This window comes from Sulfitobacter indolifex (genome assembly GCF_022788655.1).
Lineage (GTDB): Bacteria > Pseudomonadota > Alphaproteobacteria > Rhodobacterales > Rhodobacteraceae > Sulfitobacter > Sulfitobacter indolifex.
On sequence record NZ_CP084952.1, the window covers coordinates 70172 to 300857 of the forward strand.

197 protein-coding genes and 6 pseudogenes (2 of these 203 cut by a window edge) are annotated in these 230686 nt (G+C 55.2%); 94 read left to right on the forward strand and 109 right to left on the reverse strand.

Annotated features, from left to right (window positions below; translation table 11 throughout):
- The 5 genes from DSM14862_RS16370 to DSM14862_RS16390 all read left to right on the forward strand — a co-directional run.
- On the forward strand, window positions 1-1109 hold the 3' portion of the coding sequence (locus DSM14862_RS16370) for a type II toxin-antitoxin system HipA family toxin (protein ID WP_243254538.1). 124 nt of this gene lie to the left of the window's left edge; 1109 of the gene's 1233 nt are visible here — the last part of the coding sequence; the start codon falls outside the window, past its left edge; it ends in the stop codon at window positions 1107-1109.
- A 316-nt stretch (window positions 1110-1425) separates the two neighbouring features.
- The gene (locus DSM14862_RS16375; protein WP_322790849.1) at window positions 1426-1905 is read left to right on the forward strand and encodes a CIA30 family protein; all 480 of its coding nucleotides are present in this window, start codon (window positions 1426-1428) and stop codon (window positions 1903-1905) included.
- A gap of 799 nt (window positions 1906-2704) precedes the next feature.
- Entirely contained in the window at window positions 2705-3046 is a 342-nt protein-coding gene (locus DSM14862_RS16380) for a plasmid mobilization protein (RefSeq protein WP_007121027.1), read from the forward strand.
- 1233 nt (window positions 3047-4279) lie between these two features.
- Window positions 4280-4552, forward strand: a complete 273-nt coding sequence (locus DSM14862_RS16385; RefSeq protein ID WP_243254539.1) for a hypothetical protein — start codon at window positions 4280-4282, stop codon at window positions 4550-4552.
- A gap of 2 nt (window positions 4553-4554) precedes the next feature.
- Entirely contained in the window at window positions 4555-4821 is a 267-nt protein-coding gene (locus DSM14862_RS16390) for a hypothetical protein (protein WP_040701952.1), read from the forward strand.
- A gap of 241 nt (window positions 4822-5062) precedes the next feature.
- Here DSM14862_RS16390 and DSM14862_RS16395 read toward each other — a convergent pair whose 3' ends face one another.
- Window positions 5063-5482, reverse strand: a complete 420-nt coding sequence (locus tag DSM14862_RS16395) for a type II toxin-antitoxin system VapC family toxin (protein ID WP_243254540.1) — start codon at window positions 5480-5482, stop codon at window positions 5063-5065.
- The gene (locus tag DSM14862_RS16400; protein WP_243254541.1) at window positions 5479-5709 is read right to left on the reverse strand and encodes a type II toxin-antitoxin system Phd/YefM family antitoxin; all 231 of its coding nucleotides are present in this window, start codon (window positions 5707-5709) and stop codon (window positions 5479-5481) included. The genes DSM14862_RS16395 and DSM14862_RS16400 overlap by 4 nt, the downstream gene beginning before the upstream one ends.
- 520 nt (window positions 5710-6229) lie before the next feature.
- Here DSM14862_RS16400 and DSM14862_RS16405 point away from each other — a divergent pair.
- The 3 genes and pseudogenes from DSM14862_RS16405 to DSM14862_RS16415 all read left to right on the forward strand — a co-directional run bounded on the left by DSM14862_RS16405 (window position 6230) and on the right by DSM14862_RS16415 (window position 8387).
- Window positions 6230-7042, forward strand: a complete 813-nt coding sequence (locus tag DSM14862_RS16405; RefSeq protein ID WP_007121490.1) for a hypothetical protein — start codon at window positions 6230-6232, stop codon at window positions 7040-7042.
- A 693-nt stretch (window positions 7043-7735) separates the two neighbouring features.
- A pseudogene (locus DSM14862_RS21880) lies at window positions 7736-7867 on the forward strand (antitoxin Xre/MbcA/ParS toxin-binding domain-containing protein); the annotation flags it as partial.
- Between the two features lie 205 nt (window positions 7868-8072).
- Window positions 8073-8387 carry a nucleotidyltransferase domain-containing protein gene (locus DSM14862_RS16415; protein WP_007121492.1) on the forward strand — a complete coding sequence of 105 codons (315 nt, stop codon included), beginning with the start codon at window positions 8073-8075 and terminating at the stop codon, window positions 8385-8387.
- A gap of 538 nt (window positions 8388-8925) precedes the next feature.
- Here the strand turns inward: DSM14862_RS16415 and DSM14862_RS16420 are convergent.
- The gene (locus DSM14862_RS16420; protein ID WP_243254542.1) at window positions 8926-9843 is read right to left on the reverse strand and encodes an Abi family protein; all 918 of its coding nucleotides are present in this window, start codon (window positions 9841-9843) and stop codon (window positions 8926-8928) included.
- Window positions 9844-10585: 742 nt separating this feature from the next.
- Here DSM14862_RS16420 and DSM14862_RS16425 point away from each other — a divergent pair.
- Window positions 10586-10840: a hypothetical protein gene (locus DSM14862_RS16425; RefSeq protein ID WP_007121439.1), complete on the forward strand. Its 255-nt coding sequence runs from the start codon at window positions 10586-10588 to the stop codon at window positions 10838-10840.
- A gap of 527 nt (window positions 10841-11367) precedes the next feature.
- Here the strand turns inward: DSM14862_RS16425 and DSM14862_RS16435 are convergent.
- Window positions 11368-12516: a DUF4214 domain-containing protein gene (locus DSM14862_RS16435; protein ID WP_007121440.1), complete on the reverse strand. Its 1149-nt coding sequence runs from the start codon at window positions 12514-12516 to the stop codon at window positions 11368-11370.
- A 434-nt stretch (window positions 12517-12950) separates the two neighbouring features.
- On the opposite strand from DSM14862_RS16435, the gene DSM14862_RS16440 reads away from it, so the two are divergent.
- Window positions 12951-14399 (forward strand): mannose-1-phosphate guanylyltransferase/mannose-6-phosphate isomerase, encoded by a 1449-nt coding sequence (locus DSM14862_RS16440; protein ID WP_243254543.1) that lies wholly within the window; start codon window positions 12951-12953, stop codon window positions 14397-14399.
- Window positions 14400-14980: 581 nt separating this feature from the next.
- On the opposite strand, the gene DSM14862_RS16445 is transcribed toward DSM14862_RS16440, so the two are convergent.
- Genes DSM14862_RS16445 through DSM14862_RS16460 form a run of 4 tightly spaced genes read right to left on the reverse strand, consistent with a single transcriptional unit; the run spans window position 14981 to window position 18585 of the window.
- On the reverse strand, window positions 14981-15733 hold the full coding sequence (locus tag DSM14862_RS16445; protein WP_007121255.1) for an SDR family NAD(P)-dependent oxidoreductase: 753 nt from the start codon (window positions 15731-15733) through the stop codon (window positions 14981-14983).
- Window positions 15730-17028: a TRAP transporter large permease gene (locus DSM14862_RS16450; protein WP_165481301.1), complete on the reverse strand. Its 1299-nt coding sequence runs from the start codon at window positions 17026-17028 to the stop codon at window positions 15730-15732. Before DSM14862_RS16450 ends, DSM14862_RS16445 begins: the two co-directional genes overlap by 4 nt.
- A gap of 10 nt (window positions 17029-17038) precedes the next feature.
- Complete coding sequence (locus DSM14862_RS16455; RefSeq protein ID WP_007121257.1) at window positions 17039-17530, reverse strand: TRAP transporter small permease; 492 nt, start codon at window positions 17528-17530, stop codon at window positions 17039-17041.
- Window positions 17531-17583: 53 nt separating this feature from the next.
- On the reverse strand, window positions 17584-18585 hold the full coding sequence (locus DSM14862_RS16460; protein WP_007121258.1) for a DctP family TRAP transporter solute-binding subunit: 1002 nt from the start codon (window positions 18583-18585) through the stop codon (window positions 17584-17586).
- A gap of 142 nt (window positions 18586-18727) precedes the next feature.
- Between DSM14862_RS16460 and DSM14862_RS16465 the strand changes: the two genes are divergently transcribed.
- The 5 genes from DSM14862_RS16465 to DSM14862_RS16485 all read left to right on the forward strand — a co-directional run bounded on the left by DSM14862_RS16465 (window position 18728) and on the right by DSM14862_RS16485 (window position 24602).
- On the forward strand, window positions 18728-19546 hold the full coding sequence (locus tag DSM14862_RS16465; protein ID WP_040702009.1) for an IclR family transcriptional regulator: 819 nt from the start codon (window positions 18728-18730) through the stop codon (window positions 19544-19546).
- Window positions 19546-20715: an acetyl-CoA acetyltransferase gene (locus DSM14862_RS16470; protein WP_007121260.1), complete on the forward strand. Its 1170-nt coding sequence runs from the start codon at window positions 19546-19548 to the stop codon at window positions 20713-20715. Before DSM14862_RS16465 ends, DSM14862_RS16470 begins: the two co-directional genes overlap by 1 nt.
- A complete protein-coding gene (locus DSM14862_RS16475; RefSeq protein ID WP_243254544.1) occupies window positions 20715-22280 on the forward strand; it encodes an acyl-CoA synthetase in 1566 nt (521 codons plus the stop codon). Before DSM14862_RS16470 ends, DSM14862_RS16475 begins: the two co-directional genes overlap by 1 nt.
- Complete coding sequence (locus tag DSM14862_RS16480) at window positions 22273-23079, forward strand: PPC domain-containing DNA-binding protein (protein ID WP_007121319.1); 807 nt, start codon at window positions 22273-22275, stop codon at window positions 23077-23079. The genes DSM14862_RS16475 and DSM14862_RS16480 overlap by 8 nt, the downstream gene beginning before the upstream one ends.
- A gap of 470 nt (window positions 23080-23549) precedes the next feature.
- The gene (locus DSM14862_RS16485; RefSeq protein WP_040702032.1) at window positions 23550-24602 is read left to right on the forward strand and encodes a hypothetical protein; all 1053 of its coding nucleotides are present in this window, start codon (window positions 23550-23552) and stop codon (window positions 24600-24602) included.
- A 146-nt stretch (window positions 24603-24748) separates the two neighbouring features.
- On the opposite strand, the gene DSM14862_RS16490 is transcribed toward DSM14862_RS16485, so the two are convergent.
- Together DSM14862_RS16490 and DSM14862_RS16495 are read right to left on the reverse strand one after the other, a co-directional pair.
- Complete coding sequence (locus tag DSM14862_RS16490; protein WP_007121322.1) at window positions 24749-26275, reverse strand: sensor histidine kinase; 1527 nt, start codon at window positions 26273-26275, stop codon at window positions 24749-24751.
- A 231-nt stretch (window positions 26276-26506) separates the two neighbouring features.
- Window positions 26507-26959 (reverse strand): pentapeptide repeat-containing protein, encoded by a 453-nt coding sequence (locus tag DSM14862_RS16495; RefSeq protein ID WP_040702033.1) that lies wholly within the window; start codon window positions 26957-26959, stop codon window positions 26507-26509.
- 388 nt (window positions 26960-27347) lie between these two features.
- Here DSM14862_RS16495 and DSM14862_RS16500 point away from each other — a divergent pair, with 388 nt between their 5' ends.
- The 7 genes from DSM14862_RS16500 (at window position 27348) to DSM14862_RS16530 (ending at window position 33524) form a co-directional block, all read left to right on the forward strand.
- Window positions 27348-27728 carry a response regulator gene (locus DSM14862_RS16500; RefSeq protein WP_007121324.1) on the forward strand — a complete coding sequence of 127 codons (381 nt, stop codon included), beginning with the start codon at window positions 27348-27350 and terminating at the stop codon, window positions 27726-27728.
- A 1304-nt stretch (window positions 27729-29032) separates the two neighbouring features.
- Window positions 29033-29521 carry a hypothetical protein gene (locus tag DSM14862_RS16505; RefSeq protein ID WP_007121570.1) on the forward strand — a complete coding sequence of 163 codons (489 nt, stop codon included), beginning with the start codon at window positions 29033-29035 and terminating at the stop codon, window positions 29519-29521.
- Window positions 29522-29886: 365 nt separating this feature from the next.
- Window positions 29887-30330 (forward strand): response regulator, encoded by a 444-nt coding sequence (locus tag DSM14862_RS16510; protein ID WP_322790850.1) that lies wholly within the window; start codon window positions 29887-29889, stop codon window positions 30328-30330.
- A 1190-nt stretch (window positions 30331-31520) separates the two neighbouring features.
- Window positions 31521-31988 carry a hypothetical protein gene (locus tag DSM14862_RS16515; protein WP_007121459.1) on the forward strand — a complete coding sequence of 156 codons (468 nt, stop codon included), beginning with the start codon at window positions 31521-31523 and terminating at the stop codon, window positions 31986-31988.
- Window positions 31988-32812, forward strand: coding sequence for an HTTM domain-containing protein (locus DSM14862_RS16520; protein WP_007121460.1), 825 nt, complete (start codon window positions 31988-31990; stop codon window positions 32810-32812). The genes DSM14862_RS16515 and DSM14862_RS16520 overlap by 1 nt, the downstream gene beginning before the upstream one ends.
- A complete protein-coding gene (locus tag DSM14862_RS16525; RefSeq protein WP_007121461.1) occupies window positions 32809-33141 on the forward strand; it encodes a DCC1-like thiol-disulfide oxidoreductase family protein in 333 nt (110 codons plus the stop codon). The genes DSM14862_RS16520 and DSM14862_RS16525 overlap by 4 nt, the downstream gene beginning before the upstream one ends.
- Window positions 33142-33368: 227 nt before the next feature.
- Window positions 33369-33524 (forward strand): hypothetical protein, encoded by a 156-nt coding sequence (locus DSM14862_RS16530; RefSeq protein ID WP_165481308.1) that lies wholly within the window; start codon window positions 33369-33371, stop codon window positions 33522-33524.
- Here DSM14862_RS16530 and DSM14862_RS16535 read toward each other — a convergent pair.
- From DSM14862_RS16535 to DSM14862_RS16590, 12 genes are all read right to left on the reverse strand, one after another.
- Window positions 33511-33852 (reverse strand): DUF3140 domain-containing protein, encoded by a 342-nt coding sequence (locus tag DSM14862_RS16535; protein WP_007121462.1) that lies wholly within the window; start codon window positions 33850-33852, stop codon window positions 33511-33513. The genes DSM14862_RS16530 and DSM14862_RS16535 overlap by 14 nt on opposite strands.
- Window positions 33853-34052: 200 nt before the next feature.
- Window positions 34053-35816, reverse strand: a complete 1764-nt coding sequence (locus DSM14862_RS16540; RefSeq protein WP_243254545.1) for a DUF4214 domain-containing protein — start codon at window positions 35814-35816, stop codon at window positions 34053-34055.
- A gap of 1085 nt (window positions 35817-36901) precedes the next feature.
- Window positions 36902-37078, reverse strand: coding sequence for a Flp family type IVb pilin (locus tag DSM14862_RS16545; RefSeq protein ID WP_007120894.1), 177 nt, complete (start codon window positions 37076-37078; stop codon window positions 36902-36904).
- Between the two features lie 378 nt (window positions 37079-37456).
- A complete protein-coding gene (locus DSM14862_RS16550) occupies window positions 37457-37651 on the reverse strand; it encodes a Flp family type IVb pilin (protein WP_007120896.1) in 195 nt (64 codons plus the stop codon).
- A 290-nt stretch (window positions 37652-37941) separates the two neighbouring features.
- Entirely contained in the window at window positions 37942-39306 is a 1365-nt protein-coding gene (locus DSM14862_RS16555) for a hypothetical protein (protein ID WP_131541701.1), read from the reverse strand.
- 415 nt (window positions 39307-39721) lie between these two features.
- Window positions 39722-40672 (reverse strand): glycosyltransferase family 2 protein, encoded by a 951-nt coding sequence (locus DSM14862_RS16560; RefSeq protein WP_007120898.1) that lies wholly within the window; start codon window positions 40670-40672, stop codon window positions 39722-39724.
- 165 nt (window positions 40673-40837) lie between these two features.
- A complete protein-coding gene (locus DSM14862_RS21810; protein ID WP_007120899.1) occupies window positions 40838-41563 on the reverse strand; it encodes a helix-turn-helix transcriptional regulator in 726 nt (241 codons plus the stop codon).
- A 254-nt stretch (window positions 41564-41817) separates the two neighbouring features.
- Complete coding sequence (gene pelG / locus DSM14862_RS16570; RefSeq protein ID WP_007120900.1) at window positions 41818-43200, reverse strand: exopolysaccharide Pel transporter PelG; 1383 nt, start codon at window positions 43198-43200, stop codon at window positions 41818-41820.
- A 32-nt stretch (window positions 43201-43232) separates the two neighbouring features.
- The gene (gene pelF / locus DSM14862_RS16575) at window positions 43233-44741 is read right to left on the reverse strand and encodes a GT4 family glycosyltransferase PelF (RefSeq protein WP_007120901.1); all 1509 of its coding nucleotides are present in this window, start codon (window positions 44739-44741) and stop codon (window positions 43233-43235) included.
- A complete protein-coding gene (locus tag DSM14862_RS16580; RefSeq protein ID WP_007120902.1) occupies window positions 44738-45406 on the reverse strand; it encodes a hypothetical protein in 669 nt (222 codons plus the stop codon). The genes pelF and DSM14862_RS16580 overlap by 4 nt, the downstream gene beginning before the upstream one ends.
- Before the next feature lie 34 nt (window positions 45407-45440).
- Entirely contained in the window at window positions 45441-46469 is a 1029-nt protein-coding gene (locus tag DSM14862_RS16585) for a hypothetical protein (RefSeq protein ID WP_131541703.1), read from the reverse strand.
- A complete protein-coding gene (locus DSM14862_RS16590; protein WP_007120904.1) occupies window positions 46466-47893 on the reverse strand; it encodes a polysaccharide biosynthesis/export family protein in 1428 nt (475 codons plus the stop codon). Before DSM14862_RS16590 ends, DSM14862_RS16585 begins: the two co-directional genes overlap by 4 nt.
- A gap of 1436 nt (window positions 47894-49329) precedes the next feature.
- On the opposite strand from DSM14862_RS16590, the gene DSM14862_RS16595 reads away from it, so the two are divergent.
- The 5 genes from DSM14862_RS16595 (at window position 49330) to DSM14862_RS16615 (ending at window position 52832) form a co-directional block, all read left to right on the forward strand.
- Window positions 49330-49845, forward strand: a complete 516-nt coding sequence (locus tag DSM14862_RS16595) for a hypothetical protein (protein ID WP_243254546.1) — start codon at window positions 49330-49332, stop codon at window positions 49843-49845.
- Window positions 49845-51083 (forward strand): hypothetical protein, encoded by a 1239-nt coding sequence (locus DSM14862_RS16600; protein WP_007120906.1) that lies wholly within the window; start codon window positions 49845-49847, stop codon window positions 51081-51083. The genes DSM14862_RS16595 and DSM14862_RS16600 overlap by 1 nt, the downstream gene beginning before the upstream one ends.
- Window positions 51084-51389: 306 nt before the next feature.
- Complete coding sequence (locus DSM14862_RS16605) at window positions 51390-51581, forward strand: hypothetical protein (protein WP_007120907.1); 192 nt, start codon at window positions 51390-51392, stop codon at window positions 51579-51581.
- A 199-nt stretch (window positions 51582-51780) separates the two neighbouring features.
- The gene (gene parS / locus DSM14862_RS16610) at window positions 51781-52338 is read left to right on the forward strand and encodes a type II RES/Xre toxin-antitoxin system antitoxin (protein WP_007120908.1); all 558 of its coding nucleotides are present in this window, start codon (window positions 51781-51783) and stop codon (window positions 52336-52338) included.
- Entirely contained in the window at window positions 52335-52832 is a 498-nt protein-coding gene (locus DSM14862_RS16615) for an RES family NAD+ phosphorylase (RefSeq protein WP_007120909.1), read from the forward strand. The genes parS and DSM14862_RS16615 overlap by 4 nt, the downstream gene beginning before the upstream one ends.
- Window positions 52833-53126: 294 nt before the next feature.
- On the opposite strand, the gene DSM14862_RS16620 is transcribed toward DSM14862_RS16615, so the two are convergent.
- From DSM14862_RS16620 to DSM14862_RS16655, 8 genes are all read right to left on the reverse strand, one after another.
- A complete protein-coding gene (locus DSM14862_RS16620) occupies window positions 53127-54065 on the reverse strand; it encodes an endo alpha-1,4 polygalactosaminidase (protein ID WP_007120910.1) in 939 nt (312 codons plus the stop codon).
- A gap of 14 nt (window positions 54066-54079) precedes the next feature.
- A complete protein-coding gene (gene galE / locus DSM14862_RS16625) occupies window positions 54080-55228 on the reverse strand; it encodes a UDP-glucose 4-epimerase GalE (protein WP_243254547.1) in 1149 nt (382 codons plus the stop codon).
- A gap of 13 nt (window positions 55229-55241) precedes the next feature.
- Complete coding sequence (locus tag DSM14862_RS16630) at window positions 55242-59135, reverse strand: hypothetical protein (RefSeq protein WP_007120912.1); 3894 nt, start codon at window positions 59133-59135, stop codon at window positions 55242-55244.
- Between the two features lie 570 nt (window positions 59136-59705).
- Entirely contained in the window at window positions 59706-61031 is a 1326-nt protein-coding gene (locus DSM14862_RS16635) for a type II toxin-antitoxin system HipA family toxin (protein ID WP_007120913.1), read from the reverse strand.
- A gap of 1 nt (window position 61032) precedes the next feature.
- Window positions 61033-61281 (reverse strand): helix-turn-helix domain-containing protein, encoded by a 249-nt coding sequence (locus DSM14862_RS16640; RefSeq protein ID WP_040701867.1) that lies wholly within the window; start codon window positions 61279-61281, stop codon window positions 61033-61035.
- A 359-nt stretch (window positions 61282-61640) separates the two neighbouring features.
- Window positions 61641-62132 (reverse strand): c-type cytochrome, encoded by a 492-nt coding sequence (locus DSM14862_RS16645; RefSeq protein WP_322790851.1) that lies wholly within the window; start codon window positions 62130-62132, stop codon window positions 61641-61643.
- Window positions 62092-63915, reverse strand: a complete 1824-nt coding sequence (locus DSM14862_RS16650; protein ID WP_243254549.1) for an ABC transporter ATP-binding protein — start codon at window positions 63913-63915, stop codon at window positions 62092-62094. Before DSM14862_RS16650 ends, DSM14862_RS16645 begins: the two co-directional genes overlap by 41 nt.
- A gap of 8 nt (window positions 63916-63923) precedes the next feature.
- Window positions 63924-65204 carry a glycosyltransferase gene (locus tag DSM14862_RS16655; RefSeq protein ID WP_007121297.1) on the reverse strand — a complete coding sequence of 427 codons (1281 nt, stop codon included), beginning with the start codon at window positions 65202-65204 and terminating at the stop codon, window positions 63924-63926.
- Window positions 65205-65326: 122 nt separating this feature from the next.
- On the opposite strand from DSM14862_RS16655, the gene DSM14862_RS16660 reads away from it, so the two are divergent.
- The 3 genes from DSM14862_RS16660 (at window position 65327) to DSM14862_RS16670 (ending at window position 69601) form a co-directional block, all read left to right on the forward strand.
- Window positions 65327-66757: a glycosyltransferase family 4 protein gene (locus DSM14862_RS16660; RefSeq protein WP_007121298.1), complete on the forward strand. Its 1431-nt coding sequence runs from the start codon at window positions 65327-65329 to the stop codon at window positions 66755-66757.
- Between the two features lie 231 nt (window positions 66758-66988).
- Window positions 66989-68413, forward strand: a complete 1425-nt coding sequence (locus DSM14862_RS16665; RefSeq protein ID WP_007121299.1) for a TolC family outer membrane protein — start codon at window positions 66989-66991, stop codon at window positions 68411-68413.
- 276 nt (window positions 68414-68689) lie between these two features.
- Window positions 68690-69601, forward strand: coding sequence for a LysR substrate-binding domain-containing protein (locus DSM14862_RS16670; RefSeq protein ID WP_243254550.1), 912 nt, complete (start codon window positions 68690-68692; stop codon window positions 69599-69601).
- Between the two features lie 179 nt (window positions 69602-69780).
- On the opposite strand, the gene catC is transcribed toward DSM14862_RS16670, so the two are convergent.
- Genes catC through DSM14862_RS16685 form a run of 3 tightly spaced genes read right to left on the reverse strand, consistent with a single transcriptional unit; the run spans window position 69781 to window position 71718 of the window.
- Complete coding sequence (gene catC / locus DSM14862_RS16675) at window positions 69781-70071, reverse strand: muconolactone Delta-isomerase (RefSeq protein WP_243254551.1); 291 nt, start codon at window positions 70069-70071, stop codon at window positions 69781-69783.
- Between the two features lie 5 nt (window positions 70072-70076).
- The gene (locus DSM14862_RS16680; protein WP_007121190.1) at window positions 70077-70373 is read right to left on the reverse strand and encodes a YciI family protein; all 297 of its coding nucleotides are present in this window, start codon (window positions 70371-70373) and stop codon (window positions 70077-70079) included.
- 16 nt (window positions 70374-70389) lie between these two features.
- Window positions 70390-71718 (reverse strand): short-chain fatty acid transporter, encoded by a 1329-nt coding sequence (locus DSM14862_RS16685; protein ID WP_243254559.1) that lies wholly within the window; start codon window positions 71716-71718, stop codon window positions 70390-70392.
- Between the two features lie 330 nt (window positions 71719-72048).
- On the opposite strand from DSM14862_RS16685, the gene DSM14862_RS16690 reads away from it, so the two are divergent.
- The 7 genes from DSM14862_RS16690 to DSM14862_RS16720 all read left to right on the forward strand — a co-directional run bounded on the left by DSM14862_RS16690 (window position 72049) and on the right by DSM14862_RS16720 (window position 77855).
- Window positions 72049-73056 carry a cyclase family protein gene (locus tag DSM14862_RS16690; RefSeq protein WP_007121193.1) on the forward strand — a complete coding sequence of 336 codons (1008 nt, stop codon included), beginning with the start codon at window positions 72049-72051 and terminating at the stop codon, window positions 73054-73056.
- Between the two features lie 30 nt (window positions 73057-73086).
- Complete coding sequence (locus DSM14862_RS16695; RefSeq protein ID WP_322790852.1) at window positions 73087-73899, forward strand: BKACE family enzyme; 813 nt, start codon at window positions 73087-73089, stop codon at window positions 73897-73899.
- Window position 73900: 1 nt separating this feature from the next.
- Window positions 73901-74677, forward strand: coding sequence for a 3-oxoadipate enol-lactonase (gene pcaD, locus DSM14862_RS16700; RefSeq protein ID WP_040701996.1), 777 nt, complete (start codon window positions 73901-73903; stop codon window positions 74675-74677).
- Window positions 74678-74901: 224 nt separating this feature from the next.
- Window positions 74902-75372 (forward strand): VanZ family protein, encoded by a 471-nt coding sequence (locus DSM14862_RS16705; RefSeq protein ID WP_113075765.1) that lies wholly within the window; start codon window positions 74902-74904, stop codon window positions 75370-75372.
- A gap of 436 nt (window positions 75373-75808) precedes the next feature.
- Window positions 75809-76282 carry a lipoprotein, putative gene (locus DSM14862_RS16710; RefSeq protein ID WP_007121197.1) on the forward strand — a complete coding sequence of 158 codons (474 nt, stop codon included), beginning with the start codon at window positions 75809-75811 and terminating at the stop codon, window positions 76280-76282.
- A gap of 200 nt (window positions 76283-76482) precedes the next feature.
- Window positions 76483-77466 (forward strand): glycosyltransferase family 2 protein, encoded by a 984-nt coding sequence (locus DSM14862_RS16715; protein WP_208855135.1) that lies wholly within the window; start codon window positions 76483-76485, stop codon window positions 77464-77466.
- Window positions 77466-77855 carry a GtrA family protein gene (locus DSM14862_RS16720; RefSeq protein ID WP_007121199.1) on the forward strand — a complete coding sequence of 130 codons (390 nt, stop codon included), beginning with the start codon at window positions 77466-77468 and terminating at the stop codon, window positions 77853-77855. The genes DSM14862_RS16715 and DSM14862_RS16720 overlap by 1 nt, the downstream gene beginning before the upstream one ends.
- 4 nt (window positions 77856-77859) lie before the next feature.
- Here the strand turns inward: DSM14862_RS16720 and DSM14862_RS16725 are convergent, their stop codons facing one another.
- A complete protein-coding gene (locus DSM14862_RS16725) occupies window positions 77860-79776 on the reverse strand; it encodes a hypothetical protein (RefSeq protein ID WP_243254552.1) in 1917 nt (638 codons plus the stop codon).
- Window positions 79777-80134: 358 nt separating this feature from the next.
- On the opposite strand from DSM14862_RS16725, the gene DSM14862_RS16730 reads away from it, so the two are divergent.
- A complete protein-coding gene (locus tag DSM14862_RS16730) occupies window positions 80135-80344 on the forward strand; it encodes a hypothetical protein (RefSeq protein ID WP_007121201.1) in 210 nt (69 codons plus the stop codon).
- Between the two features lie 92 nt (window positions 80345-80436).
- Here DSM14862_RS16730 and DSM14862_RS16735 read toward each other — a convergent pair whose 3' ends face one another.
- The 3 genes from DSM14862_RS16735 to DSM14862_RS16745 all read right to left on the reverse strand — a co-directional run bounded on the left by DSM14862_RS16735 (window position 80437) and on the right by DSM14862_RS16745 (window position 83280).
- A complete protein-coding gene (locus tag DSM14862_RS16735; protein WP_243254553.1) occupies window positions 80437-81888 on the reverse strand; it encodes a sensor histidine kinase in 1452 nt (483 codons plus the stop codon).
- Window positions 81858-82331 (reverse strand): molybdopterin-dependent oxidoreductase, encoded by a 474-nt coding sequence (locus DSM14862_RS16740; RefSeq protein ID WP_007121249.1) that lies wholly within the window; start codon window positions 82329-82331, stop codon window positions 81858-81860. Before DSM14862_RS16740 ends, DSM14862_RS16735 begins: the two co-directional genes overlap by 31 nt.
- A 259-nt stretch (window positions 82332-82590) precedes the next feature.
- The gene (locus DSM14862_RS16745) at window positions 82591-83280 is read right to left on the reverse strand and encodes a sulfotransferase family 2 domain-containing protein (RefSeq protein ID WP_083804605.1); all 690 of its coding nucleotides are present in this window, start codon (window positions 83278-83280) and stop codon (window positions 82591-82593) included.
- A gap of 241 nt (window positions 83281-83521) precedes the next feature.
- Here DSM14862_RS16745 and folE2 point away from each other — a divergent pair, with 241 nt between their 5' ends.
- From folE2 to DSM14862_RS16770, 5 genes and pseudogenes are all read left to right on the forward strand, one after another.
- Window positions 83522-84613 carry a GTP cyclohydrolase FolE2 gene (gene folE2 / locus DSM14862_RS16750; protein WP_007121251.1) on the forward strand — a complete coding sequence of 364 codons (1092 nt, stop codon included), beginning with the start codon at window positions 83522-83524 and terminating at the stop codon, window positions 84611-84613.
- 95 nt (window positions 84614-84708) lie between these two features.
- Entirely contained in the window at window positions 84709-85461 is a 753-nt protein-coding gene (locus tag DSM14862_RS16755) for an SDR family oxidoreductase (RefSeq protein ID WP_243254554.1), read from the forward strand.
- 332 nt (window positions 85462-85793) lie between these two features.
- Window positions 85794-86035 (forward strand): annotated as a pseudogene (locus tag DSM14862_RS16760) (type II toxin-antitoxin system ParD family antitoxin).
- 646 nt (window positions 86036-86681) lie between these two features.
- Window positions 86682-88499 carry an MASE1 domain-containing protein gene (locus DSM14862_RS16765; protein ID WP_243254555.1) on the forward strand — a complete coding sequence of 606 codons (1818 nt, stop codon included), beginning with the start codon at window positions 86682-86684 and terminating at the stop codon, window positions 88497-88499.
- A gap of 161 nt (window positions 88500-88660) precedes the next feature.
- Complete coding sequence (locus DSM14862_RS16770) at window positions 88661-88936, forward strand: hypothetical protein (protein ID WP_243254400.1); 276 nt, start codon at window positions 88661-88663, stop codon at window positions 88934-88936.
- 61 nt (window positions 88937-88997) lie between these two features.
- On the opposite strand, the gene DSM14862_RS16775 is transcribed toward DSM14862_RS16770, so the two are convergent.
- Together DSM14862_RS16775 and DSM14862_RS16780 are read right to left on the reverse strand one after the other, a co-directional pair.
- Entirely contained in the window at window positions 88998-89840 is an 843-nt protein-coding gene (locus DSM14862_RS16775) for a c-type cytochrome (protein WP_007121361.1), read from the reverse strand.
- A 189-nt stretch (window positions 89841-90029) separates the two neighbouring features.
- The gene (locus tag DSM14862_RS16780) at window positions 90030-91301 is read right to left on the reverse strand and encodes a DUF2254 domain-containing protein (protein ID WP_007121362.1); all 1272 of its coding nucleotides are present in this window, start codon (window positions 91299-91301) and stop codon (window positions 90030-90032) included.
- A 110-nt stretch (window positions 91302-91411) separates the two neighbouring features.
- Here DSM14862_RS16780 and DSM14862_RS16785 point away from each other — a divergent pair, with 110 nt between their 5' ends.
- Window positions 91412-92557 (forward strand): endonuclease/exonuclease/phosphatase family protein, encoded by a 1146-nt coding sequence (locus DSM14862_RS16785; protein ID WP_131541720.1) that lies wholly within the window; start codon window positions 91412-91414, stop codon window positions 92555-92557.
- Window positions 92558-92629: 72 nt separating this feature from the next.
- On the opposite strand, the gene DSM14862_RS16790 is transcribed toward DSM14862_RS16785, so the two are convergent.
- Window positions 92630-93988 carry a Tad domain-containing protein gene (locus DSM14862_RS16790; protein WP_050770485.1) on the reverse strand — a complete coding sequence of 453 codons (1359 nt, stop codon included), beginning with the start codon at window positions 93986-93988 and terminating at the stop codon, window positions 92630-92632.
- A gap of 161 nt (window positions 93989-94149) precedes the next feature.
- On the opposite strand from DSM14862_RS16790, the gene DSM14862_RS16795 reads away from it, so the two are divergent.
- Entirely contained in the window at window positions 94150-95673 is a 1524-nt protein-coding gene (locus DSM14862_RS16795; protein WP_243254402.1) for a PAS domain S-box protein, read from the forward strand.
- A gap of 33 nt (window positions 95674-95706) precedes the next feature.
- On the opposite strand, the gene DSM14862_RS16800 is transcribed toward DSM14862_RS16795, so the two are convergent.
- From DSM14862_RS16800 to DSM14862_RS16810, 3 genes are read right to left on the reverse strand one after another with little or no spacing between them, the layout of a single operon-like run.
- The gene (locus DSM14862_RS16800; protein ID WP_007121508.1) at window positions 95707-96246 is read right to left on the reverse strand and encodes a response regulator; all 540 of its coding nucleotides are present in this window, start codon (window positions 96244-96246) and stop codon (window positions 95707-95709) included.
- 15 nt (window positions 96247-96261) lie between these two features.
- Complete coding sequence (locus tag DSM14862_RS16805) at window positions 96262-97281, reverse strand: sensor histidine kinase (RefSeq protein WP_007121509.1); 1020 nt, start codon at window positions 97279-97281, stop codon at window positions 96262-96264.
- Entirely contained in the window at window positions 97278-97820 is a 543-nt protein-coding gene (locus tag DSM14862_RS16810) for a methanogen output domain 1-containing protein (RefSeq protein WP_407705384.1), read from the reverse strand. The genes DSM14862_RS16805 and DSM14862_RS16810 overlap by 4 nt, the downstream gene beginning before the upstream one ends.
- Before the next feature lie 253 nt (window positions 97821-98073).
- On the opposite strand from DSM14862_RS16810, the gene DSM14862_RS16815 reads away from it, so the two are divergent.
- Window positions 98074-98454 (forward strand): response regulator, encoded by a 381-nt coding sequence (locus DSM14862_RS16815; RefSeq protein ID WP_243254403.1) that lies wholly within the window; start codon window positions 98074-98076, stop codon window positions 98452-98454.
- Window positions 98455-98590: 136 nt separating this feature from the next.
- Here the strand turns inward: DSM14862_RS16815 and DSM14862_RS16820 are convergent, their stop codons facing one another.
- Complete coding sequence (locus DSM14862_RS16820) at window positions 98591-99436, reverse strand: universal stress protein (protein WP_243254404.1); 846 nt, start codon at window positions 99434-99436, stop codon at window positions 98591-98593.
- Window positions 99437-100723: 1287 nt separating this feature from the next.
- Here DSM14862_RS16820 and DSM14862_RS16825 point away from each other — a divergent pair.
- Together DSM14862_RS16825 and DSM14862_RS16830 are read left to right on the forward strand one after the other, a co-directional pair.
- On the forward strand, window positions 100724-100891 hold the full coding sequence (locus tag DSM14862_RS16825) for a hypothetical protein (protein ID WP_165481300.1): 168 nt from the start codon (window positions 100724-100726) through the stop codon (window positions 100889-100891).
- A gap of 174 nt (window positions 100892-101065) precedes the next feature.
- Window positions 101066-101674 (forward strand): exopolysaccharide biosynthesis protein, encoded by a 609-nt coding sequence (locus tag DSM14862_RS16830; RefSeq protein WP_007121241.1) that lies wholly within the window; start codon window positions 101066-101068, stop codon window positions 101672-101674.
- A gap of 254 nt (window positions 101675-101928) precedes the next feature.
- Here the strand turns inward: DSM14862_RS16830 and DSM14862_RS16835 are convergent, their stop codons facing one another.
- The 4 genes from DSM14862_RS16835 to DSM14862_RS16850 form a co-directional block, all read right to left on the reverse strand.
- A complete protein-coding gene (locus tag DSM14862_RS16835; RefSeq protein WP_007121242.1) occupies window positions 101929-102417 on the reverse strand; it encodes a VOC family protein in 489 nt (162 codons plus the stop codon).
- 28 nt (window positions 102418-102445) lie between these two features.
- Window positions 102446-102811 (reverse strand): DUF1428 domain-containing protein, encoded by a 366-nt coding sequence (locus tag DSM14862_RS16840; protein WP_243254405.1) that lies wholly within the window; start codon window positions 102809-102811, stop codon window positions 102446-102448.
- A 148-nt stretch (window positions 102812-102959) separates the two neighbouring features.
- Window positions 102960-103277, reverse strand: coding sequence for a hypothetical protein (locus tag DSM14862_RS16845; RefSeq protein ID WP_007121244.1), 318 nt, complete (start codon window positions 103275-103277; stop codon window positions 102960-102962).
- Between the two features lie 516 nt (window positions 103278-103793).
- A complete protein-coding gene (locus tag DSM14862_RS16850) occupies window positions 103794-105608 on the reverse strand; it encodes a DUF4214 domain-containing protein (protein ID WP_007121246.1) in 1815 nt (604 codons plus the stop codon).
- A gap of 306 nt (window positions 105609-105914) precedes the next feature.
- On the opposite strand from DSM14862_RS16850, the gene DSM14862_RS16855 reads away from it, so the two are divergent.
- Entirely contained in the window at window positions 105915-106223 is a 309-nt protein-coding gene (locus tag DSM14862_RS16855) for a helix-turn-helix domain-containing protein (RefSeq protein WP_007121247.1), read from the forward strand.
- Window positions 106224-106606: 383 nt separating this feature from the next.
- Here the strand turns inward: DSM14862_RS16855 and DSM14862_RS16860 are convergent, their stop codons facing one another.
- The 3 genes from DSM14862_RS16860 to DSM14862_RS16875 all read right to left on the reverse strand — a co-directional run bounded on the left by DSM14862_RS16860 (window position 106607) and on the right by DSM14862_RS16875 (window position 111107).
- Complete coding sequence (locus tag DSM14862_RS16860) at window positions 106607-106816, reverse strand: DUF6447 family protein (RefSeq protein WP_243254406.1); 210 nt, start codon at window positions 106814-106816, stop codon at window positions 106607-106609.
- 83 nt (window positions 106817-106899) lie between these two features.
- Window positions 106900-108813, reverse strand: coding sequence for a DUF4214 domain-containing protein (locus DSM14862_RS16865; RefSeq protein ID WP_243254408.1), 1914 nt, complete (start codon window positions 108811-108813; stop codon window positions 106900-106902).
- A 374-nt stretch (window positions 108814-109187) separates the two neighbouring features.
- The gene (locus DSM14862_RS16875) at window positions 109188-111107 is read right to left on the reverse strand and encodes a DUF4214 domain-containing protein (protein ID WP_243254409.1); all 1920 of its coding nucleotides are present in this window, start codon (window positions 111105-111107) and stop codon (window positions 109188-109190) included.
- Window positions 111108-111334: 227 nt separating this feature from the next.
- Between DSM14862_RS16875 and DSM14862_RS16880 the strand changes: the two genes are divergently transcribed.
- Entirely contained in the window at window positions 111335-111643 is a 309-nt protein-coding gene (locus DSM14862_RS16880; RefSeq protein WP_007120942.1) for a helix-turn-helix domain-containing protein, read from the forward strand.
- Here DSM14862_RS16880 and DSM14862_RS16885 read toward each other — a convergent pair.
- The 5 genes from DSM14862_RS16885 to DSM14862_RS16905 all read right to left on the reverse strand — a co-directional run bounded on the left by DSM14862_RS16885 (window position 111640) and on the right by DSM14862_RS16905 (window position 119623).
- The gene (locus DSM14862_RS16885; protein WP_007120943.1) at window positions 111640-112962 is read right to left on the reverse strand and encodes a glycosyltransferase family protein; all 1323 of its coding nucleotides are present in this window, start codon (window positions 112960-112962) and stop codon (window positions 111640-111642) included. The genes DSM14862_RS16880 and DSM14862_RS16885 overlap by 4 nt on opposite strands.
- Window positions 112962-115340, reverse strand: a complete 2379-nt coding sequence (locus DSM14862_RS16890; RefSeq protein WP_007120944.1) for a glycosyltransferase — start codon at window positions 115338-115340, stop codon at window positions 112962-112964. Before DSM14862_RS16890 ends, DSM14862_RS16885 begins: the two co-directional genes overlap by 1 nt.
- A 1-nt stretch (window position 115341) precedes the next feature.
- Window positions 115342-116346 (reverse strand): class I SAM-dependent methyltransferase, encoded by a 1005-nt coding sequence (locus tag DSM14862_RS16895; RefSeq protein ID WP_113075756.1) that lies wholly within the window; start codon window positions 116344-116346, stop codon window positions 115342-115344.
- 56 nt (window positions 116347-116402) lie between these two features.
- Window positions 116403-117731, reverse strand: coding sequence for an HlyD family type I secretion periplasmic adaptor subunit (locus tag DSM14862_RS16900; protein WP_007120946.1), 1329 nt, complete (start codon window positions 117729-117731; stop codon window positions 116403-116405).
- 107 nt (window positions 117732-117838) lie between these two features.
- Window positions 117839-119623: a type I secretion system permease/ATPase gene (locus DSM14862_RS16905; RefSeq protein ID WP_243254410.1), complete on the reverse strand. Its 1785-nt coding sequence runs from the start codon at window positions 119621-119623 to the stop codon at window positions 117839-117841.
- Between the two features lie 228 nt (window positions 119624-119851).
- Between DSM14862_RS16905 and DSM14862_RS16910 the strand changes: the two genes are divergently transcribed.
- From DSM14862_RS16910 to DSM14862_RS16935, 6 genes are all read left to right on the forward strand, one after another.
- Window positions 119852-120115 carry a type II toxin-antitoxin system ParD family antitoxin gene (locus DSM14862_RS16910; RefSeq protein ID WP_040701899.1) on the forward strand — a complete coding sequence of 88 codons (264 nt, stop codon included), beginning with the start codon at window positions 119852-119854 and terminating at the stop codon, window positions 120113-120115.
- 2 nt (window positions 120116-120117) lie between these two features.
- On the forward strand, window positions 120118-120411 hold the full coding sequence (locus tag DSM14862_RS16915) for a type II toxin-antitoxin system RelE/ParE family toxin (RefSeq protein ID WP_040701901.1): 294 nt from the start codon (window positions 120118-120120) through the stop codon (window positions 120409-120411).
- 195 nt (window positions 120412-120606) lie between these two features.
- Window positions 120607-122670, forward strand: coding sequence for an oxidoreductase (locus DSM14862_RS16920; protein WP_243254412.1), 2064 nt, complete (start codon window positions 120607-120609; stop codon window positions 122668-122670).
- Between the two features lie 101 nt (window positions 122671-122771).
- Window positions 122772-123128 (forward strand): LysR family transcriptional regulator, encoded by a 357-nt coding sequence (locus DSM14862_RS16925; RefSeq protein WP_007120953.1) that lies wholly within the window; start codon window positions 122772-122774, stop codon window positions 123126-123128.
- Window positions 123080-123700, forward strand: coding sequence for a LysR substrate-binding domain-containing protein (locus tag DSM14862_RS16930; protein ID WP_243254414.1), 621 nt, complete (start codon window positions 123080-123082; stop codon window positions 123698-123700). Before DSM14862_RS16925 ends, DSM14862_RS16930 begins: the two co-directional genes overlap by 49 nt.
- Before the next feature lie 125 nt (window positions 123701-123825).
- Window positions 123826-124680, forward strand: coding sequence for a DUF481 domain-containing protein (locus DSM14862_RS16935; protein WP_007120955.1), 855 nt, complete (start codon window positions 123826-123828; stop codon window positions 124678-124680).
- Window positions 124681-124884: 204 nt separating this feature from the next.
- On the opposite strand, the gene DSM14862_RS16940 is transcribed toward DSM14862_RS16935, so the two are convergent.
- The gene (locus tag DSM14862_RS16940; RefSeq protein WP_040701906.1) at window positions 124885-125664 is read right to left on the reverse strand and encodes an ion channel; all 780 of its coding nucleotides are present in this window, start codon (window positions 125662-125664) and stop codon (window positions 124885-124887) included.
- Window positions 125665-125861: 197 nt separating this feature from the next.
- On the opposite strand from DSM14862_RS16940, the gene DSM14862_RS16945 reads away from it, so the two are divergent.
- Window positions 125862-128219, forward strand: coding sequence for a penicillin acylase family protein (locus DSM14862_RS16945; protein ID WP_243254415.1), 2358 nt, complete (start codon window positions 125862-125864; stop codon window positions 128217-128219).
- Window positions 128220-128223: 4 nt separating this feature from the next.
- Here DSM14862_RS16945 and DSM14862_RS16950 read toward each other — a convergent pair whose 3' ends face one another.
- Window positions 128224-129000 carry an IclR family transcriptional regulator gene (locus tag DSM14862_RS16950; RefSeq protein WP_007120958.1) on the reverse strand — a complete coding sequence of 259 codons (777 nt, stop codon included), beginning with the start codon at window positions 128998-129000 and terminating at the stop codon, window positions 128224-128226.
- 174 nt (window positions 129001-129174) lie between these two features.
- On the opposite strand from DSM14862_RS16950, the gene DSM14862_RS16955 reads away from it, so the two are divergent.
- The 14 genes from DSM14862_RS16955 to DSM14862_RS17020 all read left to right on the forward strand — a co-directional run bounded on the left by DSM14862_RS16955 (window position 129175) and on the right by DSM14862_RS17020 (window position 145598).
- Window positions 129175-130155: an ABC transporter permease gene (locus tag DSM14862_RS16955; protein WP_279625051.1), complete on the forward strand. Its 981-nt coding sequence runs from the start codon at window positions 129175-129177 to the stop codon at window positions 130153-130155.
- Window positions 130152-130994, forward strand: coding sequence for an ABC transporter permease (locus DSM14862_RS16960; RefSeq protein WP_007120960.1), 843 nt, complete (start codon window positions 130152-130154; stop codon window positions 130992-130994). The genes DSM14862_RS16955 and DSM14862_RS16960 overlap by 4 nt, the downstream gene beginning before the upstream one ends.
- Window positions 130991-132643: an ABC transporter ATP-binding protein gene (locus DSM14862_RS16965; RefSeq protein ID WP_007120961.1), complete on the forward strand. Its 1653-nt coding sequence runs from the start codon at window positions 130991-130993 to the stop codon at window positions 132641-132643. Before DSM14862_RS16960 ends, DSM14862_RS16965 begins: the two co-directional genes overlap by 4 nt.
- Before the next feature lie 4 nt (window positions 132644-132647).
- Window positions 132648-134240, forward strand: coding sequence for an ABC transporter substrate-binding protein (locus tag DSM14862_RS16970; protein ID WP_243254418.1), 1593 nt, complete (start codon window positions 132648-132650; stop codon window positions 134238-134240).
- Window positions 134241-134310: 70 nt separating this feature from the next.
- Window positions 134311-135123, forward strand: a complete 813-nt coding sequence (locus DSM14862_RS16975) for a polysaccharide deacetylase family protein (protein ID WP_243254419.1) — start codon at window positions 134311-134313, stop codon at window positions 135121-135123.
- The gene (locus DSM14862_RS16980) at window positions 135120-135860 is read left to right on the forward strand and encodes an SDR family NAD(P)-dependent oxidoreductase (protein WP_007121537.1); all 741 of its coding nucleotides are present in this window, start codon (window positions 135120-135122) and stop codon (window positions 135858-135860) included. Before DSM14862_RS16975 ends, DSM14862_RS16980 begins: the two co-directional genes overlap by 4 nt.
- Entirely contained in the window at window positions 135857-136612 is a 756-nt protein-coding gene (locus tag DSM14862_RS16985; protein ID WP_007121538.1) for an SDR family NAD(P)-dependent oxidoreductase, read from the forward strand. The genes DSM14862_RS16980 and DSM14862_RS16985 overlap by 4 nt, the downstream gene beginning before the upstream one ends.
- A complete protein-coding gene (locus DSM14862_RS16990; protein WP_243254420.1) occupies window positions 136609-137703 on the forward strand; it encodes an NADH:flavin oxidoreductase/NADH oxidase in 1095 nt (364 codons plus the stop codon). Before DSM14862_RS16985 ends, DSM14862_RS16990 begins: the two co-directional genes overlap by 4 nt.
- A 573-nt stretch (window positions 137704-138276) precedes the next feature.
- Window positions 138277-138516, forward strand: coding sequence for a pyridoxamine 5'-phosphate oxidase family protein (locus DSM14862_RS16995; protein WP_050770494.1), 240 nt, complete (start codon window positions 138277-138279; stop codon window positions 138514-138516).
- A gap of 525 nt (window positions 138517-139041) precedes the next feature.
- Complete coding sequence (locus tag DSM14862_RS17000; RefSeq protein WP_243254421.1) at window positions 139042-140625, forward strand: hypothetical protein; 1584 nt, start codon at window positions 139042-139044, stop codon at window positions 140623-140625.
- 434 nt (window positions 140626-141059) lie between these two features.
- Window positions 141060-142751, forward strand: a complete 1692-nt coding sequence (locus DSM14862_RS17005; RefSeq protein WP_243254422.1) for a VWA domain-containing protein — start codon at window positions 141060-141062, stop codon at window positions 142749-142751.
- Window positions 142748-143281 carry a TadE/TadG family type IV pilus assembly protein gene (locus tag DSM14862_RS17010; protein ID WP_007121541.1) on the forward strand — a complete coding sequence of 178 codons (534 nt, stop codon included), beginning with the start codon at window positions 142748-142750 and terminating at the stop codon, window positions 143279-143281. Before DSM14862_RS17005 ends, DSM14862_RS17010 begins: the two co-directional genes overlap by 4 nt.
- Window positions 143278-143862 (forward strand): TadE/TadG family type IV pilus assembly protein, encoded by a 585-nt coding sequence (locus tag DSM14862_RS17015; protein WP_243254423.1) that lies wholly within the window; start codon window positions 143278-143280, stop codon window positions 143860-143862. The genes DSM14862_RS17010 and DSM14862_RS17015 overlap by 4 nt, the downstream gene beginning before the upstream one ends.
- Before the next feature lie 560 nt (window positions 143863-144422).
- Complete coding sequence (locus DSM14862_RS17020; RefSeq protein ID WP_007121406.1) at window positions 144423-145598, forward strand: nucleotide sugar dehydrogenase; 1176 nt, start codon at window positions 144423-144425, stop codon at window positions 145596-145598.
- A 226-nt stretch (window positions 145599-145824) separates the two neighbouring features.
- Here the strand turns inward: DSM14862_RS17020 and DSM14862_RS17025 are convergent, their stop codons facing one another.
- Both DSM14862_RS17025 and DSM14862_RS17030 read right to left on the reverse strand, forming a co-directional pair.
- Complete coding sequence (locus DSM14862_RS17025) at window positions 145825-146217, reverse strand: hypothetical protein (protein WP_007121407.1); 393 nt, start codon at window positions 146215-146217, stop codon at window positions 145825-145827.
- 348 nt (window positions 146218-146565) lie between these two features.
- Window positions 146566-147414, reverse strand: a complete 849-nt coding sequence (locus tag DSM14862_RS17030; RefSeq protein WP_040702063.1) for a DUF4214 domain-containing protein — start codon at window positions 147412-147414, stop codon at window positions 146566-146568.
- A 749-nt stretch (window positions 147415-148163) separates the two neighbouring features.
- Here DSM14862_RS17030 and DSM14862_RS17035 point away from each other — a divergent pair.
- Window positions 148164-148331: a hypothetical protein gene (locus DSM14862_RS17035; RefSeq protein WP_007121410.1), complete on the forward strand. Its 168-nt coding sequence runs from the start codon at window positions 148164-148166 to the stop codon at window positions 148329-148331.
- Window positions 148332-148411: 80 nt separating this feature from the next.
- Window positions 148412-148558, forward strand: a complete 147-nt coding sequence (locus DSM14862_RS17040; RefSeq protein WP_165481305.1) for a hypothetical protein — start codon at window positions 148412-148414, stop codon at window positions 148556-148558.
- A gap of 99 nt (window positions 148559-148657) precedes the next feature.
- Here DSM14862_RS17040 and DSM14862_RS17045 read toward each other — a convergent pair whose 3' ends face one another.
- Complete coding sequence (locus DSM14862_RS17045; RefSeq protein ID WP_243254424.1) at window positions 148658-149014, reverse strand: H-NS histone family protein; 357 nt, start codon at window positions 149012-149014, stop codon at window positions 148658-148660.
- Window positions 149015-149355: 341 nt separating this feature from the next.
- Here DSM14862_RS17045 and DSM14862_RS17050 point away from each other — a divergent pair, with 341 nt between their 5' ends.
- From DSM14862_RS17050 to DSM14862_RS17060, 3 genes are all read left to right on the forward strand, one after another.
- A complete protein-coding gene (locus tag DSM14862_RS17050) occupies window positions 149356-149778 on the forward strand; it encodes a DUF995 domain-containing protein (protein WP_243254425.1) in 423 nt (140 codons plus the stop codon).
- Between the two features lie 885 nt (window positions 149779-150663).
- Window positions 150664-153930, forward strand: a complete 3267-nt coding sequence (locus DSM14862_RS17055) for a glycosyltransferase (RefSeq protein WP_007121072.1) — start codon at window positions 150664-150666, stop codon at window positions 153928-153930.
- Complete coding sequence (locus DSM14862_RS17060; RefSeq protein ID WP_007121073.1) at window positions 153927-156464, forward strand: DUF3131 domain-containing protein; 2538 nt, start codon at window positions 153927-153929, stop codon at window positions 156462-156464. Before DSM14862_RS17055 ends, DSM14862_RS17060 begins: the two co-directional genes overlap by 4 nt.
- Before the next feature lie 131 nt (window positions 156465-156595).
- Here the strand turns inward: DSM14862_RS17060 and DSM14862_RS17065 are convergent, their stop codons facing one another.
- The 5 genes from DSM14862_RS17065 to DSM14862_RS17085 all read right to left on the reverse strand — a co-directional run bounded on the left by DSM14862_RS17065 (window position 156596) and on the right by DSM14862_RS17085 (window position 164778).
- Window positions 156596-156736: a hypothetical protein gene (locus DSM14862_RS17065; protein ID WP_007121074.1), complete on the reverse strand. Its 141-nt coding sequence runs from the start codon at window positions 156734-156736 to the stop codon at window positions 156596-156598.
- A 417-nt stretch (window positions 156737-157153) separates the two neighbouring features.
- Entirely contained in the window at window positions 157154-158494 is a 1341-nt protein-coding gene (locus DSM14862_RS17070) for an HlyD family type I secretion periplasmic adaptor subunit (protein WP_007121076.1), read from the reverse strand.
- Window positions 158487-160667 (reverse strand): type I secretion system permease/ATPase, encoded by a 2181-nt coding sequence (locus DSM14862_RS17075; RefSeq protein WP_007121077.1) that lies wholly within the window; start codon window positions 160665-160667, stop codon window positions 158487-158489. Before DSM14862_RS17075 ends, DSM14862_RS17070 begins: the two co-directional genes overlap by 8 nt.
- A 147-nt stretch (window positions 160668-160814) precedes the next feature.
- Window positions 160815-162923 (reverse strand): hypothetical protein, encoded by a 2109-nt coding sequence (locus DSM14862_RS17080; RefSeq protein ID WP_007121078.1) that lies wholly within the window; start codon window positions 162921-162923, stop codon window positions 160815-160817.
- A 145-nt stretch (window positions 162924-163068) separates the two neighbouring features.
- Complete coding sequence (locus DSM14862_RS17085) at window positions 163069-164778, reverse strand: hypothetical protein (protein WP_243254565.1); 1710 nt, start codon at window positions 164776-164778, stop codon at window positions 163069-163071.
- On the opposite strand from DSM14862_RS17085, the gene DSM14862_RS17090 reads away from it, so the two are divergent.
- The 8 genes from DSM14862_RS17090 (at window position 164769) to DSM14862_RS17125 (ending at window position 172136) form a co-directional block, all read left to right on the forward strand.
- Window positions 164769-165104 (forward strand): hypothetical protein, encoded by a 336-nt coding sequence (locus DSM14862_RS17090; RefSeq protein WP_131541709.1) that lies wholly within the window; start codon window positions 164769-164771, stop codon window positions 165102-165104. The genes DSM14862_RS17085 and DSM14862_RS17090 overlap by 10 nt on opposite strands.
- A 349-nt stretch (window positions 165105-165453) precedes the next feature.
- Window positions 165454-166218 (forward strand): response regulator transcription factor, encoded by a 765-nt coding sequence (locus DSM14862_RS17095; protein WP_243254427.1) that lies wholly within the window; start codon window positions 165454-165456, stop codon window positions 166216-166218.
- On the forward strand, window positions 166215-166718 hold the full coding sequence (locus DSM14862_RS17100) for a hypothetical protein (RefSeq protein ID WP_007121081.1): 504 nt from the start codon (window positions 166215-166217) through the stop codon (window positions 166716-166718). The genes DSM14862_RS17095 and DSM14862_RS17100 overlap by 4 nt, the downstream gene beginning before the upstream one ends.
- A 205-nt stretch (window positions 166719-166923) precedes the next feature.
- Window positions 166924-167955, forward strand: a complete 1032-nt coding sequence (locus DSM14862_RS17105; protein ID WP_243254429.1) for a UDP-glucuronic acid decarboxylase family protein — start codon at window positions 166924-166926, stop codon at window positions 167953-167955.
- Entirely contained in the window at window positions 167952-168956 is a 1005-nt protein-coding gene (galE, locus tag DSM14862_RS17110) for a UDP-glucose 4-epimerase GalE (protein WP_007121528.1), read from the forward strand. The genes DSM14862_RS17105 and galE (DSM14862_RS17110) overlap by 4 nt, the downstream gene beginning before the upstream one ends.
- Entirely contained in the window at window positions 168940-170790 is a 1851-nt protein-coding gene (locus tag DSM14862_RS17115) for a glycosyltransferase family 2 protein (RefSeq protein ID WP_243254430.1), read from the forward strand. Before galE (DSM14862_RS17110) ends, DSM14862_RS17115 begins: the two co-directional genes overlap by 17 nt.
- Entirely contained in the window at window positions 170787-171710 is a 924-nt protein-coding gene (locus tag DSM14862_RS17120; protein ID WP_007121577.1) for a glycoside hydrolase family 26 protein, read from the forward strand. The genes DSM14862_RS17115 and DSM14862_RS17120 overlap by 4 nt, the downstream gene beginning before the upstream one ends.
- A gap of 228 nt (window positions 171711-171938) precedes the next feature.
- A complete protein-coding gene (locus DSM14862_RS17125; protein WP_243254432.1) occupies window positions 171939-172136 on the forward strand; it encodes a hypothetical protein in 198 nt (65 codons plus the stop codon).
- Between the two features lie 48 nt (window positions 172137-172184).
- On the opposite strand, the gene DSM14862_RS17130 is transcribed toward DSM14862_RS17125, so the two are convergent.
- The 4 genes from DSM14862_RS17130 to DSM14862_RS17145 all read right to left on the reverse strand — a co-directional run bounded on the left by DSM14862_RS17130 (window position 172185) and on the right by DSM14862_RS17145 (window position 176494).
- Window positions 172185-173123 carry a hypothetical protein gene (locus tag DSM14862_RS17130; RefSeq protein WP_243254433.1) on the reverse strand — a complete coding sequence of 313 codons (939 nt, stop codon included), beginning with the start codon at window positions 173121-173123 and terminating at the stop codon, window positions 172185-172187.
- 367 nt (window positions 173124-173490) lie between these two features.
- The gene (locus DSM14862_RS17135) at window positions 173491-174018 is read right to left on the reverse strand and encodes a hypothetical protein (protein ID WP_243254434.1); all 528 of its coding nucleotides are present in this window, start codon (window positions 174016-174018) and stop codon (window positions 173491-173493) included.
- A 651-nt stretch (window positions 174019-174669) separates the two neighbouring features.
- Window positions 174670-175293: a GNAT family N-acetyltransferase gene (locus DSM14862_RS17140; protein WP_113075777.1), complete on the reverse strand. Its 624-nt coding sequence runs from the start codon at window positions 175291-175293 to the stop codon at window positions 174670-174672.
- Window positions 175294-175486: 193 nt separating this feature from the next.
- On the reverse strand, window positions 175487-176494 hold the full coding sequence (locus DSM14862_RS17145; protein ID WP_243254435.1) for an IS30 family transposase: 1008 nt from the start codon (window positions 176492-176494) through the stop codon (window positions 175487-175489).
- 514 nt (window positions 176495-177008) lie between these two features.
- On the opposite strand from DSM14862_RS17145, the gene DSM14862_RS17150 reads away from it, so the two are divergent.
- Complete coding sequence (locus tag DSM14862_RS17150; protein WP_243254436.1) at window positions 177009-177449, forward strand: acyloxyacyl hydrolase; 441 nt, start codon at window positions 177009-177011, stop codon at window positions 177447-177449.
- A 306-nt stretch (window positions 177450-177755) separates the two neighbouring features.
- Here the strand turns inward: DSM14862_RS17150 and DSM14862_RS17155 are convergent, their stop codons facing one another.
- The 7 genes from DSM14862_RS17155 to DSM14862_RS17185 form a co-directional block, all read right to left on the reverse strand.
- A complete protein-coding gene (locus tag DSM14862_RS17155) occupies window positions 177756-178679 on the reverse strand; it encodes a 2-hydroxyacid dehydrogenase (protein WP_243254437.1) in 924 nt (307 codons plus the stop codon).
- A gap of 23 nt (window positions 178680-178702) precedes the next feature.
- The gene (locus DSM14862_RS17160; RefSeq protein ID WP_243254438.1) at window positions 178703-179470 is read right to left on the reverse strand and encodes an SDR family NAD(P)-dependent oxidoreductase; all 768 of its coding nucleotides are present in this window, start codon (window positions 179468-179470) and stop codon (window positions 178703-178705) included.
- Window positions 179467-180372 carry an NAD(P)-dependent oxidoreductase gene (locus tag DSM14862_RS17165; RefSeq protein WP_243254439.1) on the reverse strand — a complete coding sequence of 302 codons (906 nt, stop codon included), beginning with the start codon at window positions 180370-180372 and terminating at the stop codon, window positions 179467-179469. Before DSM14862_RS17165 ends, DSM14862_RS17160 begins: the two co-directional genes overlap by 4 nt.
- Window positions 180369-182081, reverse strand: coding sequence for a dihydroxy-acid dehydratase (gene ilvD / locus DSM14862_RS17170; protein ID WP_243254440.1), 1713 nt, complete (start codon window positions 182079-182081; stop codon window positions 180369-180371). Before ilvD ends, DSM14862_RS17165 begins: the two co-directional genes overlap by 4 nt.
- Before the next feature lie 48 nt (window positions 182082-182129).
- Window positions 182130-183755, reverse strand: coding sequence for a TRAP transporter large permease (locus DSM14862_RS17175; protein ID WP_322790847.1), 1626 nt, complete (start codon window positions 183753-183755; stop codon window positions 182130-182132).
- Window positions 183752-184303: a TRAP transporter small permease subunit gene (locus tag DSM14862_RS17180; protein ID WP_243254441.1), complete on the reverse strand. Its 552-nt coding sequence runs from the start codon at window positions 184301-184303 to the stop codon at window positions 183752-183754. Before DSM14862_RS17180 ends, DSM14862_RS17175 begins: the two co-directional genes overlap by 4 nt.
- A gap of 63 nt (window positions 184304-184366) precedes the next feature.
- Window positions 184367-185446, reverse strand: coding sequence for a TRAP transporter substrate-binding protein (locus DSM14862_RS17185; RefSeq protein WP_243254442.1), 1080 nt, complete (start codon window positions 185444-185446; stop codon window positions 184367-184369).
- 200 nt (window positions 185447-185646) lie between these two features.
- Here DSM14862_RS17185 and DSM14862_RS17190 point away from each other — a divergent pair, with 200 nt between their 5' ends.
- Both DSM14862_RS17190 and DSM14862_RS22030 read left to right on the forward strand, forming a co-directional pair.
- A complete protein-coding gene (locus DSM14862_RS17190; protein ID WP_243254443.1) occupies window positions 185647-186576 on the forward strand; it encodes a LysR family transcriptional regulator in 930 nt (309 codons plus the stop codon).
- 491 nt (window positions 186577-187067) lie between these two features.
- Window positions 187068-187175, forward strand: a pseudogene (locus tag DSM14862_RS22030) (transposase domain-containing protein); the annotation flags it as partial.
- Window positions 187176-187230: 55 nt separating this feature from the next.
- On the opposite strand, the pseudogene DSM14862_RS17200 reads toward DSM14862_RS22030, so the two are convergent.
- The 14 genes and pseudogenes from DSM14862_RS17200 to DSM14862_RS17265 form a co-directional block, all read right to left on the reverse strand.
- Window positions 187231-187876: pseudogene (locus DSM14862_RS17200) on the reverse strand (IS5 family transposase); the annotation flags it as partial.
- Window positions 187877-187957: 81 nt separating this feature from the next.
- Complete coding sequence (gene xylB, locus DSM14862_RS17205; protein WP_243254444.1) at window positions 187958-189388, reverse strand: xylulokinase; 1431 nt, start codon at window positions 189386-189388, stop codon at window positions 187958-187960.
- A 62-nt stretch (window positions 189389-189450) separates the two neighbouring features.
- The gene (locus DSM14862_RS17210) at window positions 189451-190398 is read right to left on the reverse strand and encodes an ABC transporter substrate-binding protein (protein ID WP_243254445.1); all 948 of its coding nucleotides are present in this window, start codon (window positions 190396-190398) and stop codon (window positions 189451-189453) included.
- A 33-nt stretch (window positions 190399-190431) separates the two neighbouring features.
- Window positions 190432-191430 (reverse strand): ABC transporter permease, encoded by a 999-nt coding sequence (locus tag DSM14862_RS17215; protein WP_243254447.1) that lies wholly within the window; start codon window positions 191428-191430, stop codon window positions 190432-190434.
- 11 nt (window positions 191431-191441) lie between these two features.
- Window positions 191442-192959, reverse strand: a complete 1518-nt coding sequence (locus DSM14862_RS17220) for a sugar ABC transporter ATP-binding protein (RefSeq protein ID WP_243254448.1) — start codon at window positions 192957-192959, stop codon at window positions 191442-191444.
- The gene (locus DSM14862_RS17225) at window positions 192956-194092 is read right to left on the reverse strand and encodes a Gfo/Idh/MocA family protein (protein WP_243254450.1); all 1137 of its coding nucleotides are present in this window, start codon (window positions 194090-194092) and stop codon (window positions 192956-192958) included. Before DSM14862_RS17225 ends, DSM14862_RS17220 begins: the two co-directional genes overlap by 4 nt.
- Window positions 194092-195147 carry a sugar phosphate isomerase/epimerase family protein gene (locus tag DSM14862_RS17230; protein WP_243254452.1) on the reverse strand — a complete coding sequence of 352 codons (1056 nt, stop codon included), beginning with the start codon at window positions 195145-195147 and terminating at the stop codon, window positions 194092-194094. The genes DSM14862_RS17225 and DSM14862_RS17230 overlap by 1 nt, the downstream gene beginning before the upstream one ends.
- Window positions 195148-195168: 21 nt before the next feature.
- On the reverse strand, window positions 195169-196464 hold the full coding sequence (xylA, locus tag DSM14862_RS17235) for a xylose isomerase (protein WP_243254453.1): 1296 nt from the start codon (window positions 196462-196464) through the stop codon (window positions 195169-195171).
- Window positions 196461-197519 carry a LacI family DNA-binding transcriptional regulator gene (locus DSM14862_RS17240; protein ID WP_243254455.1) on the reverse strand — a complete coding sequence of 353 codons (1059 nt, stop codon included), beginning with the start codon at window positions 197517-197519 and terminating at the stop codon, window positions 196461-196463. The genes xylA and DSM14862_RS17240 overlap by 4 nt, the downstream gene beginning before the upstream one ends.
- A gap of 351 nt (window positions 197520-197870) precedes the next feature.
- Window positions 197871-199250, reverse strand: coding sequence for a coiled-coil domain-containing protein (locus tag DSM14862_RS17245; protein WP_243254456.1), 1380 nt, complete (start codon window positions 199248-199250; stop codon window positions 197871-197873).
- A 417-nt stretch (window positions 199251-199667) separates the two neighbouring features.
- Window positions 199668-201392: a gamma-glutamyltransferase gene (gene ggt, locus DSM14862_RS17250; RefSeq protein ID WP_243254563.1), complete on the reverse strand. Its 1725-nt coding sequence runs from the start codon at window positions 201390-201392 to the stop codon at window positions 199668-199670.
- Window positions 201393-201835: 443 nt separating this feature from the next.
- Window positions 201836-202087, reverse strand: coding sequence for a hypothetical protein (locus DSM14862_RS17255; RefSeq protein WP_322790848.1), 252 nt, complete (start codon window positions 202085-202087; stop codon window positions 201836-201838).
- A 101-nt stretch (window positions 202088-202188) separates the two neighbouring features.
- Window positions 202189-202485 carry a CcdB family protein gene (locus DSM14862_RS17260; protein WP_243254458.1) on the reverse strand — a complete coding sequence of 99 codons (297 nt, stop codon included), beginning with the start codon at window positions 202483-202485 and terminating at the stop codon, window positions 202189-202191.
- The gene (locus tag DSM14862_RS17265; RefSeq protein WP_243254459.1) at window positions 202485-202727 is read right to left on the reverse strand and encodes a type II toxin-antitoxin system CcdA family antitoxin; all 243 of its coding nucleotides are present in this window, start codon (window positions 202725-202727) and stop codon (window positions 202485-202487) included. Before DSM14862_RS17265 ends, DSM14862_RS17260 begins: the two co-directional genes overlap by 1 nt.
- A 345-nt stretch (window positions 202728-203072) precedes the next feature.
- Between DSM14862_RS17265 and DSM14862_RS17270 the strand changes: the two genes are divergently transcribed.
- Genes DSM14862_RS17270 through DSM14862_RS17280 form a run of 3 tightly spaced genes read left to right on the forward strand, consistent with a single transcriptional unit; the run spans window position 203073 to window position 204306 of the window.
- On the forward strand, window positions 203073-203423 hold the full coding sequence (locus tag DSM14862_RS17270) for a hypothetical protein (RefSeq protein ID WP_243254460.1): 351 nt from the start codon (window positions 203073-203075) through the stop codon (window positions 203421-203423).
- A 16-nt stretch (window positions 203424-203439) separates the two neighbouring features.
- Window positions 203440-204021, forward strand: a complete 582-nt coding sequence (locus DSM14862_RS17275) for a hypothetical protein (protein WP_243254461.1) — start codon at window positions 203440-203442, stop codon at window positions 204019-204021.
- Between the two features lie 51 nt (window positions 204022-204072).
- Window positions 204073-204306, forward strand: a complete 234-nt coding sequence (locus DSM14862_RS17280) for an HGGxSTG domain-containing protein (RefSeq protein ID WP_243254462.1) — start codon at window positions 204073-204075, stop codon at window positions 204304-204306.
- A gap of 181 nt (window positions 204307-204487) precedes the next feature.
- Here DSM14862_RS17280 and DSM14862_RS21950 read toward each other — a convergent pair whose 3' ends face one another.
- Both DSM14862_RS21950 and DSM14862_RS17285 read right to left on the reverse strand, forming a co-directional pair.
- Complete coding sequence (locus DSM14862_RS21950) at window positions 204488-204886, reverse strand: VanZ family protein (protein WP_407705378.1); 399 nt, start codon at window positions 204884-204886, stop codon at window positions 204488-204490.
- Window positions 204887-204893: 7 nt separating this feature from the next.
- Window positions 204894-205142, reverse strand: a complete 249-nt coding sequence (locus tag DSM14862_RS17285) for a helix-turn-helix domain-containing protein (RefSeq protein ID WP_243254463.1) — start codon at window positions 205140-205142, stop codon at window positions 204894-204896.
- Window positions 205143-205176: 34 nt separating this feature from the next.
- Between DSM14862_RS17285 and DSM14862_RS17290 the strand changes: the two genes are divergently transcribed.
- The 3 genes and pseudogenes from DSM14862_RS17290 (at window position 205177) to DSM14862_RS17300 (ending at window position 208415) form a co-directional block, all read left to right on the forward strand.
- On the forward strand, window positions 205177-206097 hold the full coding sequence (locus tag DSM14862_RS17290) for a tyrosine-type recombinase/integrase (protein ID WP_243254464.1): 921 nt from the start codon (window positions 205177-205179) through the stop codon (window positions 206095-206097).
- Between the two features lie 285 nt (window positions 206098-206382).
- A pseudogene (locus tag DSM14862_RS17295) lies at window positions 206383-206813 on the forward strand (transposase); the annotation flags it as partial.
- A gap of 66 nt (window positions 206814-206879) precedes the next feature.
- Entirely contained in the window at window positions 206880-208415 is a 1536-nt protein-coding gene (locus DSM14862_RS17300; RefSeq protein WP_243254465.1) for an IS3 family transposase, read from the forward strand.
- 130 nt (window positions 208416-208545) lie between these two features.
- Here the strand turns inward: DSM14862_RS17300 and DSM14862_RS17305 are convergent, their stop codons facing one another.
- From DSM14862_RS17305 to DSM14862_RS17330, 6 genes are all read right to left on the reverse strand, one after another.
- Window positions 208546-209721 carry a nucleotide sugar dehydrogenase gene (locus DSM14862_RS17305; protein ID WP_243254466.1) on the reverse strand — a complete coding sequence of 392 codons (1176 nt, stop codon included), beginning with the start codon at window positions 209719-209721 and terminating at the stop codon, window positions 208546-208548.
- Window positions 209722-210200: 479 nt separating this feature from the next.
- The gene (locus tag DSM14862_RS17310) at window positions 210201-211424 is read right to left on the reverse strand and encodes a glycosyltransferase family 4 protein (protein WP_243254467.1); all 1224 of its coding nucleotides are present in this window, start codon (window positions 211422-211424) and stop codon (window positions 210201-210203) included.
- A 2-nt stretch (window positions 211425-211426) separates the two neighbouring features.
- Complete coding sequence (locus DSM14862_RS17315) at window positions 211427-212803, reverse strand: heparinase II/III family protein (protein WP_243254468.1); 1377 nt, start codon at window positions 212801-212803, stop codon at window positions 211427-211429.
- 258 nt (window positions 212804-213061) lie between these two features.
- Window positions 213062-214159: a non-hydrolyzing UDP-N-acetylglucosamine 2-epimerase gene (wecB, locus tag DSM14862_RS17320; protein WP_243254469.1), complete on the reverse strand. Its 1098-nt coding sequence runs from the start codon at window positions 214157-214159 to the stop codon at window positions 213062-213064.
- 62 nt (window positions 214160-214221) lie between these two features.
- The gene (locus DSM14862_RS17325) at window positions 214222-215538 is read right to left on the reverse strand and encodes a phenylacetate--CoA ligase family protein (protein WP_243254470.1); all 1317 of its coding nucleotides are present in this window, start codon (window positions 215536-215538) and stop codon (window positions 214222-214224) included.
- A 1444-nt stretch (window positions 215539-216982) separates the two neighbouring features.
- Complete coding sequence (locus tag DSM14862_RS17330; RefSeq protein ID WP_243254471.1) at window positions 216983-218131, reverse strand: glycosyltransferase family 4 protein; 1149 nt, start codon at window positions 218129-218131, stop codon at window positions 216983-216985.
- Between the two features lie 75 nt (window positions 218132-218206).
- Here DSM14862_RS17330 and DSM14862_RS21815 point away from each other — a divergent pair, with 75 nt between their 5' ends.
- Entirely contained in the window at window positions 218207-218338 is a 132-nt protein-coding gene (locus DSM14862_RS21815) for a hypothetical protein (RefSeq protein WP_279291298.1), read from the forward strand.
- Window positions 218339-218687: 349 nt separating this feature from the next.
- On the opposite strand, the gene DSM14862_RS17335 is transcribed toward DSM14862_RS21815, so the two are convergent.
- The 10 genes and pseudogenes from DSM14862_RS17335 to DSM14862_RS17375 form a co-directional block, all read right to left on the reverse strand.
- Window positions 218688-220016 (reverse strand): lipopolysaccharide biosynthesis protein, encoded by a 1329-nt coding sequence (locus DSM14862_RS17335; RefSeq protein WP_243254472.1) that lies wholly within the window; start codon window positions 220014-220016, stop codon window positions 218688-218690.
- Between the two features lie 240 nt (window positions 220017-220256).
- A complete protein-coding gene (locus DSM14862_RS17340) occupies window positions 220257-221300 on the reverse strand; it encodes a glycosyltransferase family 4 protein (protein ID WP_243254473.1) in 1044 nt (347 codons plus the stop codon).
- A gap of 326 nt (window positions 221301-221626) precedes the next feature.
- Window positions 221627-222193 carry a glycosyltransferase gene (locus tag DSM14862_RS17345; RefSeq protein ID WP_243254474.1) on the reverse strand — a complete coding sequence of 189 codons (567 nt, stop codon included), beginning with the start codon at window positions 222191-222193 and terminating at the stop codon, window positions 221627-221629.
- 51 nt (window positions 222194-222244) lie between these two features.
- Window positions 222245-222706: pseudogene (locus DSM14862_RS21955) on the reverse strand (glycosyltransferase); the annotation flags it as partial.
- 1253 nt (window positions 222707-223959) lie between these two features.
- The gene (locus tag DSM14862_RS17350) at window positions 223960-225240 is read right to left on the reverse strand and encodes an asparagine synthase-related protein (RefSeq protein ID WP_243254475.1); all 1281 of its coding nucleotides are present in this window, start codon (window positions 225238-225240) and stop codon (window positions 223960-223962) included.
- A 69-nt stretch (window positions 225241-225309) separates the two neighbouring features.
- Entirely contained in the window at window positions 225310-226593 is a 1284-nt protein-coding gene (tviB, locus tag DSM14862_RS17355) for a Vi polysaccharide biosynthesis UDP-N-acetylglucosamine C-6 dehydrogenase TviB (protein ID WP_243254476.1), read from the reverse strand.
- 382 nt (window positions 226594-226975) lie between these two features.
- Window positions 226976-227989: a GDP-mannose 4,6-dehydratase gene (locus DSM14862_RS17360; RefSeq protein ID WP_243254477.1), complete on the reverse strand. Its 1014-nt coding sequence runs from the start codon at window positions 227987-227989 to the stop codon at window positions 226976-226978.
- 187 nt (window positions 227990-228176) lie between these two features.
- Entirely contained in the window at window positions 228177-229196 is a 1020-nt protein-coding gene (gene galE, locus DSM14862_RS17365) for a UDP-glucose 4-epimerase GalE (protein WP_243254478.1), read from the reverse strand.
- Window positions 229197-229411: 215 nt separating this feature from the next.
- Window positions 229412-230305: a UTP--glucose-1-phosphate uridylyltransferase GalU gene (gene galU, locus DSM14862_RS17370; RefSeq protein ID WP_243254479.1), complete on the reverse strand. Its 894-nt coding sequence runs from the start codon at window positions 230303-230305 to the stop codon at window positions 229412-229414.
- A 276-nt stretch (window positions 230306-230581) separates the two neighbouring features.
- A protein-coding gene (locus tag DSM14862_RS17375) for a MarR family EPS-associated transcriptional regulator (RefSeq protein ID WP_243254480.1) crosses the window boundary here: on the reverse strand, window positions 230582-230686 show its final stretch. It continues 264 nt past the right edge of the window; only the last 105 of its 369 coding nucleotides appear in the window; its start codon lies beyond the right edge, outside the window; it ends in the stop codon at window positions 230582-230584.

The window sequence follows — 230686 nt, forward strand, 5'->3', positions numbered from 1 at the left end:
CGACCCTCGGCCTCGCATTCAAGGATGAATTCGGGGAGCTCTTTACGGACTTTAGACCCTATCAGAAGCGGGTCATGCCCTTCTTCTCAAACCTTCTGCCCGAAGGTCATCTGCGCAAATACCTAGCCGAACAGGTGGGCGTGAATCCCGAATGTGAATTCTATCTACTCGGGGCACTTGGCCAGGACCTACCCGGCGCGATCACAATAACCCCTTTCGATGGTGACGCCTGGCCGCCCTATGCTGCCGCCGGCGCCGGTGATCATAACGATAATCAGCGCGAACACGCGCTTCGGTTCTCGCTGGCAGGTGTTCAGCTCAAGTTTTCCGCCGTGATGGAAGCAAGCGGCGGACTGACCATCCCCGCCTCTGGGGTCGGGGGGTCTTGGATCGTAAAGCTCCCTTCCCGCGAATTCTCCGGTGTCCCTGAAAATGAATTTTCGATGATGAAGCTGGCCAGCCTTATTGGGATGAACGTGCCTGCCATTGATCTGGTCAGCACTAATGCGATCAAGAACTTGCCCGAAGGCATCGATAAGATTGGTGACCATGCCTTTGTGATTGAGCGATTTGATCGGCTATCCGACGGATCGAGCGTGCATATCGAGGATTTCGCACAGGTCTATGGGCTCTATCCTGAGGACAAGTACGGCAATGGCACATTCCGGAACATTGCTCAGGTGATCGCCGTCGAAGGTAATGATGCCGACATCATCGAATATATCCGGCGTCTGACCTTCAACATGCTGATTGGCAATGCGGATATGCACATGAAGAACTGGTCGTTGATCTATCCGGACAGGCGGTATGCTTCGCTGGCGCCCGCTTATGATTTTGTGGCGACCGTGCCCTACATCCCAGGCGATGCGACCAACATGAAGATCAGCCGCGCCAAAGTGTTCTCGGCGTTCTCGTTAGATGAGCTCACGCATCTCGCGGTGAAAGCTGCCATACCGAAAAAGATGGCGATTGATGCTGCTCAAGAGACCGTTCAGCTTTTTCGGGAGCATTGGGATGCAGAAGCACCAAACTTGCCGATGAGTGATGAAGTCAGATCGGCCGTAGAGACCCACATGAAGACAGTGCCGATCTTGGAAGAGCTTTCATAGGACAAGGGGTTCCCGTCTCACCAGCAAAGCAGGGCGACAAGTGCGCCTTAGCTTTCCGCGATTGGTATGTCTGAAATTTTTTAGACGCTCTCAAACAGGTCACTGATCGTTCTGTGATCGTTGCCGCGGTCCAGCTGTCATGTTCGCAAAAGGCGCTAAAGTCGGCGCCGTTTAATCACCACTCTACCAAAATCGGTGGCACCAAATGCTAAATGTGGAATGACACGTACGTCCATGCTCAGAGCAGAAATACCTCTGAAGCTTGTCTGTCCTGGAGCGTGTGTCAGGATGCGCGCGAACGGGAGAGGCCTTAAAGATGATGCAACTGGACCCAAAGTGGGAATTTGTTTCCGACACTGTCATGGGCGGTGTCTCAACTGGGACTGTCACCAAGGAGATCACTGAGGGACGCGAAGCGACTGTTTTACGCGGTGAGGTTTCGTTGGAGAACAACGGCGGGTTTATCCAGATGGCATTCGATCTGCGCGAAGATGGCTCGGAATTGGATGTGAGCGCGTGGGAGGGGCTGGAGGTGACTGTCTGGGGGAACGGCGACAGCTACGACATCCGTCTGCGCACTGCTCAGCTTGCGAAACCCTGGCAGTCTTTTCGCGTCGATTTCGTGAGCGAACCGAAATGGCGAAGCGTGAAGATCCCCTTCGCATCCTTGACCGCACATTGGGTGGACGCAGCGTTTGACCCATCATGCCTGAGGCGCATCGGAATATTAGCAATAGGACATGAAGGCGAGGCTTTCGTCGCTGTCTCCAGCATCGGCTTTTACACCTCGACTTAACGGCGCCCACACGACCAGACTTACCACATTGCCACCGGTATCCTCGATCGCCACCTGCTGCGGCGCGAACCCGTCGTGATAGGTGTCATTTATGGCGATGGGCACATGCGAGTTGTTGTCGGCCGTGTTGGCCACGTTCTGCGTGTTTGAGGGGATGACGGTCAGCGCGTCGCTTTCGATCACTCTAGCGGAACTGGGGTCGCGCGATGCTAAGAGTATGGCGCGTTAGGGCAAAATCATCGACGGGTCCGGAGCAGGACGCCTGAGGAGGTGCCCCATTCAGACGTCTCATTTGCTGCCAAAATCTTTATGGCCTTCGCCCGGCTGCGGTGATGCTGCGTGCAAAGGGTTTGTTTTTATGCGGCACGTCCGCGTCCCCTCTGACGTAGGTTTGAAGGAGTGACGCCTGCTTTGTCCGGGTGCGCTGTCACGGTCCCTGCGCGCTTTTCTCAGCTCAACATGCCATGGATTTTTGATCTTGGTTTGCCCGCTCATTTTGCCTCGGGGATCAAGCTTTGGCACCTTTTAAATATGAGCTTTGACCAACCGCGGGTCTTTCAAAGAGGCCACTTTGATCCGCCATGTTTCCGGGATTTATACCTGACCGATGCGAACCGGGCCGCCGCTTGGAGCCGCGCGCGTTGCGCGGACCCCCAGTGCGGTGTCCCGGTCAGGTTATCCACATCTCTTGGGGGTGCGGACCATCCTTCTTCTTTGGATCAGTTTTGCCAGAACATAGGCTTTGAGGCATGCCGATGATCAAGGCCCCCCGGCTGGGCCCAATTTGGAAAGAACCGCAATGCCACCCTGTGACAAAACCAAGAGACCCGAACGGCTGAAGGTCAATGTGTCACCTGCAGAGAAAGAGCTGCTGATGCAAAGGGCCGCCGCCGCGGGTCGCAGTCTTTCGGACTACCTTAGGCATGTGGGGCTTGGCGCCAGGGCAGGGGCTTCGGCGGTGCAGGTTATGCAGATGGTCGGGTTGCTGGAAGAAGGTCTGGCACTGCTGGAGCAGATCGCAGATCAGCAGGACGTCGCGCAGAACGACGGCTTGGTGATTTTGGCCCGGTTGCACCGGATCGAGCAGCTTCTTGTGATGTTGGCCCCGGTGCCTTTTGTCGCCAGGACATCGGCATGTTGATCGGTTGGTCGCCTCATCAGAACTCTACAGACCTGCATCAGCCCAGTGCCTATTTGCTTGACAGTAAGGTGATGAAGGCCGTCGGGAAGGCCCGGGTTTTGGAGGTCAGAGAGCCCGCGCCTGAACTTCTGCTGGGCCAGCCCAGCGTCGTACAGAGCGCGATCTCCGCCCTGCGCTTCGAGCAGAAGTACCGCGTAGCGACCCTCTCCTTTGCCCCGACTGATATTGATGTGGCCGCGTTTAATGCGGGGGAGGTCACCGCGCGCAAAGCGGGAGCAGTGGCGATTGATCTCTTTTTGGAAGTCGCCTTTGCCGGGGTGCCTGAGCCAAACCGCCCGCCGGTTTTTGCGGGCACTCATACGCATACTGGGCGTTTGGAAATCAACATTGTGATGCCGCGTTTTATTTGGACGCCAGCCGGAGAGCTGCGCAGCTATAACCCGCATCCGCCGATGCACGGCAGTCGAGATGCTTGGGATGCTTTGGGCGATTTTCTGAACGAGACCTTTGGTTGGGAGAACCCGAGATCCCCAGAAAAGGCGCGTGGGATCGCGGGACCTGACTGGCTGGAAAAACGGGTGACGGCAGCGCTGCGGCATAATGTGCAGTTCACCACGGCAATGCCAAAGCTCTTCATGTTGCAGGGCGCCAAGAGGATCGCAGCCTCCCACCAAGGCCGGGACCGGGCGGGGTTCTTGTCTTTGATGGCAAAGGTGGCGGCCGCGGTGAAGTATCACCTCGAGCTGAGGCCGGGGGGAGCCATCGCTTTAGTTTCAGAAACAGACCCGCATCCGCTCGTGTTGCACGGCACATGCCTGGAGACAGGTGCTGAAGCCGCGAGAACTTTGCCCCGGCTGTGCGTACGAAGTGCTCTGTCAGCGCAGTGGCGCCGGCGCGCGGCTTGGAATGCCTCCCGGTACGCAAAAGATGCCTGGACCCTGGCCGAACCCAGCTGGGCCGGGAGGGCCCAAGCGCCGCAGCGCGACCTGCCTTCATGCCACCCCGCCGTGCCCAGACCCGTGCAAGCGCCGCAGCGCTTTGCCACCGTCGCGCGCCGTTTCGCGGCAGAGCTGCGCCGCCTGCGTGAGCACTTGGCGCGGACCACGGCCCTTAGCCTGATCGGGAGCTGCCTCGCCGCCTTTGACCGCCGGGCTTTACGCTGCATTACAACCAGATTGGAGACACTTTCTTATGACCACAGCACCTCACACCACGGTACCCGCGGAGGTCTTGATGAAAGACCTTTGCAATCTTCTTCAGCAGGTGCTGGGCCAGCACGCCGAGCGGGAGGTGGCCGGACAGATCACGGCGTTCGTCTCGGAGGTGAGCGGCATTCGCCACGCGATGGAGCGGCACAGCCGCGCGCTCGAAGAGGCAGCCCTGACGCTGAAAGAGGCGACAGCGGGGACAGGAGAGCAGCGGATGCTGGGGCAGGAGATCCAGGCGATCTCCCACGATATCGCTTGGATCAAGGCGCAGCTCTCCCAAGACGCCTTCGCGCCATAGACATGATCTGCGCGCTGCGGGGCGCGGCACGGTCTGTCTTTGCGCCGCGCGGCATCACCATAGGCATGGACCATGAGAGGGGCTTTAACGTGGCCGGGCCGGAGTGGGGGATCGTCCTTGAGCGAAGCGGAGAGATCACTGGGGGAGGCAAACTGTCTCAAGAAAGCTATGAGCAATTTTTACACGCGGTCTGCGACCGGCTGCAAATCTCACACGTCGCACTGCAGCCCCGGGAAGAGAACGACCTCGCGTTCTCGCCCAGCTTATGAGCGCCAAGTGATCTTTATGCTAAAAGCTGCGGAGGGTTGGGGGCGGCGCATGATGGGTCATCACAGGCGCAAACCTTGATGGTCCGGTTCGGAAGCCTCGGTTCCGCGAGAGAGGGGGGCGATGTTTGTCCGGCTCTTTGACGCTGGGTGCGCAAGAGATTTGATCCAAGTTTTGCCTCGATCATTAATTTGATCTGCGAGAAACGTCATATGAGGAAAAAACTCCAATGGCCGAAGTATTCTATGAAGAGGAAGGGGTCCAAATCCGGCCGCGCCATCCTGGAATCCCGTTTAGCATGTCGAATGCTTCGTCACTCGACACGAGCGCCATGCCCATCTCGAGTGCGGTCACTCCGATCATTCGGTCGAACGGGTCTGGATGGTCCCACTCCATAGATCCCGCAAGCATGGCCATCCGTGCCGTATAGGGCGCGATCTTAAACCCATTCGTTACACAGATACGATCAAGGTGCGGAGCGTATGGTTCCATTTCTGGCCACCGCCCCTTCCTGACCTTCATCGTCATTTCGTGGAGGGAGCACGGCGGGACGTAAACCGCCGGTACATCCTCCAGCACGCGTCGAATTTCAGGCGTGATCCGACGAGAACCGATCAGCCACCATGCAAGGATTTGGGTGTCGATAACGATCTCATTACTCACTCGCCCCACTCCGCGAGTTCGGCTGCGCTCATAGGCTCCATGAAGTCGGGTACGCTATCTTCGGGCACTAAACCCGCCAGTGGCCCAAACCGCAGCTGCGATGACGTTACTGGGACCAAACGCGCGGCTGGCACTCCACCGCGCGCAATCACGACATCTTCACCCGCATCCACGGCGGCAAGAAGCTCAGAAAGCTTTGACTTCGCCTCGGCTACATTCATCTGCATGGCTCACCTATATGCTACATGGTCTTGGACTTAGACCATGTGAGGCGAATGTCAAGGCGCCGTGAGGGTCGAGACATCTTCTTCTTGGTGGAGGCGAGAAAACCCTTCTGCTTCTGCAGCCATAATGCGGCGGTAGGTTGTGATAACTTGCGTCACTACTTTACCTATATCTAACGACGAGCAAGGCGATCTGATGCCAGATGTCAGCAATGGGGCTTGCCTGGAGAGGTTGATTTGAGGCATGCTGAGAGCATGACCTATAATCCGCGCACCAACCACGTCGCTTGCCCCCGAATATCTAGCTGACTGGCTAGATATAATCGGGGAGTGCGCTGGTGCGGCGATGGGATTTATAGCCCCGTTGAGCAGTAGATGACTGTTAGAGTGAGAGTTCAATCCTCTCCACTCCTACCATTTTCTTACTCTCGAGGGGACTATGACCCAAGCAATAGCATTGGCAGCCGTATAAGACGCGATCACTGCTAAGTACCCCGCCAGATCAGTCGAAATCACCGCACAGGTGCATCACATCCGCCCCGACGATGTCGCACATATCGACGTCTATGGATGTGATGACGCAATGACGCGACGAGCGATCAGAGCCGAGGCAGTGCAGTTGCTGCAACAGCTTGGTATCCATGTCGAGCTGGTCGGGGGGCATGACGTATATACGGTATCGGCAGATTACTCTGATCCCGCGTCCGTGCAAAACTACGCCAGCAGATTGCATCCCAGGCTGATCACCACGGCGGATTTTTTGAGGGCTTACAGCGAAGGTCGCGTGACCCGAGATGTCGCTATGGACGGCATCGGCGTAAAAAACTGCTGCGACTTTCGTCGTGCTTTGTTTGATTGCGGATTTGGTCATGCGACCATCCGAAGAGAGATCGAACTCGCGTCACTCACTGATCCGACGCCAGCGGGGTGGCTCTATGTCGATCTCGAAGGCCTCAATCCACGTATCATCGCCCACACAGAAGACAGGGATACGTATGTCGCCTACGCCCAGAGGCTCCGTGCTATTTTGCGAGCGTTGCATGGGGAGTTCCGCGCGGGTCCTTCAGTGAGCATGCGGGGTATGAAATTCCAAATTAACACCGCAATCTTTTCGCGCGAGCAAAGGGCCGCAGCCCGTCCTGCGTTAGCTGTTCGCCTTGCTGACGCCGGTTGCTCTGATGATGAGATTGCCAAGTTCCTCTGCCCTGAAACGATCTCCGAATATGCAATGCGCATTATGCGAGACGATCCCGCTCCGCCTGCGCGCATCCCGAAGCCTCGGAAGCGTCAGCCACCTCCCCAGCCTCCAATCTACGATTGTGACAGCGATGACTGACGAGTTGTTTTCCCCCGGCATCCCACACATCGAGGTGCGGAGTTGGGATTGTGGACATACTATCACGCGGAAGCTTGACGATGTCCCATCTGGGATCACGCAGCACAATTTTGAACGTCGCTCGATCTGTCAGTGCGGCACTGGATGGCCTCAGGTGAGGCGGTACCCGCGAAAGTCGTCTACATGGATGTGATTGCGCCATCATCCCCGGCATTCGAGTCCGGCCGCTTGGAGTTTGGGTGTCATGTGCGCATCGAGACGTTGATCTATGCGATGACGGCGGCAGGCATTGAGGGTGCCGAGCGCCTAAGAAACAAACCCGCCGGCTGGATCGGCATCTTTGAGGCTCTCGGCGCGCATCTAGCACAGGACCCAAGCAACTACTCGATCAGCGATGCCAAAGAGGAGTTCGGCATGCTGTATCTCAAGGTGATCGACAAGAGAACAGGGCGCGCAGATACGGATCTCTTGCGGTGGTGCGCTGAGCAGAGCGCCGTGCGCTGCATGGTCTACGGCTCCCCGGGACGGATCCGCTCGGAGCTTGGATGGGTCATGACGCTCTCAGACGCAGCATTCGATATTTTGGTAGATACGCCCAACGAGCAGTTCTTGCGCTTGGTTTACCCTGTGTGGCGTATGGATAAGGATGATGTGATCGAGATGATTGTGGCCCGTTTCGCCACGCCGGCCGCGGCTTATGTCTGGTATTACTCTGAGTCCCTGTCCGGTTGTGGGGGCCGCACTGCGATGCAGCTCGTGCAGGAGGGTAAGGCGCAGCAGGTCTTGGACTACCTCGACGCCGTCGATGCGGGAGTCTTCGAATAATAGGGCAGGGCCGCCCGCGGGTGGCCCTTTGATCCAGCCTCCACTTGGTTATCTCGCTCGCGCGTGGACCTTACTAGAGGCGGGGATACGCTGTCGCAGCTGGTCTGTCGTCTCGTACACTACCATAGCATATTGCGTTTTACGCATCACGCAACGTTGAGGTGCGCTCCCCTGATAAGGGAGCGGTTTGGGAAGGATCAAAAATATGTGCAAGACGACTGATATCATTCGCAGCAGATCTGATAAGCGCCATAACGCGGCGCTGTCGGCGTGGTATGCGATCAAGTCTGATCTCGAAGCCGTAGGTCTGAAGGCGAAACTTTTCGGCTCTCTGGCGAATGGTGACTTCAGGGGTCATTCCGATATCGATCTGGTGATTAGATTGGGAGACAGCGGGATGTCCAGGTCTGCTGTTGATCGTATCGTCAGCAAGGCATCACCTGATATCCTAGTGGACTTGCTTTTCGAAGAAGACCTAACGCCGTCAGACTTGGAAACCTTCGTTGGCACCTGGGCGTAGTGTGTTACGCTCCTGCTGGACCCAAATGGGTCTGCACCACGATCGCGCCTCTGAAGAGCGGATTCCGGCGTTGGCAAAGTCGCCAGCAATCAAGCAATGCACGCCGTGCATGCCGTCAGTTGACCCGCAAATTGCGGCCAGCCTTGATGTCCTGCGCACCGACCTGGAGAATTCTGAGAAAAGACACTGGAAACGCTGTTCGTTATCTCTGGCATCGCAGGTAGCGTTGGCGCGTTTCACGTTGCTTGGCGTGCTCACAACAAATCCTACAAGGCTACTGGGCCCGATGAAGCGCTCGTGAGGCGCTTCGTTGAGGCCGCCCCACTAACTCTGATGAAAGACATCACATGATGCGTATCGCACCATCTCAGATCTGCCCAAAGGCGTCTAAAATCCGGGAGGCGGGTTTTATGTTTAGTGATTTTTTGTGAGGCGTGAATCTCGCAAAGGTTGTGCGTCGGGCCCCCTGAAAGTAGGCATGAAAGAGGCTTCAAAGGGCGTTCTCATGCCGCGCACAAGCTCCCCGGTCGCGCTGGCGTCAGTTCCAGATGGCTTCGTGCTCCCAGCCTTCCGGGAACCCGGCGGTCTGGGGGCGGATCTCGTATGTGAGGTTCTGGGCCAAGATCATGTCGCGGAGACGAATGTGCCACTCCGTGCGCGGATAGTACTGCCGCAGCATGAAGATCATGATGACGATTGCGCTGTAGATTTTCTTCGTCGGCGCATCGTCCCCCATCCTGGGCTGGCGGAGATGGTCTAACTGCCCGAAAGTTGTCTTAGGTGGGACACCTGGGCTGTTGACGAGGGGCTTGTTCCACGTCCGGGCGTGATGTGCGCAGCTGTTGCGGACGTCGTTGAGCGCTGTGATCCATGAAGCGAAGGTCTTCATGGGGAGGTCTGAGTGGATACGCGCCGCGATTGCCATTTTGTTCTTGTCGGACAGGTGGGCGATGATGTGGGTCAAATTGCCCCAGGTCCATGTCCCGGCCTCAATCCAGATCGGTGGAGGACCGAAGTACTTCAGTGCGAAATGCTTCGCGAAGTCCTCTTTCGAGCTTCTGAAGTGTTGATCTAGGCCAGCTATGAAGAGCTCAAGAGGCGTGCTGCCGTCTTCGCCCTTTTCGCTGAAGCGATCTTTGTATGAGCGTCTGTCGCGATGTGCATAGGGGCCCCGCTCTCCAAGAACCTCAATCATCGCGGTTCTGACTGCGATCTCAATGCGCTCGATCGCGTCCAGAAGTTCGATACGGAGGGCTTTATCGAAGAGGTAGAAGTCGATTGCATGATCGAACGTCGTACCCTTTTTGAACTTGTCGCACCGAACCTTCTTCTCTGCCTCACCCTCCGGCGTCGGGATCAGACAGAGGTCACGGTACGGATACGCAAAAGCGCTGAGCCTATAGTATCCGATGCGGTGCAAGGAACGCTCTGCATGGCCCCTATCAGGGATTTCCATACCTCTCATCAACATGATGTCGATGCAATCACTGATCGACTTGTGCTGCTTTAGGTACTTCAATGTTAATACGGCAATGTCCAGAAAGTAGAAGACCGGGCTGTAACGAGGCGACTGAGGCCAGGTCAGGGAGCACCGGTCATAAGGCAATAAAGGACAATAGTGTCGGAGGCGACAATGTCAACATTGGAAGTAGGGCGGGTAACGCGGGCGGTAACCTATCCCACCAACCCCCGCCTATAATACATTCAATATAAATAATATGGATCAATATAAATAATATGGATGCCCTGTTTCTCGGTGCGGACAAGCGTCGGACTTGAGATGTTACACAGCTTAACACCACGGTTGTCATTCATAGATACCAACACCGCGTCTTTCGACCGCTGCCGCCAGCCCACGGGCCAGCTTTGATACCCTCCCGATCAACGGTCCTCCTCTCCCCGGCCAGTATAACTCCGGACTTTCCTACCCCCGTATAGACCACGACCGGCTCAGTCGGGTGAGCTTCGCAAACTAGCTTACCCACCCATTGGGCCGTGTCGTAATATGCGAAAAACTTATTCTCAGGTCCGGGTGTTTTTAAGCCCTGCATGGATGCTGCTTGTGAGCCGGAGCCGCACGCGGCCGTATTTGACGAGGTTTTCCACAGTCCTTTTACGCATCCAGGCCTCAGCAGCTTTCTTTAAGGTTTCCGCACTTGGTACCTTGCGGAAGTGCAGCAAGACTTGGAGAAAGCCAAATGAGTACGACTACGGATACAAGCTTGGAAGCGGCCCAGGCGGTGCTTAACTATCTGAGGGTAACGTTCCCGAAGTGCGTTCTCACGAACCCTAAGACTTTTGATCGCTTTATGCTGGAGGCGATGGCCTTCATGGAGAACGGCCCCCTGGAGGTGCGCAAAATTCGTGCGATGGTGGACTTCGTGTGCGACGCAGGGTTGGACCCTTATGACGATGGCTATGAGGACTGCTATGAAGAGTACGTTTGTCCCTGATTTCTTTCCTGCCCATGCACAGCTAGCTCTCCCGTCTCGGCCAGCCTCGGGCTGGCGGTGCTGTCTGGCCCAAGCGATAGGCTTTACCGACGACCCCTCCAGGGGCAGGTTCCGACCTGGAGAGGGCTAGTTACAGGACGTTGCTGCATTTGAATTCTTGCATTTGGGGTGTTGTTGCCCAGGATTGGGGCAAGATTTTTAAACCAAGGAGAATCTTGTGAGAAGTAATCTTTCAGGAGAACGGATTGCTATTCAGTTGGAATTATAACGGCTCATCAGTACTCATTTTAAGAAAGCTTTCAGTCCAATGATTAGAACTGGTCGCCGCTATGCCTTGATTTCCCCTTGCCGTAACGAAGCAGAGTTCATCAAGCGAACTTTAGACAGTGTGATTGCGCAGTCTGAGCATCCCGCGCAGTGGGTTCATGGTGGACGACGGCTCCATTGATGTCGGACAGTCGGCTCTAACGGTTAGGATCGTTGAAGCCTCTTTGACTACGGCTGTAACAGGTGCCGCGGGCGGGTGCTCAGACGTACCAGATGCCGTCATCGACGGCTGCGGCGACTTTGATGATATTTTCCTGCGAGTCTGAGAAGTGCTGCAGCATCACAGATCGGCTTAAGCCGTTCTCTTGTTGATCCTGCCAAAAATCAAATCCGCTTTGATCCGGGTCGCGGTCAAGAATGTTGTTGTAAAGCAGGGTTAGGAAGGCGTCGTTATCGACATTTGCCGTGCCACCATATTTGGTGTCGAACTCTTCGGAGCGAATGAAGTGCCCTGCCATTTCCTCGTGGGTGACGGTGCCCGTATCGAAATGCCGGATCCAGAACCCCAATCCTTCAGGATCAGGAGCGCGATCAAAGGCAGCTTGATAGAGCCTGTAGGTGGTGCCGGCATTTCCATCCGTGTCAAAGGCGAGAGACCCGTTATCAAACTGCAGCCGTTCGACGTTTTGCAGCTCCTGCGTGAGGCCTGTGGCAGCAGCGTAAACTTCGATATTAAGCGCATTGTCATCTGTCACGCTGTAGAGGCTCAAAGCGCCTTCAAAGCGGACGGTGTCAAGGCCGTCCTGGCCATTGATGACATCTGCGGCATTTGTGGCCACCAACAGATCGTCTTGCGCGGTGCCCCACAGCCTGGCGCCATACATAAGCTGCGCGCCTTCGATATCATGATGTGTCAGATCGGGCTGGGATTTGAGAGTGGGATACATGATGGTGTCGGGATCATCGGTATGCAGCAGGCCCATGGTGTGGCCGATCTCATGCAGGGCCGTGGTGTAGAGGTTCACGGCCCCGCCGGGGGCTGTTTTGCTCGTGGACCAGTTTTCTGCCAGATCAAACCGGATTTCTGCCTCGGTGACGCTGTAGAGCGTCGAGCTTGTTTTGCTCAAGTAGGACTGCGCCGTGCCGATCACGCCGTAAGCCCCGTCAATACTGTCCCAGCCGAGACGCAGATCGCTTTGAGCGCCGTCGGCGACCTCGACAAAATCGATGTTTATGACGTTTTCCCACGCCTGAAACGCATCGCGGATCAGCGCTTGGTAGGTCGGGTTTGATATGTCACCCGCAAAAGCAGAGCCGGCGCCCGGGGAGGCGAAACTCCAGGTGACGGTGCCACCCGAATGCCCCTGTTCTCCAAAGCCCCATTTATAGTCAGCCAAGGTATAGCTCATGTCGTGAGGGCCTCTTTTTATGCGTTGCAACGGATCGTTCTGGTGGGGGAGAACCGGATGCCTTGAAAGAACCCGGGAGGTGCGCAAAGCAGCATGAGCCGCTTTGTCTTTTATTGGGGGTGCTCAGTACCCCGGCACAGGTGGTGGGACAAGGGAGCGACGCTGGTTTAGAGACTCAGACGCGGGTGTTGGCGCAATGTCGCCGAAGGGGGCCTTGGGGGTTCTGAAGGCAAAGCGGTGTCCTCATGCAGGTCATCTACCAGTACGTTGGAAATTTGTTGTGTCATCGCAGGGGCACGGGTGTGTTTGTTTTGTGCGCCTTGAACCGCGCATCCATGAACGGGGCTGGAAGTACGGCTGTGCGGGAATTATGATTGGTTTACCTGTCCTCAGGCTGTCTTTCATTGCTAACTTGCGCGTCCAAAGGATTTTTCATGACCCATATTGTGCACCCAATCCTGTTGGCCGGAGGGTCTGGCACCCGGCTTTGGCCGCTGTCGCGCAAAAGCTATCCTAAGCAGTTTGCCAAATTGATGGGGGAGCGCAGCTTGTTTCAGGCGTCGGCCAAACGGCTGGCTGGGGAGGGGTTTGCGGCCCCGGTGATCCTGACTGGCGCGGATTATCGATTTGTGGTGACAGAACAATTGGCCGCAGTGGAGATCGCGCCTGCTGGCATTCTTATTGAGCCTGAGGGGCGCAACACCGCGCCTGCGATCCTTGCTGCCGCCTTGGAGCTTGCCGCCCGCGCGCCCGAAGCGCTGATGCTGGTGGCGCCCTCGGATCACGTGATACCTGAGGCGGAAAGCTTCCGCGCGGCGGTTCAGGCGGCGACCATCGCAGCCCTCGAAGGCCAGCTGGTGACCTTCGGCATCCGCCCCGACCGGGCAGAGACCGGCTATGGCTGGCTGGAGATGAGCCAGGCGCCCTCGGCTGATTTTGCCTCTGAGCCACAGCCGCTTAAGGGATTTGTGGAAAAGCCCGACAGCGCCACCGCGGAGGCGCTGCTCAACGGGGGGCAGCATTTGTGGAATGCGGGAATTTTCCTCTTCTCGGTCAAGACGATCATTGCGGCCTTTGAAGCGCATGCCCCTGAGATGTTGGTTTTGGTGCGCGCCTCTGTGGACCAGGCTGAGCAAGATCTTGGCTTTACCCGGCTGGCGCCCGGGCCTTGGGGCCAGGTGGAGGATATCTCCATCGACTATGCCGTGATGGAGAAAGCTGAAAACCTCAGCGTCGTCCCCTATGGCGGGGCGTGGTCGGATTTGGGCGGCTGGGATGCGGTCTGGCGCGAGACCGGTCCGGATGAGGCGGGCGTGGTGGTCTCGGCTTCCGCCACGGCCATCGATTGTCATGACACAATGCTGCGCGCCGAAGACCCACGACAGCAATTGGTTGGCATCGGATTGCGCGACATCATTGCGGTGGCCATGCCCGACGCGGTGCTGGTGGCGCATAAAGACCGTGCGCAGGATGTCAAAAAAGCGGTCGCGGCTCTTAAGGCCAAGGGGGCCTCTCAAGCGGACACGCTCCCGAAGGATTTTCGCCCCTGGGGCTGGTTTGAATGCCTCGTGTCGGGTTCCCGCTTTCAAGTAAAGCGCATTACGGTTCATCCCGGGGCTGCCCTCAGCCTGCAGAGCCATCATCACCGCTCAGAGCATTGGATCGTCGTCGAAGGCACGGCCAAGGTGACGATCGGAGAAGAGGTGAAGCTCGTGAGTGAGAACCAATCAGTTTATATTCCTTTGGGCGCCACCCACCGGATGGAGAACCCCGGCAAGGTGCCCATGGTGCTCATTGAAGTGCAAACTGGCAGCTATCTCGGCGAGGATGACATCATCCGCTATGAAGATGTCTATGCCCGGGGGCAGGGCGCCAAGGGGTGACAGAAGGAAGAGGGCTGAGGGCTTACCTTATAGCCAGAAGGAAGGGAGCTCTCGCTGCCTAGGAAAGCGTGTTGAGTATTAGGTCCTCGGCCAATTTTCGCACAACGCACCAAATGCGACGCGGCGGACCGGAAACGACCTTTGCGGAATTCCTGTTCAGCGCAATACTTGTGACAGGATCGACATGGTGTCGACCCTTGCAAACGCGAGTAACGAGAGATGGCTACTGCACCTAAACCCCAGCCTAAGAAAAGCCCGCCTAAGCCTGGCGACAAGCCACAGCAGAAGTAAGCTCCATTTTCGAAACTGCATCTGCCGCCTCCGAATTGGGGGCGGCAATTTTGCTAAGGGCCAACTGTACCGTTTGACCAATGTGGGTAGGTACCCGTCTACAACGAAGAAGTCTTTGCCAAAGCCTTCGAGGTTATGGGTTTTGAGGGCGCGGCACTATCTGTTTGGCGCCTCAGATCCCCGTCGCGTAGATGCAGCGACCTTGGGTCACTGACGGTTGAAAACTCAATCCCGGCCGTTTCTCCGAGGTTAGCAGCCTTATTCTACGGGCTCTTCAAGGGCATTGTGACTCACACCCTCAACGCAGGCAGCCCGACGCCGGTTGCATCAAACCCGCCATCGGAGGCCACAACCTGACCTGTAACATAGCTGGCCCGCTCGCCGGCTAGAAAGCAAATGACTTCTGCGATTTCCCGCTCCGTTCCATATCGGTTAAGCGGTATCGCGTCATGGTAGGCGGCACGTATTTCAGGAGAGTGTACGGCCAGCGCGAGTTTTGTGTCCACTGGGCCGGGACAAACGCAGTTTGCACGGATGCCGACCTCTCCCAGTTCCGCGGCTTGCTGCTTGGTGAGATGGATGACGGCAGCTTTGGAGGTACCATAGGCAACGCGCAGCGTTGAGGCACGCAAGCCTGAGATCGAGGCAATGTTGATGATGGCGCCGCCGCGTACCGACAAGAGGGGCAGGCAGGCCTGCGACATCAGAAAAACGCCATCAAGATTTGTGTCCATAACACGCCGCCAGCGGGCGAAATCGGTTTCAGCCAGCGGTCCAAAGTCCGCGACGCCCGCGTTGTTTACCAGAATGTCGAGGCGTCCATATGTTTGTTCGACCTCTGCAATAGATTGCGCGACGTGCTGGGGGATCGACACGTCACAGGTCAGGGACAAAGCGCCGGGCAGGGTGGCCGCGGCAGTTGCAAGCTCATCCGCATCGCGGTCAAGCATCACGACGCGTCTGCCCTCGGCGTGCAAAAGAGATGCAGTCGCGAGACCGATGCCGCGTGCGGCACCTGTGATGAGAGCGACAGTATCGTTCATTTCAGGACCTCAGGCAGAAATAGGGACAGGGCGGGGACCGCCGCCACAATGGCAAGGCCGATGACGCTGATGGCGAGAAACGGCAATGCGGCACGCGCAATGCGCTCCAAGGGCTGTCGCGTGATGTTTGCAGCGACGTAAAGATTAATCCCGACGGGCGGCGTGATGAGACCAATGGCAAGGTTTACCATCACCAGCACGCCGAACCATACCGGGTCCCATCCCAATTCACGCACCACCGGCATGAAAATTGGAAGAGAGATGAACATCACCGTGACGGGGTCCATGAACATGCCTGCGATCAGTAGGATTAGCATGATGACCATCAAGATCACCCCGCCATTGTCCGACAGGCCGAGCAACTGGCCGGAGTATTGTCCGACGAGGTCTTCGACGGTTACGACCCAGCCAAATAGGCTTGCATAGGCGACCACCAGCATGACTACGGCGGAGGATGAAGCGGCTTCGGTTAGGGCGTCATAGAGGGCGCGGATTGTCAGCGTGCGGTAGGCAAAGGCGCCGACAGCTATGGCATAGACTGTGGCGACAAGGGCCGCTTCGGTTGGGGTGAAAATACCGGAATAGATTCCGCCGAGGATGACCACAGGCGTCATGAGGCCCCAGAAGGACTCGCGAAAGCTTCGCCCCAGATCGCGCCAGTAACCGTTGCTGGGGGGTGCGGGCGAAAGCTTGTCCAGCCCCTCCCGGTTGGTCGACTTGATGAAGGGTAGAACGACCAGCATCAGCATCCCCATAAAAAGACCGGGTATGATTGCTGCGATAAAAAGAGCGGAGATCGAGGTCTCGGCGATAACGCCATAGATCACAAGGCCGATGGAGGGCGGGATCACAATGGAGAAGGCAGCCCCCGTGCAGACCAGAGCGGCAGCCGCGGCGCGGGGGTAGCCATCTTCTTCCATCCCTTTGATGATCATAGGGCCAATAGCTGCCACAGAGGCAGGGCCAGAGCCTGAAACAGCCCCCCAAAAGAGGCAGACCACCGTGCCAACGACGCCCATGCCACCGGGAAGGTTGCCGATCAGGATGCGGAAAAAACGGATCATGCGCTCGGCAATTCCCAATGTTCCCATCAGCGTCCCTGCGAGAATAAAAAAGGGGATGGCCAGCAAAGCGTATTTGGCGATGCCAGTGGCGATCAGGTCTCCTGCAAGCTCAAAGCCGAAGCCGATTTGCCACATCGCATACATGGCCGATAGGCCGAGCGCGAAGGCCACCGGCACGCGCAGTGCCATCAGCACAAAGAAGGCAACGATCATTTGGGTGCCGGCACCCATATTCAGGATGTCAGACACTTGGGGTCGCCTGTGGTGTTTGCTGGGACGGGTGCCACGTCTCTGCCGCATGCTGCAGGTAGCGAATAATGATAAGGCCAAAGCCGAAAGGCAGGCCGATTTGATACCACCATGCAGGCACGCCGAGGGCATAGCTTTGGATGCCGCTCTCTAGTTGGTTCATCAAGGTGGCCCAAGAAAACCAAGCGGAAGCTGCAAGCAATAAGACTGAAAGGATCACCGAAAGCACGAACACTGCCCGGGCCGCAGGGCGGGGCAAAAAATCTTGCACAATCGTTACCGCCAAATGCTGGCCCCGCCGTGCGGCAATTGCAGCGCCGAAGACGGTCAGCAGCAGAAAGCCGTTGGTCAGCAGCTCTTCTGAGGCTGCAAAGGAATAATGCGTGGCGTAGCGGACGACGACGTTAATGAAGCCGATGAGCGTCATGCCAAGAAACAGCAGGGCGCAGATGATCTTTTCGAATTCTCGCAGCAAAAACCGCATGGCTTTGACCCTCCCCGGATCGGCACGGCCCTTTGAAGGGCCGTGCCTTAGCTTTAGTTCGCGGGTGTCGCCGCGATGGCGTCTTGAAAGCTGCCGACGATGTCGGTGCCGACTTTAGCGGCCCAAGTGTCGAACGCAGGTTTGGTCGCTTCGCGAAAGGCGGTTAGCTCTTCGTCGGAAGGCTCGTAGACTTCCATTCCCTTGTCGCGCAGGAATGCGATGCCTTCGGCGGTGCCTTCACGCGTGATCTCGCGCTGATATTCCATGGCCTCAGTCGCCGCCGCGCGCATCATCTCTTGGGTGTCTGCATCCAGATCTGCCCAAACCTCGGTCGAGACGCCAAGGAAGATCGGATCATAGGAATAGTGCCAAGCGGTCAGATGTTTTTGCACCTCAAAAACCTGCTGGGGAATAATCACGGCCCCGATTGGATTTTCCTGCCCGTCAACGACGCCCTGCTGAAGTGCGGTCATCGTCTCACCCCATTGCATCTGCTGCGGGTTGGCGCCGAGCGCATTCATCACGTCGATGTACATGGGCCCGGCCACGCGCATGTTGAGCCCCTTCATGTCCTCGGGGGTCTTGATCGGGCGGACGTTGTTGGTGACTTCGCGAAACCCATTTTCGCCCCAAGCCAGCACTTCGATGCCTTTTTCGCGCAGAATGTCTTCCAGCAACTTTGCCGGCGCACCTTGGGTGGTCGCATCCACCTGAGCGTAGTTGGCATAGAGGTAGGGCAGCGAGAAGACAGCCATTTCAGGCACTAAGGGGGTCACGTTAATCGCCGAGGTGACAACGAGATCAAGCGCGCCGCGGCCCACCATTTCGGCCTGTTTCATCTGGTCGCCGCCGGACAGCTGCGCATTGGGAAAGACGCGAACGTCGTAGGCACCATCTGTTTTTTCGGACAGGAGTTCGCCAAATTTCTCGGCACCCTTGTGCCAAGTCGTCGTGTCGCCAGTGTTATGCGACAGGCGCAGGGTTTCGGCACTTGCGGCGGCGCCGGACAAAACTGTGGTGGCTAAAATTGCGGCCAAGGCGGCCTTTGAAATCATTTTCACGGTGGTTCCTCCCTCATTGAACCACAATGTGGAACAGAGTTCGACGTGTCGGGCAAGATATTTCTTGCAATGACGCTTAGAATGCGCAGGTCTTTAGGGCCATGCTGAGGCGAATAAAGAGATAGTGGTCCATATTGTGAGAAATGACGAACAGCCAGCGCCCGCCAGCGGCAGTCAAGCGGTGGATCGCGCCTTGGCGCTGCTGCAAATCACAGGCCGCGCCGTTGGGCGGGGGGTGGCGCTGTCGGAGTTGATCGCGGCCTCTGGTCTGGGCAAACCCACGGTGCGGCGGTTGATGCTGGCGTTGATCCGGCGCGGGTTGGTGGAACAGGACGGGTCCACGCGGCTCTATCATTTGGGGGAGGAAAGCTATGTGCTCGGCATCTTGGCGACCCCGCGCCATGGACTTTTGGAAACGGCTGCCGATGCTCTCGTGCGTTTGGCCAAAGCAAGTGGCGACACCGCCTTTGTGAGTATGCGGCGCGGGTCCGATGCTGTCTGTCTATACCGCGAGGAGGGCGCGTTTCCGATCCGCACCCATGCACTGGAAACGGGCGCGCAGCACCCTCTTGGGATTGGGGCGGGCTCGTTGGCCATGCTAAGCGCGCTGCCCGATGCGGAAATTGACGCCCTGTTGGTGGACAACGCCGATAGGCTGGCCTCGGACTACCCGAACTACACTGCTGAACTGCTGCGCAGTGACGTGGCGATGACACGCGCCCGCGGGTTTGCGTTAAACCCCGGCCGCATCGTGGCTGGCAGCTGGGGCGTTGGCATGGCCTTGCGGCGGCCTGACGGTTCCGTTGCCGGAGCTTTGTCCCTGGCCGCCATTGAGAGCCGAATGCAGCCGCCCCGTGACGCAGAACTGGCAGCTTTGCTGGAACATGAAGCGCGAGACATTGAAGCCCGTCTGGCGCGACGAATGCCACTTACAAATTCACCGAAGGATTTATGATGAGCGACCCTTATATCGTGGGCTGGGCCCATACCGCTTTTGGCCGCAGTGATGCCCCGGACACGGAAGCATTGATGGCGGAGGTCACTGGTCCTGCGTTGACGCATGCAGGGGTCGCCGCTGAGGACGTCGACGGTATTTTCGTGGGCGTGTTCAACAATGGTTTTTCAGATCAGGATTTCCAAGGTGCCTTGGTCGGCATGGGCAATGACGCACTTTCGCGTGTGCCGGCCACCCGTTACGAAAATGCCTGTGCCACAGGCTCCGCAGCATTGCATGGGGCAATGGATTTTATCGCCAGCGGCCGGGGCAAAATTGCACTTGTGGTCGGCGCTGAGAAGATGACCGCCACACCGGGCGTGGAAGTGGGTGATATCTTGCTTGGCGCCTCTTACCGTCGCGAAGAGGCAGAGGTGCGCGGCGGCTTTGCGGGGCTCTTCGGCCAGATTGCCGGGAATTATTTCCAGCGTTATGGCGATCAGTCCGAAACACTGGCGATGATCGCTGCTAAAAACCACCATAATGGGATGCAAAACCCATTCGCGCATATGCAGCGGAACTTTGATGTCGCCTTTTGCAATACGGTTTCAGAGAAGAACCCCCTGGTTGCTGGCCCATTGCGACGTACCGATTGTTCGCTGGTGTCGGATGGGGCCGCGGCGATCGTGCTAGCGGCGCCTGAAGTTGCGGCCGAGCTGCAGCGGGCAATCCGCTTTCGGGCGCGGAGCCACACCAACGAACCCCTGGCGCTGTCGCGCCGGGAGATCACGCGTTTTGATGGCGCGCGCAGGGCGTGGGAGCAGGCCTTCGCCGCCAGTGGCGTAGCGCTTGATGACCTGAGCTTGGTGGAAACGCATGACTGTTTCACTGTCGCGGAGCTCTTGGAATATGAGGCGATGGGGCTGACCGAGCCGGGTCAAGGTGCGCGCGCGATCCGCGAAGGCTGGACCGCTAAAGACGGGCGTCTGCCGGTGAACCCATCAGGGGGTCTGAAGTCTAAGGGACACCCCATCGGAGCGACTGGCGTTTCGATGCATGTCATGGCGGCGATGCAACTGATGGGCGAAGCAGGAGGTATGCAGGTTCCCGATGCTGAGCTCGCTGGCGTCTTTAATATGGGCGGGGCCGCTGTGGCATCTTATGCCTCGATCCTCGAACGGGTGGTCTAATGCAGCCTATCTCAACCCGGGTCATGAACCTTTCGCAATTCTTGACCGATGCCGCGCGGCGACAGTCGGAAGACATCGGCCTTGTTTGGGGGGAGGCGACTTGGACCTGGTCTGAATTGGAGGCGCGCGCGACTGCTTTTGCTGCCGCCCTTCGGGACCGCTATGGAATGCGCAAAGGCGACCGGTTGCTGGTGCAATCTGCCAATTGCAATCAAATGTTTGAGGCCGCCTTTGCCTGCTGGAAACTTGGCTGTGTCTGGGTGCCTGCAAATTTTCGTCAAACCCCAGAAGATGTTGCTTGGTTTGCGGCCTCTTCTGGCGCGAAGGGATTGCTGGTGGGGGCTGAGTTTGCAGAGCATATCGCCGCCTGCGATGGTCTGGACTTCACCGTGCGTATCGGCGGTACAGGACATGACGATTACGACGGGCTCGTCATGGAATTTGCGGCGGCAACAGTCACCCCAGCCCCCGTGGACCGCGACGATCCGGCATGGTTTTTCTTTACCTCTGGGACGACCGGAAAACCAAAGGCCGCAGTGCTGACCCATGGCCAGCTGGCGTTCGTCGTGACCAACCATCTGTGTGATTTGATGCCAGGGACGGGCCCTCAAGATGCCTCTATTGTGGTAGCACCGCTGTCACATGGCGCAGGGATCCACCAGCTGACGCAAGTGGCCCATGGGGTAAAAACCGTTCTTCCCGGGGGGACCAAATTCGATCCCGCCGAGATCTGGCGCCTGGTTGCTAGATGGCGCATCACAAATGCATTCACTGTGCCTACGATCGTAAAGCTATTGGTCGAGCATCCTTCTGTGAAGGAACATGACCATTCCAGTCTGCGCTATGTGATATATGCGGGGGCCCCAATGTACCGCGCGGATCAAATCCGCGCACTCGAAGTGCTGGGGCCCGTCTTAGTGCAGTACTTTGGGCTGGGCGAGGTCACAGGCAATATCACCGTGTTGCCCCCCATCCATCATTCTGCGGATGATACCATCATGCGCATCGGCACTTGCGGCTTTGCCCGCACGGGGATGCAGGTGCAGGTCCAGGATGCTGAAGGACGTGAGGTGATGCCGGGTGAGACCGGGGAGGTCGCCGTTATTGGCCCGGCAGTATTTGCCGGGTACCACGACAATCCCCAGGCGAACGCCAAAGCGTTTCGAGATGGTTGGTTCCTGACCGGCGATCTTGGTCATATGGATGCGGAAGGGTTTTTGTATCTGACGGATCGTGCGTCAGACATGTATATCTCGGGAGGGTCCAACATCTATCCTCGTGAGATTGAGGAGAAGATCCTGCAGCATCCTGCCATCAGCGAATGTGCCGTGCTGGGCATACCAGACGCGACCTGGGGCGAAGTCGGTATCGCTGTTTGCGTTGCACGAGGGGAAGCACCCGATCCCACGGCCTTTCTGGCGTGGCTGGCCCCATTGGTGCCGCGCTACAAGATGCCTAAAGCTGTCGTATTCTGGGAAGAGATGCCTAAGTCGGGCTATGGTAAGATCACCAAAAAGCTGATCCGGGCCGAGTTGACCGCGCGGGGGGAGATTGCGGATGTCTGAGGGGCGGACCTTGAACCATCCCGGTCCGGTTGCTGCAGATCGAATTATTGCAGTGTCCTGCAGTGCAGTACATCAGCGCGTCACGCTGAAGGCGGGATTTACGCTGTTGCAAGCGATGGTTGATGCCGTAGGAGAAGTTGGCGCCTGGTTTGACTTAGATAACGTGTCGGTGGAGAAGCTGACATTCGTGCGTCCTGCGCCCGCACCGGACGACCGCCATGTTGCGTGGTATAGCGCGCAGACGGTGCTGACATCTGCGACGATCAAAAGAGCGGGCTCACATCTGGGACGGCGGGACGGCGCAGCATTCGCCCACGTGCACGGTCTTTGGACTGACAGCAATGGAAGCCCTCATGCGGGACATTTGCTGGCCGAGGCCACGGTGCTATCGACGGATCACACCGTTGATGCCTGGGTATTGGAAGGTGCGATTTTTGACATGAAGGCCGATGCGGAGACAGGCTTCACGCTATTTCATCCAGTCTCTATGGGGGCGGTTGAGCACCCTAACGCCACTCTTGCGACCATCCGACCCAATGAGTTGCTCGAGGAAGGTCTGGCAAAGTGCTCGGATGCAACCGGATTGCGTTTTCGGACCATCAAAGGTCTGGGCAGTCTGGTTGGCACTAAGTTGGAGGGTCAGCCGATCTTGGAAGACGACGCAACTGAAATTCTCCTAACGGGCGAAGCCGGGCGGGGCGGGATCTCTGTGGGATTTGCGGGTCCGCCAATCATTGGCAATCTGGCTTTGGGCGCGAACCGGGTGTGCGTGACCTTTGAAGTCCTCTTATTGTCCTAAGAGTGCTTCGACTGCATCATTGTGACCCCGCACGACCACCAAATTCGGCGGTTTGCGCGAGAGAAGCGACTTAGATTTCTCATATAGGCCTTTCAACGGTAAGCATTCGGCGAAAAGGACACTCGATAAACGATCCCTCAGCCCAGCAGCCAGACGGCCCTCGGCAGAGTTTTACTTAGAAATTGACCCGCGAAATGCTTGAGAGAGATCTCGCGGAAATATATGATCAAAGCAACCGACTGAAACCAGGCTCCGGATGGGCAGTGGTCTGGCGGAGAGGTATCGTCAAATCGATGAAAGTGTATCTGGGCTGGCAATAGAGCGCGCCCCGTTGTTAATCTCTCAATCAAAGACAAGCTAGATTTTTTAGAGTTGATCATGCGCCATCTTGGGGTGCTCGGCACGCGCATCAAGCGCGAGGAAGATAGGAGGGCAGGCCACTTGGGTAATGTCGGAACGAGGAACTTCCCATGAATCTGAAAGGTGTTGGCCGCGTCCATTTCGTGTGCCCGGATAATCAGCTCTGGCCCGAGCTTAAAACCATTCCTTTCGGCCCTATCACACCTGATCTTCTTCAACTGCGGTGCGTGGATGGTTTCGATTGCTGGATCAATCGGACATACTATGAACTGCGCTTGGCAGGATATGATGTCACTGTTGGCCCGGCACTCGACCCAGCAGTTGTAAATGTCGCAGGCGTTCGGGACTTTGGTCGCCGCCAAAGAGACATTTCCTCTTTTGTGGTCATACCGCGGCTTGATGCACATCAACCCCGACTGGCAAACTTCGTTATACATCAGAATGGTCTTCTGCCCTCTCAGCCAAACAACGCTCATGTCCCTCACTGGCCGCAGCCCAATTTAATCCCGCGTGATCCGAGCCGTGGCCACAGGGTCGAGCGTCTGGTCTTCAAGGGTCACATTTTCAATATGCATGAGAGCTTCAGATCGGAGGACTTCAAGGACAAGCTCGGAAGGATCGGGATGCATCTCGAGCTCGACACAGTTGACACGACAACTGACTGTCGCGCCAAGCAGCAGAATTGGGGCAACTACCGTAATGCGGACGCGGTCCTCGCCGTGCGGAATCTGACCGTCGCGGACGCACACCACAAACCCGCATCAAAGTTAGTGAACGCTTGGTGGGCAGAGGTTCCGGCGCTTCTAGGTCCGGAGCCTGCATTCAAGGAGTTACGGCAGAGCGATCTGGACTATATGGAGGTGCGAACTCCTGAAGATGTTCTCAGGACCCTGTCGGTTCTCAAGGGTGATCCTGCCCTTTATTTTGGAATGGTGGAGAATGGGAAGGCCCGGCGGGGTGAATTCTCCTCAGCCGCCATATTAAAGAGCTGGATCGCATTGTTTGAAGGTCCGATTGCCGAAGCATTCGAACTATGGCGCAAGACGCCATACCACGCCAAGCTGACCCAATACGGGCTTTCTCTCGTTCAGGAGCCTCTCAGCAAGGCCAGCTATAATCGTAGCATTTTTCACGGACACAGGCTGCTAGATAGTAGCCACTGATATCGTTTACCGCGAAGAACCACTTTTCAAATTTACAGGATGAAACCTTCATACCGCGGTTCCATTCGATCCCGAAATTTACCTTTCAAAGCGACCGTTGTCTTATAGAGCTGACTCAGGGCGGCCGCACGCATCGCTGTCTCAAGCTATGCCACAGGGAACTCCAAAGAAAAGATCGTCCCGCCGTCGAACGCATAGCTGTAGGTGCCTTGCAACTGCAGGGCCATGCCCTGGATGATTTTGGTGCCCATCCCGAGGGGGCGTGTTTTTGGGTCAAACCCCGGGCCGTTGTCGACGATGACGAGGTTGGCCCTGTTGTTGCCGAGAAGCTTGAGGCGGATACGGATCTCTGCAGTGTCTCTGTCTGATCCCGCATACTTCAGCGAGTTGGTGACAACTTCATTGATCAGCATCGCCAGCGATGTGGCCTGCTCATGGCTGATTGAGATCCGGTCGATATCAAGGCTTAGGTGTTCTGACGCGCCATGGGCTTTGAAGATGTTTTCCGTCATCGAGGCGATGAAGGCGGGCGCATCCAGAGCGGCGTATTTGTCGTGGTTGTACATATGCTCATGGACGGTGGACATGGCCGCAAGGCGCAGTTTGAAGTTGGTCTCCACGGTTTTGGGAAGCTTGTGCATGGCGACCAGCGCCTGCATCGATTGCATGTTGTTTTTGACCCGGTGGTGGATTTCACGAAACAGCATTGTATTTGCCTCAAGCGCTGTCTCAAGGGCCTCATTTTTTTGAGCCTCCCGCCTGAGAAGCCGGATGATCCAGATGGCACATGCCGCGAGGGCCAGGATGGTGGGAATGACAATCGCCAAGAATACCTGAACACGCCGCCAGAAGCGCGCCATCGTTTCGTCATAGCGCCCTGAGGCGATGGCGATGAGCGCGCTGTCTGGGAGGGTTTGGTAGCCTACAAATCTTTTCTCTCCGTCTATGGGAGACGTGCTGATATAGGCCCCCGCATCCGCGTTGGGTAAATGGTCTTTGAAGATCACATGTTGGCTCAAATCCAGGGGGCCGTCGACGGGGGGGTAGCGGGCCACCAGCATGCCATCTGCGCGCAAGATCGCTAAGGCCGCGCCTTGTCCCAGGCCGAGAGACGCCAGCAGCTCTCCCAGAAGGGCGGCATCAAAGGAAATGATCGCGACACCTACAAAAGCCCCCTCCCGCTCAAGGCGTTGGCTGAACGTGAAGATCGGGCTGCCGTCAATGCGGCTGGTAAGAAGCGAAGAGGTGAAGAACTGCTGCCCACCGGCTGGGACAGCAAAATACTCTCTGTCGCGAATGTCGATATTGGGAGCATTGGGGTCCGTGGTGTAGAGGGTTTGCCCCTCGGCGGTCACGATATAGGCTTTGGCGCTGTCGGGCAGCCCCTCAAGCGCGTCCTTGATGCTCACTAAGGTCGCAGATTGGCTGGACTGAACATCGGATCCCAAGGCAAAATCCATGCGGCGCAGCGCTTGGCGGGCCACTTCGACAATCCAGCCGGTGTTGATCTTGACCGCCTTGGCCGCGGCTGCCGCAGAGCTTTCGGCCCGATCTTCCGCCGAGCTGTGCCCGTGATAGACAAGCGCGCCCACAATGCTGGAATAGACAAGAAAGGTCGCGACAATAAATATGGTCGCGACGCGCACTGAACCCGCAATCGTCTTGGTCACCATGAAGACTTTCCCTCTGCAGCTGCCGAACCGAAAGACATGACGCTCCGGCAACGGACTGCACTTAGAGGGTTTCTACCGGAAGTCTATGAGAGGAGCTTGCGGGTTCTTCTTCCGGGGGCTCAAAAAAACATGGGGAAAGAGGAGCCTGACAGAGGGGCGCTGTCGCCCGGGGGTGCAAAACAACCTTCGCTGACCTCTAAGAGGGGGCGCCGAGCAAAGAACATCCTCTGGTCAGTTGCATTCCGTGCTGGCCATCGTTTCGTCCGGCATTTGCGTGTTGCAGTATAGGCCTGCATCAAGATCGGTATCGATCAGGACGGCGTCTTCGAAGACGGCTGCTTTCAAAATCGCGTTTGCAAAGGAGACGTTGATGAACGTGGCCCCTGTGAAGCTGGCCCCGGTCAGGTCAGCCGCATCAAAAGAAACATTTTCAAAGGTGGCATGGTCGAACAACGACAGGTTCAACCCAGCCCCCGTAAAGTTCACATTTCGCAGGTGAGAAGACGTCAGATTGACGCCGGTGAGTTTCCGGCCCGTGAGGTCCAACTTCTCGAAGGCACAGCCAGGGCATTTTCCGAGCATGCGCAATTGTTTACTTTGGCCCTCTTCCTGGCCAATTGCGGGGGCGGCGAGGCAGAAGAAAAGGGCCATAATGCTGGACCCTGTGTGGGCATAGCGGGTCATAAAATTATCCAAAGCTGCGGCATGAGAAGAGGAGCGCATTCAACGTCGGCACGGTCGGGTGTGACCCATTGGGTGTCGTCGACCTGGCCTTGCATTTATTTGCTCCTCGCTGATTGCCAGCAGGTGGGGCTCTGCGCGGTGAATTGAAAGATGAGCGGCTCTCTTTTCTCCTGGGCGGGCACATTTTTTGTATGGGGCATGGGAAGGTGTAAACCGCCCAGGTGCAGCAAAGTTTTTGCGGCTTTGTCTGCCCCTCGGGGCATGCGATGCGCAGACGGCCGCTGGCAAGGGGCAGCGGTGCGTCTGCAACATCACGGATTTAGTTGCTGAATGCTGGAACTGAACGGCTTTTGCACGGTTGAGGCTTACCAGCTGAACAGGTGTGAGAATGAATTCAAAAGTCGTTTTATTAGTTGAAGATGAGGCGCTCATTCTCATGGACATCGAAGCGGCCCTTGTTGACGAGGGGTTTGACGTGGTCACGGCGATCAACGGTGCCAAAGCCATTGAGGTTTTTGAGGCTGACCCCGCGCGGGTTGACGCTGTTGTGACAGACATAAATCTCGGCAAGGGGCCGAACGGGTGGGAACTCGTACGCCACATCCGGGCGCACCAATCTGAGATGCCGATCGTCTATATGAGTGGGGACAGCGCTCATGAATGGAGCGCCAAGGGTGTCCCCGAAAGTGTTCTGATTCCAAAGCCCTTCGTGCATGCTCAGATTATCACGGCACTCTCAACACTGATGAACCATTCGGCCCAAGTCTGAGAAACGTAAAGAAGGATGGCAGGTCAAGCGGACTGCGCTTAGGTCTGTCCTCTTAAATGCTTTGGGGTGTGCGGTGTCTGAGGTGAAGCGGAGCGCGCGCTCCATTACGCTTTTGTTTCAAGGAATTTCTGCAGTTTACTGTAATTCAGGGGCGCCATAGAAAGGGGCATAATCTTGCCGCGGGGGAGCCTTATGATCCGAACCATCTTAGTTAGTGATTACATTCAAGTTCAGGGCGCGTTCGTGCGTGCTTCGGACGATGGAAACATCGTTGTTTGCACTGGAGAGGGTAAGTTTGAAGGGCGTCCCATCGGGCAACCCGCCAAGCCGTCTTCACATGTAGTGCTTGCAGTCTCCTAGCACCCCAATGTGGCCGCAAGGCCGCATTTCACCGGTCTGGGGATCGCGGATCAACGGGAGTTCGCCTTTTTCGTAAGAAGCGCAAGCGGAGAGGAGCAGGGCTGATATCACGATGAAAAGTTTCATAGGGCATAGCTCCTGAGGCTTTTGGTCTGTTGTACGATCGGCTAGCAGACCGCTTCTCTATATGAATTTATCCTTCGAACATTCAATAAAATTTTCACCCCTATGATTGCGAGGGGAAGGCCACTTCGAACAGATACCTCTGCAACATGAAGCTCTGCTTGCCTACCCACAGCCCTGTCAGTGGAAGGTTTGCCGAAGCGCTGGCAAAGAGCCCACGCCTACCGCCTCGGGCGCAATGGTTTTGCGCGGACCCCACCCGCGGCGGGCATAGCGGCTGACCTGGCCGCAGCGGAAGGAACAATATCGTGCCAAAGCGTGGTGCTATGAGCCAAGGAGGCGCGCCGTTGGATCCTGAAGCGCTGTCTGAGGTGCTAGGGTGTTTGGAGGATATGAAGGTAGGCGTTATCTCTTGCAGTCCTCGCCTTGCAGAGAGCATCATGTCAGATGCGGCCTTGGTCATCCGGGCTCTTGCAGAGAGAGCAGGGATCAAAATTGGATAGAGGCGCGTAGGGAATAATCGTTTGGCGGGCAACCATTGGGGGTATTGGCTCTGCTTTCTGCCGTGGGTTTTAACAATTGCTACGAAGAAGCTGCCTATATCGCAGGCATTGCAGCGCTCGTTTAGATCAGGGGAAACGGGAATGGCGAGGATTACCTGGAAGGAGCCGGACCGGAGGCGGGGGGCGAAGTCTTGGCTGCTCCGGCCGATTTGCTGGCTTATGGGGCATGGATATTATCAGGCGGATGGTGAGAGCTGGGCAGAAGCCACGCTGGAATGCCCGAGATGCGGGTTAGAGCATCCAAGGTAGGAGATTTACGTGCAGGTCTTTGTTGCTTCTCTTGAGCAGTGCCTAAAGTCAGAAAACTGGCCTGCGGCGCTGTGCCTTGCTCTGAGCCTTCCTGACATGGCTGGTGCTATAGAGAATCCAGAGGCCAAACCGCAGAAAAGATATGCTCAGTGGTTTGATAGGTGGGTTGGGCCCAAGTATCGAACAAATGTTTTGTCGGGACAGCATGCGTTTCTCTCAGGGGCTGAATGCTATGCTTTGAAATGTGCCATGCTTTATCAGGGATTTGACGCGGACAATGGTCGGCGAAAGGATGCTATCGATGCTTTCTATCGGTTTCACTTTACCTCGGTCGCAACAGAGCACTGCGAGCACAAGAACCGGACGCTTCAACTTCACACGGACCGCTTTTGCCGCGATGTGGGTGAGGGATGCGAGGCCTGGCTGAAATCCATCAAGAACGATGCCCGAAAATCTGCCGCTCTGAACCGCGCTTTGAAGATAGCAATACCTCTCTAAAGTTGCGTGCTTTCGAACGGCAGGGCAGCGGCTCTATCTGTGATAAGAGCGGTTTTCTTGCGTTGGGCGATACGATCAGTTTGGGTCAGGTTTCTCAAGCCGTCATCTTTTAGAGTGCAGATTGCTTTATCGGGGCCAGGGCATCTCATCAATTTCTGGGGACGATCAACAGTCTCACGTGTCTTAATAGTCCCGCCTGAAAATATTCTAGCGTGGCAGCTTTTGGGTTGCGGATGAACGCGCCGAGCCAGCAAACCTGCTTGCAAACTTGGCGCATTACAAAGGCTATTGGCACGAAGGTAACATACTTTCGACATAGCCTGCGGTTATGGGCGACGGGCCCGTCGCGCTGACAGGCCGGGTTCTTGAATGATTTCAGCAAGCGATCACAGTGTTATGTTGGCGGTCGTGGCGGGAGCGTGCTGAATGGGAAGAAGACGATGCTAAAATTACTACATGTGGACGACGATGCTGACATTCTTGAGTTGGCGAAAATGTCTTTGGAGCTCATGGATGACATAGAAGTTGTCGACTGTGTCTCTGGGGAAGAAGCGCTCAGTACAGTTGAAGAGTTCAAGCCGGACGTATTTTTGCTTGATGTGATGATGCCGGGCATGTCCGGACTTGAGACGCTTGAGAAACTGCGCCAAGTGCCAGGACTTGAATCTGTGCCTGCCATCTTCATGACCGCGCAGGTGGGGGTAGGAACTTGGACGGAACTCTTTGACCTTGGCGCCGCAGAGGTGATTGCCAAGCCGTTTGATCCAATGACCTTGGGCCCGGAAATTAAAGCAGCCCTGAACCGATAAGCTCCTGAGACGTGCCAGAGGCCCGCGCGGCCTCTTTGCGAAAGCGCAAGGTTTTCCAGCGTCTCCCTTGAAGGGCCGGACTGGCCTTCTAGCTGCAACCCGAACGAGAACTTTGGACCGATGAGATCGGCCTTCGATGCGCGATATAGCGCACAGTCGGGGCTGAAACGTCATGGGGGAAGAAGGATGAGGGGAGAGTTCATGGGGAAGCCATATGGATAGAATGGGACCTAAGCGGTCTGGCGCGCGAGGTAAGAACACACATGCCGTCACAGAAACGAAGGCGCTCCGCATTCGGAGGATGTCGGCCAGCGTCGCGTTATCTCTCTGGATCGTTGCAATCTTTTAAGATCGTGAATGATTTGCTGGTTGGTTGAGGGGCCCCAGGTGCAGGTCACTATCCTGCAACGGTTCTGCGATATGGGGAGCCTGTTGTAGAGAGCCGACCCTGTCGCGATTGACAGACTGCTCCAGTCTTTTAAGCTCAACTGCAGCGAGAAACCTAACTGTAAGAGTTGGGCCCCTGTTTTCGGTATTGTGCAAGCCGCATTTGAAATCTTTGTTTTTATGGGACATTGAGTACTGACCGTGGGGTCCCTAGAGACTGTATGCGTAAGACGACACCTCACCGATCTGAGACGACAGATGAACAACCCCGTGTTCGGACAAAGTCTCGGCCTCGTCTGCGCCTTTGGGTCGCGGGTGGCATAACCCTATCGCTATGGATGATCGCGATCTTTAAGATCGTAAATGATGTGATTGTGAGATGAATTTTGGGGATGTCCGCAAACCGTGTTGGTCCGCTCTGCGGATCTTGCTGCCTTTCGCTGCGGTCGCATAGTTTTCGCGCCTGGGAAGACCTCTAGAAGGAAGGGCGGAAAGCGATCATTTGCTGCGGGTGCCACAAAGGATGGATGTCTAGGGCCTAGCTGCGGTTCAAGGTAACGCTCGCAAGCTCCACTTGCAGCCAGTCGTTTAAGGTGGGAACTGGCAATAATCTCTGCCGTTGGGCAATGTCAGGTGCCGGGATTTTGGCCCCTTGACATAACTTCCGGAGCAACTGTCCATAACCGATGCTGTTTCCATATTTTCCAACTATGGTTCACATTCTGCCCAATTTCTGCCCCGATTTCTTAACATGCTTTGGTCAAACCTAGTTACTGGCGTACCCAGTGAAAGTGACCGAAGTAATGACCCATGCCCCCGCACTTGAAACCGTGTCACGCCCGCTGATCGGAAATCTCTCGACCTTATTGCGCCACATTGCTTTCGGTTTGTTTACTGTGTTGATCTATTTGGGGCCGGCGCCCGGACAGCTCTTTGACTCCCATTCTCCGTGGCTACGCGAGTGGGTCATGTTCTCCGGGGTGGGTGTAGGCATTCCCAATGGCCGTTTTGTCGTGCGATCTGAGGATGGTGTGGAAGCAATACTCACTCCATTGGAGGCGGCGAACATAGAACGATACCCATTGATTTTGCACTACCTTTTCGAAAATCGCATTTTCTCGGAAGACCACTTCGCCCATTTCGCCGCACCACTATGCGCAACGGTGCCGGATACGAGCTCCGTTAGTTTCGATGGAGCGGTTGGAACCCGTCAGGGGTGGCGACCGGTGCAGATCGAAAATATTTGCGCTTCCGGCGAAGGAGAAGACTGATGAATGCTGGGGTGATGTTGCGCGACTTCGTTGCTTGGGGCCCGGACGCTGCTGGGCCAACACGGTCAGTGGCGCTTTTGCGAATTGGACTGGCAACCATGGCAATTATCCGCTTCGGTGCCGAAGTCGCACCATTCTCAGCGGAGACATTCAACGAACTGCTTCTGGGACTGGTCTTCTTTACCTTTGCGATCGCAGCCCTTCTGGGCGTCCGCGCAAGAGCGTCGATCGGCCTGCTGGGGATAACGATATTTCTCCTATACGGGATGAGGCAGGCTGGCCTCGGCACCGCTGGTTGGGATCATCACCATGTCTATATTCTTGGTATATCGTGTATTTTCCTGATGTTTACTGATTGTGGCCGGTCTTACTCCTATGACCGATGGGCGGCCATTGAGAGCGGAAATCAAGTTCTACCCGAGCACGGCATCTTATGGGGGCAACGCCTGATCGCCTTGCAGATGTCAGCACTTTATTTCTGGACCGCGGTGGACAAAACGGACCAAGCTTTCCTTTCCGGCCAAAGGCTTGAGCAGATTTTTGTTTGGAGCTATTCAGGCCGCACGCTTGAGATACTTCTCGTCTCCCCCATGCTGCTTTCGCTGATGTCCTGTGCCGTTTTGGTTGTGGAATATTTTCTCGCCTACGCGATCCTCACACGGCGCCATCGCGCAACGGCCTTTTTTATCGGTCTCAGCATGCATGCTACGTTCTACCTGTTGCTCCCTGTAAGCACGTATTCAGCGACCATGATGCTGCTATACCTTGCGTTGATAGACCCGCAAACCGTCCAAAAGTTCACCAAGAGGATGCAAGAGCCATGACGCCGTTGCGGATTGTCTACGACGGTGAATGCCCTTTTTGTGCGAACTATGTCGCGCTCCTTCGTCTTCGTGACGACCACGCCGTTGAACTGACCGATGCGCGTGCCGATCGTATCACGGCCAATAGCTATAATCTGGATTTGAACGAAGGCATGGTTGTCGATCTTGATGGTGAGATTTTCCAAGGCGCGAAAGCTGTCGCCCTGCTCTCGCGCCTATCGCGGCGGCAAGGGGTTTTAAGCTCGGATCGGATTGCGAATGCGGTCTATCCGTTGATGCGGTTTGGTCGTGCCATAACTCTCAAGGTTTTGGGTCGAAAACCTCTCTGACCAGCGCCGAAATTTCGCGCGTACGAGAAGTTCGGGAATGTCCAAATTGATGGACTGCAGCGCAGCGTGAGTATCCTCGGCCGATGGCAGCAAGGGGCCGATCTTGCCGGATCAGCCTATGCTGAAACTGCGAAAACCTTCGCCCCTCGTGCGGTCGTTAATGGGATGTACCGGCTGCTTCACCCAGCAGGTTAGGCTTGGCCTATACTGCAAATAGGAGAAGTAGCATGGCGAAGAATGATTTTGATGAGCTGATGTCGGTTGGCGTTGATATCGGCAAAGATGTTTTTCTGCGAGATAACGAAGCGCACCAACACGGTTTGCGGACACCCCCTAAATTTTCATCTCGGATCAGATGCCAAAGACGCGTCAATCTTCTTTGAGCGGGTCATGGCCCCAGTTCATAAGAGAGTAACGCCATGCGGAGCTCTCTTTGTTGTTTGATGGGCCGCCCTGAGACATATGGCGTTTGATATAGCCTACGACCTTGCCCATATGGTCCCATTGGTCATCGCTCAAATCATCTTTGTTGGTGTGCTTTATATCGACAATCTTGCGACCTGATTTATGGCCGGTGCTCTCGCCACCATCCGTGTCACCGACTGATTTGGAGGCATCGCTCTTCAGCCAGTCTTCGAGTTCCTGAGGCGCCATGTTCACGAGATCGCGCCATTCAGACCAAATCTCGTCTCTTGATTTCGCAGATGACATAAAACTCTCCTAAACGCTTGTCTGGGCAAAACCTTCCGCAGCCGAGCGGGTTTCGCGCGGCACGCGTGTTGCGGGGGGCCCAAAGCTTAGCAGCGTCTGCGCAGGATAGATCGACGATCCGTGCTTGCAATCGGCCGTATCGACATATGCCAACATACAGCAGAGGCTGGGTTCGACCCGTTGCGAAAGGGCTATATGTGCTATGGGGTTAAGAACCCCCAGTCTCCGGTGCTGGTCTCGTAGAGCCCCATAAGGACAGATGTCGATTCCACGGTGTTCTCTGGGCTGATGGCGATGTCTGCCAATGCCAGTGCTTTGCTGATCGCCCCCTCATTCAACAGGTCCAGATAGAATTGCCTGCCAGCGGAATCTGATGACCGATCCAAAACGTTGAGATAAATTTGCTCAAGGAAGTCTGCGTTCGACAGGGTGGTGACGTCACCAAAGTTTGCGGTGAACTCCGGGCTTGTCATAAGGTCTGCCGCCAAGAACTCATCTGACAAGCCATCCCTCTGTGTGACATCAATATAGAAATTAAGCCCTGGCAGATCGATCGCGCCCTCTCGGTTCAGGGCCGCTTCATAGAGCAAAGCCACACGCTCAGCGATGACAAAGTCTTCGGGGCGCCCCGCCCCTGCGAGCGCCGAACCCGCGTTAAGTTCAATTAGCTGGTCGTCGAAACGGAGGAACTGAAACCCAAAAAGCTTGTCTCTGCTGCCGTCTGTTGCGGTGACAACAGTATAATCAATCCCGCCCACGATATCGAAAGTATCCGACCGACCCTCAAAGTAAGCGGTGTCTCCTGTCCCCGGTTGCGTCGATTGCGATGCAGCGATCAATACATCACTGCCGCCGCCGCCGCCCATAATGTCAGCGCCGTCGCCTCCCCACAGGATGTTGTTGAGCTCATTGCCTCGCAAGCTGTCTGATCCGTCACCTCCGATGGCATTTTCTATAAAAGCGCCGAAGGCGATGCCAACGGTTTCAGTGAGGGCTGTTGTGCCAGAAATTGTTGCCGCGGTAATCGTTGAGCCCACATCACTCAATGTGCCGGGCCTAAGATCGATGGACACACCAGTGGTGATCTCAGAGGCATCAAACGTATCTATCCCCCCAGCATCCCAGATGGTCTCGTGGTATGTCTGAGAGGGGGAGAAGGCATAGATGTCATCTCCAAGGTTCGTGTTCATGTTTGGTCCATAGAGCCATTGGGCCGCGAGTATGTCCAAGATCATGGGTGTCGTTGGAAAATAGGAAAGCTCTCCTTGGTTTGCGGAAATGTCTTCCTCGGTCAGGCTGGGGAGAACCGCGTAGCTCATGATTGTCTGGGAGCGGTAGTTCAATTCTGTAGGAAGTGTTTCATTATTCCAACCTGGGGAAGCCGATACGTCTCCTAGGTTGAAAACCGCATGGCCGAGTTCGTGCAGCACCGTAAGATAAGGCAACTGGCCGGGTTCGAGGTCGCTTTCTTGAAGGCTCTCAAATCCTCCAGCGAGGAAAACATCGCCAGCATGAAGGCCTTGGACTGCCGGGGGTATCGCCTCTGCGCTGAGGCTGTTGGGGGCGTAATTCGGATTGGATAGGGATAGACCGATCCGAATGTCTCCCACGTTTGTCGATGTCTCTGTCATCTCGGTAAAACTGACATCAGCGAACGTAGACCAGCTTTCAAACGCTGCTCTGAAGGCTGCCTCAAGGGAGGCGCTCATTTCGCCTATATTGTCGGTATATTGAGACGGATAAGAGGGCGCGAATGTCGAGGCCATGTCGAAAAAACTGAAAGTAAGCTCAGCCCCCGAGCCGATCGGGCCACCCCACTTTGCGATTGTTATCCCATTCACCTCATCGCGTTCAGAAACAGGGACCTGAAGAGGTTCTCTAGGGGCCAAAAGGGCATCAATGTAGCTTGTGCCGCTTGTGCCGGTCATTGATGTCGTTTCGGAGTTGATGCTTGGAGAAACCATGGGAAACCTTTCGATTGTTCGAGCGCCTAGAACATCTGCCACCTCACTGCTTCTCATGAGGGTAGTGCACGGCGGAAATTCTGCATAGTAGTTTGCGATCTGCCTGATTTGCCGCAGCGGCGCTTATCGAATGCACTTCACAGTTGCAGTGGTGCGGAGGTGATCTGTGGGAGCGACGCTTGCGCGGAAACGGAAATTTAGTACTCTTTCCGATGGCACCCAGAACCCAGGCCCATGCCTGCGCTGAGGCCCGAAGCGGCCGAAGGCTAAATGGGCCCAGTGATTTCTAAAGTTGGTCAGCCACCGCAAATTAAAGAGGATGCGTGCCAAGGGGCAGGGAGCTGAAATGCCAAGGTGCAATGCTCACAGCGACAGAGGTGTCAGGTGTTCAAGAAGCTGAAAAATTACATGCTTTATGGGAAATGGACCGAGTGTCAGCATTTGCATGAAGAGATCGACAGTAAGTATCTGATTATTTGCGCAGATTGCGGAGCATGCCTGAGATGACTCAAGCGGTCAGCTTGCGACCTGCTCCGGGCCTAGGAACGTCTTCTTTAAAGTGACGCTGGCGCCTGCAGGGGCCAGCCGAATGGACCAAATTCGGAAGAATCCGGAGATTTCCAGGCTGCTGTAGAAGCCTTGAACAGATGTGATTGCAGAGACCTGGTGAGGCGGCGGCTCACGACAGTACCCCTCTGTTTAAGGGGTGCGGTTGTGAAGCTTGTGGGATTGGGATGTAGCCGGGCAGAGCTGCCCGTCCCGGCTACATCTTTTAGGGCGTACCATGCTTATGTGCGCCCCAACTTGGGGGAGAAGAAAAGCGCACTAGCCCCTGAACAGGAACTTAGTGCCAAATTTGCAGAGCTCAAGAAAACGAGCTCGAGGTGCATTTACGCATCCCTTGTACGTCTTATAGGGGGGGGGCGCTCATCGGCCCCCAGTTTTCCGGCAGAGCACACCTTTTGTTGGCTGTGCCGTTCGCCCCGGGATCTTTGGAAGCAAAACAAAAGGCCGCGCTATCAAGATAGCATGGCCTTTCAAGTTAATAGCCGCTTAAGGAGGGGCGTTTAATCAGCGGACTGCAATTACTGAGACGCAATATCAACCGCGAGGTCCGACGCCATATCCGATGTTGCGTCGCCGATTGTGTTAAATGCCAAAATCGCCAGACCTACGATAGCAGCGGTCAAGACAACCCAGTCCACTGTTACTGCACCGTCTTCGTTCCTGAGGAACTTCTTCACATTTACTAAGTGTTTCATGCTGGGGCCCTTTTACATGATTTTGATACGCTAAAGTATTGATGATTAAAGGCTAAATTTTGTCCAAAGTCGAAAATATAGGAGTGATTTTGCGATATTCGTCGGGGAATATTTTGCTCTCAGCTGAGGTGAGAGTGAGAGCAGCTACTGCTGCAAAAAAATAGATTGAGCGAACATGCTGGTTACAAACGAAGAGCATTTTGATGCCCCTTTGCATGCGCCAAGCTTGCATGGAAAAGGCCGCGCCAATCAAATTGACGCGGCCGTTCAGGGTGCTGGGCGCTCCTTGGAGGGGAAGACGCCCTAGTATTGAGAGATACCAACCCTGAATATCAAGCAGCTAAAGCCTGTTGTTACAGATCTTCAGATGCGGAAATATTAAGTACTTGCGTCAGCATTAGATGCGGTAATCTCAGATGCGATGTCAGACGCCATGTCAGATGTTGCACCTTCGATGGCGCCGAAGGCGACAACCGCCAAGCCGACAATAGCTGCTGTGAGCACAACCCAGTCGACTGTAACGGCGCCATCTTCGTCACGGGAGAAACGCTTCATATTCAGAGAAAATTTCATGGTCTGTTCCTTTTGCATGTGTTCTATGAATAGGTATAATCGTGGGATGAGACGAAAGTTTGTCGCTCAAAGCCGATATATTGTTAACTTTGTGTTATTTTTTGGGCGCCTTATAAGGCGCATCGAGATGTGCTGGTTACTCTCGATGAAGGAGGCCGAGACAAAGATGATCGGCCTGTCGCTTCGAACCCTATTCTACCCCGATCGGCAACCATAGAAGGGTTCCTGCACGCCTCGTGTGGTGGGTGCCTTATGCCGAGGACATCGCAAAGATGGCTATGCTCTTTTGCTCACATCGAGGGGCCCTTTAGGAGGATTTTTCCTCTGTTGGCCTGGACTTCCATTTTTAGAGCGGCGGGCAAGCCTTCGGCTTGGCGAGAGTCCGAAATCTCCAAGCAGGCTTTTGGCGCACTATGGCAGAGCACAACCCGGTGACCGGTCAACTGTTGCATCCGAAAACTAAGCGCGAGGTCGCTTTGAAGATGGGCAGCCTTCGCGCTATCTAATGTCAGCACATCGCCGTAGACGAGGACCGGTCGTTCGATAACCGGGTCTATCTCACGTAATGTAGCGCCCACCATACTCGTTTCGGCCTGCCAAGGACGGTGTTGGGTGTAGTGAAGAAACGTCTGCAACAGATAGGAAAGAGCCACCAGCAGCGTCAGATTGCGCATCAGACGTCCGGCTAGAGTAGGGCTTTCACTGAGCAGGGCTGTCGCGCGCACGACGATCACAGCGTAATAGAGCCACGCGAAGCTAAATGCACGTGCAGGTACGACGACACCTAGCTTGAGAGCCTGCAACACCATCAAGGCCATGCCGACCCATAGTCCAGCATGCAAATAGAGCGCTTCGCCTGGGGCTCGTTTGATCAAGACGCACGTTGCAATGAGCAATAAGCCTATATGGAAATAGGCGGCTGGTAGAAAATTATAGGAGCCGACCGCCAATAGGAGCTCAAATGTATCCTTCACTACAGCCAGGTTGGTGATCATACCTTTCAGATCACCGGCAGGTGCTGCATTCCGCCAGTCTGCGAGCGGCACACCGAATACACCGTGAACGTGCCAGTTTACCGCGTATGTCAGTAAAACGGCGACAGCAAAGCTGCATATAAAGAGTGTCACAAGCCCCATCAAATCGCCCAGGGAGCGCTCACGCGTGCGCATGAGGCATACAGCCAGCAGGATCAACGAATAGGTTGGGTAGGCCCAAAAGCTGATGATGACGAAGATGGGTAGCAATGCGCGCAGGCTGCGTTGCGATAGCCCGCATCCTAACACTGCATATAGTGTGACGACTGCGAGGCCGGGAATCAGCGTGTTGAACCAAAGAGAAATAAGAGTGGCAGGAGCTGATCCCAAGATGAACAGCGACAAGGCCGCTATGAACCACGGATGTCCTTCGCGTCCCATAGCAGCGACAGCGAGAGCGGCGGCCAGAAGGGCCCAAAGGATCTGGTAGACTGCAAAGTTCAGCCATGCGGGGGTCTCTATGCCGCGTAGATGCCAGATGTAATTAAGCCAGCGTCCCTCATGCAGTGTTTTGTTCCAGAACAAATCTGCTTCGCCGAAAAGTGCAGGATAATCATCGTGCCGAATAAAGGGGTCTGTGAGGTTGGGGAGCGACACGACGCAAACGGCCAATAGGGTCACCCAGAACGCTCTTAGGAGAGGGTGCCTGACGGCACTTTTAGGCAGTGCGTCTGGTGGGGGAGCGGCGTATGCCGTGCAATCTGTCGCGAGTGTCACATGGCACCTCTTTTATCGCCAACGCGCGCGGCGAGGACCCGAGCACGGGCTTGAGCGATCCGCGTCACGGTGTTTTGCGGCAGACGTGGCATGACAAGGCGACGGAGTTTCCATCGGATATCCCCTCCCTCTTTGATTGATACGCCTTCGGGCACCCGATGTTGGGTAATGGAGTACGGCGAGGCTGAATGCGAGGCCATTGGCGGTCCCTGAACCCAAACCGAAGCGCAGGAAGGTGAGGTAGAGCCCTACGTAAAGAGCGGCGACCAGGGCCCCTATGAACGCGAATGAAAAAACCCGATTGGAGTGAAGCACACCCTCAACCCACTTCACGCAGGGGAAGTAATGCGGCGCTGCGTGTATCTTCGGATACAAAGTAGAGAGGTCGGTTTTTGGCCTCGATATAGAGGCGCCCAATGTACTCTCCTAAGATACCCAAGGTCAGCAATTGCACCCCCGAAAACAGGCTGATGGCCAACACAACAGAGGCCCAGCCGGGGGCGGTCTGATAAATAATCAACGAATAGGCCACATAGACCATCATCAGTGCGGCAAACCCAAGGCTGGCGAAGGACATGCGGGTCGCGAACTTCAGAGGTTTGGTCGAAAATGCCGTCATTGCATCGGCTGCAAACCGCATCATCTTGCGGAGAGGGTATTTCGTCTCGCCGAGCGCGCGCGGCGCGCGGGTGTACTCGATGCCAATCTGACGAAAGCCGGCCCAAGCAAACATACCGCGAACAAAACGCGCGCGCTCGGGCATTAGCAAGACAGCATCAAGCGTTTTGCGGTTGACCAAACGGAAGTCTCCGGTGTCTTGAGGGATATCGACATCGGACATTGCGTTCAGTGTGCGGTAGAACGCCCAAGCTGTTGCACGTTTGAAAAGTGTCTCGCCTTGTCGTTCGCGGCGGCGTCCGTAGACCACGTCATAGCCGTGGTCCATCAAGCTCATCATGTCGCCCAGCAATTCAGGGGGGTCTTGCAGATCGGCATCGAGCATAAAAATGCGCTCGCCTTGGGCGGCTTCAAGACCCGCCGTCAGTGCGATCTGGTGGCCGCGATTGGCGGATAGTTTGATGCCACGCAAACAAGGGCAGGTCGTACGGGCGCGCTCGATAGCGGCCCATGTTCCATCTGTAGAACCGTCATCGACCAGCACAATTTCTGCGCGTGTTCCATAAGAGGCGATCACCTGAGCAAGGCGGTCTATCAAGCCAGGAATTGACGCTTCTTCGTTCATGCACGGCACAACAACGGAGATCAACATAGGGCTACCTTGGTATCTGATTTCGTTCACATTCGCGTTAAGGATTTAGCGATAGAATGTGTCTTCATTAAGGTAGGATTTAGCCCTCAGGGATGTGGATCAATTGGCGGTTACTTGGTTACTCTTTGGGGGTGCGCGCCTAAGCGATCTGCGGCTCTACTTGGGTCACGTCAGCGGCGTTGGCGCATGGAGGTTTTGTGCGTTTGGCGTGCTTAAGAGATCCCGAGCGAGCAAGGCGGCTTGCGTCCGGTTGTCGACGTGCAGTTTGCGCATGACTTGCCGCACGTGGCTTTTTACCGTGGCTTCGGATAGCTCCAGATCTCGGGCGATCTCTTTGTTGGAGTGGCCATTTGCAAGGGCGTAGAGCACCTCGTACTGACGGCGGGTGAGGTCAGGATTGTCGGGGTTTTCTGCTGCAAGTAGTTGGATTGGCCCCAAAGGCGCTTCCGCGGGTTGCGGCAAATAGGACATTTCAGAGGGAGCAGCTTCAGAAGCCCGCACATGTGGGACATAGCGCCCCCCTGCGATAATAAACCCAAGCGCTGCGGAAAGAACTTCAGGTGTCTCTGAGGCATTCAGGACACCATGCAGGTCCAGGTCCAGCGCGACATTAATACATTCAGCGGATTGAGTGTCGACGATGACGGCAACCGGCTTGTTTGACAGGCGCATTGCCGCCTCAATACGTGCGCGCCCCTCGACGCTGCCAATGCGCTGTGATCCTAAAACGATGAGCGTGAGGGCGGGTGTGCAGGCATTTAGTTCCAGCTCACTGGCTTCTCGAACAATAAAACCATTTGGTTCAGCCCAAGTGTTCAGCTGATTGGCATATGCCGCCCGTCTGAATGGCAGTGTATCGAGCAGTACAATGAGAGGCTCCTGAGCAGACATGTATTAATACCTTTGGACGCGGCGGGCGTTCTGGAATGTAGCCGAGTGCCATTGTCCATTGTAATCGGATCTACGGGGCTTGTTAAAAGTATCGGATAACGATGAAAATTGGCTAAGACTGTAACGCATTATGCCCATAATAAGGCTTAAAAATCAACATGAACGCGGGGTTGGGTGGGCAAGGCTGACCGCATTGCGATCTGTGCGCTCTAAAAATCTGCAACTAGTGCATTGTTATTTATGTATTTTATTTTTTACTTGTAGAAGAGCGCTTCGTTTCCGGTAAGATAACAATGCCGTAAAACATCGCGCAGTGTTGCGTGTGCGTATATGGTGGCCACGATACTGGCGAGGGCGGAAGCGATCGTGAAGCCAAGTGCGGTCGTGCCATAAACGGCAGATAGAATCGCTGTGCTTGCCACGTTCGTCATCACAAACAACAGCTGTAAGGTTAGGAAGGCCTGTTTGCGATTGCACAAAATGAGCACCGCTGAAGTCGATAAAAATAGAATGTGTAGCAGCGAGCCGATAAGGGCAGTGCGCAAGATCAAAAATTGGTCGAGCAGTAGGCCCGCGAGAGAAGCGGCTGCAGGGGCTAATAAAAGCAGCAGACCAGAGAGGGCGAGTTGCGTCAGTAAGGTGCGATGAATACCCCGCCAGAGCTTTGCAGACAGCGCTTCACCAGCCTGTTCTGCAGCCTTTAGCGACGCGCCATGGGTCAATGTGCTTTGAAATTGTGCCATCGCATGACGGGCAGGGCTTTCAAAATGGATAGTCAGAGCAGCGAGCCCGGGAACGGCTGAGAGATGCGCCAGAAACAAAGCGCTGTCATATGTCGGAGAATGTGCAAACCCGGCTGTTGAAACCAAGCCATTCGGCCCGGCCCAAGCAATCCATTTATCGGCCCAAATCCCTGCGATTGCAAAAAAAGCGCCGGCGGCGAGGGGCCAGGTAGTCCCGGCGGTTTTCCTCAGGTCCACGACTGTCTTGCGCAGTAAAGCGGGAGGCAGATCAATAGCGTAGAACGGAGCCAAGCAAAGCGCAAAAGAAAGAGCGATCCCGGCGGTGAAGCACCACACGAGAAGGGCGCCGCTGATGGAGAACTGAATGCTGAATTGACACAATGTCAGGGCCAGCCCCATGCCGGCCGCAAATGACAAAACCAGATGTGGGCGAAGCCGACAGGCATTCATGATGATAAATGCTGTCCACATCATAGCAGAGGAGGAAGTTAGGACGACAAAGGCCAGCGCGAGTTCCGGATCGCTCAGCCGCAACGCAAATACAACCACTGCCGCCAAGGCTTGGGCGGTGATACCTGCAAGCCCGCAGGTGACGAGCATAAGTGCTGCTAGGGCGGAATCGTGATGCGGCGGCTCTGCGGTATTGGTGATCAAACGTGCAGCGGTCACTCCAAGAGGGGCCGCCACCATAGGTGCGATCATAAAGGCATATACCACCGTAAGACGGATATCTTCCAATGCCTCTGGGGCAAGCCACCGTTCAGCGGTCCGTCCTATTAAGGCCAGCGTCACAACAGCGAGAACCCACGGTCCAGCGGCGACGATCAGGGCTTCTAATACTTTGCGTATTGGGCTCAGAAGCGGCCCATCGAGCCACCAGTCCGTTTTGGACATGACCCCATGAAACCTGTTGATCCAGCGACGTCTCATGGAGAAAGCTCGCGATAAAGGGCCCCATATGCCCCAGAAGAAATTTCAGAGGTAAAGCTGGTTTCTACGCGTTTGCGCAACACTTCCCCACAGGATCTGCGCAGAGTGTCATTGGACAGCAAACGAATGACGGCTGCACCAAGAGCGTCCGGGTCCATGGGGGGCACCACAAAGCCGCCCCTACCGAGTGCAGGGGCTTCATCTGCCGTGCCCTCCAGGATTTCTCTGCACGATCCAACATCGGTTGCCACACAAGGGATGCGCGCGGCACCGGCTTCGAGCAGGACAAGGGGCTGGGCTTCACTGATTGAGGTTAAAAGCATGACATCAAGAGAGGGTAGGATGTCAAAAATGTTCATTCGGCCCGTGAAGCGCACGGTATTTTCCAACTGCAGTTCGGCCACGCGGCGCTTGCAGGCCTCGAAATAGTTTGGATCTTCGTCGGTCGGACCGATGATAAGGACTTCCACATCTGGTACAGATTGGCGGATGACCGCGGCGGCGCGGATGCAGTTTTCGATGTCCTTGATGGGCACCAACCGCCCGATAAGACCGACGGTAGGGCGGGCTTTATTTTGCACAGGGCAGAGCCCTTCAAATTTTTCCAACATAATGCCATTGGGAATGATCGACATTTGCTCATCTCGCGCGCCTAAAGCGCGCTGGAAGGTCTGGTTCGCCCCGTAGAGCGTGGTGATGCGATCTGCCTGCGCGTAGGCGACTTGGGCAAAGCTATCAAACATTTGGGTCCATAGATCGCGCACGTCACGGCGCCTGTCATGAACGGCAAATCCTTTGTGAATACGATCCTCCAACCAATCGGCCATCAACAGATCAATTCGTCTTTCATTCGTATAGATGCCGTGTTCGGTTATGGCCGAACGTGCGTTCATCTCGCGGGCTGCGCGAACGGCATAAAGTCCAGCATAACCTGTAGAGATCGCATGATAGATTTTTGCCCGGGGGAGGGGGGCCGATAAAATGGACATCAAGCCTCCTACGAGGGTGCGCCAAGCCCAGAATGTATCGCTATAGGAGGCTTCAGGAGCGAGCGCGCGCGCGCAGATATTGAGCGCCTCCCATGCGGGTTGCGAGGAGATGAAATCAGCGTGGTCGGGCTGCACCTCTTGCCAAGGCAAAGCGGGAAGGGTGCGCCCTATGGGGGTGGTCGCGATTTGGCAAAGTGTTTCAAAAGCATCCACATCGGCGGCATCCCAAAAGCGCTGGAGAGCGTCACCATAGATTTGACCGTCAAGTAAAGGACGGCCCATACGTGGGCGGCGTGCCTCAGGGGCCAATGGTAAGACCCGAAAATCAGAAACATTTGGGGGGAGTTCATATTTGATTTCGCGGGGATGATGATCTGCGGTGATCGCAACAATCGCAAATGTAAGGTCAGGCTGCGCGCGAATGAGCCAGTCAAGCCATGAAGAAACGCCGCCTGTGATAAAAGGGTAGCATCCTTCGACGACGATGCAGACATCCACTTCACCTTGAGCGGTCATTTTTGACCTCTATTCGGGCATGTGTGAGCGCTATGTGCGATCTGCTCAAGGTCCAACAATGTCTGTGGGTCCACAAATCCCGACTTCGAAATCGTTTGAATTTCGGCCGCCAGGGCAGAAGCATTCAAACCGGTTTCTTTCGCCATCACCCTGCGCGCGCGATCGGCGTAAATGTCACGCAGCTGTGTTAAGACGGCAGCAGACTGAGCGCGTATGGCGGGGATATCAGAGACTTGAGCGCGGTCTAAGGCGGGGCGCAACTCTGGCGTAAAGTAGCGTGCAATGGCCGCCAAAGCGGCTTGCTGCTCGCGTAAGCTTCCCGATGAAAATACCGTCACAAGAGGTAAGACGGCCCGGTCGCGCATCAGCGGTCGGCGCCCTTGGGCAATATCTTGAGCAATACGTTCCGCGCGGGTTGGTTTGCAAAGGATCGGGTCTGGCGTGGGCTGCGCGGTCCAACGCAATGGGCTCGTCGCCAAGAGTAAGACTGGACCACAAAGCGGGCCGAAGGTCACCGCGGAGGTAGCAAAAAACAGGGCGGCTGACCGGTCGCGGATCATCAATATGCTTACAAGAGCTGTGGCGAGGCTGGCATATAGAGCCACTGCGATCCAAAGGCCAAACTTGAGCGCAATGAGGGCTGTGATCAGGCCAATGAGCGTCATGCAGATTGCGCAGGCCCGTTGCAAAGGAATGAGGTTACTCACGATCCCAAGTATCAGCCTGCTGGCTTTCTGGCGCTTCCAGTTCGCGGCTCAGGCGCTCAATGGCGATGCGGGACAGTTCCGATATGATCTCTAAGCGGGCTGTCGCGGCGTCTGCGCTCTCGCGGTCAGGAGCGTAATAGATCACGAGGGCCGTCATATCGTTGTCTGTTTTGGGCTTCTGGCGGGCGACCCGCAACGCGCCTTCCTGAGAAACCCCCAGGTCTTTGAGCAATATCGTATGTGAGCGGCCCTTTTTGCCCTCGAGATTTTTAGTGATTAACTGGGCCAAAGTGGTGGCGTCACTCTCATTTTCGGGTGTCGTTCCGATCACAAACTCGCCGCGCCCTTGGGCCGAGACGACCAAGGCCACCGGGCCATCGAAAAGAGCGTCGGCAGCGTCTTCAAAACTATGCGGTAGATCTGCACCATACGATCCTGCCAACGCTGCAAGTTCGGGCAAAGCACGGTGGAAAAGAGCCTCTTTGGGAGCTGTGTCGGGTTTGGGAGCTGTGTCGGGTTCTGGGGCCACACCCGAGGCGGCTTTGCTTTCCAGAGCCGCCACCATGCTGTCCATGCGTTCCACCTCTTCAGCAAGGCTGCCGGATATCTTTTCAAGGCGCACCACCTCGGCCCGTAACCCATCCGTCTCTTCGATCTCTTTTTGTCGGTAAAAGCCAACAATCAGGGCGACAACAAACCACTGTAAAGGAAGCACCGCTGCGCGGGCTGCGTAAACGGTAGCGCTTTCGTCGATGAGGCGTTCGGGAAGGCCGACCAAAAGGGTGGCAATGACACTGGTGATGGCCCCCACGGCGACGCCATTTTGCATCGCGGCAATGACGATCACAATCCAGAAGGGGTGCAAGGCTAGGCTGCTAAAATAACCAGGCTCAAGAAAAAGCAGTTCCGCGCCCGCGATGATCAGCAGCAAAACAACCGACCCCAGCAATCCTCGTTGGAAGGTTTCGCGGGGACGGGGAGTTCGGTGAACGGTGTCGCTTTGCAGTCGCGTAGCGCTCATTCTTGATGGTCCTCAGCAGAGACAAGAATTGTATCGTCGGGCGGCTCGACGATGACAAGGTCTCCGGGCAGTAAGAGGAAATCTTTGTGGACTTCAAGCGTCTGGATTTGCGATCCGCGGCGCCGTTCTACGCGAATAGTGCTATCGGCTGTACCACCAAGGTCCATGATTTGGGCTTCGACGGAGACGATTTCAGCGTCCAGCGCGTTGCGATCGGCCAGGGTTTCAGCCACAGAAAGGGCAAGTTTGCTATCCGCTTGCGCGTAAGAAAAGGCCACATCACGGTCATGGCGATCAAGAGCATGACGGGCTTCACTGACGCGGCTTTCTGCATCTTCCACGGTAAGATCAAGGTCACCAAGTCGTCCGTTGAGGGTATCAAAACGCAATTCGTCATATCTGCGACTGGTGCCGCACCGTCCGCGGCAATCTTCACCGATCTCGGCCTCTAATTGATCGCGCTGACGGCTTAGCAGCGCGTAGCGTGCGCGTACTGAATTGCGCCGTGTTTTGGCGATTTCCAATGTGTTCTCTAGATCGGCGCGTATGGCGACATCCCGCGCCTTACGCAAAGCTGTTTCAGCCAGAGCGGCTTGGAGAACGGCGGTCTCTCCATGGACTCTGTCGCGACCCAGCTGAGTGTGCAGTGACTTGACCCGATCAGACGGGAGGCTCAAATCTTGCGCGCCGGCACGCTGTGCCGTCAGACGGGCATGGCGTAACATGAGCCCCGCCCGCAAGGTTCGCAATTCACGGCTGCGGGCATCTAAAGTGCGATATAGAGCTGTATCTGCCGTGCCCCCATCTGCGCCGGCTTTGGCCAGAAGCGCGCGCACGGAGAGGTTTGGGGTGAACTCATAGCTTCCCGGCGAGATTACAGTGCCTTGTATGAGGACGGGCGGACGCGTCTCGAATGAGGCGGTGACCGTTGCCGCGATGCCCATTTCGGCTGCCAAAGCTGTGCTCACAGGGCCTTCCAAACAGGCAGGCCCTTGCCCGGCAACGGGCAGGCGGCCGATGCCTGGTACCGCAATTTCTCCTGCCGCATCGACGGTGAAGGTGCCAGAAAGATCACGTCGTTCAAAGCGTTCCGTACTGTTTGCTGCCTGAGCGAAGACCCGCAATGTGAGGCGGTCCCCGGAGACGACGAGGTCGGCTTCTGAGGTACTGTGCTCGCAGGATTTTTTAGTGAAAAGAGTTTCACTCACGCTTGGCAGTTTTTCAGAAGAGCGCGCCGCTGCAACTGTAAAATCGGGCTTGGTGCGGCTGGCAAGGACCGGTGTTGTATGGTCTGTTGCCGCCAAGTGAACTAAAGGAGTTGTGTCGGGAATCCGGGTGGCGAGCGCTGGCAAGTTTTCGATGCCACCCACTGCAACCAATGCAACAAGGCCCAGGCCAGCTTTGGAAAGCGTCGCGGTTAGCATGCTGGTCCTTTCTACACGAAGGGAAGCCCTAACGTCTTAAACAAAAAGTTTTTTTACATTTTACTGCTGCCTTATTCTTTCCACAATCCTCCATAAGGTGGGTCTCGCCCATTTCATGCAGAAGTTATAATTCGAAAGGTGCATCGATGGCGTACTTTTGGCTTGGGGTGTCACTCTTTTTCGCACTCTGGTGGTATCCACGTGCATCGGAAGCCGCCTGCGCGGGGGAGCGGTTTTTGCCGAACCGCGTGATTGCGCTGGTCGACCAGCGCGAAGAGACCTCTTTCGAAACAAGTCGCATCGCGCGCCATCTGGCAGGACCTTTGGCTCAAAAAGGGTTGTTTCCTCTTTATGTGGATGTCGCATCACCCCTTCCTGCTACGTTTGATAGAGCCCCTATCGCCGGTGTCCTAAGCTGGTTTTCTTCTGATGTGCCCGCCCCCCAAGGGGTCGCGGATTGGCTTGCTGCAAAAGAAAGAGAGTGTGGTAGAGCGCTGCCCCATGTGGCGATCGGTGAACTGGGGGGCGCCCCCCTTTGGCATCAATTTGGTGTAGACCGGGCCCGGGCGGCCATCTTGCATGATGGCGCGCGCGATAAGATTGAAACTGCCCGAGGCTGGAAGTCGCCCGAAGGATTGCTCGAGGTGCCACCGGGGTTGGTTGTGGCGCCCGTGGTTCCCTCAGGGGGCGTGCCGATTGTGCGGATGAGCGCGAACGATGGCGCGCCCCGGGTACTTGGGTTTCAGCGCGGCATTCAAACGTGGCTTTCGGACCAGCTTTTGGCGGATCGCGCAGAAGGGACCGCCGCCGCAGTCGATCTGGCGCGTGTTTTTTTGTCTTATACTGGCACAGATCCCACTCCGGTGCCGGATCTTGCAATGTTTCAGGGACGTCGCATCGCTCTTTCAATGCTGCTTGCAGAAGGATGGCAACTTCGCGCCCCGCCTTCGGGAGGGGCGTCTCTTGGCATCCCGGTCTATGCTTTTGCCCGCCAGATCTTCGAAGCAGAAGGCGCCCCCGTTACCTTTGGTTGGCCTGAGCCTTCTCTTCAGGAGCTCTCCGATGAACCCGGTGCTGCAGCTGCAGCAAGCGCTCTGAAAAAGGCGCGCCATGTCCACAGTCTTCCTCTTACAAAGGCTGACGGTTTTCTGTCTTTTGGGTCACCTGTTGTTCTTCGGCTCTTGTCCGCAAGTCAGGGAGGGTGGGGCGCATTCCCCCTGCCTGATCAAGTCGCAGTGGCCCCGCTTATCGGACCTTCAGGGTTTGGCGACCCAACGGGCTTGTATGCGCGCGCCACAGCGGTCGCACGGAGTGAGAGGCCGTGGCCTTTTGCGCCAGATACGCTCGTGGTGCGGGCACAAGATTTGCTTACAGAGAGCGGACGGGCAGCTGTGATACAGGTGCGGGCGCTTCATACTTCAAAGGACCGGGCCGCAATGAGTGTGGTTCAATACGCTGAACTGCTAAAGGGTGCCGTTTCTACCCAGATCGAGCCTCTCGGGTCGCATGTATGGCGGATCGCCAATCGCGGTGCCTTGCACACAGTGCGGTTTGATCGCCCGGGAAATTTAGCCCTAGATATGGGCCGCAGCATGGGGGTGTTGGGGTCTTGGCGGTTGGGCTCTGCACTGTTCATCGCGTTGGACCCGGCCATTGAGACGCCTGTGATCGCTTTAGGTCCGAAGCACAGCTTCACAGATGCTGCTTTGCAAGCAATTGAACTGATCGAGGCGGGTCCAAAGCTGGAGCGCTTGCACCGTGACGGATGCCGAACGACGGCTCTGGTCGAAGGCACAGGTCAGATCACCGTCCGGGCGCCGCTCAAACCCGATATCCGCCTTGCGCAGGACCGTTTGCCCGTCTTTTCATCTGGGCCGAATTTATGGCAATTTATGGTGCCAGACCATCTTGCAACATCAAGAGAGCTAACCTTGATGGTAGGGTGTCCTTGATGCGGGACCGTGACATCGTATTGCCCCTTGTTTTGTTTGTGGTCTTTGGGGTCGGTGCTGCTTTTTTTCTGGTGCCCAAGGGGGAACTGGATCAAGAGGCACAACTGACCTCATTGTCTGAAACCCAGGCGCTGAGCTTGCTCAATGCAGCAAAAGACCCTCTTTCACCGCCTCTTGCTTTTCGGCAAGCAGAGTTGACGGCCGCCACAGGCAACGGCGCATTGGCCGATAGATTGTTGGCAGACCTCACAGCGCGCACCGGACCCACAGCCAGTATTGCAACTGCCCGTGCCGATCTTGCGTTTCGCGCCGGCAATCTACGACAGGGAGCAAATTACCTTGCCGCTGCTCAAAGCCTTTCGCCAAACGACAACCAGCGCCAGAAGTTAGCGGATACCTATCGCCGACTTGGCGATAGCGCCGCAGAACGCACAGTCCTCTCCACGGTCCCATTGACGAAGCTGACGGCTTCAGAGCGCATCCGGTTGGTTGATCTCATGGCGGCGGATGGTGCGATTTCGCAAGCATTGGATGTGGCGCATTCCGCTTTGCTATTGCCAGGACAGAATAGGTCAGCTTTAGCAGAACGCTTTGCTGCGATTGCCCTGAGCGCAGAGCAGCCCGATCTGTTGATCCAAGCGACCCCCATTGTACTCTCAGAGCCAGATGGGCCAGCCATGATGATGTCTATTGCCAAGGTGATGACGGCGCGGCCACGTCTCGCAAAGACATTCGCTGCAGCCGTGGTCTCTCAAGTGCCGGATGCCAGAGCTCTTTTAACAAAAGCATTTACGGAAGTGAGGCTTTACGACGCTGCGCGCTTGATGATCCAGCCTTGGGTGACCTTCGGCTCGGTGACAACCGAGGGCTGGGAGGCCGTTATACTTTACGCCGATAGAAGTGGTGACATTGGCCCTCTCAAACATCTGTTGCAGCAAATGCCGGTACAGGAACAACCACCAAAGAACGTGTTTTTGCCTCTCATACGATACGATGGCGAGGGCGCGCTCTTGCCTTATCAGCTTTGGTTGACGCCTGAGTATCTTGAGAAAGCCCCTCTGGTGGACGCAGCATGGGCGCTGACACGGCAGCGACCAGATGAGGCATTTGTTGCTTTGCAGCAGGGTGTACAAACGCTCCATGACCAGACGCTATGGCTTGCCCTCGCGCGAAGGCTGCAGGGTACGGAGTATTTTGACCGTTTGCAGGAACTGTCGGGCGATGCGCTTGATCCTTAAGAGCCTGTTGCAAAGCCGGTCTTCTCCGTATTCGTTCAGGTCCTTAGAAAAGACGGGGGTCGTCAAACTCGACCGCGGTCCTAAAAGATCAAGCTCCGCACGACGCCACCCCCGCCACTGCCCCACAGTTTGCAGTGCTGGGTATTGGCTCCCTTTTGTCTCAGGAACCAAGATTTGCATAAGACAAGGCTCCGCGTGACAGGATGGTGAGTTTTATGTCCAGCCGCTCTATTCGTTGGCAATGGATTGCGGAAGCCTGTAACTTTCTCCAAGTACCGGTCTTGGCGGTCAGCATTCCGCCTGAATATGACTGGTTTTTTTGACGCGACCCAAGATAACGTCAACTTTGGCATGGATATGAGCTTCTATGCACGCGGCGTAATCGACGCCGCTGAACTTAAGGAAGCAAGCATCGTAAGGATGACCCCGGACGGTAGTAAGCCGTTGGATCGCAAGGTGGCCTTGGATAAGGGCATCAGAGCTTCTCAACGCCTGTAAAGCTTTCAATGAAACAGTTTTCCGTCCCTTCAATCGTTCGGATTTCCTCAATGGGGACGAGCCCGCCCCCAAGAGGCGGTTGGTGCCACTCAAGGCCTCGGGAATCTGGATGCGTTCGCGCTTGAGTGATCGCTCTTGATATCCTATGGCCACGTGTCACATTATATGCGACACGTGGCGCGATCAAAGGAGAGCTTTCATGACTGCAACAGCTTCATCCGGCCTCGGCGGTAAGCGTCGAGCACCACCAAGATCGGCTAAGGTTAAGGCGCATGTTCTGGATACTGAGAACCGGGTTCACCTCAATTTAAATGAGACTTTTGGAGCCTATCATCTGTTGGGTGGCGCCGACATATTCGCAGATGTGGTTAAAAACTCGCTGGAAGCTCACGATGAGATAATGAAAGGCTTCTCAGCAGATGCCTTAATCCACCTGGTTGAGAGCGTCTCAGTACTCTCAACCGGTGATGCGCTAGCGAAAGCTATAGGCATGAGTTTGCGTACGCTTCAGCGTAAGAAAGCAAGTTCGAAGGTTGATCGCCTGTCAACTGAGCAAAGTAGCAGAGCATGGCAGTTTGCTGAAATTCTAGCTCAAGCAATTAGTGTTTTAGGCGACCAAGAAACAGCAGAAAACTGGATGCTAGAGCCTGCTTTTGGCCTCGATAACCGGCGCCCAATTGATCTTCTATCTACGACGGCCGGAGCTGAAGCCGTAGAGAACTACCTTACCAGGCTGGAGTACGGAGTTTATACGTGACCCCGCTTCCATCTCCAATCGGTTCTGGAGAATTGCGGTTCTGGCGACTTGATCAAAAACGACATGCTCCCACTTGGTCATCGGGTGAAGGTTCGTTTCAGGTCGGGGGCCGCTGGAATTCTGTGGGCGTGCGAGCAGTTTACTGCGCAGTAGATCCCTCCACAGCAATCCTTGAAGTTGCTGTGCACAAAGGTTTCAAGGCACTTGATACTGCTCCACACACTCTGACATCAGCTCGCGTTATCGATCTTAATGACGTTCATGTTCTAGACGTGAGCGATATTCCGAATTCTAATTGGCTGGTTCCGGGTGCACATGGACCGGGACAGAAATCGTTCGGCGATGAGCTGCTGAAAGATCATATTTTTGTACTGATCCCGTCGACGGTCAGTCGGCATAGTTGGAATCTGATGTTCGATGCAGAGAAAGCTAAAGATCGGTTTGATGATATCCAGCAAGAGCCCTTCGCCTTGGATCCTCGGCTGCACGTCTAAGGTATCATCAAAAGATACCCCTACGGCCTCCAATGCTCTAAAATGTACCCATATAGAACACGTTAAGGAGGACACGGCAGCGACCAGATGAAGCGTTTGTTGCTCTGCAGCGGGGCGTGCAAACGCCACATGACCAGAGGCTATGGCCTGCTCTCGCGCGAAGGCTGCAGGGTACGGAGTATTTTGACCGTTTGCAGGAACTGTCGGGCGATGCGCTTGACCCTTAAGGGCCTGTTGCAAAGCAGGTCTTCTCCGGCGCCGCGGGACGCTTCTCAATAACCAGTGAGCTCGAGGTTAAGGAGCACTGGGGACAGGCGGTGCAAGTGAAGAGAAACTGCCATCCAGAACAATATAGGGCGCATACCCTTTGACGTGCGCTCTATTCACCATGTCTTCGGCTTGTGCCTTCGCGGCGAAGTCCAGTGAGAGAACCGGAATGCCTTCGGCAATGTAGTCTTCTTGCAAGGCTGTATGCAAAACAGGGGTATCTGCGCCGCCAAATCCATCTTCGATCATAATGCCGTCGATCGCAGCACGATACGTGTTGAATGCAGCTCGGCTTTTCGACCCGGCATCTCGGCCTACAAACACGCCATTATTGACAATAATCAGAGCGTTACAGCGCACTGTCCGCGCTTCGGCTGCTATTTCTTGAACGAGAGATAGCATGACCTCAGCTGCCGCGGGCACATCTGACGGCATGTCTGGCGCTTTGTCTTTCAAAGAGCCCGCCACAAAGTAATTCAGCGCGTCATCAAGAAAAAGACCGTCGACGCCAGTGTTCATCAAGCGGATGACACGCTGCCGAAGTATTTTTCGCCATTCGCTCCGCCAGAACGCAGCGAGCTTGTCACCGGTCGATGTCTCTGGCCCAAGCCACGGGGGCGTTTTTCCGTCTTCAGGCCAGTAATCGCGCCAAGGCTCTACCTCCGTGAGGTTCAGATAGGCCAATACGGGCCGCTCGCCCTGACGGCGTATCCGCTCCATTTCCTCTGCGGTGAAGGTAACTTCACGCCCATCCGACGTATCAGCTGCGCCGATTTTTGTCGCCTCGATGATCAAGAGACCATGCGGCGCCTGTGCCAGTGTTTCCGCTTGGAACGAAGCCCCCCAATATTGAACGCCATAACCGGATTTGAGCGCCGAAGTGAGGCGCAGGGCTCTGCTATCAGCCGGCTCTGTGCAGGCGAGGCCAGGCAGAGAGGTCAGCGAAGCTGCTGCGGCAACAAACATGCCGAGAAACCTTTTCAATTGAGGATGTCTCGGCCGCCAGGCGCCGCTAGATATGTTTCCGCTGCTGCTGCGTGATCGGATATGATCTGATGTGTGAGCGAGGGCATGCACATACCATTGTTCGACTTGTCACGCTCACGTTTTTGAAAATTCCAATGATCGCGACACATTTCTTCGAGACCGAGCTCAGGCTTCCAGCCAAACAAAGCACGACTAAGCGATGGGTCTGCCAATGAGGCGGAAACATCCCCCGGACGACGCGGGCCCCTCTTATAAGGAACTGGAAACCCACAAGCTTTGGAGAATGCGTGAAGCACTTGCAGCACCGTATAGCCCTGACCCGTGCCCAGGTTGACTTTGCGATGAGGTGTATAATCCGCCGAGGCTGAGAACAGATGCTCCACCGCAGCGACATGTCCGCGTGCAAGATCAACGACATGGATGTAGTCACGGCTGCCTGTGCCGTCGCTGGTCTCATAGTCACTGCCATGGATTTGTATGTAGTCTCTTATTCCTGCAGCAGCTTGGGCGATATAAGGAAAGAGATTGTTCGGCACGCCGCGGGGGCACTCGCCAATGAGCCCGGACGCATGGGCGCCAACCGGATTAAAATAGCGCAACGAAATAGCCTGAAAATCGGCCAGTGAAGCCGCGGTGTCGTCAATGATTTCCTCGATCATGAGCTTCGTCCGCCCATAAGGATTAGAGACAGAAGTGGGGGCTGTCTCGCAGATGGGAAGCACCTCAGTGTCGCCATAGACCGTGGCTGAAGATGAGAAGATGAGCTTTTTGCACCCGACCTCCCGCATCGCAGAGAGCACGGATACCGCACCTGTAATGTTGTCATGATAATAGAGCAGTGGATTAGCAACTGATTCAGCCACAGCTTTTTTGCCAGCAAAGTGCACCACCGCGTCAATCTTGTGGCGCTTTAGCACATCCGCCATTAACTGCGCATCGCGTACATCGCCTTCCACCAGGCGCACATCAGCGGTGCCTGCAATCAAGGGAATTCGTGCAACCCGGTCACGGTCAGAGTTTTCAAAGTTATCAAGAATGACAACCGAATGGCCTGCTTTTAAAAGTTCGACTGTGGTGTGTGAGCCGATGTATCCAGCCCCACCAGTGGTGAGAATGCGCCTCTTCATTGTGCTCTCCTTCATCACATGCTGCTAATCACAGCATCCATGATCCATCATTGAACTGGAAATTTTGCGTAGCGAGCTGGGCACGCTCAAGACCCACAAGATCGACAAGATAACCGTCTCCGAAGGTCAGTCTTGTCCCTGTATCGTAATCTACAAATGCGTTCAGAATGTCTTCTTGGGTTTGCCAAGGGGATGCGGCTGCATCAGAGCGCCAATCCAATACAAAAATTTCCGCAAGGGGGTCGAAATCCAAAACTGTCGTGCCAGCGGACTCCATTTTAAGGACGAATACATCCTCTCCTGCGCCGCCCAGTAGTACATCCGCGCCGCCCTGACTGATAAGCGTATCATCCGCAGAGCCACCCATCATAATCTCATTGGCGGATGTACCTGCTGTGCTGCCCTCGACATAGTCCACCGACAGCACGTTCAGCCCCTCTCCCAACACAAGCATCATCCCCTCAGACGTCACTTGGTGGGCCGTGAGCGCACCGCGGATAATGACATTTCCATCCCCCCAATCCGCGCTAAGATTGAGAGACAGATCACCCCCGCCTATGATTTCAGCGAGAAGATTACGCCCATCACCGCTGAGCGACACCAATTCTGATCGGTCCGGAAGCGCGGTCAGACGCGTTACATCTTCGACCGCTCCCCCTAGGGTAATCTCAAACTGCCCACCGCCCTGCGGCAGAAAGACTTGGGTCCCTTCCCATGCATACCAGCCAGAGACCGCGCTGATTTGTTCGCCGACATCGAGCGCAAAACGTCCCGCGGCATCACCGGAAATTATCTGCGCCGTTATGCTGTTATCTGTCCGGTTGAGTGTGAGCTCGCTGGCTTCAAATGTCTTAATGCGTTCAGCGAGATCTTGGCCCGTTACGAACTCGGTTCCGGATGCATGTGCCAAGGCAAGGAACTCATCAAACAGCTCAAAAGTGTAGGATGAGGATTCATTATCAAATGACCATTCGGTCGGCCCGTAATCATGCCATGGGAAAGCAATGATAGGAGTGTCGGCATTGTTGGTGATGTCTAAAAGTTCGGCGGCCCAAACGGCCGCGGCCTCTTCCAAGGAGAGGTTTTGAAAGTCGAGCAGAGAAAAATCGAAACTCATGTTTGGCGCAAGATACACTGTTTTTTGGTCAGGAGTGAGGTACCCAAAGGCGCCTGGGTAGCCGGCACCCTCGCCAGAATACCCCCCCGACAGGTAGTCAAAAAATCGGATAATCTCGAGCGACGTATCAAGCGTTTCGGGAGCACCTGGCACAGCCGCCCCCGTGATGTCGATACCAAGCCTTTGGGCGATTTCGAGCGTAGAGGTCTCGAACTGGAAGCGGAAGGAGTTGTTCAGTACTTCCTGTTCTGACACGGATAACTCCCAAGGATTGAGGCTATCAGGATCGCGCGGATCGATGCGCGCGAGCAAGTCCAGCAGCTCAGGGGTGTCGCCCCTCAAAAGGTTCGTGTCTTCTGGGTGCGTGTAGCTGTGTGTGCCGATCTCATTCCCCATGGATAGGATCGCATTGTAGTAGGGCAGAGAGACGGACCAATCGGTCTGTTGATCTGGCGGGTTTGCCCCAACATTTATGTAATAAGACCCCACGAAATCATATCGCTCTTTCCAGTCCGCCAAAATCGGTACGAGACGATCGTAGATGCCTTCATCCAACACAGCCACGTCATAGTATTCTTGGCTTTGGTCCATGTCGTTGCGCGAATAGAAGAGGGATGAGCCGCGTGACATTTGCAGTCCGATACCTGCCGTGCCCGGATCATCTTTGGCAACCCAGTCTATGGCTTCGTGCAAGATATTGGAGTTGCCAATGACCGCGTCTGTGGCGAAATGAACATTGCGGTTGTTGTTGAGATCTGTGGCAATAACGGCTTCTTCTGAGATTTGGACACCGTTTTGTGTGAGAACTTGATCAAACAAGACTTCGGCAGTTCCCGTGACGTCTTTAAAGTGCAGATATGAGGTCAATGTCTCATAGTGGTCGATCGAGGCGCCTGCGGTATAGCCCTCCAGTATTGAATGGCTTGCATCTCCTGCGACCACTTCAACCCCTTGTGTCGAGCCAAACCCCTCGAGGGTGACCCCTAGAAGAGATTGCATCCGTGCGTAGGAGTTTCCGGCCAGCGCAGCACCGGTCTCGTCATTGGTCATGAAATTGCCTGCAGCGATCAGGCCAGTGCCGCTTTGTGCAGCAAGGCTTAACGCCTGGGTGATCTCATCAAGCTGATCTGCGCGGACATTGGCAAAGCTGGGGAAGACCAAAGCATCATATTGCGCTAGGAGTGCTGCATCGGTCAGGGCGGTTTCGTCCAAAAGATCGAAGGGGATGCCTGATTGCATGGCCTGGTTTTGGGCGGACATGATCAATTGACCATAATTCGTAATGTTGAAGTAGTTCGCAGCCGTTGTTTCTGAATAGACAATGCCCACGCGAACATCAGGCGTACCTGGGAAACTGGCGGGCGTGCCGGCAATTAGATTTCCGTTTGCATAGTCCCCTGGAAGGTACACAGAGTTATTGATGTCGGAAAATATGCGGATTTGGGTCTCAAAGCTGGCAAAACTGCGCGGCAAGGCAATTTCAGCTGAGCGTCCACCTTCGGCATAGCGGATATCGAGGGTTGCGACGAACACCTCGCCGGCCCCTCCTGTATAGAGAGCTGCAGTCCCGTCTTGAGCGATCTCAATGTTGTATTCCGCTCCGCCCGCAAAGCCCCAGATCTGATGACCTGTAGACCGGTTTAGGTCGGTATCCAGCCAAATGGTTGTGCCAGCCCCGATCCCTGTGTCTGACGTGAGGCCAATAACGGCCCCTTCCTCCACGACATCGGCAAAAATCTGTGCGCCATTGTCGGCCGTCGTATAGAGCAAAGTCGAGGCCGGATGTTCGGACAAAACACCGTCAATTACATAGGGCCCAAAGACGATAGGAGCCGGTGAAACAGTGTCACCCACAATAAGGTCTGTGTTTGAATAATCCCCCGGTAGAAAAACCGAATTGTTCACGTCCGCTAAGACACGAACCGCATTGGTGATACCTGCATCGGCCAAGGACACAGCCACTTCTGCGATGGTGCGGTCGGCATTGTAGCGCAGGTCGAGATCGCGCACAAAAACCTCCCCCGCGCCACCGCTGTAAAGAGCTGCAGAGCCATCTGCAGCAATCTCAATGTTATATTCTGCACCGCCTGCAAAGCCCCAGATCTGATACCCGGTGGAAGGATCAAGATCTGTGTCGAGCCATATCGTCGTGCTCTGGCCAATCTGAACGGGGGCATTGATTGCAAAGACAGCGTAGCCTTCCGAGATCGCTCCGTGCAGTGCCGTGCCATCGTCTGCAGTATAAAGCGGTGCATTCTCGGTCCAATCGGCCAAATCGCCGTCTAGCGTGAACTGCCCCGCAGCAACAGGCGCAGGCCCGGACTGCTCGCCTGGTCCGACGATCAGGTCGATGTTTGAATAGTCATTGGGAAGGAAATACTGATCATTCACATCTGCAAAGACGCGCAGATACTCCTGCAGTGCCAGCACGGAAGAAGGGAGCGCAACTTCCATCACGGTCTTGTCGGAGTTGTATTGCACTTCGAGCGGGGCAACAAAGGTCTCGCCTACGCCGCCCGAGTAGAGCGCCGCCGTTCCGTCTGACGCGATTTGAATGTTGTATTCGGCGCCCCCCGTGAACCCCCAAATTTGGTGGCCGGTTGATCGGTCAAGATCGGTATCAAGCCAGATTGTGGTATTTGCCCCAATGGGGGCGGTGCCACTGATTGCGAAGATCACACCATCAGGCCAAGTCTCGCCGTAAAGAGAATACCCACCTGACCTTGTTTCAGTAAACAGTGGTCTGCTGCCTGCCCAATCACTCATGTCCCCGTTGATGGTTTTTGAGCCGATCTGAACTGACATTCTGCTGTCTCCTAGCGGGGTGATGGCGCCCTGTATGTAGGCGCCTTAGGTTTTTACTTATTATCCGCCGGAGGATGGCTGAGGCGCAATTGTGCAGAGGGCTTAGAGCAAAGCTGGCAATCTTATCACAAAGGGGGATTTTGCTGAAGAAATGCACCCTTTGGTGCGCAGGCTATCCTCCTTTTGATGTCTGTCTTCGGGTTCAAAAGCACCATGGAGAGGTTTGGTCACCCACGCCTCTTGAACTTGAACAATGGCGAAATGATTTTCTAACCCTAGGCGAGAGCAACCCGACAACGCTGAAGAGCGCGTACAGATGGGGCGGATGCCTTCAGCATAAAGTGGGTCCATATCACCGTATTCAGGTTCAAAAATGCATGAGGATCTTAGGCACCGCGATGTTTCCTTTGCGACAGGCCCAGACACCTTCGGGCGAAACCGCATTGGAAATGCATATTTTCACGTGCCAGAGATAAGCTGCCTTGTTCGTCGAGTTGAGAAACCGGGTGCAGAGTTCCTTGGCCGCCTCAGGGGAAACAACGGTCTCCAAATTCGATGTAGCCTCGTTCCTTAAAGCAGCTGCCTGACTTGCGTGGCTCGCTCCATGGCCTCACTTTCGATCGGATCACTGACGGTGTCTGGGGCCAGTTTTCCAAGCTTGAGCCGGGTCCGATCCAACGCGGCGTCAAGCCGCTCTGCCATATCATACAATAGCTCTAGGGCGCGGCCTTTGGGCAGTCCGGCAGCGCGCGCTTCGGCTTCATAGTGGCGAGGTACTATCTCGTCGATACCGTAGTGGCCGTCGATCGACATGGCGAGCCGATAGCGTTTCCGTTGCAATCGCCCTGCGCGCACGATCGGGGCGATGCTTAAGATATCATAGAGAGGCGCCAGCCTAAAACGTCCCTGACGTCCCAGATGAAGGCTGAAGTTTTTGGCATGCCCATCCGAGGCACCAATCAAGTAAAAGAAAATTTGCGCTCGAAAGAATGTCTCTCGATCCTCGATGGGCGTATCGGATTCCCGCAGCAGCTCCATTATTTGCCCGATACCAGGGCCACCGGCTTTCTGGTATTTCCTCGCGGAGGGATACCCCAATGACTGGCAGATATCCTCCTGAGGCAGGCGCATCAGTTTGTCCCCTCGCCAATCCCGATCAAAGCGCTCAACCGACAGAACCATCTGGTCGGGAAGGGTGATCTTCTCGACATGCGCGGCAGGCAACCCGATTTCACGTGCGAGGGTCATACAAAACAATTCATTCTCGACACTGTCGCTTAGGTCGATTTGGTCCGGACCGGGGAGAACCCCCATAGGCGTTTTGAAAATATGGCTTGTTGGTGTGATGCCGCGCGGCTTGGCCCACTGACTATCCACTTGAAGGTAGGCTGTCTTTTCTTGCGCACCGGCGATGGAAATCCGAAAATCATCGTCGTCGCCCTGTGCGAGTGGCGCTGCTGCGAGGTTCTTTAGGTCAGCTACAATCTCCTCTTCCGAGATGATGCGATACAACATGTCTTGTTCTGATGGGTCCTCCCCCATCGGTAGAAACTGAAGCGCCCCTACACAATCGCGCCCTAATACCGACAGTAGTGAGTATACATCCTGTCCGGCAGCGCCGACGCGTGCGGCGATCTTCTCCCGCAGGTCTCCTTCTGCATCGGGCAAAAGGTTGTCGAAGGCGGCAACCACCGGATTGCCATGCCATTTCGTCTTAGACAGCGGCAGTACGCTGGCAACAGGAAAGGCCGTGTCGGATTCCAGCCAGTCGACATCATAGGTGAAGCCGATTGCGCCATCCGCTCCCCGTGTCAGGGTTCCGACTTTGGATCTCTCGTACCATACAGCAGTTTTACTTTGGCGTCTGCTGCGACCGGTGCGGGGAATGCGCGCCATTTCAGTTTATGTCTCGACCGGACAGACGGTCTGACACGGAAAGCTCAGCGCCCATGGCTTCAAGCAGGCGCAAATAAACATCGAGACTCGCTGCCACAACGCCGTTTTCGATGTCCGAAATGGTAGATTGGGCAGTACCTGTAATTTTGCCCAATTGCTTTTGACTCATGCCCTGCGCAGTCCGCCGGGCGCGTAAAGCTGTGCCTGCCTGCCGCAAACTTCGGACGGGGTATGCGGACGTATTGCTCATGGTATTTTGATAGCTCCGAGGCGATATTACCAACTTATAGCTTATAAGCTAAAAAATGTAAATATCGCCTATAGACTATAAACTATCTTATTGTCCTCAACCCAAATCGGCCATCGAATGATCGCCGAAGCTCCTGAACACGTTGGCCTAGACCGGATGCTCTTCTGACTGACAGGGTGATAAAAGACGAGGATGCCGTGGGTCGGCTGAGACGTCGGCCAGCGACATCACTGGCGGCGTCTACACACCAACGGCAATTCCGCAGCGGATTGATGACTGTTTTACCCGGATTCTGACGACAGCTGGAGAGATTTCTGACCCATGGGCGCTTCACAGCGCGTATCAGCGCGATTGCTCCCTTAGCGCTGGATGCTTTCCAGATAGACAAGCAACCCTGCCAGCTCACGCGGTGTTGGTGTAAGAATGCCGTTTATTTCGACCGGCACCGTATCATGTGCCATCGCTCCCCCGAACTGTGGCATGGCGCGCTCCATATGGCGCTGCTCTGGGTGCCCATAGATGTAGCTGAGTGCCTGCGCGCGGGGAAAAGTGCCGTCGTTCTTGCGGGCCAGAAGGGTCAAGTCTGCAGGAGCTGAATCAAGTTCTGCCGCTAAAGCCCCGTTTCCTTTTCCTGAGGCTCCGTGGCACGAAACGCAATTTTCCGCGTAGAATTTAGCGCCATCGGGTGCTTCTGGCATGGAAGGTATTGCGCAGGCTGCAAGTGCGGTACCAGCACTCGCCAAGAGGAATAGAGGCAGTTTGAACGATGGCATATTTATTCCTTTACGTGGCGAAGCAAACGAAGCTTGCTCAACCATAACTACTGCGCTGTGCATTGAACATAGCGGCATAGAGGCCTTCTTGGGCCATCAGTTCCGCATGGGTGCCTTCTTCGACCACCCGTCCCTCATCGAGCACATAGATATTATCGGCATGGGTCACGGTTGAGAGGCGGTGGGCAACGAGGATGGTGGTTTTGTCCTTGCTGAGCTCGCGAATGGCGTCGCGCACCTTTTCTTCAGTGCGTTGATCAAGCGCGGATGTGGCCTCATCGAGCAACAAGATTGGGGCCGAGCGCAGAAACGCCCGGGCGATGGCGATACGTTGTTTCTGACCCCCTGAGAGTTGGGAGCCTTTTGGGCCTAAGGGCGCGTCGCCGCGATCGCGCATTAACTGGTCGATACCCACGAGTTCAGCTGCGCGCCAGATTTCTGCATCGGTGGCCTCAGGACGGACGTAGCGGATGTTTTCCCAGATCGAGCTGTTGAAGATGACGATGTCTTGGGCCACCACAGAAAACGATTGGCGCAGCTTGTCGACGCGCAACTCTTTGACGGGCGTGCCGCCGATGGTCACGACCCCTTCGTTGACATCGTAAAGCCGGGCGATAAGACTTAGAACCGAGGTTTTGCCGGATCCAGTTGCCCCGACGATGGCGGTGACCTTGCCGCCCTCAAAGACCATGTTCACGTTGCAGAACAGGGGATGTTTTTCAGAGTATTGGAAGGTGACATCATCCAGAATGATATCGCCGGCAGCGTTAAATGTTTCTTTGGCATCCGGCGCATTGGTGATGCTGGGCACTTCACGGTAAAGAGAGCGCAAGCTGTCGAGAATGATCAAGCTGGCTTGCATGCTGACAAAGAAGGCGGTGAGGCGCCGCGCAGGGTCAAAAATCAATGCCATGCCAATCATAAAACCGATGATGCCGGCGCCATCCATCTCAAATCCTGGGCTGAGGGCCATGTAGCCGCCCACCCCAATGATCAAAACATAGATGATCGCGGCCAACACATCGACGGTGGGGCTCATCATCGCCTGCAGTCTCTGCAGACGAATGGAGAGGTCCTTGATTTCACCGGTCGCTTTGTTGAGGCGGGCTTTTTCCACGGGCTCTTGGTTAGAGATTTTGACGGTGCGCATGCCGTTCGTCATCTCTTCGATCCCGGACATGTAGTTGCCCATGGCATTCTCGGCGTTTGCTTGTGTGCCTTTGATGCCTTGAGAGATCCGTCGGACCACGATCGTGATCGTGGGCATGACGATGATCACCAGCATGAAGAGAGCCGGGTTTTTCCAGATCAGATACCCTGAGACGGCGATGATGGTCACAGTATCGCGTACCGCGTTAACTGTGGTCTGGCCAATGAAGCCCGACAGATCTTGCGCCTGATTGACCAGCCGCAAGATGATATCGCCCGATTTTGTCCGCTCAAAAAACGCCAGATCCAATGTCATCATATGATCAATCAGATCGCGCCGCATCTTGAACACCGCGTCGCTGGCCAGCCAGGCTGAGAGTCGGGGGACCCAGTAAGACATCACCGCGCGCAAGGAGAAAATCGCCAACACCATGCCGCAGACCTTTACCAGCCCTGCGACAGTGCCTTCATCGAAGATCACCCTTAACCCGCTTTCAGTGAGGGCGATAAACTGCTGGTAGGCAAAGCCCTGAACCAGGATCATCGCCATGACCAGGCCCAACCAAGGCGCGCGTTGTTTAAGATAGGTGGACCAGAACCAGGAGATATTGTCCTTATCTTGGTCGTTGAAGAGCGGCGCACGTCTTTTGTCTTTGGGCGCCGCTTTCGCCGTGTCTGTCTGCGCTGCTGCGGTATGATCTTGGTTGGTCATGGTATGCCTCAGACTTTTGCGGAGTCGGCGGATACCGTGGCGATGATATCTGTCGCAACGTTGTTCCAGGTCCGGAGTGAGGAATGGTTGCGCAGAATTTTGTCTTTTGCAGCGGCATATGCCGCGGGATCAGTATGCATTTTGTCGATAAGGGCTGCGAGCGCCGTGGGATCGTTTGGATCGAAGTATTCTGCCAAATCTCCCCCCACTTCACACAACGCCGGAGTCGTGGCGGAAAGGCCGGGGGTTCCCAGCCATAGGGCTTCACCCAAGGGCAAACCGAAGCCTTCCATATGGCTTGGGATAATCAACGCGCGGGCTTTTTGATAGAGAAGGCGCAAGCTCGCTTGGTTCGGGTTCAAAAGGAGGCGCACTTTATCTTTGATCGGTGCCACCTCTGGCCTGTCGAGATATGCGACAGTTCTCTTTCTATGGGCGCCGGCCAAGACAAACAGCGGCACAGGGCGGCCTGTTTTGTGCAGATGAAGCATCGCTTGTAGAATGCACTCAAGATTCTTGCGTCCCGTCATCACCCCGACCCCCAGAAAATAGGGGGTGTCGGGGATGTCGATATCGACCGTCTCGTTTGTTTCGCGCAGCTCATGGGGCAGGGGGACGGGCACAACGGGAGGGAGGTCGGGCAGATGGCCAGAGGCAGAAAATTCTTCGATTTCTGCCTTCGTGAAACGGGAATTTGTCATCACCTTCTCGGCGTGACTGATGACGATCCGATTGTCATGGGCGAAATTACGCGCAAACATGCTTTGACGCGGGTGCGCAAACTCATGCAGCGGGATCATATCGTGGATCAGTGGATAGAACCGCGGGCGGATGTTCTGCTTGTCCAACGCGACGAGGTAATCTGCCATCATTTTAGGCCGCCCGAGGGACACGAGGATTTGGCCTGAGAGATCCACTTCGCGCAGACTGCCTTCGGGGACCGCGCGGCGCCATTTGCTGAGGCAGATACGTTTCATGACTGTGCGTACAAGCGGGTAGATTGCATCGCGCAGCGGATGAGGCTCGGGAAAACTATAGCGAATGCGCATGGGCTTTGCGGCGGCCGGGATATTAGGATCGCAGACGCCTGTCTCAGAGGCCGCACCGATATTTGGATCGACCTCAAAGAAGCGATCATGTGCCGGCGAGAAGACCACAAAACGTACGTCAGCCGAGGAGCGGGCGAGCTCATACCCCACCTCCATCACGGTTCTCGCAATGCCGTAATATTTAAACTTGACGCCAGAAGAGAGAAATTGTTCTGAAAGGTCATAGTATATTGGGCTCATAAGTCCTCTTAACATCGTCCTTGGGGTTGAGGAACTTTAACTTGTTCTTCACTGAGCGTCACTAAGGCGGTGCTCTACCTTTCTTGGGCGTTAAGCACCAGAGTCAAGGAAGAGAACCCGACATGTACTATTTCGATATGACCGACATTCTGATCTACGTGGAGAAAGAGACCACGGTGTCGGGCATTCAAAGGGTTTCTTTTGAGGTCATCCGCCGCATGGTCGCCCGCTTGGGGGCCGACAATGTGCGGCTGAGCTATTGGGACCGGGCGCGGCGCGCCTATGTCGCCATCGATTCCAGCTTTATTAGGGAGATGGAAGAGTTTTCTCCCGATGATTTGGGGCGGGTTTTCTTCGGCAAGAAGGCGCGCTCTCAGCATAATGCTGCGCCCACCTTAGTGCGCTATCGCAACAGGCCCCTAAAGTACTGGTTTTACCATAAGGTACGTGCGTATCACGCGGCGCGCGGACATGAACGCTATTTTGCCAAGATGGGCTCGAGCATTGAAGAATGGGAGACCTTCAAAACGCGCCGCGCGCCGCTCCAAACACAGGGGGCGGAAGAGCTCTCTCGAGAGGACGTGAGCCAGACCGCGAAGCCAGGCGATCAACTGATCATTCTAGGCGCAATTTGGAACATCGATGGGCTGGAGCCCGCCCTGCAGCGCTTGAAGGACGACAAGAGCCTTGAGATCTACCAACTGGTACATGATCTGATCCCGATCATTGCGACTGAGCATATTGCGGCGGATTTCTCGGGCGAGTTTTACCATTGGTTGCTGGCATCTTTGGGGTATTGCGACCGCTTCATTGCGAATTCGCAAAACACGGCCCGCGACCTGCAGCGCTTTATGGATGAAGTCGGGCAGCAGCGCCCCATTGACGTGGTGCCCTTGGCACAAAAGTTCAACGTGGTACATTCCAACCGGGTAAGGGACCCGGCAAAGCCGTTCAAATCGCGTCTCAGCAGTTTGCAGGGGTTGCAGCAATCTGTGCTGAACCTAACCAAGACCCCCTTTGTCTTGGTCGTGGGCACGATGGAATCGCGCAAAAATCTTTGGCGTCTCGCGCAAGCTTGGCAGCGTCTTATTCAAACCCCGGGGCTTGATGTGCCCAAGCTTGTTTTTGCGGGCAAGCCGGGCTGGTATAACGACGACTTTGAAGAGTTGATGACGGCCACCGGCAACCTGGGTGGCTGGGTGCAATTTGCCAAACGTCCCAGCGATACTGAGCTTGGGTTTCTTTATGAGAACTGCCTTTTTACAGCGACCGTCAGCTTTTACGAAGGCTGGGGCCTGCCGATTGGTGAAAGCCTGTCCTTTGGCAAGACCGCGGTGGTGGCGGATAATTCTTCCATGCCTGAGGTCGGTGGGGATTTGGTGGAATATTGCGATGCCCAGTCCATCAGCAGCATCTATGAAGCCTGCCACAGGCTCATCGCAGACCCTGAGCACCGGCGCGTTCTGGAGCAGAAGATCAGCACAAGCGCGCTGCGCACTTGGGATGATGTGGCACATGACGTGGAGACCGTGTTGAACCACAAGAATGGCTGAGGCGCGACGCAACAGATATCAAATGCAAACTTTCCGCAAATATGGCATAGTCCTTCCCAAGATCACTGGCGTCACATTACTCATGACTTGGACGTGAAGGCACCGCGCAGCACACGGACAGCGGCAGCCGGACCTTTGAGGACCTTAATTTTGTGAACGATCAGGGCAAGAAAAGCGCATCCGCCCGCTAAGGCCAACGTGATTGCGCGCAAACAAAAGGCAGAACGAGCAATGGACATACCTCATCTCAAACGGTCCCTGCGACGCGCAGGTGTCGCTTTGCCCCTCACGCTGGCGCTGTTGATGCCGCGTCCCCTATGGGCCGAAACCTTGGCGGACGCTCTGGTTGGTGCCTATGAGTATTCGGGGCTCTTGGATCAAAACCGCGCTTTGTTGCGCGCCGCTGATGAAGATGTGGCCAGCGCCAAAGCCGCGCTCAAACCGGTGCTGCGGTGGGCTGGGGCGTTGACGCAGAGCTTTGGCAACACGCGGGCCTCCAGTCTCGCGCCCTCGCAGTCCACGGAAGCTCTGACCGCGTCGATCAACCTGATCGGAGAGTTGCTGCTGTATGATTTTGGCGCAAGCCAATACCGGATTGAGGCGACAAAAGAGACGGTGCTGGCCACCCGCCAGACGTTGCTTGACCTCGAACAGCGGGTGCTGCTGCGCGCCGTGGCTGCCTATATGGGGGTCATTGAGGCCTCGGATGTTGTGGCGCTGCGCAACAACAACCTGCGTCTCTTGACTCAAGAGTTGCGTGCTGCGCGCGACCGTTTTGAAGTGGGGGAGGTGACCAACACGGATGTCGCTCTCGCGGAAGCGCAATTGGCACAGGCCCGCAGCGGGCTGGCAGGGGCCGAGGGCGCCTTGCTGCGCGCTGTTGAGGAATACATCAATGTGGTCGGGCGCAGACCCGGCAATCTCAGCCCCCCACCGCAGCTGCCCAATGTGGGTGGCAATATCGAGGCTGCCAAGGCGCTGGCGGTCCGGCGCCATCCCGCCGTTGCGGCCGCGCAACATCAAGTTGCGGCCGCAGGGTTGGCGGTCAGTTCAAACGAGGCGGCAATGAAGCCTCGGGTGACGCTGCAAGGGAACTACGGTCTTTCAGAGACATTTGACAGTCAGCGCTACAATCGCAGTGGCAGTGTTGGGGTGGAGGCCGGTCAGACGATCTATCAAGGTGGCGCTTTATCCTCAGCCGTACGGCGGGCCATGGCCCAGCAGGATGCGCAGCGCGCCAATCTTCATGTTGTGAGCCGCGAGGTTTCTCAGGAGGTCGGCAATGCCTATGCGTCTTTGACGTCCGCACGGGCGCAACTTGAAGCCTCAGACCGGCAGATCCGCGCGGCGCGCACCGCTTTTGAGGGGGTGCGTGAAGAAGCAAAGCTGGGCGCCCGGACCACATTGGATGTTCTGGATGCTGAGCAGGTGTTGCTGGATGCGGAATCGACGCGGGTCACCGCACGCGCCAATCTCTATATCGCGGCCTATGCCGTCTTGGCTGCCACCGGGCAGCTCACGGCGCGAGATCTGCGCCTGCCCGTGCAGCTTTATGATGCTGCGGCCTATTACAATCTGGTCAAGGACGGCCCCGCCAAATATTCCAAGCAGGGCAAAGCGCTCGACCGAGTTCTGCGGGCAATTCAAAAGAACTGAAGTCTAAGGACAGACCCTTAAGGTAGGCAGGGGGGCGAGTAGCGGCTTAGGTTACGGCTTCGAAAGCCACGCAATCAAAACGCCTCCGAGAAATTTTTTGGGGGGGGGTGCTTTGTAGCGGAGGTCAGCTTGGCGGAACAGACCTTCCCAATGTGCGAACCGCGCAACCCCTGCGCATTCTGGCGCAAGAAGATGCGGTCTTCGTCCTTTGCGGTATCTCAGTGCTTCTCACATCCCTCTGTGTGATAATAGAAACAGTCGCCATGGAGGGCCCGGATGAATAGAAGTTTGACGGCGACCTTGCGCCAGTATGAAGCTTTCGACGTCGTCGCCGAAACTTTGCATTTTGGGCGAGCGGCTCAACTTCTAGGTGTCGCTCAACCAGCGCTGACGCAACAGATCAAACAGCTCGAAGCCGAGTTCGGGGGCGAGCTATTGTTTGACCGAAACCGCCGTCGTGTACTGTTGACCGAATTTGGCGAAACTGTTTTGCCAGAGGTGCGCGCCCTGCTGAGGCAGGCTCACCGCGTCGAAAATATTGCTGACGCCGCGCGCGGTGGGCGGCGCGGTCGTATCGAGTTGGCTTACATTGGATCCGCGTCTTATGCTGGCGTTCTTGGACGTGTTTTGAAGACATTTCGGGCGGGCACGGATGTCGATCTGGTTTTGCATGAATTGGACATGGATCTTCAAATCCGCGAGATCGTCGCAGGCAGGATCGATGCCGGATTTGTGCGCTTGCCGCTCTCGGGGGTGCCAGATGTGCTGGTGACGAGGGACATTTTAGAAGAAGATATCATGTTGGCTCTTCCCAGAGGACATAGACTGGAGGGGGCGGAATCCGTGCGCATGGCCGATCTGTGCAAAGAAAGCTTTATTTTTACCCATCTCGGCCCTGATCTCGGATTTGCCGCCTGCGCTTATGCGCTGTGCAGCGACGCTGGTTTTACCCCCCACATTGCCCATCGTGCCCGACAGTTCACTGCGATCGTCAGTTTTGTCTCTGCCGGTCTGGGCGTGGCATTTGTGCCCGCTTCTGTTGCTCGTATGGCGGAGGTAGGGGTCAGCTTTGTGCGGATCTCTGATGCCACCGTAACGAGCCGGATCGGCCTTGCCCATCTTGATGCCCCAACCAATCCTACCCTGCGCCGTTTGCTTGCGATCCTAGAGCCGATTGACCGGCTGTGAGAGGCCGATAAGAAGACTGTGCATGCTGCCACTTGGGGCATCAAGTTCCAGGTTTTCGCGCGGTGCGGTGCGCGGACTTTTTGCCCTTTTGGCTTGATGTGCAACTGGTCTTCGACGCCCAGATATTGTTGATGCCAAGGCCAGTGATGTGTGAACCGGCGGTGAGGGTTCTGCGGCGTTCAGCTGTCGTCGGCGCGTACCGAGGAGGGATGGCGGACCAGGGATTTCACGTCGATGTCCATATAGGGAAAAAGCGGAAGACCCGAGATAATCTCATGTAATCTATCAGCATTGCTGACGTCGAATATCGACAGGTTTGCATAGGTGCCGGTTACACGCCAGATATGGCGCCATTCGCCGCTTTCCTGCAGCTTTTGGGAGTAGGCTTTTTCCCGCATCTTAATCTCTTCAACTTCGCTCGTCGGCATATCTGCCGGCAGCTTTACGGTCATATTCACCTGAAAAAGCATAGTTCTTATAACTCCCGTTTTCCGGCCAGATATGCCTTGCGCCAGCGGATCACCTCGACCCGCTGGAACAGACCCGCTTCGTGGAAAGGGTCATTTTGGATGAAGTCTTCGGCCGAGGCCCTATCCTCGACATCGACCAGATAGATCCCCCCGGACGCGAAAGCACCATCGTCCGAGAGCTTCGCCCCACATGCCAAAAGAAGCGTTTGATGCTGATCTAGGTAGTCGAGGTGGCGGTCCCGCAGCTTAAGGCGAAGCGCGTGGTTGCCATCCTTATCCCATGTTTCGATCATGAAAGGCATGACCAACTCCTTTTGTTTATAGTCCCAAAAAGCCCCACAGCATGACGGCCGCGCCGAAGATGAGGCCAAGATAAATGAGGATCAAAACCATATATCCCATTACATCGCGCAACTGGAGGCCGGAGATTGCCAAGACAGGCAGAATCCAGAAAGGTTGGATCATATTGGTCCACTGATCTCCGATTTGTACTGCAAGCGCAGTGGCCGGAATGGAGGCACCGATTTCTTTAGCCGCACCCATCATGACCGGACCCTGAACAGCCCATTGCCCGCCTCCCGATGGCGCCAATAGATTGATTAGGCCGCCTGATAGGAACGACCAGATTGGCAAGGTTTCAGGTGTGGAGATGTTAACGAACATCTGAGCGAACGTCACCAGCAGGCCAGAGCCTGTGAGGATGCCTAAGATGCCCGCATAGAAAGGGTATTGAATGATAATCCCCGCCACGATTGTTACACCGTCACCCAGTGCCGCAAGGTATCTGGCTGGGGAGGCAAAGAGCAAAATCCCGAGAAAGAGAAAAATAGTGTTAATGATGTTGAGGTTAAGCGAGCCGCCCGTGACAAAATGATTTGCGGCGTAGACGAGGCCGAGAAGGCCAATCGCAATACCGGGAAGTGGACTATTGTTCATGCGGTCTGCGATAGAGCGCACGGCGTCGCCTGCGGCTGCGGCAGCTGGTGAGGGTGCCTCGGGTTTGGCTTCAATGACCTTGGACGGATCCTTGGGGTGCAGCCAAGCGTTGAAGAGGGGCAGAGTCAGGACGATGACGAGGCTGGTTATAAGAAGGACCGGCGAAAGAATGGTCTCGCTGATCGGGACAATTCCGATGTCTGCCTGCAAAAAATGCCCTTCGGTTGCAATGAGCAGTGGCACGGAACCGGACAGGCCAATGCCATAGAGTGCAAACCCCGAATAGGCGGCGGCAATAACCAACGGATAGTGGAGGCCTTTGACGCGTTGGCCAAGTTCGCGCGCGACCAAGGTGCCAATTACGAGGCCAAAACCCCAGTTGAGCCAGCTTCCAATCGCGCCGACCAATGTCGCAACGATTACCGCGGTCGCGGGCTTTTCCACTTTAGAGACAAAAAATACCAAAGCCGCGTTCACAGGCGGTGATTTGGCCAGAAGGTATCCAGCAAGCAGGATAACGGTCATTTGCATCGAAAAGGCGAGAAGGTTCCAGAAGCTTTCGCCCCAATAGGTTGCCGTCTGAATGAAGCCGGCCCCCTCTACCACCATCGCGAGGCCAATAGTTAAGAATGTCAGCCCAAAGGCGATGACCAGCGGGTCGGGCAGGTAGCGCCCTATCAGCCGCGTGAAAAAATTGGCCAATGCGTTCATATCAATCCTCCCTTGATACAATATGTAATGTTTGCTTATCACTCGGCCTGTGTGATAATCAAACGGTAATTGATAGTGGGGTGGTGCATATTTGGCTTCTTCGTGGGACGTGGCGTCGTGGGTCTGCCGCTGCACGTCGGTTCATTAGCGCATGAGTGACTAACATCCTGCGCCTTGATCGGCGTTCAAAGCGTTTGAGAATGTAGACCAGCAGCGCAGACGCATTTGAGGCAGGTTATTGTCGGTTCGGGAGGGGCGTAGCGCAATTGGATAGGACACCCCTTTTGTGCTTGGTCGGTGCGGGCGCAATACAGGGAATGATGGAGAGATATGATGAACTGGACGAAACGGCCCGAGGGGTCAAACTGGGGGGATTTCGGTGCTGATGACGAACTGGGCCGGCTGAATCTTATTGGACCCGAGCAAGTGCGTGCTGGCTTGGCAACTGTCACCGAAGGGCGGACCCTTTGCTTATCGCTGCCCCTTGATTTGCCGGGTGGCAACCTATTGAACCCGCGCCGTCATCCCCCTCGGCTTAGCCCAACGGAACTGGACGGCGCGCAGTATGTGAACTTTCCACTGGCCAATCTCGACCCGGCATTGCGCGATGTGATTAGCGATGATCGGGTTATTCTCTACACCCAATATTCGACACAGTGGGACTCGCTTGCGCATGTGGGCGCGATGTTTGATGTGGATGACAACGGTGTGCCCGAAAAGGTCTATTACAATGGGCATAGGGCTGATCGGGACGTCCTGGCCCCGGCCAAAACGGGTGGATCGTCGCGTGCAGAACGTCTCGGCGTCGAAACCATGGCCACCCATGGTATGCAGGGTCGTGCGGTTCTCGTGGATCTTGCTAAGGTCTTTGGCACAAACAGGCGCGTTATTGATCGCGATGATCTGATGCATGCGCTTGACGCAACGGGTGCAGACATAAGGCCTGGCGATTTCATGATGCTCAGAACGGGGTTTGCAGAGCGGATCGTCGAAATGAATGGTGCGCCGGATGTCGAAGCGCTAGATCGCACCGGTGCCGTTCTGGATGGTCATGATTTAGCACTTCTCCAATGGATTACCGACAGCGGCATCGCAGCCATATGCGCTGATAATTATGCGGTCGAGAACCCCGACCCGCCATTGGGCGCAACGCTTAAACTGCCGTTGCATCATCATTGCCTCTTCAAGCTCGGTCTTCCTCTTGCTGAGCTTTGGTATCTGGCTGATCTGGCGAAGGCTCTTGATGCGCTTGGCCGATGTGATTTTCTCCTGACCGCGCCGCCGCTCAGATTGCCTGGTGCTCTAGGGTCTCCGGTCACTCCCATCGCTACAATTTGAGGTACCGCCATGTCTACCATGCCGCCAGCGATGATCTGCGTCGCAATTACCGGCTCTTTGCCGAAAAAGAGCGACAATCCTGCCGTTCCTATAACTGTGCCCGAACAGATCGAGAGCACACAGGCCGCGTTCGAAGCCGGTGCATCCGTATGCCACGCGCATGTGCGCAACGACGATGAGACGCCGTCGGCGGACCCCGAGCGATTTGCCCGCCTGAAGGAAGGGATTGAGAAACATTGTCCCGGCATGCTCATTCAGTTCTCAACCGGTGGCAGATCGGGGGCTGGGCGCGCTCGAGGGGGTATGCTTTCGCTTTGTCCTGACATGGCTTCTCTATCGGTCGGATCGAACAACTTTCCGAACCGCGTCTATGAGAATCCACCCGATCTTGTTTCTTGGCTTGCCCAGGAGATGAAGTCGCGGGCGATCAAGCCTGAAGTTGAAGCCTTCGATCTCAGCCATATCCTGCAGGCCAAATCTATGGTGGATAAAGGGGAGATCACCGGACCGCCTTATATTCAGTTTGTAATGGGGGTCACAAATGCGATGCCGGCGGACCGCGACGTGTTCAATTACTATATCACGACAGTGAAGCGTCTTTTTGGCGACGTGCCATGGTGTGCGGCCGGTATTGGAAAGCATCAGGCGGAATTGAACCGTTGGGCAGCGCAGGCAGGGGGGCATTTGCGCACGGGCCTCGAAGACAATATTCGCATGGATCGCCACACCCTTGCACCATCCAATGCAGCTCTCGTTGAACGCGCCGTCGAGATTTGCCAAGAAAACGGGCGCAGGATTGCCTCCCCTACCGAAGCGCGCCGTATCCTTGGATTGGGAGAATAGCATGACGTTTTTAGAAATGAACGGCACTGTCCTTCACCATAAGGTCCGCTTGAGCGGCAAGACAAGCGTCGTTTTCTTGAACTCACTTGGGACGGATTTGCGCATATGGGATGACGTTGCAAGTTTGTTGCCGGACGACTGGACGGTGTTGCAGATTGATAAGCGTGGGCACGGTCTCTCCGAGACGGGTGACGCAGACATGAAGACCTATGCCGCAGATGTAGCCGCATTGATGGACCACTACTGTCTTGGTCCGGCCCTCATATGCGGTGTCTCAATTGGGGGAATGATCGCACAACAGCTTTTCCACGCCCGCTCTGATCTTGTCTCTTCAATGGTGTTGTCCAACACTGCTGCGCGGATCGGGGATGCAGCGAGTTGGCAAGCGCGTCTTGACCAACTCGATGAGGTCGGTCTTGAGGCCTTGGCAGATGGTATACTTGAGCGCTGGTTCTCGGCTGCGTTCAGGTTCGACCGGCCAAGCGATCTGCAAGGATATCGATCAATGCTCGCGCGCACCCCTGCTGAGGGCTACGCGACGGCATGCCGCGCGATCCGCGATACGGATCTGCGCGATCAAACGTCACAAATCGACGCACCGGTGATCTGCATATCTGGCACAGAGGATTTGGCCACGCCTTCGCACATCGTTGCGCAATTTGCACAATCCATACCAAAAGCCAGCGTCGTTGAAATCTCAGGCGCCGGGCATTTGCCCTGTATCGAGACGCCATTAGAAGTTGCAGCTGTTATCAAGGGTATTGCCCAGCAAGGATAGTTATAGACGGAGGCTTTCTCCTCTTTGAAGGCGGGCGGTAAATGGGCTGAGTTTAACCGCGCCAGGTATAGCGCGCGATTGCCGAGCGTCTCTCCCATGGCTGTAAAGTTCAACACCTGCGTGATAAACACGGAGGCTTAAAGGCGCTCTATATGCGCCGTCATCCCCGCTTGAAGACGCACTGTTGCCGTAGCACAGCGCTTTTAACGATAGGTTGAGCCTTCATGTCCAGTTTGCGAGCGATTGCTCTGACCCCGTCCCGCCGCACAATTGTCTTGTGGTTGACGACGAGTCTGATGATTTGCATCGGTGTCCTGACGCTCTTTCCCCTGGGCCTTCCAGATGTGGCTGGCAGCGATAAGGATCACCATATATTGGCCTTCGCAGCTTTGGTGATGCCTTGCGCCGCTCTCTATCCTCAGGGGCTTACCCGGGTAATTCTGGGGGCCACAGCCTATGGCGCACTTATTGAAATCATACAGCCCTTTGTCGGACGCTCAGGTGACTTTCTCGATTTTATCGCGGATTTGGCGGGCATTGGGTTGGGATCCATTCTGGGCCTCGGGATACATTATGCTGCCCAACGCTATGCCGGTTTTCGGCGCCGCGTCGCTCCAAGCCGTGCGGCGAATGTTATTCAGCTCTATGATCCTCGCCCGCGCGAAGCCGCCGCCAAAGACCCTCTGGAACCCTGAGCAGACTCTAGACCTCCAGCGGGTCTTCATACGTAAGGTTTATGTTCCTTTTCTTGGAGAGCATCCCAAAGCGATGCGGGAGAGTGCCGGTGCTTTTGGAAGGTTTCGAACTGACTTTGGAGCCCCGCTAGATTTGCCTCCGCCCTCTGAAGGACCGCGTCATTCTTCGGGGGCCTTCGGTCTTGCGCGTTAACGAGCCGCCAAAGGTGCTCGCTTAGACTGGTGAGAGATAAGTGTTGAACATCAGTGCAGACCGAGACTGCAGGGCCCCCCATGCCTATAGCTAGGGGGGTGTTTTGCGCTGTCATCACATTGTGAGTTTGCTTAGACAGAAGGTGAATGCATACCCCAAAAAGGTCTAGGCGTTTGGAAAGGCAAGAGTTTCCTTTAGCCTCGACGCTTATACGAAAGGGCTATTTTGCACAGGAGTGATAAAATGCGAAGTTGGGTAAGCTATTATTTTATAGCCATTTTCATGATTTTGGGTCTCGGCGCCTGTGGGTTTGAGCCGACCTATGCCTCTGGCTCTCAGCTGGGTCGAGATCTTGAGAATATTAAGTTGGTGGCGCCTACAAACCGGGAAGAGTACATTTTTACCCGCAGTTTTGAGCAACGTCTGGGTCGCAACGTGGGTGCCAGCACAACCTTGCGGTATAATATCTCGATATATGATCAAGGCTTGGATGTGAGCGACATGAACATTTCTCATAAAATAGGAAATGTGAGCTATCAGTTGATCGATGAGACGAATGGGGATGTGATTACCTCTGGAAAAGTAGACTCCTTCACATCCTACTCTTCCGAAGGAACTTTGTCTGTTGCCGCACAGGATGACGCCAGTGAGAGGTTGCTCATCATTCTGGCAGATAAGGTTATTTCCAGGTTGACGGCCCAGCTGCCAGTCAGCTGATACCCAAACGTCCTCATCGGGACGCAAGACGCGGCCCCCACGTGGCTTCCAAACAGAGAGCTTCTTTTCTTCCTGAGGGGATGTGTGGGTTAGGGTCGTTTATTTATAGATATTGGGGGTGTGGTTTTGTTAAGCCTGCCGGGGAAGTTTAGCATTCAGCGTGTTGCCTTGGGTGACCATATTCAGACATTAGGTTTTCAATGACCAATACTCCAGACAGCATGGGCGCCCCGGAATTGTCCCTCGTTGTGCCTATGTACAACGAGGAAAACGTAATTCAGCGTTTTTTCGACACGGTCCGTCCGATACTGGATGATATCGGGCTCCCCTACGAGATCGTTTGTGTCAATGACGGGTCGCGCGATGCCACGCTTCTTGCGCTGACAGGTATTGCGCGGAAAGATCCGCGCGTGCGGGTCGTCGACTTGACGCGGAACTTCGGTAAAGAGGCCGCGTTGACCGCCGGGCTGGATCTGGCGCGCGGCGCCGCTGTCATCCCAATAGATGCCGATCTGCAGGAGCCGCCTGAGCTGTTGCCAGAAATGGTGGCGCATTGGCAGGATGGGTTTGATGTCGTGTTGGCGCGCCGGGCTGAACGCAGTTCGGATACGATGTTTAAGCGCGGCTCGGCCCGTATGTTCTATCGCTTGCTTCGAATGATGTCTGATGTGGAAATCCCAGAGAATGTCGGAGATTTCCGGTTGATGGACCGTGAGGTGGTGAATGCCTTGCACCGCCTTCCAGAACGCACCCGCTTTATGAAGGGAATATTTGCCTGGCTTGGTTTTCGCCAAACCACGATCGATTTTGTGCGCCCCGCGCGCCAAGAGGGTAGTGGTAAGTTCGGGTTCCGGAAGCTGTTCCAACTGGCAATGGAAGGGATCATCTCCTTCAGCACCGTGCCGCTCCGAATGTGGAGCTATGTGGGATTTATGGTCGCGGCAGCGGCCCTTTTGTTCATGCTCTATATCTTGATCGACACATTGTTGTTCGGTCGTGATACGCCCGGCTTTGCCACGCTCGCCACGGTGCTGTTGTTTTTCAATGGGCTGATCATGATCAACTTAGGCATTATTGGCGAATATTTGGCGCGCATATTCACCGAGGTGAAGGCACGGCCTATTTATTTGGTGCGCGAGCAGATTCAGTTTGAGACGGCAAACGCCGAGGATCATAAACCCTAATGCGCCATCTTCTTGGGGAAATCTTGCGCTTTGGAGGCGTAGGGGCATTGGCCACCGGGGTGCATGTAGGCACCTATCTTGGCATGCTTTCACTCGTATCACCTCAAGTCGCCAACGCTATGGGGTTTTTGGTCGGCGTCGGCCTGTCGTATGTGGGGCATACGTGGTTCAGTTTCGCGGGATCTTCCAAGCAGGCGGGGACGGGCCGCACGCTGGCGCTACGTTTTGCCGTGGTGGTGGCCGTGGGCTACGTGCTCAATGCATTCTGGGTGGCCTTGGTCACAGAAGGGTTGGGTTGGGCATCAGGCTGGGCCGGGATTTTTATCGCCTGTGGAACCCCTGCCATCACGTTTCTTTTGCTTAAATTTTGGGTCTACGCGCCCCGATAATCTATCAGGGCCTATGTAGGAGAAGTCCTTTTAAACCAATACCAAGCGTGCGGGTATCCCCGCCAGTTGGGGGCGCATGGGCATCTGGCAATATGAGCGTCAGGGTGATGGTCTCCTGTGCAGGATCGTGAGGCAGGAGGCGGAAGATCGGATCAGGGGATTGGCCTTCTGAGCCGCGCGTGCCTTCCCAAAGTGTTTGGCCATTTTGTGTGATGATAAGGCGTTGCGCGCTCCGGTCTGGGCCCAGAAACATCTGCGCATCGAGCTGCAATCTTGCCTGATCCCCGGGCTCTAACCCTTTGGGGATGATGATCAGCTCCGCTTTTTCTGCGTGGCTCCAAACGCCCCAATCCTCGATTTCAGACCAGCCAGATCCTAAATACCTCGACCCTTCATCCCCGCCAATATTCTGCAGCTCTTCTGGCCATAAATTGGGAAGGTAGCTCCCCGCGAGGCTGCGCTGTAGCACCTGCGTGCCTGAACAGTCACTTTGACGGCGGACGGTCTCGAGGTAGAGGGGCCAGAACCGCAGGGGGGCCTCGTCCTCGTGAAAGGGAACCACATGACCGGGGTCGATGAGATCATAAAGCTGGGCGGGCGTTTCGGGAACTAGGTTTGGCATACAGGCCAAGAGCTGAGCGCTTTTCCAAACTCTATCGTAGCGCAGCATATCTTGGGCGACATGCCAGTGGTGCAGACCGCCCAGAGCAAAGATCACTGCAGTTACGCAGGCCACCAGAGGGCGCCGGAGCTCCCCGAACCTTCTGTGTGGGCTGTGCCGTAAGGCGGCCGCCCCGGCGACGGCCAAGAGCAAGACCACCCCTAGAATGCTGGTGCGGCTGTCGAGATAGGCGCAATGGCCTGTTCCTTGACACCAGCCCTGCTGCTTAAGCGACGCGCTGACAGGCAGCGTCACAAAGATCATGCTGATCAGCAGAAACGCCGCGACTGCTGCGAAAGAGACTTTTTTGCCAAAGGGGATACGAAGGGTCAAAATGATTGCGGCATACATGGCCAGGCCTGACAGGGCAGTCCCGGTCCAGACCGAGAGCGGCACCTTTAGAAAACGGCTGCTAAAGCGCGGCAGCACCAACCCATCATTGATATGGTGCCAGGTGGTGCTGATCAGAGCACCGAGATTGCCGATCCCTGCGAGAGAGTTTCCCTCATACCCTGAGGGATGCGCCAGCCGATACGCAATATAGACGCCCACGACCAAACCCAGAGTGACGATCTCAATCCAGACGCGTGTGTCTTTCACAAGAGCGCGCAGCCAAGGCAGAGGGCGGCGCAGGGACAAGGGGTGGTTGGCAAATACCTCTGCCGCCACCATGACGATGCCCAAAAGCAAAGCAAATTCGGTGGCCAGCATGGCGCCGAACTGAAGCAAGCGGTTCAGTACCCTCCAGCCCCCCCGTTCTCCGTAAGACAGGGCAACAAGGCGACAGCTGACCAATACCAAAAAAGGCAGGGTGTTCTGTAAGGGGTAGGTGGTGGGGGGAAGATGTTCAAAACCCAAGGGATGCAGAGCGAGGAAAATGAGAAAAGAAAACGGTGCGATGGAAAGTTTGAGCACCTTTCCCGCATAGACAAAGATTAACCAGACCGTGGAGAAGTAGAGCGTGACGAACACGAGGCGCCAGATCAACATCTCAGACATCAGCGCCGCGAACATATTGATGGGCTGAAGATAGAGAAATCCGACCCGTCCTTGCCCTTCGGCAATCCAGCGGGCCGTTTCCAGAACAGTTTTGGGTCCCTGCAGCGCAATATAGGTGAAATAGACATCGTCAGCCGACAGCCGGTAACCGGTCAGAAAAAAATGGCCATGCCACAGCGTCAGTAGAAATATCAGAACATAAAGGACTGTTTTGCGCATATGAGGACGGTCAAAAAGACCATGCAGATAATCTGGTCGCATCAAGAGCCCTAATTGCTACCCAAAATCTTGCATGCGTCCAACTCCAGATCTGTGGGGCTTTCTGGAACGGAATGCTTGTCGCTCGCCAGCAGGGCTGCGGGCTTTAGGCTGTCCGAGGACAAAAGGGGAAAATGACCGAACGTATAATCAATCTCGGATACGTACCTCGAATTCCACATATGCACTTCCCCGTATATCGTCTCAAATGTGTAGGCGGCGGAGCGCGCTCTGGCAATGGATATGCTGTGACGACCAACTGGCTTTATCTGATTTAGACGTCCAAATCGAAATGCTTGAATACCGCGCGATTTTCTGTAAAGACACTTAGCGCTGCTAAAGTCCTGGGGAGGATTAAAGAATGACCGGATACAGTGTGGATAACTTCGTAGAAGGGTATAACCAGCTGAACGCACGCAAGTTTAGCGACTTAACCTATGCCGAGGTCAGCAAGCTAATGAAAGAATATGGCGACATCGACCCGATGATTTCCCAGCTTATTCAGGATGCTTATGCGAAAGTAGCGCTATGTCCCTTTGAGCTTAGCGCCATGCGAGAGACATTAAACTGAGTTTGCTGGCCCTTGGAGATGCGCACATCTGCTCTCTTAAGAGGGGGTAAACCACGCGCATCGCGCAAAGCTTGGCAGCAGCGGCATTGCTTTTAAGCTAGGGGTGTAAGAAGCACCGGGGTAAATCGCGCATTTGAGGTCTCACGAGAGTGCGAGCGCAGTTCCAGTTCGATCCAGAACACCGATCCTTCTCCTTCGACGGAGGTGAACCCCACCTTTCCGCCGAGCAGGTCTATCAATTGTTTGGTGATGCTCAGCCCCAAACCGCTGCTTTTGTTTGCGCCGGTGGTGCCGGGGTTGATCTGATGAAAGGGAGTGAAAATGTCGGGCTGCAAAGCCTCGGGGATGCCGATCCCATGGTCGGTGACTTCGATCCGCGCTTTGTCGTTGAGCCGCGTCAGGCTGACCTCAACCACATCCCCGGGGGAGGTAAATTTGGCGGCGTTGGAGATCAGGTTGTTCAGGACCTGCGCCACCCGCGCGCTGTCGGTGAAAGAGATCAAGGTCTCTTTGGGGGTGTGAACAGCGTAGCGGACCCCAAGCTTTTCCGCGTAGCTTTGGCAATTTTCAACCGCGGCTATGACGACTTCATTGAGGTCCGCTGACTCGCGCTTTACCGAGACTTTTCCATCGCTTAAGGCTTGGGCATCCAAAATATCGTTGACCAATGTGAGCAGCCGATCCCCGTTGCGGCTGGCGACGTCTAGCAGTTTCAAAGCCGTTGGGTCTTTCAACGTGGCGCCCACTTTGGCTTTCAGCAAAGACAGCCCGCCGAGAAGCGAGGTGAGTGGTGTGCGCAACTCGTGGCTGACCACACTCATGAAGTTCATTTTCATGCGTGATGCTGAGGTCGCTTCTTCGGCCAAAATGCGCATTTCTCTTTCCCTCTTTTTGACAGCTCGCAGTTCGATCAGAAGCAGGGAGGCGAAGATGCCAAAGAGGGTCAAAAGTGTCATGCCGAGATAGGCAATGGCATGCGATAAAGACAGCAGACCGGTTCTGAACTCAGTGAGAGAGCTGTTTTTGGCCTGTGCAAGGGCCACCAACAAGTCCCGTAAAGCCATATCGTAGCCTTCGAGAGCATCCAGAATATGCGCGGCCTTTTGCCGCCGCACGGCGTCTGTCATCTCTTGTGCTGCGAACTCAGCAATATGGGGCTCAACGGTCTGGAAGGTTTCCTCAAGGGCAGAAAGCACGGTTTGATCTATGGCAAAACTCTTGAGAAGCCGCGAAAGCTTACCTTCCTGAAGGATCGTGATCCGGCTCCAGGCGATGTCAAAGCGCAAGGCCACATCGCTTGCGGGTCTAAGGCCGAGCGCGACTTCGCTGAGCTCTTTCTCAAGCCTGAGCATTTCGAACTGAAGCTGTGAACCGATCCAGAGCGGGTCGCTTTGCTCCGCGGTCTGGATATTGTCGACCCTATCGCTCAGCTTATAGACGATCCCACTGCCAAAAAGCACGGCGCCTACAAAAAATACGAGAAGCGCCGCGCGAACGGATCTGCTTTTATCGGTCACTCGACGGATATGTTTTTGAGCTGCCATACCAGTCTGCCGTTAATGGAATTGTCTTGAAGCTCCGCATGGTCGTCCATCGGATAAATGACCCAAATAGGTCCTTTGTCCCGCACTGACATCGGCTCTCCGTCACGCAGCACCGCCAGAATGACATCGTAATCAAAGGCATCTACGGCTGGCACATCTGAGCTGAAATCATTCAGTGCCACCATTTTTAGGGTCGCATCGGGCGCGACATTCAGGGGCTCCAGCACCGCGCGCAGGCGCGGTCCTTGGAACGTGGCTGCGGTATCCACATAGTCGTTTTTAGTCACAACGGTGGTCTGAGGCAGCGCGAGCAGATCTTCCAGCGTATAGGTCGCGGATTGCTCGGAGGTTGCAACAGTCAAGATTGTTTGCGCGGCCCCTATAGTGGGGAGGGCGAGCAAGGCAGCCACAAAAATGGGGTTCAGAATATTCTTAAGTCTCATAATCGATCCTTGATGGTCCCCGTCGCTCTCGTATGTCGGTTCAAAGACAACCAGATATTGGTGGCAATTTTGAGGCCTTTTCAAAATAGATGCCACTTTGCAGGACGGGGACTGGTTCTCACCGCCAGAAGTTCCTTACCCTGTCTGTTATGCTTTGACCAAGCAGAGTTCTGTCCTGTGACGTAGTATTGGACCGCGCGGGAGAGCATGTGCCCCCCTATGAGGGCTCCTCACAGGGGGCCGGTGGTGGCCTTGAACTTTAGCGTGATACTTGCAGCGCGGATCTCCTTCCTGCTTTGATTTCTTGGATCAACTGCAGGTCTTCTTGGTAGAAGTTTTCGATTGATTTACGCGTTTGTTCAAGCATTTGGATGGAGAATTTCACGCTGCTGTTGCGGTCGAGAGGCACGATGGCGCGGTCAGTTTGAGTGACATGGTCAATCCAGTGGAACACCTGCTCGAGGCCCTCCTCAAAGAGAAACATCTTTACGTCGGGCCCGGTAAATTCCACCTGAGGTCGGATGTGATTGTCCGACAGATAGGGGTCAGCAATCTGATCTGCAAAAATCTTTTCAACCCATGCATCAAAGGTGCCGCAAAACTCTGTCGTCCAATCGAGCTCCACGGTCAGTGCGTCGCCGGGCCCGATGTGCTCGGGCAGTGCCTCGGCAGGATTTTTTCGGGTCGCACGGTAGCGATACTCGCTCAGCAAACGCTCAAACGGGTCGCGCAGAATACAGAACCGATGATCGCAAAAACCATCGGGCAAGATCATGCGCTGCGTTGCTGCTTCCATATGTTGAGGCGTGGTTTTGGACCATTCTACCGGCTCGCGGCTGTAAAGAGCCAGCGGTCCCTTGGCCCTGAGGTAGCTTGTGATGCACGATCCACCCGTTTTAGGGATATGGACAAAATGCAGAAGTTTACCGTTGATTTTTGAAAGGGGCACCTGTCGCCTCGGATATTACCATAGATTGTGCATCTATGTGGGAAATGCTTGGCAAGTCAATTCGGGCTGGGGACCGTAGTGGCAGCCCCAGGCCTGCTCTGCAAACGTTGTCACGTTCGAGAGCCTTTGGTCTGTGTCACCCGATACGAGGGGCTGGCCAAGGTGTCGTCTTGCTGCGCTGTGCCATGGTGTTACCGGTTAAACCATCTTAGCGTGCGGCCGACAGATCAAAGGGGCGCTTATGACTATTGAGACAAAGGTGTCAGAGACACCGGATCGGAAGGCGGCCAAGGCTGCGCTCGCCACCCTGCGCGCGTGGGCTCAGGAGGCCACTTCGGCCGAGGTCGCCGCGCTCGACCCCGCGGTCGCGCGGATGGTAAACGGTGCCGGATACCCCGCGTTCAACCGCATCTATCCGGCGGATTTCACCGGGGGTGCCAATTACAAAGCCACGCTGCCTGACCTGCAAAACGGCCCTTCCAGCCTGATCCGCGGCGCGCAGCAGTTGATCCAGCATGTGGGCATTTCCAACTTCCGCCTGCCGATCCGCTACCACAGCCGCGGCGCCGGTGATTTGCAGCTTGAAACCTCGGTCACCGGGTCGGTCTCGCTCGATGCGCAGAAGAAGGGCATTAATATGTCTCGTATCATGCGCAGCTTCTACCGCCATGCTGAAGCGACCTTCAGCTTCGAGGTGATCGAAGCCGCGCTGGATGACTATAAAGCTGATCTGGAAAGCCTCGATGCGCGGATCCAGATGCGGTTTTCCTTCCCAATGAAGATCGAAAGTCTGCGCTCGGGGCTCGCCGGCTACCAATATTACGACATCGCGCTGGAACTTGTAGAACAGGAGGGGAAGCGCAAAAAGATCGTCCATCTCGACTATGTTTATTCCAGCACCTGTCCTTGTTCGCTGGAGCTGAGCGAACATGCCCGCGCAACCCGCGGGCAGTTGGCCACGCCGCATTCACAGCGCTCGGTCGCGCGGATCTCGGTGGAGGTCCTCGACGCAGAGGGCTGCCTCTGGTTTGAAGACCTGATTGACTTTTGCCGCCGCGCGGTGCCGACAGAAACCCAAGTGATGGTCAAACGCGAAGACGAACAGGCCTTTGCCGAGCTGAACGCCGCCAACCCGATCTTCGTCGAGGATGCGGCGCGGCTCTTTTGTGAACAGCTCCTTGCGGATGCGCGGGTAGGGGATTTCCGCATTGTGGCAAGCCATCAAGAAAGCCTGCACAGCCATGATGCCATTAGCGTGCTGACCCAAGGCGATACCTTTGCCGCGCAAAGCTTCGACCCGAAGCTGTTCAACACGCTCTTCCATGTTGGCTAAGTGATCTCGGCCGCTCTGTCTTTTTTGGGGGGTCTGGTGCTGCGCGCGCTTTATGTGTTTTACCCAAGTCTGATTAGGATCTGAGGAGAGGCGTCATGCGTCGAGCACTGGTGACCGGCGCTGGAAAGCGCCTCGGGCGCGCTATGGCGCTCTACCTTGCGGGACGAGGGTTCGATGTGGCCGTGCATTACGCCACCTCGCGGATGGAGGCGGAAGAAACAGCCGCTGACATCGTGGCGCAGGGGCGGCGTGCCTCTCTATTGCAAGCCAACCTGCTCGACGAGGCTGAGACGCAGACCCTGCTGCCCCGCGCGGCGGCGGCGCTTGGAGGTCCGATCACCTGTTTGGTCAACAATGCGTCGATATTTGAAGCGGATGACATCTACACGGCCACCCCTGAAAGCTGGGAGCGCCATATTGGCAGCAACCTGCGCGCGCCTTTTGTGCTGACGCAGGCCATGGCGGGGCAGGGGCTGCACGCCACGCCAGATGAACGCGGCGAGCCGCGTGCCACTGGGCTGATTGTGAACATGATTGACCAACGCGTGCACAGCCTGACGCCGGAGTTCATGAGCTATACCATTGCCAAGATGGGTCTTTGGGCCATGACACGTACGACGGCCCAAGCGCTGGCGCCGGCAATCCGGGTGAACGGCATAGGCCCTGGACCAACCTTGCAAGGTCAACATCAGTCTGAAGAAGTCTTTGCCCAAGAGCGTCGAGACACAGTGTTGGAGCGAGGGGTAAACCTTGAGGATATCACCGCAGCATTGGGCTATTTTATTGATGCCCCTGCGGTCACCGGGCAACTGATCTGCACCGATGGTGGCGAGCATCTGAAATGGTAAATCTCCTTCGGGTGCCTTGCTGTCTCGCAACAACAGATCAACCAAATACGCCGCCAACCTTCAAACTGCACAAACACCAGATTTCAGTCATAGCTCCTCATAGAGAGTAGTTTGCGTGACTTTTTACCGAAAAAGATAATGGAGGCTCGTCAGCCGTAAGTTAGTGACAGCAGAACATCCGTTCTGACGTCAGCATTATGAAGCAGTGGTGGGCGCCTGAGAGCCTGGATTCCGTCGATATCGCCCCCTAAGTCGGTACAATTTGAATCTTGCGCTAATTAGAATCAATATATGGCAATCCTTGCCATATATTGATTGGAAAAGGGGGCGCTATGGCTACCATGAATATTTCATTATCTGATCGATGAAATCTTGGGTAGAGCATCAGTCCAAATCTGGGCGCTATGCCAACTCAAGTGATTATGTTCGTGACCTGATCCGACGGGACCATGCGCGCTACGACGCAATTGCAGAGATTCAGGCTGCCATGGATGTGGGATTTGCCAGCGGACCAAGTGTCTCGCTAGACCGTGAGGGATTTAAAGCCGATATGCGCGCGCACTATGCCAAGTAGCGGGCACTGGACGCTTCGTCCGGTTGCGCAGAACGGTATTACTGAAATCTGGCAACATGGCGCTGCCAGCTAGGCTCCTGACCAAACGGATCGCTATGCATATTGTCTGTTTGCGGTCTTTGAGCTGCTTGCCGACTTTCCGGAAGTTGCCCGAGTACGTGCAGAATTTACGCCGCCTGCAGGGGTTCATCTAAAGGGTGCGCATCTGGTGGATTTATTGGTTAGACGGTAACCACGTTGAGATTATTCGTATCCTGCATGCAGCACAAAATCTGATGGCGTTTCTGCACGAGCCTTGAAGTTGGTATGGCACCCAGGCTCTGGTGCTTGCCCCAAGGCAGCCGAAGCCAGAGAGGATTTACAGCTTGGCTTTACGAGCACGACCAAGACAGATTACGGGTCCCAAAAACATTTTTGCAAACATGCAAGAATATGAAAGTATCTTTCAAAAGCCTGATGAGAGGGGAAGTATGTGAAGGGGACTTTCTTTGCCCGAACGCTGTCGTCAGGGGCCTTGGCGAACTTGGATGCTGGCTTTGCGCAGAGCCCCGATAAGGCTGCCAGAAGGGGCGCGCACTTTCCCAGTATTCCATCTGTGCTGGGCTTTTATGCGATTTACTTGTTGGCAGCTGCTTTTGGTCGGTGGATGGCGATTGTGCCGGGCGCCCCCGTTACTGTTTGGCCGCCCAATGGCGTGATCCTCGCGGCGTTGCTGATCCACCGCAGAGAAACTTGGCCGTGGTGGATTGCGCTTGGGATCTTCGGAGAGATCACTGGAAACTTCCTGTGGTACAACAGCACCGTCACCGCCGCCCTTGGGTATATGGTCGCTAACGCGGCTGCGATATTTGCGGCGGGCTACATTCTCGCCCCGCTTTTTGACGCCCCCATCCGGCGGTTGACCACGCTGTCCCAGGTTCTGGGGCTGCTGGTCATCGGCGTGCTGTTAAGCCCTATGATCAGCGCAACCATTGGCAGTGCCTTTGTTGCATCAGAAGGCAAAAGCTCCTTTGCAGACACCTGGCCGCTTTGGTGGTTGGGGGATGCCACAGGCACTTTGATTGCCACCCCAATGACAATCACAGTTGTAAATGCCTGGCGTGATGGCATGAGGCTCCAAGGGCGCGCGCTGCTTGAAGGCTTTGTTATTGCAGGTTTGCTGGTGGGCGTCACCGCGTGGGATTTGGCAACAGGGTCTTATTATACATACTTGTTGCCGCTGCCGGTTCTCTGGGCCGCATTGCGATTTGAGTTTCGCGGGGCGGCTCTCGCGGTGGTGGGATTAACATTCGTGATCGGTGCGCATGGGCATATTCTCGGTGCCTCCGATAGCCCTGCTTTGAGCATCGCACTTATGCACAACAGGATGCAGTTCCTGATCCTGACCGCGGCTTCCATTGGATTGATTGTCGCTGCAATTGTGCGCCAGCAAAAGCAGGCGTTGTTGGACTTGGCTCAAATCAACGCGGAACTGGAATCGCGGGTCAAAGAGCGAACAAAAGACATTGAGATGTCTCAGAAGCGCTTTGAGGCCACGTTCAAGAACGCGGGTGTCGGCATCAGCATTGTGAGTGGGGAAGGCGCATTGATGCGCGTCAATGACCGCTTGGCAGAAATGCTTGGCTACAGCGCAGAGGAGGTGGAGGGCCGCCTGCTTGATGACTTCACGCATCCTGAGGATATCCCTCGAGGAAGGACCGCACTTGAGGCGCTTAAATCCGGCGCAGCCGATGAGTACGATTTGGAAAAGCGCTATCTTTGCAAAGATGGAAGTTTGGTATGGGGCCACACCACGGTGAGCTGCGTGCGCGACGCTAAGGGGCGGATCTCCTACCTCATCAAAATCATCCAAGACATTACCGATCGGAAAGAATTGGACGAAAACCGCCAAATGCTGATGCGTGAGGTGAACCATCGCGGCAAAAACTTGCTGTCTGTCGTCAAGGTGATCGCGCGACAAACAGCCCTGCGATCCCCAGAGAACTTCATCGAGGCATTTGGCGAGCGGCTACAGGCTCTTGCGGCCAACCAAGATATCCTGGTGAACAACGGGTGGCAGCAGATTGAGTTGGACGCATTGGTGCGGGGCCAGCTTGAGCATTTTGAAGCAATCAGGGAGCGGGTGACGGTAGTGGGTCCCCCGGTAAAAGTTAGCGCGCACGCAGCGCAGGCGATCGGCATGGCAATGCATGAATTGGCCACAAATGCTGCCAAATATGGAAGTCTGAGCAACGATGTGGGCCGCGTCGTCATCGACTGGTCGGTTGAGGACGGCAATTTTTCTATGTCTTGGTGCGAGCAGGATGGTCCCGCTGTATCAGCGCCAACGTCTCGTGGGTTTGGAACGACTGTGATCGACAAGCTGACGGCCTCATCACTCTCAGCAGATGTCGAGCTCACCTACGCCCCGACCGGGTTGGTTTGGAAAGTGAGTTGCCAACTGGCGACGCTTCGCGATGACTAAGGTCAACGTGAACTGCGCCCGCTTCTATAAGACCCTCTCTAGAGCTGACACTGCTATCGCTTCCCAAAGCTACGAAAGCCGCTACGGTCTAGACAGCCTATCTGTGCTTCATTTCTATCAGCAGCTGATTTAAAGTCCTTATTCTATTAGAGGAACGTTCAATGAATTGGTCCCCTCAAAAATGTCCTGGCTATAATAACGCATCAGATTCAATCATCTCTCCTGAACAATGGAGTGAAACTGAAGGGGAGGGGGCGCTCATCGAAGGCATAGATGCGGGACGTTTGCTGATCTGGCCTTCAGGCGGCACCCCTCTGGAGGGGCGTACAAAGCCAATGTCATTTGACGCCCGCGCCTTATATGCGCTGCTCGCCACTTATTTTAGCCATCAAGATTACTACCCGGATGAGCGCAAAGAACATCCGACAAAAAAATGATGTGACGCTCCAGTTGATTTCCCAAATCGTCTAATCGTTTCCCTCTGCGTGATCTCATGACCTATGTTGGGTCAGGCAGGGCGGGCAGCTGCCGCAGATAAAGGAGGATAGCATCAAGATCCTCGGGGCTGATCTGGCTGTAATAGCCATACCCCATCGGCGGCATCATCTTTACCCCATCAGGGCGCACACCGCGCGTAATCATCTGTTTGAGCTCTGCGTCGGTCCAAGCGGCAAGGCCATCCTCCGCATGGGACGTCAGGTTTGCTGAGACAGAGCTTCCCCAGGGACCATGGAACTCAAATCCCCCTGCGCCGAGCTGATTGACCCAATCGGGGCCCATTGGGCCCATCGGGCTGTGGCATTCAATGCAATGGGCAACCGGGCCGGCAAGATACTCACCATATGCTACCGTGACGCCTTCCTCGGGGTGGGGAACCGTGCCCACGGGTGGCCCATATGCGGGGGGCAGGGGAAAGCTGTAGACGCTGTCGCCTGGGTCATTCTCGACAGCCGGCACGGTCCGGAGATATTGGACAATAGAATAGACGTCGTCGTCCGATAGTCGGCTGTAGAGTGCGATGGGCATGGGAGGGCCGATGACCCGAGAACCGCCGGGAGTTACCCCCTCGCGGATGGCGCGGGCAAGGTCTTCATCGGTCCATTCTGCGACGCGTCCGCCTGGCGTGATGTTGGGGGCGATGGCGGTAAAGTCTGGCGTCTTCTCCACAAGACGCCCTGCGAGTTGCATCTCCGCGACAGGACCCTCAGGCCCGATGGGCGTATGACAATTTCCGCAAGCTGCTGGCCCCTCAACAAGGTATTTGCCTCGTTCCAAGCTCGGCTCGGCAAGTGCCGCTGTCCCGCAGACAAGTGCAAGCCATGAGAATTTCCCCAAATACATGTTTGGTTCCCCCTCTGATCCCATAAGGATCGCAGATTTGGGCGAGTCGCCAAAGAACTTTCGCGCGGGGCCTATTTCTCGGGGGCGCCAATGTTAGACTCTGCGCCGGTTGAGCTAGGGCTCCAGACCCGCTTTATACGCCATGCTCAATCGAGAGAGGCCGTCTGTGATGGCGCTGCGGGTCTGGACTTAATGGAGCTTGAGCTTGGACACGGCGTCATGCGCGCGGCGCACCCGCGCTAGATCATGGGGAAACGACAACTCCCGCTCCGCTCGTTCCAAGGCGAGCTTGGCCTGCACTTGAGCGGCTTGTCGGATGCCCGCCTCTGGTAGCTGCGCCAACAAGGCGAGCGATCTTTGTATCCAGATACCAACTTCTACCGACCCCACGCCATCTTTGCTGATTGCGCCATAAGCGTCTTCGAGAAGATCACCGGGCTCAAGCGGAGGCACAAACACCCGCTCGAGTTGGGGGCGCTGTGCGTCTTCACCCTCTTGCTTTACAGTCCAATCGCGGAGGATACGCGACAGGCGCACGACAATTTCAATTGCCGTTCCTGGATCATTAATGCCGGGCGACAGGGCGCGAGACCCGATCTCTGACATGACAATTAGGCCAAAGCGGGGGTCGTTGGTATAGGTGCGGCGCTCAGCCAAGACGAAGGCACTCAGCGGTATGTCCAGATCTAGCACAGTCTTCTCTGTGCGTGTCACGACTGTCGCAAGTGGGCGCTTAGGGTCGACAAAGGCACCGGGCAGGCTTCTGACGTAGATCATCGCGTTATTTTCTCCTGCCCAGTCGTCAAGCCGGCCTGTGTCGATGTGCTGGATGAACCCAAGCTCATCAGAGTAGATATCCACGCCATTCTCGGGGAAATTGATGACCGGTCTGCCGCCGAGAGGTGCTGAGGCGTGGAAATGATCAAAAGCCTCTCGTGTCGCGGCGTCGACTTTTTCGATCGTGTTTCCAATGCGGCCGAGCCGGGCAATGTTGTCGACCCAACGTACGAAGGTGAGGATCACCCAGGCAAATATCGCGATGGTAAACAAAAAGAGCGCAAAGCGCCCCGCCACGCCGAAAAAGCCGACTTTGACGGCGATGATGCCGACGATGCTGAAGATGAAGGCACCGATGAAGCTCGACAAAGCCTCTTGAGACACGCCATCTGCAACGATCAGCGCAAAAGCACGCGGTGTCGCACTGCCCCCGGCGGAGGCATAGGCAGAGACCATGGAGGCCACAGCAAAAGTAGCCACGCCAAGCATGCTGGCTGAGATCACCGTCAGCAGCTTCTCTACCGTCTCAATGCTGATGTCGGGCACCAGATCCTGCAGCGGCAGCTGGTCGGCAAGATGTGCGACATAGACGATCAGAACTGCGAGCACCGCATTGCGCAGGGGCCTGATCCAAAGCTTTTCGCTGAGATTTCGGATGGTGAACTTCAACCGGCTGCGGATCATAGGTTTCTTCCCTTTGCTCGCTGCATGCTCATGCCGCAATGCGTTCAGACGCAAGCATAAACTGCTGAAGTCTAATTTCAGCACAGGCTGCGGCTGCGGAGGGCCGTCCCTTGCCGCGTGATGGTTTCGATGTATCTGTTCAAGCACAATGGGGAAGGAATTTTGATGTGAGACCTCTTTACTGGGTCATTTCCGGCATCTTCGTCGTGTTGACGATCTTTCCCCTTATTCGCAGCGCCCGATGGTGGGTGCGGGCGGCTGATTTTCCCCGTCTACAGATCGCCACGGCGCTGGCGTCTCTGCTTGCGAGCTACATTTTATTTATTGACATCAATGACCTGTGGGACGTCCTTTACCTAATTTTTATGGTGCCCGCTCTGGGTCTCCAACTCGTTCGGATCTTTCCCTACACAATGATTGCCCCGAACCAAGTCAGGAAGACCTCCTCATACCGGCGCGCAGATAGCATCAAGGTCATGATTTCGAACGTGCTGATGGAAAACCGCCGGGCGACAGATCTTCTCCAGGTGGTGCGTGAGGTCGATCCAGACCTGCTGCTTGTGGTTGAGACAGACGACTGGTGGCACCAAAAGCTCGTCCCGCTTGATGAGCTGTTCCCCTATCGGATCAAGCGCCCTCAGGACAATTACTACGGCATGGAATTGTTCTCAAAGTTCGAGCTTGAAGCAGATGACGTGCGATTTCTTCTGTCGGACAAAATCCCTTCGATCCGCACCGGCGTGCTTTTACCTTCGGGCGTCTGGATCGAATTTTTTGGGGTCCATCCGCGCCCGCCCGATCCCGATCACGACAGCGAAGGGCGCGATGGCGAGCTTTTGTTGGTTGCTAAAGAAATGCGGCGCTCAAAGCGCGCCGCGATTGTAGCAGGGGATTTGAACGACGTGGCCTGGTCACATACCACGCGGCTCTTCCAGCGTATGAGTGGCGCTCTGGACCCGCGCCGCGGCCGGGGCATGTTCAATTCCTTTCACGCCGGTCATCAGCTGTTGCGATGGCCGCTGGACCATATTTTTCATGATACCTCCTTCACGCTGGTAGAACTGCGCCGTCTTCCTAATATTGGCTCCGATCACTTCCCGGTCTTTGCGGAGCTTCAATACGAGCCATCTGCGGAGGCGAAACAAGACGCCCCAAAAGCTGACCATGAAGATCGAGAAGAAGCCGCAGAGATGATCCAAGAAGCGCGCGAGGGAGGTGCGGACAAAAACTTGGGCTCTCCCACATATGAGCTGTAATGCCGCCGCTTCGGCTTTGGGACAATCAACAATAAAGGGCCTGGTTGAATCCCCATCGGCGAAAACGACGCTTTATTTCACCACCCGAAAGTATGGCGCGCGATAGGCGTTCTCCATACCAGAATTGCTACAGTACCCCATGTCCATATTGCTCGTACCGATTATCCGACCATTAGAGACAAGGGACGCCCCATTTACCCCTCCGGCATTTGCAGAAAACTGGATATCTCCCAATGCTAATATCTGCCCGTTGTGGAGACTTAGTGAAGATGCAGCCTTGAAACCTCCTAGGGTCATCAGGGTCGCCCCACCACCATCCGCGCAATGGTCGTTACGTCCAATCTGTAAACCTTGAGGAGAATTAAATGATGTCGTCGCTTTATTAGTTGTCGCTATGACGGCGTCCTCAAAGACGACCCCATTTGCAAACTTGAGTTCGCAGTTGGTAACAAATACGATTTGTTGATACAATCCTGCATCCATCGTCATCTTTCCTGACCCTGGACACGACATTCGGTTCACGGCGTTTCGCATAAAGTGATACGGGCTCAGAGATTGCGCATTTCCCTTAGGCTCTTGTTCACCAGGTGGTAATCCTGGGTACTCTTTTAGATCTACCTCGTGATAGTAGTTGGAACTTACATATTGAGGAAGATGTTCAGCCTCGGCGTTCCAGAAGCTGTCAATAATTTCCGGTAGCTGATTAAGGAGCCTGAGGCGATATTTTCCGTCGCGGAGGGCAGTTTGAAGTCCATCGTTCTTTTCAAAGCCGGACGCTGGTATATTGATGTCTTCGATGTTGGGCATCGAAACCACTGTTCCAGCTTCGAAGTAATTGCCTTGGTTCATACTCACATATTCGTTCGAGTGAATGCAAAACCCGCTTGTAAAGCTGTTGTTAGACCGAACGTCTACTGTTCCTTCAGCGACCATACCTTCGGTAAAACAGCCCGGAAAATAGGTCGAATAAACAGACTCTACCGCAATATCAAAGGTATCCCGGCCTATTAAACCTAATAGAAGATTGCGGGAAGCATTATTCCGTTCTTCTTTCATCATTGCATATACGCGAACTGCAGAATCTGAGTCTGAATCCTCTCGAAAAGTTAGCTCACTCTTATCCCATTCCCCAAAGCTGACATCTGTCGTCAGAAGCGCGGAGCTTCCGAATTTGTTCATAGAAAGCATGCCACTGACGGTTTCCACGGCTTTGGTTGCAGCAGCCTCCGACCCGTCCTTTTCACGAGTGTATAGGGCGGCATGAGCTGCGCTATCGGCTGCTGCTTGCAACCGTGTCCGCTCGGAAATGACCTTATTTGAATCCACAGCAAGTCCGCCAAGAACAAGTGCAGTCAAAAACATGAAGAGAGAAAGAAGCGTAATTGCACCTTCTTCGTCACGCAGCCAATTGAACCTTAATCCGCAGTCCATTTTCTTAGAACTCCACGACATGCTGAGCGGTGACACGAATTGTTACAGCATTGAAGGCGCTTCGAACCATGTTCAAGGTCATGCCATGCGCCATTTGGCAGCTCTCTCGACTGATCTACAGTTCTTGCCTAAGATACTGATAGGGGGAGAAAGATGCGGGCATGGAGAATTTAGAGCTTCTGCTGAGCCGGGCGCTGGATGCAGTCATAGGCATGAGCTCAGAGGGGCGCGTAACGGCTTGGAATGGCGCGGCCGAAGAACTCTTTGGTTGGTCCAAGGAGGAGGCCTTGTGCGCGGTCTTAGGTGAATTGATTGTGCCGGCTCAACATCGTGAACACCACGCGCGCGGTCTTGAGCATTACAACCGCACAGGCGAAGGCCCCGTTCTTGAGAGACGTATCAAAATTACGGCCCTGCACCGGACAGGCGTCGAGTTTCCGGTCGAGTTGTCGATCTTCGCGATCAACCACTCCGACCAGCAACATAGTTTTTACGCCTTTGTGCGCGATCGATCTATTGAGGAAGCGGCGCATCGCGAACAAGAGCTGCGCGCGCGAGAAGCGACGGCTGTCATGAATATGGGCCAAAAGCTGATCGAAGATGTGCCCCTTGATGACTTCATCCAGTTCTGTCTCGACGAGGTATGCGATATTGCCAGCATGGATGCGGGGCATCTCTATGTTGTACGGGGCGAAGGCCGCGCTCAGATCTTGGAGCCTTCGGGGATTTGGTGCCTGCGCGATGAACGGTATCGGCCGGTTGTAGAGGTCACCTCCCGCCTCCAGTTCAAACCGGGGCAAGGGCTTCCGGGCCGGGCCTGGCAATCAGGCGGGTTGGAGGCGCTCGAAAACCTGATTGATGACTGCAAATTCTTGCGCCGCGAGATTTTTACTGAGGTGGGGTTAACGCGCGGTGTGGCACTTGCGGTGCCACATGGGGGCAATGTTCATGCGGTGCTTGAGTTTTTCGGCACAGATAGCTCCAGAATGGACCCGGAGATCCTGCGTTTGGTGAAAACTGTTGGCAGCCAAGTGGGTGCCGCCATACGCCGCAAGCAAGGGGCTGAGAGCCGTGAGACTTTGCGCACCGAAATGGTGCATAGGGTCAGCAACAGCTTGTCCGTTTTATCCTCGATCTACCGCCAATGTTCTCGTCAGGCGCAGTCGATCCAGGAGCTGGATGACATGTTTTTGGGTCGCATCATTGCCATAGGGCGTGCGAATAAGACGTCGATCGTAGAGGCTGAACGTGGTGTTTTGCTCCCTGACCTGATCAAGGACTCTCTCACCATGCTGCCGGATCACAACAATATCGCCATCGACGCAACCCCCATCGTGATCTGCAGAGAGGCGGTGATGCCTTTATCTTTGATCCTGCATGAGCTTGGCACCAACGCCTTAAAATATGGCGGCTTGGGAGAGGGCGATCGCTTGCACATCCAAGTGTCCAACGCAGATGCGCCTGATGCTCTCCGCCTAGACTGGCGGGAGCATCGCCGGGAACCGCTCGCAGCGCCTCCCGAGCAGCCGGAGCGGCGAGGATTTGGGAGCCGGCTTATTCAAACAATGGTTGAAGGGCGTCTTGGAGGGCGTTTTGAGCGCCGGCTGGATGAGACCGGTTTCCACTTTAGCGCCCATTTTTCCAAAGATCGGCTGGAGGCATCAGACGCAGAGTTTGGCCGTTAACGCCATCTAGGGAATGGTTGACGTCGCTTTTCTTCACAAGGTTTCACGCACCCGGACGAGCGCCTCTTTAAGCTCACCTGTTCGGATCGGTTTTTGGATCCATCCGAAGGGCTGTGCGGATTGAGCGCGCAGCTTCAGATCGTCGCTGCCATAGGCTGATATGAAGATCGCGCGGATGCCGATCGCCTCATGGATTTCCAATGCCGCACTGACCCCATCCCGATCCCCTTTCAGGTTGATGTCCATGGTGATACAATCTGGCCGGTGTAATTTAGCATAGTCGACGGCCTCCTGAGCCGACATGACAGTCCCCACCACCTCCGCGCCGAAGTCTTCGAGTATCATCTCGATTTCCATCGCAATGATTGCCTCGTCCTCGACGATAAGCACACGCAGCGGCTGAGGCAGTGCAATGACGTCGTTCTGCAGAGCATTCTGGGTTTCTCCCGCTGCCGCGGTCTCGGGCCCTCCCGCAAGCGCAGGGTGCGCCGCCCCATTTTCGGGGGAGGTGGCCACACTGTGCCATTCACTTGTTACCCCCCGGCTTTCGCGCTCATGTTCCTGTGCTCTCATGCTCTTATGCTTTCTTCACTCTGGGTTTATCTCGAATTGCACCGAGCACTTGCCTGTCCCTACTTTTGCAATCTGGAGCATCCCACCAATTTGTCGACACAAACTGCGTACCAGTTTGAGCCCAGAGGTGCGTGTAAGGGCGGTTTCATCGAACCCCATGCCTTCATCAAGCACGTCCAAGACCAGGTCTTCCCCGGAGCCGTGGAAGCGCACACTCACTTGTCCACTGCCATATTTGAACGCGTTTGTAATAAGCTCATTGGCGATCAGTGCAAGATTATGGGCCGCGTCTGTCGGGAGCTGCACCTCCTCAATGGACAGACTTAACCGCTCTGACGCCCCAAAGCTTTCAGCGGCCCCGCGCGCCACCTCGTCGAGGAAACTGCGCGATGAGATCGCACGCGCGCTGCTGCTTTGATAGATTGCTTCTTGGCTTGCGCCCATCGCACGCAGCCGGTTTGCGGCCACTGACATGAACTCAGCAACCTCGGGCGTGTTGCGGCCCGCAGCGGCAAAGTTCATCAAAGAGAGCATCTGCTGAATATTGTTTTTCACGCGATGCTGCAGCTCTTGCACCAGCACGCGTTTGTCTTCCAACGTCTCTGCCAATAATGCATTCTCTTTAAGCCGATTGTGCAACTGGCGGTCGATTTCTTGAATTCTGCGGTTGAGAATGCTGAAACGATCCAGCTCGGCAGGCATCAACCGGACGATCAAAAGCGTGCCTTCCTGCTCTGGGCGTGGGACTCGTGCTGCCAAGGCGCGAAACCGTTCGACCTCGTCCCCCTGCTGGAGCTCCAAAGCGCCAATATAAGAAGATGTGCTCCTGCTTGCATGTCGCAAGAAAGCCGCCACGTCAGGCTTGGGATCATGACATATGTCAAACAGGTTTGGCGCGTTGCCCAGTGCCGAGAAAAGCCTGTGGGCCGCCGCGTTTGCCTCATGCACATGACCGTCGAGGCCCGCCAGTATGGCAGGCTCCGGCAGAAACTCCAGAGGGAAGCAGCCGAGTTTCGAGCCGTTTTTGGAGATCATTGCTCGATCCGGAAATATTCGCGTGCGTTTGCTTCGACATGGTCGCTTGGCCGCAGATAGACGACCACCCGACAGCCAGGGTGACCTTGAGCGATCGCTTCTTCAATCTCCACGCGGGCATAGCCCAGGTTCTGGGCGGCAATCGACCCAAACACATTGGACGTCATCATGCACAAAGAAGGGCGTCCTTCCACAAACTTACCAAAGGGGCAGGCGCGGTTGCCAAGGACAATCCGATCCTCGCGCTCCTCAATGACATAGAAGTCCCCGTTTATTCTGCGCTTGAGGTCCACCAGCACGTCTCGAACTTGATCTTTCGACAGCCGATCGACGGCAAGAGCCTTGCGGTAGGAGCTATCGATCTGTTCACCGATCGCTCCGCCGACCACGCTGATGTAGCCAGAGGCTTCTGAAAGCCCGACCACATTTTCGAGGGTTCCAGAGAGTTCTCGTAGCAAAGAGCGTAGAAAGACATCTCGCTCAAGATCCACGTCTGCGTCTGCAATGGAACGGCCGTCAGTCATTGTGTCGCGGGTCATACCCATCGTCAGCCTCCTCTGATGCCCTCATCAATACATTTTTAAGGACCGATTTTCCCATCTACGTACCCTCTGATGAAGCGTCGGAAGGCGGGGCGGTATCATGGGTCTTTATCAAGCGGGATGTCATTCTGAGCTGCCCCGAGCAATTGGGCTCCTGCGATCTGACGCCGCGGGCGCCTTTATATCTGGTGGTGGTTTTTTAACGCGCTTGGTACATCTGGTAAGTAAAATCTCAACACTGGAATGCTTCATGATCAAATTGCTGCATGTCGATGATGAAAGTGACATACTTGAGATTGCGAAAATATCTCTCGAAATGCACGGCAGTATTGAAGTGACACCTTGCATTTCCGGTGAAGAGGCCTTGCGTATTGTGGAGCACTTTACCCCTGATATTATCCTTTTGGACTATATGATGCCCTATCTGACGGGGCCAGAAACCTTGCAAGCGCTTCGCAAGGTGCCGGCCATAGCGGAAGTGCCTGTGGCCTTTATGACGGCACGGGCACATGCCGAAGAGCATAAAGAACTTTGGAGCCTTGGGGCTTTGGATGTTATCAAGAAACCCTTCGACCCGCTGACCCTGGCACAGAGAATTGAAGCGGCAGTGGCCAAGTCGGTTGAGAGCTGACGAAAACGCGGATGTTGGCGCCCATCCCCCGCCCACTCCTTAGGTGGCGCAGCCCCACCGCCATGGGCCTCTGGCGCCGAGTATCTTGAGATAACCGGGTTCCTGGCCAACTGCGCAGCTCGCATAATTCAGGCCGCTAGTGCGCGAAAAACACCGGCAGGTCCCTTTGCTCAATCATATGCCGCGTTGTGCCCCCCAAGACGGTCTGGACGATCCGTGCATGACCATATGCCCCCATGACGATCAGGTCGGCTCCCACCTCCCTGGCGCGGTCTTCGATGCACTGAGGGATCGGGCGCCCCCCGCTCGGGGTTTGCGATAGGGTAACCGTACAGCCGTGATGGCTTAGCCACTTGGCAATATCTGCACCTGGTTCTTGTCCGTCACGTGTGTCAGCGACACAGGGGTCGATGCAGCCGATCACGACCTCTTCAGCCTCTTGGAGATAGCAAAGCGCGCTGTGCACGGCAGAGGCGGCTGCTTTGCTGCTATCCCAAGCCACAAATATGCGGGAGTATATGCATTTCCCTTTGGTATTTATGTGGAAACCGATGGGGGAGTCGTAAAGGATCGCCGAGGCCGCCTCATAGAGATGGCTCTCATGGTGTCGCATGTTGTCAGCCAAGAATGCCTCATCAGAAACCTTGGCACAGCGTGCAACGTGCCCTTTTACCTCCGCGGAAGAGACCAGAGCCCCAAGCACCTCACCAGAAGCTTTGGCGTTCGCTAGGATTTGCTCGCGCTCTTGGACAGATGCCTTAAGGGTCGCCCGCGCTCTGCTGACTGTTTCGGGCCAGTCGGTTGGAACCGTCATGGCACCGTATGCAGTAAGCCCATATATTTGCATGGGAAGGCTAGGGGCGGGGTCTATCACAAGGCACAGCAGATGGATGTTGTCGCGGAGAGAATTTTCCGCGAATTGGGTCAGCCACGCCATCGAAGTGCTCGAGTTCATGATCAACAAAACCGTACGGTTCTTCATCTCTGCCCCCCTTCAGTGGCGCGCCTGCGCCAATGGTTTCCCCCATAGTATATAGCAAAAGACCCGTTGCGCCGGGAAAAAGGGGCCATTCCCGTTTCGCGCGCTGGATAACGCGTCATAGCAAATGCATTTATAACATCAGGTCGCAACGATGGGCATGGTTGCGTCACAGAAGAGCGCGGCCGTTCTTCGGGCAGCGGCATTCTTGTAATTGGCTGCAATCCATCAATCGGCTTGAACTAGATTTAACTGCCACTGATTGGGTGTGGTCCTGGACCACTCGTGTGAAGCCGCGCAGTGAATACCGCCCAGGTCGCTGCCGACGAATGCTTGACCTCATCGTGTAGGTTGCTGCAGTTCCGAAGAGGAAGTGTCTGAATGTTCTACATCAGCCTTAAGTCACAGGGCCCGGCATCTGGATGCATTATAATCTGATCTTGCAGCTCGTTAAACGTTAGATGCTTAAGGCTGTGAGGGTGTTTTCTGAGATAACGTGCAGCGCGCTGCCTCAGTTTCTCACTCTCAAACTTGGCAATGGTCCTGACGGCAGCACAATCCATTCTAGTTCCTCCGGCCATTCTGGCTCCTCCCGGGTGCTCTGATTTCGATCCTCATCAAACAGGGCTTATCTGACACAACGCCAAAGAAGAGATCAGGTTCCTCAGAATGAGGGAGAGGGTCGACCCAATGGGGCGCAACCAGGCGCTATCCTTTTCGAAGTGGGCGGTCTCCTATTGTGCGCTTAGCGGATCAAAAAAATTACTGGCAGCGATTGGGGCATCACAATAGTCACCGGCCTCCCTCCGTATAAACATTAAGTATCAGTGATAAATACTTAAAAATAATAAATAATATCCGCTTGATTGGCTCGAGAGACTTGGGACAATGCGTCTCGGCGCGGGAAAAAGTCTAAAATCAATATCGAGTGCGGCAATTACAGCAAGCAAGAGGCTCAGCCACGGCTCATGTGCGGCGGTTTCAATGTGCAAGCCCTGTCGCGGGTTGGGCTCCGCAAGGCGGCGAAGGCGTCAGGTCGTGATGTTGCAGCTTTCTTTGAAGGCATAAGCGGGTAGGGGCCATGCTTTCGGCATCTCGCAGATGCCTGCCAGTGACAGCTGTTGTCAGACCTCGCGCGGGATCCGCAATTATATTTCATATGAGCTGCGTGTACCCTCTTGCGCGTGAGCGGGCCCGTATCGATATCAACCTTTGCCGCATGCTCTCAGAAGACGGATGGCATTACGTGGCCCCTCGCGCTCGGCGACCTCCGAGCAGGAACACCTCTAAATGCAAACCGAGCATTTACCTGATCTGGACCCTGGCCCGAATGATGTTGGTTCAAAAAGCTTGGCTGGGAAGAACCCCGCCGAATTCAGAGCCGTTTTATACAGCTGGGCGGTGATGCTTGCAGTGCTCACTGCGATCTATGGTATCGGTTACTGCTTTTCTCCTTGATCCATCTTAATCTCAGGGACGCCTTCGGCGGCATCCGTGACGGCTGCGCGCTGGAAGCCTAAGTTTTTAAAGGAGACCTCTCGGCAGGGCCGGCCTTCACCTTAGCGCCAAATCCAGCTCTCCCGAGCACACGTCAGACAGCGCCGCTTGCAAAAGAAGGGCTCACCCTCTCAAATGACCCTGTCACATGCCGACCCTCAGGACAGGCTTTCATCTGTTCTCCAAGACCTCAGGAAGGGCTGGCGCGGGCCCATATCGCTGAATGAGCTGATCGCCTCTTTAGGTGTTCGAAGCTTTGCGCCTTTGCTTATCGTCTTTGCGCTGCCGAACCTGTTTTTCTTTGTGCCTGGGGCTTCCGTGATCATCGGCCCGCCGCTCATGTTTGTTGCCGCCCAACTTGTGCTCGGACGCCCCTCGGTTTGGCTGCCGATGACCTTGGGCAAACGGTCCATCGACCCTCAGGTGTTTGAGCGGCTTATGGCCCGTGTTTTGCCTTGGGTCGAATGGGTGGAGCGATTGGCCCGCCCGCGCTATTGGGTCTTGTCTCAGAAAGCGGCCGAGCGAACGGTCGGGGTCGGCTGCCTTATCATGTCGGTTTTCGTATTACTGCCCATTCCATTCGCCAATGCCTTGCCGGCTCTCTCGGTCATTATGCTGGCTTTTAGCCTGGGCGAACGCGATGGCCTTTGGCTTCTCGGCGGCGGGCTCATCGGGTTCGTTTCGATTGCATTGGTCTTTGCTATCTTTGCGGCAGGCGCCTTTACCGTACTCAGCTTTTCTTAAAGCGTCACAGTGTTTGCAGAAGACCCACACGTCTTGGGCCAAGGGACAGTCCCGCGGTGCTAGAAAAAACTATGCCCAACCAGATGTGTTGCATAGGCGAGCTAACGACGCGGTGCGTCCCGCTTGGAGACAAGAACGCCCGCGCAGAGTGTTGCGAGTGCGTTGATGCCTGTGTCCACTCAGCTCAGCGAAGTCGGCATTCTCAGTAAGGTTTTGTGCACGATACCCCCTTTGGCCGGGCAGCTTGGTCGAACTCAGGGCGCAGCGCGAAGGGCGGCTTCAATCGCAGCGATGTCGATCTTTTTCATCTTCATCATGGCCGCTTGGGCACGTGCCGAGGCCGCGCAGTCTGGGTCCGAAAGCGCTTCCATAAGCACGCGTGGCGTAATCTGCCACCGATAACCCCAACGGTCCTTGCACCAGCCGCACATGATTTCCGCGCCCCCATTGCCGACGATTGCGGCCCAAAGCCGGTCTGTCTCCGCTTGGTCCTCAGTGTAGACCTGCAACGAGTAGGCGTCATTCGGCTGCACCTGCGGCCCCGCGTTGAGAAGCGCATAGGGCAGGCCAAGGAGGGTCATCTCAACCACTTGAACCGTGCCCGCGGGGATGCCAGGAACGCCCTCGGGCACACGGGTGATATTTTCTATTTCAGTGTCGGGAAAGGTAGCGGCATAGAACTCCGCAGCCTGTTCGGCCTCGGTATCGAACCAGAGGAAAATAGCGGCCCTGCGTTTGGCCATCGGCATTCTCCTTGCGGCGGGTGGCGGATCATTTGGCGGAGTTTGTGCTGGCTTCGAAGACGGGGTTGAAGCCGCCCCAAACCATCCGCTTGCCATCGAAAGGCATGGAAAGCTCCTGCCAGCGGGGGTCCGCTTCCATAGAGGCCCCACAGCGGTCATGGCTCTCCTGGTCTGGCCAGACGATCCACGAAAAGCAAACGCTCTCGCCCTCTTCCAAGGCCACAGCGCGCTTGAAATCTGTTCGCGTGCCGTCGGGGATTTGGTCGCCCCAGCATTCGATGGTCGACAGCGCGCCGTAGTCGCGGAAAAGCGGCCAGGCTTTGCGGGCGCTTTCGATATAGGCCTCACGATTTCCATCGGGAACGGGGGTGAGGAAGCCAGCTACGTAGGTCATGACAGGTCTCCTGTTTTGCGCCTTAGTCCAATTCCGCGTTGGAAGTCGGCTCCGGGCTTTGGGGCTCCGCGATACGCGGTTCAGGCCGCGTCGTGGACAGATGTTATCCAGCATTAACCGAACACCGCATGGGCCATGCCGGCCGCCTTCAACGAGACGCGCCGAATAACCCCTTGGTACGGATAAATGTATCGTCTCCTACATCGACAAGACCGTACGCCTCCGTCAGAAGAGATTGAGCTTCAGCTACAGAAACATCGCTGACCGTATGAGTGCCTCCCCGCGGGAAGTGCAGGGTGTTCCCTTCCAGCATATAACCGACTTCATAGAACCCACATTGACTGAAGAAGCGGTGTTGCATTTGGCCCTGCTTCGCAACTGGTTCGACCTGTTCATAGGTGCAGGCGGCAGAGGCTGTGCCGGCCCATCCAACAGCCATGAAAGTAGCGAGCAAGATGTGTCTCATGGGGGGATCCTATGCATAATTCAGAGTGCTATTTTGATTATAACCTTGGTCCGGCGACACGCCTATCAGCCCGTTATTCGTCAGCGAGATTTGACTTACACAAAGAGCTCTCAATGCTGTGGCGGTTCCCAGGCCATGCATATACCCCTCCAACGCAAAAGGCCTCCACCGTTTCCAGCAGAGGCCCATCATCAGTTGAGGCACTAATGAGATTTACGCCACCAGCTTACTGCCGTGGTTCGATCTTGGCCAGCTTTTCTTGCACAGCCCGTGCATAGGCATTGCTTGTTGTTTGAGCGGTGGCTTTTTGAACAAGGCGCTGAAGCCCCACATCCACAGCTCGAATGTCGCCCAGTTGGCTCTCTTGGCTTTATCCGTTAAGCTGTCCTGTCTTAGGATTGACCATCAATATCAATCTCTTGGCCGGCATCCACCTCTGCTTTTCTTACATAGGTAAAGGCCCCGCAATCATAAGATAGCGGGACCCTAATTTTTGATCAGTCTCTTGCGAGGTGATTAGGTGATCAAGTTGCTCGCGTCGAAGTCGTTCACGGAGAAGCCGACCAGTTCGATCAGGCCGTCGTCGTCGCTAAAGGTGCTGTCGGTATCAAAATCGTGGAGGACGTAAGCATTCCCACCGTAGTTGAACGTTGTAAAAGTGTTAACACCGTCCATGTAGCTTGCCGCGAGTACAACTGCATCGAACAGGCTGGCCTCACTGGCGATGGCTGCAATTTCCACATTACTCAACGTCTCGCGACCCGAAGAGAAGGCCGTTATATCAAGGACGTCGTCGTCAGCGTTGAAGTCTGAGACAGTCGTGAGACCGTTTAGGAACTCAGCCTCACTGGCATCGCCGATGTTGTTTCCGTACTCGCTTTCAATCATATCAGAGCCAGCACCAAGGGTAATCTCCAGGCGCGTATTGATCGACGCACCGCCGTTATCGTCATCAATAGTTACTGTGTCGTTACCAGCACCCAAATCGATAGTTACGACATCGGCGTCACTATAAAAGCGGCCGACATTAAGCACACTGTCATCACCAGACCCAGTGGAGATACTCGATACGACGTTTGAAGGGACAGCGAAGTTCATAGACAAGTCGCCAGTGGAGCCGGAACCATTGACAGTTTCCAGTTCCAGCCCGTTGGAACCAGTGACGGTTAGGGTGGTGTTGCTTTCCAGCGAAAGGTTCAGAGCAGTTACAGCATCTGCGCCGGCGCCATCAGCCCCCAGATCTACAGTGAGGGTGGCAGCAGCAGCGTCGATCGAACCCGCAACATTCACAGTCTCGATGTCGTCACCGTCAATATCCAATGTGCCACCGCTGACAACGTTGTCGAGAGCAACTGTGGCAGTTGTCACGTCATCATCGTAGGTAATGGTATCGTTTACCGCAGTATCGCGAAAGCCAGCAGCCTGACCGTCTATGAGGCCGCTGATATCACCAGCATTGTCGATCTGCCAAATCTGCGAAGCGCCAACAAAAACGGCAGCATTAATAGTGCCGCTACCACTATCGCGTGCAAGATTGATGGTTTCGATGTTCTTGATCGACACGCCACCAGGAACGGTAAGGGTCCCGTCAACGATCATTTCCAGCGTATCATTGCCAGCGCCCCCGTCGAGTTTGTCGAAAGCTGTCAATGTGGTGGCCGCCGTACCGTCGTTTTCTACAGCCTGGAATGTATCCGCGTTGGCTGTACCAACGAAATTGTCAGTGCCTGCAGTAAGCGTGAAGGTTTCGCCTACAGCACCCCCTGGCAATGTGCCGGTAGCAATATATGCGTCGGTGGCGGCTTTTGCGGCGTCTACAGTTGCTTGGTCTTCTGTGACGCCGTTGACGACAGCAACAGCAGCAGCCCTCGCGTCGGCATCAAATTCAAAGCCGGCGACGTTCCCCGTTTTCAGAGCAAAATCCAAACCGACTTCGACTTTGTTGTCGAGAACGGATTTGTCGAATGTACCTGCGGTTGCATCATCACGTGCGCCCATGATGATCGCTTCGATCATATCGGCCACGGAAACGCTACCGTTTTCCAGAACGCCAGTCCAGAATTCCAGACCTTCATCGTCAGGTGTGCGGCCGAACAGGTTTGCGTAAATGTTTGTAATGAACGCAGCAGGTGAAGAAACGCCCGGCGTGCTCAGGTAGGGGTAGAGTGCCACGGCTTCGGGGGACGCGGCGAAGTCAGCTGCAATGGTGTTGAATTCACGACCATTGTCGATTTGCTCAATCCAGAACTGAAGACCTGCTGGATCGGGAGCGCGATCAAAGTACCCTACATAGAGGGCCGTAATTGCATTGATTTGGGTAGAAGTTGCCATGACTTTAATTCCTGCGTTGTGAGGGTTCATGTATTTTCACGAGTAACCGCGAGGCAAAAATCTTCCAAATAAGGCGTTGTGGCCAGATCGCGGAATGATCGCATTTAACATAATGCCAGATTCGCCGTTGCCGAGCAAGCTTTATGTCCAGTAAAAACTATACCAACTTCTTGCATATGATGTTATGGATGTGGCCAGGTACAGATCCAACCAAATATCACTTTGACAGTTTCTATCTTAACTGCAGCAAACTTGGTTTAGCCCCTATATAGGCGGGGCTTTGCCGCGAACAGAAAGCTCCGTAGTATGACACATGACAAGATCACCCCTGCTGTCTCGCACGACAAAGATGCACGTGTTGAGTTGGGAAGCTGGCTGAGATCACTGCGCGAAGCGCAGGGCCTGTCGCAACGCCAGCTCGCGGACATGCTTGACCTAGATTACTACACCTTTATCTCGCAACTCGAGACCGGCCGCGGCAAAATCCCAAGTGCGCGGTACCGCGATTGGGCAAAAGCCCTTGAGCAAGAACCCAAAGCTTTCATGACCATTCTGTTGCGCTATTATGAGCCGGAAGCCTATGAGATGCTTTTTGGCGACGCGCAAAAAGCCTAAGAGTTCGATCTGCCAGCCGTAAATCGTGCTTTGAGATACTTTCGCAAAGCAGGGCGCGGGGCGGGCTAGGTTTGCGATCCTCTAATTGCGATCTCGGGGCAAACCCATATACGGTATTCATGCCCCTGGCGGCACTTGCTCTCGCTGTCGTCCACAGAATGACCCATTCCGTGTAGGCGTCAAACCATACAGCGCATCTTCCAGTGTTTTTTTGGGGGGGCTACCTGAGCGCGACCAGCGCTCTGTATAATTCCAGAACATCTTGGAATCGCCCCTTACGAAGTTAGGCCAAACCATAGCTGCTCCAAAGCAAAAAGACCTCCACCGTTTCCAGCAGAGGCCTTCTAGCAGGTAAACCAGGCAACTAGGTCTACAGTTGTGATTTACTGTTGTGGCTCAACTTTAGCCAGCTCTTCTTGCAAAGCCCGCGCATAAGCATTCCGGGCTGTTTGAGCGATAGCTTTTTGTTGTTCAAGTCGCTTCAGTTCAACATCTACAGCACGAATGTTACCAAGTTGGCTCTTGGCTTCATCCGACAGGCTGTCGATTAAATAAGATTTACCGTCGATGTCGATTGTTTGGCCGTTTGCCATTTTGCACTCCTTACATAGGGAAAAGGCCCCGCCATCATAAGATAGCGGGACCCTAATTGTTTAATCAGTCTCCTAAGAGCTGATTAGATCAAGTTGCTGGAGTCGAAGTTCTCGACAGAGAAGCCAGCCAGTTTGACAAGGCCGTCAAGAGCATCGAAAGTATCGACAGCAGAAGTGCCGGCAGCGTTATCTTGATAGATATAGGCATCGCCTCCGAAGTCGAACCCATATGTGCCGCCGCCCAAGTTCAGACCTGCGATATTCTCAAGTGCATCAAACAGGTTATCTTCGGCTGCAATATTGGCCCGCTGAGTGTTCGAGAGCACGTCCAGGGTAGTACCACTGAGGTCAAGAACATCCTCATCGCCATTAAAGTCGGCGAAGGTGATCAGGCTGTCCATGAAGTCACCTTCCGCACCATCAACAATGTTCTGCAGATTGCCAATTTTCAGCGTGTCGTTGCCGGCGCCACCGTTGACAGTCACTGCAACGGCAGTCGAGCCCGCGCTGGTGTCAGAGAGTGTTAGTACGTCATTACCGGCGCCGCCAGATACTGCAAAGGTATCAGCACTAAGATCCTCAAGGTCAGCAATCGTCAGCACATCTTGGCCTGAACCACCAGTGATGGTTTCGAGAGCAAAATTGTTATCACCCGCCGGATTAGGAAGGGAATACGTGATGCCACCGGTTGAACCGGACGCGTCAACTGTTTCCAGTTCCAGACCATTGGAGCCAAACACATTAAGAGTTGCGTTGCCTTCCAGCGAAAGGTTCAGAGCCGTTACGGAATCAGCGCCAAAGCCGTCGTTATTTAGACCCACATTGAGAATGGCAGCAGCAGCGTCGATCGAGCCCGCAACGTTCACAGTCTCGATGTCGTCACCCGCAATGTCCAAAAAGCTATTAGTGACAACGTTGTCGAGAGCAACTGTGGCAGTTGTTGCGCCATCTTCGTAGGTGATGGTGTCAGCAAACTGAACGGCTGTATCGCGGAAGCCAGCAGCCTGACCTTCTTCAAGGTTCTCGATCGCACCGGCGTCGTCGATCTGCCAAATTTGCTTAGCGCCAGCAAATACGGATGCATCAACAGCTGTAGCCGAAGTGAGGGTATTGTCACGGAAAAGATTGATGGTTTCGATGTTTTTGATTGACACGCCGCCTGGAACGTCGAGGTCGCCTTGAACGACCATGTCCAGCGTGTCTTTGCCTGCACCACCGTCGAGCTTATCAAAAACGGTCAGTGTAGCGTCAATAGCACCATCGTCTACAGCTTGGAATGTATCCGCATCGGCTGTACCGACAAGGTTATCTGCAGCTGCAGTGAGCGTGAGGGTTTGGCCCACAGTGCCTGGCACGGTGCCATCGGCTACGAATGCATCTGTTGCAGCTTTTGCGGCGTCTACAGTTGCTTGGTCTTCTGTCACGCCGTTGACGGCAGCAACAGCTGCGGCTTTGGCTGCGGCGTCAAATTTAAAGCCAGCAACGTTGCCTGTTTCCAGAGCAAAATCCAAACCAACTTCGACTTTGTTGTCCAGAACGGATTTGTCGAATGTACCGGCGGCTGCATCGTCACGTGCGCCCATGATGATCGCTTCGATCATGTCGGCCACGGAAACGCTACCGTCTTCGAGAACGCCAGTCCAGAATTCTAGACCTTCATCGTCAGGTGCGCGGCCGAACAGGTTTGCGTAGATGTTTGTAATGAACGCGGCAGGCGAAGAGACGTCTGGCGTGGTCAAGTAAGGGTACAGCGCCACGGCTTCAGCGGAAGCTGCGAAGTCAGCTGCGATTGTGTTGAACTCACGACCGTTGTCGATTTGGTCAATCCAGAACTGAAGACCTGCTGGATCAGGAGCGCGGTCAAAGTACCCTACATAAAGGGCTGTAATCGCATTGATTTGCGTAGAAGTTGCCATGTTTGTAATTCCTGCGTTGTGAAGATTCACGATTTTCTTTTCACGAGCGACCGCGCGGCAAAAATCTTCCAAATAAGGCATTGTCGCCAGATCGCGGAATGATCGCTAAGAGGGAACTAGCAAATTATCCATCACCGGGCAAGTTTTATGTCCAGTGAAAAGTATACCGACTTTTCACTGGATGATATTATAAAAGCGGGCAGGCAAACGGGGCAACCAAGTTTACGTCACCAATTTATTGTTGTGGCTCAACTTTAGTCAGCTCTTCTTGCAAAGCCCGCGCATAGGCATTCCGGGCTGTTTGAGCGATAGCTTTTTGTTGATCAAGTCGCTTCAGTTCAACATCTACAGCACGAATGTTGCCAAGTTGGCTCCTGGCTTCATCCGACGGGAAAAGGCCCCGCCATCATAAGATAGCGGGGCCCTTATTTTTTAATCAGTCTCCTAGGAGATGATTAGATCAGGTTGCTGGAGTCGAAGTTCTCGACAGAGAAGCCAGCCAGCTTAACGAGGCCGTCACCAGCTTGGACAAGATCAGGAGTCGTGTCAGTACCGTTATCGGAATAGATGTAAGCATCGCCACCGAAGTCGAACGCAACTGTGGTACCGCTGGTGGTCTTACCGGCGGCCATTGTAAGCGCGTCAAACAGATTGTCCTCAGCAGCGATATTCGCCCGATCAGTGTTTGAAAGTACGGCAAGACTACCATTAAGATCAAGAACATCCTCATCGCCATTGAAGTCAGCAAACGTGATCAGGCTGTCCATGAAGCTAGCTTCCGACGCGTCGGTGATGTTAGCAAGAGTGTTGGTAAATGCCAGCGTGTCGTTGCCAGCGCCACCGGTAATATTAACGGCGACCGCTGTTGCTGTACCACCAGTCCCAGTAGTGTCAGTAATGGTGATAAGGTCATTTCCGGCACCACCAGAAATTTCCACAGTCTCTGCTTCAAAGGAAAGCAGATTGTCGAGTGTCAGGTCATCATTACCCGAGCCACCAACTACGGAAGAAAGAGCGGCGTAACCGTCATTCCCCGAATTGAAGATGGAGGCTGTGATGCCGCCGGTCGAGCCGGATGCGTCGATAGTTTCCAGCGTGGAAAGTGCGTTGTTGCCGATCACGGTAACATCTGTATCGTTTTCAAGCGCCAAGACAACGTCAGTAACGGCGTCAGCGCCGGAACCAGGGTTGCCAATGTTAACAGTGATTTTCGCTGCAACACTATTGTCCACAGTGCCGGAGACGGTGACTGTTTCCAAGTCTTTACCAACAACATCCAGTTGACCATTAGTTGCAATGTTGTCGAGAGCAACTGTCGCAGCTGTCGCGCCAGCTTTGTAGGTGACCATACCGTTCAACGCAGTATCGCGGAAGCCAGCAGCCTGGCCGTCTACGAGATTATTGATCGCACTTGCATTGTCGATCTGCCAAATTTGCTTAGCGCCAACAAAGGTAGCAGCATTAACAGCTGTAGCCGGAGTGAGGGTAGCGTCACGGAAAAGATTGACAGTTTCGATGTTTTTGATCGACACGCCGCCTGGAGTGATAAGGTCGCCAGTAACGATCATGTCCAGAGTGTCTTCGCCAGCGCCACCGTCGAGCTTATCGAAAACGGTCAGCGTGTCGGCCGCACCAGCACCTACGACAGCTTGGAATGTATCCACGTCAGCTGTACCGACAAGGTTATCGGCAGCTGCAGTGAGCGTGAGGGTTTGGCCCACAGTGCCTGGGACGGTGCCATCGGCTACGAATGCATCTGTTGCAGCTTTTGCGGCGTCTACAGTTGCTTGGTCTTCTGTCACGCCGTTGACGGCAGCAACAGCTGCGGCTTTGGCTGCGGCGTCAAATTTAAAGCCAGCAACGTTGCCCGTTTCCAGAGCAAAATCCAAACCAACTTCGACTTTGTTGTCCAGAACGGATTTGTCGAATGTACCGGCGGCTGCATCGTCACGAGCGCCCATGATGATCGCTTCGATCATGTCGGCCACGGAAACGCTACCGTCTTCCAGAACGCCAGTCCAGAATTCCAGGCCTTCATCGTCAGGTGTGCGGCCGAACAGGTTCGCGTAGATGTTTGTAATGAACGCGGCAGGCGAAGAAACGGCTGGCGTGGTCAAGTAGGGGTACAGCGCCACGGCTTCAGCGGAAGCTGCGAAGTCAGCTGCAATTGTGTTGAACTCACGACCGTTGTCGATTTGGTCAATCCAGAACTGAAGACCTGCTGGATCAGGAGCGCGGTCAAAGTACCCTACATAAAGGGCTGTAATCGCATTGATTTGCGTAGAAGTTGCCATGTTTGTAATTCCTGCGTTGTGAAGATTCACGATTTTCTTTTCACGAGCGACCGCGCGGCAAAAATCTTCCAAATAAGGCATTGTCGCCAGATCGCGGAATGATCGCTAAGAGCGAACTAGCAAATTACCGGTCATCGAGCAAGCTATATGTCCAGTAAAAAGTATACCAACTTCTTTCATATGATGTTATGGATACAGATAGGCATAGAACCGCCCAAAAATAACACCGGCAGCTCTTACTTCAGCTGCAGCAAACCTGGCTGGGCCCCCTATATAAGTGGGGCTTCGCCGCGAACCGGAAGCTTCGTATGGCACACGACAAAATCACCCCCGCCGTCTCGCGCGATAAAAACGCCCGTGCAGAGTTGGGAAGCTGGCTGAGGGCACTGCGCGAAACGCAGGGCTTATCGCAGCGCCAACTCGCAGACGTTCTTGACTTAGATTACTACACCTTTATCTCGCAACTTGAGACCGGCCGCGGCAAAATTCCAAGCGCGCGGTACCGCGATTGGGCAAAAGCCCTTGAGCAAGAACCCAAAGCCTTTATGAGAATTCTGCTGAGGTATTATGAGCCAGAAGCCTATGGGATGCTGTTTGGCGATGCAGAACACGTCTAAAGGTCCGTTCTGACAGGCGCGGAAAGCGCCTCAAGACGCTTTTGCAAACTTGGATGCAAGTCATGTGCTGTTTGCTGCTCAGACCTCAACCGCAAGGCCAGGTCCCGGCCGGCATTCAGAGCGGTCTCTTTAGCCAAAGAGACGATGCCTTGCGCATAGGAAGCAGGGGCATGATGCGCCTCGAAATAGGCCCGGCCTGCGGCACCAATCTCGTCCCCCGCGCGGCGATCAGCGGCAAGTCTCAAAAAGAGCACGTACAGTTGAGCGGCTTCATCGTCCACATCTACAAAAGAGACCACGTCTTCAGGCAATCCCGCATACCAGCCTTCCCGGGTGACGGCCGATGGCGCCCCCGCATTCCAGATGCGCAGCTGGCTGCCAGAGGCTTCCCCCATGCTGGGATGGCGCAGGTTCAACACCAGATGGGCCTGGCGCAGCGCATCGTCCAAGACCGGCTCTGGGACAAACCCATGCAAATGTACCCGGCCGGCCAGGTTTAACTGGGTCAGCTTGTCATATATGACATCCGGGTTCCAAATCTTGCCCATCACGTCCAGCCGGTAGTCAAAATCCTCCGGCATCTGGGCCAAAGCATCCAAAACTTGCTCAAGCCGCCGGTTGGGGCCGATCCAGCCGAATTGCAAAAGCCGCACCGGGCCGCTTGAAGCCCGGCGCTGCGAGGGCGGGGGGCCTATTTCGAAGGGCAAGGGCAACACTTGGCAGGGCAAGTGAGGCAACCGTTCTTGCACCGCATTCGACGCAAACTGAGTATGTGTTAGCACGCCAAGCGCCTTGTCCAACACCAACTCGAAGCCCGGCAATTGGGCAGATATGACAGACCCTTTTTCTTCTCGTTGCAAGCAGGCTTGGCCTTTGCGCCAGCCTTCTGCTCCATACCACTTTTCCATCCCAGCCAAGTAGCTTGGCGCATCCCATTCGTATTGCTCGACGGCTTCGATCATCAATTCCTGAATCGCGAGATCATGTAAGACCACAAGGGTGGGGATGCGTTGCGCGAGGCGCAAAAAACCCGCATGGAAGACCCAAGAGTTCCCGATGTGCAGAAAGAGAACCTCTGGTCCTGTTCCGCAGCTGGCTGCGGCAAAGTCTCTCGGCAAAACCGTATCCGGGTCAAACTGCTTGACCACACAATACCGCTCCAAGGACAGATCCCATTCCTGCGCATCAGTCCACAGAACAACTTCCGCCTTAGCGCTGAGCGCTGGCAGGACGCGTGCGGTGTAATGTGCAATATCGGTTTCAGCCGGGGGAAGGGGGCTGATCCAGTGAATTGTGGGGCGAGGCTCTGCGCTGGTCATCAAAGGGCTCGTTTGACTAAGGCCAAAAAGCTGGCCTCAGAACAAGGCAGCTCCAGTGTGTTGGCCCGTCCCGTGCCAGTAAAAGCACCAACACCCGTCTGAAAAAGATGCAACCGCAGCGTACCAGGGCCCGCCATATCGGGATCCCGGCGGAAGCTGAATGTGGTCTCCGCTCCCGGTGCCACGGCTTCGCTCAGCGGCAGAATGACATTGGTATGAACGAGATAATCCTCACCATTGATCCATTCAGCCAAAAGGGCGGTCGCTTGGTTGCCCGCAGCGGGCCACCATCCTGAAGAGGTATTGTGCGCGGTGACCTGCGTGAGGCCGGTCTCGGCCTCATCCTTGGTCAAAACCAGTTTGCCCGACAGCCGCGCAGGATCACCATGATAAAGGCCAGCGGGCGGGGCGCTCGGTGCCCTTGCTTTCCGCCCGACAAAGACGATCGTTTCTCCGCGCAGATGCAAGTCGTCCTCACGAGCAATCATGAGGGCCGCAGTCGCCGGGTCCACGTGGTCATCGTAGACATCAGATGTCCCTAGGTAGTGGGTTTCAAAGCCGGCACCATGGGCGAGAGCTTCTACCTCATGTGGGGTGTATTCGCGGTTGTGCCGTCCGTAGACCCCCCCGGTGGGGACAAAAAGACCAAAAGAGTAGGGGGACTCACGATCAAGGATTTTTCGCACACCGCGGTGGCTACCGACATTGGGCGTGGTCAGAATGATATGCCCACCGGGTCGCAGCACGCGGGCCGCTTGGGACAGGAAGAAATGCGGGTCCAGAGCGAGATGCTCAAAGATCTCCATGCCCAGCACCATGTCGAACTCTGCGTCCCCATAGGGCATGACATCGCGCTCGATGTTGGCGGGGCGCAACTCGATATCAAAATCAGGGTAGGCTGGGTTCAGGCTTTTGACTGACTGCGCATAGGGATTTGGTCCTTCCCAGACCCCGCTCATTTTGACGTCCTCGAGCGCGTTGACGACCATGGCCTCAAAGGCCAGAGGTGGGAAGACCCCAACATCCAGAATATCGCGCGGGGCACAGTCTACGATATGGTGCAAAGTGGTCAGGTAACGCGTCCAATGCGAGCCCAGATATTTTGCCAATCCAGGCTCAACCGGCGCGGGACCCTCACCATTTTCTTGGGGCATGGTGTCAAAGGCATAGGCCTCCAACACGTCGGTGATAGAGGCAAAAGGCAAGGCCGGCGCGGGCGGCGGAGCCACGGCGGCCTGTACACGGGCCACTGCTTCTTCGGCCGGGGTGGCCGCGGCTTTCGCTTCAAGGGCCGCGATTTGCGCGGGTCCCGGGGCCGGTTTGGCCGTCTCCCCGGTCAGTGTTTCCACCACATGCTCCCAGGAGATGTTCAGACTATGATAGCGCTCGAGCCCGGCCTGGCCCATGGTTTCGGCCAAGGCTGCATCTTCATAAAGCGTGATGAAAGCCTTTGAGAGCGCCTCCGCATCGGGCGAGGTGATCAATCCTTCTTGTTCGTGAGAAATGAACTCTAGCGGGCCACCGGCGTCGGTGGTGGTGATCACCGGCTTGCCCGAGAGCATGGCCTCCAACGTGATATAGCCCAGATCTTCATCTTGCGGCGTAAAGACGACGCCACGGGCCTGGGCATAGTGGCGGATCATCGTGTCATTATCGATGCCGCCCAGCCAATCGACGCGCCCCGAAATCCCCAAAGCCGCAGCCAGGCTGCGTAAGTCGTCCAGATAGGCAGGGTTCTCTGGCACGCCGGCGATGACCAAGCGCATTGGTCCAGGCGTCATGGCCAATGCGCGCAGCATCAGATCGACCCGCTTGGAGGGGTTCAGACGTCCCGGCGCGAAGAGATAGTCACCAAACGCGCCTTGAGTCATCCGGTCTGCGAGCGGTGGGGGGTGATACAAAGGCGTAGAGGGTAGACCAAGGTAAGTCTCCAGCCGTCCGGCGACATTTTTCGAGTTCGCATAAATGGGGCGCGTGCTGCGTGCGAACGCCGCGCGGTCTTCCGCCCGGATCATATCGCGTGCCATCATCCCATCGGGGCTGTCCAGCAAGTCCGACGTGCCAGCATTCCACATGTCGTAGGCTTGCCGATGCTGGTGGATCAACCAAAAGACCGGATTTGGATGCCGCGCGAGATAGGCAGGGAATTTAAGCCCGATCATCATGTCGATGGGCACCCCTTCAGATTCTGACAGGTCCACCAGCCGTGCTGATAGGATGCTATCGGTCAAGGTCTCAACGGGGTACCACTTGAAGGGCAGGGCGATTTCGCAAGCCTCATGACCATAGTGCCGCAGGGCGCTCACCAAGCCAGCGGCATGGCGCTCTGCACCGCCGGTGACGAAGGGGACTTGGGTCCGAACAACACCAACCCGCATCTTAAGTCTCCCGAAGGGGTTTGTGCCCCAAGATGGCCAGATCCTGGGCGCCAAACATCAGATTGGCTAGGTCGGGGTCAAACCCTGGCTTTGCCATAAACTCAGCAAGCCTCTCATGAGGGTGCAGATGGCGCGTTTCGATGGGCTGAAACCCGATCGTTTCAAACAGGACATTCAGCACCGGATCGGTCATAGGACGCAGGTGCGTGGGATCGTTGTGAAAGGAGGTCGATCCTACCAGAACGTTGCGTGTATTGGGGGTTTCGAACAAGAGTACCCCGCCTGGGGCCAGCACGCGCATGGCTTCCCGGGTAATCCAGAGAACCTCTTCAAAAGGCAGATGCTCGATCAGATGGTGCGCGGTAATACAGGCTAAAGAATCGTCTTTGGCCTCGGTGAGCGCGCTGCGGGCGTCCCCGTAACGCGCATCCAGTCCTTCGCTCTGCACGTCTTCAATTTGCACAGGGTTGGTATCAATGCCAATGGCGGTGATGCCTACATCATTTAGCAGGCCAAGCCATTCCCCGCGGCCGCAGCCGATGTCCATAACAGGTTTGCCGCCGGTGCGGATAACCGCGCTCTCAACATCGGGCAGATAGACGCGCAACCTGTTTCGGATGTCGGATGTGGTGCCGCGGTATTTGTTTTCCAGCCGGTGATAGAAACTGTCCATGACGGCCCCGAGCCCCCCCGCGTCCTTGGCGGCCGGGTCCGGCGGTGGGGGCTGTGTTTGCGTCCCTTGGGATGCGAGCAAAACCTGATCCAAGCGCCGGGAGAGTCCGACAAAATTGCGCGCGAGCTCTGCATTGCGGGCCATTAGAACCTGGGTCTCGCCCTGAACCATTTGTTTGATTCCATTTCTCAGCTGGCGCTCGCGGGTTTCCAAAGCATTGAAGCGCTCCTCGGTGGCTCGCATGTTGCGGTGCGCTTCTTTGGCCAAGCGCTCTGTGCGCCCGAGCTTGAAAAACGCAGCTATGTAGTCGCCAAAACGCTTGACCTTGCTCACATTATCTCCCATCGGATCTTCGGATTTTTCACCATGCCTACAGTCTATATAGGTGTCTACTCTTCGCGCAAACTTTTGAAAATTGCTTCGGACAGAGGGTCTAGCATGTACTGCAATACGGTCCTCTCACCTGTCAGGATCACCACATCTGCCGGCATGCCTGCGGTCAAACCCTCACGGATCTCATCCGTGAGATTTTCGTCCGGTACTTTGATGCGTGCGAGGTAATAGGGCGCCTCATTGGGGTCCTGGGTGGTCACCACATCTGTTGAGATCGATAGAACCTCGCCCAACACCACCTTTGACAGGCGGGCTTTGAAGGCCGAAAACCGCACTTCGGTTTCAAGCCCGGGGCGTACGTTATCCACATCCACGGGCGCGATCTTCGCATCAATAAGAAGCGTCTCATCGCTGGGGACGATCTCCATCAGGATTTCGCCAGAACGGATCACGGAGCCGCGGGTGGTGACGGCGAGGCTTTGCACCTTGCCAGTCGTGGGGGCCAGAATGGTTGTGCGCCGCATCTGATCGGCGGCTACAGTTAACTTTTCATTGATCTCGGAAAGCTCAGAGCGCGCGGTTTTAAGCTCGCTGTTGGCGCGTTCGCTATATTCTTGCTTGAGCTTAAGAATATTGAGCTGCGCCTCTCCAGCTGCAGCTTTTACTTGGGCGATATCGGACATGGCTGTCCCAATGCTGGCCTCGATCTGGATCACCTCATCTTGCATTTCAGAGAGGCGGTTGCTTTCGATCACGCCGCGCTCTTCGCCCGTGCGCATCCGCTCAAAGAGTTCGTTGCGCAGGGTATGACGTCTTTCCACGGCGGCGAGCTGGACTTCGTAGCCTTCCGCTTGACTGTTCAACTGCTCTGCACGGAACTCGAGGATTTCAGTTTGCGACAAAAAGATTGATCGGCGATCTTCAAAGATGTTGCGTTGGGCTTGCACCGCACTTTTCACGTAGGGGTCTTCAGCGTTGAGCAGGTCAGGGGAAAACTCAATCTCTTCATCAAAGGCCTGCTCTGCGACCAACCGGGCAATCAAGGCTTCCGAGGCGGCACGGCGCTGCTCGAGCACCCTTATTTCCGAGTTGATCTGGATGTTGTCGAGCACGAGCAGGGGGTCGCCTTGCTCCACGAAAGCAGCCTCGCGCACCAAGATATCTTGAACGATACCGCCCTCAAGGTGCTGAACAACTTTGCGGTCGCTTTCCAGCGACACCACCCCAGGCGCCACAACAGCGCTGGCGATGATCGCAAAATAAGCCCAGGTGCCCAGGATGCCGAAGGTAATGAACAAGATAACATACCCTGCGAAGGAGTACTTTCGCGGGTTTGCCATCTTTTTCAGTTGGCCCGCAATCAGGGCTGATTGTGCTGTTGCCACGATTGAATCCTAAATCTCTGGTGGTTTTATGAATGAGAGCTGTTTTGTCATTTTGACAAGGATCGGACCAGCGCCACATGTGGGCCTCGGTCAGATCCTGCCAAAGTTTACAGCTTGGCCGTGGACAGCGACAACGTCTGGGGCTGCTGCTGCGGCTTTTGTTGTTGAGGTTGCAACAGCTCCTTTGTGGCCACAAACCGCTGAACCGTTCCTTCTCTCAGGATCAAGGTGAAGTCGGTGGCACTCAGAATATTCGCCTTATGGGTCACTAGGACAATCGTCTTACCGTCACTCTTCAATTGGGTGAGGCAACGTGCCAAGGCTTCTTCGCCTTCACTGTCCAGGTTCGCATTGGGCTCATCAAGCACCACCAGAGAGGGGTTGCCGAAAAGCGCCCGGGCCAATCCAACCCGCTGCCGTTGACCGCCAGACAAACGGCCGCCGCCGCTTCCAATTTGGGTGGCATAGCCGTCGTTCAGCCCGGAAATCATTTCGTGGGCCCCGGCAAGCTTGGCGGCTGCGATAATGTCGTCGTCGGTGGCATCGTCCATAAAGCGGGAAATGTTCTCGGCGACGGTGCCCGCGAACAGTTTTACGTCCTGCGGCAGATAGCCGATGGTTTTGCCAAGCTGATTACGGTCCCAATGGGAAAGCTCCACCTGATCGAGGCGGATCGCGCCATTGATCGGGTCGCCCACACCAACTAGGTGACGCGCAAGCGTAGACTTTCCCGACCCACTGGGGCCAATAAGAGCCAATGTCTTTCCGGCTGGCAGATCAAAACTGACGCCCCGGAGGATCGTATCGCGGGTGCCAGGGACAACAGTCGTGACACCTTCGGCGCTGAGATGCCCTTTAGGCTGGGGCTGTTGAAGACGCGTAGGCTCTTCTGCAACAGCTTCAAAGAGCTTTTTCAGGCGTGCATTAGATTGGCGTGCTGCAACAAATTCTTTCCACTGTCCGACGGCCTGCTCAACTGGAGCCAGAGCACGGCCCATCACGATCGAGGCCGCGATCATGACGCCTGCGGAGATCTCCCCTTTCATGGCGAGATAGGCACCCGTGCCGAGGATCGCGACCTGAAGGGCCATTCTGACGAATTTTGAGCTCGACATGACAGCACCGGCCCAGTCACTGGCGGTTGCTTGCGAGACGAGCATGCCATTACGCTTGACCTGCCAACGTTGCGCCAAAGCGTCTTGCATCCCCATTGCACGAATGACTTCCGCATTCTGCATCGTGGCCCCGGCAAATTCGGACGCTTGCTGGCCCTCGTTGTTGGCCGACTGCAGCGCATTGCGGGTCAAATATTCGTTGAGAAGCGCCAAGGTGAAGATGACGACCGTACCGCCCGTGGCCACCCATCCCAACCAGGGATGGAAAGCAAAGCAGAGCGCAAGAAAGATCGGGGTCCAGGGCACATCAAAAAAGGCCAACACACCTTGTCCGGTAATAAAGCTGCGGACTTTATCTGCATCTCCCAGAGCGGTGCGCGCGCCACCGTTAGGATTGACCAGCTGCATCCGTGCCACGCGGTCAAACAGGGGCCGTGAGAGGATGCTGTCAAACTGCAAACCTGCCCGTACCAGCATACGCGAGCGGACAAACTCTAGCGTGCCATAGGTGATGAGAAGGGCCACTGCGACTATCGTGATCACCGCGAGCGTCATCTCGTTTCGGCTGGAAAGCACCCGATCATAGATCTGGAGCATATAAAGAGGACCTACGAACATCAGCAAATTCACAAAGAAGCTGAACAGGATCGTCGCCCCGAAAATGGCACGAAACTTCTGGTAGGCCTGCTGGAGCGGGTTACTGGCACTCATTGGGTAAATATCTTTCACAGCCAAATATGGTCGTTTTGCTATAAACGCTTTTTTACTGAAGGTCACGCCTAGTATACGCAGGCCCAGTTACTAGGAAAGGCTTCAATGTTTCGGTGGCAGATCGTCTACAATGTCGTTTACGAATTCCATGGCAACCGCTCCTTTTTGGAACATGCGCGCAGATGGCCTCGCGACCAAAATAGAATCCGTGACGAACCAAGTGATCATGATCGGACTCGACATTGCGCGCATCAAAAGTATGCTTATGTATGACGTATCTCGAAAGGACATGCCGTGCCTTCAGCTGAACGAATGACAATTACAATGCCAACAGATATGGCAGAGGCACTGCGCCAGACCGTAGCTAGTGGCGAGTATGCCTCAACCAGTGAAGTTGTACGCGAGGCGTTGCGCGATTGGACACGCAGCCGCAATGCCGAGCTGCGCGATCTTGAGGTCTTACGGAACGCGATCAAAGCTGGGCTGGACAGCGGACCGGGTATTCCGGCCGACCAGGTGTTTGCTGAGCTGCGTGCGCGTTACGCCGACAAGTCCTGATCGTGGCAAACGTCGTTATCCTGCCCGCTGCACGGGCAGACCTCATGGACATTGGCGACTTCATCGCGCTCGACAATCGCCCTCGCGCCGCATCTTTCGTGGCCGAGATCGAGGCGAAGATTGTTGAGGTAGGCGAGCGCCCCGGCAGCTTCCAGAAGCGCGACGATCTGCACAAAGGGCTGCGTCACGCGCGGCATGGGCGTTACCTGATATTCTTCATCAAGGTAGATGAGGAAGTGCAGATCGTGCGGGTGATAGAAGGGTCGCGAGATCTGCCGCGTTTGTTTGAGCTTTAGATTACGAGACCAGTGATAGTCGTTCAAAAACGGTTCTCTGTTTGCGGCTCTGTTGAGCGGGATTGCGATATATCCGTCCGGGGTCATGGTTCTCTCCGAGGCCACGATCATCGTTTTTGTCCGCTTTCGGCTTTCCACCTGTTCCAATAGGCTCAAGCTGAATCCACTTCACCTGGCCCAATTCAAGGACCCACTATGCGTGATCCGCGTTACGATATTCTTTTTAAGCCTCTCAAGATTGGTCCTGTCACTACCCGCAACCGGTTTTACCAAGTGCCCCATTGCACGGGTATGGGGCATCGATACCCAAAAGCAGAGGCGCGTCTGCGCGGGGTGAAAGCGGAAGGCGGATGGGGTGTGGTGTCCACGCAAGAGGCTGAAATACATGCAAGCTCAGACCTAACCCCTGCAAATGAAGCGCGGATTTGGGGGGCGCAGGACATTCCAGCCCTGCGCCTCGTGACAGATGCAGTTCACGCACATGGCAGCCTGGCAGCGATCCAGCTGGTTCATAATGGACTTCACACAGCAAACCGCTACAGCCGAATTGCCCCCCTTGCGCCATCTGCAGCCGCCGTCGCAAGTGATGACCCGGTCCAGGCCCGGGCCATGGACAAGACCGACATCGCAGCCTTTCGCAAATGGCATGTGGACGCCGCGCTGCGGGCAAAAGAGGCGGGGTTTGATATCATCTACGCCTATGCGGGCCACGATATGACCTTGCTGCAACATTTTCTGCTGGCGCGCCACAACCACCGTACAGATGAATATGGCGGCTCATTTGCAAACCGTCTGCGGTTGTTCCGAGAAGTGATTGAGGACACGAAAGAAGCTGTGGGTCAGACTTGCGCCGTCGCCGTGCGCTTGGCGGTTGATGAACTGATGGGCCGCGACGGCTTGCAGCACGATGGGGAGGCGCATGACATTATCGAGGCTTTGGCCGAAGAGCCTGATATTTGGGATGTGAACCTGTCTGGGTGGTCAAACGACAGCCAGACCGCACGGTTCTCCGACGAAGGGTTTCAGGAGCATTACACAGGCTTTGTGAAATCGGTCACCACAAAGCCTGTCGTGGGCGTGGGTCGCTATACATCGCCCGACACCATGGCGCGGGTGATCAAAAGCGGTCATCTGGACCTGATTGGCGCCGCGCGCCCTTCCATTGCTGATCCATTCCTGCCGAGCAAGATCGAGGCTGGGGAGATCGAGGCAATCCGGGAGTGCATTGGGTGCAACATTTGCGTGATGGGCGACAACACCAGCGTGCCGATGCGGTGCACCCAAAACCCAACCCTCGGTGAGGAATGGCGGCGCGGCTGGCATCCCGAATTTATCCCGTCTCTTTCGCACCCTGACCCCTACCTAATCGTCGGCGGGGGTCCCGCCGGGCTGGAGGCGGCGCGCGCCTTGGTTCAACGGGGCGCAGAGGTCACTCTGTCCGAGGCAGGGACCGCGTGGGGAGGGCGTGTCACTTTAGAAAGTGCCTTGCCTGGTCTTGCAACATGGGCTCGTGTTCGAGATTGGCGGCTCTGGCAGCTAAACCAAGCGCCGAATGTCGAAATGTACCTTAACAGCCCGCTTCAAGCATCTGATATTCTTGAGTTCGGCATGCCTCATGTCGCCCTTGCCACAGGGTCAACATGGCGGGCAGATGGGGTGGGTCGCGTGCATCGTCGCCCACTTGGGTTTCTGGATCCGGACCGCGTGTTGACGCCAGATGACATCATGGCCAAAGGCGCATCGGCCGTCACAGATAAGGGTCCCGTTGTCGTCTTTGATGATGACCGTTTTTACATGGCAAGCGTTCTAGCTGAACTCTTGGCGACCGCAGGGCGCGATGTTGTGTTCGTCACACCGGCGCCCGTCGTATCGCCCTGGTCGGAAACCACTTTGGAGCAGGACCGCATCCAGCGTCGCCTGATCGAAAAGCAAGTGCGCATCATCCCCCTGCACAGCCTTGCCGACATGTCCCCGGAGACGCTGACACTCAGTTGTGTTTACACGGGAGACACTCAAGAGATTGCCTGCAGCACAGTGGTCACTGTCACAACCCGGCGCCCCAACGATGCTCTCTGGGAAGACCTTCTTGCAGCCAAAGAGCAATGGGACGACGCTGGTATTCGCTCGGTAAGGCGAATTGGTGACTGTTACGCTCCAAGCCTCATCGCAGGGGCAGTTCAGTCGGGTCATACCTATGCTCGGCATGCCGGGCTTGAGGAAGAACCAGAGCCCCTACGGGAAGATTTTGGACACGTGTAAAAGACCATCAGCCCTTAAAGGCCTAATTCGGTAACGCTTCCGAGGTCTTTCAATAGTACATAAGAAGGAGAATGAAGGTGCCCAATGGAGGTGGTTGAACGATGGACATCACCCTGATTAAAACGTTTATCGAAGTTGCGAATACCGGATCGTTTGTCGCTGCGCGCGACAGGCTTTTTGTCACGCAATCCGCGATCAGCCTGCGCATTCAGCGCCTAGAAGGCAGCCTGGGGCATCAACTCTTCACCCGCTCGAAGGCCGGAGCTGTGCTCACCGCCGAAGGCCAGCAGTTTGAGCCCTACGCCCTCAGCCTTTTGAAGGTCTGGGAAGAAGCCCGGCAAAAAATTCAGTTCCTCATGGCTATGAGCGTGCGCTTAGCATCGGCGCACAATATTCGCTCTGGCCGGGTTTGGGGTTTCGCTGGCTCGATGCCCTACAGGTCGAGATGCCGCAATTAAGCGTACATGCGGAAATGGGCATGCCGGACCGCATAACGCGGTTTCTAGTCGAGGGCGTCGTGCAGGCCGCATTGCTTTACACACCGCAACTGCGACCGGGGTTGATCGTAGAGCCCGCCTTAGACGATGAACTGATCCTTGTGGCCTCCTATCCGGACGCAAGCTTGGAAAAGCTGTCGGGGTATGTCTCCGTGAACTGGGGGCCTGAATTCACCCACGCGCTTGCACTCGCACTCCCGCATTTGACGGATTCAGGCCGCTCCATGGCCTTGGGGGCCCTCACGATGGAATATGTGGTCAACCGGCGGTCAGTTGCATTCCTGCCCGCCCGGTCGGTAAGGCGGCATCTGGACGATGGAAAACTCTATATTGTGGCAGATGCGCCACGGTTCGCTTACCCGTCTTGGGTGGTCTGGCGTGAAGATTTGGATGAGGACCTGGCCGTGCTGGCGCACAAGACGTTAAAGACCGTTGTACAGAAGGCTGAAAAATCTCAAGAAACTCTCGTGGGCGATTTGGGGGTCATGGCGGACTACGAGGCGGCCTCGGAGGGCGAAGCCAAAGATGAGTAATAGTCGCTTTATCTATAATTCATTCGAATTATCCTCGCGATCTACGAAGCATTAAATCTTATCCAGCAGAGATGCTTTCGGACCAGCCACGGTTCGGATCACTTCTTTTGGGGAAGGATTGACCCATGAACATGTTCGCCAAATTTGCCACCGTTTCGACACTGGCGCTGATCGTCGCTGCCCCGGCTTCAGCCCAAAGCACCCTAACAGGGGTAACCGAACTCAATGATCAAATCGACGACATCACCACAGAGGTAGAGCGCGACCAACGTCGTGGTGAAGACGCAGACCGCTTTGGCTCGAATGGTGTGGCACAAGGCTGGCGCGGCTCTTTTGCCCTGACGGCCTCTGGCACTTCTGGCAACACCGACAATGGTGAGCTGGCTGGTGCAGGCCGCCTGACCTACGGGATTGGCGACTGGAACCACCTTATTGGCTTCGCAGTCGAATACGGCGAAGCAAACGGCACGAAGAACGAAGAGAAGTTCTTTGGTACCTATGAGGCCAGCCGCTACTTCACGCCAGAGTTCTACATGTTCGGCATTGGTCGCTTCCAATATGACGGCCTGCTGACAGATAATTCCGGTGCGATCTTGCCCGGCTCGGAAACCGATGCGTTCTTGGGCTTCGGTCCAGGCTACCGTGTCCTGAGCGAGCCGAACCACACATGGCGTGTCCAGGCAGGCCCCGGCGCGCGTTACTACAAAGATGCGGCTGGCGTATCTGACACCGAAGTCGGCTTCATCGTATCTTCGCGTTACTTCTATGCGCTCACCGATACGGTCTCTTTCACCAACGACACTGATGTTCTTGGGTCCGACACCAATACGATTGTGTCGAACGACGCGGGCGTCAATTTCAAGGTGTCCAACAACCTGTCGACCCGTCTAAGCTACCGCACAGACTATAACACAGATCCCACAGCCGGTTTGAAATCGACCGACAACACCATTGGCGTTTCGCTTGTGATGGGGTTTTAAGGACGAACGGACCCCTTGGGTGGGATTTTACCTCGTGCCACCCAAGGGCCATCAGAACAGGGAATGGGAGATCCATTCCCTGTTTTTGTTTTACGCTCTTTTTGACGGCCCGATGGTTTAAGCGACCAGCTCAACAGCGTGGACGGACCACCCGTAGCGAAGATATGTGCCAAGATCCCAATCTGTAGAGCCGTGCGGGCGCGGTCATGTTGCGGTCTCTCCCTCAGTCTCGATCTTCAAGGGTTCGCCGCAATGTTTGCAGTGAATTGCGTCTGTCTCATGCCGGTTCAGGCCACATTCAGGACATTTGTATTTGATCTTGGAAGGCTGGAAGATGGCGCGCGCCAATTGCACAAAAAGCGCGACCCCCACGACCATGATAAATACCGATAAGAGCTTGCCGCTGGTCGTTGTCATGGTGATGTCACCAAAGCCAGTCGTCGTCAGCGTCGCCACCGTAAAATAGAGCGCGTCCACATATCCCGCGACACCTGTCTCTCCCTCAAAGGCCAGCACAAAGACCAATGACGTGGTCACGAAGATGAAGACGAACAAATTGACGGCTGCGAGGATGGCATCCTCATGGCGCCGAAAGAACAGACTGTCGCGCCGCAAATCGCGGAGCAGATGATAAGCGTGGATCAGCCGCAGCCCCCTCAAGACGCGGAGGAAGGCAAAGTTCCCAGGAATAAAGGGGGCGAGCAGCAAAGACAGCGTCACGACCAAATCCGCAAGCGTATAGATGCGTGTTAGTTCCCGGCGCAGGTTGTTCGAAATCCAGAGCCGGGCCGCAAGGTCCAACGCAATGAGCAGGCCGAGCGCTGTGTTCACGGCGGTCATCGTCGGCGTTGCGGGTAGGGCGGCTGTCGCAATGAAATAAAGGATGGTCAGCGCATCAAAAATGATCAGCCCATAGCGAAACCGTCGGGCGCGCTGGCTTTGCCCGGTATAGAGCAGCCGGATTGTGCGGTGAAGTTCTTCCATCTGCGCAACCTGCCACAGCTTTGTGGCCGGCGCTATGCGCGGGCGCGCTTGGGCAAGCATCAATGACCCCGCTCCGTTACGGGCTCCCCTTTAGTCAGATAAAATTTAACACCACGACCGTATCGCTGAGCAATTTTTCTGGGTTGAAATTCTATTAATTTCTTTGCAGCGTGAAGGTCCAGTCAGTGGAGAATGCGATGCAAAATCGATCTGCCGCCCCCGAACCGTCGATTCTACACGTGCCGGGACTTACCGCCGAGGCCAGCATCGCGGTGGATCGATGGGGCGTGCCGCATATCCGGGCCGAATCCGAGCCGGATCTATTTTTTGTCCAAGGCTTTAACGCGGCCCGAGATCGCCTCTGGCAGATCGACCTTTGGCGCAAGCGCGGGCTGGGCCTGTTGGCGGCCGATTTCGGACCGGGCTACCTTGAGCAGGACCGCGCCGCGCGGCTGTTTCTCTATCGCGGAGATATGGCGCCAGAATGGGCCGCCTACGCGCCGGATGCTGAGGCCATTTGCACAGCATTCGCCACCGGCGTGAATGCCTATATTGTCGCGGCTCAAGCCGGGCGGATGCCGATGCCGCCGGAATTCGCGCTGATGGGCACGCAGCCAATGCCCTGGAGTCCCGAGGACGTGGTGCGCATCCGTAGTCATTGCCTGACCCGCAACGCATTGAACGAGGTGTTGCGCGCCCGCACATTGGCGGAGGCTGGCCCCGAGGCCGACCGAATGCGCGCTGAGCTTGTGCCGCCGGTCGAAGCGGTGTTCGACCCTGAAGTGCCGCCCGAAGCGATCCCGCTAGAGACAATTGAAGATTTCAAGTTGGCTACTGCGTCCGTCACTTTCAGCCATGACCGGCTGAATGCAACGCTGGACGAGGCACCGCGCTGGCGCACGCTGAACACACTGGGCGAGGTCGTGGCCGAGGCCGAAAGCCAGGGCTCGAACAACTGGGCGGTCTCCGGTGCACGCACCGCCACCGGACGTCCGGTGATGGGTACCGACCCGCATCGGACCCACGCGCTGCCTTCATTGCGATATATCGTGCATCTCAGTGCGCCGGGGCTTGATGTGATCGGTGCCGGCGAGCCCTCCGTGCCGGGTATCTCGCTGGGTCATAACGGGCACAGCGCGTTCTCTTTAACCATTTTTGGCGCCGATCAGGAGGACATGCTGGTCTATCGCCGCGACCCAGAGGCAGCCAATCGCTATGCCTACGGAGATGGCAAAGAAGAGGTGCAGGAGGTCTCCGAGCGTTTCGCCGTGCGCGGCTACCCAGATCAGACAAAGCGGCTGCGCTTTACCCGGCACGGCCCTGTGGTGCACGAGACGCCCGAGCGCTTGTTTGCCATCCGCACGGTCTGGAGCGATCCCGGCGCCGCGCCCTACATGGCGAGCTTGTCGGTGATGCGCGCGAAGAGCTGGGACAGCTACCGCGTCGCGCTGAAAGGGTGGGGCACGCCATCGATTAATCATGTCTATGCCGACGTGACCGGCGATATCGGATGGCAAACCGTGGGCACCACGCCCCGGCGCGAGGGTTGGAACGGGCTGCTACCGGTGCCGGGCGACGGACGCTACGAATGGCAGGGCAAACTGTCGCTCGACGAGCTGCCGCATGTGCTGAACCCGGCACGCGGATTCGTTGCTACCGCCAACGAAATGAACTTGCCAGATGGCTGGGATGCGGCCGCAGCGGCGGTGGGCTACGAATGGGTGGACCGCAGCCGGGCCGATCGGATCCACGCTGTCTTGGACGATCAGACTGAGCATGACATCGCCGACTCTTGCGCGCTTCAGACCGATCTGCACAGCGCGGCGGCGGTGCGGATGCAGAGGGTGTTGGCTGGGCTCGTCATGGACGGCGATGCGGCAGATGCGGCGGCACATCTGGCGGTGTGGGATGCACGAGTCACGGCTGACTCGTCTCAGGCACTTTTTTTTGAATACTGGGTAACGAGGCATCTCAAGCCTGCGCTCTTCACGGCACTGATCGGGCCCGGCGTCTCGATCGAGCTGCTCTGGCCCGGCTCAATCCAGTCGGTTCTCGATTTGGTCGAGCGACCCGAACATTGGTTTGCCAAGGATGCGGAGGAGACCCGTGACGCGATCTTGCGCGACAGTTTGACCGCCGCTTGGGCCGACTCAAAAACGCGATTTGGCGCCGATGTTGCGAGCTGGCACTGGGGTGCGATTCACCGCCTGCCGCTTCCCCACGCGCTTGAGGCAGTGAATGCGCCGGCCGAATGGTCGGTCGGCCCGTTCGAGATCGGCGGCAGCGGTTCGACACCGGCCTATGCCAACTACCGGATCGGCGATTTTACCACCATCACCGGCCCCTCGGTACGGATTGTGATGGATGTGGGCGCATGGGACAATTCGGTATTTATCAACCTGCCGGGGCAGTCCGGAATGCCCGGAAATCCGCATTTTGCGGATCTCGCGGATGACTGGCAGCGGGGCAACTATCACCCCCTACTTTATAGTCGGGGGGCAGTGGACGCGGCTACCGAAATTGTGCTGCGCCTCTTGCCGGGAGACGCGCCGTGATGCCTCAGAGCGCCTTGGCTGCAGCAATTGCGTGCGGCGCGAACCGGCGGCGGAATTCCTGCTCACCCCACTCGGCAAGAGAGCCGGCGATATGGATCGCTCCCAGCGGGTGTCCCCGATGATCCACGATCGATGCCGAAAGGACGATCTCTCCGATCAACGTTTCCTCGAGCGCGCAGGCATAGCCGTCGGTGCGGGCCTCACGGACCTTCTCCATGATCGCGATGGGATCGGTAATTGTGCGTGCGGTCAGTGGTATACGATCGGACCTCTCAATCAACGTGCGGGCGCGGTCCTCATTCAAGCGGGCCAGGCAGGCGCGCCCGCCCGAGGTGCAGAAGGTTGGAATACGCCGCCCGGCCAGCGTCGCATAGAATGTCTCGCGCTTACTTTGCAGCCGCATGGCGTAGATGATGGTTTCATTGTCGAACAAGCTGAGATCCACTCGTTCACGCGCGGTTGCGCGCAGTTGGGACAGCACCGGCGCGGCACGCTCGATCAGAGAGTTTGTGCGCAGGTAATCGAAAGACCGGTCCAGCACAGCCTTGCCCGGCAACAACCCGGCATTGTTGGGCGCGTGCTCAAGATAGCCAAGCGCCAGAAGAGTCTGCGCCACCCGTTGCGTCGCGCTTTTGTCTATGCCGGCGGCCTGTGCCAACTCGCGCAGGGACAACGGGCGGGGTTGGTCGCCGAAGACTTCAAGCACCTTAAACGCACGCGCAACCGAGCGCAAAAAAAGGCGACTATCGACCTCATTAGTAGCATCTGTGTTCACGGACATCTCCTTATTTCGCAATCTCCCCGGCGACAATTGACGGGTGAGAAATTTAACTCTAACGTATATATCAACACGACCGTATTGCAATGCAATACGGTTATAGCTTAGAAATGTGGAATTTTTCGTGATACAGTCTCGGCTTTTCAAAGGCGCGGATTCACCATTGGTGGCTTGGTCGTGAGCAGGCTGCTTCTTTCAATCGTGCTGCGCCTAGCCAAGGCTGTAGCGGTGATCTTGGCCATCGTGCTGCTGAACTTCATCCTTATCCGGCTGGCGCCAGGCGATCCGGCCAGTGTCATGGCCGGGCAAGCTGGCGCCGCGGACGAAAAGTTCATGCTGCAATTACGGTCACAGTTCGGGCTGGACCAGCCGCTGCCGGTGCAGGCGTGGGACTATATTGCGGGCATCTTTCAAGGAGACCTGGGCTATTCCTATCGCCAGGGCACGGCAGTGTCCGAACTGATCCTCGATCGGTTGCCGGCGACGTTACTGCTGACTGGAACCGCCTTTGCCATCGCCTTGCTTGGCGGGATCGCGATGGGCAGCCTCGCGGGGCTGAACGCCGGACGACCGATTGATTTCGTGATCTCAGTGGTCTCGCTAATCTTTTACGCTACGCCGCTGTTCTGGGTTGGGCTGATGTCAATCCTACTGTTCTCGGTTTATCTGGACTGGTTGCCAGCTTTCGGCATGACGCAGGTAGGGAGCCGCCTGACCAGCTGGGCCTATTTTCTTGACGTGGCCCGCCACCTGGTTCTGCCAGCAACTACGCTGGGTCTATTCTACATGGCGGTCTATGCCCGCATGACCCGCGCCTCGATTCTTGAGGTGCGCGATCAGGACTTCGTGCGCACCGCACGGGCGATGGGCTTGCCCCGCCGGCGCATAGTGCGCAGCCACATCCTGCGCAATGCGCTCTTGCCGATTATCACGCTCGCGGGGATTCAAGCCGGGCAGTTGGTGGGTGGGGCGATATTGACCGAAACTGTGTTCGGCTGGCCCGGCATTGGGCGGCTGGCCTTTGACGCGCTTTTGCAGCGCGACTACCAGGTTCTGCTTGGGGTGTTCTTCGTCACCTCGATCATGGTCGTCGCCTTCAACATTATCACCGATCTTCTCTACCGCGTCATCGATCCCCGGATTGGAGCCGAAGTATGACCCTGACCCTGCGCCGCTTGGCAACCGACCCCAAGGCTCTGATCGGCTTTACCATTCTGTTAATGGCAACGCTGGCAGCCATCTTCGCGCCGGTGCTGTTTCCGCGCGACCCTTGGATGATGGTCACACGTCCCTTCGTTCCACCGTTCGAGAACCCGCAGGTTTGGCTGGGTACAGATATGCTGGGACGTGACATCCTCGCGGGGCTTGCCTATGGCGCGCGGATGTCGCTGATCGTGGGGTTGTTCTCGACCGTAGCGGCGGTCAGCATCGGCGTCGTAATCGGCGCGATTTCGGGTTATTTCGCAGGCTGGGTGGATGACGTGCTGATGCGGATCACCGAGTTCTTCCAGACCATCCCGACCTTCGTCTTTGCGCTGCTGATGGTCGCGATTCTCGAGCCGTCGGTTACCTCGATCATTATAGCTATTTGCGTCGTTAGCTGGCCGCCCGTGGCCCGCTTGGTCCGTTCTGAATTTGCCAGCCTGCGCAGCCGCGACTTCGTGCGGGCGGCAACTGTACTGGGTGAAAGCCACACGCGCATCATCGTGTCGCAAATCCTGCCCAACACCCTCTCCCCGGTGATCGCGATGGCATCACTGATGGTGGCCACAGCGATCCTGACCGAGGCGGCAATCAGCTTCCTTGGTCTGGGCGCCCCCAACCGGATGAGTTGGGGCTATATGATTGGGGCTTCGCGGACAGTGATCCGCCAGGCTTGGTGGATGAGCTTCTTTCCCGGCGTCGTGATCCTGCTAGTGGTGCTGGCCCTCAATCTCGTGGGAGAGGCGCTGAACGATGCGTTCAACCCGCGTCTGGCCCGGAAGGGACGCCAATGACCGCCCCGCTGCTGAGCGTCGAGAAGCTGACCGTCGCGTTGCCGCAAGGGGGCGAGCGGGCCTTTGCTGTGCAGGATGTCAACCTGACCCTCGAACGGGGGGAAGTGCTGTGCATCGTGGGCGAGAGCGGGTCGGGCAAGTCGATCACCGCCTCAGCGATGATGAACCTGCTGCCCTCAGACTTGCTGACCATCCGGTCGGGGCGCATAGATTTCCAGGGCACCGACCTGTTGTCCCTGTCCGAGCGGCGGATGCGCGACATTCGCGGCAACCGGATATCGATGATCTTCCAAGAGCCCATGACCTCGCTGAACCCGGTGGCCCGGATCGGCGATCAGCTTGCGCAGGTGCTCGAGGCCCATGGCGTGGCCGCGCGCGACCGCCCCACTCGGGTGATGGAACTGGTGCGCGCGGTGGGCCTACCCGACCCCGAGGGTATCGTGAAACGATATCCGTTCCGCCTGTCGGGCGGTCAACGGCAGCGGGTGATGATCGCGATGGCGCTGGCGATGGAGCCCGACATCCTGATCGCGGACGAACCCACCACCGCGCTCGACGTGACCACTCAAGCGCAGATCCTGCGGCTGATCCGCGCGTTGCAACGTGATCGGGGCATGGGTGTGCTGTTTATCACCCATGATTTCGGAGTGGTGGCCGACATTGCCGACCGAGTGGCGGTGATGCAGAACGGCGAAGTGGTCGAACAAGGTCCGATCGACCGGGTTCTGAATGCCCCTGCGCATCCCTATACCCGCAAGCTGATCGCCGCCGTGCCGCGCTTTCGTGAAACCGCCGCCGCCGCGCGTGGCGAGACGCCGCTATTGTCGGTGCGAGATCTGACCAAGATCTACCGTTCGGGCGGTCCGATCCGCGGTGTCAAGGAAGTGCGCGCCGTCGATGGCGTCAGCTTCGACATCCGCCGTGGCGAAACGCTGGGGCTGGTGGGCGAAAGCGGTTCGGGAAAATCGACCATCGGCCAGTGCCTGATGCGCATCGCCTCGGTCGAGGGCGGGGAGATCCGCTTCGACGGGCGCGACATCTCGCATGTGCGCGGCGCCGATCTTCTGGCCTATCGCGCGCGGGCGCAGATGGTGTTCCAGGATCCGTTCGCCTCGCTCAACCCGCGGCATCGGATTGGCCGGTCGATCTTGTCGGGCCCGCTAGCCCACGGGGTTCCCCACTGCAAGGCCCAGGCTCGCATGGCCCGGCTCTTGGAACGCGTCGGACTGAACGCCGCCGCGGCCGAGCGCTACCCGCATGAATTCTCGGGCGGCCAGCGCCAGCGCATCGGCATTGCCCGGGCGCTGGCGGTCGAGCCCGACCTGCTGATCGCCGACGAGGCGGTGTCGGCATTGGACGTGAGCGTGCAGGCCCAGGTTCTCGACCTGCTGCGCGAGATCCGCGACGAGTTCGATCTGGCGATGCTGTTCATCACTCATGACCTGCGCGTCGCTTCGAATATCTGCGATCGGGTGGTTGTATTGCATCGCGGCCGCATCGTCGAACAGGGCCCCGTGACCCAGGTATTTTCGTCCCCGGGGGATGATTACACCAAGGAACTTCTGGGCGCTGTGCCGGGCCGGTCCTGGCACGGCGACCCGCAGCAAGGGGCCGCGGAGATCGGCCCTACTCATACCAGCAAGGAGTAACACCATGACCAGACTGACCAGACGAGGCCTGCTGCAAAGCAGTACCGCCGCAGTTGCTCTCGCCGGGCTCGTGCCCGGCGCTTTACGTGCCCAGAGCCAGAGCGGAAAGAGCATGAACATCATCGCCTTTCCCGAACCCCCGACCCTGTTTATCGGGCTGGATCAAAACGGCTCGACCCAGACTGTGGCGGGCAAGATCTATGAAAGCCTGCTGACCTTTGATTTCGACTTCAACCCGCAGCCCGGTCTGGCCGAAAGCTGGGAAATCAGCGACGACGGCCTGATCTATACGTTCAATCTGGTCGAAAACGCCACCTGGCACGATGGCAAGCCCTTCACCGCCCGAGACGTGGTCTTCACCTGCGGCGATTTTCTAATGGAGGTGCATCCGCGGGCCCGCGCGATCTTCGAGAATTGTGAGAGCATCAAAGCACTGGACGATCATCGCGTGCAGTTCACACTGAAACAGCCCTTTGGACCGTTTCTGATGGGCTTCGAGATGTCAACTGCGCCGATGATTCCGGCGCATCTCTATGAGGGCACCGATTACCGAACCAACCCCAATAACGAGTCCCCGATCGGCACCGGCCCCTTCAAGCTCGCCGAATGGCGGCGCGGCCAGTATATCCGGCTCGAGCGCAACCCCGACTACCACGGCGTGGGCCAGCCGCATCTGGACGAGTTGATTTTTCCGATTCTGCCCGATGCCGGCGCGCGCGCGGTAGCGCTGGAACAGGGGCAAGTGCAGCAATCGCAATTCTTCGACATTGAGCTGTTTGACGTGCCCCGTCTTTCGCAGATGTCGCACCTCGACCTGATTTCGCGCGGGTATGAATTCTATGCGCCGGTCGCACGGATTGAGTTCAATACCCGTGTGGCCCCGTTTAACGACGTGCGGTTCCGTAAGGCAATCAACCACGCGCTCGACCGGTCGTTGTTCTCGGACGCTATTTTTTTCGGGCTGGGCAAACCGGCCACCGGGCCGATCAGCAACCGAACCCGGTATTATACCGATGACGTCACCGTCTATGACCTGAACCTAGATCGCGCCCGCGCGCTGCTGGACGAGATGGGCCTGACGCCGGACGACGACGGCATCCGCACTACGGTTAAGTTTCTGCGCCTGCCCTGGGGCGAGACTTGGGCCCGCTTTGCCGAGATGGTCCAGCAGCAGTTGGCCGCGATCGGCGTCCGCGTCGAAATCGAGCCCTCGGACCCGGCTTCTTGGACACAACGCTATGCCAACTGGGAGTTCCAGATGACCTCGAACTATCCCTACCAGTTTGGCGATCCGGCACTGGGGGTGGCACGTTTTTTCGTGTCCTCGAACATCCGCAAAGGCGTCGCCTATTCCAACTGCACGGGATATTCCAACCCCGAGGTAGACGAACTCTTCGCTGAAGGCGCGCGGGGTGTCACCGACGAAGAGCGCCAAGCGGCCTATACCAAAGTGCAGCAGATCCTCACCGACGAGGTGCCGATGGCTTGGCTGGTCGAGGTTGATTTTCCGACCCTACTAGATACCCGTTATGAAGATACGGTGGTCTCGGCCATCGGCGTGAACGAGACTTATCGTAAAGCAAAGCTGGCCGACTGATCGGCCCCGCCCTCCCTCCGAGCTAGGCACGGAGGGGGGCAGATTGCACATACAACACAGGAGATATCACATGATATGGCCGAACGGGGCAAAAAGCGCCACCATGCTCACCTTCGATTTCGACGCCGAAACGCTGTGGCTCTCACGCGATCCGGCCAATGCGAAAAAACCTGGCGTGCTGTCCCAGGGCATCTATGGAGCGCAGCGCGGCGTGCCCGAAATCCTCAAGGTGCTCAAGGATCACGATCTTCCTGCGACCTTCTACACCCCCGGCTGGACCGCCGAGAAGTATCCCGACCGCATGCACGCCATTCTCGAGGCTGGACACGAAGTTGGGCATCACGGCTATTTGCACGAATGGATTGACCCGTCAAAACCAGAAGACGAGCGCGCGGCCTTCGAAAAGGGGTTAGAGGCGCTGAACCGGGTGGCCGGCATCACCCCCACCGGTTACCGATCGCCGGCCGGAGAGACCTCGCCCAATCTGATCTCGCTGATCGAGGAATTTGGACTGCTTTACGACAGTTCGCTGATGACCGATGTCACGCCTTATCGGCATACCCTGGAGGACGGTCGCCCCGGCCCGGTCGAGCTGCCATGGCATTGGTCGTCTGACGACGCGCCCTACATGATCTTCGCGATCCAGACCCCGCGCCCGATCCGGAGCAACGACGAGGTGTTCCAGATTTGGCGCGACGAGTTCGACGCAATTCACGAAATGGGAGGGTTGTTTAACCTGGTAATGCACCCGCAATTCACCGGACGCCCGTCTCGGCTGCGGCTGCTGCACCGAATGATCGAACATATTACCTCGCAAAGCGACGTGTGGATCGCTACCGGACACCAGGTCGCCAGCGCCTGGGACCAGGCAAACCCAAAATGACCAGCATGGCGGGGCGGCGGATCGCCATCACCGGTGCTGCCGGAGCGTTGGGGCGTGCCGCCGCCCATCGTCTTGCGGCGGCAGGGGCGGTGCCGGTACTGTTTGATCTCGACGGGGTAGCGGCGCGAGCGCTGGCGCAGGAAACCGGCGGCGCGGCGCAAGCGCTTGACATCACCGATAGCCAAGCCGTTGCTGCGGCTTTTGCCCGGATCGGCCCGCTGCACGGGCTGGTCAACAGTGCGGGCATCGAAGGTCCCACCGGATCGCTGGACGAGGTGGACCCCGCCTCTTTAGACCAGGTGATGGCGATCAACGTGCGCGGCTCACTCGCCTGCGCCCAGGCGGCGGTGCGCGCCATGCGTGCCACGTCCCGTGGCCATGGCGCTATCGTTAATATCGCCTCGACCGCCGGGCTGTTGGGCTCGGCGCATCTGGGAATTTATGCCATGTCTAAGACGGCGGTGATCTCGATGACCCGCTCGCTGTCGATAGCCCTCGCGGCCGAGGGCATCCGAGTGAACGCTGTCTGTCCCGGTTCGATCGACAGCAAGATGTTTGAGCGCAGTACCGCTGGGCCTGATGCCGCGGGTCGACGAGATCGTCTGATCGGGATGCACCCCATGTCCCGGCTCGGCCGCCCCGACGAGGTGGCCGAGGCCGTGCTCTGGCTGCTCTCAGACGCCGCGAGCTTCACCACGGGGGCTGTGCTGCCCGTTGATGGCGGACGACTGGCATGACCCGTCCTGTCGCCATCGTCACCGGTGCGGCCATCGGAATCGGTCAGGCCGTGGCTGCGCGCCTTCTGGCAGACGGCTTCTCGCTCGTGGCCTGCGATCTCCAAGATTTCGCGGACAGCGCCGAGCATCGCCACGACGTTGTGGCCGATGTCGCGGCCGCCGAGACCCCCGAGCGTCTTTGCCGCATCGCGGACGGTCTTGGCCCGCTGGCGGTGCTGGTAAACAACGCCGGGATCGGGGGAGCCCAATCGGTAAGCGAGACTGAGGACGACCGCTGGGCCCAGATCCTTGACGTCAATCTAGGTGCCGCCATGCGGTTGAGCCGCGCTGCCTTGCCCGCGATGATCTCCGAAGGTGAGGGCAGCATCGTGCACATGGCCTCGGTCTATGGCCAATTGGGCTTTCGCACCACTGCCGCCTATGCTGCTTCCAAGGCTGGGCTCGAAGGGCTGACTCGGCAGATGGCTGGAGATTACGGCCCGCATGGTATCCGCGTGAACGCTGTGGCGCCGGGGCTGATCAATACCGACCTGACCCGGGGTCTGCTCAAAGATCCTATCTATCGTCAATTGATGATCCACGGCACCCCACTGCCTGGTCCGGGCTTGCCCGAGGATGTGGCAGGCGCGGTGTCCTTCCTGTGCTCATCAGATGCCCGGTTCGTCAGCGGCATCACCCTGAACGTCGATGGCGGTTGGGCCACCACGCGCACCAACCACAGCCATCCCACCAGCAGAGGTTTTCCTAGATGACCGCCACCTTGTTTTCGCCCTATCGCCTCGCCGAGACCGAGCTTGCCAATCGTATCGTCGTGGCGCCGATGTGCCAGTATAGCGCCGCTGAAGGCGTGGCGGGGGATTGGCACTCGCTGCACTGGGGGCAGATGGCGCTGTCCCGCGCCGGGCTTCTGATGGTCGAGGCTACGGGCGTTTCACCCGAGGCGCGAATCACGCTGGGCTGCTTGGGCCTTTGGAACGACGCGCAGGAGGCCGCCATTGCCGAAAGGCTGTCCAGGACGCGGGCGGTGTCGGACTTAGTGATCGGCATCCAGCTCGGTCATGCTGGGCGCAAGGGCTCGACCTTGAAGCCGTGGGAGGGCGCGGGTCATGTCGGCGCCGAACAGGGCGGCTGGGAGGTTCCGGCACCATCGGCACTTCCATTTGCCGATGGTTGGCCGACACCACGCGCAATGATCGAGGCCGAGATCGCCGATGTGGTCGATGATTTCGCCGCCTCTGCCCGCCGCGCTGTACGCTTAGGGTTCCAAGTAATCGAAATCCATGCCGCGCATGGCTACCTACTGTCCTCGTTTCTGTCACCGTTAGCCAACCGGCGCGAGGATGGTTGGGGGGGAACCCTTGAGAACCGGATGCGGCTTCCTTTGACGGTGTTCGAAGCGGTGCGCGCGGTCGTCCCTGAAGCTATTCCCGTAGGCGTGCGCTTCAACAGTACCGACTGGACGCAAGATGGGATCACCCCGGACGAGGCGGTAGGTTTTGCACGCGCGTTGCGTGCGCGGGGCTGCGACTTCGTGGACATCTCCAGTGGGGGCAACACGATAACGAAGATTCCGGTTGGGCCGGGTTACCAGATAGCGACGGCCGATCGTATCCGCCGCGAGATCGGAATTTCGACGATGGCGGTGGGCATGATCCGTGCACCGCTGCACGCCGAGGCGATCATCGCCACGAAACAGGCCGACCTCGTGGCGATCGGGCGCGGCTTTCTCAACAATCCGCGCTGGCCTTGGCATGCCGCCGAGGAGCTGGGAGTCGACCTCGTCGTGGCGCCGCAATATCAATATGGCGCGACGACGGTCTATCGTCCCACCCGCGGACGCTGACATCTGCAGTGAGGACCGCCGACCCGATGGCGAGGCACGAGTGGATATCCCCACCGGGCCGAGGGGGCCCGTGCCAACCGTAGATGCACCCTGACCCCATAGAGCTATGGGGGCCAATATCTGGTAGGCCGCACTCCAAACGTGCAGAATATTCTACCGCTGGTGCATCATGCCGATGTTCTTCTCGTCGGCGTGACTGGCCTCATCCGCCACAAGTTGAATAATTACCGGTCGCCTTCTTGCGTGCAGTGTCCATGTACTAGGCCAGACGCTCATTGGCAGCCTGTACGCCCTTGTGAGTGAGTTCTTCGGCACCAGACGCATCGACGGAAGCAACCATTTTCAGACAGATCTTCGCGGAAGTCTTTCTTGACCTGAGACAACGCCATGAATGTAGCCAGCAAATCAGTCTGTCCTGTCTGCACCTGACAGCAACCGTTTCGACCAGAGAAAAATGCCCACTTATTGTTGTCTTGCGCCACGTCCAGAGCACCGTATCGAGGACAGAGCTGCTTTTATAGCCACTAAGACAGCCGCAAAATCCGCGACCTAAGGAGCAATAACTGTGTTGGGTTGTCGTTCCAAGGTTCGGGCGGGGTGATGGGGCTTGTCGGTAAACCGGGCGCGATGGTCCACGTGCAGGGCCATGCGAGCTTGATCGACGTTCGCGCAACCTTTGAAGAGCACTGGGTGCCGGAACTCGAGTATTGGTCTAAAGAAGGGATAGACACCCCGGGGATGATCATGATCCACGTCCATGCCGACCGGAGCCATTATTGGGACGGGATGGAGGCAGGAGAGGTCAGGCCGTAAGGCGCCAGCCGCCGCATTTCTTAGCCTGCATGGAGGCGTAGGGCGTGGCCTTCAAAATGGCCATTACAGGTGCTGGCAGCAGGCCCGCGCGCGAAAGATTGATGTCTCTTTGCAAAATACAGGACGCGCTAAGGGTCCCCAAGTTCATTCTTTAGCCGTACAAAAGGCTGGCATCGGGGGGCGATCTCGCTGTTGCGGAGGGGCGCGGGGTCTGACTTGCCACGCACGGCCACTTTGATGAACCCTCCTTCACCGGCAGTTTTGCGAAGACAAGAAGCACCGTCGCTCCCCCGCCTACGCCTCTGCAATGGTTGAGAAAGAAACTAATCTGAACGGGTTCTCCACAAACCGCGCGTCTCGAAGAGTTGGCAGTTATAACACCTTGGACTTTGCCCTCAAAATGATATGGTGGCGCAAAGGATTTGCTTGATGTCTGATGTTATTCGGTTTCCACGGTCTATTAGGTCGAGTGCTCTGGCCGTCTCTGGTCTGACTGAGGCCGAGGATGCGCCCGGCAGCTTCAAGATGTCAGACCTCTACGGCAGAGTACGAGAAGATGAGGCTATCGATGATGGCCACTCTGACGCTGACACCAACGTTTCCTTTCTCCAACAGCCCAGCAGCCTGCCTGCACCGGTCACAGGGTGGTCCAACCAGGAGTTGGCGGATCTTTACCGCACGCAACGGATCCTGGCCCTGGCCGGTGTGACGACCCAAGTGGATCGCGGGGTCACCGATGAAGGAGACCCGTGGTTTATCTTCATAGACAGCCAAGACGAGGTGCTGGTGCACTTCAGCCGTTTTGACGGGGCCTATATGGTCTCCAGTCAGATGCAGGACGCCCCCATCAAAGGCGACAGCTTGCAAGATCTGGTTGCTGAATTCTCACGCCGTGTGAAACCGGTGACGCAAGCCGGACAACCGGGGCAAAACGTTGTCTCGATCGCAAAGCGCAACCGCGATGTGGTCTTCATACACCCCGCAGCAGCTTTGGCAGCATTGGTGTGGTCGATCTATCTGATGTCAGATGAGCTCATTGCAGCCACCCCTATGATTGCTGCAGGAGAGGCTGAAGGCACAGGACCCACTTCCGTGGAAAAAAACGCAGTCGGCGACATCGACCCTGCGACAGATCACGCAGATGAGCTGCCGTACGTTGCTCAAAAAACGCCCCCGCTTCCCGCGGACCAGGACCTGACAAAACAGGGGGCAATCGCGTCCTCCAGCCGTGAAGGTTTGGCTCTTGGCTTCTCTGGACACGGCGCTAAAGTCGTAGGAGCCAGCTTGAGCCTTGTTGCTCTTGCCGCAGGCCTGCCCCTGCCTGCGAGCAATGCACTTGAAGTTGTAGATGAGAATGGCGCCTTGCAAAAGCTAAGCTTGGCAAGCCTGTCCGCAGCACTCACCCAAGTTAAAGAAAAAGAAGCTGCCCTTTTGATGGCCTCGGAGATCACCAAACTGCAGCAGCGACAGATCGATACGACGGCACCCTCTGATGAAGAAGGGCCAGCCGAGACGCCCACTATGGAGACGACCGCAGAGACGCCTGCGGCTTTTGAGATCGTACAACCAACGCATAGCGCTGAAATTGCAATTCTTTCCACTCATGTACCGGAGGCATCCCCGAGTTCTATGGCGCGCGATGACGTTTCAGAGAGCGCCAAGAAAGTAAAAGAGGCCCCACCGGCATCTTCTGCAGATGCCGCCTCTGAGACCGCTAAAGAAATCAGTTTTTTGCAGAGCTTTGACGCAGCATTCGGGAGCTTCGAAATCACCAGCCTCGACAAAATTGCTGAAACTGAACTCACTCAATTGTGGAACCTCGAAGACGCAAAGGATGTGCCAAATCCGCTAAGCCCGATCCAAGGCGTCCAGGGCCTTGAGACTTTTGATCAAGATGCGCGGGTTTTCCTGGATTTCTTGCTACACACCTATAGCAATATCAAAGTCGTCAACTTGGCCACAGAGATCATATTTATCCATATGGATGCCTTTGATGGAAACGACAGCGCGCATGAAATCTACGCCAAAAGCTGGTCGTTTGATGATGGCGGCACAATTTCCACCATCGGTTTCAAAAGTGACATGGCCCAATTTGATCTTATCGCCTGAGGGTCGCAGGTCCGCGGTTCCTGCCGAGTAAAGAGCAGGAAAGGGGCGCTGTCCCACGTTTCCGTTTCTTCTGGGCGGGCTCCGCCCACCTTGTTTACACGCCACCGCCCGCATCCCCTATGAGAGTGAGCAGGCGCGATGCAATCCTCTTCGGTTTAGAAATACATCGGGAAACTTAGCTCAAGGCTGCCGACACTCCGTTGTGCTGCGTGAATGCGGCTGACAGGTTCTCATCACAGTAAGTGCTTGATGTCGCCATAAAAAGGCTTCTTTTCCAGGGTCTTTTATTCATGAGATTCGATGAGTAAGGCAAAAAATGTACAGTCGCGACATATCGCCAATCCAGCTGAGAGCTTGCTCGCCGAACTATATCGAGACCGTCACACACAGCAGTTTCTTTGTACAATTGTAACCTCCGCAGAAGAGGAAACCCCATGGGGCGCAGTGCTATAAAAACATTGTTGGTCAAGAAACTAGATCAGTTCCGGAAGGAGGAGGACGGCGGCATGCTGGTCCTCATGATCATGCTTTTCCTAGTGATGACCGTGGGTGGCGGTCTTGCTGTCGATCTGGCCAATCACGAGCGCACACGGACCACGTTCCAGACCCATCTCGATAATGCTGTGCTTGCGGCTGCGAGCCTTTCACAGGAGTTAAACCCCGAAGATGTGGTGTACAGCTACCTGTCTGCTGCCGGTCTTGATACCTCGCGTGTCAGCGTAGACGCCCGCGAAGACAAGATCGGTGGCATCTTGGTTGGCCGAACGGTGGAAGCCTCAATCCTTGGCGGACTCAACACTTACTTCTTTCGGTTTTTCGACATCGAAAGGTTTAACATGGTGATCTCCTCTCAGGCGACCGAGCGGGTGGAAGATATCGAGATCTCGCTCGTGCTTGATGTATCAGGGTCTATGGCTTGGTCCGCACGGGGAGGCGGTGGCGCCAAAATTGACCTGCTTAAAGGTGCTGCAAGTGATTTCGTCGAGACGATCTTAAACGATTCCGAGGAAGATCGGGTTTCAATCTCGATCATCCCCTATTCGACAAAAGTGAATGCGGGAGAAGACTTGCTTGAGCAGTATACCGTGACCCAGGAGCATGACTACTCGCATTGTGTCGATTTTAATGCCGATGATTATACGGACTTGGCAATCAGCCCCAGGACCGAGCTCCAGCGCACAGGCCATTTCCAGTTTCAGCAGATGTCCACCAGCGATCCCCGCAGCGGGCAGTGGGTCTGTCGACATGATGGGGGTTTTTCGATCACACCTCTCTCCAAATCGGTTAGTGATCTTAAGAGACAGATCGCGGCGCTTACACCTGAAGGTTCAACGTCGATTGATATGGGGGCAAAATGGGGCTTGGCTCTGCTGGACCCTTCTGCCCGAGGCCCTGTCTCGGCGCTGATTGCATCAGGTCAGGTTGATGCTTCGTTCCGTGAGCGCCCTCACCCACATGACGCCGAGAACAGCATGAAGGTCTTGGTGCTGATGACGGATGGCAAAAACGACAATGAGTATCGCCTTCAGCCTGAGTATGCGTCGGGGGATGCAAAGGTCATTCGAACGACGTCTACCGCTTCACACCTCTTCTATACCGTTGATGCACCGGAAACGAACGGTACAAATGACGGGAGTTGGCCCAACAACGAGCGCTATTTCTACGCCACGCATCCTTTTGAAGAGGAGCGCATGTGGGATGAGCATACATTGCGCGACAACCCGAGACTGGAGCGCTATGCAAATCAACTAGAGGAAAAGCATCTGTCTTGGCCTGAAGTCTGGGCCGAAATGTCCCCAGAATATTATGGCTACAACCTGTATGGGCGGCAGGGCAACTCGTGGTGGTCATGGAATTCCCGTTTGCAGAGCTTCTGGCAGAACATGCATAGTACGATTGGCACAGACGAGAAGGATCGGCGCCTCCGTAACATCTGTGCTGCAGCGCAGAGAGCTGGTATTGTGATCTACGCGATCGGGATGGATGTCGACAGCCAGAACTCCCTCGACCTTCTGAAAGAATGTGCCTCTACCGAAGCTCATTACTTCGATGTCGATGGGCTGGAAATCCAAACTGCCTTTGACATGATCGCCGCGTCCATTTCCATGCTCAGGCTAACGAAATGACCTCATTGTTCAAAAGAAGCTCCTTCCGAGCGTCTGAAGAAGGCGGTGTAACCATTGAGTTCGTCCTATTGGTGCCGCTGGTACTCTACTTCTTCTTTTTGGCGCTCGAAACGGGCCTTTGGAGCGCCCGCGAAATCATGTTGCGCCGCGCAACCAATCTGGCCGTGAGGGATGTGCGTCTGTCCACGGCCAATCCCCCAGGCTATGAAGAGATGAAATCCCTGATCTGCGAGCGGTCTTCCTTTACTGCCGGGTGCCTGGACGGCATTCGGATTGAGATGCGTGCGCTGCCGGTGGCCGAATGGGATAACGTTTCCGGCCCGGCGCTCTGTGTTGATCGATCCGAGGATTATGACCCGGCAAACAACTTCACCGCCGGCCAGCAGAATAATATAATGCTGATGCGCGTTTGCCGTCTTTTTGAGCCTCTTCTTCCGGGCACCGGCCTGGGGCGTGAACTGCCGGCGGGCTCTGACGGCGCCTATGGCGTGCACATTACCACTGCTTTTGTAACGGAACCTCGCGGATGAAACGTGCGAACAAAACCATGTTCTCCTTTTTCAAGGACGAGAGCGGGAGCCAGACAATTGTCTTTGTCATTCTGTTGCCCCTCCTAGTTTGGTCAATTCTTGCGATGCTGGCCTTCACGGACATGTTTCGAGTCCGGGCGATCGCCACAGACGCAACTGCCGTCATTGCCGATAGCCTGTCGCGACAAACCATGCCCATTGATGCAGATCACCTCGAAGGCCTGCAGTCGATTGCAGGGCATCTGACGCGATATGGCGATGGTGTCTCGTTGCGAGTCACCCAGTTGCGCTGTGCGAGGAATTGCGAAAATCTCGCCCGCCGCGTGTTACGGGTTGATTTCTCGCAAGGCGTTGGAATGGCAGGTCTGCGCAACCGCGACTTTTCTGAGGGCGAGCAGCGCGCCCGTGTACCCTTGATGACTGGCGGCGACCGGGTGGTGCTGGTGGAGACGTCCTTCACCCACGAACCAATTGCAAACGTTGGGCTGAACCCCTCCGAGATCAATATGTCTCACGCCACCCGCATGCGCTTTGCACCGCAACTTTGTTGGGAAGAATGCACAATCGACAACGCCAGCTGATCCTTTCGGAGGAAGCCCTGCAGCTTCGCGCAAACTGGCCTGCCTTTATGAACTCAGGATGTTAAGCCAACTGCGACCCCTCGGCAGCGCCATAGGGCGCGACACAAAACGATGCTGCCTTAAATAGAGGGCGGGCCAAAGAACAGGGGCCAGGCGGGCCGGGCCTTCGAGGGAAAAGAAAAGCAGGACGGCGCTTACGGTTATACCGTGCACGCCCAGGCGGAACATTACAGCGTTGATATCGCTTTTCCGTTTCGGGTGCGCAGCGCATGATGTCCCTCTAAGGAGGGGCCCGCTTTTCTGAGGGCAGAGGGCATTTCGCAAGGAGAGTACCCCGTTTGCCGGGCGCCAAAGCCGCAGAAGCCGCTAGGGATGCAAGTGACGACTTATCTGAAACGCGGCGGTCGCCTCCACAATACTGCCCTTGAGCGTGCCCAAGATCAGCCTCACATTCCCATTAACGATCATAGCGATGAAGTGCATAGACAGTGGGTTTCCATAGGAGGGGGTCACGGTTTATCAGTTTCTCTCAAAGAGATGTAGAAAAGGCGCGCCCTCGCATGTCCAAGACTAAAATTGCCGTGGCCGGGATTGGCTATGTAGGACTGTCCAACGCCGTTTTGCTGGCCCAGCACAATGATGTAACGGCAGTGGATCTGAACCCGGATCGCGTAGCAGAAGTGAATGCGGGCCGTTCACCGATCGTGGATCCCGAGATTGAACGCTATCTGGCAGAAATACCCTTAAGCCTGCGCGCCACGACTGTTGCTGCAGAGGCTTACAGTGAGGCAGAGTTCGTCATCATCGCCACGCCTACGAACTACGATCCGCAGACGAACGTCTTTGATACGTCCAGTGTCGAAGCGGTGGTGCGCGAAGTCATGGTTCTCAACACGAAGGCAACCATTGTCATCAAATCCACCGTGCCGGTGGGCTATACTGCAGCCCTTTGCGCAAAGCTTCAGACCGACCAGCTGATCTTCAGCCCCGAGTTTCTGCGCGAGGGCCGTGCTCTATATGACAACCTGCACCCGTCGCGTATCGTGGTGGGCGAAGACAGTGTTCGAGCGCGCCGTTTTGCAGCGCTTCTGGCCGAAGCAGCGCGCACTTGCGATATCCCTATACTCTTCACCGGCGCGGCCGAAGCTGAGGCAGTAAAGCTTTTCGCCAATACTTTCCTCGCCATGCGCGTCGCCTATTTTAACGAGATGGACAGCTATGCGCTGTCCAATGGGCTCGATACACGCCAGATCATCGACGGCGCTTGTCTCGATCCGCGCATTGGCCAGCAATACAATAACCCTTCTTTTGGGTATGGGGGCTATTGCCTGCCCAAAGATACAAAGCAGTTGTTGGCCAATTATTCGGATATTCCGCAAAATCTGATCCACGCGATCGTGGAGGCCAATCGCACCCGCAAAGACTTCGTTGCCGAACGGATCCTTGCGTTAAGCCCGCGCAAAGTCGGCATCTACCGGCTGGTGATGAAAACCGGATCTGATAATTTCCGTCAAAGTTCGGTGCAAGGGATCATGAAGCGACTGAAAGCCAAGGGCCTCGAGGTTATCGTCTATGAACCAGCGCTGCAGGAAGACAGCTTCTTTGGGTCCGCCGTGATCGAAGATCTCGATGCATTCAAGATGCAGGCGGATGTGATCGTGGCAAACCGCCGTCATACCGATCTTGAAGATGTCAGCGAGAAGGTTTTTACCCGAGATCTGTTTGGTGCCGACTGATGTGCGAGGGCAGGGCGCCTTCGGATCAAATCGCCCGCTTTAGCCATTTTTCGCAGTCTTGTAGCGTAGTAGGGTAAGGCGCGTGCTTAATTTCGACCTAAGCGACCACCAAGATCAGTGGTCGTACGCCTGCAAACCTTTTCGATCAGTCTCACCCATTGTGTTTTGCTGAGCCCCGAGCGCTGACCCTCGGGAAGTTAGACAAAGTACGTTTCAACAAATTATATCAGTGCTGCATGAACGTGTGCTTTTTAACGACCCCAAAAAAGCTGCAGGTAGGGCCATTAAACTTGGAGCAATTCTGTTGAGGCATGATCTTTATCAGCCCCTGAGTTGAATCGCGTAGCACAAGCGCGCAGTGATTACCGTCTAGGTTTTGACTGAAGGTAAGTTGTCCGTCCGATAAGGGCCTCAATTCCCCTGCAACTTCGCCAGAGCACTCCTTCCCTTTAATACGCAGCACCGCCTGGCCCTGGAAAACCTTCAGCGTCCCTGTGCCGCCGTCCTGATCGGTTTCATAGCTGCCGTCGGAAAGTTCAAACGCCTGAAGGTCTTGGGGCGCGCTCAAAAATACGCAGGCTGCAGCCAGCAGCCCAATGTAGGAAGCTTTAATCTTCATGGTTCACCTTTGTTTATGTCCATTGAAGGGGTGAACCCCTTCAATGAATATCCTGCTGCTCTTTTATTAGGTGAGCGGCCTGCTAGGTCGTATCGGCCGCTTCACGGTTGGCCCCCATGTGGGTTTCAGGATGGTGGACAGGCCCGCGCTCTGACAAGCCCTACATAAACAAAATTTCCAAATGATCCGTTGAGCGAAGCGCCGAGGACACAGTTTTATCTTTCAAATTTTCAAGTTTTTCGCCCAGCATACGATCAAAAAATTCTTAGATTGGACCGAGATTTCGCATCTAAATTCAATGCGCTGTCGAGATGCCAGCGCTCAACCTGCCATCTCGACTAATTGGCTTTAGACGAAAACACCGTCAGAATAGGTGGTTCCGACCAACCCTGCGAACTCATCCGACTGCATCATATAGGCAAGGGCCTCATCGACCGTATCGGCAACCCCGTTTACATCGAGGTATTCTTTCCAGAATGTCAGACCTGCTGCATCCGCTTCTCGATCAAATAGGTTATTGTAGATAGATTGAACCAAGGCCTCAGCATTATTCAGCACTGCGCCATATTGTTGAGCAAAAGCATCTGTTTGCGTGAATGCATTTGTCAGAGCAAAGGTGTCGATTGCGCCTCCCTCATAGAGATTGAGCCAAAAGTCGAAACCAGCAGCATCCGGTTGGCTGTTGCCAAGCAGAGCATCATAGGCAGCTTTAACCAAGCCTGCGCCATCCTCGATATCCAAGAACAACGTGCCATCGGTAAACTCAAGGCGCTCCAAGCCTACAAGTTTCTGAGGCGCTTCACCCGGTAAGGTGATTGTGACACCGTCATCCTCAACCGATATTTGTGTCCCACTAAAGGGCAGTTTGAACGTTTGGATGTCATTTCCATTTTGATCTTGCGTGACTCCGACGCCATCGCCAGGTTCTGCCGTTCCAAACCCTTCGACGTCACTCAGCAAAGTTTCGTCCGGCAAGTTCTCAATTGCGCTCCGAAGTTCTTCAACTCCTGCCGAAACGAGAACCGGGTTGGCCTCAATCAAAGTCAGGGACTCATCAAGCTCTGGGGTAATTGTCACTCCAAGACTAATAAGAATTTCCCGCAGTTGAGAAGCAATGCCTTCAGAGTCGTCTAATAGGGGGCTGTTCGCCGCGAGCGTAAGTAGGGGGCGGATGTCCCCAACCGTAAGTTGGTCCATGTTGAAACTCCTAAATAGAATAACCTTATCAGGCAATTCTCGTGCAACCCACGCGGGAGAATCGCCACGTAATCAAAAGGATATGCCGGTAAAACAAAACTGGCTATAAAAATGACAACAATATGGCAACTCAGGGTTGGATCGCCCACTGGAATGCGGGGTCTGTAGCTTTCGGATCAACAAAGCAGCGTATGAAGCAGTTGTCGCCTAAAAGTGCGAGTGCCTTTGTCACTTCTCGCCAAAGAGCCTTAGCCCTATCCAGAAAGGTTGCTGACATCCGGTACGTTCATTTCGGGTCTGGAAACTGATATCGATTTATATGTTCCCGATCGGTACCATTTGCTCGCAAACCCAAGCGAGAACACTCCTAAGTAACCGATCGGGACCATCTCCTTTAAGGGCCGCCGATCATGCGGAGTTGCAGTGAGCAGCCGGCCCCCCAACGTCAAAACTTTTGGTCCCGGAGCTTATGGGGGTCGAGGAGGCCCGCCTTTATGGCGAAATGGTTCGTAGCCAACGCAAGGCGCTAGGTTTACGTTAGGAAGGTGTGGTTAACAGCACCGGAGTTTGTCGACGCTATGTCATCGAGACGGAAGGCGGCAAGCCCACCCTTCGGATCGGACCCGCGCTGAGGATTGCGCGCTTTCTGGGTATCGAACCTGTTATTGTGCAGGCGCAAAGCATAACGCCGAAAGAAGAACTCCCTGAAATAAATCCCGACGACCTTCCACCGTTGGAGGATTGAAGTGATGATCTTCTACGAGAGCCGGGAAGTGGCCGAAATCAAGCCAGATGAGACTGGAGCGACCCTGACCTATGCTAACGACTGGCAAAACCTCCGGGGCTTGCGGCGGGATGGGACGGGGATCATGTCAAAGGCCGGCATTGGCAGCGCGAAGCTGCGCTTGTCGGGCTAAATCCTAGCTTGATCCTCCGGCGGGTAGTGAAGCTTTGCCGAACGGCTCTCGCTCTGCTGCCTCAAGCCGCTGAAGAAATCATGGCGATGGATGACGGTGCGAAGCATTACATCCAAGACATGGAAAAATATATCGCAGAGCGCGCCAACTTTTTACTCAACGGCCTTGCCGAACAAGATCCAGATGCGATCAAGTGGGCGCGGGTGCGTGTCGACGCCGTCCCTTGAACAAGCTTTTGTCTACTTGTTCAGGAAACAGGGTCCAAGCCTGAAAATATGGCTAGTAAAGGGATGAAGACCCTCGCAGTCGCGAGGGCCAAAGCTTCATTAGTCTGCAATGCGCATTGTCTCAGGCGCGGTTCCTGCGGTAATCTGATCGCGGTACCAGTTGGGCTGCCGTCCTTTTCCAGTCCAAGTTTGCGTCTTATCGGCAGGATTGGAAAAGACGGGTTTCGACGGCTTTTTAGCAGCTTTTGCTTTGCGCTTTGTCTTCGCGGGCACCGGGCTTGCGAGTTCTGCAATTTCACCTAGCGAAAAGCCAAACTCAGCAGCTGCTTTGGAAGCAGCCTTCTTTGCCTCACGATGATCCTTCGCTATTGCAGATGCTAACGCTTTTTGGACATCATTCAAAAGCTTTTCGAGCTCTTTGCGAGACATTGTCTTCAGTTCACTTTTATCGATCATATATGGTTTCCATTTTTCTTTCGAGCTGAGCCTCTAATGGAGTTTAATATGCATGCGATATCATCTGTTCAAGTTATGTTAGTAGATTTAATGCTTTAGGTATCGCGTTTGTGATTTTCACAAGTACTGAAAGGGCAGGGCTTATGCTCGTTTTCAGTTCGCTAAGCACGCATCATATGCAAGATTGTTCGGGCAAAAAGCCTGAGGGATAAATATTGACATGAGACCATAAATCCGCTGAGCATAGCATTTACGGTTCCTTCTGTGGAAAGGGTTCTCCCATGTTTGGTCGAAGATCTTGGCTTGCTTGTTGTCTCATCGCGGCTCTTCCGGTCGGCGCGATGGCCGATCCTTTGCCTTACAAGGCACAGACCCCCGCACCCAGCCAAGTCATTGCAGCTTATATTGGCAAAACCGAACAATGGGACGCAGACTGTGACGGCGGCATTTATTTTGGTCCGAACAATCAAGCTCGGGCCTGGTGCGCGCAGAGCAGCGACAGCCTGGGCGCGGGCACATGGACCGTCGATAGCTACGGGCGCATGTGTCACAACCTTACATGGTACTGGCCCAATAACGGTCGCGCCGGCAGCTCTCCGGGAGAAAAAAGCTGCATCCAGCATGTGGTTGACCGTTTTGACCGCGTCTGGCGCAGCTATCCAGGACAGTCAGAATGGTGGCCCGTTAAGGGGGACGCAAGCTTAACCCGCGGCTACATATACCAAGATGAAGTCGCCGGGCTCAAAAAGAAGCTTGGAATATAAGGCCTCGGTGAGCGGTAGTCTTCTACTGTCGTCTTCGCGGGAAAAACTCGGGCACGGCTGGTGCAAGCGGGTTTGAAGTAATCCACATCGAGACCTAAAAAATTCAAGGCAGATCATTGTGGGCCCTGAAAAAGAGCGCCTACCTGAAAGAAATAAAAAAACGGCTACAACCGAAGTTGCAGCCGTTACTGGGCAACCGTGTGCTGTAGGGAACACGATTGATCCTATGTTGTTTCAAGAGGGTATTGTCGTCAAGGATTCTTAAATCTTGTGGCCAAAAATGAGCGGTCATCTGCCATAGGGAGGTGCGAATCGCCTGACTGCTAAACTTTTGGCTGGCCTACTTTTTAGTCTTCAAATGACCAATCCGGCTTTCTTTGCGTCAGCGTTCAATAAAGAGAAACAATAGATCAACCCAAGATTGCAAAATGGGCATAAATTGGGCAATGAGATGACATACTTCTGCCTTCATTTATAATCGACGCAGTATAGGCTTTGCAGCCACATAAAGTATTTGGATTTCGAACGGGTTCGTGCGCGCCGATGATATATAGGTGAGCGCAAGTTAATCAGGATAGCGCCTAACTCGGTTGTGCTTCTTTAACTTTTACACTCTGACCCGCCCGCTCCTGCTTTAGCGCCGGACTTCAGTGCTACGCCGCAAACGCTCCTATACGACAGGTTGTAGATGCGAAGGCGTAAATGCGTAATATTGGGCGGCCAAAGAAAAGCGCTGACAAAACAGCGGGGGGTGAGCGGGGGTACCATGCGCCTCGCACCAGCCGTGGGCTGTCAGATCGCGTCTTTCTGGACCCTAGCCGCCGAAGGAAAACGCGTGTTCTTTTATCTGTCGGGACTGTCGCCCTTGGCGCTATTGTTTGGCTGATGCTTTTTGCCATGACGGTGGGCTCGGATGGCGGCTTGGAAGCGGCACTGCCTGAACCTATCAGCGTGTTAAAAGAGCAAAGCATGCGGTCTAATCCGCGACGTCTCCCCATGCAGGAGGGCAATGAACTGCCAAACCTTGCAGCGATAGAGCTTTATGCGCGGCAAGAAGGTCTGAGATACCAATGTTTGACAGGTGATGCCCCGGCGCAAAGGCAAAAGGTTTATGCGGTTGTCCCTGCCAAGCTCCCTTGGGCGGCAAAATCTCTCCGACAAAGCTGTGATACCCTTCATGTGGTCTTGCCCACCTGGTTTCATATCACGGTGGCCGAGGGGGAGGCACAAGTTGTTGGCGTAAGCTCAGGCACCCGTGATCCGCTGCTGGAGTATGTTGAAAAGAGCCCCAGAGTGGGCATCATGCCTCTGCTTCAGCTGGACGCCACCGCAACAAGGTTTTTGACGGCCCCGAACGGGTCCACGCAAGTGGCAACGGTTCTGTCAGATTTCTTTGACCGCCCCTCTCAAGATGATGCCGTGACGGGGTATTGCCTAGACGCAAGCCCTTTGGTCCCTTTGACTATCGAAACCTTCAGCACCTTAGGTCGACAAGTAGCGACTGCATTAAGCACGCAGGGCCTTACATCTTGCGTGAAGCTTCCAAGCAGCACCCCGAACAGTCTTTTGGTCCTAGCGAACCGGTTCTTTGATACGGTCATCGTCAATGGCTACCAGGAGTATTGGATCGGCTCCGCACCTCAGCCACTGGCAGATAAGAAGTGGTTTGAAGCGCATGTGACGTCCCTCCAAGAGCATGTAGCACCTGAGAAGCTGGTCATTGAGTTGGGGACCCACACCGTCGATTGGGTCTCAGGCCAACCTCGGCCGGAAATCCAGTCCTTTGCGCAAACCATGTCTGCGCTCGCGGAAGAGGGAGGGAATACAGAGTTTACCCCTCAGGCCGGAAACACCCGGGCAAGCTATATAGATGCCAAGGGAATGCAGCACCGGGTTTGGATGCTTGACGCCGCTTCAACGCAAAATCAAATTCTCACGTTGCAAAATAAAGGTATTGCCGCAATCGGTCTCAGTGGGCTCGGGTATGAAGACCCAGGAATTTGGGCGGTTCTCGACCAGACCACGCGCGACACGGCACTCTCCGGCGAAAGCCTCAAAAACATCGTTCTATCAGACTACGTTGAGCTTTTCGGGGAAGGCCCCTTTGTCGCGCCGATTTCCATGCCACGTGTAGGCAAACGTACCGTGCTGATTGACCCCACCACCCATGAAGTCACTTCTGTAAGTTATAGCGAGTTGCCGCGGGCAGGGGCCGTGCGGCTTTACGGCGCTGGCGCGCTTAATAAGGTGGTTCTGACCTTTGATGATGGCCCCCATCCTCAGCACACCCCTGCCGCTTTGGATATTTTGCGCGAAACCCAAACGCCCGGCGCATTTTTTGTTTTGGGCAACAGCGCGATCGCCGCCCCGGATTTAATAAAACGCATTCTTGCGGAAGGCCATGAGCTGGGCTCGCATACCTATTCACACCCAAATATGGGAGAGGTCTCCGCCTCCCGGGCCCGGGTTGAAGTCAACTCTACGCAGTTGTTAATCAACGGCATAACTGGCAAAAACATGCGGCTCTATCGCGAACCCTATATGCGCAGCGGCGGCCCTATCACATCCAAGGAAGTCGCATCTCTTCTTCCCCTTGAGGATGCGGGATACATCATTGCCGGGATGGACGTCGTGCCGCGCGACTGGATCACTCAAACCGCCGATGAGCTGGCAGATGAGATCATCAGGCAGGTAGAGCTCAATGCCGGGGGCGTCGTGCTGCTCCATGATGGGGGCGGGGATCAGAGCCAGACCGTTGCGGCTCTCCCGCGGGTGATCTCTGAATTGCGGCTCAAAGGCTACACCTTTACCACCCTTGCTGACCTTCTAGGGGTTTCACCAGACATGCTGATGCCAGATGGAGATCGCGTGACATCCACCTTCGGCAGCATGTCCTTTCTGGCCGTGGGCAACAGCTGGTCTCTTCTCCAGATTGCTTTCTGGACCGTGTTCGCAATCGGCATTTGCCGCTCAATCAGTCTTCTTTTCTGGGCGGCAAGGCGCCGGCGCCATGCACCGCCCCTTTCAAAGCACGAGCCCTCGGTCACAATCGTGATCCCTGCCTACAATGAGGCGCGCGTGATTGAAAAATGCATCCGCAAAGCCCTCTACTCTGAGTATGGAGATTTTGATATCATCGTGGTGGACGACGGATCGACCGATGACACCTACGAGAAAGCGATCAGCTTTGCGTATCACCCGCTGGTGACCGTCCTCAGACAGCCCAACCGCGGCAAGGCTGCGGCGCTCAATGCCGCACTTGATGAAGCACAAAGTGAAATCTTGATCTGCATTGATGCAGATTCCCAAATTGCTCCTGACGCCGTGAGCCTGCTGGCCGCGCACTTCAAAGACCCCAAAGTAGGGGCCGTGGCCGGTCGGGTGGTTGTGGGCAATCGAGACAACCTTCTCACCCGCCTCCAAGCGCTTGAATATATCACGGCCCAAGCTGTTGAGCGCCGGGCCAAAGAATATCTTAATGCCATCACCGTTGTACCCGGAGCGATTGGGGCGTGGCGCACGACAGCTCTAATGGAAGCGGGCATTTTCTCCACTGAAACGCTTACAGAAGACGCCGACATGACGATGGCGATGATACGGTCAGACTATCAGGTAATCTATGAAGATCGCGCGGTTGCAACAACCGAAACGCCAAGGTCTCTCAGTGCATTGATGACGCAGCGGCTGCGCTGGTCGCTCGGTATGATGCAAGCTGGCTGGAAACATCTCGGTGCGACGGTTGAGCGTCGCAACTTAGGTCTCGTAGCCTTACCGGATTTGGTGGTTTTTGGGTATTTGATGCCGCTTATCGCGCCCTTGGCAGACCTGTTTCTGGTGCTCCTGGTGATAGAGTTTTTTACAAACATTGGCGCGACGGATCAGGATTTCGCAAGCGTCATAACCAATCCTTTAATCATCGCCTATCTGGCCCTGCCGGCATTGGAAATCGCGAGTGCCGTCATCGCCTTTCGATTGGACCCTACAGAGGATCGGCGCTTGTTGCTTTTGCTTCCGGTGCAGCGGATCTTCTACCGTCAGGTCTTGTATGTTTCAGTCATCCGGGCGCTCTGGCGGGCAGTAACGGGATCTTTGACCAATTGGGGGCGGATGACGCGCGTGGGCTTTCACTTTGATCAAGCAAAGCTGACATGATCGAGCGCCGAACTTTTTTAAGGTGGGGCACCGCAGCACCGCTTTTGCTTGCGCATCCGTCCCTAGGTCGTGGCGCGGCCGCCACCCCTCAAAACACCCTCGTCATAATCGACAATGTGGATACCACCACCGATCCTGAGCGCATCGCGATTGTTCTGGATGCCTTTGCCCGCAAAGGGTTGCCTGTGAGTTGTCTGGTTGACCTAGCCCCCCTCAACGCAGGGCCCTTGGAGCCAGGCAGTGCGCTTTCGCAAGCTCTAAGAACACGGCTGCAAAGAACACCCGGTTTGCTTCAGATCGTGCCCATGGTGAAAAACCTTGCGGGCATGACCCCCTATTTCCAAGCGCGTGCGGTTCACGACACGCGCCGCGCTTTGCACGCCGCTGTGTGGGGCACCACGGAACACCCCCCCTATGCAGACGAAAGCCAAACCATCGCCTGCGATATGATGCCCACAACTGTGGCTCCCTCGGGCGTTCGGGCTTCTGGCATTCGTAATGTCTTGATGCGCCCTCAGGTGAGCCGTGAAGTCAGGCCTGAGGCTTGGGATGACGGTGTTGTCAGACTGGTCGGTGGTCAGCGCGTACAACTGCAGCCTGCGCGGAAAGCCTATAGTTTCCCCCAGCCCCGGGCGGTGGAACGCGTCCTCTACCTTTCTGCGCAAGACTTCTTGACCATCCCCCTAGCAGGGCTTGGGTCCGCAGCCTCTGCATTTGCTGCCCACGTTTTGGCCCAGACGGGCGACCACTGGGTCAGCCCCATCCTTGCTTCCGATCTCCAGTTTCGGGACGCCTATGCCTATAAAAGACATGTAGCGCTGCATTTTGTCGTGGGGCGGAATGCGACAGCAGAAGACCAAGCCGCCTTAGCTAATTTCCAGCGCGAACTGGAGGCTGAAGGACTGCCCTCAAGCTCTGGGCCCGACGCAGCCTCAGACGCCGCTTTGGGGTACTGGATTTCTTTGAAGGAGGGAAAACCTTCCTCTGGATCCTTGGATGCTGTCGCGCTCTTCGACAAAGGGCAGCATTTGTCCTCTCAGGCTCCCGCCGATGACGGCTATGGAATCGCAGCTGAACTTACCGAGAAAACCAAGGCAGGGCTAAACTCAAAGAACATCTTGGGCCTGCCGACAGTGCGCCTTCAAGATGTCGGATCAGCAAAGGAAACCTTGGAAAGGTCCCTTGGAACGACGGACTGTGTCCTCGCTGTTTCCACGGAGCTTTTGCAGAATCAATCCTACAGGCGTGTTTTCAAAAACGCTCTATACGCGATCGAGAATGACGGCATTTCCCGGATCGTATCACTGCCAGACTATGTAAAGCGCCTCGTTCCCACGGGTCCCTACATCACGCATTTTCGCAGAGCGCAGACCTATCAGGCGCAACTATCAAAAACGCCCGTTGATCCAAGTGCCGAAAACCGCACCCAATTGCTGGCGGATGCCAAGGTTGCCTGGTCGTATTTCGACCGATGGACCAATCCGAAAACAGGCCTTTGCCCCGCCACCGTGAACTTTGCTGCTGGCCACCAAAGGTTGCATGAAACCGTGACAATGTGGGATGTGGGCAGCCATATCTTTGCACTCATAGCGGCGGTAGACCTTGAACTCATCTCGCCCCAGAAGTTCCAAAGGGCGATCGGGCGTATTTTGCCCAACATTGCTGGCCGACGCTCCCAAGGGCGGCTGTTGCCCCAAGGATGGATTGCAACTGACAAGTTCAAATGGGGCAACCGAAACTTTGATGGCTGTGATGCCGGACGGCTGCTGGCGGCTTTGTACAACCTCGATCTGCACCCTTTGGTAAAAGATCGCGCGGCGCCCACCGTGGCAAGTTGGGACCTGAAAGACATCGTTCAGAATGGAGTCGTCTACTCCGTAGAGGACGGCATACTCGAAACGACCTTTAGGTCACATTGCGCACATTATGCCGCCTGGGCCTTTCGGACCTGGGGGATTGAAGTGAAATCACCCTACGAAGTGTTCCAAGGCAAAAGCAGCCCTGATGGTCAGATGGCCTTGCTGGAAGTCTGCGGGCGCATTGGGCCTCTTGGGGCGGAACCTCTGCTGATGGAAGCGCTAGAGTTCGGCATGTCTCCTGAATCAGCGTATCTCGCTGATGTCTTGTTGGCCGCTCAAATCGAAGAGCATGAGGAAACCGGAAGGCTCATCTGCGTCTCAGAAGGGCCTATCAACAACGCACCCTGGTTCTTGTACCAAGGGTTGCAATTTGATGCGCAGGGGCGCGCTTGGGCCACTGACACAGTGGCAGGCTTAGACGCTCATCGCACGAAGGCCTTCCGTGATGAGCATCTCTCGATCAGCTCAAAAGCGGCCTACTTGTGGTCCGCGTATAAGGACCATCCGTTTTGCGACAGGCTGCTCACCGTCGTAAGAGACAAGGCCAAGACCTCTAATGGCTTTGCATCCAGCATCAACCAAAGGACCGGAGAGCCAAGCAAAACCTATAGCGATATCAATACAAACGCAGTCATCCTTCAATCTATCGCGCATATGCTGAAAGAGGATGACTGACCCGCATATGTCGCAAAGCGCAGTCCGCTTGTGCAAAGCTCTCCACCAGTTTGAGCGACGCATTCCGTGCAGTGGAAGACTTGAGCACACGGTTTCGCTGTGTTGTTTAGCAGATTTCTACATGGTAGCGCTCAATGTTTTTGCTCAGATGCCGCCACTTTTCCGTCTGCATTGCGTATGTAATACTCACGCGCTTCATCTATAAACCCGTATAGCTCAACATATTTTATCAGTGCTTTCTCAAGCAGCTTTATCCGTTCAGGATCGCTCATAGTCCTTTGCCTTTCTGTTCGCGTCCGTTCTTTTATCGTTACTAGGAATGGCATGTTTGGATAGAGCGCGCATAGCTGCGAATGCAAAGAAGCCCTTCTTTTGGAAGGACCACCTCACCGGTCTGCTTCCGCCGGCGCGCGCGCTGGCTTCGAAGCTTTGCTCCCGGTCACTGAGGCGGCCCGTCTTGAGGATCTCAACACGCCGGTGAGGCAACAGCGGCCCGTACTGCAGAGGTTTGTGACCGTGGCCCACCACCTTCACATCGCGATTACCTTCAACCAGACGATGTCCGCTCTGTAGTGCAGATCGGGGGACAGCGGCGTTTCATCCGGTCAGACAGCGCCGGTCCCAGCAACACCCAAGACACCGAGACACTCTCCGTGACTGGTTTTGCGCGCGCTTTGCGCGTTGCACGGTCACTGTTCGCGAAAGGCGCGGATCATACTGTCAGTAACAGGCTTCATGAGATACTGGATAAAGGTACGATCTTGCGTGGTGATCATGATCTCGGCCGGCATGCCTGGCGTCGGGGTAAAACCCCGAACACGGTCGAGCTCTCTGGGCGGCACCGACACACGCGCGACATAGATTTCTTGGGGAACGTCATTTGCCCGATCCAAGATAGCGTCGGCCGAGACATAGTAGACCTGACCTTCCAAGATCGGTGTGGTGCGTTGGTTTAGCGCTGTTAGACGCACTGTTGCCTCTTGGCCTTTGCGTACGACATCAATCTCAGCCCGCGGGATCTGAACTTCGATGATCAGCGGCTCGCCGGTCGGGAGGATCTCTAATATTGCCTTCCCGCTTTCAATAACGCCCCCAGCCGTATGATAGTGCATGCGCACCACGGTGCCCGACACGGGTGCCACTATTTCAGCCCGGTGCAGAATACCTTGAGCCTTGCGCGTTTGCTCTCGAATACTTTCCAGCTCTGATTGCACCACCTGAAGCTCATCGAGAGCCGCCGCTTGCCGCTCATCAATGGTCTGTTCTATTTGAGATTCATAGCGCATGGAAAGCGCTTGAGTTTCCTTGATTTCAGATTCGAGCCGCCCGATTTGGCCTGTGGCTTCCGCCATAGCACGTCGCAATGTGTTGTACTCCGTGCGCCGGATGAGGCCTTTATTCAAAAGGATCTCTTTAGCTTCAGAATCCTCGATCAGGATCTCAAGCTGTATCTTCGTCGCATTGAGCTGTTGCTCGTAGCCCTGCGCGCGTTCTTTCAGGCCATTTATGCTCTGTTGAAGCAGATTGACGTCATTTTGCAGCTGACGTGTGGCCGCATCAAATACAATTTCCTGTCCGTCAAGCATCGAGGCGATGTTGAAATCGCTCCGGAGTTTCTCGAGATGCAGAGGGTAGGCTAGCACGTCCTTTTGACTGTATTCAGCAAGAATGCGCGCTTCCATCGCCTCAAGCCGCACCTGGCGCAAAAACAGCTCTCTTTCCGTAGCCAAGGCAGACGTTTCATCCAAAAGCAGAAGGGGTTGGCCTGCTTCGACATCTTGACCTTCCTCAACGAGGATCTCCTTAATGATGCCCCCCTCCAAGTGCTGCACGATCTTGTTGCTTCCGGTAGCAACAAAGCTGCCTTGGGAAATAACAGCGGCCGCCAAAGGCGCCTTGAAGGCCCAGAGCCCAAATCCTCCGAAGGCAAAGACAAGCAGGCTAATCCCAAAGATTACCTGTCGCGTAATGGAGCGTGGTACCTCATCATACCATGCGGGTGGCTCTGAATAGACTACCAATTCACCCATTGTTCGGTCCTCCCTGATGGGGTGCTGGGGGATTGCCGTTGTTGCTCCGCTGGGACAGTTGCTGGAGCACCTGCTGGCGCTCGCCGAAAAGTGCAATATTGCCGTCAGCCAAAAGCATGATCTTGTCGACCACACTCAGCAAAGACGGCTTTTGCGTAATGACCACCACCGTAATACCTGCCTCGCCGGCGCGATGAATGGCATTGGCCAGTGCGCGGTCACCAGCAGTGTCGAGGTTGGAGTTGGGCTCATCCAGCACCAGAAAGCGTGGGTTCCCGTAGAAGGCACGCGCAAGAGCAATGCGTTGCTTTTGGCCTCCAGAGAGCGGAGAACCATCTGCTGCGACCATCGTCTCATAGCCGTGGGGAAGGGAAGCGATCATGTCATGCACATCTGCCAAGACGGCGGCGCGGTGGATGTCCTCGTCGCGCGCATCAGACCGCATCCGCGCAATGTTGTTTTTGATGGTGCCGGGAAACAGCTGCACGTCTTGGGGAAGGTATCCGAGGTTCTCGCCGAGCTGGCGGGTATCCCAGTTGCGCAGATCCATAAGGTCGAGCCGCACATTCCCAGATGTCGGCAAGATTGATCCAACCAACATCTTGCCCAAAGTAGTCTTGCCTGCCCCGGAGTTACCGATCACCGCCAGCGAGTCCCCAGGCTGCAAAGAAAAGGTAAGGCCATTAAGGACGACTTGCTTTGTGCCTGTAGGCACATAGAGCAGGCGCTCCACATTCAACCGGCCTTCCGGCTGCGGCAGGCGTAACTTTTCAAACTTCTGAACGGCCGTCATCATCAGGTTCTCCACCCGCTGATATGCAGAGCGTGATTGGGAAAAACCGTTCCACCCTTCAATGGAGCCTTCGATCGGTGAGAGCGCGCGCCCCGCGATGATGGAGGCCGCAATGACCATGCCCCCGGTAATTTCACCTTGAATGGCAAGGAAAGCGCCCCAACCCAGCATTGCGATCTGAGTAAGCAAGCGAGCCCCGCGGGACACTGCAGCCCACATGATATTGCGGTCCTGAGCGATAACCTGAGACCGAAGAGAGGTAGCCGTATCACGTCCCCAGAGCGTGACAGCCTCAGGAACCATGGCAAGGGCGTTAATAATCTGGCTGTTGCGGGACATGGAATCGAGATGCATGTTGGCGCGCGCTTGAGCCATATTGGCTTCAGCAAAAGGTTTGGATGTCGCCTTTTGGTTGATCAACGCGATCACCATCAAGACCATGGCCGTTGCCACCACGATCATACCTAGATGTGGGTGCACAAGAAAAATTGCGGCGATGAACAAAGGGGCAAAAGGAACGTCGAGAAACGAGATCAGCGTGCCGGAAACAAGAAAGCTGCGCAGCAATTGGAGATCCCCAAGGGTCTGATACTGCCGCCCATTATCATGCAGCGACGAATGGGCCGCGGCACTCAATACCGGCCCACCGAGACGTACCGCAACCTCTACGGCTGTGCGCATTAAAATGAAGCGACGTACCGCATCAAAAATAGACTGCAAAATCACGGCACCGGCGATGACCACCGTGAGCATGATTAAAGTATCAATAGAGCGGCTGGTCAGCACGCGGTCAGATATCTGAAACAGATAAATGGGGATCGACAGGACCAAGACGTTGGTCGCGCAAGTCAAGATCATCACGAAGCCCATATTGCGCCGGACGATCTGTTTGCCTTTGCTTAGTTGTGCGGCAAATTGATCGGGTGCGCCACGCTTGTGAAAAGTGGGCTTGCCCCCATTTCCGCCGCCGCCACCACCACCCCCGGTCCCACGGGGCGGCTTATTGCCATCACCGGACTTTAAGATCGGGCCGGTATCCCCTTCGATTTGGATGCCACCAAGTGTGGTTTTGCTTGGCTCTGCATGTTTGGCTTTTGCTTCGGTTGGCTGTTCGGGGGCAGCCTTTGCCTCCGTACTCTGCGTCTCTTGCTGAGACGCCCTGGGATGACTTTGGCTATGGTTTTGCGCGGAGCTTTGGCCGGCGGCGTCTTTTACGGGCGGGGCGTTTCCAGAACTCTGCAAAGCGTCGGGGAGGGCCTCCACCTGTGGTGCAGGCGAAGGAACTTCTGTTTTTGTCTGCGCGCCCGTCTGTTCCGGCGTGTCTTGCGCGCCTGCATGCGTCCTTTTGGCAGGCTCCGGCAGGGGACCCGCACATCGCATCCAAGGTGTCAAAAGAAATGCATTTCTGAACTCTTGCCCTGCAGGAAGTGCAGCCGAATAGCGCGAACGACTATTTGTTTTTAAAGTTTTGGAAGAGAAGGGGAGGACTGGAAAAGGATTGCGGTAATTCATATGCGCTCTGCTCTATCAGGCCAGCATTGTTTGCATCAGATCGGAGGATGCCATGCTTTCCGGTGAGGTTGGGACGATGCCGGGATCGTCCGATGAATGAGAGGGGTTGGTGATCATACCATCGGCGAGAAATAGGACCGCTTCATTTGCCAACGCCGGCATGTAGACCCCAGTGGGGTTAGAAGTCGTATCAATAAATTCTGCCTGATAGAGCAAGGCGTCGCTGTAAACATCACCCTGCACGCGCACTTCGGAATCAGCACCATAGACGTTTATCGCGGCAGAGTTGATTTCGGCATTCGACCCTGTGTGGAGTTTTGCCAGCATGCCAGTCTTCGCCGTAAAGGCATCAAGGGCCAGATGAACCTGATCACTGTCGCCCATAATATTGGTCTGCTCGACCCAGTTGATGGTTTTGAAATCACCAGCAATATAAAGCACGGTCAGCAGGTCATCGCCGGCAAATACACCGTCGTGGGCGACATCACGGTCAATGGTCTGCGCACCATTTGCAAAAGCCTTGCCCGCGGCCGCGAAGTTTTCGGTCATCGCCCCGTAAGTATTGATGCCCACCGTGGAGATAGAGGCGCCATTAAACAGCAAGTTACCACTTACTGAGATCCCGAACGGGGTGGCGCCTGCAGCGGTGATGCTGTCATAATCCAACATCACGTTCATCTGACTGATCTGGTTGACCGTAATCAGATTGCCGCCGATCATGATGAGATCATAGCCGTATCCGATCTCCGCAAGACTGGCCAAGTTGACGATGAGGTTCTCGCCCAGACTGATGTAGGTATTGGCGCCAGAAATCTGCACGTCCGCGCGATCATTGTCTGTCATGAAGCTGTATTGCTGCACCCAGTTTACAGTCAGCACATCGCCTTCAATTCGCGTAATCGCCCAGTTCTTGGGCAATTCAGTGTAGATGTCATCGTTGTTTTCACCTGCATTTTCGGACGCACCTTCGGAGGTCTCGGCGCCAGCAAACTGGGAGGTGTAGGACATCATCGCGATGTTGAATGTGGCTGAAAGACTGTCCTGTATCACACCGTTAAAAGTGGCATGTTCCGCGAGCACATTGACCTGGCTGATCAAGTTCAACTCTACAACATCTCCCATGACAGATATAACGGGAGCATCGAGCCAAGAGACATTCATGACCACTTCATTGAGCATCATATTGCCGCCGGTCACCACTTGGTGGCCGTCGTCGAGGCCAAAGAATTCAGCTTCACCGGAGGGTGCATTTAAACCCTCAAACGGGTCTTTATCTTGAATCCGCTCGCCATCATCTGGCGCTTGCGTATTCACTTCTGGGGGCAGATCGAGATCGCTTGTGCGAACATTCGATGAGGTACCGCTATCTTCATCCTCGGCATCATCATCGGCCTGTAAAAGCTCAGGCATAACGTCTTCCAGCAAAGGCAGGGCGTCGACGGGCTCCCCCCCGACGAACATGCCGTAGGCCTCCGATCCATGCAGCACCACCACTTTTTCCCCAAGGCGAGACGTGTCGTCCGTCTGCGCCATAAGACCATGCAATGTTATAAAGGACGCAGCGTCGCTGCCATTGAAATCCAAGGTCGCTTCTACTGTTAAAACACCCAAGAACTGTGCAGCTTCCTGAAGACCAGCCAAAGCGGCAATGTATACCGACGGATCTTTGAACTCGGCATAGACACTGTTCATCCGAAGAAGATCATTATCTTCCATCCAAGCGCTTTGCACGCTCACCGTGACCACGCTTCCTGGGGGCTCAAGGACCAGTAAAGGGCGTGCTGCGGGGAAGAAGGAAGAGTACCCCTGTTCGATATAGAGCTCAGGAAAGGCGTTCATCTGCCCGGCAACATACGGATCTTGCAGATTGATCGGGTCCGCATTTGCCTGCCAGATCTTGAACGGGGTTTCATAAGAAGGTGGAGTGTATTTTAACTCAGGATCAAAGTCCTTGAGCGTGTAGCGCAAATCAAAATGGATAGGTGAAGCCTCAAGGTCATCCAGTTCAGAGTGAAGCTGTTGATACTTAAAGTCTTCATAAGCGTCGCGCAATCTTTCCGCTTCGACAGTGGTATGGAAGATACCAATCAGATGAGAAATAATTTCGGTGAATTTGTCTAACATCCTGCCAGTTCCATTTCTGCCATGTAAACAGTTGCGACACTGGGTTCCTTGCTAGCGTGGCAAGATGACGGAATGCGCAGCCACCATCTTGAGATTAAAAAACCGGGGCCCAGCGAACGCTGAGCCCCGGAACCGTTATTTAAACCTATGCCCCATCGCCATCGTCGCCGATGTAGCTGGAGCTGAAGCCGCCGCCGACAACGGTCATATCGACAGTGTTGCCAAGCACGTTGGCACCCTGAACGATCGACATGTTGAAGGCTGTGGTGTCGATCTGCGAGGCAGCCGAGGCGAAGGATTCACCGCTGACGAAACCGTCGTCACCGTTACCTGAACCCCATTGGCCTGCGTTGCCACCAGCACCACCAGCACCGCTGTACGCGTTACCGCCAGCACCACCGGTGCCGCCACCGGCTTGAACGCCACCGACGATTGCTTGACCACCGAAGGCATCACCAGTGTCGCCACCCCAGGAGTGGCCACCGTAGCCATCACCGCCGTCACCGGCTCCCGCAATGTTCATGCCGCCATTGCCTTGAGCATTGTTCAATGCCGCAGACCATGCGCCTGCGTCACCACCGTCACCACCGTTGGCATTCCCACCGGCACCGTTACCGGTACCTTCACCGTTGGCGAGGCCTATTGAACCGGCGTCGCCGCCGTCCCCGCTATGACCAACGCCTAGACCAATGCCGCCTCCGAATGCATCCGCATCCGAATCTCCAGTGCTACCGCCACCGGCAATGGGAATACCAAAGAGGCTTCCGGCGGAGCCGCCATCAGCATCGCTGGAATCTGCACCAGCGCCTCCTAGGCCGACGCCAACGCCAATGCCGCCTGCATCACCGGAGTCACCTCCGTCAGCATCGGAGCCAGCACCAGCCAATCCAAGACCGAGGCCCGCGCCAATCGAGGTTGCAGCATCGCCGTCGCCGCCGTCAGCGTCAGCGTCTGAATCTGCACCACCCAGTCCCAGTCCGAGACCAACAGCTGCAGCATCACCACCATCGGCACCCGCACCACCGGCTGCGGAAGACGCACCGCCGGCTCCGCCTTGACCACCACCGGCAGTCGCCGCGCCTCCGATACCGAGACCACCCAGGGCTCCAGCGCCGTTTGCTGCGCCACCTTGACCACTATTGCCACCAGCAGCCCCTGCATCAATACCGTCGGCAGAAGTTGCTGTGCCGCCGGCTGAGTCATTGTCTTGGTTGATCGTACCGCTGTTGCTAACGTTGCTCAAAGTGTCGTTGTCATTGAGGTTGTTAGACTGGGCATTGACCGTACCCGCGTCATTCCCCGCACCATTCAGGGCGTCATTGAGAATATCATCTAGGTCAAGATCATTGCCTGGATTGTAGTCAATATCTCCCTTGGCCATGATGAAATCATTCGCCGACGCATCTTTCAGGTCGATGTCAGCAAAGTCGTCATCGTTGGGCATATACCCTTCCATGTTCATGCCAACCTCGACCCCAACAGTTGTATTGCTGTTGTTGGTCATACCAGTGTTATTGGTTGTCGCGCTATTGTTACTGGTCGAGCTATTGTTATTGGTATTGCTGGTGTTGCTCGTGTCGCTGTCGTTCGTCATCTTGTTGTCGGAATGATTACCATTGTGGTTTCCGTTCAGACCGAGATTGGCGTTTAGGTTGCCATTCCCATTCCCATTGCCATTCCAGTTCTCAGATGTCTGATCCTGCGTTGAAGTTTGATCTTGTTCCTGATCGGAATGCTGGCCTTGACCTTGTGCTTGTAGCTCAAGTTGCGCCTGACCTTGACCCTGGAATTGATCCTGGTCCTGTTCTTGATCACCATTTCCGAAGTGAAAAATCGGTGTGCGAGATGATGGCATTGTATTTCTCCTATGGGGCACATGCCGGATCGCTGCTCATTTCAAAAGCGACCATAAGGCTGTGCGTTTCTGTTGGATTGAAGTTTGAAGCGCGCAAAACACCCAAACAGGGGTTGTTAGAGCGCAGTTTTCTTTTGAGTTTTATTGATAATAGCGCCTCCCTTATTTGCTTTGATTACAAAATGACGGGAACGAGAGAAGCTCCAGAAGAGGAACTCCAGACCTTCAGAACCGCCAACGCACTCCGGCTGCAGAGCACGCCATCACGACAAGGTGACAAGCCTGAATATCTCGAAAATTGGCAGAAAAACCTATCTGACCATTAGGGCTAGGTAGCGCCAAAGACACTTAACTTATTGAAATGTATAGAAAATTAAAAACTCGAAAGTCAAAATAGGAAGACCTGCGTTATTTTTTGATCTATAGGTCTACACCTTTCGATCTAAGAAAGTAAAAAAATACCACCTAAAGTTGAAAGAGCGAGCTCTTGATAATATTATGGCAAAAAATGGGCCGTTTGTGTTATTATCTAGTCATAAAGGCGTAGAATCTCTACCCGTTAAAAACATCTTTTGTTAACAAAACAAATAAAAATTGCTGACTTATCACAGCACGAAATATACGCGATGAGGCAGACAGGCATAGAACGTTGTAGCCAAAGTTAGGGACAATGCTATGCACAAATATGAACATTTTAGCTCTGATAAAGTCTCCTGTTTTTTTGTAGGAAACTCTCATGACTTCTCGGACACATTGCTTAAATTGGCTCAAACGAGCTTTGAAAATATAGCCTTTTGTCGTTTGCCTTCTGTCGAATCCCTTCTCGATTTAACAGTCTGTCGCCCCGATAGAGTTCGAAGCATCATTTTAAATCAGTCTATGGCTGTTGGCTTAAAAACTGCGCTTCCGGTCTTGCTTGAGCAATTTTCCAATGCCACCGTAGCTTTATCTTACCGACAGCCGAAGCTGGTCCGAGATATCCTGAACGATATGAGGGCAACCCAACCCCCACTCAACTTAGCTTTCCTGCCAATGAACCGAGACGTAGATCGTTGGCTGACCCTCCTGCAGCTTTTGATCTGCGGGGAAAACTACATTCCCTCAGAGCTTTACACCTCTGCAGACACCCAAATACCAGAAACGATAGAGATTTGCGCTAAGCCAAAATCTTTGCTCGACCCCGCTGTGCAAGCTTCCTTAAGCTTGCATGATCCCGCCCTTAAAGTTGCCAAAGACGAGCTAACAAACCGAGAGATGCAGGTACTGACCTGTGTCGCTGAAGGTAAGCAGAACAAGGTTATTGCCAATAGCCTGGGCCTCTCTGAGCATACTGTAAAGCTGCACATCCACCACGTAATATCTAAGCTTGGCGTTAATAACCGTACAGAAGCAGCCGTTTGGTTTTTGGAAAAATCCAGAACAGAGATGAGGTCAGTATGAATGAGAATGCTGGCCGGCATCTGCAGTTTGATGATTTTCTCCTGCTCGTAGGCAAGCTCAACTATACCTGGACCAACACCGAAAGCCTGTTAATCCATTTCATTGCTGGCTTATCAGAAGTGGACAAAGAGACGGCAACTGTCATCTTCTTGACCTTAAACACCACGCGCGCACGGATCGACCTTGTTGAACGTCTGGCAAAGCTCGACAGGGTCCCATCAGATCAAAGAACCGCGATTCTCGACATCACAGGCCGCATTTTGGGACAAGCCAAGCTACGCAACCGCTACAATCACTGCATCTATGCTTTTGATGCGGATGGCGACAATCCCCGCACCATTCTGATGCGGATCGCCGACCGCAAGGACACGCTGAAGATGGGGCAATCGCACCCCCTCAACGATGCTGCGGCCGAAGATATTGAAGCAGCCATCAAAGCGTTGGCCCTTATCAACCATGCGATCTGGAAAATTATTCAGCAGTTCGACTTCCCGCGCTGACCGGCTCAAAGCTTAAGCTTGGTCAGGCTAACCCTATTGTTAGCTTCACAGGTAAGATTTTGATTTTAAACTAGTATCACAGACACATAGTCGGCGCTGAATTGTCGCGAGCTACACATTCGTCCCAGCACAGTTGGGACGCAGCCTCGATCGACATCCTTCGTTTCGCAGCCCGAGCTAATAGTCTGATACTGGAGGAAATCCTATGAATTTGCACATACCCAAATTGCACTCAGATCGGGCCAGCACATCTAGAAATACCGATGCTCGCCGCCGCATTTTGGTTGCAGGCGGCGCTGGCTTTCTCGGGAGCCATTTGTGCCATACGCTTTTGCATGACGAACATATCGTCATTTGCATGGATAACTTTGAAACTGGCAGGATGTCCAATATTGGGATCTTGCTCAGTGATCCCAATTTCATCTTGATGCGGCATGACATCATCAATCCCCTACCAGACATTGGCCCTGTCGATGAAATCTACAATCTTGCCTGCGCAGCCTCACCACAAAAGTACCAAATCGATCCCATTCATACACTCAAGAGCAACATGTGGGGCGCCCTAAACCTTCTGGAACTTGCGGTTTCTTGTGATGCGAAAATTTTGCAATCGTCCACCTCAGAGGTCTACGGCGATCCCGAAACTTCCCCTCAATCGGAAGACTACAGGGGCTGTGTGAATACGATGGGCCCTCGGGCCTGTTACGATGAAGGCAAGCGCGCCGCCGAAACCCTGTTTTACGACTACTATAAGACAAAGGGGGCTCGGATACGGGTCGCACGGATCTTTAACACTTATGGCCCTGCGATGTGCCCGGCCGATGGGCGGGTCATCTCAAACTTCATGGTGCAAGCCCTGTCCGGCGCGCCCCTTACGATCTACGGAGATGGCCGCCAAACCCGGTCATTTTGCTATGCTACCGACATGATCGCAGGTCTTATGGCTTTGATGGCGGCACCAGACAGCGCGGTTGGCCCCTACAACCTCGGCAACCCAGAAGAATTCACCATAGGTGCCCTTGCCCATAGCATCCTTGAGATCCTCGGCCTTCCTCCCATCATACACTATTTGGACCTGCCACAAGACGATCCCAGACAACGTTGCCCCAACATTACAAAAGCCAACAGGGACCTGAACTGGATGCCGTGCATTTCTTTGGCTGAAGGGCTGCGCCACACAATGCCCTATTTTGAGACTGAGCTGCGACAGATGAAACCTGCGCTGATCGCGGAATGAGCGCCTCGACTGGCATATGCGTGACAGGCGGCGCAGGCTATATCGGCAGCCACGCTTGCTATGCTCTTGGCGTTGAGGGGCGCCCCCCATTGGTTGTCGACAACTTGGTAACCGGTCATCGCGCCGCCGTTCGATGGGGGCCGCTTGCCCATATAGATCTGCGCGATACGACACAGCTCACACACGCGCTATGGCAGCATAAAACCAGAACTGTTCTGCATTTTGCCGCTTCAGCCTATGTGGGGGACTCGATGCAGGACCCGATCAGCTACTACGACAACAACGTCTGCGGGATGATTTCTCTGCTTCAGGCCTGCTTAGCTGCCGGCGTGCGCCACTTCATCCTATCCAGCAGCTGTGCCACCTATGGCATCCCACAAACCATTCCTATTACGGAAACAACCTCGCAACGTCCGATCAGCCCCTATGGACAGAGCAAGTTGATCTGCGAAAACATACTGCGCGATGCCGCAGGGCAGGCGGGCATGGACTTTGCAATACTGCGGTATTTTAACGCTGCCGGAGCGGACCCAAGCGGCGCTCTGTGCGAGGAACACTCCCCCGAAACCCATCTTATACCGCGGGCCCTCGCTGCCACGTGCCCGCAGGGGGAACCGCTGGCTCTGTTCGGGACAGATTACGACACAGCCGACGGCACCTGTGTGCGCGATTACATCCATGTGAGCGATCTGGTGCGTGGGCATCTTATGGCATTGGCACATTTGGAAAAATTCGGCGGCAGCTTGGTGTTGAACCTTGGCAGTGGAAGAGGCGTGTCGAACATGCAGATTATTCAGGTGGTCGAGGAGGTGACAGGCGCCGAAGTAAAGGTGCGTAAAGCGCCTCGGCGCCAGGGGGATCCGCCCAGTTTGATCGCCGACATCAACCAAGCCCGGGAAATTCTAGGCTTTGAGCCAAACCACTCCGACATCCATACCATCATAGCGGATGCGGCGCGCAGTTTTGGCCTATTGAAGGTACAAAATGCAAAATCTGCCTGATCACAAGCCGAAGCTTTTCCGCCAGCCTCTCCTGAAAGGGAAGGTGAAAAGGCGCTATGTTCTGTTGGCCAGCCTATGGCTGCTCACCGTCGCCTTCTTTTGGCACTGGTGGTTGCAGTCAGAGCACGCCACCGCTTGGTACCTCTATGTCCCGGTCACGCTTTGTGTCGCTTGGGTCTTTTTTGTCCAAGCCTATTTTCTTAACCTTTTCTTGCGGTCACATCATACGACCGGCACACTTGCTGAGCTGGGTCCATGCCGGGTCGCCATGGTGGTTACGAAAGCGCCGGCAGAACCCTTTGAAGTCGTTAAGGCAACGCTTAAGGCCATGCTGGCCCAAACAGTGGCCCATGATACTTGGCTGGCTGACGAAGACCCTGACCGTGAGACCCTAGACTGGTGCCACGCGCATGATGTTCATGTCTCCACGCGCAAAGGGGTCGCAGCATATCACAACAAAAGCTGGCCCCGCCGGACGCGGTGTAAAGAAGGTAACCTCGCCTATTTTTACGACCACTACGGCTATGAGCACTATGACATCGTGTCCCAGCTTGACGCTGACCATGTGCCCGAGCCCGACTATTTGCACGAGATGCTTCGCCCCTTCGCAGATCCGGATGTCGGCTATGTCACAGCACCAAGCATCTGTTCGCGCAACGCGCCCAACAGTTGGGCCGCAAGGAGCCGGCTGCATACAGAAGCCGTCTTTCACGGCGTCGTACAGGCGGGATATGCAAACGGCTGGGCGCCCATGTGTATTGGCTCCCATTATGCCGTACGAACGAAGGCGCTGCATGCCGTCGGAGGGCTCGGACCTGAGCTGGCCGAAGACCATTCAACCTCCATGATCCTCAACGCGGGAGGGTGGAAAGGTATGCATGCAATCGATGCTATTGCTGAGGGAGAAGGCCCCCCCACGGTGGCAGATCTGATCGTGCAGGAGTTTCAGTGGTCGCGAAGCCTAATGACCATTCTGCTCCAGCATACGCCGCGCTATCTTGCCGGTCTGTCACCAGGCCGTAAGTTGCAGTTTGTTTTCTGCCAATTATGGTATCCACTGCTGGCCGGCTTCATGGCCCTGATGTTCATATTGCCCATCGCCGCACTCATTTTCGACGTGCGCTATGCTAACCTTACCTTCCCCGCATTTCTGCTTCATGTTTGGCCCTCCATCGCTGTCATGATCATCCTTGTCTTATGTATGCGGACAGATGGGTTCTTCCGACCCCATGATGCCAAGGTGCTGGGATGGGAAAAAATGCTCTTTGCACTGGTGCAGTGGCCATGGGTGATCTTGGGAAGCCTCATGGCAGTGCGAGATACGCTCACAGGAAACTTTGTCGACTTTCGCGTGACGCCAAAAGGCCAACGGGACGTGCAGATGCTGGGATGGAAGGTCCTATCCCCCTACCTAGTCTTGGCGCTTTTTTCCCTCTTCCCAGTGCTATGGGTGGAACGGGCAGAGCAAGCTGCTGGTTTTTACATCTTCGCTCTCGTTAACGCTACACTCTACATTACGGTCTTCGTAGTTATTGTTGTCAAACATCTGAGCGAAAACCAATTGGGCGCTGCAGTATGGAAACCACGAACCGTCGCGCAATTTGCTTGTGTGGGATTATCGGCAGCCTGCATTGTTATCGCAGCAGGAGAGCGGGGCCATGCAGGCCTAGTCGCGCTTACCGAAACACGCAGCACAGTCCGCATCTTCATACCTACCTATGTTGTGACAGGCGCAGGGCAGGGCGGTGAAAGCTCCCCTTATGTCATGGTCTATAACCCCCACTGGTGGTCGCAGTGGCTCAATGCAGCCCCCCTGAAAGGAGGCACAAAATGAAACCCCTTCATATGTTCACCCCCAAGCGGACATTTGCGCCTGGAGCCGTATCGCTTCTTTGCGCTCTTGCCTTGGGAACTACATTGTCCGCACAATCCGTCCCTCCGGGGGACCTCCCGTTTGGCGTCTATGACCCAAATGGCGACTTTTCGGATTTGAAGGGGGTGTCGATTGAACATCTGTTCCTTCCTTGGGAAGATGTGCTGCTGCCCAGTTTGTTCGAGGCAGAAACCTACGCAAAAGAACGCAACCGGACTCTGTTGGTCACAATTGAGCCTTGGACATGGTCGCGCGACGACCGCAACAGCCCGACAGTTCTGCGCGAAGGCATCCAAAATGGTACCTACGATGCCACCATGCAGAACGTCTGCTCTGCCTTAGGTCAGCTTGATATCCCGATGACAATCCGTTGGGCACAGGAAATGGAAGACCCCAGTGGTCAGTTCATTTGGTCTAATTGGCGCCCGGAAGACTATATTTCCGCGTTCCGCCGGATGAACGCCATTTGCCGCAACAATGCGCCAACCGCACGCTACATGTGGTCCCCGCTCGGATATGAAAACCTCGCAGACTATTATCCCGGTGACGATGTCGTGGATGTCGTAGGGCTCTCCGTGTTCAGCTTCGAGCCCTGGGAAGAGGCAATACTCGACCAAGCACAGACCTTTGAGGGAATCTTCGGTCCTCGGTATGAGCGTGCTGTGACCTTTAACAAACCTATCGTGGTCGCAGAGCTTGGATTTTCGGGTGATGCTGAGCATGTCGCCCAGTGGAACGCCGATATCCGAACGATGAGTGCCTCTTATCCCGAACTCGAAGCGGTGGTCTATTTTGCGCAAAAGGAAGTTTATCCATGGCCAGACGGCTTTGGATATCCGAACTGGCGGCAAACCGCCCATGTTCTGCCTGATGCTCGCTAAGTGATTCAGGAAACACCCTTCTTATAGAGACTTGGTGGCATTTTCCGTGAAAGCCTAAGCCACCTGAAAGCTCATCTGGCACCCGTAAAATGGCCCACCTCAAGTATTTGAGGGATGGACTAGACGCACGGGTGCCTTGACCGTAAACGCCGTATTCGCATAGTTGCTCCACTGTCATCGAGGCAAGCCAACATCAGAAAGGCTTGCCCGAGTTTGAGGAGAGCAGTTGTGAACAAGAACCTGGCACGCCGGTCCCGGCGCGGTATTTTTGCATTTTCAGCGATGTTAACGGTCATCTTCGGCTTTGGTTTTGCCGAGCAGACAATGGCGCAGACAACCAAAACTGCGTCCGCTGGATCCGGTACGGGTGGCTATATTTGCACCCCTGCAGGTTTCGGTCAAAAATCGAAATGCTATCGCCGCTAGACGCTCCTGGATCAGGATACGCGGCTGATTAAACAAGGGCGCTGACCCTCATTTCTGAGGAGCGCTTAAGCTTTTTAGACTCTCCGCGTTTCTTCGCCGCAGTTGGCGGATTTTCCAATTGGCAAAGCCCTTGGGCAAGCCTGCGATGGCCTGTTCTACCAACCGGTAATGCCCCTTGGCGCTCGCACGCTCCATGAGACGGAACACATAAACGGGTGTGCTCATCCTCACACGCATCAGCTCATGGAACCGTTTATGGGTCATCGTTGCAGTCAATGTTTCTTTGGCTACAGGTCCCAAAATGCCTAACCGCCTTAGGGTCGGAGGGACCTTATGTGTCAGACCTGGCCAAGTCAGCTGAGAGACCTGCGGCCCAGTGAGGCGCTGCGCATGCATGAGATCCTCAGGTATGGTGGGATCATAAATCAAATAGGCTTTGCCTGCAGCTTTTATCCCCTGTGCTGCATCGCGCCACTCAGTTGAGTTCCAATCATAATTACGGCGCGCAAAACGATAGCGCTTTTCAAATGGCGCATCCTCAGCAGAAAGCGATGACTGGGGAGCGAATGCGACGACAGTACATCCTGGAGCGAGAGGAGCAAATAAGCAGGCTGCATATCCCCCCATGGAAGCTCCGTACATGGAAACTGCAGGGTAGCTTTCAAATAAACCCTGCGCACGTAACTCTGAGAGGTAGTTGGTGAGTTCTGTTGAACGGAACCAATCATTTTTCTTGGTCATCACCCCAAGCGACCCCCATCCATTCTTCTGGGCGATGTCCTGCCCCCAAGGCTTTCGAGGATGCTTTGATTTTAAGGAGGCCAGATTGTCAAAACTAACAAGAAGCCGCCGCTTTCCTGGGGTATAGGAGATAACGTGATGCTCAGTCTCGTGATAAAAACCACCTCCTTCGTTGACCTCTCGCTCGATCCTTTCAAAGTTCAAATTGTTTGGAATTACCGATTTGTCAGGGCGGGACTTCGACATGGTTCGCAAAAATTCCTTGTATCTAGTATGGGTCTCAGCCCCTCTAGGCCACACTCTGCGCGCGCCTCGCTGGTCTGTGCTCCAGCCTAAAAGCTGTTTTTTTGATAGGCTCTTTTAGACATTCGCGAATGTTCGCGCGCTGCTTTACTTATTTGACCTGACGCACCGGCCAGAAGGCTTTCGGTCATGCGTGAATGTATGAGGGCACCTAAAAACCATAGACACAAACCAAGTGGGAAGTTTCATCGAGTCTTGATCACCAGAAACTACAAGACGCGGGCCTGAGAAGGAAGCCCGCGCCATCTTTATTACTCGATTACTCGACGTGTGATCGGAGAGCAAACGAAAGAGTAATCAATGACCGAGTTTACGGATCAATTTTATTTCCAGAGGTATTTACGTTGGCCAAATTCTCAACCACGACATCTGCGAAAGTCGTTACCATTGCGGTATAAAAATCAGTTTCTGTAGGCAGCATGTTGATAAACCCTTCCGGAGGAATTGTATCTCCGGCGTAGGCCGATATTTTCACAGGAAAGCTCAATCCTGCATTTTCCCCCGACGGGCTAGTGATATCAACAACACCCTCTAGCTCATTGAATTCTCTGCTTTCGGGTAGCATAGTAGAACCATTCAGAGAAATCTTGCGAATGTCGATCCTAATTTCTGGATCAGCGCTATCGCTACTTAAAGGCACACGCTGAGCCAATTCTTCGCGCAGATCTTCCTCAATGTCGGGATAAAAATCCAACGCGTTGCTATCGGAGGCTGCATCAACAGATGCTTCAACATCGATCTTAGAAATACGAAGATCCTCTGAGGCATATGCCACCGCACTCAGTGCGAGAGTGCTAACGCTAGCTGCAAAGACAATCTTCTTAAGCTGGACAAACATGTTGTACTCCTCAGTCAGTATACTGCAGCAAGCCATTCTTGCGGCAATAGGTACTACTCTGAGAACCCCCTGACCCGTATGTAGTTCCCCTCAAGTGGCCCAAGACCTTCGTCCGTAGTCTGTTTATCTTGCCGAAGCTGTAGTTAACGAGAAGAGTTTTAGGTCAAATTCACCCAAAAGACGCCTTATCCCCGTCACCTATTTTTCTACCTCTAAGAAACCTATCGGACGTCGGTCTCTAGGCGCTGTCGGTGGGTAACCCAAAATGCTATCGGCTTGGCCGCGTTGTCGTGGCGGTGCCGCCCTTCGAACGGAAGGCAGCGAGCCAATCAATCCCAACCGGTCCGGCAATGGTATACTCGCCCGAGAGTCGCAAGCCGCCCTCCAGCAATTCTCGCGCCAACATCCTGTCAGGATTTTCCGGGAAACTGGCTATTGCAGCCTGATGAGCTGAGAGCATCAGTGGTTAATCTCCCAGACTATTGAGAAAACCGCAATTGAGGTAGTTTGAAAGGTCGAACTATCGAACCAGAGCGCAGTCATACTTTAGGAGCGGTCAAATTTCTAGACGGTCAAAATTGGTTTGCGCTCGTGCCAAACGGAGGCTTGTCATCAGGTGTTCAGCTCTCTCGTAATAATGGTTGTTTGTCCTCATCCAGGTTCGCCTAGATAGAGATCAAGCGAGGATCGGGGGAAGCGAACCATTCCACCATCAGAGGTACGCTGTCGGGTGAACCCGTGTCGATTGTAAAAAGCTTCTAGGTCGTCCATCCGCAGGCCTTCGTTGCCGAACGGCTCGTGGACAAGCTCGACGCTCAGGTCCACAGCATCCGAAGCTTTTACAAGTGCCCGCAGGATGGTGTGTGCTATTCCCTTCTCTCGATGGTGTGGCGCCACCCAAATACCGCCGAGAAAGAACCGTCTGTTTCTGAACGAATGCTCGATATAGGCGACATTGTCTTGCGCATTGCGGTAATAGGTGCGGTCTTCGGTATGGCCGGTCTCTCCTTGAAGGCCTGGAACCTGGTTTATCCGTGCGAGAACATCTGCATATTTCTTCCGTGCCCCAACTTGCGATTTATCCTGGGATGATCTGATATCGGCTGTGAGCACCGGGTGTCTGGTTTCACAATAGTCCTGCAAGCCGTGCTGCAGCGCCACTGAGACGAACGCGCGCAACTCGTGGTTCAGTCGTTCGTTTTCAGCTTGAAGGAATTCTGCTGCCTCCAATGTCATAGGCTCGGTGGGGCAACTGCTGCTCTGCTTTCCAATCATACTCGGAATTCCAATAGCGGTTCACATAGTGACGGACATGCTCGTCCGAATTCGTTTTTCGTTCAAGGGCCTTGATCGATGGGCCAACCCCGGTGTGAGCATAAACTACTGTTTTCTAACAAGAGTCGCACTTGAGGGTAGCGCGCGCCGCTGTGAACTCACGTTGAAGCGCAATTTCTGTTTGATCAGTTTATCAGGGTGACGTCACCCTTTCCATCAGGTTCAATCGGAAGACTTCAGCGGGCGTTTGATACCCCAGACACTTGCGCGGCGTATTGTTGAGACGGTCGCAGATCGACCTTAAATATCGATCTGTGAACACCGTGGGATCAGCCTTTCGCGGAAGGTAGCGGCGTAGACGGTTGTTGGTGTTTTCGACCGTACCCTTCTGCCAAGGCGATTTGGGGTCGCAGAACCAAGCGTCGACACCAAGCCCAGCTTTCAAATGCCGCCAGGCAGTGAACTCTGTGCCGCGATCAAATGTGATGCTGCGACGGGCTTCAGCGGGCAGGGGAGATAAGCTATCAATCAGGCCTTCCATTACCGGCTTTGACTGACGATCTGGGTTCTTTAAAACGACAGCGAACCGGCTCACGCGTTCGACCAACGAAGTCACATTCGCTTTCCCAAACTCCTTGCGGAACATCACCAGATCGCACTCCCAATGCCCGAACTGGCTACGTTCGGCTATCGCTTCGGGACGATGGGCTATGGCAAATTCATCAAGAAATCTGCGCCCATGATGCCTGCGGGTTCCGCGTGGCCTGCGGCGTCGGCGATGCTCTGGTAAATGGCGATAGAACTTCTCAGAACGGCCATCTTTGGAGTAAGCATAACGATAGATCGTCTCATGGCTGACGCGCATGGGATGGCACTCTTGCCGCATGCGTCCCGCGATCTGCTCAGGCGACCAACCCGCATCAAGTCCGTCGCGGACTGCCGCCATGATGTCAGGATATCGAATCAACTTACGATGCACCGCGCGGCGTTGTTCGTATCTGTCCTGCGCGTTCACTGCGTGGTAGCCGTTCAGCTGTGGCAGTTCTTCGTCATGATAGAAGTTCCGCCTGATCTCGCGGTAGATTGTTGAGGGCGCGCGACGCAAATTGTCGGCGATCTCTTTGATTGGTATCTTCGCATCAAGCCATTTGGCCAGCTTGCGGCGTTCTTCGAGGTTCAGGTGAGGGTAGCAGCGTCCCATTGATCAACTCCATGCAAGGTTCTGTTTTGATACAGAATTCGCACTTCATTTGTGAATCCACCCGCTACAAAGAGGTTTAGCCGATAATCAGTCTTATGGTATATTAACTATCGCCACAAAGCCGCACAACAAACCCCAACGAGCCCACAACACCGCCATATCCGCCATCCCCGCGCGGGGATCAGCGCCCGAAACGCCGCCCCTGCGCAGACCAAAGGCCCGCTTCATTGCGCCTCGATCTCCGCTCAATAACCCAACCAGGTCAGCGAACGCCGACCCAGGCACCGCCATCAATTCCCGAACCCTGACAAGGCACCTTCAAGACCAACCGTGCGCGTAAAATCCATAGAAGTCTCGACTATGCTACATCAGGAAGCATATAGGAGCCCACCGCTGTGCTAAGCACGAATGCGGTATTAAATATGATGTTAATTGTTACGCTGAGAAAGTCTTTCGTATGGTCCTAAGACCCCTATGTTTTGCATGTTTCACATCTCTCGGGAGCACCCACGCGGTGGCCGCCGACGAATGGGTATTCGGCCTTGGCGGCGCAGACCTGCTGGACAATGTCCGCAAAGAAGCCGTGGCCGTATTGCTCGAGTATCACTCCGACCCGTTTCATACGCAAAACTGGAGCCAGTTTTCTTGGATGGCAACTGCCAAGCTCGATACAACCGACAATCATTTTATCGGCTTTGGGGTGCACGCACTTGCACCATTAAACAACAAAAAAGCCTTCTTGGAAGCCAGCTTTGCGGTCGGCGGATACCACCAAGGGACGTTCCTTGGCAAAAAAGCTGACCCTGTCCTCTTTCGGTCCAGCCTCGGAGGTGGCGTCACGCTCAAGAACGGCAACCGCATTTCCTTAACAATAGATCACCTTCTCGATAGCGATCTGAAAAATGAGCGCCCCGGCAAAGAATCTATCATGCTCCGTTATGCGCGGAGCTTCTAAAGGACGCGAGAGTGCCCCAACAGGACGGTCGAGATCTATCTGGAACGATGCGATGTCATTCAGGGCAGATTGAGCCGATCGCCCCAACGTATTCATGCATATCCTGTTGATCCGCTGGTCGAGAGCTTCATCCGGTGTTTTGCGCCCCAGAGTTTGACGTCGTCGCGCCTTCAAGGCGCGGGCAACAGCGGTCAGCGCGCCAACGCCGTGTTGGTCAATAAGGTTCGTGAATCATGACGGCAAACAAGCATTTAATGGGTCCTGAACCTAGAACAACCAACAATGACCTCAAGCCGCGCAAATCAATCACCCATCCTCATGCTCAGGCACTTTTGTAAGCATCGTGCCATCGCGCTGGTGCTGGATGATATTGTCCACAGCAAGTTGCCCCATCGCCAAACGCGTCTCTACGGTCGCGCTGCCGACATGGGGCAGCAATACTGTGTTCGACAGGTTTTTCAATGCCTGTGGAATGGCAGGCTCAGTCTCAAAAACATCCAAACCGGCCCAACCCAGCTTACCCGTCTCCAGGGCCTCGATAAGGGCCGCTTCATCCACAACTGAACCGCGACTGACGTTCACCAAGGTGCCTTGAGGGCCCAAAGCCGCGAGGACATCGGTATTCACGATGCCTTTGGTTCCTGCGCCACCGGGGGTTACACATATCAGGACATCACAATCCGCAGCCATTTCCACCACATCACGATAATAGGTGTAGGCAACGTCTTTTTCGTTGCGTGAGTGATAGACGATAGTTGGGCTCCACGGGGCGAGCTTATCAGCGATCGCCTGGCCGATCCGTCCTAATCCTAGGATACCGATGGTCTGATTGTCAGGAGAACGCGTCAGTGGCGCTGCACCCAAAGTCTCCCAATCTCCCGAACGTGCCCATGCATCATCGCGCAAGGCCTCTCGGTAACACATCAACATCAGCATGACGGCGGTTGTCGCCACGTCTGAATTCAGGACATTAGGTGTGTGCGATACCATAACGCCTTGCGCGATCGCAGCTTCGATGTCGATGGAGTCGTATCCCACGCCATAATTGCCGATCGCCTTGAGATTAGGCAACGTCTCCATCGTTGCACGTGGAATACCGACGCTACCACTGGTGAGAACGTGCGTGATCTTTTCCGCTGGATAGTCATCAGCCTTATGAATGGTAAATACCTGCGCAAGCTGTTCGCGGATATCGTCTGTAACGTTCGTGAGCAGGAGAAGATCAGACATAATGTTCCTTACGGTTTTGGGACTTAACTATCGCCATTCAAATGCAGCCCACTGTCGAGCGACAACACAGAGCCGGTCATCAGCCGCGCACCGGTAGACAGCCAGAACACATCTGCGGCTACATCTTCAGGCTGGCCAACCATCCGCAAAGGTGCCCGCGCCTCTTGCAACTCGACCCGCGCGTCAAACACCTGCTTGTCCATGCGTTCAACAAATCCGCCAGCAATCAACGCCGGGCAAACGGCATTTACCCTGACCTTAGGCGCCAACACCCGTGCCAAGGACATGGTCAACGTGTTGGTTGCCCCTTTTGATGCTGCATAGGCAATCGAGGATCCGGTGCCCCAAATCGCACCGTAGGACGAGACGATGACCACGCTACCCCCCTCCCCCGCTTTAAGCGCTTCCGCACAGGCCCGCACGATCTGAAATGGACCCGCTGTATTCACCGCTGTGGTCTTCATGAAGTCATCCATCGTCAGCGCATCAAGGTCACCATGCGGAACCAATCGTGTCGTCCCAGCCGAGGAGACGAGGGCGTCGATCCGGCCAAAGGTCTTTGTGGCAAGTGCAGCCAGTTCTCTGCAATCATCGTCTTTGGTAACGTCCGATTGCAACGAGATTGCTTGAACGTTTCCTTCTTTGGCCTCTTCGGCCAAGGCATCAGCGGCGGCTTTCTCACTGTCGAGAAGGTAGCTGAGGACAACGTTCCAACCTTGCTGCATGAAGTACTGAGAGCAGGCGCGCCCAATCCCCGAAGCGCCCCCCGTGATCACAACTGTTTTCGTCATTTTGGCTCTCCTTCGTCGGAATGGACAATCGCGTCTTCATAGAGACAGACTAACGCAGAGAGATCGGCCTCTAGCGACACGGAAAGATGTTCGCCTGCCCGGTCATATACGGCACGCGCTGCGTCGGTCAGCGGTACGTCGGCGCCTATTTCTGCCGCCAATGCTTGTGCGAGCCCCACATCCTTGCGCATCAACTCGATTGCGCCCAGCCGAGGCGTAAAAGTTCGAGTTGCCATGCGAGGGCCGAAAATACGCAAAGGAGCAGAATCCGCGAAACCATCTGCGAGCGCCGGAGCAAGAGCAGTAACGTCTACGCCTGCCTTACGCGCGAAGGCTGTCGTTTCAGCGATGGCGATGACATTTGCGGCGACGATCATTTGGTTGCAGATCTTTGTTACCTGCCCGCTACCCGACGCGCCCATATGTGTCACCCTCGCCGAAACTGCGTCCAATAGAGACCCAAGTGTGTTGATACCTGCTGCCGTTCCGCCAGCGAAAACGATCAACTCGCCCTTTTGCGCGGCCTCGACACCGCCGCTCACCGGGGCGTCGACCCACGCGACACCCAACTTGGCTGCGCGCTCGGCAAAGGTCCGCGATGCATCTGCCGCGCCGGTTGAGAAGTCGGCAATCGCACGCGCTTTGATTGTAGGTGCTGAAAACAGACCATCGGCCCCAAAGGCGATGGTTTCCACAACGTCATGGGAAGAAACGCAAATCCCGATAATATCCGCTTTCTCCATAACCTCAGCGGGCGACGCAGCGCCGATTGCGCCTTTCGCGGCTAATGTAGCCAACGGCGTTGGAGATCTATTCCAAGCGACGACATTGTGACCTGCTGCCAAAAGGCACTGGGCCATCGGCAGCCCCATGTCACCCAACCCTACAAAGCCGATCTTCATCCAATCGGATCCTTCTCCCACACGACATTGCCACTATGGGTGACTGCTCCTTTATCGGCAGGCCCAACCGTGGCTGCGTATTTCTCAAGCAATCCGCCTTTTGCAATTGTTGGACGCTCAACGCGCTCCTTTCGGCGTTGGGCAAGGGTTTCATCATCCACCTGCATGGCAAGGGTACAAACCCCCGCGTTCGCGTCGATGTCGATGATGTCTCCGTCTTTTAGCAGCCCCACGGGGCCATCGCTTGCCGCCTCTGGGCAGACATAGCCGATGCACATCCCGCGCGTCGCTCCCGAGAAGCGACCATCAGTGATCAATGCGACTTTTTCACCGTTGCCCTGCCCATAAATCAACGCGGTAATGCCCAGCATCTCGCGCATGCCCGGCCCACCGCGCGGCCCTTCGTTGCGGATCACGATCACGTCGCCTTCGGCGTAATCCAGCGTTCGGATCGCTTTCAAACAGTCTTCTTCGCACTCGAATACCCGCGCCGGGCCGCTGTGGACGAGCTTTTTCAGGCCAGCGACTTTCAGCAATGCACCATCTGGTGCCAGATTACCCTTGAGCACAACAACCCCGCCAGTCGGCGCAATGGCTTTTACGGTGGGGCGAACAACTTCGCCATCAGGCTCCGGCGTTTCGCAAAGCTCTTCGGCGATGGTCTTGCCTGTGATCGACAGGCAGTCACCATGCAAAAACCCGCCATCCAACAGGGACTTAAAGATCGCAGGCGCGCCACCGGCATAGAATACGTCCCGCGCCAGAAAGCGACCGCCCGGCTTGAGGTCCGCGATCAGCGGCGTGCGGGCGAATACCTCGGCAACATCATCAAGGTGAAACGCAATGCCCGCCTCATGCGCGATCGCAGGGATATGCAGCGCGGCGTTGGTTGACCCGCCTGTCGCCGCAACCACGGCGCAGGCGTTCTCGAGCGATTTGCGGGTGACCAGATCACGCGGCAGAGGCGCGTCGCCCTTCACGGCCTGCATCAACACTTTACCCGCACGGCGGGCCAGTGGCGCACGCGCGGCATAGACCGCAGGGACCATAGATGAGCCCATCAGTGCAAAGCCCAATATCTCTGAAACCATACCCATCGTATTCGCGGTAAACTGCCCCGCGCATGCGCCTGAGGTGGGCAGACAACTGCGGGTCATCTGATCCAGTTCTTCTTCGGTCGCCTCGCCTGCCAGAACTTTGCCAATCGTCTCATAGGTATCGACGATATTGACATCTTTGCCGCCTATTTGACCGGGCAGTGACGACCCGCCATACAAAAACAACGAAGGCACGTTGCAGCGCGTCATTCCCATCATCAGGCCTGGCATGTTCTTATCACAGCCGCCAATGCCAAAAATGCCATCCCACTGGTGACCGCGCACCGTTGCCTCAACACTGTCGGCGATCAGATCGCGCGAGATGAGCGAGAACCGCATTCCGGAATGCGCTACGCTAAGGCCATCCGACACCGAAACCACCGGACATTCATGCGGCGTGCCCCCCGCTGCGAACACACCGGTCTTCGCGTGCTGTGCCTGATCGCGCAAACTGGTGTTGCACGGGCTCATATCGCCACCGGTATGGATCACCGCTACATGCGGATTCGAGATATCCTCATCGTCCAAACCAAGCGCATAGAGAAAGCTGCGTGTGGTGCTGCGGATGATGCCATCACGGATGGTTTCTGAGCGAAAGCGCGGCGTTTTCATGAACGTTGTCCTAGGAAATTAGAGTGTTTGGAAGAGATGGCGGAGCGATCAACTCGTCAAAAGCGCAGGCAGCCATGTGGCCAAATCGCTCCACCAAAGGACCACAGCCAAAATGATGATCTGGATGACGACAAAGGGAATGATGCCGCGATAGATATCTCCGGTGGTCACCTCTTTGGGGGCGACAGCGCGCAGATAGAACAGTGCAAATCCGAACGGCGGTGTCAGGAACGATGTCTGCAAGTTCAGCCCCATTACGACGGCAATCCAGACCGGATGAAACAGAACCGACCCATCGGCCCCACTGAAGGAGAAAAGCACTGGTGCCATAATCGGGGTGACGACGAAAACGATCTCTAGGAAGTCGAGGAAGAACCCCAACAGGAACATGATCAACAGCATGCTGCCCAATGCAATCCACGGCCCTCCGGGGAGGCCTGTGAAGAACTCATTAACCGTTTCCTCACCGCCCAGACCGCGGAACGCGAGGTTGAAGACCTGCGCGCCGATATAGATGGCAAAAACCATGACCGACATATGCAACGAGGCGCGCAGAATAGACGTGAGGACAGATGGCTCATCCGCTGCCTTCGACAGCCAGATCCGCCAAAGGCTTACAGCACTGCCCCAAGTGAAGGCAATCAAGCCAAGAGAGACAATAGCGATGTTGATCTTATCGCCTGAGGTAATTGTAGATTTTGCGACGCGCAGATCAAAGTTCAACACAAAGTAGACAACGATGATCGCGCCGAGCACGGCCACCAACTGCGGCAGCGAAGATCGATCCGACAGGCGTTGCCCCGCCAGCAGGATCGCACCAATTGATCCGATTGAGGCAGCCTCGGTCGGGGTGGCGACACCGAAAAGGATGGAGCCCAACACAGCAACGATCAGCAAAAGCGGCGGGGCAAGCAACAGCAAGACAGGACCAAGCGATACCTTTTCCCCCTCGGCCACCACACTTGGCGCGCGGTGCGGAGCGAAAAGAGCCATGCAAAGGATATAGAGCACATAAGCACCGACAAGGATCAGCCCGGGCAAAAGGGCACCCGCAAAGATATCGCCGACCGAAACCGGATCAGGTGCCCAATCCCCGACATTGCGGCGCGCGGTGATATAGGAGTTCGACAGCACATCGCCGAGAATGATCAAAACCAGCGATGGGGGAATGATCTGCCCCAGCGTGCCAGATGCAGCGATAATGCCTGTTGATAGGCGTTTGTCGTAATTGGCTTTCAGCATGGTGGGCAGTGAAATCAGGCCCATCGTGACGACGGTCGCGCCCACGATACCGGTGGAGGCCGCCAGCAACATCCCGACAATGGCGACAGAGATACCAAGGCCACCGGGCAAGCGGCCAAAGATTTTGGCCATTGAGCTCAGCAAATCTGCGGCGACGCCGCTACGCTCCAATGTCACGCCCATGAACACAAACAGCGGAACCGCAACGAGGACTTCGTTTGTTTCATCCATCAGCCCGAAGATGCGGCCGAACAGGGCCCGAAGGAAGGAAAGGTCGCCCCCTGCAAAAAAGCCAACCTGAAAAACAGCGCCCAGCACTGAAAAGAGCAAACCAACACCGGCTAGCGTAAAGGCGACTGGAAAACCACGAAGGAGCAAGACAATCGCCACCGGGAACATCAACAGGTCAAGATGTGCTATTAATCCGCTCACAGTTCATCACTCACTTCATAAATCGGGTCACTTGAGCGCCCTGTCAGACGCAAGAATGCTTTGATCATCGTCGAGAGGGCTTGCGCGGAAACGAGCACGCAGAAAACGAGCGATAACGCCTTGAGGACATAGCGGAACGGAATGCCATTGGGTTCGAGCGACCCTTCTTTGACCGCCCAAGCGCCAACAACATTCGGGAGCGCAGACCAGCCAATCACCAAGCAAAGCGGCAACACGAACAACAGGCTGCCGAAAAATTCGGTTATATCCTGCACACGTGGGCTGGCTTTGTCATACAGAATATCAACGCGGACGTTCTTGTTCCAAAGCATCGCATATGCGGTGCCCAGCAGAATGGTCATACCATGCAGGTAGACCACCCCCTCCTGAAACCACACTGCGGGAATGCCAAACAGCGTCGACGTCGAGAAAACGTAGCGGGCGATGACGACGGCAAACTGCAAGATCACCATCAACAAAATGCCCCAGCAAATCACGCGCCCGGTAAGGTCGTTCACCGCATCAATCGCGGCGGCAATCTGTTTCATGAGGTTGTCCTTTTCGCCACGAAGGCGGGCCACAATTGCGCCCCGCCGATGCGTTTCTGAAGATTAGATGCCCCAGGCGCGGGCACGGTCAGAGTACATCTGGCCTTCCAGCAGCTTGCCGCAGAACACAGCCTGCTTGAGGTACTCGACATATGGCGCGTGAATCTTTTCGGACATCTCATCACCATCTGGGTAGGCTTCCATCACCTCGACCGAAGCCTTGCCCAATGCGTCAACGACGTCAGCGGGGAATACCGAAGGAGTTACCCCTTCTGCTATTAACTGCTGCAGGGCGACGACGTTGTTATAGGCAAAGGCCGAAGTCGTCTCATCCGCGACAGCAGAAATGACCGATTCAACAATGACCTTCTGCGCAGGTGTAAATTCTTCCCAAACGTCCTGACGAACGATGCATTCCAGACCCGCGCCCGTTTCGTGGGGGGCCGGCATATAATAATGTGGGGCAACCTTGGCCAATCCAAGAGCCTTGTCGTTCCAAGGCCCAACAAACTCCGCCGCGTCGACGACGCCGGATTGCAAAGCAGGAAAGATTTCCCCTGCGGGCAAGTTGACCGAGGAAACCCCGATTTTTTGCATGATCGCACCTCCCAATCCGGCGATGCGCATCTTCAAACCTTGCATATCATCAAGCGAAGTGATCGGCTTTTTAAACCACCCACCGGCCTGGGCCATAGAGCTGCCCGCCCAGAATGGCTTGAGGTTAAATGGCGCATAAGCCTCATCCCACAGCTCCTGCCCCCCGCCATAGCGGATCCACCCCGCGAGCTCGCCCGCCGAAAGGCCGTAGGGCATGTTGGTATAATACATCGATGACTTGATCTTACCGGCTGCGAAATAGGGCGACGTATGGCCCATCTCTGCGGCACCGGTAGATACTGCGTCATTCACGCCGTAAGGAGGCACCAGTTCACCACCGCCAAAATACTCAACCGTCAGCGCGCCGTCCGTTGCGGCGGTAACCTGCTTGGCTATGTTTTCAGCAGCATGTCCAAGCCCGGGAAACCCGCGCGGGAATGTCCCGACCAACTTTAGGATACGTTTGTTTTGCGCCACGGCTGGCGCGGCAAGCGTTAAAGCAGCCGCGCCAAAGGCGGCGCCAGACAATATGGTTCTGCGTTTCATTGGTGATCATCCTCCCTGATGTGAACAAGGGAGATACGCTCGCGCACCAACCTCGTTGCACTCACCATAGGTCGAACTGATTTGGTTCCGCAATACGCAATGTTCACTAATATTCAGTTTCACTTTTCGCAATCATTAGGGCACAGATATAACCTCTAGGCTGCGACCTCCTTGCGGCTTTTGTTAGATGAGGCCTTCGCATGGTAACGTTAAAGCAGTTGGAAGCGCTGTATTGGATCGGTCGCTTAGGAAGTTTTGAGGCGGCCGCCCGGCACTTGCAGACATCGCAGTCAACCATTACCCGGCGTATCCAAGACTTCGAACAGGTGACCGGAGCTGCGTTGTTTGACCGAACCACCCGTGTTCCAACACTGTCCCGCCAAGGCCAAGAAGCCTGCCTACAAGCCGCGGGCATTCTGGAAAGCACCGATCAGTTAGTCGCTGGTTTGTCCTCCCCCGAGATGATCGCGCGGCGTGTCTCCATTGGCGTGACCGAACTCTCCTCCTTCAGTTGGGCCCCCGACTTCATGCGGAAGGTTCACGCCACTTTTCCAAGGCTCGAGCTAGACCTGCGGGTGGGGTCTGCATTCAAGTTGCGCCAGATGCTCGTCGAAAACGAGCTTGATTTGGTGGTGGTTCCTTCCGCGCTTTACCCGCCGGGGTTCACTGTTGAGAAGGTTGGCACCCTAACGACATCATTCTGCGCGGCGCGAGGTGAGTTCCCGCCTGACACCCCGTTAAACTCGGAGCTACTAACCGGAACGCCGCTAATCGCGCAGGAAAATACGCTTTTTGATCAGGTCGTTGCAAGCGCACCTCGAGAAAACAGCCCTGACCTAGGCGGCGTGATTGTCGCGGACGGCCTCTTGGCGATGATTGCTCTGGTGACTTCAAACTATGGCATCTCTGTACTGCCGGACTTCATCCTTGATACGGCCCCATTTTCTAACGCAGTTAGCCGCATTTCGCCAAATCTAAAACCTGACCCACTAGCGTATGTTGTTGTGCATTCTGAAAACACCCGCAGTCCCGCTGTGTTGGCTTTGATCAAAATGATCCAAGAGACGTGCCGATTTGACCAGTTTTTTGCGGGTATCAAACCGGGCGAACCGCAGGGCCATGGCTCATAGGCAAGCGATCACGGGTACGGCAAGTGTAATGGTGGCCAGAAACAGCTTTGGAAGACTTCGTTTAAGAAAGAAAGCAACTGTTACTTGGTTCTGTCACACAACTGGCGAACGGACATCGGTCACTAATAGCCCCTTCCTGATAAAGTTTGCCGTTTCGATACCGTCCAAAGTCGCCGCTGCTGATCGAAGTGACTTTATCCCCGTCTTAGGCCTGCTGGGGCACTACCCACGATCGCGTCAGGGCAACTGGGATATAGCCAAGTTTGTAGTGCGCGCGATGGATTCTGCCCGATCTTTGGATCGCGTTACATGATCCATTCATCGAATGGCTTTCAGGTTATTAATCGAATTGCTTGGCACGTTGAAAGATCCGTAACCACGTGAGCGGAAGTACACCGCAACCCGCTACCGTAATGATTGCAAAGAACCTGGAAACGCTTTCGTCTATCTTAATAGCGATAGGGAGATCGCGGTGAATCAGAACGAATTTCGGCACCGCGAAGGTCAATGATGTCGAACCATTCGCATACCTCTAAGCGACCCTTGAAGCGATTGCGTCAGGTCATCCTGCCAATCGCATCGACGGCCTTCTTCCTTGAAACTTCCAGCCGTTATGCTGATCCATAGTGCTGGGTAGACACCGCTTACAAAGCTGCCGAACATTTTCTCGATGCGGTTGTGGCGTTTGTAACGACACTTGTCGTATCTAACGGCCTGCTTGCGTGACTTACGACTAGGGATGCAGGGCTTTGTGCCTCTGTCTGACAAGGCTTTGCGAAACCAATCTGCACCATAGTCTCGATCCGCGCGCAAAATACTGCATTAGGCAAACTGCTCAGCAACGCCATGGCACCGGTGTAGTCGCTGACTTGACCGGCGGTGATGATGAAACGTATGGGGCGACCGCTGGTATCAGTGACCGCGTGCAATTTGGTGTTCATGAAACCCTTTGTCTGACCGATCAGGCGTCCAGGCCTCCGTTTTAAGCCCCAAGCTTGAGGCCGTAGGGTCCGCTTTAAGGTAGGTCGCATAAATCGAGATTGTTTTATTGTCGGATGCTTCAGCCGCCAATCCAGTCATCATCCGAGCGAAAACACCCATATCGCTCCAGCGATCGTGTAGCGTCTTGGGTGGCCCATACTCCGCAGGCGCATCACACCAGCACTGCCCATTGCGATTGATGAAGATAATGCCGCTTAGAACACCTCTTTCATTAACGCGTGATTTATCTCGGCTCACTGGAAAAAAACGGCCGCAACCGCTTCATCCTTTCTTCGGTTATCCAGGAAAGATTGCTCATCGCACCCCCAAATCAATGGGGTTCGTGAATCATGACGGCAAACCAGCATCAAACCATTTAATGGGGTCCTGAACCTAGAGATCACTCAAACGCTGCGCGATAGACCCCGAGGCTGTTGGCATAGGAGTCCATGAGCGCGGCATTGGGTACAATAGTTTTGCTGGTCTTCGGCGTTTCAATCACCCCTGTCCCGACCCCATCGCCACTGCCTATCACTGCCAACCGTGCCGCCCCAAGCGCGGCCCCTTGTGCGCCGCTTTCCGGCACGTCAAGGGTCAGGCCGGTGATATCCGCGATCATTTGCAACCATGTTTCAGACTGGCTGCCACCCCCCGCCACGCAAACCCGTTCGGGGAGCGAGCCGCATTGTTCAAGCGCACGACAGCAATCGGCGAAAGCGAACCCGACCCCCTCCATCACCGCTTGGACCATATCGGGCAACTCATGCTCGCGGCGGAGTCCTTGGAACGCACTGGTGGCATTAGGCGCGTTGTGGGGGGTTCGTTCGCCCGAAAGATAGGGCAGAAAGGTAATAGGCGAGGGCTGGGTGACGTCCTTGACCATTCTCGCCAATGTCGCAGGGCTTTGACCGGCAATCTGGCCCAACCAAGCCAAAGCATCCGTCGCCGACAAGATCACGCCCATCTGATGCCACGTCTCCGGCACCGCGTGGCAGAAACTATGCACCGCACTTTCGATATTACTAGCGAAACGGTCGGTGACCGAGAAGAGCACGCCCGATGTACCGAGCGACAAAAACCCCTGCCCCGGTTGCACCAGCCCCAGCCCTACAGCCGTGGCCGCGTTGTCACCCGCGCCGCCTGCAATGGTAACGTTACTGACGCCCCATTCTGCTGCAAGCTCTGAGCGGAGCCCTCCGGCCCGCGCGCTGCCTTCGATCAAACGCGGCATGTGATCTCGGGTCAGGTCTGTGGCGGTAAGCAGCTCGTCCGACCAGTCGCGCTTTGCCACATCCAGCCAAAGTGTGCCCGCTGCGTCTGACATCTCAGATACATGCTCGCCTGTCAGCCAAAGACCCACGTAGTCCTTGGGCAGCAGCACCTTGCGCAGCTGTGCAAAAATCTCAGGCTCGTGCTTTTGCACCCACCGAAGCTTGGGGGCCGTGAAACCTGCCATGACGATATTACCGCCGATGCCCCGGAAATCAGCTCGCGCTTCCAGCTCGGCGCATTCGGCATGAGACCGTCCATCGTTCCATAGGATCGCGGGGCGTAGGGGTTGGTCGCTTGCATCAAGCAGCGTGGCCCCATGCATCTGTCCTGAAACAGAGATGCCGCGCAGCGCGGCGAACTCGGCCGGGGCGGCGGCACGGACCTGCGCAATCGCAGCCTCGCAGGCCGCGATCCATGATTGCGGGTCTTGCTCGCTCCACAACGGATGCGGTCGCTGAACCTGCAAAGGTGCATGACCCTCGGCTAGGGCATTCTGGCCCACGTCGATCAAAAGAGCTTTGACGCCGGAGGTGCCTAGGTCCAAGCCAAGATAGGTCATACAGTACTCGTTACTTCACAAAGGGAGAAAGGCCACCGGCAGAGTGCCGGTGGCGGCATTTATCAGAACGGGCTGTCAGGATAGTAGAAATCCATCGCGTTCTCTTGGGTCACCAGAACCGAGCCGATCACAAAAGTGCCCGAGACCGGCGCGTTGGAGGTTAGGCCCACGGCGGTCAGCTCAATCGCGGTGGCGATCATCGACGGCGGATAGGTGACGTTGGCCGGGATCATCGCATCGCCATCGGCTGTGCGCTTGATCATCTCTTTCATGCCGGCACCGCCAAGTACGAAATTAACATCGTCACGGCCTGCGGCCTCAATCGCGGCCAGAACGCCAATTGCCATGTCATCGTCAGAGGCCCAGACCGCGTCGATGTTGGGATATTTCGACAAAAAATCCTGCATCACGGTAAAGCTGTCGTCGCGGTTCCAGTTGCCGTGCTCCATATCAAGCACGGTGATACCGGAGCCTTCAATCGCCGCATTGAACCCATCGACACGCTCATTGTCGATGGTGGTGGGGATCCCGCGCAGCACGACGATGTCGCCGCCATCGGGCATCTGCTGGGCCATGAACTCACCCGAGACTTTGCCGAAGCCGCTGTTGTCACCCGCGACATAGAGGTCTTGGATACCTTCAACCGACAGGCCACGGTCGACAACCGTCACCCATGCGCCGCTGTCTGCCACGGCTTGCACCGGCGGGGTGAGCGGATCGGATTCGAACGGCAGCACGACCAGTGCGTCAATGTTGCGCGTGGCGACCATGTCTTCGATGTCGTTCACCTGTTTGCCGGGGTCCGAGGCGGTGGCAAGAACGAAGTCAAGGTCGGGATAGACCTCTTCCAGACGCTCGACGGTTTCCTTGGCGTGGAAGTTCATGCCCCCCGCCCAGCCGTGGGTCGCCGCCGGGATCGAGACGCCGATAACCTTGGTCTCTTGGGCAAAGGCGCCCGTACCGACGGCCGTGGCCAGCGCTGTGGCAATGAATGTTTTGGTAAATGTCATTTTTGCTCCTCCCATGAAGCGTTCAACAACGGCTTAAAGCGCCGTCTTCCTTTCGCGCTGTAGGATCACAGCGAGAATGATGATAATCCCTTGGATCGCCCCATTTAGATATGGCGACACGAAATCTGTAAGGTTCAGGATGTTGCCGATCAGGCTTAGGATTAGCACGCCGATCACCGTGCCCCAGACCCGGCCAAACCCACCTTTCAACACCGTGCCGCCGATGATTACTGCGGCGATGGCCTCGAGTTCCCACAGCACGCCGGTCGAGGCCGAAGCAGAGCCGAGCCGGGGCACATACATGATCGTCGCAACGCCGACCAAAATGCCCAGGGCCGCATAAGAGATAAGCCGCGTGCGTTTCACGTTCACATTTGAATAATGCGCGACATTCTCGTTCGATCCGGTGGCCGCACAATGGCGGCCGTAGACAGACCGCGACATGATGATCTCACCGATAATCACGACCAGCGCAAAGACGATGATCGGCCAACTGATCCCGAGGATACCGTCGAAGTAGACGGGCCGGTAAAAGGTCCGCAGACCAAAGTCGAGCGACAGCGTGCCCCCATCGGCAAGCCATGTCACCAACGACCGATAAATCCCCATCGACCCCAGCGTGACGATAAAGGCTTCTATCCCGAGAGTGGTGATCAAAAAGCCGTTCAACAGCCCCGCCAACAGCCCGGCGACGATGGCGGTCAGCATCCCCAGCAGAATAATAGGCACGCCGATGCCCAGACTGGGCAACGCCGCATTCATCACCAAAATCATCAGCCCCGCGATAAAGGCCGCCATTGAGCCAACCGAAAGGTCGAGCCCCCCCGCCGTGATCACAAATGTCATGCCCACCGCGATGATCCCGATAAAGGCCGACCGCGCTAAGACGTTGGTGATGTTCGCCGCGCTCAGAAAGTTTGAGTTCATTAGCGCGCCGATCAGCAACAAAACGACCAAGGCGATGATCGGCCCGAGGACGGACATCGACGGGATCCGAAGGCTTTTGGTGTGAGGTGTGGTTACATCTGTCATCTTCGGTTTCCTTAGGCCGTCATCGGCATTTGTTCGGCGCGGAGCCCCATCGAGAGGCGGACAATCGCGTCTTCTGCGATCTCATGCGGCGCTAGCGTGCCGCTCACTTCGCCAAGGCGCATGACCATCACTCGGTCAGCAAGGCCGATAAGTTCGGGCATTTCAGAGGTGATCACGATGATTGCGTGGCCCTGATCAGCCAAGTTACGCAGGAAGGCATAGATTTGCTGTTTGGTGCCGATATCGATGCCGCGCGTCGGCTCATCGACGATCAGGATGCGCGGTTCAGACAGCATGATCTTGGCCAGCAGTAGCTTTTGCTGGTTGCCGCCTGACATATTGCCGACACGCACATCCCGACTGCCCGCGCGAATGTCGAATTCGCTGATCGCATGGGTCAGCGTAGTCTCCTCGGCACCCCGGTCGATCATAAAGCCGCCGAATTTATGCAAGTTTTGCAGCGTCAGGTTTTCACGCATGCCGCGTTCCAACAGCAGCCCCCGCAGCTTGCGGTCTTCGGTGAGGTAGCAAAGCCCGGCCCGCTGCGCGTCACTGGGTTGTTTGAAATGAACTTGCTCGCCAAAGAGTGTCACGCGATCGACGCGCGCCGCCCGCAGGCCCGCCAGCCCCTCCATCAATTCCGTTCGGCCGGAGCCGATCAGCCCGCCAATCCCAAGTATCTCGCCTTGCCGAAGCGAAAAGGATACGTTGCTGGCGTAGCCGGGCACGCTGAGGTTTTCGACTGAAAGCACCACCGGCGCGTCAGCGGGAACGCCGGGTTTTTGTGGGTAAAGGTCAGATACATCGCGGCCCACCATGGCGGTCGCCATCTCATCTTCGGTAATCTCTGCCGTGGGGCTGGATTGCACCACTTCGCCATCGCGCATGATGGTGACATGGTCCGAGATCTCAGCGACCTCATCAAGCTTATGTGACGTAAACAGAACCGCCGTGCCCGCTTCCCGCAGCGCCGCGACCTGTTTGAACAAGACATCCGTCTCACGTTTGGTCAGAACCGCCGTCGGCTCGTCCATGATCAACACCCGCGCATCGCGCGACAGAGCTTTGGCGATCTCGACCATCTGTTTGTCGGAGTTCGACAGAGTGGATACGCGCGCATCGGGGGAAACATCGCAGGCCACGCGGTCTAGATACTCTCGCGTGCGGCGACGCATCTCGGCTATATCAAGCAATGCCCCACGCTTTAACTCTCGCCCCAGAAAGATATTCTGCTCAACCGTCAACTGTTCGGCCAGATTGAACTCTTGGTGGATCATCACGATCCCGGCCACCTCGCCGTCGTGCAGGCTGTCGAACCGGGCGGGCGCGCCGTCCAATTGTACATCACCTTGCGTGGGCAGTTGATAGCCCGCCATGATCTTCATCGTCGTGGATTTACCCGCCCCATTTTCACCGATCAGCGCGTGAACGGTCCCCGGCTCTAGTGCGAGGGTCACACCATGCAACACCTCGATCGAGCCGAAACTTTTGCTCACATTGCACAGGGCAAGAACGGGGTTGGGTGTCATAGCTTGGTCCACGCCGCGTCATTGGCCGAAGACGTCACGCAGGCATTAATGAACCGCATTCCGTCCATTCCCGCCGCGATGCCGGGCAGCACGCCCATGGCGTTTTCGCGGGTCGCCCCGCCCTGCACCGCACGGATCGCGTCGGCGGCTTCGTTGTAGATTGTGGCGAACCCTTCGAGGTATCCTTCCGGGTGGCCACCGGGAATGCGGCTCACGGATTGGGACGCTTCCGATGCCCCGGCACCGTTTCGGGTGATCAGACGTTTGGGTTCGCCTAGCGGCGTAAACCACAGGTAGTTGGGATCTTCTTGAGACCATTCCAAACCACCTTTTTCGCCGTAGACCCGCAGTTTCAGCGCGTTTTCATTGCCGGGTGCCACTTGGCTTGACCACAGCATTCCGCGCGCGCCGCCATTAAACCGCAGCATCATATGCGCGTTGTCATCCAGCTTGCGCCCCGCGCCCCAGCTTTGCAGATCGGCGGCTATGCTCTCGACCTGCAGGCCACTGACAAAACAGGCCAGATTGTGGGCATGGGTGCCGATGTCCCCCACAGAGCCGCCTGCACCCGACCGCGCCGGATCGGTGCGCCATTCGGCTTGCTTGACGCCTTCGTTTTCCATCGGGGCAGTCAGCCAATCTTGGGGATATTCTGCCTGAACAATGCGAATATCGCCTAGATCTCCCGCCTCTACCATCGCCCGCGCTTGGCGGATCATCGGATAGCCGGTGTAGTTATGGGTTAGGATGAAAAGCCCGTCGGTCTTTGCCACCGCAGCTTCTAACGCTGCTGCATCCTCCATCGTCGAGGTCAGCGGTTTGTCGCAAATCACGTGAATGCCCTTGGCCAAAAACGATTTGGCGGCAGCGGCATGGACGTGGTTGGGCGTCACGATGGAGACCGCCTCAATCCCGTCTTCACGGGCGGCTTCGGCCTCGGCCATCTCTTCAAAACTTCCATAGGAACGGGGGATGCCCATAGCCTCTGCGCTGGCGGCTGATTTTTCAGGAGTCGAAGACAGCGCGCCCGCGACCAAATCAAAACGGTCGTCGATCCGCGAAGCGACGCGGTGCACCCCGCCGATAAAGGCGTCATTGCCGCCGCCAACCATGCCAAGTCGAATACGCGCCATTAGTCGATCCCCAGCATCTTGCGGTTTGCCGCCTCATCGGTGCCGCCATCGGCGAAGTCGTCAAAGGCTTTGTCGGTCACGCGAATAATGTGATCAGAGACGAAATGCGCCCCTTCGCGCGCGCCGTCTTCGGGGTGTTTCAGGCAGCACTCCCATTCCACCACGGCCCAACCATCGAAATCATTGGCAGCCATTTTGGAAAAGACAGCGCCGAAATTAACCTGCCCATCACCTAAAGATCGGAACCGCCCCGCACGGTCCGTCCAGCTTTGGTATCCTGAATAAACCCCCTGCCGCCCGGTCGGATTGAACTCCGCATCCTTGACGTGGAACATCTTGATCCGGTCTTTGTAGATATCGATGTTATCAATGTAATCAAGGCACTGCAGAACGTAATGGCTGGGATCATAAAGCATGTTGGCCCGTGCGTGATTGCCCGTGCGTTCCAAGAACATCTCATAGGTGATGCCGTCATGCAGGTCTTCGCCGGGGTGAATTTCATAGCAGACATCAACACCGCAGTCTTCGGCGTGGTTCAGGATCGGAAGCCAACGCGCGGCTAACTCGTCAAAGGCCGTCTCAATCAGCCCCGCAGGGCGCTGCGGCCACGGATAGACGTAAGGCCAAGCCAAAGCGCCAGAGAAGGTCGCATGCGCGCCGATCCCCATGTTTTTCGACGCCGAGAGGGCCATTTTCACCTGCTCAACCGCCCATTCCTGACGCGCCTTCGGATTGCCGCGCACTTCGGGGGCGGCAAAACCATCAAAAGCGGTGTCATAGGCAGGGTGCACGGCGACGAGTTGCCCTTGAAGGTGGGTCGAAAGTTCGGTGACCTCCACCCCATTATCGAGTGCTTTGCCCTTAAACTCATCGCAATAATCCTTGCTCGACGCGGCTTTGGCCAAGTCGATTAGCCGCGCATCCCAGCTGGGCACCTGCACACCTTTATAGTCGCAATCGGCAGCCCATTTTGTGATGCTGTCCCAAGAGTTAAAGGGCGCCTCATCGCCTGCAAACTGCGCCAAAAACAGCGCTGGTCCTTTTATCGTTTTCATGTGGTCCTCCCTCTCCCCGGTTCAAACGAACCGGTTCACGATGTTCTCTAGAATTTCTTGCCGGCCCGAACGGGGCTGCGGGTTGATGCCGTCTTTGGCAACCTGCGCCGCGATGGACGCGAGATCACCTTCCAGCATCGCTTTGGCTTCGGGTTTATCCCACTCCGCGTAGCGTTCATCACGCATGGCCTCGAGTGTGCCATCCTCCAGCATCGCGGCGGCGGCTTTAAACCCCCTTGCGCAGACGTCCATCGCGCCTGCATGGGCCGCGACCAGATCAACCGGGTCAAGCGATTGCCGCCGAAGCTTCGCGTCAAAATTGGTGCCCCCGGTGGTAAAGCCGCCCGCTTTGAGCACCTCATAATAGGCCAGCGCCACTTCGGGCACGTTGTTTGGGAATTGATCCGTGTCCCAGCCCGACTGGTAGTCGTTGCGGTTCATATCGATGGAACCGAAAATGCCCAGTGAGGAGGCCAGCGCCAATTCATGCTCGAACGAATGGCCGGCAAGGATCGCGTGGCCCTGTTCGATGTTCATCTGAACCTCGTCTTCCAGCCCGAACTCCTTGAGGAAGCCATAGACGGTGGCGACATCGAAATCGTACTGATGCTTGGTCGGCTCCTGCGGTTTCGGCTCTACCAGAATGGCGCCTTTGAAGCCGATCTTGTGCTTATACTCTACCGCCATCTGCAAGAACCGCCCCGCCTGCTGGCGTTCGCGTCTGAGGTCGGTATTCAGCAAGGTCTCATAGCCCTCGCGCCCGCCCCAAAGAACATAATTCTGACCGTCCAGCTTGTGGGTCGCATCCATGCAGGCTTTGACCGTGGCAGCGGACCAAGCAAACACCTCGGGGTCGGGGTTGGTGGCAGCACCCGACATGAAGCGCCGGTTGCCAAAAAGGTTCGCCGTGCCCCAAAGCAACTTGGTTTTCGAGCTCTCCATCTTTGTGCCGAGATAGTCGATGATCTCTTCAAAATTCCGCAGGCCCTCGGCAAAGGTATCGCCTTCGGGGCGAATGTCAGCATCGTGCCAGCAGTAGTAAGGCGCGTTCAGCAATTCGAACATCTCAAAGGCCACATCGGCCTTGAGGCGCGCCATGTCCATCGTCTCGCCGAACCATGGGCGGTCAAAAGTCTGCCCCCCAAAGGGGTCACCGCCGGGCCATGCGAAGGAATGCCAGTAGGCCACGGCAAAACGCAGATGGTCTTCCATCCGCTTGCCCATAAACACTTCGTCGGGGTTGTAATGGCGAAAGCCCAAGTCAGACCCGTCTGGATCATAGGAAAGTGGCTTAATATCTTTGAAGAAATCACTCATGTGTCTTGGGCCTTCATCTTATCGGTCAATGTGTCAGCGGGTAAATTGTCCCGCACATAGATTGTCGGCACGAGGTCCGGCATTGGTGGCAAATCTTTTTCGTCAATCAGGGCACGCAGCACTGTAAAGGCGCGGTTAATCTCCACGTCCGGGCGCTGATCTATCACCAGATCGATATGGCGCTCGAGCAGCGCTTGGCGCGAATGGGCGACAAGTTCGTGCACCACGCAGAAGGGTCGCTTGCCTTTAGCTTTCTGAAGTGCCCTGATGAGGCCGCTGTTGCCTGCCCCCACGTTGTAAAGCGCGGTGAGCTTAGGATTTGACAGCAGCTCTTGCGTCTGCGCTTGCAGCACAAGCGCGTCATCTTTGGTCATGATTGGGTCAAGCACTTCTATGAAAGGGAAGTCAGCTTCTAGAACCTCACGAAACCCCGAGAGTCGCTCGGCGTGGTCGCGGGCTTCCATTGAGCCGACAAAGGTCTGAACACGTCCGCTATTGCCGCCATGCGACAGGCCGACAGTGCGGGCTGCCGTGCGTCCGGCTGCGATGTTATCGATGCCGATATAGGCCGCGCGCGAAGTCTGCGGCAAGTCCGATACAAGCCCAACCACGGCCACCCCTCGCGTCCGCAACTCCGCCAAAGGCGCCTCAAGCGCGGCGCTTTGCAGCCCGACGATGGCGATACCGTCAATGTCCCGTTCGAGCAGGGCCAAGATACTTTCCTGAAGCCCTTCCACAGCAAAGGCCGCCACCTTGATGACCTCGACCGTGACGCACTCACGCTGTTGATGTTCGGCGGTAAGGATAATGTGCTGATGGATCCGTTCAAAGAATGCATTCGTGCCCTGCGGGATCAAGAAGGCGAGTCTATAAACGCGACCACGCGACAGATTGGCAGCCGCGATATTGCGCACATAGCCAAGCGCGGCCACGGCCTTGCGGACCTTTTCTGAGGATTTCTCAGCAACGTTGCCTCGGTTATTGATAACTCGGTCGGCGGTGGCATAGCTCACACCGGCAGCGCGGGCGACATCGCTTAGCGTTGGACTTGGCATGAACTCTCCCCTCCCCCGCGCCGAACCTCCCAGTCGACGCAACTGAGGGTCATTTAGATGGAGTTTTTGATCGACGTCAATCATTTTTGATCGACGTCGATCAATTTCGGCGCCCAATTGAGGTCTGCCTGTATCTGACGATGCCAGTTTTTAAAGGATTTGTTGCGTCAATTCATGCGAACAGGAATGTGTCGTCGGATTAGGATAACTTCAAACCGCGGCCGTTTTGAGGAATGCAAAAGTGGACTGCCTTCCTAACTGGCCATCTACGATATCCCCGTTTACTTACGCGGCTGTCGGCGAGAGGTGCCCTTAAACGCAACTCTCGCCGATCTTCTTTTTAACTGATTCTTACGGCTGTGCTTTAGCATAGGCCGCATCAGTAAGGGGGCCGCAGGCGAGCCCTTCGGGACCGAATGCACGAAGAATAAAGGCCTCTCCATCCGGCTCTACAACACAACGCAGCGGAAAGTTGACGCCTTGTCGCAGAGCACCCACCGGGCTTGACAGCGTGACAACTTCAGCCTCGAGGAAATATTCGCCAGCTACATTATCCCCGCTCTGCTCGTTGCGCATATTGAATGTCCCGTCGGCTTCAAAGTGAGCCAAAATATCACCCGTGCGGTAGGTGCCGGGTTCGATGGTGGCTTTCGTGCTTTGTTCAGCGTCAGCGCGGTCCGATTGCGACTGCGCAGCTTGGTTAGGTGACACACCGTCCACACCAGAAGGCGTCGCCTCGGCGGTGTCCTCATCGGACGGGTCTGCCGATGTGCCGCTGTCTTCTATCTGCGGGGCAGCATTCTGTTCCTCAGTGGTAGTGGAAGCTTCGGGATCGCCGCTTGGAGTTTCCGCCGGTTCAGCCGTCGCGCTGTCAGCTGCGTCCTGCTGTTCAATGATGCGCTGCTCAACCTTCAGCAGTTCATCAGAACGCGTCTGAAGAAGGGCGGTCATGTCCTTGAGTTCCGTTTGCACATTTGTGCGCTGCTCTTCGGCAGCGGAGACATCGGATCGTAGGTCAGAACTGCGCAGATCAAGCTCAGAGAGTTCACTCTCCAGCTGTTGCTTCCGATCCTCAAGCTCCGCGACACTGCTTGAGATTTCCGCCGACTTTTCTTGAGCTTGCGCTTCTGTGCTGCGGGCTTGCTGGATACGTGTTTCCGCCTCTGCCAGTTCTTTCGACAGGGTTGCTGCTTCCGCCTGCAAGGCACTCAGCGTTTCGCGAAGGGTGCTTTCTTGGTCTCGCGCTTCTTTCAAGCGCGCGCCTACCGTCTCAACTTCTTTCATGACTTCAGTAAGAGCCGTCTGCGTCTCTTCACGTCTGGCTTCGCGATTTGCGATTTCCTGATCTAAGCCGCTCAGGGTAGAGCGCTGGCTTTCAAGTTGAGCCGTCGACTGCGCTAGCTGATTGTTCGCCTCGTTTAGGGATGCTTCGACATTTTCGGCTTCGGTCAATGCGACATCACGGCGTTCGGCCAGCGCCGCAAGTTCGCTTTCAAAGTCTTGACGCGCCGCTTCGATCTGCGCCGTCATCCCGGTCAGTTCAGTAGACAGAGCTGTTTCCGCGTCTGTGCGCTGCTCTGCCAGCGCTGCCAATTCTTTATCAAACTCCGCCATCGCCGACTCTCGCCGCTCATCAAGTCCCGCAAGGTCACCGCTTGAGCTCTCGATACGCGACTGAATATCGGTCAGTTCTCCTGACGCCGTCTTCAATGCGGCGAGTGAGGCTGCCACTTCATCGCGTTGAAGGGTCGCGGCCTCGACTTGGCGTGCCATTTCATCTTCAAGCGAGGAGCGGTTCGTCGCGCCGTAAATACCCCAACCCCAGCCGACCGCTGCGATCACGGCCAAGGCGATGAGACCAGTGCGGTTTGCGCCATTCTTTTTGCTGTCAATCGTTTCAGTTTGATCCAAATTATCGGCCATAGACGTAACTCCCATTCTGGGTTTGAAGCTAGCTCAAGGCCGCGTGATGTCACCCCCTTTGTCGCAGATCCTGGTTCAAATTTTTAGCAAGCTACGGTCTCTGATTATTATATTTGCGCGACCTGACTGCCCGCACTGAGGGGGCGGTCGACACTATATCGGGCTTTCGTATCGAAAGTTTTCGAGTGCGCCCCGGCGCAGACGCCGAGGCTGACTTTTTACTAATCAGTGCCCAAGGGTCGCCGCGTCGACGCGCCGTGGGTCTGACGCGCCAAACAGATAGCCGCTTTCACGGTCCACGAGGATCGACTGCGTTGACCCCATCACCGACTTCTCACTGACGTTATGGCCCCGTTGCTCAAGCAGGCCCACCGTGTCGAGATTGACCCCCTCTTCAATCCGAATTTCGTCGGGCAACCATTGATGGTGAATACGCGGCGCGAAGGAAGCCTCGGCAATGTTCATCCCGTGGTCGATGACATTCATGATGACCTGCAACGTGGTGGTGATAATGCGCGAGCCGCCGGGTGAACCGGTGACCATGAAGACTTCTCCGTCCTTCATCACAATTGTGGGCGACATAGAAGAAAGCGGGCGTTTACCACCCTCTACCGCATTGGCATCGCCGCCGATTAGGCCATAGGCATTGGGCACACCGGGCTTAGCCGCGAAATCATCCATCTCATTGTTCATAAGAATGCCGGTGCCGTCAGCGACCATTCCAGACCCATAGGAAAAGTTGATCGTATAGGTGTTGGAAACGGCGTTGCCATCCTTGTCCACGATCGAAAAATGCGTGGTTTGGTCAGACTCGTAAGGGGCAAGCTCACCCGGCTTAATGCTGCTCGACGGTGTCGCTGCATTGAGGCTGATTTTTCCGCGAATATCCTCGGCGTAGGCCTTAGACGTGATCTCGCTCAGCGGTACATCCACGAAATCACTATCGCCAAGATATTCTGAACGATCCGCATAAGCCCGTTTCATCGCTTCGGCCATGAGATGGATCGTGTCAGCCGTGTTGTGACCAAGGAACGAGATCGGGTAGTCTTCTAGAACGTTCAGGATCTGGATGATATGCGCCCCGCCAGAGCTGGGCGGTGGCATTGAAACGATCTCATAGCCTCGGTAAGTGCCGCGCACCGGGTCACGTAGGACCGGCTTGTAGTTTGCCATATCCTCAACCGTGATGCGCCCACCAGCAGCCTGTACGGCGTCAGCAATCTTTGCTGCGGTCTCACCTTTATAAAATCCGTCAGGCCCTTCATCGGCGATCTTTTGCAAGGTATTTGCAAGGTCCGCCTGCACAAGGGTCTCGCCGGGCTCATAGAAACCGCCGCCTTCTTTGTAAAAGATGCTCTCAGACGTCGGCCATTTCTTCAGCCGGTCTTCAAGCCCTTTGAGGCTGTCAGCAAGGCCGGGCGTGACGGCGATGCCATCACGCGCAAGGGCGATGGCCGGTTCGAGCACTTCGGCAAGCGTCATGCTGCCGTATTTTTCCAACGCCATCTGCATGCCAGCAACGGTTCCCGGCACCCCGACCGCAAGCCCTGTAAAGCGCGAAAGCTCGCTGTCGGCGTTGCCTTCATCGTCGAGGTACATATCACGGTCGGCGGATGAGGGGGCCATTTCGCGATAGTCTATGGCCTTTGTCTCGCCCGTTTCTGCGTCATGGACGATCATGAACCCGCCGCCCCCAATATTGCCTGCGCGCGGCAAGGTTACAGCCAATGCGAAAGCCACGGCCACGCCTGCGTCAATGGCGTTGCCGCCCGCTTCGAGTATATCAAGCCCAATTTGTGCCGCCACGGCCTCTTGCGCCGACACCATACCGTTTTCGGCATAGTCGGGGTGAACGCGGTCATTCCCGGAAAAAATCGCTGCTTCTTGGGCATGAAGTGCAGGGGCTGTCGACATTGTCAGGCATAGTGCGCCGTTGATAAGCTGTCTCATCATAATCCTCCCATTTGCGTTTGCGTGGCTTAAGGCTCGCTGTTTCTCGTAAAAAGTGCAACTGTAGGGTACTGAGACCGGTTTTGCTAGGACTGGGTGTCCCATAGAGTAAGGAGCCGCCAATATGCGATCCGCAAAATCCTTAGTCTGTATGGCCTTGCTGATCCTAATCGCGACGAAGCAATTGATTTAGCGTGCCGACGAGTGCGACGCGCGAAATGGGCCGCCCGGGGCAGGCTCGCGGACAGGCCGCACTAAATTTAAGCGGTCCGCGCCACTCAGCCGTTGAACCCTCGGGAAATGCGCAACACAGCCATGCTGTGTTTAGGCTTTGAACCGATGACCCGGAGATCAAAACCGGTCGTATTGCGAGACGACAACCGCTGAGCCGAAGCCTGAAGCAGACCTTCCTCCTATCAGTTTGGGGACCTGTTTTGGATAGATTATGCGCGACAGCGGCCAAAGCCCTGTGTCGGATGCCGCTCGGGTTCCAAATAAACCAGCCTCGAAATCCATCTTCGAGTGCGCAATCCCAGATCGGCCTCGCGGCTTACGTCGATCAACTTCTGCAAGGTGCCGTCAGGTTTGCTTAGGTCATTGGTAATGCGTCCCGCAAAGCCGTCAACCTTGGCCACCATTTGCGCCCGTTGATTGATCGAGACATCGATCCCGGTACCGACGTTGATAGGGCTCAACAAAAGACCTATCCGCCCCGGATTCTTCAGTTGATACTTTTTCGGCAGGCCGGTCCAAAAACGGCAACCTGTGGCGGAAGGGGCCGGCAAACCAGGCCTGCTCAGAACCCTGAGACGACCATGTCGAGGGCGCCCCGGATTTCATAGTCGGATGCGGAAAGATCTGCGATGGGGGGGCCTTTGAGCAGCGGGGAGGGGATCGCCGCCATCTCCGCAGTGTGCAGGGCATGGGCATCGCCCTCAATCTCGAACACTGGCTCCAAGCGTCCGATAACCTTTGGCCCGGCTGAAATCGGGATCAAAGGTGCGACGACGCGGGACCCGGTGTCGATCAGATCCGTCTGGAGGTCGAGCACAAGCTGCCCGTTGGATACCCGATAGACTTGAAACTGCGCCATCAGTCGAGTCGCAGCACCTGCAGGTCTGCCAGCGGCATCCCATGGGCTTCAATCCAAGCGCGGCGCTCTGAGATCGCCGACGCGTTGTCCGCGGCCCAGGCCGCGGCCCGCGCCGCCAGCACCGCTTCTCCGACTGCAGCATCGCTGATCGCGGACACGTTCAGGCCCAACTCCCGCGCGGCGGTGAGATTTTCCACCGTCAGGGTGATGTTTGTACGCTGCTTCTCAGTTGTGGTCTGCATGCCATTCTCCTGTATCACATTAAATATACACATAGGCAGTGTGTATGGCAATGGCGTTGGGGCACACGCATGTTTCCATATGATCAGCTCTGCCCCCTTACAATGCTCAAGGGTCAGAAACTGCCATGACGCGGGGTGAAAACCACCTTGACCCATGGCGCATCATTGGAAATTCCGAATATTCAACAAACACTTCCAAGGTGCAGCTCATGCGAGCTTTAACGTAGAGCAAGCTTCGTATTCTAAGAGATGTGTTGATATTCTCGGTAAACGCCCACGCCGCCCTTTGGCCTAAGATCAGGCAGCCAGAGAGATGTCCCTATTCCGCTTACAGGAGCTTGGCGCATGTTCTGGCTATTCTACAGCCTCCCCCTTGCGCAGGGTGGCGACTTTGTTATCCGCCCTTCCCCCGATGATGGTCATATCGACCTCGAAGAAATGATGATCATCGTGGTGATCAAGGGTGAGGGATGTTTTTTTAACCTCGCCGAAACCCTACGAGCTGAGCTTGATCCCAAGGGCGCCAAGAGTAGCGCCTCCCATGACCCATGTCTGAGCGTTGTTGCGCCTGTCCACGCGCGCTGCGCCGATGTTGCACGTTATCGGCGGTTACTGGGTTGGGGGGGAGGAGACACCCAAAAAATCCAATTCAACCCCAAGCACAGTAGATATTGCCCCTTGCTTTGGCTTGGATAAAGCGCAGGATCGAAGCATGGTTAATAAATCCTCGAAGCCGAAGCAGAACGGCTCCCGATTGCCGGTGGGAGAAATCCTTTCGGCGCGCGGGGCGTTAGACGCTTCTGACCAGCAGATAGAAGCCCGCAAACTGCATGAGATTGTCGAACTCCTATGGCTCCCAGAAATTTTGAGTGAGGAGGAAATGTCCGCGCGCATCCTCCGCGCTCTAGACCTTTACGAGGATCTGAAACCAGATGGCAGTGCGGAGAGCATGTTGGCGGCGCAAATGGTAGGCACCCATTCAGCGGCATTGGATTGCCTCAGGCGCGCAGCAAACGAAAATCAAACAACCGTGGGCCGCGATATGGCGCTCAAGCATGCTCATAAACTAATGGCCCTCTACACCCAGCAGCTGGCCGCTCTTGATAAGCATCGCGGCAAAGGTCGGCAAAAAGTTACTGTCGAACATGTACATGTGCATCCCGGCGGACAGGCAGTGGTCGGCAATGTTGAGACGGGGCGGCGCGGTGATAAAGATTTGCACGACGCCGAACCCATTGACCATATGAAGGATGTGTCCACACCCACCAAAGCAGCGAAGAAGAGGGCGCCCTAACGTAGCCGGTCCGAGTAAATAACAACGACACACCCGCGAAACACAGCGCCGATGCGCCAGAGCCCGAGATGCGGCGCCAAAACCCGCAAGGGGACCCGATGTCAGGCCCCTGCCCTCTCAGGCAAAACCCGCTGCCGAATGCATGGCGGCGCGACAGGCTCGGGCGCCCCGCGCGGCAATCAAAACGCGCTGAAACATGGCCTCTATACGAAAGAAGCGTTGGCGCAGCGAAAGCATGTTCGCGACCTGCTGCGGAAGGGCAAAGAGCTCATCGAGAAGATGTAGCCGCGCGAGCACTCTAGCGCAGCCTAAAGAAAATAAAGCTGCCGAACACTAGTGCGGTGCGCGGCGCTGAACATCGTTTGCTCGGGTGCTCGCAAGTTTCAAGAAATTCACTATAAGAAAGGAAGAGGGCGTTCCCGCACAGGCAGTAAACCTACGCTTCGATCAGCAGCAGAAAGCTGGGTCAGGAGCTTATAGCGCGAGACGCTGTACGCGTTCTACATCCGCAGTGTAGGAGGAGGCCAAGCGTTGCACCCATGGCAATGCCCAGCACATCGGCGACAAGGTCCGCGACCTCACCTTGGCGGCCAACATAAGGTTGGATGACCTCGATTGCTGCCCCAAAAACAGCCGCCGCGAGCGCCACCCGAAACAGCGCCTTCGGATAGAGGGCGGCGCAGGGCAGAGTTAAGGCCGCAAACGCTAGCAGGTGATGGGTTTTATCGGACCCGGGGGCGTTAGTGGGGACGTTTATAGGAATGAGGGTCAATATTGCGATGCTGACCATCAAGCTAATCGTCAGCCAGATTACAACTAATCGTCGACGTTTTGCGGCAAAGGCAGCCACTCGAAAACTGGACATGTAAAAATTATCTCAACGCTTTAGGCGCGCGGATGCGGATGCCGGGGCCGTCGTCCGGCGCGCCAATGAATTCGATGCCGGCGGCTTCAAGAGCCGCCTTTACTGCGGCGATGTTCGGCGCGTTACTATTAGGTACGCCGTTATCCGTTTCCATTCTTTTAATGGTACGGACACTCACACCACTCAATTTTGAAAGCTTTTCGACGCTTACTTTTAAAGCATGCCGAGCAGATCTGATCTGGGCGCCTGTTATCATTGACAAACCCTCTAAATGGATCTAAAAGTGCCATATGTCATATTTAGACCCCTCCCATCTTAACCACACAGTCCATGACTGGCGTGCCGAATTCAAGCGCCTTGATGGAGCCTATGCGGCGTCTACCATGCGGGCCTATCACGCCGACATCGAAACTTACACCCAGTGGTGCGCGCTGAGCGAGCGGACGCCATTTCCCGGAAGCGTCGATACCGTCTGCGCGTTTTTGCTAGATCAGGGCCGCTTCGCCCCTTCGACGGTACGCAGGCGGGTGTATGCCATCCGAAAGGTTCACCAGCTTCTACGACTGCCCGATCCAACCTTTGACGAAGACATCAACCTCACCTTCCGGCGCATTCGCCGCGGCAAAACTTCGCGGCCCCGACAGGCGAAAGGTATGACGAAAGACTATCTCGAAAAATTTCTTGCCATCCAACCTGATAACCCTTGGGGCTTGCGCAACAGAGCCATGCTCTCATTGGGCTATGACCTCCTGACGCGGCGGTCTGAGTTGGTTGCAATCACGGTAGGTGAGGTTGAATTTCGCTCGGATGGAACGCTCCGCGTCCTGATCCGACGCGGCAAGGCAGACCCTGCGGGCTACGGCCGCATTGCCTTCACGTCGAGGCGAACGGGGAAGCTTGTAGCCGAATGGCTCGACTGGCGTGGCTATGAGTTTGAGCCGCTCTTCTGCCCAATTTATCAGGGTCATGCTCAGAACCGGCATCTGAGCGACACGACCGTTAAACACTTGATCAAGTCAGCGGCAACGAATGCGGGGCTCAATCCGTGCGAGGTCGGTGATTTCAGCGGGCATTCGATGCGCGTCGGCGCCGCTCAAGACCTGCTGAAGGCAGGTCACGATACTGCTGCGATCATGCGCGCCGGCGGGTGGAAGTCGATTAATGTTCTCACGCGTTATTTGGAAAATGCTGAGTGCAATGTATGGCTTTAGCTTGCTCCGAATGCAACTGATGACCTGCGCCAATCGCCGCGTAACGGCGCGCTCACCTAACGACATCTCCAAGCCCTGGTCGAAAGCCTTCAAAAAATCGAACAGAGGCCGTTCATCCCCACTCTCCACAGACCGCCGGTAGACGGGCCAAGTTTGCCGCAAAAGTTCTGCTGCCACTGTGGGCGGGCATATAGGTTCGGTGTCTGACGTCAGCACCTGTGGGACAGATTTGATGATTTGAACAACGGAGGGTTTCTGGTTCATCGTAGCCTTTAAGGAGCGTAGATGAACAAGAAGCCCGGAACATCGAAAGATGCAGCTGACAAGCTGGTCAAAAACATCCGCCGCAAGACCCGCTAGACCTACTCGGCGGAGGAGAAGATCCGCATTGTTTTGGCCGGATTGCGCGGGGAGGAAAGCATCTCTGCGTTATGTCGCAGCGAGGGTATCTCTGACAGCCTGTATTATACTTGGTCGAAGGAATTCCTTGAGGCTGGAAAGCGTCGACTTTCCGGCGACACAGCGCGTCAGGCGACATCGCCTGAGGTGAAGGATCTGCGATCCGAGGCCATGGCTCTGAAGGAATGCGTGGCTGACCTAACCCTTGAGATCCGTCTGCTCAAAAAAAGCATGACAGGTGCTGGGGAGTTCGAGGAATGAGGTATCCAGCAACCGAGAAACTTGAGATCATTCGTACGGTTGAGGGATCACATGTTGATTGTCATTGAGAACTGACCCGGTGGGGGTGCGGACGAAAAGTTGGACTATTGTGGAGATAGTCCATGTACAGCTACGAAGAACGACTGCGCGCGGTTAAGCTTTATATCAAGCTCGGCAAGCGCGTGCAGGCCACCATCCGTGAGTTGGGGTATCCAACGAAGAACGCCCTGAAAGGGTGGCATCGAGAATACCAACGTCTGCAGGACTTGCCGATACGATCGGTGCCGCGCACGCCTAAGTTTTCGACGGCACAGAAGCAGGTCGCGTTAGAGCATTATGCTACCCATGGCCGCTGCATCTCATGGACGCTGCGCGCTTTAGGCTATCCTGGCCGAGCCACCCTGACTGCTTGGGTGCGCGAGACCTTTCCTGACACGAAGACGGTCTCCAATGCGACATATGGTCCAGGAAATCACTCTGACGCCGTGAAGCAGGCTGCTGTGGTCGGGCTATATAGTCGTCAAGAAAGTGCCCTGGCCCTGGCCGAAAAGTTCGGAGTTAGTCGGCCGACGCTCTATGCTTGGAAAACTCAGATCCTTGGCCCGGAGGCTCCTGCCATGATGAAACGCAAGAAGAGCGCCCTTCACCCAGAGCTTGAAGAGTTGGAGCGTCAGCGTGAAGCCCTGCAGCGCGACATCCGCGAACTACAGATTGAGCATGATTTGCTCAAGACTGCGAGTGAAATGATAAAAAAGGAACTTGGCGGCGATCTGCGGAGCCTGAGCAATCGGGAAAAGACCATGCTTATCGTCGCCCTAAAAAACCGGTATAAGACACCAGCGCTGTTGGCTCGGCTCGGTCTCGCGCGCAGCTCTTACTTTTACCACCGCGCTCGCATGAATCTGGAAGATAAGTATCTTCCCATTCGATACGCCATGAAGGAAGCTTTCGAAAGCAACCATCGCTGCTACGGGTACCGTCGCCTCAAAGCATATATGACGCGGGAATCCATCTCGATCTCCGAAAAAGTGGTGCGGCGCCTGATGAAACAGGAAGCTCTGATCGTCCCAAAGCCGAAGCGGCGGCGGTACAGCTCATATCTGGGAGAGATTAGCCCTGCACCGGAGAATATCATCAACCGGGAATTCCAGGCGGCAGCGCCAAATGAGAAATGGCTAACCGATATCACTGAGTTCCACATCCGAGCAGGTAAAGTCTATCTTTCCCCGATCATTGATTGCTTCGACGGCCTCGTCATAAGTTGGACCATAGGGACCAGACCGGATGCCGACCTCGTAAATACCATGCTTGATGCAGCAGTAGAGACCATCGCTGACAGCGAAGCGCGGCCCATCGTCCACAGCGACGGCGGAGGCCACTATCGCTGGCCTGGCTGGCTGGAACGTATCGACGCAGCGAAGCTCGTTCGCTCGATGTCACGAAAGGCGAGCTCGCAAGACAATGCCGCATGTGAAGGCTTCTTCGGACGCCTGAAGACTGAGTTCTTCTATCCTCGCGATTGGCGAGCCTTCACCGTGGCCCAGTTTATCGACGAGGTTGACGCCTACATCCGTTGGTATAACGAAACGCGCATCAAGATGTCCCTTGGTGGCAAAAGCCCAATCGAGTACCGTAAAAGCCTCGGCCTTATGCCGTGAAAACAGTCCAACTTTTTGTCCGCACCCCCACTGGGTCAGTTCTCAGTGACAATCAACACATTGGGAGCAGTTCGGAATGCTCTTGGGCTAATAGGAGCATGGGGCAACTCTTGGGTAACATTAAACGAGTTCAATCCGACCCGAACAGATCCCGGGTAAACACCTTGTCGGCGACATTGTCGAGTTCACTGGTATTGCGGTTGGCGAGGATCACATCGCTCTCGGCCTTAAAGGCGGCAAGGTCATGCATCACCTTCGAGCCGAAAAAATGTTCTTCCTGCAGTTCCGGCTCATAGACCACCACTTCGATGCCCTTGGCCTTGATCCGCTTCATCACGCCCTGGATTGAACTTTGACGGAAATTGTCCGACCCGGCCTTCATCACCAGCCGGTAGACACCGACGCGGCTTGGACGCCGCGCGAGGATCTGATCTGCGATGAAATCCTTCCGCGTCCGATTGGCGTCGACGATGGCGCGGATCATGTTCTGCGGCACCTCGGAGTAATTCGCCAAGAGTTGCTTGCTGTCTTTGGGCAGGCAATAGCCGCCATAACCGAAGGAGGGATTATTGTAATGTGACCCGATCCGCGGGTCGAGACTGACACCTTCTATGATCTGCCGACTGTCCATGCCGTGGCTCATGGCATAGCTGTCGAGCTCGTTGAAATAGGCAACCCGCATCGCAAGATAGGTATTGGCGAAGAGCTTGATCGCCTCGGCCTCGGAGGCATCAGTAAAGAGAATTGGAATGTCTTCACGCAGCGCCCCTTCGGCCAGTATTTGGGCAAAGGTCTCGGCCCGCGCGGAGCGTTCGCCGACGACGATGCGCGAGGGGTAGAGGTTGTCATGAAGCGCCTTGCCCTCCCGCAGAAATTCCGGGCTGAAGATGATCCGATCGCAGTCGAGTTCGTCCGAGATTCGCGCGGTATAGCCCACTGGCACAGTGGATTTAATGACGATCAATGCATGCTCATTGACCGCCAATACCTCACGGATCACCGCCTCAACGCTGGAGGTATCAAAGGTGTTCTCGATGGGGTCGTAATTCGTGGGCGTCGCCACAACCACGAAATCGGCGCCCGCATAGGCTTTCGCGGCGTCTGTGGTGGCGGTGAGGGTCAAGGGTTTGTCGCGCAGATACTGCTCGATCTCCGCATCGACGATCGGGCTCTGGCCCGCATTCAGCTGCGCCACCCGGTCAGGGCTGACATCGACCGCCGTAACCGGATTATTCTGGGCCAGGAGCACCGCATTTGAGAGGCCCACATAGCCGATGCCTGCGACGGCAATTTCATAGATAGACACGCGCCTCTCCTGTCTTCGCAACCAAAGATGTACTCTTGTGGTGGGTTAAGTTAAATAATGAAACCAACTCAAAAATCACGGCTTCGCGTCCTTCTCTCGCGCGTAGTCGCACATATAGCGGACTAAGTCATCCTCGCCGAATTAGCTGCCAATTTAGACTCTAATCTGCGGGATTGTTTGCTTGCCCGAATGACGCCCACAAGTATGACGATTACCCCCCCAACCCCCGCTTGTTTGGCCGAGAAACCAAAATTGGAAAGTTGCCTCCTGATTGCTTCCTAAGGGCTCATCATGCATTGGCCGCGTTGAAAAAACTCAAAGGTGTTGCGCATCCGATGGACATTAAGTTTTCGGGTCAATATCTGAACTAATCGTTTTGTCGCATTGCGCAAATGGCCAAGGTGGTAACGATCGTTATTCGGAGGTGCGCCAATCTACATTGACAAATCGGACTCTTCGTGCCGAGAACTGTCAGAAAACTAAGCGAGTTCTTCCAGAAGATTTAACATGTCAGCTGCAAGTGTTGCCCTGTTGAAATCTGGAGCGGCTGCCTGCCCATTGGCAGAAAGTGAGGCTCGGAGTTCGGCATTGGTTTTCAGCTCCAATACACGCTCAACGAGTTCGGCGCTGTTTTCAGGTTCAAAGATCATGCCGATACTCCTTTCTACCACGATATCAGCGGACTCACCTTCTACACCATGGAGAATTGGGATTCCCATCGCCATACACTCAAAGAGTTTCGATGGAATTACGGACTTGAAAAGATCTGTCTTTCTAAGATGAATGATAGAGGCATCAAGCAGTGACCAGTATCTATGCACGTCAACCTTGGGCACACTTTCGAGGAAAATTACATTCTCTAACCCCAACTCAGCAGCTCGCGTAATCAGCCTATCTCGATTAGCGCCATCACCCAAAAATAAGAAAGTGACGTCGGATGTTCTGGGGTCTGCTTGGATTTCAGATGCAGCATCTAATAGGGTTTCCAGAGCGTGGGCCATACCATGGGTGCCAATGTAGCCGACTACAAACCGATCTTTCAATCCTAAAGCATTCTCCAGTCTTAAGTCTCGCGGAATTCTTGAGTAACGTGACATATCGACACCGTTCGTTATCACCTGGACCTTCTCAGGAGCAATGCCACGCCCGACCAAATTATGACGAAAGGAATGAGTGACAGCTACAACTTTTTGCGCACGAGCGTAGAGAAAAAGCTCCACCTTTTCAAAGAAGTCGAGAACGGCGCTATTCTTCATGGCGCCGACTGCGCGGATGGATTCGGGCCAGATGTCCCTTAGTTCAAAGACAAAAGGCCGCCTCTTCACAGCTGCGCTCGCCCAAGCGGCGCATGCTGCGAAAAACTGTGGCGAGGTGCCTATGACGACGTCAACTCTTCGGATGAAGAGCGATGCTAAGAAGCTAGATACCATGTAGCTCTGATAATCCAAAATTCGCCGAAAAAATCCTTCGTTTTTAGTGACATACGTCCATACCCGGACTACATGGATCCCATCCATCTGCTCGCGTTGCCAAAGCTTGTTCCGATAGCCAGCGAAAACCTCTCCTTTGGGGAAATTGGGTGCGCAGGTGATAACCGTGACCTTGTGCCCGGCCAAGGCCCATTCGCGAGCGTGCTCATACGTTCTGCTTGCTGGTGCATTGACCTCTGGGGGGAAATTATCGGTAAAGAAGAGAATGTGCATTTTTAGTTCCAGCTAAGTTCGAATGTTGACTTGCCCACTTTGGTGGGAAACACGAGGCAATTATTCGGAACGCTAGCTCCAAATTCAGGATGCCATGTAGTATTCTCAAGGCGTGCTGGCGCTGTAGATTTCCACATAATAACCTGCTGTTCCGGCAGATAAATCCTCCCGTCACAAGCTCCTGTCAACTCAATGCGGGCTTTAGGATGTAGGTGAAAGCGCGCTTCCCCGTGGTCTCCAAAAGGGCTGATCTCGTCCAAGATCGTCAGTCTGTGTTCGGTCAGTGTCCACTTGCGAGAATGCACAGGTGCGCCAGGCAAACGGCGGTAACCGTCGTGCGACGCTCTCACAATCAAGGTGCCATCGTCATAGTAGGTCGAACAGTCGATAATGCGTGCCCTTCGTGCGACCCTGAACCCGCCCCAGACCTCGGTTGAGTCCTGTCCGTTTAGAACCACCGTATTATGTGCTGCAGTTCCCCGCTGCCTTCGACGTTCGGCGCCCGTTCCGTACACTGAGCATCCTGAATTGACAAAAACCCGTTGAGCAAACAGCGACAACTCGAAGGACAACGTGTCTGCGTGGGCATGTCCTGGTAAATAGCTCGGGCCAACTGCGGCGACGTCTGCAATAACGACGGCCGGGCCAAGGGTAAGGCGAACATAGCCACTATCCTCCAGATTAACTATTCGTCCGTCAATATCCGGAAGCCTAAGATTGAGACGCATTGCATATTGACGTAGCTCATGATTTTCAGGCGCTACGTTGAATGCTGCATCGTTAAAAAAGGAGATGCGTTTGTCTGGGTGTGACATAGCCATCAACCATCGCCACATCCCGCCAATATGATCATTAAGGGCAGTCAGTATATCATTTGCCTGCGGCGGTTTCATAAAGTTAAGAAGATTTATAAGGTCTAAGACATCTTCAATTGCTAGCGCGTGGTACATCGGCGAAAGCTCAAACTGGCCGCCATCTCGCAGTATTTGCTCCGGCAACTGGTCCATCAGTATTGAAATCCCGCGTGCAAGCCACCGGTCCGCTTCCGTGCCTTCGAAAAAGGCGCCTGCGAATATTAGCGCTTTGGCATTCGCAAAAAGGTGGTTCCCTAAGAGGTGCCATTCAAGTCGAGCTTCTAGCCATCGCGCCTGCACGGCCAGAGAATGTACCATGTTCTTAGAAGGTGTATTGTCTGCGAAGGCCCATTTAACCCAGTTCACAATTCTTAGTGAGGTCGGGTAGGGGTCCCAACCCACACTTTTCTGCGACTGGTTTGACAAAATCCAATCTTCCACTAAATCAGAATGCCAAGTCGCCCGCGATTTGGCTGCTCTAGCATTCATGTCGTCAAAGTAGTGAAGGTTGTATTGCCAAAGCATTGATCTGCTCGGATGTACCCATCCATCCCCTTCAATGGACCCGGAGCATCCAAGGATGGAAAAATCTCTCCTGCCGATCATGCTAGGTTCTCGTCTGGCGGGAGCAACCCAGATGCCCTCAGCCCGCCGCATTTTTGGGGGGGGGGCGAAGTTTGATTTTGGTTTGGCCAAAATGAACCAAAATCGCCTGTAGATCTGTACAAACTTCAGATGTCGGACTGTGTGGAAGTAAAGTAAGAAATTCCTCAGCATTTGCGTTCAACGCTGGCCTAACAGGATTTCCAGCTGGCCCACAATCCTCGGGCCAGCTCTTCCGTCCCATTTTTCTGGAGCTTCTCCTACCTTCCATTTACCATTGAGAAGGTCACACATTGCGGGCGCTAGAGCATCTGGGCTAGTACCGATAAGTTTGTTGGTTCCAAGCTCCGTCGTTTCGGGTCGCTCAGTGGAGTTACGCATTGTCAAGCAGGGCGTATTCAGAATGGTTGTTTCCTCAGAAATCCCCCCGGAATCAGTTATTACGCCCTTGGAGTTCTTAATTAGCCAAATGAATTCTAGGTAAGGCTGAGGGTCCACCGATAACAGATTTGCAGGTAGGATAGGGACTTGCTGGAGAGTCCTGTTGGTCCGGGGGTGAACTGGGAATACTACAGGTAACCCATCTGATGCCTCGCAGATTGCATCTATCAGCGTCTTCAGGGTCGATACATTGTCAACATTTGAGGGCCGGTGCAGGGTCGTTACTAGAAATTGATCCGGAATTAGTTGCTGTTCAATCGCGAACTGCGGCGCTTTTATGCGATCGAGATTATGCAGCAGAGAATCTATCATCGTATTTCCGACGAAGAAGATTCGCTCATTTTCGACCCCACTCAGACGCAGTTGAGCATTCGCGTACTCGGATGTTGTAAAAAACCAATCGGTTATCGAATCAGTAACCACACGATTAATCTCTTCTGGCATTGTAAGATCGCCAGATCTAATTCCAGCCTCAACGTGTGCAACCGGTATGTTTAATTTCTTCGCGGCAAGGGCGCAGGCCATCGTGGAATTCACGTCTCCAACTACGAGGCAAACCTCGCTCCTTTTGTGGAGAAGCAATTTCTCATATCCCACCATTATTTCGGCGGTCTGCGTGGCCTGCGTTCCGGCCCCCACACCTAAGTTAATGTCGGGCACAGAAATGCCAAGTTGTTCGAAGAAGACACCTGACATCTTGTTCTCGTAGTGCTGCCCTGTATGCACCAGCCGGTAACGCAACTGGCCCCCATTTGCCCTCCTCTCATTCAGCGCACGAATTATTGGTGCGATTTTCATGAAGTTCGGCCGTGCCCCTGCAATAATATCGATTAACATGCTCTCATACCCTCGTGATGTAGAATTCGCACTCTCTCTCTGTTTTCTCGAAACTCACTGCCTTATCTTCTAACAATAAAGGAGTGCTTGCCTCTTTTAGTTGTCTCGATCGTGCTCACAAGAGAAATGCTCAATTCCAGTTCTATTCCGACTTTGTTTGCGAACAGTTCGTGTATTCTATACCCATCTGATTCACTAAAGCCTTTGTCCGGCACGATCTGAATTGTGCATTTACCCGGTACGTCTTGCACGAATTGAAACTTTCGAACTCTCTCAAGAACGGGGGAATGAGTGTTGAGTGACGTCATATAGATCTTCAGGCCGCTCCTACCGATCAAGTACTCTTTGCCCCATCGGCCGCTGATCTCTTGCAATTTGTTTGTGATCCTATCTTCACCACCGAAAGATATGGCCGCATCTCCGGTGCGGTACCTGATTAGGCGGGTCGCTCTATTCAGAAAGCCTGTCGCAATAAGCTCACCGTCGATTACTTCGCAAACTCCGTATAGCGGATGGGGGGTGAACCCGCCATGCTCTGCGGGAGCGAACGCAACCCGCTCCGATAAACCGTAGAATGATACTGGCTGACAGTTGAATACTTCCTGAATAAGGTCTGCCTGAAAGTCGTATAGTTTCTCTGATACGAGAAGGATACCACGTATGCCAACTATGCTTTGCCCAATGGATCTGAGAATTTTCGCGAACTCGTATACAGCAGAAGGGTATCCATGAATCCACCGAGCCCCAAAATTTCGCATCTGTTCCAAGTGTTCAGCTACGCCATGCTCTGAGAGCTTGAGCGGAGAAATAAGCATCTCCTTGTAGAGTGGGTTGTACTCGACTAATCGATCGGGGTGTTTGCTATCCACTCCACGAAGACAAAGCCTCCTGCTATTTATCTCAATGCCTTGTTCGCTGAGAAAATCTGCAACAAAAGCCCATTCCCTCGAGTAGCATTCGTTGTCTAAGTGAAAGCTAAACTGCCTCCCCGTGCTGCCTCCCGTGGAAACTTTGTAGCGGCTATTTTCGTACCTGGTGTCTTGGAACGCACTGAGGTTACGTTGAACCATCTCTTTATCGATGATCGGTAGATCATAGTATTGATCTATATGGTCAAAGCACTTGATCCCATTTTGTGACGCCCACTGACAATAGAACGGAGTATGCGAAATCGAATCGTTCAAATACTTAATGAGCAGTCGGTTTCTTTCCAGCAGGGCCTCTCCAGGATCAAGTTGCTTGAAGTTCCGAAGAGCTTCTCGCTGCAATCGGTACGGTCTGCCGCAGAAAACTTCAAAGGGCACATATTCGAGTGGGGCTTTCACCCGTGGTGGCATGTTCTGGTAAATACTCTTTGCAACGTTAAGACTGAATTTCATGTTCGGGCTTTCGTATGACGGATCCTGTGCGGATCTTGGCTTTCTGGTCTCGTTAGTCGATGCGCTCAAGCTCGTTCACGCCCATTCCTTCGATCGGGTCTCCCAATTGCAGAACACTTAAAGCTCCGTAGTGGGGGTGTCGATGGTAGATTTAGTCTGCGCTCGAGCAAGCGATGTCTCTTCTCGCTAGGGGTCCTAGTGTAGGTGGGTTCCTGCCGACATGGCCGACAGTCAAGAGTTATACGTCGGCCGCAATCAAACGCAGTGATTGCTCTTCAACAGAAACCACTTCGGAAGACGATCACTTACCCGCCGCAAGAAGATCAGTTGGTGGTGTAAGTTGATGCCGAGCGCCGGACTATGCGCTGGTCCGCCAAAGTGCGCAAATCCCTCAAATCAAACAGCTATCGAGTATGCGTTGGAGGTGGCCAGATGTGAGGAGAGCGAGCAACATCTCGCCCCATGCCTAAACACTAGTGTTCTCTCGCCGCATCGTAGATCCTGACCGTTCCATCGTCCCTGCAGCACACATATAGACGCGCAGTATCTGCTGCGAAATCCATACCGTGGACGCCTGCAAGGCAGGAATCGACCAGCACCATTCTCGATTGGACTAAGTAGTACAGCGCTAAGTTAGACCCCCCACCAATCGCGAGAGTGTTTGTGTCAATCAATGAGCAGCAAAAGGCTGGAAAGCTGTTGCTAAGATCAATGCTATCAAGGTAATTGCCATCTCTCGAAAATATCCATATTTTGCTATTTCCCTCATCGCAAACGAATAGACGCCCGGCCTTGTAGGTACAATTGCCAAGGCGACCGAAGCCCTGATGGCCTACTCCAGAGATCTCGGAAAGCAATTCGAATTCCAATTCTCCATGAATGTGATGTATGGCATAAAGTTGTAAAGTTCTTCGTTTCTTCTGGGTAATAAACATTCTGTCTGCGTCAATCGAAATGCCATTCGGTTTAAAGAAGGGCGCCCTTTTGGCTAGGACTTTTCGTAAAAGCGCGTAATATATAACTCTGGAAATTCTCTTGGAAAGCCTGTCCTGCTGCTTCTCCGTTCTTATTTCGGGGCCTTCATGATTCAGTATGTACTCATGTGAGGCAAAGATTGATCTGAACCTGGTAGCAAGCAATGGAAATAAGCCGCTACTGTTCACGGTTAGAGCCCCGAATTCCCCTCGGTATCTGATGTCGTTATCATAAACTACGATACGATGGTTGTGCCAGTCAGCAACCAAGAGCAGCGATCCGGACCAGTGCATTGCAACCGGCTGCCGAAATCTATAGCGGGAGTAACCTTCTCCAGAGAGCAGGACCTGTAAATTGCCGGATCCGTCCAAGGAGAAAATCCTGTTTCTCGCATCACAACCTAGTATCCTACCTTCCCCATAGCAAACCGCATTAGGCAGGTATCCTTCGCCAAGGGACAGTATCGAATTTAGTTTAAGCACAGGGCTGCTCTCTCCATGATGCATTTGGCCCGTCTGTCCCATTCGTAGTGTTGCACATTTCTGTAAGCGTTCCGTGCAAGGTTGTCAGCCAAGGCTCCATCCGAAATTAATCTGGAAATTGCTCGAGACCATCCCGCGACATCGTCCGGGGCGCAAAAGATGCACTGCTGCTCATCCAAAACCTCATGCAGTACGGCGAGATCACTGGAAATAATAGGTCGCAAGGTGGCCATGTACTCAAACATTTTCAGCGGGCTCATCCAGGAAGCAGTATCCCCTCGATTTCCACTGATCGAAACCTTCTTCTGATATGGCATGAGAAGAACGTCAGCCGCCTTAAGGTAATCTGGCAATTCGCCATTGGGAACAAAGCCGGTAAATATGGTATTCTGAAGCTTCCTAGCTTCGCTTATCGCACGATACCGACTGACGTCGTCAGGGTTCCCGCCAACTAGAAGAAAATTTGTAGTTCTATGAATGGCGGCTAGATCCAAGATCAACTCAATGCCCCTGCCTTTATAGAAGTGCCCAGAGTAGCAGGCAGTGTCTCGTTCGGGGAGTCCCAGTATGTGTCTATAATGAGCAGGGGGAAGTCCATTGTCTGCGAACCGAGAGATATCAACGCCGTCATGGGCGACAATCAGGTGCCTACCCAACTTGTCCCCATATTTCGATAGCAGAATGCTTTTGAGTGCCTCGGAGATAACTACAACGGTCAGTAACAGTTTGGAATCGAGAAGATCAATGAAGTCATTGTGTTCATTATTTTCGATATCGCCATGGCATTCGAAAATAACTGGAATATTCAATTTCGTCATTTCTAGCGCAATGTTAACGGACCTCACATAAACTACGTCCGGCTTGCTCTTTCGAATATACCTCTTAAGTTGAAACAAGTAGTCAAGTCCTTTGAGGCCGCGCCGCATTCTGAATGTTTGTAATCCAAAGTCCTTCTTAACGCCATAAAACTTTGCAAATTCGGTGTCAGTTCCTAGGGCGCGCGCGTGGGGGCGGATACCTAGAAGAGTGACCTTCGGACCCAATTTTGCAAGGGACTGGGCCATCTTGCAGACATGAATGCTATTGGCAGACTTGCTGGGAATTATAGAATTACTAGCATAGATGATGTGTTTCATATGGTGCTTTCAAGTATCTGCTAATCGGAGGAACTAGCTTGGTCCGTCAAGCTCTGGAGCGTTTGGGAGTGCGAAATGATCGTAGGTGTACCCCAGTTGCTTGCGGGCAGTCGCTTCGAAGTGATGTGGAATCTGTTCGGCATAGGCAAAGAGCGGAAACTCTTCGGAGAAGGCTTCCATAACCGGCCGCTGATCGAACCGTTCTAATATCCCTTCTCGTAAACAAGTGCCCTATCCACCATAAAGCGATTTCTCTTGGCGTAAAACTCATCGATCGTGCAAACTGGTTTTGCGGGATCCTGCGGCCACTGTATTGTTCGGGATGTCTTCGCTTACGACGCTTCCTGCCGGGGCGTTGTAGTTGCCATCGATTCTCGTATTGCTTCGAACAGCCACGTTGAAGCCGAATAAGGCATTGTTTCTTATCTTTAGCATCTTCATCTTGCTGTAGGTCCTCACGTGCGGTAGCTTACTTTTCTCTTCTCGATAGTCGAGGGGGTCAGGGCAGCGCCGAAGTCGTTCGTCGTGCCGCCTTCCTAACAAGCCGGAGCCGCAACTATTTCCCCGAGCGCTTTGCGAGGAGATCGTTCGGGATTTGCAAAACTCGCCTAACCGCTTCGAAATTCGGTGCAAGTTGCACCGGAGTAATGCCTGTATGGCGGTAAAAGAAGAAATAGCTCAGAAGGATTCTCGCAATTCTTCCCACGACGATCGATACAGCAAAAAGGTAGATGTTCCCAGCAAGTCCAGCTAGAGAGATGAGTCCGATCTGCAGGACCACGCGAACCCAGACAGGGATGGCTTCGAGACTAGCCCTGTTCGTTAAGTTGAAGAACACGTTAATTATTTTACCGGTGCTTGCTGCAAAAGAGCCAAGGGAAAGGATTATGAACAGCGGTCCAACTAACTCGTATTCGGGCCCGAGAAATATTGGTAGGATCAGAAGCACGAAAGGAATGGCGATCGATATGAAAATTATGAAGAATATAATTGCGCTCAGCTTGCAGGTCCACGCAACCTTGCTGGCAATTTGGGCTTCAGTAAGATCGGAGCCTCTTGCAAGGCTAGGTAAGAAGGCGCTCGTAACGGCAGTGGGGATCAGTTCGAGTTGCCCAATAAGAGCTAGCGCTATGGCAAGTTGGGCGATCTCTGACGCTTCCATCGCGAAAAAGCTCATAAAAATGGGAGTGCTATGCTGCGCGAGAGTTATCGCGAGGCTCACTGAAAAATACGAAAAACAACTTCGAGCAATCTTTGCCATGTATTCTTTGGAGAACGCCAAGCTTGGCGCTGCAACTTTGCAGGCCCGGGCAAAAAGGAGGATCACTGCAATGAAGGTTGCCCCATTCTGGATTAGTACTGCCGAATAGATTCCTAATTCAAAATTATAGCAAATTACGTATCCGAGAAAGATAAGAAATGCCTGAAAGGGCAAAATTGATCCAAGGAATGGAAATTGTTGGTTGCCTTTGAGAAACTCGATCAGACATGAATACAATATCATGAGTGCGCATAGGGTTCCTGCAGAGATTAGGAAAATCGGGTCTCTGAAGACGTCGAAGCTGTAGATGCTTGGGAGGAATACCGACGCATTGAAAATTAGGATAAACCCTAGCAGAGAAGCTAGAATGCATGTCAAGAGTGTTATTCCAAGCAGCTGGTCATTTTTCTTTGAGTCCAGGCCTGAGAAGATCCAGTTAGTCTGTGGCATTCCAAAGGTCAATACTGTTGAGAGAATGCTTGTTGACGCCATAACAATCGCGAATTGTCCTCTAGCATCCGCTCCAAGAAAGCGGGCAAGTGCGATGGTGGAGCCGAGGCCGATCACCACCCTGACCGCTTGGCCAGAGAATAGAGCGAGAGAATCCCTAACAAATCGTTGCAATTTGGTTACCTTAGGCTGTGATTGGGTGCAGGCGTGAGGCCTGCGTGCGCCAATGCTGTCATTTTTACAGAGTCTATATTGCGCTACGGTTTCCCGCCTAACTACATGTTGGAGGCTTTATAATCAAAACAGATCTGACCTGTAGTTAGCTTCGAGAGTTCTGATTTCCGGAGCATGAAGATTATCAGAATTGAGAAAGAGGTTGCCACCCATACTAAGTCAATTGTGAAATGCGCCAAATTATCTGTTTGTCGTCCCTGGGAGTTTATAATTCTGCACGCGGTCTAAACTTTCGAAAAATCTGCTAGTGGCCAAACTTGTCTCAAAGTCAATGAAGCGTTCAGCCGATGCGGTGCGGAATTGTTCGTGAAAGCTTATTACTTTCCGCAACGCTGTTTCTAGCGAGTTCGTATTTTCGGGTTCAGCTAACGCAGCTGCAGAACCGACCATTTCTGGGATGCACCCCCAGTGCGTCGTCACCACAGGAAGGCCGACTGAAAACGCTTCGATCAATACGCCGGGGTAGCCCTCCCCCTCGAAATATGTTGGCAAGGCAAGCAGATGAAATCCTGATAAGAATGACTGCACATCGGCATTAGGAACCGGTCCAATATATTCGATGTTCCCTGGCGTGTTCTCGATGATGTCGTGGAGGTTCCTGTCTCTAATTGGACCAGCAATTGTCAAGGACCACTGTGGATTCCGTGCCGTAATCTCAACTAAGTCCAATATTCCCTTTTGCTTCATCACTTGTGACAGAAAAACGATATCGACTCGCCCTCCCGCATAGGGTTTGGCGCGAAACCTAGATGCTGGCCGAGAATTTGGGAACCAATACGTGTTGCGGTTGAAGCGCTTGAAGAAGCTAACTAAGGCCTGTGTCTCGAAGAAGTTGGCGACGCTGTATTTCAAGCAAAGACCCATCAAGAACTTTTCAATTCTAGTGGAGTTTCGATAGTATTCGTCGAAGTTGCCAGCAAATTTTCGGAGCGAGTACGTTTTCGTGGAGAGGGCATTTAGCAGACACAAGAATGGCCCGATAATCTTATAATCTGCCGCGGTTCCATGCAGTGAAACGTGATCATAGTCGTGAAGTCTTGCCAAGCGCATAAGTACGTGAAAGAGCATCCCGATTCTGCTATTATAATTCTGCGAGTTAGTGTCGCAAACAGTGTAGCTTCTATTGGAAGCATTGTATTCAGAGAGTAGCTGCTCAAAGAGTACGGTAATGCCGCCGGGGCAAGATTCCGATGCGCGTGGCCCAAGAATTAGTGTTTTGGTCATGCGATTAACCTATCTGTCCTCGTAAGGCCCCTAATACTTGACGATATTCGCAGCCGGCCAGCATGCTGCAGTCCCGGAGGCCGCAAGCAAACGAATATGGGGTGAGTGCGCAAAGAGTATCCATATTGGTATTTTCCTCGGGGCTGGGAGGGTGGTGTCGCTCAGTTCGGTTTGTCGCGCTTACCACGACAAGCTGGCGAGGATCGTAGGTGATTGGTTGAACAAGTTGATCTCTTCATTCTTTCGGAATGCACTGCGGCAAATCTAGGTCTCAAAATTCCCATTCCGAGAAAGGTGGGATTGGTAAATAGGAGTGGATTGAGCTCTTAGCTTCTTACCTGAAGAGCTTCAAAGAATTCTCTGTTGCGCTTGCGAAACATCTTCGCGTCGATCTTGGTTCGATGCCCCGAAGCTAGCAAAATCTTTTGCGCAAGGTCATCTGCGTCACCACTTCTTGCGACATAGCCGGCATTTTCACGAGCCAAGAGGCGAGATACGGACTCAGTGCAATCGGTTGCTACAACTGTACTTTCCAAGTATATGTTTTCCAACATTGCGTTTGGCATGCCTTCCCAACGGGAAGATAAGACGAAGATATCGCAGTTCTTAAAGAAGACGTATGGGTTACGTTGAAATCCCCAAAACTTTACTCGGTCACGGACGCCGAGTTCCTGTGCTCGCAACTCAAGTTTTGCCTGCTCTCCTAAAGAGTCCTCCCCAATTATATGAAGGAAGTAGGAGCTGTTGGCGCGTACTAAATGTGCTAAGCAATCTATAAGAACGTCGAAGCCCTTCTGTTCGGTAATCCGGCCAGCGCTCACTATGTTGGTGTCTCTTGGGTCCCAATCGGGAGGATTTTGCGCTGCTAGACTGTCAATCTTGGCGAAGTCCATAGGGTTTGGTACCATGAGCACTTTGTTTGGGTTGAGCCTATGGTATCGGCAGATCTCATCTTTCATCTCTGGGGTTTGAGCAAGAACCAGGTGCGCCCTCCTATAAGCCCTTTCGAGCAAGAATCTAGAGAATGTCCGGATATGGCTCCTCGATATGTACTGGCGCGGAGAATTTGGGCTGCGAAATATGATTGTGGGTTTTTGTGCGGGTAAAGCTATTAGCGCCAAATAAAGAGCGATGTTGGTCCGTAAGAGAGTAGAGAACACGATATCCGGGCTCTCACTCCTAATAACAGACCGCAGCCGGGGTATGGAACGCGATGTAGTGGCGACACCCAAATCAATTACACGGACCTCTGGAGGAATGTCCTCCAGGAGTTGTCCGGTTCTGCTCGAAAGGACTAGTACGGCTTCGAACCTCGAATGATCAAGCAGGCGCAGCATTGTAAGGACGACCCTTTCTGCCCCACCACCAGTCATATTCTGAAGAAAAATTAAAAGCTTTGTTCTCATAGGAGCATACTCAGTGGACAGATGGAAAAGGTTGGAGTGGGTGTCATTGCTTCAGCACCGAATGTAATGGCAACCTCTATGATTTTGACCGCCACTGAGTCGATATAATATGCATGCTCACAAGCGAGATCCAGAGAAAGTAGGTTGTTATGCTAACCTTTGAAAGCATTACCGGGAAAAATATCCAGAAGTCACGCGAGCGGTGAACACTAGTGCGAAATAGCCAGACGATCAGAAAAACGAACAACAGACCCAATGAATACCATGCGTAGAATAGAAATGAGAGGTCCTGAAGTATTACGCGATAGACTCGGGTCTTGGAGTCAATGATCTCGAGAGTAGTAAACGAATTCCCAAAGAGGTGACTTGTAAGGTCCTGAGCCCAAAAATCCTGAAAGATTGTTGTGCGAAACTCTAATCCTCCCCTCAACTCATTTCCGACGAATCGTATTTCATAGTAATAATATAGCGGAACCAATATAATTAGCAGAGTAATTAAGAACCAGACCTTCTTCGTAGGTGATTGACGCGCACGTTCAAGTGACCTTGCAATGAGAAAGGCTGAGGCGAGCAGCATCGCAAATGCGGACAGGCAAAGGCCAAAGCTTATGAGCGTAAGCTTATGGAGCCTTGTCAGATGCTTGTTCTTTGCGTAATAGTCAAGCGCAAGCAGCGGAAACACGGCTGCGGCGTATGATCCGGGTTCATTGAATAGGCTGGTTGGGCGCCAAACTTTGAATCCGAAAATGCCACCATTCAGGAAGTAGGCGCTGCCCTTTTGGGCCCGTATCCCAAGAATCTTTAGGTAATCAAGAAAATCTCCAGTTATATAGGTTGCAAAGAACTGGAGAAACCAGAGTGCTACAAAAACCTTGAGGAGAATTTCGATGGATCGGATAAGTAACTTTGGGGAATCCTTTACTAAGAGAAGAAAGAGAATTGAGTAAATCGGAGTAAACAATATTCTCTTTGAGAAGCCCTCAGATTCCATAATGAAGCTTGGCTCTGCTAAATATGTTGCATGTACATAAATCCAAATGTGTGCGAAAAAAAGTATAAGGACGAATTGAATAGTCCGTTTCGTTACGTATGGGGTAATGCACCTGTAGTTCGTTGCGAATGCCAGAAACCAGGTGATAGCGAGGAATGCATTCGAAGGAATGGTGCTGCTGAGAAAAATGCCGGCCAAGAACAGCGTTATGAAGAGTGCGGCCAATTTCTGATCCGGACGTTCCGAGTGGATATGAGCGAGGTCACTCATTGCGGAGTTGTAGGTTTAGTTCGAGGCTTGCTAGAAGGGTGATTGCTTTGGTTCTGGTGTAAGCCGTAGTTGGGTCGCTGACCAGATGCTTAATTTTTTCCCCGTCTATCTCGGGTCGATGCACTAGGGATTGTAATATTTCATAGATTGTCGCCTTGTTCCGCAGATCATTCGCGATTTCATCGCAATAGTCGCGATAGTTTACTGATATTCGCTTCCTATGATTTTTTGAGAGCCGATTGATTGCCCTAGCTGCCGTGTATCCTACGGTCTCAGTGAAGTTCATATTTAGTGGGTACCCGAGGTTGCATTTTACCGGGAGGCGAAAAAGGTCATTGTATTCTGACGAAAGAAATTGTTTGTAAAACGATTGTCCCAACCTCAGATTTCGCGGCAGTGAGAACGCAAAGTTTAGCCAATCTTCATCAGCAAAAGGGGTTTCAAAGCGGAAGGGTCCTCGTAAAACTTGGCTTATCACATATTTCCGCTGTCTGTTCTCTATGTCCCAGAGCTCGGCCAAATCTTCGTGGCTCTGATTGTCCTGCGAAGCCAGGTTGGGTTTTTCAGGGTGAAGACCTGTTACATGATATGCTAATTGGTCATCTCCAGTATAGCATTCCTTCGAGTAGACATATTCGGCCCAGGTAAGGCCTTCAGGGATGTTTCGAAGAAGGTGAGATCCCGTGCTCGGATCTCCCATGTAGCCACTCCATATAGTCGCGTCAGGAGAAATACTTTCTGAAATCGCTCTTAAGGGCGGGGCGGTAAAAACATCAGATTCGAAGATGGAATGCCGACAGGCGAACTCAAGGTCTTCCTGGCGAATCTTTTGTGATGACAGCTCAAAAGATAAGTGATTGGTGCCTGCAGATTCGGCAACTTTGTTGCCAATCTCAAAATCAAGGCTGCCGGCGCTTCCAAACGTGTAAGTTGTGATCTCGCGAGCTGGACGGTGGCGAAGGAGTGACGCCAATATCAGTCTTGAATCTAGTCCACCACTAATTGGAACCACGATTTGGCCACTTGCGCGAGACAGACAATTCTGAATGCTTCCTTCCCATACTCTACTTGCTTCCCCAAGCAGATCCCTCGGATTATCGTCATACATTGGGCTCGCTCGGCGTTCGGACAACATTCTTCCGAGCTGCAAATATGTATCGTTATTGACTGCTTGTGCCTTATCGATGGATTCACTAGATGGAGTAGCCAAACAACTATGGGGATGGTAGCCATAGTGTAGAAAGTTTGATATTTTCTGCGCAGTATTGTTCATTGGCTCCGTGTCCCCGACCTTTTCGATGCGCTCTTTTGGACGAACACGTCCGTAATTCCCTTCATTCTCTTAAAGGCGGATGTCGGTTTCAATTGCAGGTAGGAGGTACTTTAGATCATAGAGGGTATGTGCTGTTTTTCCCCATTGTCTAATTCTTTCAACTCCTAGATCACGAAACAGCATGTGAGGCACGCACAGAATGATCCCATCATACGTTCCCAAAGGGGGCGTCTCGATGAGTTCTATGTTGTAGGCCTCCTTCGCTTCGTACTTATCGACCCACGGGTCATGAACGTCTACGCTGAGCCCGTACTCTTCGAGATCTCGGATAACGTCGATAACTTTTGTATTCCTTATGTCCGGACAGTTTTCCTTAAATGCTAGGCCTAGTATCAGCACCCGCGCTCCGCTGATGCCGATATTTTTTCGTATCATTTCTTTAACCATTTGGCCTGCTACGTAATTCGCCATTCCGTCATTGATGCGACGTCCGGAGAGGATCACTTGCGGATGGTAGCCCAACGCCTCAGCTTTATGTGTAAGGTAGTAGGGGTCGACGCCGATACAGTGTCCCCCTACCAGGCCAGGGCGAAACGGTAGAAAATTCCATTTTGTTCCTGCGGCGTCGAGAACGTCTTCAGTGTTTATTCCCATGCGGTTGAAGATGATCGCGAGCTCGTTTATTAGCGCTATGTTTAAATCACGCTGTGTGTTCTCGATTACTTTCGCCGCTTCAGCCACCCTTATGCTTGGCGCTTGGTGAGTTCCTGCGGTGATTACGGAAGCATAGAGGTCGTCCACTTTCTTTGCGATTTCCGGCGTGGAGCCTGACGTAATTTTCGTAATTGTTGTTAACCGTCGTTCTTTGTCGCCCGGATTGATCCGTTCAGGGCTATATCCGCAGAAGAAATCTCTATTGTATTCTAGGCCTGAGGTGCGCTCCAATATTGGAACGCAGTCTTCTTCTGTTGCGCCCGGATAAACGGTCGATTCATAAATAACAATGTCTCCGGGCTTAAGGGCCCGACCGACAGTATGAGACGCTTTAAGCAGTGGGGTTAGATCTGGTCTTTTATGATCATCAATAGGGGTTGGAACTGTCACAATATAGATTCTTGCAGAGGAGATATCCTCTGGGTTCGATGACAGTGAAAGGTACTTCGCCTCTGCTAGCTCCGAGCCGGTAACCTCTCCCGTACTGTCGCATCCTGCCTTAAGTTCAGTGAGGCGATCTGGATTCACGTCAAAGCCAACGACGGGACGATGCTTGCCGAATTCGACAGCTAACGGCAGACCGACATAACCAAGCCCGATCACTGCTATTTTATCTTCCATTTGGATTTTCTCTTCCATCTTTAAGGCTTTCTGCGGTTGCTAAGAGTACATGCTCTGATGCGTGGGGAAGCCCGCGTTTGGGTGTTGCGAAGCTATGCGCGAATTTTGTGATTGGCTCATTGCAGGATGCTCGTATCAATTCACAAACTCGCGCGATGCTAATAGCTTTAGTTGTCTCGATCTCGGTGCCGGTTAAATTGACCTTCTGCTCTATTAGCGGGGTGCCGAATTCTTTTATCGTCGAGATTCTTTGGGGCGTTAGGCGCTTGTTATAGCACGTAGAAACTTTCCATGCGCCATCACCGTGGAAGTTGCATGGGTCTGAGCGAGTTGAAACTAGTGAAATTGGAGAATGGAGTTTTCTGCGCTGTGTGTTTCGCGATTAGGTAGGTTTTGGGCGCTATGTCGCATAGTACTCACGATACCAGTCCACAAACTTCTTCACTCCATCACGGTAATTGGTTTCCGGTTGATATCCTGTTAATTTCTTGAGTAGTTGCGTGTCAGCCCAAGTTGCCGGCACATCACCTTTCTGCATTTCCATATAGTTTCGGATCGCAGGTTTCCCGAGAGCATTTTCGATGGCTTCGACGTAGTCTAGAAGCCTTACTCTCTCAGCATTTCCAATATTCACAATTCGGAATGGGGCAACGACACTAAGGCTATCCCCCTGGGGTGGATCACCTATTTGTTCAGGGCGTTTGGGCACCGCATCAATCAATAGGCGTATACCTTTGACCAAATCTTGAACATAAGTAAAATCGCGATACATGTTTCCATGGTTATAGATATCAATTGGTGTGTTTTCTAAAATGCCCTTGGTAAATTTGAACAGTGCCATGTCTGGTCGGCCCCAAGGTCCATAGACTGTAAAGAACCGAAACATCGTCGTGGGAAGCCCCCAGAGATGGGCATACGAATGCCCCATAACTTCCGTTGCCTTTTTTGTGGCCGCATAAATTGTTAGTTGACTGTCGGATGTCCCGATTTCATTATATGGCATATTCTCACTGGCGCCGTAAACCGACGACGTAGATGCCATCAAAAGGTGTTCTGCATTCAGTTCACGTGCGCATTCCATCACATTAAAGGTGCCAACAATGTTTGAATCTATATATGATCTCGGATTCTCAAGGCTGTAGCGCACTCCGGCTTGAGCCGCGAGGTGGACGATAATACTTGGCTTTTCATCTCGACAAAGAGATTTCAGTGCTTCTATATCCTCTAGCATGCCAATTCGGCAAGAAAATTTCTTGTTCTGGAGGAGGATCTCATGCCTTTTTTCTTTAAGGCGGATGTCGTAGTAGTCTGTCATCCCGTCATAACCGACCACTTCAAATCCTTCTTCCAATAGTAGGCTTGCGAGGTGAAAGCCGATGAAACCTGCGGTTCCAGTAATAAGAACTTTTCGCATACTTTAGGGCCTCTATTCCTTATCTGCTTGATCTTTGCCGTTGGCTCGCTGCCGGCAACAAATACTCTGTTTAATTCTACGTTTAGGAGTTTCGAAAGCGAGAAATCTGTTGCTCTGAGGTCATATAAACTGGTTTGGTCATCGGATGACGTGAGGGTTCGTACAAAAAGGGATTGATGACCTTGGGCTATTGGCTTGCTCCAAAACCGGCTGGGTTTCTGCATTGCCAGTTCCAAGTATCCCGGCACATCTCCGCGATCCCGAGCTCTGCCTGCCAACCAACAAGCGCCTTAGCCTGACTGGCGTTGGCATAGAAGCTTGGCAGGTCTCCGGCACGGCGCGGCGCGATCAGTCTCGCGATGTCAGTATCACTCGCCTGCTCGAAGGCGGCGACCAACTCCAAGACGGTCACGCCTTGGCCCCGGCCAACATTTACGACCTGATGCCCAGCATGCTTCTCTAGGGCTTCGATCGCGGCGACGTGGGCTTTAGCAAGGTCCACGACATGTACGTAGTCGCGTTCGCCTGTCCCATCCCGCGCCTCGTAATCATCCTCGAAGATCTGAAGGGCCGGCCGCTGCCCTACCGCCACCTGTGCGATATAGGGCATGAGGTTGTTCGGTATCCCTTGCGGATCCTCGCCAATGCGGCCCGAGGGATGCGCCCCGACAGGATTGAAATACCGCAGTGAGATCGCCCGACACGCGGGATCTGCCGCACACCAATCCCCGAGTATCTGCTCGACCATCATTTTCGTGCGGCCGTAGGGATTGACCGGGTTGGTAGGGTGCTGCTCATCGTAAGGCAAATACTGCGGTTCACCGTAGACCGTCGCCGAAGATGAGAAGATGATCTTGTGGCAGCCGGCAGCGTCCATCGCCTCTAGCAGAACCCGCGAGCCCCCGACACTCACATCGTAATAGGCTAGGGGGTTCTCGACGCTCTCGCCAACCGCCTTCAAACCGGCGAAGTGGACCACCGCACTAGGTGTGTGCGCCGCGAAGACGCGATCGAGGAACGGCCGATCCCGAATATCCCCCACCTCCAGATCCACCGGGCGGCCGGTCAAGTCCTGGACCCGCTCGATGGCCTCTGCGTGGCCGTTGACCAGACTGTCGACCACGACAACGTCATGCCCGGCTTGCAGCAACTCGACGACCGTATGGCTGCCAATATAACCCGCGCCGCCTGTGACCAATACTTTCATATTTGCCTCTCGTGCTCGCGAGGACAAGCATCCGCGACGCGCTGATCTTGTGCGGTCTCAATGTTAAGCTTCATCTGAAGTCGCAGCCATGCCTTTGAAGCAGCGAGCTTGCCGCCGGGCCGTCGACACCTTGGTTCTTGAACTTCGCCCGTAAGCATCTTGCTAGCACTTTGTACGGTCGATGACCGCAGATGGCGAAATCAAGAGGTCTACCTTTATGCCGCCTCAGACCGCTGATACCCGAACTCTCGCAAGAACATGTCGAGCTCGGACCCGATAGGATCCGACCGCAGCGCTGCGTGGACCACGGCTTTCACATAGCCGAGTTTATCGCCACAATCATAGCGTATGCCTTTAAGGCGATTGGCTACGACGTCGCCGCGCGCCGCCAGCACGTCGATCGCGTCCGCAAGCTGGATCTCATTGCCCGCGCCCGGCTGGGTCTTCTCCAGAATATCGAAGACCTCCGGCGCAAACACATAGCGGCCAAAACTTGCCAGTTGCGACGGCGCGGCTTCTTGCGTGGGTTTTTCAACAAGCCCAGCCACGTCCCAAGTGTTGTCGGACAGCGCAGAGCGGGGAGAGACAATCCCGTATTTGTTGACCTCAGAGGCGGCAACCTCCGCAACACAAAGAGCCGACTTGCCGGTCCGGGAATAGGCCTCAATCAGATCGCCGGTCGGCGTGCCGCTATCCTGATGCATCAGGTCATCCGCCAGCAACACCGCGAACGGCTCATCGCCGACAGCCCGGCGCGCACAGAGCACCGCATGACCGAGCCCCAATTGCTCCGGCTGTCGCACAAAGAGGCATTCCACCCGGCTCGGCACGATGTTCCGGATCATGTCCCGCGCCTCTTGCTTGCCCTTCTCCAGCAGCGCCCACTCGAGCTCGAGATTGGCATCAAAATGGTCCTCGATCGCGCGCTTGTTGCGGCCGGTCACAAAGATCAGCGTCTCGATGCCGGCATCGATGGCCTCCTCGACAGCGTACTGGATGATCGGCTTGTCGATGATCGGCAGCAATTCCTTCGGCATCGCCTTGGTGGCAGGCAAAAAACGGGTCCCAAGTCCGGCGACAGGAAAGACAGCTTTGCGAATAGCGGGCATAAACATTTCTCTCAAGTTAGTGGCGATCAAATCTGATGGGATGGAAAATCCAAGGGACCGGGCTTCAAAGCGTTCTCACGCTCGGCGCGGTCCACGTCCTCCACGTTAAAATGAAGAAAAAGCATCCCGAAAAGCAACCCCTGATTGAATGCCGGGGCTTCTTATTGTCGCGGTCACCGCTTGCGCAAAACTAGGCGCCAAAGCGAAAATGCCGGCGCCCTTTCTATTGACGGTAAAACCCCCCCCAAACCGCCGATAACGTAAACTCTCGGAAGTTTAGGAGCGTTCTTCTTTCGGGCCCCCCTGCCCCGGCACCTCGGCGCCCAACTCCTCCTGCAACGCCGCGATCTCCGCCCGCAACGCCTCATGCTCCGCCATACG

Bases quoted from the DNA above. Each gene is read 5' to 3' on its own strand.
- DSM14862_RS17270 (WP_243254460.1), top strand. From the start codon at position 203,073: ATGTTCTGGCTATTCTACAGCCTCCCCCTTGCGCAGGGTGGCGACTTT.
- DSM14862_RS16965 (WP_007120961.1), top strand. From the start codon at position 130,991: ATGACCGCCCCGCTGCTGAGCGTCGAGAAGCTGACCGTCGCGTTGCCG.
- DSM14862_RS17065 (WP_007121074.1), bottom strand. From the start codon at position 156,736: ATGAGCGATCCTGAACGGATAAAGCTGCTTGAGAAAGCACTGATAAAA.
- DSM14862_RS16850 (WP_007121246.1), bottom strand. From the start codon at position 105,608: ATGGCAACTTCTACCCAAATCAATGCAATTACGGCCCTCTATGTAGGG.
- DSM14862_RS17000 (WP_243254421.1), top strand. From the start codon at position 139,042: ATGTCAGACCTCTACGGCAGAGTACGAGAAGATGAGGCTATCGATGAT.
- DSM14862_RS21950 (WP_407705378.1), bottom strand. From the start codon at position 204,886: ATGTCCAGTTTTCGAGTGGCTGCCTTTGCCGCAAAACGTCGACGATTA.
- pelG (WP_007120900.1), bottom strand. From the start codon at position 43,200: ATGTCCAAAACGGACTGGTGGCTCGATGGGCCGCTTCTGAGCCCAATA.
- pelF (WP_007120901.1), bottom strand. From the start codon at position 44,741: ATGACCGCTCAAGGTGAAGTGGATGTCTGCATCGTCGTCGAAGGATGC.
- DSM14862_RS17060 (WP_007121073.1), top strand. From the start codon at position 153,927: ATGATCGAGCGCCGAACTTTTTTAAGGTGGGGCACCGCAGCACCGCTT.
- DSM14862_RS17140 (WP_113075777.1), bottom strand. From the start codon at position 175,293: ATGATTGGAAAGCAGAGCAGCAGTTGCCCCACCGAGCCTATGACATTG.
- DSM14862_RS16540 (WP_243254545.1), bottom strand. From the start codon at position 35,816: ATGGTTTCTCCAAGCATCAACTCCGAAACGACATCAATGACCGGCACA.
- DSM14862_RS16935 (WP_007120955.1), top strand. From the start codon at position 123,826: ATGAACATGTTCGCCAAATTTGCCACCGTTTCGACACTGGCGCTGATC.
- DSM14862_RS16550 (WP_007120896.1), bottom strand. From the start codon at position 37,651: ATGAAATTTTCTCTGAATATGAAGCGTTTCTCCCGTGACGAAGATGGC.
- DSM14862_RS16845 (WP_007121244.1), bottom strand. From the start codon at position 103,277: ATGAGACACATCTTGCTCGCTACTTTCATGGCTGTTGGATGGGCCGGC.
- DSM14862_RS17160 (WP_243254438.1), bottom strand. From the start codon at position 179,470: ATGACGAAAACAGTTGTGATCACGGGGGGCGCTTCGGGGATTGGGCGC.
- DSM14862_RS16660 (WP_007121298.1), top strand. From the start codon at position 65,327: ATGTACTATTTCGATATGACCGACATTCTGATCTACGTGGAGAAAGAG.
- DSM14862_RS16775 (WP_007121361.1), bottom strand. From the start codon at position 89,840: ATGTATTTGGGGAAATTCTCATGGCTTGCACTTGTCTGCGGGACAGCG.
- DSM14862_RS17265 (WP_243254459.1), bottom strand. From the start codon at position 202,727: ATGCAGACCACAACTGAGAAGCAGCGTACAAACATCACCCTGACGGTG.
- DSM14862_RS16830 (WP_007121241.1), top strand. From the start codon at position 101,066: ATGACCCTGTCACATGCCGACCCTCAGGACAGGCTTTCATCTGTTCTC.
- DSM14862_RS16755 (WP_243254554.1), top strand. From the start codon at position 84,709: ATGCGTCGAGCACTGGTGACCGGCGCTGGAAAGCGCCTCGGGCGCGCT.
- DSM14862_RS16740 (WP_007121249.1), bottom strand. From the start codon at position 82,331: ATGAGACTTAAGAATATTCTGAACCCCATTTTTGTGGCTGCCTTGCTC.
- DSM14862_RS17155 (WP_243254437.1), bottom strand. From the start codon at position 178,679: ATGTCTGATCTTCTCCTGCTCACGAACGTTACAGACGATATCCGCGAA.
- DSM14862_RS17005 (WP_243254422.1), top strand. From the start codon at position 141,060: ATGGGGCGCAGTGCTATAAAAACATTGTTGGTCAAGAAACTAGATCAG.
- DSM14862_RS16800 (WP_007121508.1), bottom strand. From the start codon at position 96,246: ATGAGAGCACAGGAACATGAGCGCGAAAGCCGGGGGGTAACAAGTGAA.
- DSM14862_RS16440 (WP_243254543.1), top strand. From the start codon at position 12,951: ATGACCCATATTGTGCACCCAATCCTGTTGGCCGGAGGGTCTGGCACC.
- DSM14862_RS17210 (WP_243254445.1), bottom strand. From the start codon at position 190,398: ATGACATTTACCAAAACATTCATTGCCACAGCGCTGGCCACGGCCGTC.
- DSM14862_RS16855 (WP_007121247.1), top strand. From the start codon at position 105,915: ATGACACATGACAAGATCACCCCTGCTGTCTCGCACGACAAAGATGCA.
- DSM14862_RS16705 (WP_113075765.1), top strand. From the start codon at position 74,902: ATGTCCAGTTTGCGAGCGATTGCTCTGACCCCGTCCCGCCGCACAATT.
- DSM14862_RS16655 (WP_007121297.1), bottom strand. From the start codon at position 65,204: ATGAGCCCAATATACTATGACCTTTCAGAACAATTTCTCTCTTCTGGC.
- DSM14862_RS16595 (WP_243254546.1), top strand. From the start codon at position 49,330: ATGAGTGTGGTTCAATACGCTGAACTGCTAAAGGGTGCCGTTTCTACC.
- DSM14862_RS17325 (WP_243254470.1), bottom strand. From the start codon at position 215,538: ATGAAATTCAGTCTTAACGTTGCAAAGAGTATTTACCAGAACATGCCA.
- DSM14862_RS17145 (WP_243254435.1), bottom strand. From the start codon at position 176,494: ATGGGACGCTGCTACCCTCACCTGAACCTCGAAGAACGCCGCAAGCTG.
- DSM14862_RS16695 (WP_322790852.1), top strand. From the start codon at position 73,087: ATGATCTGCGTCGCAATTACCGGCTCTTTGCCGAAAAAGAGCGACAAT.
- DSM14862_RS17015 (WP_243254423.1), top strand. From the start codon at position 143,278: ATGAAACGTGCGAACAAAACCATGTTCTCCTTTTTCAAGGACGAGAGC.
- DSM14862_RS17360 (WP_243254477.1), bottom strand. From the start codon at position 227,989: ATGCGAAAAGTTCTTATTACTGGAACCGCAGGTTTCATCGGCTTTCAC.
- DSM14862_RS16420 (WP_243254542.1), bottom strand. From the start codon at position 9,843: ATGGAAATCCCTGATAGGGGCCATGCAGAGCGTTCCTTGCACCGCATC.
- galU (WP_243254479.1), bottom strand. From the start codon at position 230,305: ATGCCCGCTATTCGCAAAGCTGTCTTTCCTGTCGCCGGACTTGGGACC.
- DSM14862_RS16810 (WP_407705384.1), bottom strand. From the start codon at position 97,820: ATGACCCGCGACACAATGACTGACGGCCGTTCCATTGCAGACGCAGAC.
- DSM14862_RS16455 (WP_007121257.1), bottom strand. From the start codon at position 17,530: ATGCGGTTTTTGCTGCGAGAATTCGAAAAGATCATCTGCGCCCTGCTG.
- parS (WP_007120908.1), top strand. From the start codon at position 51,781: ATGACTGCAACAGCTTCATCCGGCCTCGGCGGTAAGCGTCGAGCACCA.
- DSM14862_RS16580 (WP_007120902.1), bottom strand. From the start codon at position 45,406: ATGACGCTCATTGGCCTGATCACAGCCCTCATTGCGCTCAAGTTTGGC.
- DSM14862_RS17130 (WP_243254433.1), bottom strand. From the start codon at position 173,123: ATGTCGAAGTCCCGCCCTGACAAATCGGTAATTCCAAACAATTTGAAC.
- DSM14862_RS16725 (WP_243254552.1), bottom strand. From the start codon at position 79,776: ATGCGACCAGATTATCTGCATGGTCTTTTTGACCGTCCTCATATGCGC.
- DSM14862_RS16480 (WP_007121319.1), top strand. From the start codon at position 22,273: ATGTCTGAGGGGCGGACCTTGAACCATCCCGGTCCGGTTGCTGCAGAT.
- DSM14862_RS16380 (WP_007121027.1), top strand. From the start codon at position 2,705: ATGCCACCCTGTGACAAAACCAAGAGACCCGAACGGCTGAAGGTCAAT.
- DSM14862_RS17020 (WP_007121406.1), top strand. From the start codon at position 144,423: ATGTCCAAGACTAAAATTGCCGTGGCCGGGATTGGCTATGTAGGACTG.
- DSM14862_RS17345 (WP_243254474.1), bottom strand. From the start codon at position 222,193: ATGGACTTCGCCAAGATTGACAGTCTAGCAGCGCAAAATCCTCCCGAT.
- galE (WP_243254547.1), bottom strand. From the start codon at position 55,228: ATGAAGGAGAGCACAATGAAGAGGCGCATTCTCACCACTGGTGGGGCT.
- DSM14862_RS16650 (WP_243254549.1), bottom strand. From the start codon at position 63,915: ATGACCAACCAAGATCATACCGCAGCAGCGCAGACAGACACGGCGAAA.
- pcaD (WP_040701996.1), top strand. From the start codon at position 73,901: ATGACGTTTTTAGAAATGAACGGCACTGTCCTTCACCATAAGGTCCGC.
- DSM14862_RS16730 (WP_007121201.1), top strand. From the start codon at position 80,135: ATGACCGGATACAGTGTGGATAACTTCGTAGAAGGGTATAACCAGCTG.
- DSM14862_RS16585 (WP_131541703.1), bottom strand. From the start codon at position 46,469: ATGAGCGCTACGCGACTGCAAAGCGACACCGTTCACCGAACTCCCCGT.
- DSM14862_RS17315 (WP_243254468.1), bottom strand. From the start codon at position 212,803: ATGCTTTGGCAATACAACCTTCACTACTTTGACGACATGAATGCTAGA.
- ggt (WP_243254563.1), bottom strand. From the start codon at position 201,392: ATGAGACAGCTTATCAACGGCGCACTATGCCTGACAATGTCGACAGCC.
- DSM14862_RS16630 (WP_007120912.1), bottom strand. From the start codon at position 59,135: ATGTCAGTTCAGATCGGCTCAAAAACCATCAACGGGGACATGAGTGAT.
- DSM14862_RS16670 (WP_243254550.1), top strand. From the start codon at position 68,690: ATGAATAGAAGTTTGACGGCGACCTTGCGCCAGTATGAAGCTTTCGAC.
- DSM14862_RS16385 (WP_243254539.1), top strand. From the start codon at position 4,280: ATGAAAGACCTTTGCAATCTTCTTCAGCAGGTGCTGGGCCAGCACGCC.
- DSM14862_RS16450 (WP_165481301.1), bottom strand. From the start codon at position 17,028: ATGGGTGCCGGCACCCAAATGATCGTTGCCTTCTTTGTGCTGATGGCA.
- DSM14862_RS16710 (WP_007121197.1), top strand. From the start codon at position 75,809: ATGCGAAGTTGGGTAAGCTATTATTTTATAGCCATTTTCATGATTTTG.
- DSM14862_RS16690 (WP_007121193.1), top strand. From the start codon at position 72,049: ATGATGAACTGGACGAAACGGCCCGAGGGGTCAAACTGGGGGGATTTC.
- DSM14862_RS17330 (WP_243254471.1), bottom strand. From the start codon at position 218,131: ATGAAACACATCATCTATGCTAGTAATTCTATAATTCCCAGCAAGTCT.
- DSM14862_RS16645 (WP_322790851.1), bottom strand. From the start codon at position 62,132: ATGCCGCTATGTTCAATGCACAGCGCAGTAGTTATGGTTGAGCAAGCT.
- DSM14862_RS17240 (WP_243254455.1), bottom strand. From the start codon at position 197,519: ATGCCAAGTCCAACGCTAAGCGATGTCGCCCGCGCTGCCGGTGTGAGC.
- DSM14862_RS16880 (WP_007120942.1), top strand. From the start codon at position 111,335: ATGGCACACGACAAAATCACCCCCGCCGTCTCGCGCGATAAAAACGCC.
- DSM14862_RS17045 (WP_243254424.1), bottom strand. From the start codon at position 149,014: ATGATCGATAAAAGTGAACTGAAGACAATGTCTCGCAAAGAGCTCGAA.
- DSM14862_RS17095 (WP_243254427.1), top strand. From the start codon at position 165,454: ATGCACAAATATGAACATTTTAGCTCTGATAAAGTCTCCTGTTTTTTT.
- DSM14862_RS16400 (WP_243254541.1), bottom strand. From the start codon at position 5,709: ATGCAGATGAATGTAGCCGAGGCGAAGTCAAAGCTTTCTGAGCTTCTT.
- DSM14862_RS16975 (WP_243254419.1), top strand. From the start codon at position 134,311: ATGATATGGCCGAACGGGGCAAAAAGCGCCACCATGCTCACCTTCGAT.
- DSM14862_RS16795 (WP_243254402.1), top strand. From the start codon at position 94,150: ATGGAGAATTTAGAGCTTCTGCTGAGCCGGGCGCTGGATGCAGTCATA.
- DSM14862_RS16390 (WP_040701952.1), top strand. From the start codon at position 4,555: ATGATCTGCGCGCTGCGGGGCGCGGCACGGTCTGTCTTTGCGCCGCGC.
- DSM14862_RS16765 (WP_243254555.1), top strand. From the start codon at position 86,682: ATGGCGATTGTGCCGGGCGCCCCCGTTACTGTTTGGCCGCCCAATGGC.
- DSM14862_RS16805 (WP_007121509.1), bottom strand. From the start codon at position 97,281: ATGATCTCCAAAAACGGCTCGAAACTCGGCTGCTTCCCTCTGGAGTTT.
- DSM14862_RS21810 (WP_007120899.1), bottom strand. From the start codon at position 41,563: ATGTCTGCTCAGGAGCCTCTCATTGTACTGCTCGATACACTGCCATTC.
- DSM14862_RS17180 (WP_243254441.1), bottom strand. From the start codon at position 184,303: ATGAAACAGATTGCCGCCGCGATTGATGCGGTGAACGACCTTACCGGG.
- DSM14862_RS17280 (WP_243254462.1), top strand. From the start codon at position 204,073: ATGCGCCAGAGCCCGAGATGCGGCGCCAAAACCCGCAAGGGGACCCGA.
- DSM14862_RS17070 (WP_007121076.1), bottom strand. From the start codon at position 158,494: ATGGGTGAATTGGTAGTCTATTCAGAGCCACCCGCATGGTATGATGAG.
- DSM14862_RS16685 (WP_243254559.1), bottom strand. From the start codon at position 71,718: ATGAACGCATTGGCCAATTTTTTCACGCGGCTGATAGGGCGCTACCTG.
- DSM14862_RS16435 (WP_007121440.1), bottom strand. From the start codon at position 12,516: ATGAGCTATACCTTGGCTGACTATAAATGGGGCTTTGGAGAACAGGGG.
- DSM14862_RS16970 (WP_243254418.1), top strand. From the start codon at position 132,648: ATGACCAGACTGACCAGACGAGGCCTGCTGCAAAGCAGTACCGCCGCA.
- ilvD (WP_243254440.1), bottom strand. From the start codon at position 182,081: ATGAAAACGCCGCGCTTTCGCTCAGAAACCATCCGTGATGGCATCATC.
- DSM14862_RS16815 (WP_243254403.1), top strand. From the start codon at position 98,074: ATGATCAAATTGCTGCATGTCGATGATGAAAGTGACATACTTGAGATT.
- DSM14862_RS17215 (WP_243254447.1), bottom strand. From the start codon at position 191,430: ATGACAGATGTAACCACACCTCACACCAAAAGCCTTCGGATCCCGTCG.
- DSM14862_RS17040 (WP_165481305.1), top strand. From the start codon at position 148,412: ATGGCGATGGATGACGGTGCGAAGCATTACATCCAAGACATGGAAAAA.
- DSM14862_RS17035 (WP_007121410.1), top strand. From the start codon at position 148,164: ATGATCTTCTACGAGAGCCGGGAAGTGGCCGAAATCAAGCCAGATGAG.
- DSM14862_RS16415 (WP_007121492.1), top strand. From the start codon at position 8,073: ATGTGCAAGACGACTGATATCATTCGCAGCAGATCTGATAAGCGCCAT.
- DSM14862_RS17100 (WP_007121081.1), top strand. From the start codon at position 166,215: ATGAATGAGAATGCTGGCCGGCATCTGCAGTTTGATGATTTTCTCCTG.
- DSM14862_RS16885 (WP_007120943.1), bottom strand. From the start codon at position 112,962: ATGACCAGCGCAGAGCCTCGCCCCACAATTCACTGGATCAGCCCCCTT.
- DSM14862_RS16560 (WP_007120898.1), bottom strand. From the start codon at position 40,672: ATGTTGATCTCCGTTGTTGTGCCGTGCATGAACGAAGAAGCGTCAATT.
- DSM14862_RS16720 (WP_007121199.1), top strand. From the start codon at position 77,466: ATGCGCCATCTTCTTGGGGAAATCTTGCGCTTTGGAGGCGTAGGGGCA.
- DSM14862_RS17190 (WP_243254443.1), top strand. From the start codon at position 185,647: ATGGTAACGTTAAAGCAGTTGGAAGCGCTGTATTGGATCGGTCGCTTA.
- DSM14862_RS16530 (WP_165481308.1), top strand. From the start codon at position 33,369: ATGGCGAAGAATGATTTTGATGAGCTGATGTCGGTTGGCGTTGATATC.
- DSM14862_RS16990 (WP_243254420.1), top strand. From the start codon at position 136,609: ATGACCGCCACCTTGTTTTCGCCCTATCGCCTCGCCGAGACCGAGCTT.
- DSM14862_RS16890 (WP_007120944.1), bottom strand. From the start codon at position 115,340: ATGCGGGTTGGTGTTGTTCGGACCCAAGTCCCCTTCGTCACCGGCGGT.
- DSM14862_RS16665 (WP_007121299.1), top strand. From the start codon at position 66,989: ATGGACATACCTCATCTCAAACGGTCCCTGCGACGCGCAGGTGTCGCT.
- DSM14862_RS16780 (WP_007121362.1), bottom strand. From the start codon at position 91,301: ATGATCCGCAGCCGGTTGAAGTTCACCATCCGAAATCTCAGCGAAAAG.
- DSM14862_RS17165 (WP_243254439.1), bottom strand. From the start codon at position 180,372: ATGAAGATCGGCTTTGTAGGGTTGGGTGACATGGGGCTGCCGATGGCC.
- DSM14862_RS16925 (WP_007120953.1), top strand. From the start codon at position 122,772: ATGGACATCACCCTGATTAAAACGTTTATCGAAGTTGCGAATACCGGA.
- DSM14862_RS16865 (WP_243254408.1), bottom strand. From the start codon at position 108,813: ATGCCTTATTTGGAAGATTTTTGCCGCGCGGTCGCTCGTGAAAAGAAA.
- DSM14862_RS17260 (WP_243254458.1), bottom strand. From the start codon at position 202,485: ATGGCGCAGTTTCAAGTCTATCGGGTATCCAACGGGCAGCTTGTGCTC.
- DSM14862_RS16945 (WP_243254415.1), top strand. From the start codon at position 125,862: ATGCAAAATCGATCTGCCGCCCCCGAACCGTCGATTCTACACGTGCCG.
- DSM14862_RS16640 (WP_040701867.1), bottom strand. From the start codon at position 61,281: ATGAGCAATACGTCCGCATACCCCGTCCGAAGTTTGCGGCAGGCAGGC.
- wecB (WP_243254469.1), bottom strand. From the start codon at position 214,159: ATGTTAATCGATATTATTGCAGGGGCACGGCCGAACTTCATGAAAATC.
- DSM14862_RS16460 (WP_007121258.1), bottom strand. From the start codon at position 18,585: ATGATTTCAAAGGCCGCCTTGGCCGCAATTTTAGCCACCACAGTTTTG.
- DSM14862_RS16920 (WP_243254412.1), top strand. From the start codon at position 120,607: ATGCGTGATCCGCGTTACGATATTCTTTTTAAGCCTCTCAAGATTGGT.
- DSM14862_RS17310 (WP_243254467.1), bottom strand. From the start codon at position 211,424: ATGCACATTCTCTTCTTTACCGATAATTTCCCCCCAGAGGTCAATGCA.
- DSM14862_RS16985 (WP_007121538.1), top strand. From the start codon at position 135,857: ATGACCCGTCCTGTCGCCATCGTCACCGGTGCGGCCATCGGAATCGGT.
- DSM14862_RS17080 (WP_007121078.1), bottom strand. From the start codon at position 162,923: ATGTTAGACAAATTCACCGAAATTATTTCTCATCTGATTGGTATCTTC.
- DSM14862_RS17230 (WP_243254452.1), bottom strand. From the start codon at position 195,147: ATGAAAACGATAAAAGGACCAGCGCTGTTTTTGGCGCAGTTTGCAGGC.
- DSM14862_RS16950 (WP_007120958.1), bottom strand. From the start codon at position 129,000: ATGTCCGTGAACACAGATGCTACTAATGAGGTCGATAGTCGCCTTTTT.
- DSM14862_RS17220 (WP_243254448.1), bottom strand. From the start codon at position 192,959: ATGACACCCAACCCCGTTCTTGCCCTGTGCAATGTGAGCAAAAGTTTC.
- DSM14862_RS17055 (WP_007121072.1), top strand. From the start codon at position 150,664: ATGCTTTTTGCCATGACGGTGGGCTCGGATGGCGGCTTGGAAGCGGCA.
- DSM14862_RS16860 (WP_243254406.1), bottom strand. From the start codon at position 106,816: ATGGCAAACGGCCAAACAATCGACATCGACGGTAAATCTTATTTAATC.
- DSM14862_RS16980 (WP_007121537.1), top strand. From the start codon at position 135,120: ATGACCAGCATGGCGGGGCGGCGGATCGCCATCACCGGTGCTGCCGGA.
- DSM14862_RS16590 (WP_007120904.1), bottom strand. From the start codon at position 47,893: ATGCTAACCGCGACGCTTTCCAAAGCTGGCCTGGGCCTTGTTGCATTG.
- DSM14862_RS17350 (WP_243254475.1), bottom strand. From the start codon at position 225,240: ATGAACAATACTGCGCAGAAAATATCAAACTTTCTACACTATGGCTAC.
- DSM14862_RS17340 (WP_243254473.1), bottom strand. From the start codon at position 221,300: ATGACCAAAACACTAATTCTTGGGCCACGCGCATCGGAATCTTGCCCC.
- DSM14862_RS17105 (WP_243254429.1), top strand. From the start codon at position 166,924: ATGAATTTGCACATACCCAAATTGCACTCAGATCGGGCCAGCACATCT.
- DSM14862_RS16605 (WP_007120907.1), top strand. From the start codon at position 51,390: ATGACTGGTTTTTTTGACGCGACCCAAGATAACGTCAACTTTGGCATG.
- DSM14862_RS16485 (WP_040702032.1), top strand. From the start codon at position 23,550: ATGAATCTGAAAGGTGTTGGCCGCGTCCATTTCGTGTGCCCGGATAAT.
- tviB (WP_243254476.1), bottom strand. From the start codon at position 226,593: ATGGAAGAGAAAATCCAAATGGAAGATAAAATAGCAGTGATCGGGCTT.
- DSM14862_RS16790 (WP_050770485.1), bottom strand. From the start codon at position 93,988: ATGGACTGCGGATTAAGGTTCAATTGGCTGCGTGACGAAGAAGGTGCA.
- DSM14862_RS16680 (WP_007121190.1), bottom strand. From the start codon at position 70,373: ATGCCTTTCATGATCGAAACATGGGATAAGGATGGCAACCACGCGCTT.
- DSM14862_RS16495 (WP_040702033.1), bottom strand. From the start codon at position 26,959: ATGACCCGCTATGCCCACACAGGGTCCAGCATTATGGCCCTTTTCTTC.
- DSM14862_RS16515 (WP_007121459.1), top strand. From the start codon at position 31,521: ATGACCCATGCCCCCGCACTTGAAACCGTGTCACGCCCGCTGATCGGA.
- DSM14862_RS16635 (WP_007120913.1), bottom strand. From the start codon at position 61,031: ATGGCGCGCATTCCCCGCACCGGTCGCAGCAGACGCCAAAGTAAAACT.
- DSM14862_RS16600 (WP_007120906.1), top strand. From the start codon at position 49,845: ATGCGGGACCGTGACATCGTATTGCCCCTTGTTTTGTTTGTGGTCTTT.
- folE2 (WP_007121251.1), top strand. From the start codon at position 83,522: ATGACTATTGAGACAAAGGTGTCAGAGACACCGGATCGGAAGGCGGCC.
- DSM14862_RS16525 (WP_007121461.1), top strand. From the start codon at position 32,809: ATGACGCCGTTGCGGATTGTCTACGACGGTGAATGCCCTTTTTGTGCG.
- xylB (WP_243254444.1), bottom strand. From the start codon at position 189,388: ATGACCTATCTTGGCTTGGACCTAGGCACCTCCGGCGTCAAAGCTCTT.
- DSM14862_RS17010 (WP_007121541.1), top strand. From the start codon at position 142,748: ATGACCTCATTGTTCAAAAGAAGCTCCTTCCGAGCGTCTGAAGAAGGC.
- DSM14862_RS17135 (WP_243254434.1), bottom strand. From the start codon at position 174,018: ATGTTTGTCCAGCTTAAGAAGATTGTCTTTGCAGCTAGCGTTAGCACT.
- DSM14862_RS16875 (WP_243254409.1), bottom strand. From the start codon at position 111,107: ATGCCTTATTTGGAAGATTTTTGCCGCGCGGTCGCTCGTGAAAAGAAA.
- galE (WP_243254478.1), bottom strand. From the start codon at position 229,196: ATGAAAGTATTGGTCACAGGCGGCGCGGGTTATATTGGCAGCCATACG.
- galE (WP_007121528.1), top strand. From the start codon at position 167,952: ATGAGCGCCTCGACTGGCATATGCGTGACAGGCGGCGCAGGCTATATC.
- DSM14862_RS16825 (WP_165481300.1), top strand. From the start codon at position 100,724: ATGCAAACCGAGCATTTACCTGATCTGGACCCTGGCCCGAATGATGTT.
- DSM14862_RS16840 (WP_243254405.1), bottom strand. From the start codon at position 102,811: ATGACCTACGTAGCTGGCTTCCTCACCCCCGTTCCCGATGGAAATCGT.
- DSM14862_RS16735 (WP_243254553.1), bottom strand. From the start codon at position 81,888: ATGGCAGCTCAAAAACATATCCGTCGAGTGACCGATAAAAGCAGATCC.
- DSM14862_RS17050 (WP_243254425.1), top strand. From the start codon at position 149,356: ATGGCCGATCCTTTGCCTTACAAGGCACAGACCCCCGCACCCAGCCAA.
- DSM14862_RS16545 (WP_007120894.1), bottom strand. From the start codon at position 37,078: ATGAAACACTTAGTAAATGTGAAGAAGTTCCTCAGGAACGAAGACGGT.
- DSM14862_RS17120 (WP_007121577.1), top strand. From the start codon at position 170,787: ATGAAACCCCTTCATATGTTCACCCCCAAGCGGACATTTGCGCCTGGA.
- DSM14862_RS16520 (WP_007121460.1), top strand. From the start codon at position 31,988: ATGAATGCTGGGGTGATGTTGCGCGACTTCGTTGCTTGGGGCCCGGAC.
- DSM14862_RS17030 (WP_040702063.1), bottom strand. From the start codon at position 147,414: ATGGACCAACTTACGGTTGGGGACATCCGCCCCCTACTTACGCTCGCG.
- DSM14862_RS17225 (WP_243254450.1), bottom strand. From the start codon at position 194,092: ATGGCGCGTATTCGACTTGGCATGGTTGGCGGCGGCAATGACGCCTTT.
- DSM14862_RS16960 (WP_007120960.1), top strand. From the start codon at position 130,152: ATGACCCTGACCCTGCGCCGCTTGGCAACCGACCCCAAGGCTCTGATC.
- DSM14862_RS17115 (WP_243254430.1), top strand. From the start codon at position 168,940: ATGCAAAATCTGCCTGATCACAAGCCGAAGCTTTTCCGCCAGCCTCTC.
- DSM14862_RS16475 (WP_243254544.1), top strand. From the start codon at position 20,715: ATGCAGCCTATCTCAACCCGGGTCATGAACCTTTCGCAATTCTTGACC.
- DSM14862_RS17290 (WP_243254464.1), top strand. From the start codon at position 205,177: ATGTCATATTTAGACCCCTCCCATCTTAACCACACAGTCCATGACTGG.
- DSM14862_RS16620 (WP_007120910.1), bottom strand. From the start codon at position 54,065: ATGTTTGTTGCCGCAGCAGCTTCGCTGACCTCTCTGCCTGGCCTCGCC.
- DSM14862_RS17185 (WP_243254442.1), bottom strand. From the start codon at position 185,446: ATGAAACGCAGAACCATATTGTCTGGCGCCGCCTTTGGCGCGGCTGCT.
- DSM14862_RS16715 (WP_208855135.1), top strand. From the start codon at position 76,483: ATGACCAATACTCCAGACAGCATGGGCGCCCCGGAATTGTCCCTCGTT.
- DSM14862_RS16940 (WP_040701906.1), bottom strand. From the start codon at position 125,664: ATGGAAGAACTTCACCGCACAATCCGGCTGCTCTATACCGGGCAAAGC.
- DSM14862_RS16470 (WP_007121260.1), top strand. From the start codon at position 19,546: ATGAGCGACCCTTATATCGTGGGCTGGGCCCATACCGCTTTTGGCCGC.
- DSM14862_RS16425 (WP_007121439.1), top strand. From the start codon at position 10,586: ATGAGTACGACTACGGATACAAGCTTGGAAGCGGCCCAGGCGGTGCTT.
- DSM14862_RS16770 (WP_243254400.1), top strand. From the start codon at position 88,661: ATGAATTGGTCCCCTCAAAAATGTCCTGGCTATAATAACGCATCAGAT.
- DSM14862_RS16375 (WP_322790849.1), top strand. From the start codon at position 1,426: ATGATGCAACTGGACCCAAAGTGGGAATTTGTTTCCGACACTGTCATG.
- DSM14862_RS17090 (WP_131541709.1), top strand. From the start codon at position 164,769: ATGATGGCATTGTATTTCTCCTATGGGGCACATGCCGGATCGCTGCTC.
- DSM14862_RS17025 (WP_007121407.1), bottom strand. From the start codon at position 146,217: ATGAAGATTAAAGCTTCCTACATTGGGCTGCTGGCTGCAGCCTGCGTA.
- DSM14862_RS17085 (WP_243254565.1), bottom strand. From the start codon at position 164,778: ATGCCATCATCTCGCACACCGATTTTTCACTTCGGAAATGGTGATCAA.
- DSM14862_RS16490 (WP_007121322.1), bottom strand. From the start codon at position 26,275: ATGGTGACCAAGACGATTGCGGGTTCAGTGCGCGTCGCGACCATATTT.
- catC (WP_243254551.1), bottom strand. From the start codon at position 70,071: ATGCTTTTTCAGGTGAATATGACCGTAAAGCTGCCGGCAGATATGCCG.
- DSM14862_RS16835 (WP_007121242.1), bottom strand. From the start codon at position 102,417: ATGGCCAAACGCAGGGCCGCTATTTTCCTCTGGTTCGATACCGAGGCC.
- DSM14862_RS17075 (WP_007121077.1), bottom strand. From the start codon at position 160,667: ATGCGATGTGCGGGTCCCCTGCCGGAGCCTGCCAAAAGGACGCATGCA.
- DSM14862_RS16445 (WP_007121255.1), bottom strand. From the start codon at position 15,733: ATGAACGATACTGTCGCTCTCATCACAGGTGCCGCACGCGGCATCGGT.
- xylA (WP_243254453.1), bottom strand. From the start codon at position 196,464: ATGAGTGATTTCTTCAAAGATATTAAGCCACTTTCCTATGATCCAGAC.
- DSM14862_RS16500 (WP_007121324.1), top strand. From the start codon at position 27,348: ATGAATTCAAAAGTCGTTTTATTAGTTGAAGATGAGGCGCTCATTCTC.
- DSM14862_RS17285 (WP_243254463.1), bottom strand. From the start codon at position 205,142: ATGATAACAGGCGCCCAGATCAGATCTGCTCGGCATGCTTTAAAAGTA.
- DSM14862_RS21815 (WP_279291298.1), top strand. From the start codon at position 218,207: ATGATCGTAGGTGTACCCCAGTTGCTTGCGGGCAGTCGCTTCGAAGTG.
- DSM14862_RS16820 (WP_243254404.1), bottom strand. From the start codon at position 99,436: ATGAAGAACCGTACGGTTTTGTTGATCATGAACTCGAGCACTTCGATG.
- DSM14862_RS17300 (WP_243254465.1), top strand. From the start codon at position 206,880: ATGTACAGCTACGAAGAACGACTGCGCGCGGTTAAGCTTTATATCAAG.
- DSM14862_RS16535 (WP_007121462.1), bottom strand. From the start codon at position 33,852: ATGTCATCTGCGAAATCAAGAGACGAGATTTGGTCTGAATGGCGCGAT.
- DSM14862_RS17275 (WP_243254461.1), top strand. From the start codon at position 203,440: ATGGTTAATAAATCCTCGAAGCCGAAGCAGAACGGCTCCCGATTGCCG.